The sequence below is a fragment of the Achromobacter sp. MYb9 genome (assembly GCF_002975275.1).
Classification (GTDB): Bacteria; Pseudomonadota; Gammaproteobacteria; order Burkholderiales; family Burkholderiaceae_B; genus Achromobacter.
Genome location: NZ_PCOQ01000004.1, coordinates 169876 through 356629 on the forward strand (window position 1 = coordinate 169876; position 186754 = coordinate 356629).

At 65.5% G+C, this 186754-nt stretch carries 166 protein-coding genes and 1 riboswitch (1 of these 167 cut by a window edge); of the genes, 53 read left to right on the forward strand and 113 right to left on the reverse strand.

What is annotated here, in order from left to right:
• The 3 genes from CQ050_RS08930 to CQ050_RS08940 all read left to right on the forward strand — a co-directional run.
• Window positions 1-676, forward strand: the 3' portion of a protein-coding gene (locus tag CQ050_RS08930; protein WP_105556457.1) for a tripartite tricarboxylate transporter substrate binding protein. Its footprint begins 272 nt before the window's first position; only the last 676 of its 948 coding nucleotides appear in the window; its start codon lies off the left edge, out of view; its stop codon occupies window positions 674-676.
• 84 nt (window positions 677-760) lie between these two features.
• Window positions 761-2260 (forward strand): MFS transporter, encoded by a 1500-nt coding sequence (locus tag CQ050_RS08935; RefSeq protein WP_233213903.1) that lies wholly within the window; start codon window positions 761-763, stop codon window positions 2258-2260.
• A gap of 142 nt (window positions 2261-2402) precedes the next feature.
• Window positions 2403-3791 (forward strand): amidohydrolase, encoded by a 1389-nt coding sequence (locus CQ050_RS08940; RefSeq protein ID WP_105556458.1) that lies wholly within the window; start codon window positions 2403-2405, stop codon window positions 3789-3791.
• 49 nt (window positions 3792-3840) lie between these two features.
• Here the strand turns inward: CQ050_RS08940 and CQ050_RS08945 are convergent, their stop codons facing one another.
• Window positions 3841-4350 (reverse strand): GNAT family N-acetyltransferase, encoded by a 510-nt coding sequence (locus CQ050_RS08945; protein ID WP_105556459.1) that lies wholly within the window; start codon window positions 4348-4350, stop codon window positions 3841-3843.
• A 139-nt stretch (window positions 4351-4489) separates the two neighbouring features.
• Here CQ050_RS08945 and CQ050_RS08950 point away from each other — a divergent pair, with 139 nt between their 5' ends.
• Complete coding sequence (locus tag CQ050_RS08950) at window positions 4490-5293, forward strand: aspartate dehydrogenase (RefSeq protein ID WP_105556460.1); 804 nt, start codon at window positions 4490-4492, stop codon at window positions 5291-5293.
• A 56-nt stretch (window positions 5294-5349) separates the two neighbouring features.
• Here the strand turns inward: CQ050_RS08950 and CQ050_RS08955 are convergent, their stop codons facing one another.
• A complete protein-coding gene (locus CQ050_RS08955; RefSeq protein WP_105556461.1) occupies window positions 5350-7182 on the reverse strand; it encodes an ABC transporter ATP-binding protein/permease in 1833 nt (610 codons plus the stop codon).
• A 144-nt stretch (window positions 7183-7326) separates the two neighbouring features.
• The gene (locus tag CQ050_RS08960; RefSeq protein WP_105556462.1) at window positions 7327-8214 is read right to left on the reverse strand and encodes a LysR family transcriptional regulator; all 888 of its coding nucleotides are present in this window, start codon (window positions 8212-8214) and stop codon (window positions 7327-7329) included.
• Window positions 8215-8330: 116 nt separating this feature from the next.
• On the opposite strand from CQ050_RS08960, the gene CQ050_RS08965 reads away from it, so the two are divergent.
• The 5 genes from CQ050_RS08965 to CQ050_RS08985 all read left to right on the forward strand — a co-directional run bounded on the left by CQ050_RS08965 (window position 8331) and on the right by CQ050_RS08985 (window position 11407).
• Window positions 8331-9167, forward strand: coding sequence for an amidohydrolase (locus tag CQ050_RS08965; RefSeq protein WP_105556463.1), 837 nt, complete (start codon window positions 8331-8333; stop codon window positions 9165-9167).
• Window positions 9164-10153 carry a tripartite tricarboxylate transporter substrate binding protein gene (locus CQ050_RS08970; RefSeq protein ID WP_105556464.1) on the forward strand — a complete coding sequence of 330 codons (990 nt, stop codon included), beginning with the start codon at window positions 9164-9166 and terminating at the stop codon, window positions 10151-10153. Before CQ050_RS08965 ends, CQ050_RS08970 begins: the two co-directional genes overlap by 4 nt.
• 147 nt (window positions 10154-10300) lie before the next feature.
• Window positions 10301-10684: an RNA-binding S4 domain-containing protein gene (locus CQ050_RS08975; RefSeq protein ID WP_105556465.1), complete on the forward strand. Its 384-nt coding sequence runs from the start codon at window positions 10301-10303 to the stop codon at window positions 10682-10684.
• Window positions 10681-11037, forward strand: a complete 357-nt coding sequence (locus CQ050_RS08980; RefSeq protein WP_105556466.1) for a translation initiation factor Sui1 — start codon at window positions 10681-10683, stop codon at window positions 11035-11037. Before CQ050_RS08975 ends, CQ050_RS08980 begins: the two co-directional genes overlap by 4 nt.
• Before the next feature lie 16 nt (window positions 11038-11053).
• Window positions 11054-11407: a DOPA 4,5-dioxygenase family protein gene (locus tag CQ050_RS08985; RefSeq protein ID WP_105556467.1), complete on the forward strand. Its 354-nt coding sequence runs from the start codon at window positions 11054-11056 to the stop codon at window positions 11405-11407.
• A gap of 4 nt (window positions 11408-11411) precedes the next feature.
• Here the strand turns inward: CQ050_RS08985 and ppk2 are convergent, their stop codons facing one another.
• Window positions 11412-12584, reverse strand: coding sequence for a polyphosphate kinase 2 (gene ppk2 / locus CQ050_RS08990; protein ID WP_105556468.1), 1173 nt, complete (start codon window positions 12582-12584; stop codon window positions 11412-11414).
• 150 nt (window positions 12585-12734) lie between these two features.
• Window positions 12735-13925 (reverse strand): PLP-dependent aspartate aminotransferase family protein, encoded by a 1191-nt coding sequence (locus tag CQ050_RS08995; protein WP_105556469.1) that lies wholly within the window; start codon window positions 13923-13925, stop codon window positions 12735-12737.
• A 95-nt stretch (window positions 13926-14020) separates the two neighbouring features.
• Between CQ050_RS08995 and CQ050_RS09000 the strand changes: the two genes are divergently transcribed.
• The gene (locus CQ050_RS09000) at window positions 14021-14827 is read left to right on the forward strand and encodes a hypothetical protein (protein ID WP_105556470.1); all 807 of its coding nucleotides are present in this window, start codon (window positions 14021-14023) and stop codon (window positions 14825-14827) included.
• Between the two features lie 37 nt (window positions 14828-14864).
• On the opposite strand, the gene CQ050_RS09005 is transcribed toward CQ050_RS09000, so the two are convergent.
• From CQ050_RS09005 to CQ050_RS09060, 12 genes are all read right to left on the reverse strand, one after another.
• Entirely contained in the window at window positions 14865-15521 is a 657-nt protein-coding gene (locus CQ050_RS09005) for a methionine ABC transporter permease (RefSeq protein ID WP_088588938.1), read from the reverse strand.
• Window positions 15502-16608, reverse strand: a complete 1107-nt coding sequence (locus CQ050_RS09010) for a methionine ABC transporter ATP-binding protein (RefSeq protein WP_105556471.1) — start codon at window positions 16606-16608, stop codon at window positions 15502-15504. Before CQ050_RS09010 ends, CQ050_RS09005 begins: the two co-directional genes overlap by 20 nt.
• A 1-nt stretch (window position 16609) precedes the next feature.
• On the reverse strand, window positions 16610-17482 hold the full coding sequence (locus tag CQ050_RS09015) for a MetQ/NlpA family ABC transporter substrate-binding protein (RefSeq protein ID WP_199196766.1): 873 nt from the start codon (window positions 17480-17482) through the stop codon (window positions 16610-16612).
• A gap of 142 nt (window positions 17483-17624) precedes the next feature.
• Window positions 17625-18050, reverse strand: a complete 426-nt coding sequence (locus tag CQ050_RS09020) for a CopD family protein (protein ID WP_233213904.1) — start codon at window positions 18048-18050, stop codon at window positions 17625-17627.
• 96 nt (window positions 18051-18146) lie between these two features.
• Entirely contained in the window at window positions 18147-19016 is an 870-nt protein-coding gene (locus tag CQ050_RS09025) for a DUF2242 domain-containing protein (protein ID WP_105556473.1), read from the reverse strand.
• Window positions 19017-19119: 103 nt separating this feature from the next.
• Window positions 19120-20106: an ABC transporter ATP-binding protein gene (locus CQ050_RS09030; protein ID WP_105556474.1), complete on the reverse strand. Its 987-nt coding sequence runs from the start codon at window positions 20104-20106 to the stop codon at window positions 19120-19122.
• Window positions 20103-21161, reverse strand: coding sequence for an ABC transporter ATP-binding protein (locus CQ050_RS09035; protein ID WP_105556475.1), 1059 nt, complete (start codon window positions 21159-21161; stop codon window positions 20103-20105). The genes CQ050_RS09030 and CQ050_RS09035 overlap by 4 nt, the downstream gene beginning before the upstream one ends.
• Window positions 21158-22054, reverse strand: a complete 897-nt coding sequence (locus CQ050_RS09040) for an ABC transporter permease (protein ID WP_105556476.1) — start codon at window positions 22052-22054, stop codon at window positions 21158-21160. The genes CQ050_RS09035 and CQ050_RS09040 overlap by 4 nt, the downstream gene beginning before the upstream one ends.
• A 4-nt stretch (window positions 22055-22058) precedes the next feature.
• The gene (locus CQ050_RS09045; protein ID WP_105556477.1) at window positions 22059-23012 is read right to left on the reverse strand and encodes an ABC transporter permease; all 954 of its coding nucleotides are present in this window, start codon (window positions 23010-23012) and stop codon (window positions 22059-22061) included.
• 59 nt (window positions 23013-23071) lie between these two features.
• Window positions 23072-24739 carry an ABC transporter substrate-binding protein gene (locus tag CQ050_RS09050; protein WP_105556478.1) on the reverse strand — a complete coding sequence of 556 codons (1668 nt, stop codon included), beginning with the start codon at window positions 24737-24739 and terminating at the stop codon, window positions 23072-23074.
• A 195-nt stretch (window positions 24740-24934) separates the two neighbouring features.
• Window positions 24935-26209 (reverse strand): Zn-dependent hydrolase, encoded by a 1275-nt coding sequence (locus tag CQ050_RS09055; protein WP_105556479.1) that lies wholly within the window; start codon window positions 26207-26209, stop codon window positions 24935-24937.
• 55 nt (window positions 26210-26264) lie between these two features.
• Window positions 26265-27641 carry an MFS transporter gene (locus CQ050_RS09060; protein WP_105556480.1) on the reverse strand — a complete coding sequence of 459 codons (1377 nt, stop codon included), beginning with the start codon at window positions 27639-27641 and terminating at the stop codon, window positions 26265-26267.
• A 120-nt stretch (window positions 27642-27761) separates the two neighbouring features.
• On the opposite strand from CQ050_RS09060, the gene CQ050_RS09065 reads away from it, so the two are divergent.
• The 3 genes from CQ050_RS09065 (at window position 27762) to CQ050_RS09075 (ending at window position 30951) form a co-directional block, all read left to right on the forward strand.
• On the forward strand, window positions 27762-28745 hold the full coding sequence (locus tag CQ050_RS09065) for an AraC family transcriptional regulator (protein WP_105556481.1): 984 nt from the start codon (window positions 27762-27764) through the stop codon (window positions 28743-28745).
• Window positions 28746-28849: 104 nt separating this feature from the next.
• Complete coding sequence (locus CQ050_RS09070) at window positions 28850-29947, forward strand: NAD/NADP-dependent octopine/nopaline dehydrogenase family protein (RefSeq protein ID WP_105556482.1); 1098 nt, start codon at window positions 28850-28852, stop codon at window positions 29945-29947.
• A gap of 2 nt (window positions 29948-29949) precedes the next feature.
• Window positions 29950-30951, forward strand: a complete 1002-nt coding sequence (locus CQ050_RS09075; RefSeq protein ID WP_105556617.1) for a 3-hydroxybutyryl-CoA dehydrogenase — start codon at window positions 29950-29952, stop codon at window positions 30949-30951.
• A gap of 9 nt (window positions 30952-30960) precedes the next feature.
• Here CQ050_RS09075 and ampC read toward each other — a convergent pair whose 3' ends face one another.
• Window positions 30961-32145 (reverse strand): class C beta-lactamase, encoded by a 1185-nt coding sequence (gene ampC, locus CQ050_RS09080; RefSeq protein ID WP_105556483.1) that lies wholly within the window; start codon window positions 32143-32145, stop codon window positions 30961-30963.
• Window positions 32146-32245: 100 nt separating this feature from the next.
• Window positions 32246-32336, forward strand: a riboswitch (glycine riboswitch).
• Between the two features lie 139 nt (window positions 32337-32475).
• Here ampC and CQ050_RS09085 point away from each other — a divergent pair.
• Window positions 32476-33708 carry a D-amino acid dehydrogenase gene (locus CQ050_RS09085; RefSeq protein ID WP_105556484.1) on the forward strand — a complete coding sequence of 411 codons (1233 nt, stop codon included), beginning with the start codon at window positions 32476-32478 and terminating at the stop codon, window positions 33706-33708.
• A 9-nt stretch (window positions 33709-33717) separates the two neighbouring features.
• Here the strand turns inward: CQ050_RS09085 and CQ050_RS09090 are convergent, their stop codons facing one another.
• Window positions 33718-38436, reverse strand: coding sequence for an autotransporter outer membrane beta-barrel domain-containing protein (locus CQ050_RS09090; protein WP_158266040.1), 4719 nt, complete (start codon window positions 38434-38436; stop codon window positions 33718-33720).
• Window positions 38437-38766: 330 nt separating this feature from the next.
• A complete protein-coding gene (locus CQ050_RS09095; RefSeq protein WP_105556486.1) occupies window positions 38767-39729 on the reverse strand; it encodes a GlxA family transcriptional regulator in 963 nt (320 codons plus the stop codon).
• Window positions 39730-39958: 229 nt separating this feature from the next.
• Between CQ050_RS09095 and CQ050_RS09100 the strand changes: the two genes are divergently transcribed.
• Both CQ050_RS09100 and CQ050_RS09105 read left to right on the forward strand, forming a co-directional pair.
• On the forward strand, window positions 39959-40315 hold the full coding sequence (locus CQ050_RS09100) for a DUF1428 domain-containing protein (RefSeq protein ID WP_105556487.1): 357 nt from the start codon (window positions 39959-39961) through the stop codon (window positions 40313-40315).
• 119 nt (window positions 40316-40434) lie between these two features.
• Window positions 40435-40947, forward strand: a complete 513-nt coding sequence (locus tag CQ050_RS09105) for a VOC family protein (protein WP_105556488.1) — start codon at window positions 40435-40437, stop codon at window positions 40945-40947.
• A gap of 94 nt (window positions 40948-41041) precedes the next feature.
• On the opposite strand, the gene CQ050_RS09110 is transcribed toward CQ050_RS09105, so the two are convergent.
• Both CQ050_RS09110 and CQ050_RS09115 read right to left on the reverse strand, forming a co-directional pair.
• Complete coding sequence (locus CQ050_RS09110) at window positions 41042-41554, reverse strand: DUF1993 family protein (RefSeq protein ID WP_105556618.1); 513 nt, start codon at window positions 41552-41554, stop codon at window positions 41042-41044.
• 156 nt (window positions 41555-41710) lie between these two features.
• Complete coding sequence (locus tag CQ050_RS09115; RefSeq protein WP_233213905.1) at window positions 41711-42727, reverse strand: PHB depolymerase family esterase; 1017 nt, start codon at window positions 42725-42727, stop codon at window positions 41711-41713.
• A gap of 648 nt (window positions 42728-43375) precedes the next feature.
• On the opposite strand from CQ050_RS09115, the gene CQ050_RS09125 reads away from it, so the two are divergent.
• A complete protein-coding gene (locus tag CQ050_RS09125; RefSeq protein ID WP_105556619.1) occupies window positions 43376-44020 on the forward strand; it encodes a hemolysin III family protein in 645 nt (214 codons plus the stop codon).
• A gap of 111 nt (window positions 44021-44131) precedes the next feature.
• Here CQ050_RS09125 and CQ050_RS09130 read toward each other — a convergent pair whose 3' ends face one another.
• A complete protein-coding gene (locus CQ050_RS09130) occupies window positions 44132-44899 on the reverse strand; it encodes a helix-turn-helix domain-containing protein (protein ID WP_105556620.1) in 768 nt (255 codons plus the stop codon).
• Between the two features lie 125 nt (window positions 44900-45024).
• On the opposite strand from CQ050_RS09130, the gene CQ050_RS09135 reads away from it, so the two are divergent.
• From CQ050_RS09135 to CQ050_RS09145, 3 genes are all read left to right on the forward strand, one after another.
• On the forward strand, window positions 45025-45840 hold the full coding sequence (locus CQ050_RS09135; RefSeq protein WP_105556491.1) for a sulfite exporter TauE/SafE family protein: 816 nt from the start codon (window positions 45025-45027) through the stop codon (window positions 45838-45840).
• 230 nt (window positions 45841-46070) lie between these two features.
• Window positions 46071-46463, forward strand: a complete 393-nt coding sequence (locus CQ050_RS09140; RefSeq protein WP_105556492.1) for a DUF4168 domain-containing protein — start codon at window positions 46071-46073, stop codon at window positions 46461-46463.
• Window positions 46464-46605: 142 nt separating this feature from the next.
• Window positions 46606-47304 (forward strand): glutathione S-transferase family protein, encoded by a 699-nt coding sequence (locus CQ050_RS09145; protein WP_105556621.1) that lies wholly within the window; start codon window positions 46606-46608, stop codon window positions 47302-47304.
• On the opposite strand, the gene CQ050_RS09150 is transcribed toward CQ050_RS09145, so the two are convergent.
• From CQ050_RS09150 to CQ050_RS09175, 6 genes are all read right to left on the reverse strand, one after another.
• Window positions 47305-48066 (reverse strand): ABC transporter permease, encoded by a 762-nt coding sequence (locus CQ050_RS09150; protein ID WP_105556493.1) that lies wholly within the window; start codon window positions 48064-48066, stop codon window positions 47305-47307.
• Window positions 48063-48986, reverse strand: coding sequence for an ABC transporter ATP-binding protein (locus CQ050_RS09155; protein WP_105556494.1), 924 nt, complete (start codon window positions 48984-48986; stop codon window positions 48063-48065). Before CQ050_RS09155 ends, CQ050_RS09150 begins: the two co-directional genes overlap by 4 nt.
• 95 nt (window positions 48987-49081) lie before the next feature.
• Window positions 49082-50038 carry a dihydrodipicolinate synthase family protein gene (locus tag CQ050_RS09160; RefSeq protein ID WP_105556495.1) on the reverse strand — a complete coding sequence of 319 codons (957 nt, stop codon included), beginning with the start codon at window positions 50036-50038 and terminating at the stop codon, window positions 49082-49084.
• A gap of 7 nt (window positions 50039-50045) precedes the next feature.
• Complete coding sequence (locus tag CQ050_RS09165; protein WP_105556496.1) at window positions 50046-51218, reverse strand: L-rhamnonate dehydratase; 1173 nt, start codon at window positions 51216-51218, stop codon at window positions 50046-50048.
• Window positions 51219-51227: 9 nt separating this feature from the next.
• The gene (locus CQ050_RS09170) at window positions 51228-52256 is read right to left on the reverse strand and encodes a 4-hydroxythreonine-4-phosphate dehydrogenase PdxA (protein ID WP_105556497.1); all 1029 of its coding nucleotides are present in this window, start codon (window positions 52254-52256) and stop codon (window positions 51228-51230) included.
• Between the two features lie 7 nt (window positions 52257-52263).
• Complete coding sequence (locus CQ050_RS09175) at window positions 52264-53250, reverse strand: tripartite tricarboxylate transporter substrate binding protein (RefSeq protein WP_105556498.1); 987 nt, start codon at window positions 53248-53250, stop codon at window positions 52264-52266.
• Window positions 53251-53371: 121 nt separating this feature from the next.
• Here CQ050_RS09175 and CQ050_RS09180 point away from each other — a divergent pair, with 121 nt between their 5' ends.
• Together CQ050_RS09180 and CQ050_RS09185 are read left to right on the forward strand one after the other, a co-directional pair.
• The gene (locus tag CQ050_RS09180; RefSeq protein WP_105556499.1) at window positions 53372-54298 is read left to right on the forward strand and encodes a LysR family transcriptional regulator; all 927 of its coding nucleotides are present in this window, start codon (window positions 53372-53374) and stop codon (window positions 54296-54298) included.
• Between the two features lie 88 nt (window positions 54299-54386).
• A complete protein-coding gene (locus CQ050_RS09185; RefSeq protein ID WP_105556500.1) occupies window positions 54387-54728 on the forward strand; it encodes a zinc ribbon domain-containing protein YjdM in 342 nt (113 codons plus the stop codon).
• 54 nt (window positions 54729-54782) lie between these two features.
• Here the strand turns inward: CQ050_RS09185 and CQ050_RS09190 are convergent, their stop codons facing one another.
• The 10 genes from CQ050_RS09190 to CQ050_RS09235 all read right to left on the reverse strand — a co-directional run bounded on the left by CQ050_RS09190 (window position 54783) and on the right by CQ050_RS09235 (window position 62964).
• Window positions 54783-55019, reverse strand: a complete 237-nt coding sequence (locus CQ050_RS09190) for a hypothetical protein (RefSeq protein WP_105556501.1) — start codon at window positions 55017-55019, stop codon at window positions 54783-54785.
• Between the two features lie 13 nt (window positions 55020-55032).
• Entirely contained in the window at window positions 55033-55269 is a 237-nt protein-coding gene (locus CQ050_RS09195) for a FixH family protein (RefSeq protein ID WP_105556502.1), read from the reverse strand.
• Window positions 55270-55289: 20 nt separating this feature from the next.
• Window positions 55290-56780: a cytochrome c oxidase accessory protein CcoG gene (gene ccoG, locus CQ050_RS09200; RefSeq protein WP_105556503.1), complete on the reverse strand. Its 1491-nt coding sequence runs from the start codon at window positions 56778-56780 to the stop codon at window positions 55290-55292.
• A 74-nt stretch (window positions 56781-56854) separates the two neighbouring features.
• Window positions 56855-57853 carry a cytochrome-c oxidase, cbb3-type subunit III gene (ccoP, locus tag CQ050_RS09205; RefSeq protein ID WP_105556504.1) on the reverse strand — a complete coding sequence of 333 codons (999 nt, stop codon included), beginning with the start codon at window positions 57851-57853 and terminating at the stop codon, window positions 56855-56857.
• A complete protein-coding gene (locus tag CQ050_RS09210) occupies window positions 57850-58026 on the reverse strand; it encodes a CcoQ/FixQ family Cbb3-type cytochrome c oxidase assembly chaperone (RefSeq protein WP_105556505.1) in 177 nt (58 codons plus the stop codon). Before CQ050_RS09210 ends, ccoP begins: the two co-directional genes overlap by 4 nt.
• A gap of 2 nt (window positions 58027-58028) precedes the next feature.
• Window positions 58029-58766, reverse strand: a complete 738-nt coding sequence (ccoO, locus tag CQ050_RS09215) for a cytochrome-c oxidase, cbb3-type subunit II (protein WP_105556506.1) — start codon at window positions 58764-58766, stop codon at window positions 58029-58031.
• Window positions 58767-58776: 10 nt separating this feature from the next.
• Window positions 58777-60264: a cytochrome-c oxidase, cbb3-type subunit I gene (gene ccoN / locus CQ050_RS09220; protein ID WP_105556507.1), complete on the reverse strand. Its 1488-nt coding sequence runs from the start codon at window positions 60262-60264 to the stop codon at window positions 58777-58779.
• A 209-nt stretch (window positions 60265-60473) separates the two neighbouring features.
• Window positions 60474-60635, reverse strand: coding sequence for a cbb3-type cytochrome oxidase assembly protein CcoS (gene ccoS, locus CQ050_RS09225; RefSeq protein WP_006225694.1), 162 nt, complete (start codon window positions 60633-60635; stop codon window positions 60474-60476).
• Window positions 60632-61606 carry a hypothetical protein gene (locus tag CQ050_RS09230; protein ID WP_105556622.1) on the reverse strand — a complete coding sequence of 325 codons (975 nt, stop codon included), beginning with the start codon at window positions 61604-61606 and terminating at the stop codon, window positions 60632-60634. The genes ccoS and CQ050_RS09230 overlap by 4 nt, the downstream gene beginning before the upstream one ends.
• Window positions 61607-61695: 89 nt before the next feature.
• Window positions 61696-62964 carry an adenosylmethionine--8-amino-7-oxononanoate transaminase gene (locus CQ050_RS09235; protein WP_105556508.1) on the reverse strand — a complete coding sequence of 423 codons (1269 nt, stop codon included), beginning with the start codon at window positions 62962-62964 and terminating at the stop codon, window positions 61696-61698.
• 147 nt (window positions 62965-63111) lie between these two features.
• Here CQ050_RS09235 and bioF point away from each other — a divergent pair, with 147 nt between their 5' ends.
• Together bioF and bioD are read left to right on the forward strand one after the other, a co-directional pair.
• Window positions 63112-64299, forward strand: a complete 1188-nt coding sequence (gene bioF / locus CQ050_RS09240) for an 8-amino-7-oxononanoate synthase (RefSeq protein WP_105556509.1) — start codon at window positions 63112-63114, stop codon at window positions 64297-64299.
• Between the two features lie 656 nt (window positions 64300-64955).
• Window positions 64956-66392, forward strand: a complete 1437-nt coding sequence (gene bioD / locus CQ050_RS09245; RefSeq protein ID WP_105556623.1) for a dethiobiotin synthase — start codon at window positions 64956-64958, stop codon at window positions 66390-66392.
• A 9-nt stretch (window positions 66393-66401) separates the two neighbouring features.
• On the opposite strand, the gene CQ050_RS09250 is transcribed toward bioD, so the two are convergent.
• The 3 genes from CQ050_RS09250 to CQ050_RS09260 are packed head-to-tail and all read right to left on the reverse strand — an operon-like array spanning window position 66402 to window position 69528.
• Window positions 66402-67598 carry a CaiB/BaiF CoA-transferase family protein gene (locus CQ050_RS09250; protein ID WP_105556510.1) on the reverse strand — a complete coding sequence of 399 codons (1197 nt, stop codon included), beginning with the start codon at window positions 67596-67598 and terminating at the stop codon, window positions 66402-66404.
• Window positions 67595-68494, reverse strand: coding sequence for a CoA ester lyase (locus CQ050_RS09255; protein ID WP_105556511.1), 900 nt, complete (start codon window positions 68492-68494; stop codon window positions 67595-67597). The genes CQ050_RS09250 and CQ050_RS09255 overlap by 4 nt, the downstream gene beginning before the upstream one ends.
• A gap of 41 nt (window positions 68495-68535) precedes the next feature.
• The gene (locus tag CQ050_RS09260; protein WP_105556512.1) at window positions 68536-69528 is read right to left on the reverse strand and encodes a tripartite tricarboxylate transporter substrate binding protein; all 993 of its coding nucleotides are present in this window, start codon (window positions 69526-69528) and stop codon (window positions 68536-68538) included.
• A gap of 142 nt (window positions 69529-69670) precedes the next feature.
• Between CQ050_RS09260 and CQ050_RS09265 the strand changes: the two genes are divergently transcribed.
• Complete coding sequence (locus CQ050_RS09265) at window positions 69671-70534, forward strand: LysR family transcriptional regulator (protein WP_105556513.1); 864 nt, start codon at window positions 69671-69673, stop codon at window positions 70532-70534.
• Between the two features lie 32 nt (window positions 70535-70566).
• Here the strand turns inward: CQ050_RS09265 and CQ050_RS09270 are convergent, their stop codons facing one another.
• On the reverse strand, window positions 70567-71463 hold the full coding sequence (locus tag CQ050_RS09270) for a LysR family transcriptional regulator (protein ID WP_105556514.1): 897 nt from the start codon (window positions 71461-71463) through the stop codon (window positions 70567-70569).
• Between the two features lie 106 nt (window positions 71464-71569).
• Between CQ050_RS09270 and CQ050_RS09275 the strand changes: the two genes are divergently transcribed.
• Window positions 71570-72634, forward strand: a complete 1065-nt coding sequence (locus CQ050_RS09275) for an NAD(P)-dependent alcohol dehydrogenase (protein WP_105556515.1) — start codon at window positions 71570-71572, stop codon at window positions 72632-72634.
• 118 nt (window positions 72635-72752) lie between these two features.
• On the opposite strand, the gene aceA is transcribed toward CQ050_RS09275, so the two are convergent.
• Window positions 72753-74072 (reverse strand): isocitrate lyase, encoded by a 1320-nt coding sequence (gene aceA / locus CQ050_RS09280; RefSeq protein WP_105556516.1) that lies wholly within the window; start codon window positions 74070-74072, stop codon window positions 72753-72755.
• Between the two features lie 321 nt (window positions 74073-74393).
• Here aceA and queF point away from each other — a divergent pair, with 321 nt between their 5' ends.
• Entirely contained in the window at window positions 74394-75218 is an 825-nt protein-coding gene (queF, locus tag CQ050_RS09285; RefSeq protein WP_105556517.1) for an NADPH-dependent 7-cyano-7-deazaguanine reductase QueF, read from the forward strand.
• A gap of 16 nt (window positions 75219-75234) precedes the next feature.
• Here queF and CQ050_RS09290 read toward each other — a convergent pair whose 3' ends face one another.
• The 13 genes from CQ050_RS09290 to CQ050_RS09350 form a co-directional block, all read right to left on the reverse strand.
• The gene (locus tag CQ050_RS09290; protein ID WP_105556518.1) at window positions 75235-76239 is read right to left on the reverse strand and encodes a cytochrome-c peroxidase; all 1005 of its coding nucleotides are present in this window, start codon (window positions 76237-76239) and stop codon (window positions 75235-75237) included.
• Window positions 76240-76390: 151 nt separating this feature from the next.
• A complete protein-coding gene (locus CQ050_RS09295; RefSeq protein WP_105556624.1) occupies window positions 76391-77689 on the reverse strand; it encodes an MFS transporter in 1299 nt (432 codons plus the stop codon).
• Between the two features lie 212 nt (window positions 77690-77901).
• Entirely contained in the window at window positions 77902-78474 is a 573-nt protein-coding gene (gene pgsA, locus CQ050_RS09300; RefSeq protein ID WP_006225674.1) for a CDP-diacylglycerol--glycerol-3-phosphate 3-phosphatidyltransferase, read from the reverse strand.
• A gap of 103 nt (window positions 78475-78577) precedes the next feature.
• On the reverse strand, window positions 78578-80407 hold the full coding sequence (gene uvrC, locus CQ050_RS09305) for an excinuclease ABC subunit UvrC (RefSeq protein ID WP_105556519.1): 1830 nt from the start codon (window positions 80405-80407) through the stop codon (window positions 78578-78580).
• On the reverse strand, window positions 80370-81428 hold the full coding sequence (nagZ, locus tag CQ050_RS09310) for a beta-N-acetylhexosaminidase (RefSeq protein WP_105556520.1): 1059 nt from the start codon (window positions 81426-81428) through the stop codon (window positions 80370-80372). Before nagZ ends, uvrC begins: the two co-directional genes overlap by 38 nt.
• 63 nt (window positions 81429-81491) lie before the next feature.
• Window positions 81492-81923, reverse strand: a complete 432-nt coding sequence (gene acpS / locus CQ050_RS09315) for a holo-ACP synthase (RefSeq protein ID WP_105556521.1) — start codon at window positions 81921-81923, stop codon at window positions 81492-81494.
• 24 nt (window positions 81924-81947) lie between these two features.
• Window positions 81948-82688: a pyridoxine 5'-phosphate synthase gene (locus CQ050_RS09320; protein ID WP_105556522.1), complete on the reverse strand. Its 741-nt coding sequence runs from the start codon at window positions 82686-82688 to the stop codon at window positions 81948-81950.
• Window positions 82685-84202 (reverse strand): efflux transporter outer membrane subunit, encoded by a 1518-nt coding sequence (locus tag CQ050_RS09325; protein ID WP_105556523.1) that lies wholly within the window; start codon window positions 84200-84202, stop codon window positions 82685-82687. Before CQ050_RS09325 ends, CQ050_RS09320 begins: the two co-directional genes overlap by 4 nt.
• Window positions 84199-87435, reverse strand: coding sequence for a multidrug efflux RND transporter permease subunit (locus CQ050_RS09330; protein ID WP_105556524.1), 3237 nt, complete (start codon window positions 87433-87435; stop codon window positions 84199-84201). Before CQ050_RS09330 ends, CQ050_RS09325 begins: the two co-directional genes overlap by 4 nt.
• A gap of 62 nt (window positions 87436-87497) precedes the next feature.
• Window positions 87498-88763 (reverse strand): efflux RND transporter periplasmic adaptor subunit, encoded by a 1266-nt coding sequence (locus tag CQ050_RS09335; protein WP_105556525.1) that lies wholly within the window; start codon window positions 88761-88763, stop codon window positions 87498-87500.
• Between the two features lie 205 nt (window positions 88764-88968).
• A complete protein-coding gene (locus CQ050_RS09340) occupies window positions 88969-89310 on the reverse strand; it encodes a winged helix-turn-helix domain-containing protein (RefSeq protein ID WP_105556526.1) in 342 nt (113 codons plus the stop codon).
• Window positions 89311-89453: 143 nt separating this feature from the next.
• Window positions 89454-90653 (reverse strand): patatin-like phospholipase family protein, encoded by a 1200-nt coding sequence (locus CQ050_RS09345; RefSeq protein ID WP_105556527.1) that lies wholly within the window; start codon window positions 90651-90653, stop codon window positions 89454-89456.
• Between the two features lie 14 nt (window positions 90654-90667).
• A complete protein-coding gene (locus CQ050_RS09350; RefSeq protein WP_169270965.1) occupies window positions 90668-91273 on the reverse strand; it encodes a DUF4136 domain-containing protein in 606 nt (201 codons plus the stop codon).
• Between the two features lie 166 nt (window positions 91274-91439).
• Here CQ050_RS09350 and CQ050_RS09355 point away from each other — a divergent pair, with 166 nt between their 5' ends.
• On the forward strand, window positions 91440-92234 hold the full coding sequence (locus CQ050_RS09355) for a TOBE domain-containing protein (RefSeq protein ID WP_105556528.1): 795 nt from the start codon (window positions 91440-91442) through the stop codon (window positions 92232-92234).
• A 10-nt stretch (window positions 92235-92244) separates the two neighbouring features.
• On the opposite strand, the gene CQ050_RS09360 is transcribed toward CQ050_RS09355, so the two are convergent.
• The 4 genes from CQ050_RS09360 to speD form a co-directional block, all read right to left on the reverse strand.
• Window positions 92245-92931 (reverse strand): ATP-binding cassette domain-containing protein, encoded by a 687-nt coding sequence (locus tag CQ050_RS09360; RefSeq protein WP_105556529.1) that lies wholly within the window; start codon window positions 92929-92931, stop codon window positions 92245-92247.
• A complete protein-coding gene (gene modB / locus CQ050_RS09365; RefSeq protein WP_105556530.1) occupies window positions 92928-93614 on the reverse strand; it encodes a molybdate ABC transporter permease subunit in 687 nt (228 codons plus the stop codon). The genes CQ050_RS09360 and modB overlap by 4 nt, the downstream gene beginning before the upstream one ends.
• A gap of 22 nt (window positions 93615-93636) precedes the next feature.
• Window positions 93637-94395: a molybdate ABC transporter substrate-binding protein gene (gene modA / locus CQ050_RS09370; RefSeq protein WP_105556626.1), complete on the reverse strand. Its 759-nt coding sequence runs from the start codon at window positions 94393-94395 to the stop codon at window positions 93637-93639.
• Between the two features lie 114 nt (window positions 94396-94509).
• The gene (gene speD, locus CQ050_RS09375; RefSeq protein ID WP_105556531.1) at window positions 94510-94860 is read right to left on the reverse strand and encodes an adenosylmethionine decarboxylase; all 351 of its coding nucleotides are present in this window, start codon (window positions 94858-94860) and stop codon (window positions 94510-94512) included.
• Here speD and CQ050_RS30810 point away from each other — a divergent pair.
• A complete protein-coding gene (locus CQ050_RS30810) occupies window positions 94849-94995 on the forward strand; it encodes a hypothetical protein (protein WP_158266041.1) in 147 nt (48 codons plus the stop codon). The genes speD and CQ050_RS30810 overlap by 12 nt on opposite strands.
• A gap of 27 nt (window positions 94996-95022) precedes the next feature.
• Here CQ050_RS30810 and CQ050_RS09380 read toward each other — a convergent pair whose 3' ends face one another.
• From CQ050_RS09380 to CQ050_RS09390, 3 genes are read right to left on the reverse strand one after another with little or no spacing between them, the layout of a single operon-like run.
• Entirely contained in the window at window positions 95023-96492 is a 1470-nt protein-coding gene (locus CQ050_RS09380) for a DUF4178 domain-containing protein (RefSeq protein ID WP_105556532.1), read from the reverse strand.
• Window positions 96493-96498: 6 nt separating this feature from the next.
• Entirely contained in the window at window positions 96499-97521 is a 1023-nt protein-coding gene (locus CQ050_RS09385) for an SPFH domain-containing protein (protein WP_105556533.1), read from the reverse strand.
• A 40-nt stretch (window positions 97522-97561) separates the two neighbouring features.
• Window positions 97562-97948 (reverse strand): DUF350 domain-containing protein, encoded by a 387-nt coding sequence (locus CQ050_RS09390; RefSeq protein ID WP_105556534.1) that lies wholly within the window; start codon window positions 97946-97948, stop codon window positions 97562-97564.
• Between the two features lie 89 nt (window positions 97949-98037).
• Between CQ050_RS09390 and CQ050_RS09395 the strand changes: the two genes are divergently transcribed.
• From CQ050_RS09395 to CQ050_RS09405, 3 genes are all read left to right on the forward strand, one after another.
• Window positions 98038-99549, forward strand: coding sequence for a polyamine aminopropyltransferase (locus CQ050_RS09395; RefSeq protein WP_105556535.1), 1512 nt, complete (start codon window positions 98038-98040; stop codon window positions 99547-99549).
• Complete coding sequence (locus CQ050_RS09400) at window positions 99549-101189, forward strand: NAD(P)/FAD-dependent oxidoreductase (RefSeq protein WP_105556536.1); 1641 nt, start codon at window positions 99549-99551, stop codon at window positions 101187-101189. The genes CQ050_RS09395 and CQ050_RS09400 overlap by 1 nt, the downstream gene beginning before the upstream one ends.
• 82 nt (window positions 101190-101271) lie before the next feature.
• Window positions 101272-102519 carry an FAD-binding oxidoreductase gene (locus CQ050_RS09405; RefSeq protein WP_105556537.1) on the forward strand — a complete coding sequence of 416 codons (1248 nt, stop codon included), beginning with the start codon at window positions 101272-101274 and terminating at the stop codon, window positions 102517-102519.
• 52 nt (window positions 102520-102571) lie between these two features.
• On the opposite strand, the gene CQ050_RS09410 is transcribed toward CQ050_RS09405, so the two are convergent.
• The 3 genes from CQ050_RS09410 to CQ050_RS09420 form a co-directional block, all read right to left on the reverse strand.
• Window positions 102572-103366 (reverse strand): ABC transporter ATP-binding protein, encoded by a 795-nt coding sequence (locus tag CQ050_RS09410; RefSeq protein WP_105556538.1) that lies wholly within the window; start codon window positions 103364-103366, stop codon window positions 102572-102574.
• A 144-nt stretch (window positions 103367-103510) separates the two neighbouring features.
• Window positions 103511-104398: an ABC transporter permease gene (locus CQ050_RS09415; RefSeq protein WP_105556539.1), complete on the reverse strand. Its 888-nt coding sequence runs from the start codon at window positions 104396-104398 to the stop codon at window positions 103511-103513.
• A gap of 393 nt (window positions 104399-104791) precedes the next feature.
• Entirely contained in the window at window positions 104792-105763 is a 972-nt protein-coding gene (locus CQ050_RS09420; protein WP_105556540.1) for an ABC transporter substrate-binding protein, read from the reverse strand.
• A 268-nt stretch (window positions 105764-106031) separates the two neighbouring features.
• On the opposite strand from CQ050_RS09420, the gene CQ050_RS09425 reads away from it, so the two are divergent.
• Complete coding sequence (locus CQ050_RS09425) at window positions 106032-106988, forward strand: aldo/keto reductase (protein ID WP_105556627.1); 957 nt, start codon at window positions 106032-106034, stop codon at window positions 106986-106988.
• A gap of 12 nt (window positions 106989-107000) precedes the next feature.
• Here CQ050_RS09425 and CQ050_RS09430 read toward each other — a convergent pair whose 3' ends face one another.
• From CQ050_RS09430 to CQ050_RS09480, 11 genes are all read right to left on the reverse strand, one after another.
• Window positions 107001-107972 (reverse strand): tripartite tricarboxylate transporter substrate binding protein, encoded by a 972-nt coding sequence (locus CQ050_RS09430; protein ID WP_105556541.1) that lies wholly within the window; start codon window positions 107970-107972, stop codon window positions 107001-107003.
• Between the two features lie 161 nt (window positions 107973-108133).
• Complete coding sequence (locus CQ050_RS09435) at window positions 108134-109675, reverse strand: malonyl-CoA synthase (protein WP_105556542.1); 1542 nt, start codon at window positions 109673-109675, stop codon at window positions 108134-108136.
• Window positions 109676-109680: 5 nt separating this feature from the next.
• Window positions 109681-110472 (reverse strand): enoyl-CoA hydratase/isomerase family protein, encoded by a 792-nt coding sequence (locus CQ050_RS09440; protein ID WP_105556543.1) that lies wholly within the window; start codon window positions 110470-110472, stop codon window positions 109681-109683.
• A 46-nt stretch (window positions 110473-110518) separates the two neighbouring features.
• Window positions 110519-111835, reverse strand: a complete 1317-nt coding sequence (locus tag CQ050_RS09445; protein WP_199196768.1) for a malonyl-CoA decarboxylase domain-containing protein — start codon at window positions 111833-111835, stop codon at window positions 110519-110521.
• Window positions 111786-112538 (reverse strand): GntR family transcriptional regulator, encoded by a 753-nt coding sequence (locus tag CQ050_RS09450; protein ID WP_105556544.1) that lies wholly within the window; start codon window positions 112536-112538, stop codon window positions 111786-111788. The genes CQ050_RS09445 and CQ050_RS09450 overlap by 50 nt, the downstream gene beginning before the upstream one ends.
• 201 nt (window positions 112539-112739) lie before the next feature.
• Window positions 112740-113510, reverse strand: a complete 771-nt coding sequence (locus CQ050_RS09455) for a spermidine synthase (protein WP_105556545.1) — start codon at window positions 113508-113510, stop codon at window positions 112740-112742.
• Window positions 113507-114565: an acyl-CoA dehydrogenase family protein gene (locus CQ050_RS09460; protein WP_233213906.1), complete on the reverse strand. Its 1059-nt coding sequence runs from the start codon at window positions 114563-114565 to the stop codon at window positions 113507-113509. Before CQ050_RS09460 ends, CQ050_RS09455 begins: the two co-directional genes overlap by 4 nt.
• A 53-nt stretch (window positions 114566-114618) precedes the next feature.
• On the reverse strand, window positions 114619-115803 hold the full coding sequence (locus tag CQ050_RS09465) for an acyl-CoA dehydrogenase family protein (RefSeq protein WP_105556546.1): 1185 nt from the start codon (window positions 115801-115803) through the stop codon (window positions 114619-114621).
• A 5-nt stretch (window positions 115804-115808) separates the two neighbouring features.
• Window positions 115809-116777, reverse strand: coding sequence for a tripartite tricarboxylate transporter substrate binding protein (locus tag CQ050_RS09470; RefSeq protein ID WP_105556547.1), 969 nt, complete (start codon window positions 116775-116777; stop codon window positions 115809-115811).
• Window positions 116778-116831: 54 nt separating this feature from the next.
• A complete protein-coding gene (locus CQ050_RS09475; RefSeq protein WP_105556548.1) occupies window positions 116832-118916 on the reverse strand; it encodes an acetate--CoA ligase family protein in 2085 nt (694 codons plus the stop codon).
• Window positions 118913-119716, reverse strand: coding sequence for an enoyl-CoA hydratase (locus tag CQ050_RS09480; RefSeq protein ID WP_105556549.1), 804 nt, complete (start codon window positions 119714-119716; stop codon window positions 118913-118915). The genes CQ050_RS09475 and CQ050_RS09480 overlap by 4 nt, the downstream gene beginning before the upstream one ends.
• Window positions 119717-119829: 113 nt before the next feature.
• Here CQ050_RS09480 and CQ050_RS09485 point away from each other — a divergent pair, with 113 nt between their 5' ends.
• Window positions 119830-120624 carry an IclR family transcriptional regulator gene (locus CQ050_RS09485; RefSeq protein WP_105556550.1) on the forward strand — a complete coding sequence of 265 codons (795 nt, stop codon included), beginning with the start codon at window positions 119830-119832 and terminating at the stop codon, window positions 120622-120624.
• Window positions 120625-120675: 51 nt separating this feature from the next.
• Here the strand turns inward: CQ050_RS09485 and bktB are convergent, their stop codons facing one another.
• The 3 genes from bktB to CQ050_RS09500 form a co-directional block, all read right to left on the reverse strand.
• The gene (gene bktB / locus CQ050_RS09490; RefSeq protein WP_105556551.1) at window positions 120676-121857 is read right to left on the reverse strand and encodes a beta-ketothiolase BktB; all 1182 of its coding nucleotides are present in this window, start codon (window positions 121855-121857) and stop codon (window positions 120676-120678) included.
• 66 nt (window positions 121858-121923) lie between these two features.
• On the reverse strand, window positions 121924-122724 hold the full coding sequence (locus CQ050_RS09495) for a crotonase/enoyl-CoA hydratase family protein (RefSeq protein WP_105556552.1): 801 nt from the start codon (window positions 122722-122724) through the stop codon (window positions 121924-121926).
• Window positions 122725-122745: 21 nt separating this feature from the next.
• Window positions 122746-123714 carry a tripartite tricarboxylate transporter substrate binding protein gene (locus CQ050_RS09500; RefSeq protein ID WP_105556553.1) on the reverse strand — a complete coding sequence of 323 codons (969 nt, stop codon included), beginning with the start codon at window positions 123712-123714 and terminating at the stop codon, window positions 122746-122748.
• A gap of 257 nt (window positions 123715-123971) precedes the next feature.
• Here CQ050_RS09500 and CQ050_RS09505 point away from each other — a divergent pair, with 257 nt between their 5' ends.
• The 4 genes from CQ050_RS09505 (at window position 123972) to CQ050_RS09520 (ending at window position 127694) form a co-directional block, all read left to right on the forward strand.
• Window positions 123972-125120, forward strand: a complete 1149-nt coding sequence (locus CQ050_RS09505) for an acyl-CoA dehydrogenase family protein (protein WP_105556554.1) — start codon at window positions 123972-123974, stop codon at window positions 125118-125120.
• Window positions 125121-125132: 12 nt separating this feature from the next.
• A complete protein-coding gene (locus tag CQ050_RS09510) occupies window positions 125133-126131 on the forward strand; it encodes an acyl-CoA dehydrogenase family protein (protein WP_105556555.1) in 999 nt (332 codons plus the stop codon).
• 87 nt (window positions 126132-126218) lie between these two features.
• On the forward strand, window positions 126219-127163 hold the full coding sequence (locus tag CQ050_RS09515) for a LysR family transcriptional regulator (RefSeq protein ID WP_105556556.1): 945 nt from the start codon (window positions 126219-126221) through the stop codon (window positions 127161-127163).
• Between the two features lie 90 nt (window positions 127164-127253).
• Complete coding sequence (locus CQ050_RS09520; RefSeq protein ID WP_105556557.1) at window positions 127254-127694, forward strand: CBS domain-containing protein; 441 nt, start codon at window positions 127254-127256, stop codon at window positions 127692-127694.
• 32 nt (window positions 127695-127726) lie between these two features.
• Here CQ050_RS09520 and CQ050_RS09525 read toward each other — a convergent pair whose 3' ends face one another.
• Window positions 127727-128491 carry a TSUP family transporter gene (locus CQ050_RS09525; RefSeq protein ID WP_105556558.1) on the reverse strand — a complete coding sequence of 255 codons (765 nt, stop codon included), beginning with the start codon at window positions 128489-128491 and terminating at the stop codon, window positions 127727-127729.
• A gap of 216 nt (window positions 128492-128707) precedes the next feature.
• Between CQ050_RS09525 and CQ050_RS09530 the strand changes: the two genes are divergently transcribed.
• The 4 genes from CQ050_RS09530 to CQ050_RS09545 all read left to right on the forward strand — a co-directional run bounded on the left by CQ050_RS09530 (window position 128708) and on the right by CQ050_RS09545 (window position 134152).
• Window positions 128708-129589, forward strand: a complete 882-nt coding sequence (locus CQ050_RS09530) for an FxLYD domain-containing protein (RefSeq protein WP_105556559.1) — start codon at window positions 128708-128710, stop codon at window positions 129587-129589.
• The gene (locus tag CQ050_RS09535) at window positions 129579-130493 is read left to right on the forward strand and encodes an FxLYD domain-containing protein (protein WP_105556560.1); all 915 of its coding nucleotides are present in this window, start codon (window positions 129579-129581) and stop codon (window positions 130491-130493) included. The genes CQ050_RS09530 and CQ050_RS09535 overlap by 11 nt, the downstream gene beginning before the upstream one ends.
• A 223-nt stretch (window positions 130494-130716) precedes the next feature.
• Window positions 130717-133308: a bifunctional aconitate hydratase 2/2-methylisocitrate dehydratase gene (acnB, locus tag CQ050_RS09540; protein ID WP_105556561.1), complete on the forward strand. Its 2592-nt coding sequence runs from the start codon at window positions 130717-130719 to the stop codon at window positions 133306-133308.
• 244 nt (window positions 133309-133552) lie between these two features.
• Window positions 133553-134152 carry a hypothetical protein gene (locus CQ050_RS09545; protein WP_105556562.1) on the forward strand — a complete coding sequence of 200 codons (600 nt, stop codon included), beginning with the start codon at window positions 133553-133555 and terminating at the stop codon, window positions 134150-134152.
• Window positions 134153-134228: 76 nt separating this feature from the next.
• On the opposite strand, the gene CQ050_RS09550 is transcribed toward CQ050_RS09545, so the two are convergent.
• From CQ050_RS09550 to CQ050_RS09570, 5 genes are all read right to left on the reverse strand, one after another.
• Window positions 134229-136445 carry a TonB-dependent siderophore receptor gene (locus CQ050_RS09550; RefSeq protein ID WP_105556563.1) on the reverse strand — a complete coding sequence of 739 codons (2217 nt, stop codon included), beginning with the start codon at window positions 136443-136445 and terminating at the stop codon, window positions 134229-134231.
• 190 nt (window positions 136446-136635) lie between these two features.
• Window positions 136636-137550, reverse strand: coding sequence for a pirin family protein (locus CQ050_RS09555; RefSeq protein WP_146121009.1), 915 nt, complete (start codon window positions 137548-137550; stop codon window positions 136636-136638).
• Window positions 137551-137710: 160 nt separating this feature from the next.
• Window positions 137711-138685 (reverse strand): tripartite tricarboxylate transporter substrate binding protein, encoded by a 975-nt coding sequence (locus CQ050_RS09560; RefSeq protein WP_105556631.1) that lies wholly within the window; start codon window positions 138683-138685, stop codon window positions 137711-137713.
• A gap of 105 nt (window positions 138686-138790) precedes the next feature.
• The gene (locus tag CQ050_RS09565; RefSeq protein WP_105556564.1) at window positions 138791-140293 is read right to left on the reverse strand and encodes an AMP-binding protein; all 1503 of its coding nucleotides are present in this window, start codon (window positions 140291-140293) and stop codon (window positions 138791-138793) included.
• Window positions 140290-141177: an SDR family oxidoreductase gene (locus CQ050_RS09570; protein ID WP_199196776.1), complete on the reverse strand. Its 888-nt coding sequence runs from the start codon at window positions 141175-141177 to the stop codon at window positions 140290-140292. Before CQ050_RS09570 ends, CQ050_RS09565 begins: the two co-directional genes overlap by 4 nt.
• 160 nt (window positions 141178-141337) lie before the next feature.
• On the opposite strand from CQ050_RS09570, the gene CQ050_RS09575 reads away from it, so the two are divergent.
• Entirely contained in the window at window positions 141338-142267 is a 930-nt protein-coding gene (locus CQ050_RS09575; protein WP_105556566.1) for a LysR family transcriptional regulator, read from the forward strand.
• Between the two features lie 333 nt (window positions 142268-142600).
• Window positions 142601-145306 carry an aconitate hydratase AcnA gene (acnA, locus tag CQ050_RS09580; protein WP_105556567.1) on the forward strand — a complete coding sequence of 902 codons (2706 nt, stop codon included), beginning with the start codon at window positions 142601-142603 and terminating at the stop codon, window positions 145304-145306.
• Between the two features lie 82 nt (window positions 145307-145388).
• On the opposite strand, the gene CQ050_RS09585 is transcribed toward acnA, so the two are convergent.
• Window positions 145389-146165, reverse strand: coding sequence for a class III extradiol ring-cleavage dioxygenase (locus tag CQ050_RS09585; RefSeq protein ID WP_199196769.1), 777 nt, complete (start codon window positions 146163-146165; stop codon window positions 145389-145391).
• 242 nt (window positions 146166-146407) lie between these two features.
• Here CQ050_RS09585 and CQ050_RS09590 point away from each other — a divergent pair, with 242 nt between their 5' ends.
• From CQ050_RS09590 to efp, 3 genes are all read left to right on the forward strand, one after another.
• Window positions 146408-147610 (forward strand): DUF2863 family protein, encoded by a 1203-nt coding sequence (locus CQ050_RS09590; RefSeq protein WP_105556569.1) that lies wholly within the window; start codon window positions 146408-146410, stop codon window positions 147608-147610.
• 6 nt (window positions 147611-147616) lie between these two features.
• Window positions 147617-148729, forward strand: a complete 1113-nt coding sequence (earP, locus tag CQ050_RS09595; protein WP_105556570.1) for an elongation factor P maturation arginine rhamnosyltransferase EarP — start codon at window positions 147617-147619, stop codon at window positions 148727-148729.
• A 176-nt stretch (window positions 148730-148905) separates the two neighbouring features.
• Window positions 148906-149466, forward strand: coding sequence for an elongation factor P (gene efp, locus CQ050_RS09600; RefSeq protein ID WP_006225610.1), 561 nt, complete (start codon window positions 148906-148908; stop codon window positions 149464-149466).
• Between the two features lie 144 nt (window positions 149467-149610).
• Here the strand turns inward: efp and CQ050_RS09605 are convergent, their stop codons facing one another.
• The 17 genes from CQ050_RS09605 to CQ050_RS09685 form a co-directional block, all read right to left on the reverse strand.
• Window positions 149611-150069 carry a DUF1178 family protein gene (locus CQ050_RS09605; protein WP_105556571.1) on the reverse strand — a complete coding sequence of 153 codons (459 nt, stop codon included), beginning with the start codon at window positions 150067-150069 and terminating at the stop codon, window positions 149611-149613.
• Window positions 150070-150205: 136 nt separating this feature from the next.
• On the reverse strand, window positions 150206-150919 hold the full coding sequence (locus CQ050_RS09610; RefSeq protein WP_105556572.1) for a DUF2968 domain-containing protein: 714 nt from the start codon (window positions 150917-150919) through the stop codon (window positions 150206-150208).
• Window positions 150920-151036: 117 nt separating this feature from the next.
• Entirely contained in the window at window positions 151037-152437 is a 1401-nt protein-coding gene (locus CQ050_RS09615) for a sigma 54-interacting transcriptional regulator (protein WP_105556573.1), read from the reverse strand.
• 43 nt (window positions 152438-152480) lie between these two features.
• Window positions 152481-154589, reverse strand: a complete 2109-nt coding sequence (locus CQ050_RS09620; RefSeq protein WP_105556574.1) for a pilus assembly protein TadG-related protein — start codon at window positions 154587-154589, stop codon at window positions 152481-152483.
• 30 nt (window positions 154590-154619) lie between these two features.
• Window positions 154620-155099: a DUF3613 domain-containing protein gene (locus CQ050_RS09625; protein ID WP_105556575.1), complete on the reverse strand. Its 480-nt coding sequence runs from the start codon at window positions 155097-155099 to the stop codon at window positions 154620-154622.
• Between the two features lie 21 nt (window positions 155100-155120).
• A complete protein-coding gene (locus CQ050_RS09630) occupies window positions 155121-155990 on the reverse strand; it encodes a tetratricopeptide repeat protein (RefSeq protein WP_105556632.1) in 870 nt (289 codons plus the stop codon).
• An 11-nt stretch (window positions 155991-156001) separates the two neighbouring features.
• A complete protein-coding gene (locus tag CQ050_RS09635) occupies window positions 156002-157000 on the reverse strand; it encodes a type II secretion system F family protein (protein ID WP_105556576.1) in 999 nt (332 codons plus the stop codon).
• 13 nt (window positions 157001-157013) lie between these two features.
• Entirely contained in the window at window positions 157014-157940 is a 927-nt protein-coding gene (locus CQ050_RS09640) for a type II secretion system F family protein (RefSeq protein ID WP_105556577.1), read from the reverse strand.
• Window positions 157940-159295, reverse strand: coding sequence for a CpaF family protein (locus tag CQ050_RS09645; RefSeq protein ID WP_105556578.1), 1356 nt, complete (start codon window positions 159293-159295; stop codon window positions 157940-157942). Before CQ050_RS09645 ends, CQ050_RS09640 begins: the two co-directional genes overlap by 1 nt.
• 33 nt (window positions 159296-159328) lie before the next feature.
• Entirely contained in the window at window positions 159329-160672 is a 1344-nt protein-coding gene (locus tag CQ050_RS09650) for a pilus assembly protein CpaE (protein ID WP_199196770.1), read from the reverse strand.
• On the reverse strand, window positions 160669-162036 hold the full coding sequence (locus CQ050_RS09655) for a type II and III secretion system protein family protein (protein WP_105556580.1): 1368 nt from the start codon (window positions 162034-162036) through the stop codon (window positions 160669-160671). Before CQ050_RS09655 ends, CQ050_RS09650 begins: the two co-directional genes overlap by 4 nt.
• A gap of 65 nt (window positions 162037-162101) precedes the next feature.
• Window positions 162102-163070 (reverse strand): Flp pilus assembly protein CpaB, encoded by a 969-nt coding sequence (cpaB, locus tag CQ050_RS09660; protein ID WP_105556581.1) that lies wholly within the window; start codon window positions 163068-163070, stop codon window positions 162102-162104.
• Complete coding sequence (locus CQ050_RS09665) at window positions 163067-163558, reverse strand: TadE/TadG family type IV pilus assembly protein (protein WP_105556582.1); 492 nt, start codon at window positions 163556-163558, stop codon at window positions 163067-163069. Before CQ050_RS09665 ends, cpaB begins: the two co-directional genes overlap by 4 nt.
• Window position 163559: 1 nt before the next feature.
• Window positions 163560-163991 carry a TadE/TadG family type IV pilus assembly protein gene (locus CQ050_RS09670; RefSeq protein ID WP_233213924.1) on the reverse strand — a complete coding sequence of 144 codons (432 nt, stop codon included), beginning with the start codon at window positions 163989-163991 and terminating at the stop codon, window positions 163560-163562.
• Entirely contained in the window at window positions 163958-164479 is a 522-nt protein-coding gene (locus CQ050_RS09675) for a prepilin peptidase (protein ID WP_233213907.1), read from the reverse strand. The genes CQ050_RS09670 and CQ050_RS09675 overlap by 34 nt, the downstream gene beginning before the upstream one ends.
• 127 nt (window positions 164480-164606) lie before the next feature.
• Entirely contained in the window at window positions 164607-164789 is a 183-nt protein-coding gene (locus CQ050_RS09680; RefSeq protein WP_105556585.1) for a Flp family type IVb pilin, read from the reverse strand.
• 120 nt (window positions 164790-164909) lie between these two features.
• A complete protein-coding gene (locus tag CQ050_RS09685; protein ID WP_105556586.1) occupies window positions 164910-165740 on the reverse strand; it encodes an MHYT domain-containing protein in 831 nt (276 codons plus the stop codon).
• A gap of 489 nt (window positions 165741-166229) precedes the next feature.
• Here CQ050_RS09685 and CQ050_RS09690 point away from each other — a divergent pair, with 489 nt between their 5' ends.
• The 3 genes from CQ050_RS09690 to CQ050_RS09700 all read left to right on the forward strand — a co-directional run bounded on the left by CQ050_RS09690 (window position 166230) and on the right by CQ050_RS09700 (window position 170600).
• Window positions 166230-167939, forward strand: a complete 1710-nt coding sequence (locus tag CQ050_RS09690; RefSeq protein ID WP_199196771.1) for a ShlB/FhaC/HecB family hemolysin secretion/activation protein — start codon at window positions 166230-166232, stop codon at window positions 167937-167939.
• Window positions 167940-168283: 344 nt separating this feature from the next.
• Entirely contained in the window at window positions 168284-170023 is a 1740-nt protein-coding gene (locus CQ050_RS09695) for a collagen-like triple helix repeat-containing protein (protein WP_105556588.1), read from the forward strand.
• A gap of 28 nt (window positions 170024-170051) precedes the next feature.
• A complete protein-coding gene (locus tag CQ050_RS09700; RefSeq protein ID WP_105556589.1) occupies window positions 170052-170600 on the forward strand; it encodes a MarR family winged helix-turn-helix transcriptional regulator in 549 nt (182 codons plus the stop codon).
• 67 nt (window positions 170601-170667) lie between these two features.
• On the opposite strand, the gene CQ050_RS09705 is transcribed toward CQ050_RS09700, so the two are convergent.
• From CQ050_RS09705 to CQ050_RS09735, 7 genes are all read right to left on the reverse strand, one after another.
• On the reverse strand, window positions 170668-172377 hold the full coding sequence (locus CQ050_RS09705) for an ABC transporter ATP-binding protein (RefSeq protein WP_105556590.1): 1710 nt from the start codon (window positions 172375-172377) through the stop codon (window positions 170668-170670).
• Window positions 172374-173882, reverse strand: a complete 1509-nt coding sequence (locus CQ050_RS09710) for an ABC transporter permease (protein WP_105556591.1) — start codon at window positions 173880-173882, stop codon at window positions 172374-172376. Before CQ050_RS09710 ends, CQ050_RS09705 begins: the two co-directional genes overlap by 4 nt.
• Window positions 173883-173887: 5 nt before the next feature.
• Window positions 173888-174865: an ABC transporter permease gene (locus CQ050_RS09715; RefSeq protein WP_105556592.1), complete on the reverse strand. Its 978-nt coding sequence runs from the start codon at window positions 174863-174865 to the stop codon at window positions 173888-173890.
• The gene (locus CQ050_RS09720; RefSeq protein WP_105556593.1) at window positions 174862-177096 is read right to left on the reverse strand and encodes an ABC transporter substrate-binding protein; all 2235 of its coding nucleotides are present in this window, start codon (window positions 177094-177096) and stop codon (window positions 174862-174864) included. The genes CQ050_RS09715 and CQ050_RS09720 overlap by 4 nt, the downstream gene beginning before the upstream one ends.
• Window positions 177097-177213: 117 nt before the next feature.
• The gene (locus CQ050_RS09725) at window positions 177214-177882 is read right to left on the reverse strand and encodes a thermonuclease family protein (RefSeq protein ID WP_233213913.1); all 669 of its coding nucleotides are present in this window, start codon (window positions 177880-177882) and stop codon (window positions 177214-177216) included.
• A 104-nt stretch (window positions 177883-177986) separates the two neighbouring features.
• Window positions 177987-179015, reverse strand: a complete 1029-nt coding sequence (locus CQ050_RS09730) for a magnesium and cobalt transport protein CorA (protein WP_105556595.1) — start codon at window positions 179013-179015, stop codon at window positions 177987-177989.
• Between the two features lie 65 nt (window positions 179016-179080).
• A complete protein-coding gene (locus CQ050_RS09735; protein ID WP_105556596.1) occupies window positions 179081-181183 on the reverse strand; it encodes an ATP-dependent helicase in 2103 nt (700 codons plus the stop codon).
• 132 nt (window positions 181184-181315) lie between these two features.
• Here CQ050_RS09735 and CQ050_RS09740 point away from each other — a divergent pair, with 132 nt between their 5' ends.
• Entirely contained in the window at window positions 181316-182212 is an 897-nt protein-coding gene (locus tag CQ050_RS09740) for a DUF72 domain-containing protein (RefSeq protein ID WP_105556597.1), read from the forward strand.
• Between the two features lie 4 nt (window positions 182213-182216).
• On the opposite strand, the gene CQ050_RS09745 is transcribed toward CQ050_RS09740, so the two are convergent.
• Window positions 182217-183710, reverse strand: coding sequence for a PLP-dependent aminotransferase family protein (locus tag CQ050_RS09745; RefSeq protein WP_369868264.1), 1494 nt, complete (start codon window positions 183708-183710; stop codon window positions 182217-182219).
• Window positions 183711-183806: 96 nt separating this feature from the next.
• On the opposite strand from CQ050_RS09745, the gene CQ050_RS09750 reads away from it, so the two are divergent.
• Together CQ050_RS09750 and CQ050_RS09755 are read left to right on the forward strand one after the other, a co-directional pair.
• Window positions 183807-185069 (forward strand): 4-aminobutyrate--2-oxoglutarate transaminase, encoded by a 1263-nt coding sequence (locus CQ050_RS09750; protein WP_105556598.1) that lies wholly within the window; start codon window positions 183807-183809, stop codon window positions 185067-185069.
• A gap of 127 nt (window positions 185070-185196) precedes the next feature.
• Window positions 185197-186663, forward strand: a complete 1467-nt coding sequence (locus CQ050_RS09755; protein ID WP_105556599.1) for an NAD-dependent succinate-semialdehyde dehydrogenase — start codon at window positions 185197-185199, stop codon at window positions 186661-186663.
• Window positions 186664-186754: the final 91 nt, after the last annotated feature.

A 186754-nucleotide genomic window follows, 5' to 3' on the forward strand; every position in this document is an offset into this window, starting at 1 on the left:
CGTCACGATCGTGCCATTCGCGGTGGATGCGCTGCCTTTCGACACGCAAAAGGACCTGCAGCCGATCTCGCTGGTGGCCCGCACGCCGTTCCTCTTCATCGTGTCCAAGGACAGCCCGATCAAGACCTGGGAAGACTTCGTGCGCGAAAGCAAGGCGCGCAACCTGAGCGTGGGGTCGTTCTCCATCGGCACGGCCTTTCATCTGGTGTGGGAACAGACCGCCCGGCGCGCCGGCATCAAGGCCCTTTACGTGCCGTCGTCTTCGTCCGGTAAAACACAGAACGACCTGATCGGCGGCCAACTGGATGTGGGCCTGGATGCGCCGTCCAGCGCCAAGGGCCTGATAGACAGCGGCCGCCTGCGCGCCATCGCCATCACCAGCCCCGAACGCTTTCGTGGCCTGCCCGGCACGCCCACGCTGAAAGAGTCCGGCCTGGACTACGCGCCGCAACCCTGGATCGGCTTGATGGCGCCCGCCGGCGTGCCGACAGAGCGCGTGGCGTTTATCCAGAAGGCGGTGTCCGACATTTTGAAAGACCCCGCGATGCAGACCCAGATGGACACGCTGGGCATGATCCCGATCGGCAGTTCGCCGGAAGCACTGGCAGCGACCATCAAGGCGGACCGCGCGGACATGGCGCCGCTGATCAAGGAGCTGGGCATCAAGCTGCAATAGATCGGTATCGAGAATGCGTTCTTTTCAATTGACCGACGGTCGGTCGATAACTAGAATGGCTTTTTCGCCACCGGTTCCGCTTTCATGCCCATGTCGCCCTCGCGCCGCCGCGCCCTTGCCGTTGCCGTCAACCTGGGCAGCTTCATCACCATCCTGGACATCAGCATCGTCAACGTGGCGTTGCCCACCATGCAGGCCGCGCTGCAGATCGACATGGCGGGCCTGCAGTGGGTAGTGGACGCCTACGCGTTGTTCCTGTCCGCCTTGATGCTGTCGGCGGGCCCCCTGGGCGACCGCTATGGCCGCAAGCGTTCCTGGTTGGCGGGCGTGCTGTTGTTCACGGCCGGCTCCGCAATCTGCGGATGGGCGGGCAGCCTGCCCGTGCTGCTGATCGGGCGCGCCGTGCAAGGCGTGGCGGGCGCCTTGCTGATCCCCGGCGCGCTGTCGCTGCTGACACAGGCCTTTCCGGACCCAAAAGCGCGCGCACAGGCGATCGGCGTGTGGGCATCGTGCAATGCGATCTCGCTGATCGTGGGGCCGATGTTGGGCGGCCTGCTGGTGGCGCATTTCAGCTGGCAGAGCATCTTCCTGATCAACCTGCCGGTGGGTGCGTTGGCCATCGCCCTGGGTGCGTGGGGCATCCAGGAAAGCGCGGACCCCGAACACGCCGCCTTCGACCCTGCGGGCCAGGCACTTAGCGTGGTCTGGCTGGGCGCGCTGACCTATGGCCTGATCGCGGCGGGCGAACACGGCTGGAATGCCACGGACGCCGTGGCCTCGTTGTGCGTGGCGGCGGCGGGGCTGGCAGCCTTCCTGGTGGTCGAACACCGCGCGGCGCGGCCCTTGCTGCCGCTGCGCCTGTTCCGCGATGCCGGCTTCGCGACAACCAACTTCGCCTCGTTTGTGCTGGGCTTTTCGGGCTATAGCAGTTTGTTTTTCTTTTCGCTGTATCTGCAGCACGTGCAAGGCTTGTCGCCACTGGACACCGGGTGGCGGCTGGCGCCGCAGTTCATCGCGACCGGGCTGGTATCGACGGTGTTCGGCCGCCTGAACCTGCGCTTCGGCCTGCCCCGGCTGATGATCGCCGGCTACGGCCTGATTGGCGCCGCCATGCTGGGCATGATGCAATTCGACGCGCATACGCCCTGGTTCGAGACCGGATCGCTGATGGTGATGCTGGGCCTGGGCATGGGGCTGGCCGTGCCGTCGACCAGCATGGCCGTCATGGCGACGGTGCCGCGCGCGCGTTCGGGCATGGCGTCCGCCACCATGAACGCGCTGCGCCAGACCGGCATGACGATAGGCATCGCGTTGCTGGGCGCATTAATGAGCGGTCGCGCAATAGACGCGTTCACCCGCACGTTGGCAGGCATGGGCGTGGCCGATGCGCCGGGCGTGGCGCGCGCCGCCGTCACGCGGCATGTCATGCCTGCCCAACCGTCAGGCATCGCCGCCGGGTTCGCCGACGCGCTGGCCAGCGGTTTCCACACCGCGATGCTGATCGCGGGCGCCGCATCCGTATTGACGGCGGTGTTGCTATGGGCCGTCGCGCGCGGCGCCAAGCCCGCGCTGCACACCGTTTGAACGCCTGATTCCGGCGCCCGGAATTCCACCTCCCGGAATCAAACGGCGGTGATTTTAAGCATCCGTAACAAAGCTGCCGGCCGCGCGGCGCTTGGGTAAGATCCTCATCCAATAACAGGTTAACAACCACGAGGAGAAGACCATGCAATCGCGTAAGACGTTATTCCGGCTGGCCCCGCTGGCGCTCGCCGCCCATCTGCTGATGGCCGGCCTCGCGGCGGCCCAAAGCGCGCCCGGCACGCAAGGTCCGTTGCCGCCCGCGCCCAACGCCGCGCTGTCCGAACAGATCGAGCAGCGCGCGAAAGCGATCGAAGACAAGCTCATCGCCTGGCGCCGCGACATCCATCAGCATCCCGAACTGGGCAACCAGGAAACGCGTACCGCGAAGCTCGTGGCGGATCATCTGCGCGCGCTGGGCATGGACGTGAAGACCGGCGTGGCAGGAACGGGCGTCGTTGCCGTGCTCAAGGGAGGCAAACCCGGGCCGGTCGTGGCGCTGCGCGCCGACATGGATGCCCTGCCCGTCAAGGAGCAAGTGGACGTGCCCTTCGCGTCGAAGGCCAAGGGCACTTATCTGGGCAAAGACGTGGACGTGATGCACGCCTGCGGCCACGACACCCACACCGCGATTCTGATGGCCACCGCCGAAGTCCTGGCCGGCATGAAAGACCAGTTGCCGGGCAGTGTGAAGTTCATTTTCCAGCCCGCCGAGGAAAGCCCGGCGGACTTCGAACCGGACGGCAAGAAGATCTGGGGCGCCAAGATGATGGTGCAGGAAGGCGTGCTGGAAAATCCCAAGGTGGACGCCATCTTCGGCTTGCACGTGTCCAGCGCGTATCCGGCCGGCTGGCTGTCGTGGCGCAGCGGCCCGGCCATGGCTGCCGCCGACCAGTTCTGGATCGACGTCACCGGCAAGCAGACGCACGGCGCGCGCCCCTGGTCGGGCATCGACCCCATCGTCGTCAGTTCCCAGATCATCCTGGGCTTGCAGACCATTCCCAGCCGCCAGATCAACAGCATGCTGGAGCCTGCCGTCATCACCGTGGGCGCCATCCACGGCGGCAACCGCATGAACATCGTGCCGGACAACGTCGCCATGACGGGCACCATCCGCACCTATGACGAAGGCATGAAGAAGGACATCCATCAACGCATCACCCGCACCGCCGAGATGATCGCGCAAAGCGCCGGCGCGAAGGCCGACGTGCGCGTGGTCGAACTCTACAACGCCACCGTCAACAACCCGGCGCTGACCGAGCAGATGGGTTCCACCTTGCGCCGCGTGGCGGGCGAAGGCAACTATGGCCTGCAACCGAAATCCACGGCGTCGGAAGACTTTTCGTTTTATCAGGAAAAGGTGCCGGGCATGTTCTTCTATCTGGGCGTGACGCCCAAAGGCACCGACGTGGAAAAGGCCGCCCCCAATCACTCGCCGCGCTTCTACGTGGATGAATCAGGCCTGATCAACGGCGTGCGCGCCTTGTCGAACCTGACCATCGACTACATGGCCCGCGCGCAGAAAGGCAGCTAAGCAGTACGGCAGGCGGGCGTGAAGCCCGCCCGCAGGTCCGCCATGTGCTTCAGCGGTCCGCCTGCGCGGTGGCGTCAAACCCCTGGTGATACGCGACCCGGCCTTGCGCCGGGCGCGTGAATGCCTGCGCCATGAAGTACTCCGGCGGCACGCCGGGATACGTCAGCGTGGGCGTCGGCTCAAATCCGAAACGCCGGTAATACGCCGGGTCGCCCAACACCACGCAGCCCGCCGCGCCCATCGCCTTCAGGCGGTCCAGACCGGCCCGGATCAACGCCCTGCCGATGCCACGACCCTGCCAGTCAGGCAGCACCGCGACCGGTCCCAACCCGTACCAATCCGGCGATCCGTCGCTGATCCGGACGGGAGAAAACGCAATGTGCCCCACGACCTGTGCATTGGCCCGCGCCACCAGCGACAGCGTCAACGCGCCTGCCTCGCGCAGCGCGTGGGTGATGTAGCCTTCGGTCTGCTGGCTATGAAGATGGTCTTTGAACGCAGCTTGCGTCAACGTGAAAATGGCGTCGTGGTCTTCCGGCGTTTCCGGCAGGATCTGCATGCCCGGGCTCCCATGGAATCGAGCTGAAAGTGTAGCCGCCCCTGACGGCCATTGCGCATTGACGCCCGTCGGCACGGTGGCTACAGTGGCCGGCAGCCCGCGCCTTCCTCGGCGCTTTTTCCCGCCCTTCAGGACTCTTATGAACAGCTACCGCGTCGGCATCGCCGGCTTCGGCGCCATCGGCCAAGCCGTGGCGCAATCCCTGGACGCCGGCGTGCCCGGCCTGACCTTGGCCGCCGTCGCCGTGCGCGACCCCAAGGCCCCGCCCGCCTTCGCATGGACCCACGCGGCGCCGGTCTTCACCACCCTTGACGCCTTGCACGAGCATTGCGACGTGGTCGTGGAATGCGCGCCCGCCGCCGTGTTCCGCGACATCGCCGAACCCGTGCTGCGCAACGGCAAGAAGATGGTGGTGCTGAGCTCCGGCGCCCTGCTGCGCCACGACGACCTGATCGAACTGGCGCGCCAGCATCATGGCCAGATCATCGTGCCGTCGGGCGCCATCCTGGGGCTGGACGCCATCACGGCGGCCGCCGAAGGCGTCATCCATTCCGTCACGATGATCACGCGCAAACCCGTGCGCGGCCTGCTGGGCGCGCCTTACCTGACCGACAACAACATCGACATCGCCGACATCACCGAACCGCGCCTGATCTTCCGCGGTTCGCCACGCGAGGCCGCGGTGGGCTTTCCGGCCAACCTGAACGTGGCCGTCAGCGTGTCGCTGGCGGGTATCGGGCCCGACCGCACCACGCTGGAGATCTGGGCCGACCCGTCGCTGGAACGCAATATCCACCGCGTGGAAGTCGTCTCGGATTCGGCATCGTTCTCGATGGAAATCCAGAACATTCCCTCGGCGAACCCCAAGACAGGCCGCATCACGGCACAAAGCGTGGTCGCCGCGCTGCGCAAGCTGACCGGCCCGCTGCGCATGGGCACCTGAACGGCGCGCAGCCCCATCTTTGCCGCCCGGCCCGGTGGGTCAAGCGGGTCGGTCCATCAGGCCGCGGCGCGCAAGGCCGCGCTGTCGGCCGGCGGCGCCATGGGTTCCACCGCCCAACCGCCCTCGCCGTCCAGCGCCAGCCGATGCGTGTGGAACGGGTCCAGCGTGCTGCGATGGCCCACGCTGACCAGCATGCAGTCTGGCAGAGCACGGCGCAACAGGCTGTACAGCATGTGCTCCAGCCCTTCGTCGGTTGCCGAAGTGGCTTCGTCCAGGAACACGATGGCCGGCCGATTGAACAGTACCCGGGCAAACGCCACGCGCTGCTGTTCACCCAGGGACAGGATGCGGGACCAGTCCGCGACCTCGTCCAGGCGACCGGCCAAATGCCCCAGATTGACGTGCCGCAATGCGTCGGCCAGGCGCGCGTCGTCCTGCGGCTGCGCCTGCCCCGGGTAGGCCACGGCGCCCCGCAGATCGCCCAGCGGCAGATAGGGCCGCTGCGACAGGAACAACGCCGATGCGCCTTCGGGCCGCCGCACCCGGCCTTGCGCATAAGGCCACAACCCGGCCAACGCCCGCAACAAGGTCGTCTTGCCGCTGCCCGACGGCCCCTTGATCAACAAGGTCTGCCCCGGGCGCAACCGCAGATGCAATTGGTGCAGCAGCATGCTGCCGTCAGGACGCGTCACCGTGACGCCATCGATCTCCAAGCCATCCCGCCACGGCTCGGTTTGCACTGCCGGCAACCCGCGCGCCGCTTCGTTCGCATCCAGGAATCCATTCAGGCGGTCCAGCGTGGCGCGGTATTGCGCAAAGGTGTCGTAGGACGTCCGGAAGAACGACAGCGCATCCTGCACCTGGCCGAACGCCTGCGAGGTCTGCATCACATCACCCAGCTTGATCGCGCCGCTAAAGAAACGTGGCGCCTGCAGAATGAAGGGGAAGACCACCGCAACCTGGCTGACCGACAAATTGAAGCCGTCGAACTTCAAGCCCCGGTAGACCCGCGCCCAGAGGTTCGCGATGTAGGCCGCAAACCGCGTCCACAACGTCGCGCGCTCTGCCGCTTCGCCTTGATAGAACGCGATGTTTTCGGCGTTTTCGCGCAAACGGACCAGCGCGTAGCGGAAGTTGGCGGTCAGCCGTTCCGACAGGAAATTCAGCTGGATCAACGGACGGCCGATCTTGAAGGCGAACCACGTCGCGACGATCACATACAGGAAGACCACGAACACCATGGCGCGCGGGATATCGATGCCCCCGACCGACAATGGGCCGGACAGGCCCCACAGGATGCCGGTGAACGCCACCAGCGACACCACCGCGCTGAGCGCGCCGATGGCCAGGGTGCGCGAGCCGGTGACGAACATCGCGATGTCCTGCTCGATGCGTTGATCAGGGTTATCGACGGGCGCATCCACGAAGTGCCCGCGGTAGTACGCGCTGGCGCCAAGCCAGTCGCGCGTGAGGCGGTCGTTCAACCACACGCGCCAATGGATATCGAATGACTGGCCGACATAACTGTCGGCAAGCGCACGCACGACGTGCACGGAGGCCAGTATCGAGAAGATGCCCAGGAAGCGCCAGAAGGCGGTGGGATCCAGCGCTTGCAGCGCGCTATAGAAGCCGTTGTACCAAAATGAGAACAGCACGGTCATGCGCACCGCGGCCATCGCCAGGAACAGCAATAGCGCCAGCGTCAACAAGGGCCGCCAACTGCGCCGTGGCGTGAGGTACGGCCATGCCAGGCGCCAGAACTTGCGGCCCCAGTCGGTCGTTCGCGCCAGCGCCACCGCCATCAGCGCGGTCGCGACGGCCGTGATGCCAAACGCGCGCGCAAGCCACAGCGCGCTTTCCGCCAATTGCTGTTGCCAGTTCAGATCCATGGGCAAGCCCCCGAAAAAGCCATTCCTGGTTAGACGGGACGGCGGGGCCGGGTTCCGAAGAAAATGCCGTTTTAAGCCTGGCTTAAGCGTTCTGAAAGCGCCGCTGAATGCGCAGTGAAAGGCTGGCGAAGATTGCGTGCAGGATCAGCGCGGACCAAGGTCAAGATTGGCGAACAGGTCGGCCAGCGTGGGCACCGAACGCGCGGGCCAGATCGCGCTGAGGTCGAAGCTGGGCAGACGCTGGCCGTCGCGTACTTCGCAGAAACGCACGCCGCCAAAATTCATCGTCCGGATCCAGCTGGGCAAGAGCGCCACCCCGCATCCGCCCGCCACGCAAGACAGGACGGTCAGCGTCCGGTTGGCTTCCTGCGCCACCTGGACATCGTGCCCGCCCTTGCGCATTGCGTCCAGGATGCCCGCGTAGAACGCCGGCAATTGCGCCTGCGGATACATCACCAGGCCCGCTTGCGCGATTTGCGCCATCGACACCTGCCCGTCTTCCGCCACGACGAACTCGTCCGGAACCGCGGCCACCAGACGGTCGCGCAGCAACTGCCTTTCACGCATGCGCCCACCCACGGCGACGGGCGTGTGCATCAGCCCGATATCGATCTCGCCGGTTTGCAGCGCCTCGGCCTGTTCGGCGTTGCTCATCTCTCGCAAGATCACGCGCACGCCCGGCGCTTGCCGCCGCATTTCGCGCAGCGCGCGCGGCAAGGTGTCGAACAAGGCCGATGACACCAGGCCCACCGTCAACTGCCCGGCACTGCCCCGCCCGATCTCGCGCGCCCGCTGCGCCGCCGCGTCGATACGCGCCACGCTGGTCCGCACGTCTTCCAGGATGGCCAGGGCAGCGGGCGTGGGCGCGGCGCCTTGGCGCGAGCGCTCGAAGAGACGCACGCCCAGATCCTTTTCCATGCGGCCCAGCGCCTGGCTCAACGCGGGCTGCGCGATTCCCAGCCATTCCGACGCCCGGCTGACGCTGCCATGGTCCACGACCGCCAGGAAGTAACGCAAGTGTCGCGTTTCCATATCGTTCCAATATATAAAAAGCGCTTTTCTACAATAGAAAACTATACCCCGACTTCTTAGAATCCCGGCTTATAGAACAGCGCGGGCCACGCCCGTGCACAAAACAGGAGACCGCATTGCCCCCCCTCGCGACCGGCGCCGCCGTCGACACCCACGCGCACGTATTCCAGCAAGGGCTGGCGCTGGCCGACACGCGCCGCCACACCCCTGACTACGACGCCACGCTGGCGGATTACCTGGCGTTGCTGGACACGCACGGGCTGCGTCACGGCGTGCTGGTGCAACCCAGCTTCCTGGGCACCGACAACCGCTACCTGCTTGAGGCCCTGCGCGCCGCGCCTGACCGCCTGCGCGGCGTGGTGGTGGTGGCACCCGGCATCGCCGACGCCGAATTGCAGGCCCTGGCCGATGCCGGCGTCGTGGGCATGCGGCTGAACCTGATCGGGCTGCCCGTGCCCGACCTTGCCGCCTCCGGCTGGCAGACACTGCTTGCCCGCGTGAACGCGCTGGGCTGGCATGTGGAAGTCCATCTGCAGGCGGCTCGGCTGCCGGATGTGCTGCCCGCGCTGCTCGCCGCCGGCTGCCGCGTGGTCGTGGACCATTTCGGCCGCCCGGACCCGGCGCTGGGTGTGGCCGACCCCGGTTTCCAATACCTGCTGCAACAGGCCGACAGCGGCCGCGTGTGGGTCAAGCTGTCCGCCCCCTACCGCAACTGGCCGGCGGCGGACTGCGCCGCCTCTGGTCGGCAGGCCGCAGGCCAGCTGCTAACCGCCTATTCCGCTGATCGCCTGATGTGGGGCAGCGACTGGCCCCACACCGAACATCGGCACCTGGCGTCCTATCCTGCGGCGACGCAATGGCTGGACGCCTGGATCGACGATCCGACGCAACGGCGCGCCGTCCTTTCCGGCACGCCGTTGCAGCTATTCCAATTCCAAGGAGACAACCCATGACCCCTCTGATCAAACGCGTGGCGCGCCGCGGCGCCCTGCTGATGGCCGCCGCCCTGTTGGGCAGCGCCGCGGGCGCAGCGTCCGCCGCGTACCCCGAACGCGCCGTCACACTCGTCGTGACCTATCCGCCAGGCGGCACCGTTGACGTGGTGGCTCGCTTGATCGGGCCCAAGCTGGCCGCCGAACTCGGTCAACCCGTCGTGATTGAAAACCGGGGTGGCGCCGGCGGCATGATTGGCGGCGCGGTCGTGGCCAAGGCGCAGCCTGACGGCTACACCTTGATGCTGGATGCCTCCAACCACGCGCAGAACCCCGCCCTGCATTCCAAAATGCAGTTCGACACGCTGACCGCGTTTGCGCCCGTCTCCCTGCTGCTGCGCGTGCCGAACGTGCTGGTCGTCACGCCGTCGTATGAAGTCAAGACGGTGGCCGACCTGATCAAGCTGGGTCAGCCCGGCGCCAAGGACGCGGTGTATTTCGCGTCGGCCGGCCCCGGTTCGGCGCAGCATCTGGCTGGCGAACTGTTCAACCTGCTGGCCAAGACGCAGTTGCAGCATGTGGCCTACAAGGGCGGTGGCCCTGCCATGATCGACGTCATGTCCGGCCAGGTGCCGGTCATGTTCGCCAGCATGGGTTCGGCCTGGCAGCACGTGAAGAACGGCAAGCTGCGCGCCGTGGCCGTCGGCGGCCTGGAACGCTCCAAGACCGCCCCCGACCTGCCGACCATCGCCGAATCGGGCGTACCGGGCTACGAGACGTATGAATGGAACGCGGTGTTCGCGCCCGCCGGCACGCCGCCCGCCATCGTGGACCGGGTATCGCAAGCGCTGGCCAAGGTGCTGAAGGACCCCGCGATTGCCGAGCAGCTGGCCGGCATTGGTGCGGAACCCATTGGCTCGACGCCTGCCGAACTGGACACATTCCGCCGCGCCGAAATCGCCAAATGGCAACGGGTGGTGAAGGAAGCCGGCCTGAAGCTGGATTGAGTATGAGTACTGCCGAGCCGCCAGGCCCGGTTGCCGGATAGCCGGACTTGCGGCGCTCGAAAGGGCGCCGCTTTTTTTTGCCGGGCGCGGCCACGGCGGCGCGGCTATCATCATGGCTTGAAGCAGATTTACGCAGGGACAGGCAAGATGGACAAGATTCGACTCGACAAGTGGCTTTGGGCCGCCCGCTTCTACAAGACGCGCAGCCTGGCGGTGCAAGAGATCGGCCGAGGCCGCGTATCCGTGAACGACCAGCCCGCCAAACCGTCGCGCGAAGTCGCCCCCGGCGACCTGATCACCATCCGCAAAGAGGATCCGGCGCTGCATGTGCGCGTCGTCGCGGTGAGCGGCGTGCGTGGCCCGGCACCGACGGCCCGCCTGTTGTACGACGAAACCCCGGAAAGTATCGCGGCCCGCACGCGCGCGGCCGAAATGCGGCGCCTGGCGCCCGAACCCGCGTTGGGCATCGAAACCGGGCGCCCAACCAAGCGCGACCGCCGGCTGATCGACCAGATGCGAGGCAAATCATGAAACGCAGCGCAACGGGCGGCCTTGTCTATTCCACCGAAAGCGGCCGCATGTGTCCCGTTTGCCGGCAGGCGCTTGTCCAATGCCAATGCAAGGCCGCCGCCGTGCCCGCAGGCGACGGCGTGGCGCGCGTATCGCGCGAAACCAAGGGCCGCGGCGGCAAGAGCGTGACCGTGGTGCGGGGGCTGGCGCTGGATCCAGAGGCCTTGGGCGTGCTGGGCAAACAGTTGCGCACCGCGTGCGGATCGGGCGGCACGGTGAAGGACGGGGTGATCGAAGTGCAGGGAGACCACTGCGACCGGATCATCGAGACATTGACGAAAAACGGCCATCGCGCCAAGCGCGCTGGCGGCTGAACCTGAAGAGAAGAACATGAACGATGTCGCCATGGATCGCGTTGCCAGCTGGCACGCCCACGTGTATTTCGACGCCGCCGGCCGTGACGCCGCGCAAGCCCTGCGCGAACGTGTGATCGCACAGTTCGAGGGCAAGATGGAGATGGGGCGCTTCCATGAGCGCCCCGTGGGTCCGCATCCGCAATGGAGCTACCAGATCGCGTTCGCCCCGGCGCATTTCGCCGAGATCACGACCTGGCTGACCCTGAACCACGGCGTGCTGGACGTCTTCATGCACCCGAACACCGGCGATTCGCTGCGGGACCATCGCGACTGCGCCGTGTGGATCGGACGCAGCTACACCCTGAACCTGAAGGCACTGGGCGCCTGAACGCTTACAGTGCCCGGCCCACGATCAGCGAATCCAGCGCCATGCCGGCGTCGCCGCTTTTGCCTTCGTACGGCAGGCGGCTCAGCATATAGCGCATCGCATTAAGCCGCGCTCGCTTCTTGCAGTCGGATTTCACCACGATCCACGGCGCGTCCGCCGTGTCGGTGTGCGCGAACATCGCTTCCTTGGCACGCGTGTAATCGTCCCACTTGTCCAGCGAAGCCAGGTCCACGGGGCTCAGCTTCCATTGCTTGAGCGGATGCACCTTGCGCTGGAGGAAGCGGCGGCGCTGTTCTTCCTGGCTGACCGAAAACCAGAACTTGACCAGATGGATGCCGCTGCTGACCAGATGGCGTTCAAAATCAGGCACCTGGCGCAGGAAATCCAGGTATTCCTGCTGCGAACAAAAGCCCATCACGCGTTCCACGCCGGCGCGGTTATACCAGGACCGATCGAACATCACGATCTCGCCAGCCGTGGGCAGGTGCTGCACATAACGCTGGAAGTACCACTGGCCTTTTTCCGTGTCCGACGGCTTTTCCAGTGCGACCACGCGTGCGCCGCGCGGATTCAAGTGTTCCATCATGCGTTTGATGGTGCCGCCCTTGCCCGCCGCGTCACGTCCTTCAAACAGGATCACGACGCGCTGGCCGGTCGCCTTGACCCAGGCCTGCAGCTTCAGCAGTTCGACCTGCAACTGGTATTTCTGCTTTTCGTAATTGCGACGCAGCATGCGATGGCGGTACGGATAGATGCCTTCGCGCCAATCAATCGCGAGTTCTTCGTCGGGGTTGCGGCGGCCGGCCGGTCCCTGCGTCGTGGCGTCCAGCAGCGCGCGATGCACGGCGCGAGCGTCGTCCGGCGACAGTTCTTCGATCACCGAACGCAGGGCTTCGTGCGCCTGCGCGTCAGGGCCAACCGTGTAGCGACGCGCGATATCGGACAGTACCGATACGGTTTCCTGGCGGGCGGCGTCTTCACGGGCGGCCACGCGCTTGCGGGCCTGCACCACCGGTTCGATGGGCGGAACGGCAGCCGCCCGCCGCGTCTTCGTGCCCGTACTCGTTCCCGTACTCGTGCCCCCGCGAGTGCTGGCGGTGCGTTTGGCGGCAGTCCCCGCGCGCTTGGCTGGCGCGGCGGGAACGGCTGGTTCGGCTTGCGGTGTCTTGTCTGTCATGAATCCTGTCCTTGCTGCGCTTATCGCCTGGCCCACGCCCGCCGGTCACACACCGCGGCCCATCAGGCAAAGGCGAAACCCTAACTCGCGCGGCGTGGCGTGGATTTGACGAGAATCAAACGTTGTAACATCTTTTACAGAACCCGCCGCCTATACCCGGTCCAGCCCCTGCTTGAGATCGGCCAGGATGTCGTCCGGCGTTTCCAACCCTACGGACAGGCGCAAGAGCCCTTCGGACAGGCCGTACTTCTCGCGGTCCTCCGCGGAGTAACTGGCGTGCGTCATGGATGCGGGATGCTGGATCAGCGTTTCCGGGTCGCCCAGGCTGACCGCGATGCGCGCCAGCTTCAAGCCGTTCAACAACTGCCGCCCCGCGGCCAATCCGCCCTTCAACTCAAACGCCACCAAGCCCCCACCCAGCGCTTGCTGGCGCCGCGCGATGTCCTCGCCAGGGGTGCCTTCCAGGCCCGGATAGAACACGTCCGCCACGGCCCGGTGTTCGCGCAACAGCTTGGCCACCTTCAAGGCGGATTCACTGTGACGCTGCACCCGCAACTCCAGCGTCTTCAGGCCGCGCAGCACCAGGAAGGCGGTGAACGGCGACAACGTCGCCCCCGTGAAGTAACGCAAGCCCTGCAACCGGATGGCGTCGATATGCGCCTTGCTGCCCACCACCGCCCCGGCCAGCAGGTCACCGTGGCCGCCAAGGTACTTGGTGGCGGAATGCAGCACGATGTCGGCGCCATGCGCCAAGGGGCGTTGCAGTACCGGGGTGGCAAAAGTGTTGTCCACGATGGTCAACACGCCCTTGCCGCGCGCGATGGCGGACACGGCGGCGATGTCGACCAGCCGCAGGTTCGGGTTGGCTGGCGTTTCGAAATACACGGCGCGCGTATTGGGGCCGATCGCGGCGGCGACGCTTTCGGGCCGCGTGAAGTCGGCGAAGACGGCGTGGATGCCAAAGCGGCTCAGCCCTTGCGAAAACAAGGTGAACGCGGTGCCGTAGACGATCTGGTCCACGACGATCTCGTCGCCGCTTTGCAGCAGCGAAAACAAGGTAGCCGAAATGGCGGCCATGCCGGAGGCCGTCACAACGGCAGCCTCGGCCCCCTCCAACGACGCCAACCGCTCTTCCAGCAGCGCTTGCGTGGGATTGCGCGTGCGGCCATAGACATAGCCCTGCTTTTCGCCCAGGCGGATCTGGTCGAAGGCTTCGATGCTGTCCTGGGTATAAGTGGACGTCAGGTACAACGGTGGCGACAGCGCGCCCTGCTCCTCCAGCGGGTCATAACCCAGGTGGATGGCGCGGGTGGCGAAACCTTGCTGAGTGGTGTCGGACATTACTGAACTCCTGTCATCGAATATTGCAAAGGCCTTGCGCCCTTGCCAGAAAACTGCGCTACATTCAAAACCATGTCCCCAATTTCTGGTGCGCCATGACTCCCCAGGAAACGCCTCTGCACACCCCGCGCGCACGGCCTGCATGGCTGCGTATTGCGTTGATCGCCGGCGCGGCGGTGCTTGCCTCGGCCGTGGTGATCGGCCTGCGCAACGCCGGCGAACACGAGCAGGAACAGGTGGCCGCCGCCGAAATCCGCAAAGTCGCGGACACGTTGAGCCTGATGGTCGGCAACCCGGAAGGCGGCCCCGAGGCCGTGCCCGCCATCGACCCGACGCCCAAGGCCACCGGTTTCTACGGCGAACTGGAACGCGTCATCAAGACCGTGGCCGGCGAACGGGTGGCGCAGCACAAGGCCTATCTTCAGGATCTGCACGACATCGGCATGCCCCGGCTGCTGGATGCGCACCGGCTGGCGCGCGACACCGGCCTGGTGGAAAGCCGGATGATTCTTGAGCAGGCCGAGCATCTGGTGCCGAAGTACCAGCAGCAAAGCATGCAGGTGCTGAAGAACATGCCCGCCCTGATCCGTTCGCTGGCGATCCGCGAACCGGAAAAACAGAAGATGCTGACGCGCCTGAACGCGACGCTGGCCCAGCGCAGCGCCAACCTGGAGCAGGTCTGGTCGCTGGAAGCCCGCATCCTGCGGGAGTTCGGTCAGATGATCACGTTGCTGGACGACAACCGCCAGCACTGGTACGCGGACCATGATGAACTGCTGTTCGACCGCAACGACGACCTGAACCGCTTTCACGAGCACATGGCGGCGATCGGCAAGCTGTCCGCCGAGCAGGAAAAATTGGGCAGGCAGCAATTGGCAAGCCTTCTCTCGGCGCTGCCCTGACCCGGTTTGTCCGCTTGTCCGCATCGCCGCCCCAGCCCTACCGCTTGTGGTCGGCGCGGCGCGAGAGCCATTCGCCGGTGAACTGCACGATCGACACCAGCGCGATCAAGATCACGATCACCTCGAACATCACGCGGGTTTCATAGCGTTCGTAGCCGTAGCGGATCGCCAGGTCGCCCAGCCCCCCTGCGCCGACCGCGCCCGCCATGGCCGACGCATTGATCATGGCGATGACGCTGACCGTCATGCCGCCAATGATGCCGGGCAAGGCTTCGGGCAGCAGCACGTGCCGCACAATATGCCAGCGCCGGCAGCCCATGGCGCGCGCCGCCTCCACCAGCCCGTGGTCCACGTCATTCAGGCTGACCTGCGCGATGCGGGCAAAGAACGGCACCAGGTTGGCCGACAGCGGCACGATGGCCGCCCACGTGCCCAACGTGGTGCCAACCAGGAAACGCGTGAACGGCAGCATGGCCACCAGCAGGATGATGAAGGGGATGGCGCGGAACGTGTTCACCGTGATCGACAGCGCCTTGTTCAAGCGCGGCTTGGGGTACAGGTTGCCGGGCGCGGTCACCGTCAGCACGACCGCCAGCGCCAGCCCCGACACGATCGCGATCACGGCCGACACGCTGACCATCGCAAGGGTCTGCAGGAACGCCTGCAGGTATTTATCAAGCATCGGCAGCGACATAACCCAGCACCTTGATTTGATCGGCCACCAGCGCGGCGCGCGCGGCCTCTTCCTGTAATGCGCCGGCGGGCACCGACACCAGCAGACTGCCCTGCGCATGGCCGCGCAGCCGGTCCAGCCCGCCATGCAGCAGCGTCGCGCCGGGCCCCATCGCCGCCAGGGCCTGCAACGACACGCCATCGGGCCGCCCATGGCCAGTGAAACGCAGCCGCAGCACGGCAACGCCGTCGCGGCCATGCAGGTCGGGCACCAGCCTGGCGGCCAGATCGGCAGGCAACTCATGCTGCAACGGACGCAGCAAAGCGCGCGTCGCATCCGCCTGCGGATTGCCGAACACGCGCCAGACCTCGCCCAGTTCGACCTTGCGGCCGCCGTCCAGCACCAGCACCTGATGGCAGACTTCGCGGATCACCGCCATGTCGTGCGTGATCAGCACGACCGTCAGCCCCAACTTGCGGTTGATGTCCTGCAGCAGCGACAAGATCGATTGCGTGGTCTCCGGGTCCAGCGCAGACGTGGCTTCGTCACACAGCAGGATTTCCGGTTGATGCACCAGTGCGCGCGCGATACCCACGCGCTGCTTCTGGCCGCCCGACAGTTTGGACGGATAGACGTCCGCCTTGTCGCGCAATCCCACCATGTCCAGCAGCGCCTCGACCCGCCCACGCGCGGCGGCGGGCGCAACGCCTGCCACGCGCAGCGGCAGCGCGACGTTCTCGGCCACGGTCTTGGCGGAAAGCAGATTGAAGTGCTGGAAGATCATGCCAATGCGGCGGCGCAGGCCCACCAGCGCATGCTCGTCCAGCTGGCCCACATCCACGCCGTCCACCAGCACGCGGCCGGCGGAGGGCCGTTCCAGCATGTTGATGGAACGCAGCAACGTGGATTTTCCCGCCCCGCTGCGCCCGATGATGCCGAAGACCTCGCCGCGCGCAACCTGGAACGACACATCGGACAGCGCCGCCACCGTGCCCTGCGCGCTTTGATACCGCTTTTGCAGCCCCTCGAAGACGATATGGGCGTCAGGCCCTGGCCCCTGGCCGGCAGCCGCCACGGCGGAACCCGGCTTGGAAAATTCGTGCTGCATCTTAGAAAACCGGGATCACGGAGCCTTCGTACTTGCTCAGGATGAACTGGCGGACTTCTTCCGAGTGGTAGGCCTTGATCAATTCGGGCACCCATGGCGCGTTCTTGTCTTTTTCACGCACGGCAATGATGTTCACGTAGGGATTGTTTTCCTTCTTCTCCACCGCGATGCCGTCACGCGTGGCGATCAAACCGGCCTGGTAGGCGAAGCTGTTGACGATGGCGGCGGCGTCCACGTCCGGCAACGAACGCGCCAGCACCACGGACGCGCTCTCGACGAAATTCAGCTTCTTCGGATTGGCGGTCACGTCGGCCAGCGTCGCGGTGCCAGTCGCCGGGTCGAAGCCGTCTTTCAGCGTGATCAAGCCATGGTCGCGCAATATCACCAGCGCGCGGGTCTGGTTGCTGGGGTCGTTCGGAATGCCGACGCGCGCGCCGTCCGGCAGATCCTTCAACGACTTGTATTGCTTGGAATAGAACGCGATGGGCGAGATCAGCGTGTTCGCCACCGGCACCAGCTTGTAGCCGCGCTGCTTGATCTGGTCGTTCAGAAAAGGGATGTGCTGGAAGGCATTCGCTTCCAGGTCGCCGTTGTTCAACGCTTCGTTGGGGCTGGCGGTGCCCGTGATGACCACGGGTTCGACGGCCAGGCCGTTCTTCTTGGCCACCTGCGTAACCACTTCCCAGATCTGCTCGTCGACACCGCCACGCACGCCCACTTTCAGCGGCTTGGGATCAGCGGAAAACGCCGGGCCATGGAACATCGCGGCAGAGGCCAGCACGGCGCCCAGCAGCGCCTTGAGGACGAGGCGCGTCCGCCTGACGGGCGCGGTCCGGCCCTGCGCGGCGCGCGCACCTTGAAAACGGGTAGTCATGATGGAATCGCCTCTAAGTCAATGCAGTTATGAGAGAGACGATTCTAGGGACGGCCCCGGCGGCCACGAACGAATACTTCGTTGAGTCCTTATTACGGGGATCTTTGGATATGGCCGGTCGGCATAAGCCGGCCGCGCCGGATCAGAACGGTTTGACGACGACCAGCGTCACGATGACCGCGCACGCGATGACGGTGAACGGGGCGTAGAGATCCACCGCGGGGGGCCGCTTCGGGCTGCCATTGGCCATACGGCGCAACGCGGCGCTTTGAATGCCCAGCAAGGCGGACAAGGCCAACGCGATGCCGACCTTGACCCAGATCCAGTGCATGGCGAACCAGCCGAAGGTCATTGCCAGATGCAGGCCGATCAACCACGAGACGACCATTGCCGGGGTGGTCACCCACAGCGTCCAGCGGCGCAGCGCGCCCAGCATCTTGCGTTCTTTCGGCGCGTCGTCGCCGTCTTGCGGCTGTGACGACAGCAGGAACAGCGAAACAAACAGCGAGCCGACGATCCAGGCGACAACGGCCGCCACGTGGGCCATCTTGAGAAGTTGGTATGTCATGGCCGGCATTATCGCCGCAAGCGCGCAACCTGAAGCGCCGCCCGTCGTCGCCGATTTGCGCCAGGGCAAATCGGCGTCGCGCGGTTCAGGCGCGGGCTAGTTGCCGGGCGCGGGCGGTGTGGCGGCAGGCGGCGTATCCGCCACGGCAGGCGTGGCGGCTGGCGCCACCGTGGCAGCGGCCGGTGGCGTGACCGCAGGCGTCGGCTTGGCCGCGCCGGTTTCCGTACTGCCCGGCGTCGGCGGCGATGCCGCGCGGTCCGGCGCGGCCGGCAAGGCCGGCTTGTCGCCTGCTGCGGCGGGGCCGTTGGCGACGGCCGGGTTGAGCGTGTCGGCGGGAGCATCCGGCGCGACGACCGGATCCGCAGGCGGCGTGGAAGGCTTGGGCGCGTTGCCGCGACCGCGTGCCGGCGGCGCCGCATGCGGCGCGGCGGCCGCTTCGGCGTCCGGCAGGAAACGCTGCAGAAGCTGGAAGAAGCCTTCGTAGAATTTCGGCCGCGACACGGTCTGGCTGGCCGTCTTGACCAAGGAGTCGTCGCTGGATCCGAACGGCATGGACACCTGGCCCAGCACGCTCACGCCCACGCTGGCGGAACTGCTCGTGCGCTTGATCGAGTAGCGGTCCTGCACGGCGTTGGCGAACACCGTGGCGCGCTGGTTGGCGCTGCCGTCCGAGGCGCAGTCGATGTTGAAATTGATCTGGGTATGCTGGCCGTCTTCACCCTGGAAGTTCTTGTGCCCGGACACCCGCGCCGCATCGAAGCGGTCGATGTTGTAGCCCTGGCTCAGCAAGGCGCGGCGGCCCGCATCGCAGGCGGTGACGCTGGCAGTGGGGAACGTACGCGAGAATACGTCGTTCTGGGTGAAATCCTCTCGTTCGTAGGCCGGCTTAGGGGCGGTACATCCCACCAAGACGACCGAGAGGACGGCGAACAGCGGCAAAGAAACACGACGGGCAACACAGCGCATAGAAGGTCCTGCTTGGAGCAACGACAAGCATTATCGGCCAAGAATGAAAATCCTTATCAGGGACGCATTGCGCGGTGATACGTTGAAACAAATTTAGCCGCGCCTAGGCGGTTTCGGCCACCCGGATGCACCGCACCTCGTGCCCCGGGGCAATGGGCTCGATATCAGGCACCGCCGCCTGGCAGCGCGGCTGGGCCAGGCCGCAACGCGGTGCGAACGAGCAGCCTGGCGGCAAAGCAGCCAGATCGGGCGGCGAGCCAGGAATCGTTTCAAGCCGTTGCCCTTTTTGCATCGCGCCGTGCGCCCTGCCCTTCAGCAGCGCCAGCGTGTACGGATGGCGCGGAGCGCGCAGCAGATCGGCCATGGCGCCCTGCTCGACGATCCGGCCGCCATACATGACGGCGACGCGGTCGGCGATTTCGGCCGCGGCTCCGATGTCATGCGTCACGAACACGATGGACAGACCCAGCTCGCGCTGCAGTTCGCGCAACAGCAGCAGGATCTGAATCTGAACGGTAGCGTCCAGCGCGGTGGTGGGCTCGTCGGCCAGCAGCACTTTGGGATCACAGGACAAGGCCAGCGCGATCATGGCGCGCTGACGCATGCCGCCGGACATCTCGTGCGGAAAGGCCTGCAGGCGGCGCTCGGGGCTGGGAATGCGCACCCGTTCAAACAGCGCCAAGGCATGCGCGCGCGCCTGTGCCGCCGTCTTGCCGGTATGCCGGCGCACCATCTCTTCGATTTGACGGCCGACGGTATAGACCGGGTCCAACGCCAGCAGCGGTTCCTGGAACACCATCGACACCACCGGCCCCCGCATGGCGGCCAATTCGCGAGCGCTCATCGCCAGCACGTCGCGCCCGTCCACGTGCATCTGGCCGCGCATGCGCGTGCGCCGCGGCGGATGCAAGCGCATCAATGCGCGCAGCGTCACGCTTTTGCCCGAGCCCGATTCGCCGATCAGCGCCACGGTTTCTCCGCGCCCCACATCCAGGCTCACGCCGTTCAGCGCCTGCACGGTCTTCGCGCCGGCCTGGAAAGCGACTTCCAGATTACGGATGCTGACCAGGGGTTGCGGGGCGGATGTCATGTCGGCGCTCCTGAGGCGGCATAGCCGGAATCGGGTTGATGGATGAGGCAGCGCACGGCATGGCCGTCTCCGTGCCGCGTCATGGCGGGCGCCTGTTGCGCGCAGATCGCGCGGGCCTGGGCGCATCGCGTATGGAAGCGGCAGCCCGAAGGCGGATCGATGGGATTGGGCGGATCGCCCGACAGCGGCGCCGATTCCGTCCGCTGCCCCGGCTCCATGGACGGCATCGACCGCAGCAAGGCTTGCGTGTAGGGATGGCGCGGCGCGTCGAACACCTGGGCGACGGGCCCCAGTTCGACGACTTCACCCAGATACATGACCATCACCCGGTCCGAGATATAGCGCACCACGTTCAGGTCATGGCTGATGAACAGGTACGTCAGCCCGAAATCGTCCTTCAGGTCCAGCAGCAGGTTCAGCACCTGCGCTTCCACGGATTTATCCAACGCCGATACCGCTTCGTCCAGGATGACCAGCCGCGGATGCAACGCCAGCGCGCGCGCGATATTTACGCGCTGGCGCTGGCCGCCGGATAACTCATGCGGGTAGCGCCCGGCGAAGCGCTGCGGGTCCAGGCCCACGCGGCCCAGCAAACCGCGCGCCACCGCGATGGCGTCGTTCCTGGCCGTGCCGTGCACCAGCGGACCGAAGGCGACGGAATCTTCGATGGTCATGCGCGGGTTCAGCGACGAATAGCTGTCCTGGAACACCATCTGCGTCTGCCGCCGGAATTCCCGCAATGCCAGCGCACGGGAGCCGACCGCGACACCGTCGAACACCAGTTCCCCGCGATCCTGGGCAATCAGCTGCATCACCAGCCGCGCCGTGGTCGATTTGCCGCATCCGGATTCGCCGACCACGCCAAGGGTTTCACCCTTTTTCACGTCGAAGTCAACGCCGTCCACCGCGCGCACGGCATTGCCGCCGCGCTTGCGCGACAACAGATCCCGCTTGAGCGGGAAGTGCTTCACCAGGCCGCGCACGCTCAACAGCGGCTGGGCCGGCCCGCCCACATCGTCGTGGGCGGCGCGAGCCGTTTCGATCAGGGCGCTCATTCCTTGACCTCCATGGCGGACCGCAGGCCGTCGGACAGCAGGTTGAAAGACATGGACGTAATGAAGATCATCACGCCGGGCAACGCTGCCACCCAGGGCTGGGTGTAGATGGCGGTGCGCAGCGTATTCAGCATCAGCCCCCATTCGGGTTCGGGCGGCCGCACGCCCAGGCCCAGGAACGACAGGCCGGACGCCAGGATCATGGACACAGAGATCAAGCTGGTCGAATACACGAAAATCGGTCCCAGCACGTTGGATAGCACGTGCGCCCGCACGATGGTGAACGGCGATGCGCCCGACGCCCGCGCGGCGTCGACATAGTCGCTGCGCCGCACCTGCGCGGTGACGCTCTCTGCCACGCGCACGACCTGCGGGATGAACACGATGGTCAGCGAGACGATCGCGTTGAAGATGCCCGCCCCCAACGTGCCCGACAGTGCAATCGCCAGCAGCACGGACGGGAACGCGTAGAACACGTCGACGACGCGCATGATGAGCGTGCTGGTCCAGCCGCCCGCGTATCCCGCCAGGATGCCGATGGCGCTACCGACGGCGAACGCCGCGATCACCGGCACGATGCCCATGAACAGCGACAAGCGCGCGCCCAGCATCAGGCGCGAAAGCATGTCGCGGCCCAGTTCGTCGGCCCCCAACGGATAGCCTTCGGTGCCGATGGGCCGCAAGCGCTTGAGCATCGACGCCTGGAAAGGGTCGGCGGGAGAGATCCAGGGCGCCAGGATCGCCATGACGATCAGCCCAAGGATGACGGCGCCGGCGGCCAGGGCCACGGGATCGCGGCGCAGGCGGCGCAACACGTTGGACCAGTAGCCGGGCGACCGGGTGACCGGCGCCGCGGCCGGCACGGCCGCCGCGCTAGCAAGGGAATGAGTCATGCGGTCAGCTCCTTTCGATACGCGGATCGAACAGGCCTTGCAGGATATCGACGGCCAGGTTCAAGACCACGAAGAACAGCGCCAGCACCAGGATCGTGCCCTGCAGCAGCGGCAAATCGCGCTGGAAGATCGCGGCGTTCAGCAGGAAGCCCGTGCCCGGCCAGGAAAAAACGGTCTCGATCAGGATGGAACCGCCCAGCAGGTAGCCCAACTGCAGGCCCATCACGGCCAGCGCCGTGGGCGCGCAATTCTTGGCGACGTGCAAGAACACGCCCAGGTCGGTCAGGCCGCGCGCGCGCAACCCCACCACGAATTCCTGCGACAGCGTCTCGGCCACCAGCGCGCGGACCGTGCGGGCGATGATGCCCATCGGAATCACCGACATGGTCACGGCCGGCAGGATCATGTGGCGGAAATGCGCCCAGTCCGCGACCCATTCGCCTGAACCGCCCGGCCCCGCGCCGGTGGGCGGCAGCCACATCAGCTGGGTCGAAAACACGATGACCAGCACCATGCCCAGCCAATAGTGGGGCACGCTGACGCCGACGACGGACACGAACGACGCCAGGCGGTCCATGAGCGAGTTGCGGTAGTAGCCGCCGACAAAGCCCAGGAACGCCCCGACCACGAAGCCCAGCATCGTCGCCAGACAGGCCAGCCGCAAGGTGTTGCCCACGGCGTTCAGCACTTCGGCGGCCACGGGGCGCCCCGTGGCGATGGAGGTGCCCAGATCGCCGTGCAACGCGCGCCACAGCCAGCCCGCGAACTGCTCGATCAGGGGCCGGTCGAAACCGTACAACTGCATCAACTGCCGCTGCAGGTCGGCGGACGCATCGGGCGGCAGGATCGACACCAACGGATCGCCGGGCGCCAGATGGATCAACAGGAAACAGAGCAGCGCGACCCCCGCCATGATGGGCAGGGCGTACACCACGCGCCGGAAGATGTAGGACAGCATAGGCGTCACCGGCTAATGCGGGAAGGCCGCCGGGGCGGCCGCCTTCCCGGCGTTCAACGTCAATCCATCGACATCGTGGCGATATCGATGAACCAGCTCTTGGGCTGCACCACGCCCTTGACCTTCGGAGACATCGCGCGCGGGCCGACGTCGTGCGCGATCCAGACGAACGGCGCTTCCTCCACCACGCGCGCATGCAGCTTTGCCAGCGCGGCGTCGCGTTCGACAGGCGTGAAGGTCGTGCGCGCATCTTTGATCAGACCGTCGATCTCGGCGTTGCCGAAGTAGCCCCAGTTGTTCGACGTGGGCGGGAAGGTCTTGGTGCTGGCGAACCGCACGATCGCGAAGAACGGATCCATGGCCGCAAAGCTGACGTTGATGGCGTCGCTGCCGTTGGCGGAAGGATCTTTCGCGCCCTTGCGCCAATTGGTGAACAGGGTGTTCCACTCCACCACGTCGAAGCTCACGTCGAAATAGCAGTCCTTCAGGTTCTGCTGCACGAACTCGTTCATGGGCAGCGGTTGCATCTGGCCCGAGCCCGACGCGGAAGTCTGCACCTTGACCTTCACCGGCTTGGCCTTGGAATAGCCCGCGTCCGTCATCAGCTTGCGCGCGGCATCCGGGTCGTACTTGATGTCGAACTTCGGGTTGCCCCACCAGGGGTGCCCCGGCGGCACGGTGCCTTTGGGCTCGGCCATCATGCCGCCCAGCAACTGCTTAAGCTCGCCCCGGTTCACGCACAGGTTGGCAGCCTGGCGCACGCGCACGTCCAACCACGGAGACCCCTCCTTGAACGACAGCTGCCACGGCCACACGTGCGGCTGCTGGTTCGAATAGATCACGAACCCCCGGGCCTTGATCGCGTCGAACGCGTCGGGCGCCGGCGCCTCGATCCAGTCGACTTGGCCGGACATCAACGCGGCGGTGCGGGAATTGGCCTCCGGCAGCGGCAGCATCACCACGCGGTCGATCTTCGGCCGGCGCTTCTCGTCCCAGTACGCGTCGTACTTGACGACTTCCAACCGTTCACGCGGCACGAACTTGGCCATCTTGAACGGGCCGGTGCCCGCCGCATCCGCCGCAAACGCAGCCCAGGCCTTCTGCGACCGTTCGGCGGCGTCCGTGACGGACGCCGGCACCGCGGCCAACTTCTTTTGCCACTGCGCGGGCGACGCCATATACAGGTTGGTCAGATTGATCGGCAGAAACGAATCCGGCTCGGACGTCTTAAGCTCCACCGTCAAGTCATCGATTTTGCGGGCCGACACCAACGTCGGCATGCGCGAGGCCGTCACGCCCACCTGGCTGGGGTCGAACTGCGGCGCGCTTTTATCCAGCACCTTGCCCACGTTCCACACCACGGCGTCCGCATTGAAATCCGATCCATCATGGAACTTCACGCCCGGCCGCAGCTTGAACACCCACTTCGTCTTGTCGGCGGCATCCACCTCCCAGGACAAGGCCAGGCCCGGAATCAACACGCTGGGCCCGTCCTGCTTCGACAGGTCCCACTGAGTCAGCCCGTCGTACATCGGAATACCGGTGAAGCGGTTGCCCTCGAACCCCTGGTCGGGCTGGCCGAGCGTGCGGGGAATGTCCCCTGCCGTCATGCCGATGCGCAACACCTTTTCGGCACGCGCCATGGCCGGCGTGAGGGCGGCGGCGCCTGCCGCCGTCAACGCCAGCGCGGCGGCCAGGGATTTGATGCGGATACTCCGTGTCTGCATTGCGGTTCTCCAGGGGTCACGTGCACAGAGTTAGTACACAGAATTTGTATAAGCAAGTTCTGTGCCATATGCAGCGCATCGGAGCGCCCCGGCCATGGCCGGGGAAATGCAGTCAGGGACGGCGCGCGGGCCCAACCCGCGGCACCACGACAGCGCAAGATGCGCCGAGGTGGTGCGGGCATGCGCGCAAGCGGATCATGCCGCGACGCCGGCTTGCGCCAGCATGGCGCGCAGCAGGACGTTGCATCCCGCTTCCAGGTGTTCGGGGCGCGCGTCCTCGATCTCGTTATGGCTGATGCCATCCTTGCATGGCACGAAGATCATGGCCGCCGGCGCCACGCGCGCCAGATACACCGCGTCGTGCCCCGCCCCGCTGACCACGTCCATGGCCGACATCGACAAGGCCTGGGCGCCTTCGCGCACCGACTGCACCAGCGCGGGCGCGAAAGGCTGCGGCGGGAAGTACACCACTTGCTCCACCTGCGCGGTCACGCCCCGCGCCGCCGCGGCTGCGTCGGCCGCCGCCCGCAACGCGGTGTCCATGGCCGACAACGTGGCGTCATCGGCCGCTCGCAGGTCCACCGTCATCCGCACGCGGCCTGGAATCACATTGCGGGAATTGGGAAACACGTCCATCCAGCCCACGGTGCCACGTGCATTGGGCGCGTGCGCAAGCGCGATCTGGTTCACGGCCAACACCAGCTCGGAGGCCGCCAGCAACGCGTCGCGACGCAACGGCATGGGCGTGGGGCCCGCGTGCGCTTCCACGCCGGTCAGCACGATGTCGTACCAGCGCTGGCCCAGGGCGGCCGTCACCACGCCGATTACGGTATCGGCGGCCTCCAGCACCGGCCCTTGTTCGATATGCGCCTCGAAGTACGCACCCACCCCGCCCGGTTGCGCCGGCGGCACCGCCGCCTTGCCGTCATACCCGATGCCGTGCAAGGCCTGCTGCACGCTGACGCCGTCACGGTCCTGCTGCGACAACGCGTGCTCCAGCGTGAAGGCGCCCGCGTACACCCCGGACCCCATCATCACCGGCACGAAGCGCGAGCCCTCTTCATTGGTCCACACCGCCAGTTCCAGCGGCGCGTCGGTCTGCAAGCCCGCATCGTTCAGCGTGCGCAGCACTTCCAGGCCGGCCAGCACCCCGTAGTTGCCGTCGAATTTTCCGCCGGTGGGCTGCGTGTCGATATGGCTGCCCGTCATGACGGCCGGCAAGCTGTTGTCGCGGCCCGGCCGGCGCGCGAAGATGTTGCCAATGGCGTCGACGCGCACTTCACAGCCGGCCTCCGTCGCCCAACGGACGAACAGGTCGCGGCCCTGCCGATCCAGGTCGGTCAGGGCCAGCCGGCAGACGCCGCCCTTTTCGGTGCCGCCGATGCGGGCCAGATCCATCAGCGACTGCCACAAGCGCGCGCCGTCCACGCGCAGGTCGGCCAAGGAGGAGGATGCGAAGGCAAGCGTCATGGAAGTTCCTGTTCCGGTAACAGCCGCGGCATGCGGCATCGATGCAAGCCATTCTTCACTGTGTACCAGCGTCCTGCAAGTGCGCCTTCGCCGCGCTCTCTTCCCATGCCAGGCTGCGCCGGTAGCGGGCGCAACCGGACGCCAGCAGCAACACGCACAGCACCGTCGCGCCGCCGATCAGCAGGGACAGCGACTGCCCTACCGCCGCCGGCTGCTTGAACAGGCGGTCGGTCAACAACGCCACGGCGGTGGTACCCAGCCCCAGGCCGATCAGGTTCGAGATCAGCAGGAACAGCGCCGAGACCTGTGCGCGGATCTGGTTGGGCGGCAGGATCTGCATGGCCGCCGTGGATGTCGGCATGGGAAAGGACGCGAAGAACATTGCCGGCAACAGCAGGCCCACCGACAGCCACAGGCTGTCCACCTGCGTGAAGGCCACCGCCGGCAACGCCATGCCCAGCGCGCCGATCACGCCCGCGCGCAGCGGCGCGTCGCCGTAGCCGCGCCGGCCCAGCCAATCCATCAGCCAGCCGCCGCAGAATACGCCCGCGGTATTGGCCACCAGCACCACGACGCCCAGCATATAGCCCGCCTCGACCGGCGACATGCCGAATTTGCGCATGTAGAACGCGGGCGTCCAACCCAGCAGCGCGAACAGCACCATGGCGTAGAACGAGAAACCCAGGTAATGACAGAAAAACGTGCCGCGATGGCGGCCCAGGAAGCGTGCGGTGTCGCGCAGCGTGGGCTTTTGCGCCTGCCCGGCCGCGTTGCGGCGCAAACCCAGCCGGTGGGGATCGCGCACGGTCAGCAGGATAAGCAGCGCCACCAGCAAGCCGGGCAGCCCAACGATGAAGAAGGTGACCTGCCACGGCCGCATGGCGCCGATCCCGGGCACCAGCACGGTGTCCACGCTTTTGAGCAGGTTGATGACGTAGCCGCCGATCAGGAAGGCCATGCCGCCGCCGATGAACGATCCGATCGAATAGATGCCCACCGCGCGCCCCAGCTTGTCGCGCGGGAACATGTCGCTAAGCATGGAATAGGTGGCGGGCGATAACGCGGCCTCGCCCACGCCCACGCCGATGCGCGCCAGGAACATCTGCGCGAAATTGCGCGACAGGCCGCAGGCAGCGGTGGCCAGGCTCCAGAACGCCACCCCGATCGCGATGATCTTCGGCCGCGAATAGCGGTCGGCCAGCAAGGCGATGGGAATGCCCATGAAGGCGTAGAACAACGAGAACGCCAAGCCGTGCAACAAGCTGAACTGGGTGTCTGACAACTGCAGATCCTGCTTGATGGGTTCGATCATCAGCGCCAGGATCTGTCTGTCGACGAAGGAAAATATGTACGCTAGCATGCATATCACGACGACGTACCACTCGTAGGCGTAGCTTCGTCTTGTCCCTTGCTGCAGGGTGGCGTCAGTCATCTTTTTCCCTTGGAGTGTGCCGGGATCGGGCTGCGTCCCGTTTGTCCATCTGTTGTAGGTCTTTGCGCTACCCGGCTCTATACGCCGGACGCAACGACTGTTCCCACCGCGCAGGAAAGCATGTTCAACGACACCTATCCGCTGAACCGCCATTGCTTGCTGGACTCGGCCAACGCCACCGAGATCAAGGACCAGGTCAGCCAGCACCTGTGGTCGCACCGCATGTGCGTCGCTCAGGGGAAACCCTTGCAGTCCAGGTTGTATGGCGTGTTCTTCGGCAGCGCCGCGCTGTTCGACCTGCACTATGGCGCCGAGGTCGAAATCGACGCCGGCGACATCGCCAGCTATTACCTGATCCGCGTCACCCTGCAAGGCACGGGGCTGGTTACGCTGGGCAAGCGCCGCGCCGCGATGCGCGAAGGCGGCCTGACGATCTCGTCGCCGTCGGAACCCAGCGTGATCAGCATCGGGCGGGATTGCCGCAACCTGATCCTGCGCGTAGAGCGCCAGGCGCTGGAACAGCAGTTGCAACGCCTGTTGGACCGGCCAATCCGCCACGCCCTGGTATTCGACCTGGAGGTGGACGCCGACGCCCCCGGGCTGGCTGCCGTGCGCGAAACGCTGGACTACCTGTGCCGGCTGTACCAGCATCCGGCCATCGACGGCGTCACCCAGACACTGGCTGCGGGCTTTTCTGATTACTTGCTGGCGCTACTGCTGACGCAGCTGCCCCACAACTATTCCGACCTGTTGCGCGCGGGCAGCCGCCAGCCCCTGCCCCAGCATGTGCGCCAGGCCCGCGAGTACATCGAAACGCATGTCGACGAAGCGATCTCGCTATCGGATCTGGCGGCGCACTGTGGCGTGTCGATCCGCACGCTGCAAAACGGCTTCACGCAGTTCTTGAAACAAAGCCCCAGCGAGTATGTGCGCAACCAGCGGCTGGCGCTGGTGCATGCGGCGCTTGAAGCCGCGCGCACGCGCGACAGCGTCACCGACATCCTGCTGCGCCACGGCGTGACCAGCTTCGGACATTTCGCCACCCACTACCGCAAACGCTACGGCTGCCTGCCGTCGGACACCTTGCGGCGGCACCGCGGATAAGCGCGGCCCATTCCCTTGCCTGATCGGAACGACGGTTGCGCGTTTTGCGCAGCCCGTACAGGGCGTCACCGCTAGGATCAAGCTTCTATCGAAGGAGCTTGATCATGCGAATCAGCGTATTGGGCGGCGGCCACGGCTGCTACGCGGCGGCGGCCGAACTGGCGGAAAAAGGGCACGACGTGCGCTGGTGGCGGCGCGACGGCGCGGCCTTTGAGGGCCTGCGCGACGCAGGCGCGCTCACCGTCACCGACTACCGCGGCACACGCCACATCCCGCTGGGCCACGGCCCCGGCCATCTGCAACTGGCCGACGCCTTGGGCGACGCAGTCGCCGATGCGCAATTGCTGGTCATCCCGCTGCCGTCCACCACCCACGACGCGCTGGCCGTTGAATTGGCGCCGCTGGTGCAAGACGGGCAGGTCGTGTTCCTGCCGCCGGGCACCTTCGGCTGCTACGTCTTTGCCCGCGCCCAGAAACACGCCGGCAACCCCGCCCGCGTGGCCTATGCCGAAACCGGCACCCTGCCCTATCTGGCCCGCAAGCACGGCAACACCGTCGTCGTCAGCGGCTACGCCACGCGCCTGCCCACCGGCGTGTTTCCCAACCGCCTGTCGGCGGACGCGCTGCCGCTCCTGCGGCAGGCCTATCCGGCCGTCGAACCGGTCGAGGATGGCCTGTCGGGCGCCTTGATGAACGCCGGCCCCATCATCCACCCGCCGCTCATCATGATGAACGCCGGCCCACTGGAGCACTTCGACAAGTGGGACATTCATAACGAAGGCACGCAGGCTTCGATCCGCCGCGTGACCGATGCGCTGGACGCCGAACGCGTCGCCATCCGCAAGGCGCTGGGCTACGCCGCCCCCCACTTCCCGCTGGCCGACCACTACTCCACCGAAGGCGACGAATGGATGTACGGCCGCGGCGCCCACGGCAAGCTGACCGACAGCGGCGACTGGCGCGAAACCATCGACTTGCGCACCCACCGCTACATGCAGGAAGACACGCGGCTGGGGCTGTCGTTCCTGGTGTCCACGGGCCGCTGGGCAGGCGTGCCCACACCAATCGCGCAAGGCTTGCTGAGCATCGCCAGCGCCATCACCGGCCAAGACCTGTATGCGGAAGGCCGTACCCTGGAAGGCCTGGGGCTGGACCGGTTGTCGCGTAGCGGCATGGCCGAACTGCTGGCGCAAGGATGCTGACCATGGACGCCAGAATTTGCGTGGTCGGCGCCGGCCGCATGGGTGAAGGCATCACCCTGTCTTACCTGCTTGCCGGATGGCAGGTGACGCTGATCGACATCAAGCCGCGAGCGCCAGCCGAACAATCGGCGCACGACGCGAGCGTAGCGGCCAACCTAAGGCGCGAGCTCGGCACGCTTAGCCAGTTGGGCCTGCTGGACGCGAGCCAGACGGAATCGGCCCTGGGCCGGGTGCGCCTGCGCCGGCGCGACGACGCCGTGGCCGACCTGCGGGCGGCGCGCGTCGTCTTCGAGGCCGTGCCGGAACGGCTGGACGCCAAGCGGGACACCTTCTTGTGGCTGGGGCAGACGTGCGCCCCGGATGGGGTCATCGCTTCCACCACGTCCACCTTTCTTGTCACCGAATTGGCCAGGCTGGTGCCGCATCCCGAGCGCTTTCTGAACGCCCACTGGCTGAACCCGGCCACCTTGATTCCGTTGGTGGAAGTCAGCCGCGGGCCGCAGACTGGCGACGCCGCGGCGTCGCTGCTGCTGGATACGCTGCGCCAGGCCGGCAAGGTGCCGGTGCAGTGCGCGCCGTCCGCGGGCTACATCGTGCCCCGCATCCAGGCCCTGGCCATGAACGAGGCCGCCCGCATGGTAGAGGAAGGCGTGGCCAGCGCGGAAGACATCGACACCGCCGTGCGGCTGGGTTTCGGGCTGCGCTTTTCGGTACTGGGCCTGTTGGAATTCATCGACTGGGGCGGCGGCGACATCCTTTACTACGCGTCGCGCTACCTGTCCGGCGAAATCGGCCCCCGCTTCGCCGCACCCGACGTCATCGCCCGCAACATGGAGGAAGGCCGCAACGGACTGCGCGACGGCCAGGGCTTCTACGACTACGCCGGCATGGACGTGGACGCGTACAAAATGGAACGGCTGGAACAATTGTGCAAGCGGCTGGACATCATGGGGCTGCTGCCTCGGGCAGGCAGCGCCCCGTCCGCGCCCGACCCCCGGCGCTGACGCCGCGGCTCAGCGTGCCAGGTCTTCCAGGATCCGGTACGCCAGCCGCACCCGGGCTTCGTTCGGATAGTTCTTGTTGGCCAGGATCACGATGCCCGTTTTCCGGGCCGGCACGAACGCCACATATGCGCCGAAGCCGTTGGTCGATCCGGTCTTGTTGATCCACACCGCCTGCTGCGGCGCCAGCGGGGGATTCAACGCCATTGCCGGGTGGCTCTGGCTGTTCAGCGTACCCGCGTTGGCCGTCAGCAACGCATCCAGCGTCACGGGATAGGCCAGTTGTTCCCAGACAAGGTCCTGCGTCATGTCGCCGACCTGGTAATAGCCCACATGCGTGCGCGCAACAGCGCGCCGAATGTCCGCGTCGCCCGTCATATCCATGTTGACCTCGACGAAACGCAAGAGATCGCGCGCGCTGGTCTTCACGCCATACGCCTGGGCCGCCAGCACGCCGGGATTCACGCGGACCGGCGCATCCTGCTTGTTGTAACCCTGGGCGTAGCCCGCCATCGCGGCGGCCGGCACGTCGATATACGTGTGCGTCAGGCCCAGCTTCGGAAACAGCGTTTTTTCCATCGCCTGCACGAACGGCTGCTCCAGACTCTTGGCGGCCACTACGCCCAACATGCCGATGCTGGGATTGGCGTAAGTGCGGGAGGTGCCGGCCGGAACCTGCGGCTTCCAGGTCTTCAGGTAGTCCATCAACTGCGCGTCGTTGCGCACGGCATCGGGCACCTGCAACGGAAAGCCGCCGCCCGTGTGCGTACCCAGATGAACCAGCGTCAGTTGCGCGAACGCCGAACCTTGCAGGGCGGGCAGGAAACGCGCGGGGCTGTCGTTCAGCGACAGCTTGCCCTGCGTTTCCGCATAGGCCGCCAGCGTCGCGGTATAGGTTTTGCTGATCGAGCCCACTTCAAACAGGGTGTCGCGGCTGACCTTGGCCTGCGTCTGCCGCGATGCCACGCCGTAGTTGTAGAACTGCTGCCGGCCATCCTGGGTGACGGCAATCGCCAGACCCGGCACGCCGAATTCGTGCATCACCGCCTGCGCGGCTTCGTCGATATGGCGGCGGGCTTCCGCTGACCCCGGCGGCGCGGCTTGCCCTTGCTGCGCGGTCGCGCCCAAGGCGACCAAGGCCACCCACGCCAGCGCCGACAAGGCGGCGCGGCGGGTTCGGTCAACGCGCTTTCTCATGCTTGCATCCCTTCTCTTGCCGTCTCGGTTGAATGCCCGACATAGTACTTACCCTGAATTCAATTCGACAAGAACTTGGCTATTCTGTACCCCGTCGATTCAAAACCGCGCAGAAGAGACCGGCACTTGTGGCCGGCGCCGACGGAGCAACCGCCCCGGAAACTCTCAGGCAACAGGACTGCGCGCGTCTAGACAATCTGGAGAGAGGCGCCGTGCGCGCCCACCGAAGGGGAACCCGCCGCCGTCAGCGCCGCGGGTGAAGCTCTCAGGTACCAAGACAGATGGGGTGCTGCGGCCATATCGGCCGCGGCCACCCAATCTGGAGCCATCATGCCCCGCATCGCCATCATTGGCGCCGGTATCACCGGCGTCACGTCCGCCTACGCCTTGTCCAAGCTCGGATACAAGGTCACTGTCTACGACCGCCAGCGCTACCCGGCCATGGAAACGTCCTACGCCAACGGCGGCCAGCTGTCGGCCAGCAACGCCGAAGTCTGGAACAGCACGGCCACGGTTCTGAAAGGGTTGCGCTGGATGTGGCGCAAGAACGCGCCGCTTTTGCTGAACCCTAAATTCAGCTGGCACAAGTATTCATGGCTGGCGCAGTTCATGGCGCAGATTCCGAACTACCGGGCGAACACCATCGCCACCACGCGGCTGGCGATCGAAGCGCGGCAGCATCTTTTCGACATGGCCGAGGCCGAAGGCATCGATTTCGATCTGGAGCGCCGCGGCATTCTTCACATCTATCACGAGGCAGCAGGCTTCGAGGCCGCCCGCCGTTCCAACACGTTGCTGCAGGCAGGCGGCCTGGAGCGCTTTGCCGTGTCCGGCAGCGAAGCCCGCAACATCGAACCCACGCTGCAAACGGATTGCTATGGCGGGTTCTACACGCCCTCGGACGCCACCGGCGACATTCATAAGTTCACCAGCGGGCTGGCGCGGGCGTGCGCACGCCTTGGCGTCACGTTCATGCAGGACGCCGACGTCGGCCAGATCGGCCGCGGCACCCCTCCCTATGTGCTGGACGTCCTGCGCGATGGCGGCACGGTGCGTGAACAGCACGAGGCCGATGCCATCGTCATCTGCGCCGGCGCGGTCAGCCGCAAGTTCGCCCGACAACTCGGCGACTCGCTGAACATCTATCCCGTGAAGGGCTACTCCATCAGCGTGCATCTGGACGACGCGCAAAGCCAGGCCGCCGCGCCCCGCGTCAGCCTGCTGGACGAGGCCGCCAAAATCGTCACCAGCCGGCTGGGCGACCGCTTCCGCGTGGCGGGCACGGCGGAGTTCAACGGCTTCAATATGGACATCCGCGCCGAACGGGTGCAACCGCTGGTCGACTGGACGCGCAAGCACTTTCCCGGCATCCGGACATCGCGCGTGGTGCCGTGGTGCGGCCTGCGTCCCATGACGCCCAACATGATGCCGCGCGTGGGCCCCGGCAAGCGGCCCGGTGTGTTCTACAACACCGGGCATGGCCACCTGGGCTGGACCCTGTCGGCCGCCACCGCGCAGATGCTGGCGGCAAGCGTCGGAAAGACGCTGCCGCTGCCTGGATAAGGCGTCCGATCAATACCGCCAGGTCACGCCCACGGAGCCGGCATTCTCGCGATTGCCGCCGCCGTACTGGCCGCTGTAGGTAACGCCGATGGTGGCGGAACGCGATACCGCCAGCTCCACGCCCAGCTCGGTGAACGCCGCATCGCGCGCCAACGGTGCGCCCGAGACCGTGAACGGTTGGCTGCCATTGAACGCCAGACGGGTACGCGAATCGACGTCGCCGAACGCATGGCGCCAGCCCGCTGCGGCACGCAACACGCCTTCGGTCTTGCCCGCGGTGAACGCCGTCTTGCCGCGCAGGCCAAGCGTGGTCGTGGTCAGCGAATTGCGGTTGCTTTCGCCGCTCAGTGCCGCCACGCCACCCGATTCCTGGAAGCCGCGGGTCCGCGTATCGGACCACGCCACGCCTGCGAAGGGCTCCAGCTGGGCGCGCTCGGCCACCGGCAGGGCATAACCCAGTTCGGTGAAGAGCTGACCGGTGCTGGCGCCGTAATCGGCGGTCAGCTTGTCTTGCTGTCCCGCGACCACGACGTTGCGCGTGGTGGAAATGTCGTGCCAGGTATAGCCCGCGCCGACCAGCAGGTTGAGCTTGCCCGCGCCGGCCTGGAAGGCCTTGCCGCCATAGACCGTCGCGCTGTAGCTATCGACATCCGCCTTGGACGAATTCGCATCGACACGGATGCGGCTGTCGGTGTAGCCCAACGCACCGCCCAGGCGCCAACCGCCACCCACCGCGTGGTCCGCACCGACGAACACGCCGCCGGTACGCTGATCCACGCGTGACGCGTTGTCGTTACCGCCAAGCGTCTGCCAGGTACCGACAAGCTCGGCCCACGCGGGTTGCGCCTTCGAACTCGGCAACGCCGAGGCCGGCGTCGCGCCGCCCGCTTGCGCGGTCGCCTCGCCCGCCGCCAGGCCGGCATCCAGATTGGCACGCAAGCTCTTGAACGGCAGGTTCCTCGACAGCCCATTCAGGTTGTTCAGGCTGGACGTGACGCTGGCGTGCGCCTCGCCCGACAGGTTGTCGAAGACGCCTGCGGGCGCGCCTTGCGGCAAGGTCAACACATACTGGTACAACGGATTCGCGCCCGACAGGCTGTCCAGCGCCGTCGCGGCGGCACGCTGGTTCGACGTGCCTGCCGCGTCGGCAAAACGCATCGGACGCGTGCCCGGCGTGGAAGGCGTGGACGGGTCGACGGGCACGCGCTTGCGGTCCAGTCGCAACGTGACGGCCTGGGCGTCATAGCCCAGGTTCGCATCCAGATACGCAAACGTGGACGAGGCGGACGAAAACGCCCCGTTGATGCGGTTGGCGGTCAGAATCGTGTAGCTGCGCTCGCCCGCCAGATTGCCGTCAGGGCCGACGTGGAGTACCGAACCGCCCAGGTTGGCGGTGCCGCCGACGGCGATGCGATCGCTGTCATTGGATAGCGGATCTGCCTCAACCCGGTACACGGAATCGGCTTCCAGCGTCAGGTCGCCGGCCACATGCAGCGTGCCGATGGAATTCCCCGGCGCGATGATGCCGCCTGCCTGCACGGTGGCGCCGCCTACGGAACCGGTCCCTTGCAGCACGCCATTTTGGGCGACCGTCACTTGGCCACCAAGTTTGCCCTGCCCGTTAACGCCGACCGACAACACCCCTTGTTCGACGCGAGTGCTACCGGCAAAGGCGGAACTGTCGCCGGTGAACGCCAGCATGCCGGCGCCGGTCTTGGCGAATGCGCCGGTTCCCGACAAAACGCCTGAATAAGTGCTCGATTGTGGCGTGTCCAGATTCAGCGCCCCGGCAGCCGCCAGATTCACGTTGCCGGAAAAAGTACCGCCCGTCGCCGCCAGCGTGCCTGCCGCGACGCGCCAGGTCTGCGCGCTGCGGCCCGTCAGGGTCAGCACGCCCGCGCCGGTCTTGGTGGCCTCGCCAGCCCCCGAGATGTCGCCGGCGAACGTGCCGTTGCCTGCCTGATCGAACACGACGAAGGCATTGTTCTGCAGGCTGCCGCGGATCGAGTCCGCGTTGCCCACCAGCGTGCCCGCCTCGACACGCGTGTTGCCGTAGGCGTTGTTGCCTGTCAGCACCAGCGTGCCCGCGCCAAGCTTGACCAGATCGCCGGCGCCCGACAGCGCCTGGCTCACCGTGAAGCGATTGGCGGCCGACGCGATATCGAACGCCCCACCCTGGGCGCTCCATTGCAGGTTGCGCCCGGTCTGCGAGAAAGTGTCGCCGGTGACACGCAACGTGCCGCCGTTGAAGGCCAGGCCGCCCGAGCTGTCACCCAGACTCGCATCCTGCGACACGCTCAGCACGCCATCCGATATCCGGGTGCCCCCCGTGTGGCTGTTCGCGCCGTCCAGCACCAGCGTGCCGCCGCCCGTCTTGTCCAGCCCGCCGCTGCCCTGGATCGGCGCACCGATGAAGGCGGTCACGCCCGCCAGCACCCGCAGCTCGCTGCCGTCCGCTGCGGTCTGCAACGAGCCGCCCGCGCCCGCCAGCGGGCCGATCTGCCAGCCATCGGAGAGGAACTGCAGGCCCTTGAATACCTGAGCGCCAGAGACCGAGACGACTCCTGCCACATCCGAGAACACGGCATGTTGCGCGCCCCACGCCCCTGACCAGCCGGATTGGCCATCAGCCTGCCATTGCATGTGGCCCGCCCCCCAGACGCCCGAACCGCCGCGCCAAACCAACAGGGATTCCGGGACGCCTGCGGGCACAATACGCAAGTCCACCATACCGGTGCGCGTAGTATCGACAGAGATTTGGTCTCTGGAGTGGCCGGTAGGCACTGTGTCCAGCACCAGGCCCGTTCCGCTCAGCGTACCGCCGTAAGTGAACAGGCGGTAATAGCCGATCGTGGGCTGTCCGTTGTCGCGGACCTGAAGCTTGGCGTTCAGGTCGAGATCGCCCGATACACGAGTCGTACCCGTCGTGCCGGCGCTGCTGCCATCGGCGCCCGCGGTGCCCAGGTAGTAGCGCACCGTGGAACCGTCCTTGAGCGCCAAATCGCCATTGACGCGCAGGCGGGTAAAACCCGAACTGACCAGCATGCCGCCAGCCAGCACGTCCGTTGTGCCAACGCTGCCGTTGCCTTGGATCCGCCCACCGGAGTTCACCGTCACGGTGCCGCCCAACGACCCGCCCCACATGAGGAGTTCTCCGCCGTTTACGACCGTGTCGCCGGTGAAGGCGGAACCGTCAGCCAAGAAGTACAGCTTGCCAGCGCCAAGCTTATTCAAACGCCCTTGCCCCGACAGCCTGCCGGACAGGTTTATATCATCTGAGTGATTGAATCCAAGCTCGGAGCCTCGGGCGGCATTGATATCCAGATAGCCCGCCGAGCCTCGCGTTCCGCCTTCTCCGAAATGCAGCGCGCCTTCCCTCACCTCGACAAGACCTTCATTGGTGGCAAGGCCGCCCAAAACCGTCATTTTTCCGGCACCGATCTTTGCCATCGTGCTTTGATAGATCGATATCACGCCATCAACGGAAAAATCATTGCCGCGGTTGAATATCAACTTTGCGCCCGGCGATGTGAGGACCGCGCCTGTACCCACGGAGCCAGACTCTCCACCATTGCCGAGTTCAAGTGTGCCTCCTCCTAGAATTTTGGTCTCTCCGCTATAACTGTTGTTGGCGGTAAGAATGACGTGACCCGAATCCGTAAAGGAAAGCGCGCCCGCTCCCGAAATCTGATTGTCGATAATCACGGTGCCGGTGTGCTGCAATGAGAGCTGGCCGTTGTTGACCACTGGACCTGTTCCGAGCACACGTCCCTGCGGCGTGAAACCTGGGCCGTTGAAGGACGTCAGGACAGCCCCTGCATCGATGGTCGTCATTCCGCTGTAGGTATTGACGCCCCCCAGCCCCACCATGGATTGGTCCGTTACCTCGATGCCACCGGTGCCGGAGATATTGCCCATTACGCCGCCGTTGAACTGCTTGAACACCAGCGCACCGTTGTTGACTACTGCCTGGCCGGGATTGGCGTACGTTCCTTGGTTCGTCAGTTCCAGAGTCCCTTCGGCGATGGTGACAGGCCCCGCAACGCCGATCGAGCCAGATAGCGTCAGCGTTCCCGTCGACGTCTTCCTCACTTCGCTGACGCCACGGATCCACCCCGCATAGCTCCCTTGCTCGATGGTCAGCGGCTGCAACCCGTCATAACTGGTGACAACGGTGCCGGCCCCCTGCAGATTCTTGATATGGCCGGCGGACCCGACGAAGTCGAGCGTCGCGTTCCGCCCCACGCGGGTTTCAGTGGCCTGGCTCGTTACGTCGCTGAGTACGCTGCTGCCCATGCCGTTCTTCAGCGTCCCGCCAACCACATTCAACTTGGCTTGGCTGCCGATTGACACAGGGATATATTGTTCCAGCACGATTTGGCCGTCCGCGCCGTCCAAACCAAATTGCGCAGTACCTCGAATATCCAGACCGCTGCGAATCGACAGCATGGCGGCCTGTTGCGCCGCTACCGTACTGGTTTTTCCATCCGCGAACGTCAGCGTCTGGGAGAACTCCAGCGTTTGAAACTGAAGCGGGTCGACAATCAGTGATCCCCCGTTCAGCATGATTTCGTCGTTATCGAGCGGCTGGCTGGGAATGGAGCGCATCTCTCCTTCACCGATCACCGTGGCATGCGCCATCGCAGAACCCAGCAGCATCGCGCCGCCGATCGCCCATGCCGGGACGAAACTGCGGGAAATCGCCACCGCCAGCGGGCGGCGCGTCATACCCCGGGGAAATTCATTTCTGGCCATACCGCCATATTGCGTGGCGTAATGCGGTGCTTTCTTGTTTCTCGTTTTCATACCGGATTTTTATAATCTGAGGGTTATTAACCCAGGCATATGCCTGATGCGGCTCATACTCAACTCACGCAAGCCGCGAAATAATAACCCACATTTTTTTACATTGACTCTTAATCCGATACATCTACCTGACGGTATTCCGAGGATCGCCGTCGGCGGCCGCGCCGTCCGCGCGTGATCAGCCGCCCCGAGCACCGGGGACGCCGCGGTAATCCCCCAGCGCCCGACAGCATCCCGCCCTGCGGCACAGACTCACTGATAGCGTTCGCGATAGCCCACGGGCGACATGCCGCAGTACTTATTGAAGATGTCGCGAAAGGCTTTGGTGTCGTTGTAGCCCACCTCGTACATCACTTCCGCCACGCTTTTTCGCGACGACTCCAGACGCTTCTTCGCCGCCTCGATACGCACCCGTTGCACGTATTCCACGATACTGTTCCCCGTGGCTTGCCGGAAGCGGCGTTCCAACGTGCGGCGGCCCATTGCGTGACGGCCGGCCAGGTCTTCCACGGTGATCTTCTCGGTGTAGCGGCCTTCGATGTAATCCTGCACCGCGCGCACGACCTCATCGGCGTGGCCCTTCTGCCCCGTGAACACCGAAAACGGCAGCTGGCTCTGCCGGCTCCAGTCCAGCTGGAAGTACTTGGCGCACCAGATGGCGGTGTCGCGGTCCGTGTATTTCTCGATCAGATGCAGCACCAGATGCGCCGCCGAAAACGCGCCGCCGCTGGTGTAGACGCCGTTGTCCGCCATGACGACCCGGTCGCTGACCCATTGCACATTGGGGAAAAGGCTGGCGTACAGGTTCTGCGCCACCCAATGCACCACGGCTTGCTGCCCGTCCAGCACCCCGCCCGCCGCCAGTAACGCCGCCCCCATGCAGAGGCTGGCGACTTCGCCGCCCTCGCGATGATGCCGCGACAACCAGTCGATCAGTTCGCGGTTGGACAGCACGGCGTCCGACACCGCGCCCAGCAGCGGCGGCGCGATGCAGATGTCGATGTCGGTGGCGTCGGCCAGCACCATGTCGGCCTGCACCTTGATGCGCCCGTCGTCCAGGCTGACCTCGCGCGTCAGCGCCAGCGTGCGCACCCGGAAACGCGGCTCTTGGCCATGCGCCACCAGATACTCATTGGCGACCAGGAAACCGTGGCGCGCGGTCTCCAGGGAAGCGATGTTCGCTCCCGTCGGCAATAGGAAAGCGACGTTTTTCATGGGAGGAAGGTCCGCGCGACAGGCACCGCGGAGCGGCATTTTTGATGACGCCAAGCATACGCCTGCGAGCTGACGCAATCCACCCGCAAGAATGTCGCATTCCCCTATCTGAAATCGCCGCTGATCCCGATACAGTGACATCTGCCGGCTTCACCGCCGGACGGCGGCGGACGTGACCAGCGGGCATGTCTGGCGCCGGCGAAAACAACATGGACCAAAGGAGCGTTTGATGGAAAATTACGTAGATGGTTACCTTCTCGCCGTCCCCAAGGCGAACCTGCCGGCGTACAAGAAAATGGCCGAACAGGCCAAGGACGTCTGGCTCGAACACGGGGCGCTGGACTACCGCGAGTGCGTGGCGGACGACATCGACATGGAAGGCTTTGGCTCGTTCACGGCCGCCGCTGGCGCGAAGGAAGATGAAACCGTGGTGTTCGCCTGGGTCTTGTTCGAAAGCAAGCCCGAGCGCGACCGGATCAACGCCAAGGTGATGGCGGACCCGCGGCTGACCGGCATGTCCTGCGAAGGCGTGTTCGACTTCAAGCGCATGTGCCTGGGCGGCTTCAACACCTTGGTGGGCAAGTAAAAAAAAACGGGCGGGGTGTCGAAACCGGCACCTCCCGTTCGTCGTATCTGCAGGAGCCGCCGGTCCGCATCGACGCGGCGCTCCGTCCCCCTGACAATCAACGATTCTGGAGACACGCCATGGCTACGCCTGCAACGAAGCCCATCCCCGACGGCATGCACACGCTGACCTCGCACATCGTGTGCGAAGGTGCCTCGGACGCCATCGCTTTTTATAAGAATGCCTTCAACGCCGAAGAGCTTGCGCGCTTGCCCGGGCCCAACGGCAAGATCATGCATGCCGCCATCCGCATCGGGGATTCCGTGCTGATGCTGATGGACGACTTTCCGGAATGGGGCACCCTGGGCCCCAAGGCGCTGAAAGGCTCGCCGGTGACACTGCACCTGTACATGAACGACGTGGACGCCGCGATGAAGCAAGCCGTGGCCGCGGGCGCCACCGTGACGATGCCCGTCGCCGACATGTTCTGGGGCGACCGCTACGGCCAGGTCGTGGATCCGTTCGGCCATCGCTGGTCCATCGCCACGCACAAATTCGATTATTCGCCCGAGGAGATCCAGCAGAACATGGCCAAGATGGGCGAAATGACCGGCTGCGGCGATGCGGCGGCGGCAACTGCCGCCAAACAATGAACGCGGCGCGTCGGCGCGTGGCAATGTGAAAGCCCGCAGCGGTCGGACCCTGGAGGGTCCAGCCGCTGCGGGCTTTTTTGCGACGGTCCGAGACTTACTGCGGATACGGCCCCAGGAAATCCAGCTTGCCGATTTTTACGCCCGCGTTGCGCAAGATCGCATAGGCGGTCGTGACGTGGAAATAGAAGTTGGGCAGCGCGAACGTCAGCAGGTAACCATCGCCCTGGAATTCCGGCTTGAAGTCGCCAAAGTTCACAACGATTTTGCGGCTTTCCGCGCCCTCCACCTGTTCAGGCGTCACGCTTTGCAAATAGGCGATGGTGTCGGCGATGCGTTGCTGCAATTGCGCGAAAGTCGTCTCTTCGTCGGGAAACTTCGGGGCTTGCCCCTGGGACAGACGCTGAGCCGCGAACTTGGCGGCGTCGCTGGCGCGCTGAACCTGGCCGGACAGCGGATACATGTCGGGCGCCAGGCGCGCATTGACGAGCACGGAGGGGTCGAGCCCTTCGGCCTGGGCATGGGCGACCGCCTTTTCAAGCAGATCGGCCAGCACGGTCATGCCGCGAACGAAGACAGGCACGGACGCCTGATAGATAGAAAGGGACATGGCGAAGATTTCCAAAAAAGCCAGCCTGGGCGAAGCACACGCTCCGCCTGCGTCAGGAATGCGGCGATCTTACCGCCGCGCCGCCCGGTTTCCCCGGCAGCCTGCCCCGACAACTGCATTCCCCATTCCCGAACAATAGCGCCTGCGCGACGACGCCTAGGGCTCCGGCTGGCCCGCGCCCGTCCGGCGCAAGCCCTGGAAAAAACGCCATACCAGCGCCGACGCGTCGGGGCCGCCGCGCGCATGGTATTTCACCGACGCGTCGCCACCGCTCCAGGCATGCTCGATCCGCGTGATTTCGCACAGGCGCAATACGGTCTTGCGCCCGCGCAGCAGGTCCACGCGGCGGTATGCCTTGTCAGTACCCAGCCCCAGCACGCGCTCCATGGGAACGTCTTCCGGACGCGGGTCATTCAAGGCGCGGAACTGTTCGAACAACTGTTTGGCGTTGCGAGGCGCCACCGCCGGATCCAGTTGCCCGTGGAGGATCAATGCCGGCATGCCCAGGCGGAACACGGCGGGGTCGGCCACGCCTTCCAGCAACGGCAGCAACGGCTTGAGGCTGCCGCGCCGCATCGTGCCGATACCGCTGGCGGCGCTATGCGCATCGCCCACGACAGGGCCGGAGTGCATGGCCACGGCGGCAATCAGTGAGGGGTGCCGCAACGCCACCAGCGCCGCCATGCCCGCCCCCGCAGACAACCCCGCGATGTAGACCCGCTCCGGGTCGAGGCCGTGCCGCGCGATTTCCGACCGGATCAGCGCCGCGATTAGATCGGCTTCCGCGCCGCCGTGCAGCGCGTCGGGTTGGAACCAGCGCCAGCATCGCTGGACCTGGCGCGTCATGGACTGCTGCGGATACAGCACCATGAAGCCCCCGGCATCCGCCCACTGGTTCATGCGCGTGCCGCGCGCGAACGCCAACGCGGTTTGCCGGCAACCATGCAGCATCACGACCACGGGCATGCCTGCGCGTGGCCCGGGCGCGGGCGTATAACGGGCGAAGGTCAATTGGCGTCCCGCGCCATCGGAAAACTGCCGCGACGATTCCCATCGCCCGCTGCCCAATGACGCCGCTGCCGCCTGATGGGGCGCGGCGGCCGGCGGCGCAAGCTTGGCCGCCGTCTTTCGCGCCGGCGCAGTGCGCTTCTTTGCGGGCTTCGGGGTCGCCATGCGCAGCGCAGTGCGCTGGAGTTTGCCTAGTTTCTTTGCGGCTTTGAAAAACAGACTGGTAAAACTGCGCGCCATTGCTGGGCCTCGGCCAGTGAACCTTCTTGACATCGCGTCGGTGCCTTGGCACCGCGGGGCCGCTCGCTGCGGCACGCCGACCATCGCGCCCGCACGGTCACGGACGCCTGGAATTCAGAATCTTGCTGCCGGACCGGCACCGCCCGTCAACAATTGCAGACAGGACATCAGGGCCACGGCGATCGTCAGCACGGACAATACTCTGACCACTTTACTGGAGTCGGGACGCGTCAGCATGGCGGTCATCCGCGTAACGATGTATGCCCCTACCATAAGGCCAATTGCCGGAATCATTGGTGTCTCCCCTAAGAGTATCTGTTGTGCGGAGCTGCACGCGCAGCCGCAGACGCGAGCCTGGGAAATAGAATGTGCACCGCCTCTACGGGCAGCTCAGTTCGTGCGTGAAATGTATCACAGAGTAACTTTGCAGCCGGGTATTTCGTCGCAACCCGCATGGGCCCGATTTGCACAAAATCAAACCCTGCCGCATCAGTCCCGCCGCCGGTGCACGGCCCCTTGAGCCCGCGGCACAAAGCGCCTATGGTGGAAGCCTCGCACCAACAAGACGCATTCATGTTTCCGAACGACAGACCCCAGACGCTGGGCGAAGAAATCGCCAACACCATCAGCCACGGCGTGGGCGCGGCAAGCGCCATGGCCGCCGCCCCCTTCCTGATCATCGCTGCCGTACGCCAGGGCGATGCCGCCTTCATCGCGGGCGCGGCGGTCTTCGCCGCCTCGATGTGCCTGCTGTATCTGGCGTCCACCATTTATCACGCGTTGCCGCTTTGCCGCGCCAAGCAGATCTTCAACGTGCTGGACCATTCGGCCATCTACCTCCTGATCGCCGGCACCTATACGCCGTTTGCGCTGGGCGCGTTGCGCGGCCCCTGGGGCTGGACCCTGTTCGGGCTGGTGTGGGGGCTGGCTCTGGTGGGCGTCGGGCTGAAGGCAAGCAAGCGCCTGAACCGCCCGGCCATTTCCACGGGGCTGTACCTGGCAATGGGCTGGCTGGTGATCATCGCGGTGAACCCGCTGATCGAGCGCGTCCCGACCGGCGGATTGTGGTGGCTGGTGGCAGGCGGGCTGGCGTACACGGGCGGCGTGGTGTTTTTCGTGTTCGACAACCGCTGGCGCTACAGCCATTTCGTGTGGCACCTGTTCGTGCTTGCCGGCACCGTCTGCCATTTCTTCGCGGTGCTGTGGTACGCCGCCTGACGGCGCGTCAATCGGCGGCCGCTACCGGCCACCATGCCAGCCATTGGCCCGGCATGGCCGCGATTCATGCTGCCATTCATGCCGCGATAGCGCTGCGATAGGACCCACAGGCTAGTCCCGCCGCAGGTACTCCGTGGGCGGCCGGCCCAGCACACGGCGGAACATCGTGGAGAACGCCGCGGGGCTTTGATAGCCGAAGTCCAGCGCGATGGCGGTTACCGGCTGCCCGGCGGCCAATCGCGCCAGCGCCTGCACCACACAGGCGCGCTGCCGCCAGGCGGAAAACGGCATGCCCGTCTGCAAGCGGAAATGGCGGCTGAAGGTGCGCAGGCTCATGTGCAGACGGTCGGCCCACGCCTGTGGCGGCACGCGCGCGTCGGGTGCGGCGATGAACGCCCGGCACAACGGCGCCAACCGCTTGTCCTTCGGCAAGGGAATATGCAGCGGCAGGACCGGCGCGCGATCGACCTCGTGCAACAGCAGGGCCGCCAGCGCCCCGTCGCGGCCATCCGGTTCGTACAGGGCAGGCATGTCGACCGCTTCCAGCAGCAGTTGCCGCAACAACGGCGATACCTCGACCACCTCGCAGGCAACGCGGTCCGTCCGCGCGGCGCCAGCTTCGATGTAGGCGCTACGCGTGCTGACGTCCAGCATGCGCACCCGATGCGTCACGCCCGCGGGGATCCACACGGCGCGCTGCGGCGGCACCACCCAGTTGCCATCGCGGGTCTCCACCTGCATGACGCCCGTGGCGCCGTACAGCAATTGCGCGCGCCGGTGCGCGTGAGCGGGCAGCAACTGGCCAGACGGATAGTCGTTGCCGATGGCGATCACGGCGCGGTCCAGCGAGTCGTAGCGGTCGATATGGGTATTGCGCATGGCGGGGACAAGGTCGAAATCGCGGGCCGCTTTGGCCGAAACACGAACATTATTGTCCAATCCCATAAAGCAGGCCATTCCCTGCCCGCCTATCGTGACGCTTTTCCAGGGAAAGGAGGAGCGGCATGCTGTATCTGATATTGGCCTTATTCGGTTGCGCAAGCGGCATCACCACGGTGTTGTTCGGCTTTGGCGGGGGCTTCGTGGTGGTGCCGGTGCTGTACGGCGTTTTGACGGCCACCCATGGCGCGGGGGACGCCATCGGCCAATCCGCCATGCACATCGCGGTGGCGACCTCCACTTGCGTCATGATCGTGAATTCAGTCGCCGCAACGCGCAAGCATCAGCGCGCGGGCAACATCGTGCGCGCCTACGTATGGCCGCTGGCCGCGTTTATCGCGGCGGGCGCCCTGCTTGGCGCGTGGGCCGCCACCCGCGCCAGCGGCGATCTGGTGCGCGGGGCCTTCATCGCCTATCTGGGCGTGACGATCCTGGACTGCCTGCTGCGCCAGGGCTTCCTGGCGCAGCAGGACGCGCAGGCCCCGCAACGCTTGGGGCCGGGCGTCGTAGTCGGCGGCGGCGTGGCCATCGGCGCCGTCGCGACGTTCCTGGGCGTCGGCGGCAGCGTGATGACCGTGCCCCTGCTGCGCCGGCGCGGCCTGCCCATGGCCAAGGCCGCGGCAATGGCCAACCCGCTGACGCTGCCGGTCGCCATCGCGGGCACGCTGGCGTACATGGCGGCGGCGCGCGAGCTTCCCGCCCGGCTGGCACCCTGGATCGTCGGTTACGTCGACCTGCTGGCCTTCGGCGCGCTGGCGCTTGGGTCGCTTGCGGGCATCCGCCTGGCCGCCCCGTTCATCCCCCGGATTCCCGATCGCCTGCATGCCCGCGTGTACCTCCTGCTGCTTGCGCTGGTGATGCTGAGCATGCTGCTGATTTGAGCACGCGGCGCGCATCCGGCGCCGCCGCCCGCACACCTAAGGACACATCGCGACCAGCAGCGACTACGAAACCGCGCAAAACGTTTCCGACGCCCGCCCTGGGGCCGCCCTGCCGGGCACGGCCCGGATCCCGTGGCCTGCCGACACAGGAAAACACATCGCGAAACTTGTCCCGTGCCGGGTCCCATCGTCATCATGGTCGGACATTCAAACCGGAACAAGGAGGTTTCATGCAGCGTTCCACTTACGCATTCCTATCCGCCGCCATTTTGACGACGGCGCTCTCCGGTGCTTCCGCCCTGGCGCAGAACGCGAGCCAGCCGCCGGCTCAACCGCAAATGGCCCCCGCCATCACGCAGCCCACCGACCAGCAATTGCAACGTTTCGCCTCCGCATCGCAAAAGGTTTCCGGCGTGGTCGATGAATACCGTCCCAAGGTCGACGCCGCGAAGTCGGACGACGCCAAGCAGAAGGTCGTCCAGGAAGCGGACGCCAAGATGGTGCAGCTGGTGCGTGCGGACGGACTGACCGTCGAAGAATTCAATGGCATCGGCCAGGCCGTGCAGCAGGACCCGAAGTTGAAGCAGCGGGTCATGAACATGAGCCAGGGCGCGCCGAAGTAACCCAAGGCCGGACCGGGGATTGTCCGGCCTGCGCCACGCGTCCTTCGGGCGCGTGGCGCTTTTTCTTGCGCGCTTGGACGCGGGGAAAGCGTTATCCTGACTGCCGTCTTCTTCCACAGGCATGCCCAAGGAGCACGGTATCTTGAACCCGGATCTGACTCTCTATGACCTGGCCGGCGCCGACGCGTCGCTACGTTTCAGCCCCCACTGCTGGAAAACGCACATGGCGCTGGCCCACAAGGGCCTGTCCGCCAAGACCGTGCCCTGGCGCTTCACCGACAAAGAGGAAATCAGCTTTTCGGGCCAGAAACTGGTGCCGGTGCTGGTGCATGACACGCATGTCGTCAGTGATTCATGGCAGATCGCCTGCTACCTGGAAGACACGTTTCCCGAACGGCCGTCGCTGTTCGGTGGTCAGGGTGGCCGCGCAACCACCCTGTTCACGAACGCCTGGGCCGATACGACCTTGGTGCCCGTGCTGGCGCGCCTGTTGCTGCCCGCCATCCACGGCCTGATCCACGAAAAAGACCAGGAGTACTTCCGCGCCTCGCGCGAAAAGCGCTTCGGCAAACTGGAAGACCTGCCCGCAGGCTACGCCGACCAGATCGCCGCGCTGCGGGCGGCATTGCTGCCGCTGCGCCTGACGCTGGGCAAACAGCCTTTCCTGGCGGGCGCCCAGCACGGCTATGCCGACTACGCGGTGTTCGGCATGTTCATGTGGGCGCGTTGCACGAGCCCGCTGGAACTGCTGGCCGAAGACGACCCCGTCCACGCCTGGCGCGAACGGCTGCTGGATGCCTTCGACGGCCTGGCCCGCCGTGCGCCCAGCGCCGCCGGTTGATCAGGTCTTCAGGCGGTAGCCCGTCTTGAAAATCCAGCGCACGCCGATCAGGCACGCCACGAGGAACACCAGCGTCATGCCGACGCTGACGCCCACGCTGACATCCGACACGCCGTAGAACGCCCACCGGAAACCGCTGACCAGATAGACCACCGGGTTGAACAAGGTGGCGGTCTGCCAGAACGGGGGCAGCATCTTGATGGAATAGAAGGTGCCGCCCAGGAAGGTCAGCGGCGTGATGATCATCAGAGGGATGATCTGCAGCTTCTCGAAGCCGTCGGCCCAGACGCCGATGATGAAGCCGAACAGACTGAACGTGACGGCCGTAAGCACCAGGAAGCCCAGCATCCAGATCGGATGCGCGATCTCGAACGACACGAACAGGCGAGCCGTGGCCAGCATGATCAGCCCCAGGATGATGGACTTGCTGGCCGCCGCCCCCACGTAGCCCATGACGATCTCCACATACGAGATGGGCGCCGAGTGGATTTCGTAGATGGTGCCCGAGAACCGCGGCATGTAGATGCCGAAGGACGCATTGGCGATGCTTTGGGTAAGAAGCGACAGCATGATCATGCCGGGCACGATGAACGCGCCGTAGCTGACCCCGTCGATCTCGACCATGTGCGAACCGATGGCCGAGCCGAACACCACGAAGTACAGCGACGTAGAGATGACCGGCGACAACACGCTTTGCATCAGCGTGCGCCAGGCGCGGGCCATTTCAAACAGGTAGATAGCGCGGATGGCGTAGAAGTTCATGATTGACCGTGTACCAGGCTGACAAAGATATCCTCAAGCGAGCTTTCCGATGAATTCAGGTCCGTGAATTCGATCTCGAGCCGGCTGAGGTCGTGCAGCAGCTGGGACATCTGCCCGCCCCCCTGGTTGTCATAGGTATAGACCAGCTTGTAGCCATCGGCGGACAAGTCCAGCTGATAGGCGTCCAGCGCGGTCGGAATGCCCGGCAACGGCGCTTTCAAGGTCAGGCTCAGCTGGCGTTTGCCCAGCTTGGCCATCAGCGCGTCCTTTTTTTCGACCAGGATGATCTCGCCCTTGCGGATCACGCCAATGCGGTCGGCCATTTCCTGCGCTTCCTCGATGTAGTGCGTGGTCAGGATGATGGTGACGCCGCTTTCACGCAGGCGCCGCACCATTTCCCACATGCCGCGGCGCAGCTCCACGTCCACGCCCGCCGTCGGCTCGTCCAGGAACAGAATGGCAGGTTCGTGCGACAGCGCCTTGGCGATCATGACGCGACGCTTCATGCCCCCCGACAGCGCCATGATCCGGCTGTCCTTCTTGTCCCACAGGGACAGGTCGCGCAGCACTTTTTCGATATAGGCGGGGTTCGCCGGCTTGCCGAAGAGGCCGCGGCTGAACGTCACGGTGTTCCACACGCTTTCGAACGCGTCGGTGGAAATCTCTTGCGGCACCAGGCCGATCTTCGAGCGCGCGGCACGAAAATCCGACACGATGTCGTGTCCGTCGGCCAGCACCCGGCCGTCGCTGGGATTGACGATGCCGCAGATGATGCTGATCAGCGTCGTCTTGCCCGCGCCGTTCGGCCCGAGCAAGGCGAAGATCTCGCCACGCTGGATTTCCAGGTTGACGCTCTTTAGCGCCTGGAACCCCGACGCGTACCGCTTGGATAAATCCTGAACTGATATGACCGGCTGCACTCGAGCCCCCGACTTGATCGACAGCTGGAGATTTTACCCGCCGCGCCGTTACCGCTTATTCGGCGTGGCGGAACGCAGTGTTCAGGGTGTGGCGACTAACGGCCCCAACGCAGCACCAGGGGGTCGAGCCGGCGGGCGGTTTCCAGCAGGCCCTGGCGAACCTCCGGGCGCATCGGCGGGAACGGATGGCGGGGTGCCTCGCAGTCAATCACGCCACCGGCTTTCATCAACGCCTTCGCCGTCAGGATGCCGCCCTGGCGGTTTTCGTAGTTGATCAGGGGAAGCCAGCGCTCGTACAGGCGGTAGGCCTCGTCGCGCCGCCCGGCGCGGTGCGCCTCGATGATGGGGCGAATGCCGTCGGCAAAGCCGCCGCCCGTCATCGAACCCGTGGCGCCGGCATCCAGGTCGGGCAGCAGGGTAATGGCCTCCTCGCCATCCCAGGGCCCTTCCACCGCCGCGCCGCCCAGTGCGATCAGGTCACGCAGCTTGGAGGCCGCGCCTGCCGTCTCGATCTTGAAATACGACACCTGGGGAATCTCGCGCGCCATCTTCGCCAGCAGCGTGGCCGGCAACGGCGTGCCAGCCACCGGCGCGTCCTGGATCATGATGGGGATGTCCACCGCGTCGGACACCTGCTGGAAAAAGGCCTCGACCTGCGCTTCGGGCACGCGGATCGTCGCCCCGTGGTACGGCGGCATGATCATCAGCATGGCAGCGCCCTGGTCCTGCGCCTGCCGGCTACGCGCCGCGCAGACCCGGGTGCTGAAGTGCGTGGTCGTCACGATGACGGGCACGCGGCCTGCCACGTGTTCCAGGATGGTCCGCGTCAGCACCTCGCGTTCTTCGTCCGACAGCACGAACTGTTCGGAGAAGTTCGCCAGAATGCACAGGCCGTCCACGCCCGAGTCGATCATGAAGTCGACCGCGCGCTTCTGGCTGGGCAGGTCCAGGCCACCCGACTCGGTAAAGGGGGTGGGCACCACCGGAAAGATGCCGCGATAGCGCGGCGCCTGGCTCGTGGGGGTCGTGGGGGTCGTGGGGGTCATTGTCATCGCGGGCCTATTCGATGATGTTGAAATCGTTCAGATACTCGGTCTTCAGCGTCAGGCCCAGCCCCGGCTTGTCATCATCCAGGTCGATGAAACCCTCTTTCGCCACCGGCTCGCCGTCAAAGATGTAGTAGAACAGCTCGTTGCCGACTTCCACGTCGAACATCGGGAAATACTCACTCATGGGCGAGGCCAGCGTGCTCATCGTCAAATGGTAGTTGTGCATTTGCCCGGCGTGCGGAATGACCGGCACGCTGTACGCTTCGCACAAGGCATTGATCTTGTGCGCCGCCGTGATGCCGCCCACGCGGTTCGTGTCGTACTGCACCACCGACACCGCCTTCTTATCCAGCAACTGCTTGAATCCGTACAGCGAAAATTCGTGCTCGCCCCCCGAGATCGGGATCGACGTCAGCTGGTTCAGTTCGGCGTAGCCGTCGGTGTCATCGGCAATGACGGGTTCTTCCAGCCAGCGGGGCTCGAACTTCTCTAGCTTGGGCAAGATACGCTTGGCGTATTCCAGGTTCCAGCCCATATAGCACTCCAGCATCAAGTCGGTGTCGTAGCCGATGACCTCGCGCACGGCCTCGACCGACTTCAAGTTCTCCGCCACGCCTTTCTGCAGGTGCGCCGGCCCGTAACCGAAACGCATCTTGAACGCGGTGAACCCCTGGTCCAGGTAGGTCTGCGCCTCTTCCTGCATGGCCTTGAGGTCGGTGCGGTACAGCTTGGAATAGTAGACCGGGATCTTTTCCTTGGTGCGGCCGCCCAGCAACTTGAAAACGGGCTTGCCCACCGACTTTCCCAGGATGTCCCAAATGGCCAGGTCCACGCCCGATATCGCCGCCATCGTCACGCCCTTTCGGCCCCAGGCGTGCGTGGCGCGGTACATACGCTGCCACAGGTATTCGTAGTCCCAGGGGTCGTGGCCCACGACCAGCGGCGCAAGGTATTGGTCGATGATGGCCTTGGCCACGCGCGGGGCCAGCGCCACATTGCCCAGGCCCACGATGCCGTCGTCCGTTTCCACTTCCACAACGGTCCAGCCGTGGAAGCGGAACGTGCTCATGGTTTCTTGCTTGGAATACAGCAGGTCCATGGCGTTGGAGCAAAAGTTGCCTTGCGGCGGAACGGTCTTGCCGGTCCATTCGAAAACGCGAGCGCGGACGGATTTGATCTTCATGTCGGATTCCTACTTGGAAGACGGGAAACGGTGCGAGACGCCCATGCGGCAGGCGATCAGGAAGGCTTGCCAGGTGGCCTCCACATTGGCGCGGCCCTGGCCCGCGATGTCGTAGGCGGTGCCGTGCGCCGGCGTGGTGATGGGGATGGGCAAGCCGCCCTGCACCGTTACCCCGCGCGCGAAACCCAGCAGCTTGATCGCGATCTGGCCCTGGTCGTGGTACATGGTGACGATGGCCTGGAACTCGCCGGCCTGCGCCCTCAGAAAGATGGTGTCCGCCGGAAACGGCCCCTGCACGGGCAGCCCTTCGTCGTTCAGTTGGCGCACGGCCGGCGCGATGATGTCGACCTCTTCGCGCCCGCAGGTGCCGCCATCGCCGCCATGCGGGTTGAAGGCGGCCACCGCCACCCGCGGCGCCGCGATGCCGTTGGCCTGCAGTGACCGGTAGATCAGCCGCGTCGCCGCCTTGATGCCGTCGACGCTGAGCGCCGCCGCCGCGTCCTTCAGCGGGATATGCGAAGACACGCGCGACGTCCACAAGTCGCCCAGCGTATTGAATTCGCAGAAATAGCCGGTGACGCCCAGGTATTGCGCGAAATGATGCAGCTCGTCGTCGTGCCCTAGCCCGCCCAGCTTCATGGCGAACTTGTTCAGCGGCGCAAAGCAGATGGCATCCACATGACCGTCGCGCGCGGCGTCCATGCAAGCATCCAGCACGCGCAGCACCGACGCCCCGCCCGCCGCCTGGGGTTGGCCCACCGTCACCTGGTCGGGCCGGATCGTGTCCTTTTCCAACCACGCCGGCAGGCGGGTGTCCGGCCGGCCGCGCACCGCCTCGATGCTGTCCACCGGCTGGGTGGCCACCTGCACGCCGGCCACGCGTTGGCCTTCGCGCCAGAGCCAGGCGTCGCCCACCAGCACGATGTTGGCCATCTGGCAGGCCTCCGGCTTGGCGAGCAGGCGGGCGATCAGTTCAGCGCCGATACCGGCGGGGTCGCCCAGGGTCAGGGCAATAACGGGTTTTGGCTGCGGGTTCATGCTGGAGTCATTCCACGGAAATGTTGTTCTTCTTGATGATGCCGGCGTAGCGCTGGTTCTCGGCTTTGTGAAACTGCGCAAACTGTTCCTGGCTCATCGGGGTGATATCGGCGCCGATCGCCTGCAGGCGTGCCTGCGTGTCGGGCAGCGCCAGGATCTGGTTGACGTCGTCATGGATGCGTTTCTGGATGGCGGCGGACGTGGCGCTGGGCATGTAGATGCCGTACCAGGCGCTCATTTCGACGCCCGGCACGCCGGCTTCGGCCATCGTCGGCACATCCGGCAGCTGGGCATTGCGGCGGGCGCTCAATACCGCCAGCGCGCGCACCTTGCCGCTCTTGATATGCGGGATGACGGACGACGCGGTTTCAAAGGCAATCTGCACCTGTCCGCCCATCAGGTCGACCATGGCCGGGCCGCTGCCACGGTAGGGAATATGCGTCATCTGCACCCCGGTCGCGTCCTTGAAGAGTTCCGCCGCAATGTGCTGGGTGCTGCCCGAGCCGCTGCTGGCGAAGTTGTATTCGCCCGGCTTGCGCTTCAACAGCGCGACCAGATCCTGCACCGATTTCGCCGGCACCTCGTTGTTCACGACCAAAATATTCGGTACCGCTCCCACGAACACCACCGGCGTCAGGTCACGGTCGTTGTCATAGCTCAGTTTCAACAGGTGGGGCGCGATCGCATGGGCAGTCGACACGCCCATCACCATGGTGTGGCCATCCGCCGACTTCGCGGCCAGGTCGGCCGCCAGCGTATTGGACGCGCCGGGCTTGTTCTCGACGACGACCGTCTGCTTGAGCATCGGCCCCAGTTTGTCCGCCACGGCGCGCGCCATGGCATCGGTGCCGCCGCCGGGCGCGGACCCGACCAACAGGCGAAGCGGTTTGGTGGGCCAGCCAGCGGCTTGCGCCTGAGCCTGCGCCGCCCCGGGGGGCAGCGCGGACAGGCACAGGGCGCCCGCCGCCAATGCGGCCACTACACGGATCTTCATGGTTGTCTCCTTGATGATTCTTTGCCGCTCGGGGCAATTTGTTGTGAAGTCATCTTATGAAGAACATCCGTTTCCGTAAAATGAAACTTTTGCACCAACCGTTCACCTAAGGCGATCAATCATGGAACGCAATCTGAACGTCGCCGGCCTGCTGGCCCGACTGCGCATGCGCCAGGTCGTGCTGCTGCTTGCCATCGACGACCGTGGCACCCTGCGCGCCGCCGCGCAACAGTTGAACATCACCCAGTCGGCCGCCAGCAAGATGCTGCACGAACTGGAATCGGCGCTGGGGCAACCGCTGTTTGGACGCGTGGGTCGCGGGCTGGCGTTGACGCCCGCCGGCGAGTGCGTCATGGGGCATTTCCGTGGCATGCGCGGCACGGTGTCGTCGCTGGCGCGCGAACTGGATGAACTGCGGCTGGGTAGCGCCGGCAAACTCTTTATCGGCAGCATCATGGCGGCCTCGCCCAGCCACCTGACCGACGCGCTGTTGCGCTTGAAGCAGACGTATCCGCTGCTGGCGGTGGAAATATCCACGGGCACCAGCGACCTGCTGATCGCGCAGTTGAATGCGGGCAAGCTGGATGTGGTGATCGGCCGCATGCTGACCCTGTCGGACCGCAACTACGTGTTCCGCCCCATCGGCGACGAAGCCCTATCGGTCATCGCGGCGGTGGACCATCCGCTGGCCCGCAAACGGCGCATCGGCTTCGACGCAATGCAGGCGTATCCCTGGATCCTTCAACCCCAAGGCAGCCCGATGCGCGAGGTGATCGAACACGAGTTCCGATCCCACAACACAGCCCTGCCACCCGGGCTGATCGAATCCTCATCCATCCTGACCACCACCAACCTGGCGATGAAGTCGCGCATGCTGGGCGTGATCCCGGAGTCGGTTGCCAGCCGCTATGCCCGGCATGGCTTGCTGGCGATCCTGCCCTATCAAATCCAGCAGTCGCTGGCGGCATTCGGCAGCATCGTGCCGCGCGACCGCCCCTTAAGTGCCGCTGGCCAGCACTTTGTCGACTTGCTGCATGAAAATGCGTGAAGATAGGCGCACGTTCCAGCGAAAAATGGCACTCAGGACAGTACAATCGTGCATTGCGCGATTCGCGCGTTTCACCTGAGGTTTCCCTGTGAGTGCATTGCCCGCCTGTCCGAAATGCCAGTCCGAATTCACCTACGAAGATGGCGGCGGCTACGTCTGCCCGGAATGCGCGCATGAATGGTCGGCGCAAGACGCCGCGCCTGCGGACGATGATGCCCGCGTCTACCGCGATTCGGCCGGCAACGTCCTGCAAGACGGCGACACCATCACCGTCATCAAAGACCTGAAATTGAAGGGGTCGGGCGGAGTGATCAAGATGGGCACGAAGGTCAAGGGCATCCGCCTGGTCGACAGCGACCACGACATCGATTGCAAGATCGACGGCTTTGGCCAGATGAGCCTGAAGTCGGAGTTCGTCAAAAAGGTCTGACGCAGTGCCCGCCACCTTGGCGGGCACTTCCCTGCTACATGACGACGCGGCACATTACAGCGTGTCGTCCTCGGCTGCTTTCGGCATCAGGTATGCCGTCAGCGTGCTGGACAGGCCGGCCATGACCCACAACACGAAGAACGACACCGTGTAGAAGCCCATGCGCCCGGTAGGAACGTGCCCGAATATCGTCACGTCCAGCGGGTCGATCAGGGCGAATATCAAAGCGCTTCCGGCTGCGGCCGCCAGGAACGACGGCCACAATATCCACATCAATGAACGCAAGCCCATCTGTGTCCTCCCGTCAGGGATTGGCGCGCACGGCGCCAGCGCCTTCGCCGACTTTTGGCGCGGCCTGTTCAATGACCAGGCCGCGTTTGATCACGCCTTCCACGATAGGTTCGTGGGTAAAATTGGCATAGGCGAAGTAGATCGTGATGAAGCACCCGACCATGGCCGCGAACGGTCCGGCCATGAGGATCCAGGGCCAGGGTTCGTAGTACCAGGGCTTGGGCGCCGGGGCAGTTTGTGCAAGGGTCATCAAGTTTGTCCTTTACGTAGTCAGTCGGGCACGTAGAAGCTGGCGGGTTCGTCGGTTTCGATCGGCTGGTTTTCGCCATTGTGGCCGCGCGCGCGTAACGTAATGGCGTGCGCGCCGGGTTCGGCGCCGGCAGGCGCCCGGATCACCATGGGAACCAGCTTGTTGGCCGCGGGTTCCACTTCGACCACGTCCGAGCCCTGCTGCCCCATCATCACGGCCAATCCGGGCATGCCGTCGGCCGACAGGCGCAGGCGCATGGCCGTGTCCGAGGTATTGATGATCTGCAGCCGGTAGACGTTCTCGATCTGGCCGCCCGCGACTTCCCGCCCCAGCGCCCCGCGGTCGCGGATGACGTCTACCCGCAAGGGGTTGCGCATCGCCAGCGACGCCACGAACGCCACCGCCATGATCAGGATCAGCGTGCCGTAGATCAGCACGCGCGGGCGCAGCAAGTGCGAACGCGCGCTTTTTGCAGACAGGCCATCCTGCATGGCGCGGTCCGACGTGTAGCGGATCAGGCCCGGCTCGTATTGCATCTTGTCCATGACCTGCTCGCAGGCGTCGATACAGGCGCCGCAACCGATGCACATGTACTGCAGGCCTTCCCGGATGTCGATGCCAGTCGGACAGACCTGCACGCACAGGCTGCAATCCACGCAATCGCCCAGCCCGACCGCCTTGTGGTCGACCTTGCGCGAACGACCGCCGCGCGGATCGCCGCGACGCTTGTCATAGGTGACCACGAAGGTGTCGGGGTCGACCATCACGCTCTGGAAGCGGGCGTAGGGGCACATGTATTTGCAGACGGATTCGCGCATGAAGCCCGCGTTGCCCCACGTGGCAAAGCCGTAGAACAACATCCAGAACCATTGCCATGGCCCCAGCTGCAGCGTGAACAGTTCATGGCCCAACTCGCGGATCGGCGCGAAATAGCCAATAAACGTGGACCCTGTCCACCAGGCCAACGCGATCCACAGGAAATGCTTGGTGATTTTCAGGCGCGCCTTGCGCCAGGTCCAGGGAGCCTCATCCAGGCGGATGCGCGCAATGCGGTCGCCTTCGACCTTGCGCTCGATCCACATGAAGATTTCGGTGTAGACCGTTTGCGGACAGGCGTAACCACAGAACAACCGGCCCGCCACGGCGGTGAACAGGAACAACGCCAGCGCCGAGATCACCAGCAGCACGGCCAGATAGACGACGTCCTGCGGCCACAGCACCAGCCCGAACAGGTAGAACTTGCGCGCCCCCAGGTCGAACAGCACGGCCTGCCGGCCGTTCCATTGCAACCAGGGCAGCCCGTAGAAGATCAGTTGGGTGATAAAGACGAAGGCGATGCGCCAGCGGGCAAAAATGCCGCTGACGGATCGCGGATAGATCTTGCTGCGTACACCCGCCAGAGTCTGCTCCAGCGTTTCCTGCCCGGGGCGCGGCGGCCGCGTGTGCGGCCGCCAGGGTGGCGGGTCGCCGTCGGGCGGCTTGCCGACGCTTGCGGTTGACCCATCTTCCATTTGCTGCTCCGTCCTGTAAGTCCAATGATGTGGGGGCCGCATGATGCGCCCCCACTTAAGCACCGCTTGCCGCGTTACTGGGCGACGGCATTCGCCGCGGGGTTGGCGACGGCAGGCGTCGCGGTGTTGGCGGCAACCGGCGCCGCCGTCGTCGCAGTGTCCCCAGGCTTGTTCGACAGACCCCACACCCAGGCCGTCAACACTTTGATCTGCTCGGGGTTCAGGATGTGTTCGTGCGCCGGCATGCGGTTGTCGCGGCCGTCCAGGATCGTCTTCACGATCGTGGCTTCCGAACTGCCGTACAGCCACACGTCGTCCGTCAGGTTGGGCGCGCCAAGCAGTGGGTTGCCCTTGCCGTCCACACCGTGACAGGCCACGCAGTAGTTGGCGAACTCGCGCTTGCCGCGGAAGACACGGATGTCGTCCGAGGTCAGGCCGGACAGCGAACGCACGTACTGGGCGATATCGCCGGCCGTCTTGGCGTCGATGGCGGCCTTCCAAGGCGGCATCACGCCATGGCGCCCCTTGGTGATGGTCTCCATGATGATCTCGGGCGAGCCGCCGTAGAGCCAGTCGCCGTCGGTCAGGTTGGGAAAGCTGGGCCCGCCCTTTGCATCCGAACCGTGGCATTGCGCGCAAGTGTTCAAGAACAGGCGCTGCCCCATGTCCAGGGCAGCCTGGTCTTGCGCGACCTGCGGCACCGTCATGGTTTCGAAGCGCGCGTAGATCGGGCGCACGGCCTCGGCCATCTTTGCCTGATGCCGCGCGACTTCCTCGGTGCTGCTGTAGCCCAGTTGGCCCTTGTAGGAACCCAGGCCCGGCATGAAGAACAGGTAGCCCAGCGCGAACACGCAAGCCAGCAGATACATCCAGGTCCACCAGGTGGGGACCGGATTGTTGAGCTCGGTCAGATCACCGTCCCAGACGTGGCCGGTGTCTTCGACCTGGCCGCTGGCCGGCTTGGTGCTGAGCCAACGGCGCTGCGTGTACAGCAGCCACAGGCACCAGACCACGCCGCCCACCGCGACGACCGAGATGAAATATCCCCAGAAGCCATTTACGAAATCGCTCATGACCGATTCGCTCCATCTTGTTGTTCCTGGCCGAACTCGTCGGGCAGGGCGAACGGCAGCATGGCCGATTCGCGGTTGGCGCCCTGGCGGCCGCGCGAGCAGGCCCACCAGACGATGCCGAAAAAGGTTGCCATCGAAATGGCGGTGACGATCGCGCTCAGGTAGCCCACCATGATCAGCCTCCCGTTGCCGCTTGCGCGGCGGGTTGCGCCGCCGACTGCGCGGTCGGCTGAGCGGCCTTCTTCGCGTCTTCGGCCTTTTTGGCATCTTCGGCCAGCTTGGCCTGGGCCTTGCGCACGCCTACGCCCAACGCTTGCAGGTAGGCAACCAGCGCGTCCTCTTCCGTCTTGCCTTCGATGGCCTTGGGTGCGGCCTCGATGTCGGCATCGGTGTAGGGAACGCCCAGGGCGCGCAGCGCCCGCATGCGCTCGGCCACGTTCTGGCCGGTGATGACCGTTTTTTCAAGCCACGGATAGGCGGGCATGTTCGACTCCGGCACCACCTTGCGCGGATCGCGCAGATGGATACGGTGCCAGTCGTCGGAGTAGCGCTCTCCTACGCGAGCCAGGTCCGGGCCAGTGCGCTTGGAGCCCCACAGGAACGGATGGTCGAAGACCGATTCCGCCGCGGTCGAGTACGAGCCGTAGCGCTGCACTTCCGCCGCCAGCACGCGTACCTGCTGCGAGTGGCAGCCGACGCAGCCTTCACGGATGTAGACGTCGCGGCCCATCAGCCGCAACGGGCTGTAGGGTTCCACGCCTGCGACGGGCAGGGTCGTGCTGTGCTGGAAGAACAGCGGAACGATCTGGACCAGGCCCGCGAAGGACACCACCAGGATGCTCGCGATGATCATCCAGCCGATGTTCTTCTCAAGCGTCTGGTGAGAAAAGAAGCCAGGTTTCTTGTTGGCCATGATGTCCTCGTCAAACAGTAGCCGGCTCGGCGGTCGCAACGACCGACGGGCGAGCGGCATGGGGATCGTCTTGCGGAATGGCGGGGTTGACCGGTTGCGCACCGCGCACCGTCATCCACACGTTCCAGGCCATGACGAACACGCCGGACAGGAACAACGTGCCACCCAACAGTCGGATCAGGTAGTACGGAACGCGCGTCTTCAGTTCTTCGACGAAGCTGTAGACCAGCGTGCCGTCGGAAGCGGTATCGCGCCACATCAGGCCCTGCTGCACCCCGGCGATCCACATGGCGGCGATGTACAGCACCACGCCGATGGTCGCGATCCAGAAGTGCAGTTCGATCGCCTTCACGCTGTGCATCTTTTCGCGGCCATACAGGCGCGGGATCAGGTAGTACAGGGAACCGAACGAAATCATGGCGACCCAGCCCAGCGCGCCGGAGTGCACGTGGCCGATGGTCCAGTCCGTGTAGTGCGACAGCGCGTTGACCGTGCGGATCGACATCATCGAACCTTCGAAGGTCGACATGCCGTAGAACGACAGCGCCGTCACCATGAACTTCAGGATCGGGTCGGTACGCAGCTTGTACCAGGCGCCCTGCAACGTCATGATGCCGTTGATCATGCCGCCCCAGGAAGGCGCCAGCAGAATCAGCGAGAACGTCATGCCCAGCGACTGGGTCCAGTCGGGCAGCGACGTATACAGCAAGTGGTGCGGGCCCGCCCACATGTACGTGAAGGCCAGCGCCCAGAAGTGGACGATGGACAGACGGTACGAATAGATCGGACGGCCGGCCTGCTTGGGCACGAAGTAATACATCATGCCCAGGAAGCTGGTGGTCAGGAAGAAGCCCACCGCGTTATGGCCGTACCACCACTGCACCATGGCGTCCTGTACCCCGGCGTAAGCCGAGTACGACTTCCACAGCGACACCGGCATTTCGATGTTGTTGAAGATGTGCAGGATGGCGATGGTAAGGATGTACGAACCGAAGAACCAGTTGGCCACGTAGATGTGCTTGGACCGGCGCTTGATGATCGTGCCGAAGAACACGATGGCGTAGGCCACCCAGACCAGCGTGATCAGGATGTCGATCGGCCATTCGAGTTCGGCGTATTCCTTGCTGCTGGTGAAGCCCATCGGCAGCGTGATCGCCGCGGCGACGATGACGAGCTGCCAGCCCCAGAACGTGAAGGCGGCCAAGGGGCCACAGAACAGGCGTGCCTGACAGGTGCGCTGGACGACGTAGTACGACGTCGTGAACAGCGCGCTGCCGCCGAAGGCGAAGATCACCGCGTTCGTGTGCAGCGGGCGCAGGCGGCCGTAGCTCAGCCATGCGATGTCAAAGTTCAACTGAGGCCAAATCAGCTGCGCGGCGATAAAAACGCCCACAGCCATGCCGACAATGCCCCAAACCACCGTCATGAGCGCGAACTGCCTCACGATCTTGTAGTTGAAGGTATCGGCCTTGCTTGCGATTGCGGCGCAATCGTTCATCACCCTTCCCCTAAAGTAACAAATAGCTCCAGGCTCAGATGATGGGACTAGTCACACAAGTCGGCGTTGATATGGATCAAGCGCCAGCTGGCCGGGCGGGGAACGCGGCGCGGGCACAACGGAACAGCAACGTTATCTACGAATGTTGCAGACGACGCGACGCAAAAACGGGTGGCGGCCCGTTTGTTGGGGGTGCGGCGCGGCGGCGCTCAGCCGCGGCTGGCGGGGCCGCTGTCGTCGTCGCGCAGGATGGCCGTTCCGGCGTTGTCGGTGTCGTCGTACTGACCGTTGAACACGGCCCACCACAGCGATATGCCGATGGCCAGCACGAACAGCAGGGACAGCGGCAGCAACAGGTACAGGATCGTCATTGCGCGGCTTCCAGCATGCCGGAAGTGGTGGCGTCGCCGGACCAGTCGGTGCGGCACAGGCGCCAGGAGTTGTAGGCGACCGCCAGCGACGACACCAGCATGGTGATCGCGGCCAGCCATGGCGTGACCCACCCTACCAGCGCCAGCGGGGTCATGAGCAGGTGCCAGACCAGCGACCCGTAGAGGTTCTGGCGGGCCTTGTGGCGCGCCTGCTGCAAGAGCGCGTTCAGCGCGGCATCGGACATGGTGGGATGCGCCGCCAGCGCCGAGTGCGCCGACGCCATGGCGGTGGGCACCGCCATCGACATGGCGCAAGGGCAGCTCATGACGAGAAGCGCCACCATCACCGGAATGCTGTGCGCGGGATCGATATAGGCCCAGGCGGCAGCCGCGGCCAGCGCAAGGGCCACCTGCGCCATGACAAAGCGGGATGCCAGCCGGTCGGCGCGGGCGCCCAGGTCCAGGCGCTGGGCCTCGACCCGTTCGTGCCGCCGGCCGCCCGACGCGCCGCCGAAGGACTGGCGAGCGCAGAGTTCCAGATAGCGCGCGGTCAGCAGGAAGGCCACGAACATCGTGACCGAGTCGAAATAGACCTCGCCGCGGCCCGTCCAGGTGGCGTGGACGCTGGGGATGAAGGCGGCGACGATGCCAAGCGCCACCGGCACGTCCATGCCGGCGCGGCCGTGGCGCAGGTTGTCGCCGGCATGGCGCCAGATGGGCCAGGCCGAATACAGCACCACGGGGATGGTCAGCGCGAAGCTGGCCCAGTTCATCAGGACGATGGCCCAGTCCAGCGTTTCGAGGGCGTCGGCGGGCATGCTGTCGTGCCGGAGATAGCCGGGCCACGCGAACATCATGACCTGCATCATCGCCAGCCAGGCCAGCGACAGGCGCACCAGCGCATGACGGCGCTGCTGGCGGTCGGCATCGGACAGGCACGCGGGGACGGCGAAGATCGATTTTGCTCGCATGCGCCGATGGTACCCAGCGCTTCGGGTGCACGCCTTGATCTGGATCAAGGCGCTTTGCCCCCTGCACGGGAAGCAACCCGGCGGCGGGATCAGGGGCGCTGCTGACGCAGCACGCCCACCACGGCGCGCATCAACGCGGCCAGTTCGTCCTCGGAGATGGTCAATGCCGGCGTCAGGTAGACCACATTGCCGAACGGACGCACCCAGACGCCGGCCTCGATCAGTCGGCGCTTCAGCGCTTCGCGGTCGGCGATGGCGTCCAGTTCGACCACACCGATCGCGCCCAACACGCGCACGTCGCGCACCCAGGGCAAATCACGGCAAGGCGCCAGGCCCGCCGCGAGCGCGGTCTCAAGCGCCTGCGCCTGGGCGAGGCGGGGCTCGGACTCGAACAGGTCCAGCGATGCATTGGCCGCCGCGCAAGCCAGCGCATTGCCCATGAAGGTGGGCCCGTGCATCAGTGCGTGCGCCGGGTCGTCGGACCAGAACGCATCGAACACCCGGTTGCTGGCCACGGTGGCGGCCAGGGGCAGCGTGCCGCCCGTCAACGCCTTGGACAAGGTGATGATGTCGGGCCGGATGCCGGCCTGCTCGAACGCGAACATCGTGCCCGTGCGCCCGAAGCCCGTGAAGATCTCGTCGAAAATCAGCAGCAGGCCGTGGCGGTCCGCCAGCCAGCGCAGGCGGCGCAGCACTTCAGGGTCGTGCAGCAACATGCCGCCCGCGCCCTGCACCAGCGGCTCGACCAGGATGCCCGCCAGTTGCGGCGCGCGCGTCTCGAGGAATGTGTCCAGCGCCGCCATCGCGGCCTCGTCCCGGGGCAGGTCGACGATATCGTGTTCGGCCAGCATGCCCCGGTACAGGCTGTGCATGCCCTCTTCAGGGTCGCACACCGCCATGGTGCCAAACGTGTCGCCGTGGTAGCCGCCACGAAACGCCAGGAAACGACTGCGCCCGCGTTCGCGCTGGTTCAACCAGTATTGCACCGCCATCTTCATGGCGACTTCGACCGCCACCGAGCCCGAGTCGGTATAGAAGACCCGGTCCAGCCCCGGCCCCAGCAAGCCGGCCAGCCGGCTCGCCAGTTTCAGCGCGGGTTCGTGCGTGAGTCCACCAAACATCACATGCGGCATGGCGTCCAGCTGCGCCCGGACCGCCTGGGCGATGTGGGGATGGTTGTAGCCGTGGCAGGCCGTCCACCAGGACGCCACGCCGTCGATCAGGCTGCGCCCGTCGGCCAGTTCCAGCCGGCTGCCGTGGCTGCGCACGATCGGCAGCGGCGGCGTGGCCGTCTTCATTTGGGCATAGGGGAGCCAGATATGGGGCTGGCCCTGGGCCACCCAGTCGGGCGTGTGCATGATGGACTCCGCAAAAATTGGCGGCGGCCCGGGGGTTTCCAAAGGGTGTGTCCCCCGGGAAACCACCGCGCGCGCCTCCACTACAATGGCCCGCATTCTACGGCCTGGCGCGGGCGCCCCCCTGCCCGGCCGCTGCCGGATCGATTGATGTCAAAGCTGGATTCCCTGTTTTCCTCTGAGTTGGCCGCCGCCGACGACCGCCGCGTGCGCCGCCGCCTTCGCACCGCCTCGGCCGCGCCGCCGGGCCGCATCGTGCTGAATGGCGCGCCCGTGCTGAATTTCTCAAGCAACGACTATCTGGGCCTGTCCAAGCATCCACTGCTGGTTGAACGCGCCCGGGAGTGGGCCGCGCGGCATGGCGCCGGCGCCCAGGCCTCGCGCCTGGTCTGCGGCAACCTGGACCTGCACGAGCAAGTGGAAGCCAAGCTGGCCCGCCTGAAGGGCACGGAAGCCGCGCTGCTGCTGGCTTCCGGTTGGCAGGCCAACGCCGCCGTGCTGCCCGCGCTGCTGCGCGCGGCCGCCGCCCGGGGCGAAGTCGAGCTATATGCCGACAAGCTGAACCACGCCAGTCTGCATCATGGCTGCCAGGCGGCCGGCGTGAAGCAAATCCGCTTTCGGCACAACGACCTTGACCACCTGGAACGCCTGCTGGCGGCCAGAGCCGAAACGGGGTTGGATAAGCCCGTGACCAGGTTCATCGTCACGGAAAGCGTATTCAGCATGGACGGGGACCGGACCGATGTTGCCCGGCTGGCCGCTCTGGCCGACCGTTATCAGGCGTTCGTCTATCTGGATGAGGCCCACGCCACCGGCGTGCTTGGCCCCGGCGGCATGGGGCTGGCCGGGTTGGCGCCCGGCCACATCGATCTGGCCATGGGCACGTTCAGCAAGGCACTGGGCGGATTCGGCGCCTATGTGGCGGGATCCCGCGCACTGTGCGACTACCTGATCAACACGTGTTCCGGATTCATCTACACCACGGCGTTGCCGCCTGCCGTGCTGGGCGCAATGGACGCCGCGCTGGACCTGGTGCCCACGCTGGACGCCGAGCGCGCCCGGCTGGAAGCGGCGGGCGATTACTTGCGCGCCGCGCTGCAGGGCCTGGGGTTGGACACCGGGGCCTCGTCCACGCAGATTGTGCCCGCCATCGTGGGCGACGAGGGCCGCGCGCTGGCGATGGCGGCGGACCTGGAGCGCCGGGGATTGCTGGCCGTGGCGATCCGTCCGCCCACCGTGCCCGCCGGCACCAGCCGGCTGCGGGTGACGCTCAGCGCCGCCCACCGCGACACCGATGTGGAGCAACTGATCGCCGGGTTTGCGGCGGCACTGGCATGACCGAGGCCCGCGCCCTGCCCGCGCGCCCCACCCTGCTGTTCGTCCACGGCTGGGCCTTCGACGCCTCGGTCTGGGCGCCGCTACGCGCCGCGCTGCGCGATTGGCCCCACCTGGTCGCCGACGCCGGCTACTTCGGGCCGGCCTGCTTCCCGAAGATCGATGGCCCGGTCATCGCCATTGGTCACTCGATGGGCGTGCTTCGATTGCTGCGCGAGCTGCCGGCGGGCTGCATCGGGCTGGTGTCGATCAACGGCTTCCCGCGCTTCGGCGCCGGGCCGGATTTCGACGCCGGCGTGCCGCGCCGCATGCTCGACCGCATGGTGAAGCGGCTGTCGGCCGATCCCGCCGCCGTCTTGCAGGAGTTCCGCCAGCGCTGCGGCGATGCCTCTGCCTTCGGCGAACCCCGGCTGGCGCCATTGACGCAAGACCTGCAGGCCTTGCGCGACGAAGACCAGCGCCATGCGCTGGCCGCGCTACCGGTTCCCCTGCTGGTCTTGACCGGACAGGATGACCCGATTGTTCCAGCATCGATGACGCAGGCGGCGTTCGACGGCGGTCCGGACAGCGAACGGCATGAACGGGAGCAAGCCGGTCATCTGCTGCCGGTGTCGGATGCGCCGTGGTGCGCCCGTCATATCGCCGAATTCATCCGCCGATTGACCCGAGCCCCGCGCGATCCGCAAATCGCCGCCCGCTTCGGCGCGGCCGCGCTCCGCTATGAAGACCATGCCCCCATCCAGCGCGTTACGGCGGAACGGCTGGCCGCCGATATCGCCCGGCTGCGCCTGCCCCCCCGCCCGCGCATCCTGGAGATCGGGTGCGGCACCGGGTTGCTGACGCAGGCGCTGGCGCGCCGCCTGGGCCCCGCCGACTGGACGGTCACCGACATCTCGCCCGCCATGCTGGATACGGCGCAGCGCGGGCCCGCGCTGCCCGGCACGGCCCGTTATCAGGTACTGGACGGCGAGCATCCCCCTGCGCTGGCAGGCCCTTACGATTTGATCTGCTCCAGCCTGGCCGTGCAGTGGTTCACGGACCTTAACGCGGGCTTGGGCCGCTTGGCCGCCCTGCTGGCGCCGGGCGGCCATCTGGCCGTGGCGACCCTGGCCGATGGCACCTTCGACGAATGGCACGCCGCGCATCACGCCGCAGGCCTTGTGGCCGCCACGCCACGCTACCCCGCGCGCGCCGCCATCCGTCCGGCCATGGGTAATCTGGCCGGTGGCGTGCGCAGCGAACGGCTGATACAAGATCATCCTGACGGCCTGACTTTCCTGAAGGGGCTGAAAGGCATCGGCGCCACCACGCCCGCCCCGGGTCGCGCGCCGCTGGGCCCGACCGCGCTGCGCCGCGTGCTGGCGGCATTTGACGAACAAGGAGCCACGGTGACGTATCACCTGGCCTACGGTATGTGGAAAAAAACGACGCAACGCCCCATGGGGGTTTTCGTGACCGGCACGGACACCGGCATCGGCAAGACGCTGGTGTCGGCCATCCTGGCGCGCGCCTGGAACGCCGACTACTGGAAACCGGTGCAGACCGGCGTGTCCGAAGAACCCGGCGACACCGAAACCGTTGCACAATTGGCCCGGTTGCCGCCCGAACGCCTGCACCTTCCCGCCTACGTGCTGCAGGCGCCGCTTTCGCCCTGGGCCGCCGCCACGCTGGAAGACACGGTGGTTGACGCCACCACCATCGTGCCGCCGGCGACCCGGGCCCCGTTGATCGTGGAAGGCGCGGGCGGCCTGTACGTGCCGATCGACGACACGCACATGATGATCGACCTGATCGCCCGCCTGGACATGCCGGTGGTGCTGGCCGCGCGCAGCGGCCTGGGCACCATCAACCACACGCTCTTGAGCCTGGAGGCGCTAAAGCGCCGGGGCATCCCCGTGCTGGGCGTCATCATGAGCGGCCCGCTGTCTGCCGGCAACAAGGAAGCCATCGAACGCTTTGGCGACGTGCGCGTGCTGGCCGAGATTCCTCCCCTGGCCAACGTGGACGCCGCCGCCGTCGACGCGCTGGCGCGCAACATTCCCCCGTTGCAGGAATGCCTGGCCGCATTGGGCGGGACACCGGCAGTGGCCGAGTAGCCTTGCGCCCTATCCCAGCGCGCCGCGGTCCCGCAGGGCCGCCACGCGTTCTGGCGAGATGCCCGCTTCCTTCAGCACCGCTTCGCTATGTTCCCCGAAGGCGGGCGCGGCGCGCGGGCTGTCGGGCTGGCTGCGGCCGAATTTGATGGCCTGCGCGAAACCCCGGTAGCTGCCCACCACGGGATGCGCGAACGTCGCCACCATGTGTTCGGCCTGCACCTGCGGGAAGTCGAACATGTCTTCCACGCCGCGCGCAGCGGCGCAGGGGACTTCTTCGCCGAACCAGGCCTCCCATTCCAGCGCGGTGCGCGCGCGCAGCGCCTCATGCAGGCGCGGCACGATCTCGTCGCGGTGTTCGGCGCGCTTGCGCACCGAATCGTAGCGTTCATTGTCGGCAAGCTCCGGCAAGCCGGTCTTGGCGCACAGCGCCTGCCAGAAATGCGGCGTATTGGCCGAGATGTACAGATAGCCTTCGCCCGTGGGATGAATGCCCGTGATGCCGCCCGACCGCATGTCCCGACCGATATCGCGCGGTTCGCCTTCCGCCCAGACCAGCCGTGCCGATTGCAGGGCCAGCGCGCTGCGCAACAGCGAAACGCCCACGAACTGGCCGCGACCGCTGCGTTCGCGTTCATATAGCGCCGACGCCACGCCGGCGGCCACCATGGACGAGGCATAGTAGTCCACCACCGATCCGTACAGGATCTCGGGCGGGCCCTCGGCCTTGCCCTGCAGAGCGCACATGCCGGTCATCGTCTGCAATACCTGGTCGTAGCCCGCCTTGTCCTTCAAGGGACCGGTTTCGCCATAGCCCGTGACGGCGCAATAGATCAGCCTCGGGTTGATCTGGGCCAATTGCTCGTATGCGATGCCCAGGCGCGCCGGCACGCTGGGCCGGAAGTTGTGCACCAGTACGTCGGCCTGGCGCGCCAATTCATGCAGCACCGCCAGCGCATCGGCGTTTTTCAGATCAAGGACCAGTCCGCGCTTGCCACGGTTCACGCCCAGGAAGGCGCGGCTCTCGGCATCCAGCGTGGACGGGTACTTGCGCAGGTTGTCACCGCTGGGAGGCTCGACCTTGATAACGTCCGCCCCCTGATCGGCCAGCAGCGTGCAGCCATACGGCCCGGCGATATAGGCGCTTAAGTCCAGCACGCGCACGCCTGCCAGCGGACCGCCCGTCGATTGCAGCGCGGGGGCCATCATTGCGCCTCCGCGGCGTTGGCGGTGTTCGAAGCATCCGTGAGGCCCAGCCCGGCCGCCGCCCGCAACACCGCTTCGGCGCGGCGCAAGAATGGGCCGTCGATCATCCGCCCATCCACCACGAACGCGGCCGTGCCCTTGGCCGCCGCTTCCCGCGCGGCCTGCACCACCCGGCCCGCATGCGCGATCTCTTCATCGGTGGGACGGAATGCCGCATTGGCCAGCGGCACCTGACGCGGATGGATGCAGCTCTTGCCGATATAGCCCAGGCTGCGTGCCAGCTCCGCCTCGGCGCGGTAGCCGGCTTCGTCTTCGATATTGGCGAAGGCGGAGTCGTAGGCAAACACGCCCGCCTCGGCCGCCGCCATGCGCAGCGCGAACATCGCCTGCTGCACCGCCGCCGGTTCGCGGCGGGCGATGCCGGCCGGTTCGAACAGGTCGCCCAGCCCCAATTGCAGGCCCGCCACGCTGGGATGCGCCGCCGCCAGGCTGGCGGCGCGGCGCAATGCGCGCGGCGACTCGATGTTCAGCAGCAAGCCCACGGGCCCTTCCACGCCATTGGCGCGGCACGCTTGCTCGACCGCGCTGGCTGCCGCCACCACGTCGGCCTCGCGCTCCGCCTTGGGCAGGTTCACCAGATGCAACCCCGGCCGCACGACGGCCTGCACGTCGGCATGAAACTGTCCAGTATCCAGCGCGTTGACGCGAACGATCAGCGTCTTGCCCGATGCGGCGGCTTCCGGCGCCGCCAGCAAGCGGGCCAGATGACCACGCGCCTCATCCTTGCGCGACGGCGCCACCGCGTCCTCCAGGTCGAACGACAAGGCGTCGGCGGCGCCCGCCAGCGCCTTGGCGAACAATTCGGGGCGCGATCCGGGTACGAACAGTTTGCTTCTCATGCTTGGCACTCAGGAAATCAGGGTTGATGCGGAGACGTCGTCTACTGGATGGAAATGTTGCGGTCGCGAGCCACCTGCTTCCACTTGGCGGCATCGGCCTTTACCAGTTCAGCGAATTGCGGCACGGTCAGTTCGGCCGGCACGGCGCTTTCTTCCGCGAACATGGCGCGCATCTTCTGGTCGTTGACGATGCCGCGGATCTCGGCGTTCAGCTTGTCCACCAGGGAAGCGGGCGTGCCCGCCGGCGCCAGCACGCCCCACCACAATTCCACCGAATAGCCGGGCTGGCCTTCGCCGATCGTCGGCAGCGCCGGATAGAACTGCGACCGCTCGGGCGAGGTCACGGCCAGCACACGCAGCTTGCCGCCCTTGAGCAGCGAGGCCGTCGACGCGAAGCTGCCGATCACGAAGTCCACCCGGCCGCCCGCCAGGTCGTTCAGCGCATGCGACATGCCCTTGTAAGGCACGTGCGTAAACGAGGTCTTTTCCCCGCCGGCCAGGATTTCGCTGGCCATCTGGTTGACCGACCCGAGGCCGGCGCTGCCATACGTGAGCTTGCCGGGTTCCTTGCGGCCCGCCGCCAGCAGATCGGCCACGGACTGATAGGGCGAGTCCTTGCCCACCACCAGCGCCATCGGACTGCGCGCCAGCATCGCCACCGGCGCAAAGCTGCTCACCACGTCGTACTTCAAATTGGTCTGCACGGCGGCGTTGGTCGTCAGCGTGGAAGACGAGAGCATCAGCACGGAACCGTCCTTGGGCGCGCGGGCCACATATTCGGCGCCGATCGCACCGCCCGCGCCGGGGCGGTTTTCCACGATGACGGTGGCCGACAGGCGAGCCCCCAGCTTTTCCGCCAGCACGCGCGCAAATACATCGTTGCTGCCTCCCGGCGGGAACGGCACGACCATCGTGATGGTCGCGGGGATGGCGGGCGCCGCCTGTGCCGTGGCCGTGCCCGGCACGCCCAGCGCCAGGGTCAGCGCCAGAACAGGCAGCAAGGCGGCGCGCAGGCCGGCAAGGGTCTTTGTCATGGGAGTCTCCTCGGTTGCGGTCTGGCGCCGGGCGTCGCCCGCCGGCGTTCCAGCCGCTTGTCGTTTTGTCTGAAGCGAATACTAGGACGCCAGCCTGGTGATATAAAGCGAGGATTCTTAAAACACTACGTGAGGATTTCTGATGAAGATCGAATCTTTCCGTACGCTGAATGCCGTGCTGCGGGGCGGCAGCTTCGCGGCAGGCGCGGCGGACATGAGCCTGTCGCCCAGCGCCGTCAGCCTGCAGATGAAGCAAATGGAGGCGTACTTCGGACAGCCGCTATTCGATCGGTCCGCGTTGCAGGTGCGGCCCAACGCCTTTGCCGCGGAAGTTGACGCCGTGCTGCAGGACGCGCTGGCGCGCCTGGACGAACTGCGGCGGCGCAGCACGCCCGCCGTGGAAGGCAGGGTTCGGCTGGGCACGATCGAACCGTTGCAAGTGACGCTATTGCCGCCGTTGCTGCGCACATTGCGCGAACGCTATCCGTTGCTGGACGTGCGGCTGGTGCGCGGACGGGCCACGGAGCTTACCGAGAAGCTGAAAAAAGGCGAGATCGACGCCGCCATCATCACGCAACCCGACACGGGCGGCTCCAGCCGCCTGGCCTGGACCCCGCTGTTCCGAGAAACGCTGGTACTGATCGCGCCGCCCGACTCGCACGGCACGCGCGTCGCCGAATTGTTCCAGCAGTACGAATGGATCCGTTTCGACAAGACCACCATCGGCGGCCGGCTTGCCGCGCGCTACGTCGCGCAGCATGCGCCGCATGCGCGCTGCCGCATCGAGATGCAGTCGCTGGCCGCCTTGACGGCGCTGGTGTCGGCCGGCCTGGGCGTGTGCGTGCTGCCCGAGCCCGGGCCGAACCTGCTGAACGTGCATCCGGTACGCGTGCTGCCGCTGGGCAAACAGGCGCCCTACCGCCAGATTTCGTTCGTGTGCCGCCTGACGGACCAGGACAACCGGCTGGTGCAGGCCCTGTTGGAAGGCGCGCGCCCACGTCCGTAACGCCAGCAACGGCGCCTGAAGTACGGTGATGATCAGGCGCCGCCTTCCCGCTTGGCCATGTCGATGAACGCCCGCAACGCCGACGATACCCGCCGCTGCCGTGGGTAATACAGCATGAAACCCCGTATCGGCGGGCACCAGTCCTCCAGCAGCCGCACCAGGCGGCCCGTTGCCAGCAGATCGTTCACGTAGTATTCCGGCACGGCACCGATGCCGATGCCGTCGACGGCGGCGCGCACCTCGGCATGCACGTCGCTTAACGAGATGCGCCCCGGCACGTCCACTTCCAGCGCCACGCCGTCTTTCTCGAATTCCCATTTGTAGTAACGGCCGCTGGCAAAGCGGTAGCGCACGCATTCGTGCCGCATCAAGTCGTTGGGATGCAGGGGAATCTCGCGCCCTGCCATATAGGTGGGCGACGCGACGACCGCCATGCGCAGGCTGGGGCCGATCGGCACGGCGACCATGTCTTCAGGCACGGCCTCCAGCAGACGCACGCCCGCATCGAAACCCGACGCGACGATATCGACGAAGCTGTCGTCTTCCGCGATGTCCAGCCGGATATCCGGGTAGGCCGCCAGGAAGCGCGCGGCAAAGGGCATCAGCAGCATGTAGGACGCCGCGCGCGACGTGTTGATGCGCAATGTGCCGGACGCCGCGCCGCGGAAGTGGTTCATTTCCTCGAGCGCGTCGCCCAGGTCGTGCAGGACCGGCAGCAGGCGTTCGGCCAGACGCTGGCCAGCGTCGGTCAGCGCCACGCTACGCGTGGTCCGGTTGAACAGGTTCACCCCCAGCCGTTCTTCCAGGTTGCGGATCGCGTAGCTGACCGCCGACGTGGACAGGCTGAGCTCTTCTCCGGCACGGCGAAAGCTGCTGTGTCGGGCCACCGCCGAAAAGGCGGCCAAGTGGGACAGGTTATCGGGCAGCATGATTATGCAAATTCTTTCAATAAAACATGCGGAAATTCTAGCTTGATACCCAGTCCCCCCGGGAATATTGTGAACGTCTGCTTAACAACCCTTATTCCAGGCCATCATGATCCAAGCCCGAGGCTACGCCGCCCACAGTACCGACACCCCGCTGGTCCCGTTCAGTTTCACCCGGCGCGAACCCGGCGACGACGACGTGCTGATCGACATCCTGTACAGCGGCATCTGCCACTCCGACCTGCATCAGGCGCGCGGTGATTGGGGCAATTCCGTCTACCCGATGGTGCCGGGCCACGAAATCGTGGGTCGCGTCGCTCAGGTCGGCAAGAACGTCACCAAGTTCAAGCCGGGCGATTACGCCGGCGTGGGCTGCATGGTGGATTCCTGCCTGCACTGCAAAGCCTGCCGCCTGAACCTGGAGCAATACTGCGAAGAAGGCGCCACGCTTACCTACAACGACCGCGAGCGTGGCAGCGATCAGTTGACCTTTGGCGGCTATTCCGACCACATCGTCGTGCGCCAGCACTTCGTCGTGAAAGTGTCCGACACGCTTGACCTGAAGGCCGTCGCCCCGTTGCTGTGTGCCGGCATCACCACCTATTCCCCGCTGCGCCACTGGAAAGTCGGGCCCGGCCACAAGGTCGGTGTCATCGGCCTGGGCGGACTGGGTCACATGGGGGTGAAGTTCGCCCACGCGTTGGGCGCGCATGTGGTGATGATCACCACGTCGGCCGACAAAGGGCGCGATGCCAAGCGCCTGGGCGCGGACGAAGTCCTGGTCTCACGCGACCCCGAGGCAATGGCGGCGCATGCGGGCACGTTTGATTTCCTGTTGAACACGGTGCCCGTCAGCCACGACGTGAACCCGTACATGGCGCTGCTGGGCTTGAATGGCACCATGGCGCTGGTGGGCGCGCTGACGCCGCTGGACCCGATCCCGGGCGCGAACCTGATCCTGGGACGCAAGTCGCTGGCGGGATCCGCCATCGGCGGCATGGAAGAAACGCAGGAGATGATGGATTTCTGCGCCCAGCACGGCATCGTCAGCGATGTGGAGATCGTGCCGATCCAGTCGGTCAACGAGGCCTACGAACGCCTGTCGAACAACGACGTGAAGTACCGCTTCGTGATCGACATGGCATCGCTGGCGACGGAACCGGCCGCGGCGTAGCATGCGGCCCCGGGGTGGAATGTAAAAAAAAAGGGTGCCCGAAGGCACCCTGAATCCACCCTACAACAGCACCTACAACTGCAACTTCAACTTCAACTGCGAAAATCCCTACAGGCGATCAGGCCACCTTCTGCGCCTTGCCGTGTTCGAACTGGGCCTCTTCCGTCGAGCCGGTCAGCGCGGTCGTCGACGACTGGCCGCCTTCGATCGTCTGCGTGACCGCGTCGAAGTAGCCGGTGCCCACTTCGCGCTGGTGCTTGACGGCAGTGAAGCCCATTTCGGCAGCGGCGAATTCCTTTTGCTGCAGCTCCACGAACGCGCTCATCTGGCGGCGGGCATAGCCATGGGCCAGCTCGAACATGCCGTAGTTCAACGAATGGAAGCCGGCCAGCGTGATGAACTGGAACTTGTAGCCCATGGCGCCCAGCTCGCGCTGGAACTTGGCGATCGTGCCGTCGTCCAGGTTCTTCTTCCAGTTGAACGACGGCGAGCAGTTGTACGCCAGCAGCTTGCCCGGGAATTGGCGATGGATGGCGTCCGCGAACTTGCGGGCGTATTCCAGGTTGGGCGTAGACGTCTCGCACCAGATCAAATCGGCGTAAGGCGCGTAGGCCAGGCCACGCGAAATCGCCTGGTCGATGCCGGCCTTGGTGCGGAAGAAGCCTTCAACCGTGCGTTCGCCGGTGATGAACGGGCGGTCGTTGTCGTCCACATCGCTGGTCACGAGGTCCGCCGCATCCGCGTCGGTGCGGGCCAGCAGCAGCGTGGGCGTGCCCATCGTGTCCGCCGCCAGACGGGCCGACACCAGCTTGGCCACGGCCTCGCGGGTCGGCACCAGCACCTTGCCGCCCATGTGGCCGCACTTCTTCACCGATGCCAGCTGGTCTTCAAAGTGGACGCCCGACGCACCAGCGTCGATCATCGCCTTCATCAGTTCAAAGGCATTCAGCACGCCGCCGAAGCCGGCTTCAGCATCCGCCACGATGGGGGCGAAATAGTCGATGTAGCCCTCGTCGCCCGGGTTCTTGCCTTCCATCCACTGGATCTGGTCGCAGCGGGCAAGCGAATTGTTGATGCGGCGAACCACTTGCGGCACCGAGTTGGCGGGGTACAGCGATTGGTCGGGATACATTTCACCGGCCAGGTTCGCGTCGCCGGCCACCTGCCAGCCCGACAGGTAGATCGCCTTCAGGCCGGCCTTGACCTGCTGCATGGCCTGGTTGCCGGTCAGGGCGCCCAGCGAATTCACGAAAGGCTCGCTATGCAGTTGTTCCCACAGACGGGTGGCACCGCGCTGGGCCAGCGTGTGCTGCACGCTGATCGACCCGCGCAGGCGGATGACATCCTCGGCGCTGTAGTCGCGCTTGATGCCCTGCCAGCGGGAATTCTCGGCCCAGTCCTTCTGCAAATTGCGGATTTCGGTTTCGCGAGTGGTCATGGTGATGCTCCTGGTCAGTGATGGGAAGACTTCAAAGATTCGCGTCTTGCATTGCGTGAATCGTTGGACAAAGTCTATGCCTCTGCTGCGGAGCAATGCGGGCTTATGTCTTATAGAAGATGAAAAATGTTTTTCTATAAAATCAATGACTTATAAATGACGTTTCGCATTATGGAACGATATCGCCATCTGTGAAATGCGCGCTCGTTGCAGAGCAGCAGGGACTTTCACATGACGAGACTTACATTTCACAATATGAAAAAACGCCCCTTTTCTGACCGCCTACAATGCCTCCATTACCGCTGATTTCTTGATTCCGCCATGACCTTGTCTCACGGCCCGTTGGGCCAAAGCGTCGCCTACGCCTCGCAATACGACCCTTCGCTGCTTTTCCCCATCGCGCGCTCCCACAACCGCGCGGCGCTGAACCTCACCGCCGGCAACCTGCCCTTCACGGGCGTGGACCTGTGGAACGCCTACGAGCTCTCGTGGCTGGATGCCAAAGGCAAGCCGCGCGTGGCCATGGCCACATTCTCGGTGCCGGCCGACAGCCCCAACATCATCGAATCCAAATCGTTCAAGCTGTACCTGAACTCGTTCAACCAGACGCGGCTGGTCAATTCGGCCGCGTTGCGGGGCCGCCTGGAACGTGATCTGAGCGCCGCCGCCGGTGCGCCCGTGGGTCTGGACTTCTTCCTGCCGCAGCGCTTTTCCGAACTGCGCATGGGCGAAATGGACGGCATCTATATCGACAAGCTGGATATCGAGATCGATACCTACGAGCCCGCGCCCCAGGTGCTGCGCACCCGGCCCGGCGACATCGTTGAAGAAACGCTGGCGTCGCGCCTGCTGAAATCGAATTGCCCGGTCACCGGCCAGCCCGATTGGGCCAGCGTGCAGATCCGCTACCGCGGCGCCCCGATCGACCGCGAATCGCTGCTGCGCTACGTCGTGTCGTTCCGCCAACACGCGGAATTCCACGAACACTGCGTCGAACGCATCTTCAGCGACATCATGCAGGCGTGCGCCCCCGAGCAATTGACCGTCTACGCGCGCTACACGCGGCGCGGCGGGCTGGACATCAACCCGTGGCGCAGCAATGTGGAAGCCGCGCCCCCGGCGGACGTGCGCACCGTCCGCCAGTAAAGACGCCCTGCCCTTCCTACTTCGGGAAGGGCTCGGGCCTCGGCGTGCCGTCTTCGGACGGCGGCAGCACCGGATACTGGATCACCGGCTGATCGCCCGTCAGCGTCTTCAGGAACGCGACGATGTCCGCATTCTCTTGCGGCGTGAACTTGCGGCCCAATTGCAGGCGGCCCATCACGTCCACGGCTTGGGTCAGCGTCGCGGCCTCGCCGTCATGGAAGTACGGATAGGTCAGCGCCACGTTGCGTAACGTCGGCACCTTGAAGTTGAAGCGGTCGGCATCCTTGCCGGTCACCCCGGCCCGGCCTTCGGCCTTGTTATCGGTTTTGTAGGGTTCGATCAGCCCCATCTTCTGGAACGAATTGCCGCCCACGGCCACACCGTTGTGGCAAGCGACGCAGCCGCTGTTCTTGAACAGCGTGTAGCCCGCCAATTCCTTCACGGTCAACGCGCGGTCGTCGCCTTTCAGCCATTGGTCGAAACGCGCATTCGGCGTTACCAGCGTTTCTTCAAAGGCGGCCAGCGCGCCCGTCACCTCGTCGATCGTGATGCCGTCCTTGCCAAAAACCTGCTTGAATTCCGCCCGGTAGCCCGGGATGGAGTTCAGCACCTGCAACGCCAGCTCGTGCGAAGACGCCATCTCCATCGGGTTGGCGATGGGGCCACCCGCCTGCTCGCGCAGGTCCTTCGCGCGGCCATCCCAGAACTGCGCGATGTTCAGGCTGGAATTCAACACCGTGGGGGAATTGATCGAACCCTGCTGCCACTTATGGCCGATGGAGGCCTTCAGGTTGTCGGACCCGCCCATGCCCAGGTTGTGACAGGAATTGCAGGAAATCGCGCCCGAGCGCGACAGGCGCGGGTCAAAGAACAGCTTCTTGCCCAGTTCCACCTTGGCCGGGTCCTTGACCGTTGCGGCTTCGATGGGCTGGATCGGTTCCTGCCTGGGGTTCCCTGCGGCGTGGCCGGCCCATAGCGCAAGGACGACGCCTGCCGCCAGCACCGTACTCTGCTTTTTCATGTGCTTTCTCCTGGTGAATAACCACTACTTATTAATGGTTATTACATCGGGAGGGATAAGCCCCGACCTTGCGGCGCATCAACCCGCGCCGCAGCCTTTCGACGGACTCAACGCCGGTTTGATATGCCGCAACAGGCGGATCAGCTGGCGATCAGGACCGGGCGGCCACACTGCCCGCCATGGCGGGATCGGCCCGGCGCGCCTGCACCGCGATCCATTGCGCCAGCAAGGCCGCCACGGCGAATGCCACGCCAGCGCCCACCCACGGGCCTTGGCGCAACCCCGCGTCAAGCAGCAGGCCGAAAGCCAGCGGCCCCAACGCCGACCCGACGTCCATGCCGGAATACACCAGGCCGTAGACCGATCCCGTCGAGCCCTTCGGCGTCACGCGGCGGATGAGCATGTCACGCGATGGCGCGGCCACGCCCGAGCAGAAGCCAGCCAGCCCGACCACGGGCGCCGCCAGCGCAGCCGGCACCAGCCCCAGCGCCAACACCACGAGCGTCAGGCCCGCCAGCAGTAGCGCCACCATCACCGTGCGTTCCGTGCGCGGGTTGGCGGACACCAGGAAGCCGCCAGCCGCCATACCCACCGCCGACGCCACCATGTAGCCCGACAGCGCCGAGCTGGCCAGCACTTCGGACAGGCCGTACAACTGATCCAGCAAGGGGATCGTGTAGTTCTGCACCGAGGACAGCGCCACGGAGGTGCAGGCGAAAAACAGGAATGCGCCCCACAGCGCCGGCTTGGACAGCAGCGTCGCCAACGTGGTCAGCACGCTTTCTTGGGGCTTGGCCGCAGGCTTGACGGCCTTCACGTCGCCCGGGTTATCCGCTTCCATACCCGTGGGGCCACCAAGCAGATCGCGGCCCAACACCGTCAGCAACAGCACGGCGGCCACCAGGCCGGCGGCGCTATACGCAGCTACGCGCCAGTCGGACAGCAAGGTGATCGTGGTCATGAAGACCGGCGTCAATGCCCAGCCCAGGTTGCCCGTCAGCCCGTGCGCCGAAAACGCATGGCCCAGGCGGGAGGCCGTGATGCGATGGTTGATGATGGAGTAGTCGGCTGGGTGGAATACCGAGTTGCCAATGCCGCCCACGATCGCCGCCGCCATCAACATGGGGTAGCCGTTGGCCGAGCCGATCAGCAGGCCGGACAGGACGAAGCACGCCAGGCCGAACCAGAGCACGGGGCGCGCGCCGATGCGATCGACGACGAAGCCCGACGATGCCTGGCCAATACCGGAGACCACATAGAACGTGGCCACCAGCGCGCCGACCCGGGCGAAATCCAGCCCGAATGCGTTGGCGAGCGACACGTTAAGCAAGGGCAGCACCAGTTGGAAGAAGTGCGAGGCGGCGTGCGCAACGCCGATCAGCAGAATGGTCTTCCAGTCACGCCTGCGGATATCGGCGTCCGAGGGCAAGGTATTCGCAGCGGTGTTCATTGCAAAAGGCCGCGGCAGCGGCAAGTAACGCGCGCCGTGGGCCGGTGCGCGGGTTGTCTCCGGCAACGTCCGGGAGGCCCGGACGTCGTGTTCTTGGCGAATGCGGCGGTCAAGCCGGGCCGGATCATGCCGGCCATCGCTCTTGGACTATCACGGCGGCCGCCTTGCGCGAGCCGCGCCGCCGTGTGGCAATCAGAATAGCGCCAGACGCCCTACAGCGCCTTCTCGCGGATGGCGGGCCAGGCGCGCTGCAGGTAGTACAGCATCGACCAGACCGTCAGCACCGCCGCGACGATGATCAGCACGTCGCCCAGCAGCTTGGTGCTGATGCCATAGACCGGTTGGTTGTACAGCAGGCAGGGAATCGCCACCATCTGGGCCGCCGTCTTGAACTTGCCCAGGCGGTGCACGGCCACGCTGGCGCTGGCGCCGATCTTGGCCATCCATTCGCGCAACGCCGAAATGGTGATTTCACGGCCAATGATGATCAGCGAAATGAAGGCATCGACGCGGCTCAGGTCCAGCAGGACGATCAGCGCGGCGCAGACCATCAGCTTGTCGGCCACCGGATCCAGGAAAGCGCCGAACGCCGAGGTCTGGTTCCAGCGGCGGGCCAGCCATCCGTCGAACCAGTCGGTTAGCGCCGCAATGATGAACGCCCACGCGGCGAACGTATCGCGGGTGGGGACCGACATCCAGCTTTCGGGCAGGTAGAACAGCCCGACCACCAGCGGAATCATGGCGATGCGCAGCCATGTCAGGATAATGGGAACGTTAATTGGCATAGTGTCCGTATGCTACATCAGCCGGATGACGCTGGCTGTATCGGCGCGCCGCGGCGGCCGCGCGCGGTCCGTCGCCAGACCGGAACATGGGCCGGTTTTGCGACTATCCACGCAAGGCCTCATAGATGCGTTCAGCCAGATCCTGGGAAATGCCGTCCACCGACGCCAGGTCTTCGATGCTGGCGGAAGCCACCCCCGAAAAGCCGCCAAACCGGGCCAGCAGCCGCTGGCGCCGCCGGGCGCCCACGCCTTCGATCTCTTCCAGCCGCGACACATTGCGCGTCTTGGCGCGCCGCGCACGCATGCCGGTAATGGCGAAACGGTGCGCCTCGTCGCGCACCTGGGCAATCAGCATCAGCGCGGCGGACTCGCCTCCCAGGGCGACTGGGGGCCGTTCGTCGGCGAACACCAGCGTTTCCAGGCCGACCTTGCGCCCTTCCCCCTTGGCGACGCCCACCAGCGTCTGGATATCCAGGCCCAATTCCGCGAACACCTTGCGCGCGACTTCCACCTGGCCCTTGCCGCCGTCGATCAGCACCAGGCCGGGCATTTGCGCGTCGCCATCCGCCACCTTGGCGAAGCGGCGCGTCAGCACCTGGCGCATCGCGGCGTAATCGTCGCCCGGCGTGATGCCCGCGATGTTGTAACGGCGGTACAGCGACGGCTGCATGTCGTGATGCTCGAACACCACGCAGGACGCCTGGGTCGCTTCGCCGGCGGTATGGCTGATGTCGAAGCACTCGATGCGTAGCGCGTCCAGGGCGGCTTCGTCCGTGTCCAGGTCCAGCGCTTCGGCCAGCGCCAGGGTACGGCCCGCGCGGGCGCCCGATTCGGTCAGCGCCCGGGCCAGGGCCATCTCGGCGTTTTTCAGCGCCTGCTCCAGCCACGAGCGGCGGGCGCCCTGCGGACGGGAAAGCATCCTGGATGGCCGTCCGCCTGCCTGCTCGACCAGCAGGCCGATCAGGTCCGGGTCGGGCAAGGCGTGGGAACCGACCAGCACGGGCGGCATGGCGTTGTCCGTGTAGTGCTGGGCGACGAACGCTTCCAGCACCTGGGGCGCGGCTTCGCCCTCGGCATGCGAGGGGAAGAACGGCTTGTCGCCCAAGTGGCGGCCGCCGCGCACCATCGCCAGGTTCACACAGACCTTGCCACCGGCCACGGCCACCGCAATGATGTCGGTGTCTTCGCCGCTGGTGTTCTCCATGGTCTGCTGGTGCAACACGCGTGCCAGCGAGCCCATCTGGTCGCGCAGCGCCGCGGCTTCCTCGAAGCGCAGCTCGCCGGCCGCCTGCTGCATGCGGGCCTCGATCTCGCCCATTACGTCCTTGGCTTCGCCGTTCAGGAAGCGCACCGCGCGTTGCACGTCGCGTTCGTACTCCGAGGCTTCGATCGCACCCACGCAGGGGGCCGAACAGCGCCCGATCTGATGCAGCAGACAGGGCCGCGAGCGATTGGCGAACACCGTGTCTTCACAGGTACGCAGGCGGAAGACCTTTTGCAGGATCTGGATGGTCTCGCGCACGGCCCACGCATTGGGGAACGGCCCGAAATACTGGCCCCGCTTGTTCGTCGCGCCACGGTAGTAGGCGATGCGCGGCCATTCATGGCCCGTGATCAGCAGATAGGGATAAGACTTGTCGTCGCGGAACAGGATGTTGTAGCGCGGCTTCAGACTCTTGATGAGGTTGTTTTCCAGGATCAGCGCTTCGGCTTCCGAACGCGTGACCGTGACCTCCAGCCGGGCCACCTTCGACACCATCTGGGCGATGCGGGGGCTGGCGAGGTTCTTCTGGAAATACGACGAGACGCGCTTCTTCAGGTCGCGCGCCTTGCCGACATACATGACTTCACCCGCCGCATCCAGGTGTCGGTAGACACCCGGAAGATGTGGCAGGTCAGCCAGGAACGATTTGAGATTGAAGTCGTCGGGCATTCTGATAACGGCGTTCTGCTTGCAGGGTATCCCAGTCGGGCGCATCGAAACGCGGCATCAGGCGGCGGATGCGTTCGACCGATTCGGGCGCGTGGTCGAACTTCAGGCGCGACAGCAATTCGTCGGCCAGATCCGGCCGGTTGCATACCAGCACCATGTCGCAGCCGGCGCGCAACGCGGCGTTGGCCCGATCCAGGATGTCGCCGGCCACCGACGCGCCTTCCATCGTCAGGTCGTCCGAGAACACCACGCCGTCATAGCCCAGGCGCTTGCGCAGGATGTCCTGCACCCAGCGCTTGGAAAAACCGGCCGGATGCTTGTCGACCTTGGGATAGATCACGTGCGCAGGCATCACGGACGGCAGCACGGCATCGCCCAACCAGGCGTACGGCGCCGCATCGTCCTTGAGGATCTCGTCCAGTCCGCGCGGGTCCACGGGGATCTCGTGGTGGGAATCCGCGCCCACGAAACCATGGCCCGGGAAGTGCTTGCCGCAGGCCGACATGCCGGCCAGGGCCAGCCCCTGGACCAGCGCGCGCGACAGCATGGCCACGACGCGGGGATCCGTGTGGAAAGCGCGGTTGCCGATCACCTTGCTGACGCCGTAGTCCAGGTCCAGCACGGGCGTGAAGCTCATGTCCACGCCGCAGGCGCGCAGCTCGGCGGCCAGCACATAGCCGGCCTCGGTCGCCAGGCGCATGGCCTGCAGCGGGTCGCGGTCCCATAGCGTGCCCAGGTCCCGCATGGCGGGCAAGGCGGTGAAACCGTCTTCGCGGAAGCGCTGGACGCGGCCGCCTTCGTGGTCCACCAGGATCAGCAACGGCGCTTTGCGGGCCTTGTGGATCTGGCGGGTCAGTTTGGTCAGCTGCTTGCGGCTTTCGAAATTGCGGGCAAAGAGAATCACGCCGCCCACCAACGGATGGCGCAGGCGAACCTTCTCTTCCTTGGTCAGCGCGTATCCCGCCACATCGACCATCACGGGGCCGGGGGGCAGGACCGCCTTGGATTTTTTCTTGGCCATGGGGCTGTCCTTGTGTCTAAGTCAGGCAAGCCTGGGCCGGGGCCCCTCAACCGGGGCCCGCGCTCAGGGCTTGCGTTCGACCACCACGTACGCGGCGGCCATGTCGGATTCGTCGGTGATGGAAACATGCGCGGCGCCAAAGCGCTGGCTGTACCAGTCCAGCAGCTCGGGCGCGATCACCAGCACCGGCCGCCCACCCGGGGCATTCAGGGTCTGGACGCGACGCCACGTCATCGGCATGCGCATGCCCAGGCCGATCGCCTTGGAGAACGCCTCCTTGGCGGCAAAGCGGGTGGCCAGAAAACGCACGCCACGCACCGGGTCGCGCGCCCGGCGCGCATGGAATTTCTGCAATTCTTCCACGCCCAGGATCTTTTCCGCAAAGCGGTCGCCGTGGCGCTCCAGGGCGCGTTCGATGCGGTCGATGCGCAGCAGGTCCATGCCGATGCCGGCGATGGCGCCGGCGGACGAGGGGGGCTTGGAGGTGTCAGACATGGATTTCTTGCCCCACCGGCATCATCACCGGCCGCGCAGCGCTTGCAGGCGGGCCTGCACCATCAGCGCCTTCATGTCGCGCACCGCTTTTTCCCAGCCGTCGAACACGGCTTGCGCCACGATGGCGTGGCCGATGTTGAGTTCGGAAATGCCGTCGATGGCGGCCACCGACGCAACGTTGCCAACGTGCAGGCCATGCCCCGCATTCACGCGCAGGCCATGGCGCAGGCCTTCGGTGACGGCCAAACGGATACGTTGCAGTTCCGCCTGGGCGGCGTCGCCTTCGGCTTCGGCATAGGCACCCGTATGCAATTCAATCACCGTCGCGCCGGCCTTGGCCGCTGCGGCGATCTGCGCCGGGTCCGGATCGATGAACAGCGACACGCGGATGCCGGCTTCGGCTAGCAACGCCACGGCGTCCGACACTGGCCCCATCGCGCCGGCGACTTCCAGCCCGCCTTCGGTCGTGAGCTCGGTGCGCTTTTCAGGCACCAGGCAAACATCGCTGGGTTTGACCGCGCAGGCGATCTCCAGCATTTCGGCGGTGATCGCGCATTCCAGGTTCATGCGCGTGCGCAACAGCGGGCGGATGGCATAGACATCCGCGTCCTGGATGTGGCGCCGGTCTTCACGCAGATGCAGGGTAATCAGGTCGGCCCCGGCGTCCTCCGCGCGCAACGCGGCGGCCACCGGATCCGGATACGCCGTATGGCGCTGTTGCCGCAACGTGGCAACGTGATCGATATTTACACCAAGTTCTATCATTGGACGGTCGTCGTGACTTTGGTCGGTTCTTTCGTGGTTTCTTCCCAGCCGCCGCCCAACGCCTTGTAGAGCTCCACGCGGTTGATCAGCGCGGCCAAGCCAGTTTGCACCAGCGAAAGCTGAGCATTGAAGAAGTCCACCTGCGCGGTCTGCACCTGCAGATAACTGTCGATGCCATTGGTATAGCGCAGGTTCGACAGTTCCAGCGTGCGCGCGGACGAATCCTGCAACGCGCGCTGGGCGTCAAGCTGCGCGCCATACGTGGCTTCGCCCGCCAGCGCGTCCGACACTTCGCGGAACGCCTGCTGGATGGACTGCTCGTACTGCGCCACGGCGATGTTGTCGCGCGCTTTCGCCAGGTTCAGCCCTTCGCGGATGCTGCCGCCGGCAAACAACGGGGTCGTGATCGACGGCGAGAAACTCCAGTAGCCCTGCCCGCCCTTGAACAGGTCGCCCAACGATGGGCTGGCCACGCCCAGCAGGCCGGTCAACGAAATGGTCGGGAAGAACGCCGCGCGCGCCGCGCCGATGTTGGCGTTGGCCGCCTTCAGCTGGTTCTCGGCCGCGACGATGTCGGGACGGCGCTCCAGCAGGTCGGACGGCAGGCCCGACGGCACGGTGGCCAGCAACTGGTCCCGGCCGAAGGTCGCCGGCGCCGGCAGGTCTTCGGGCAACGGCGCGCCCACCAGCAGCACCAGCGCGTTCAGCGCTTGCGCGCGGGCACGGGCCAGTTGCGCCAGGTCGGACGATGCCGTATCCAGCAGGGTCTTGGACTGGTTCAGGTCCAGTTCGGACGCCACGCCGCCGTCGAAACGGCGCTTGACCAGGTTGTACGATTCCTGGCGCGAGGCCAGCGTGCGCTGCGTCAGCTCCAATTGGACTTCAGCGGCGCGCAGGTTGAAGTACGACTGCGCCACCGAACCCACCAGCGTGATCTGCACGCTTTTCTGCGCCTGCTCGGTCGACAGGTATTGCTGGTACGCCGCCTCGGACAGGTTGCGCAGCCGGCCGAACAAGTCGATCTCGAACGTGGTCAGGCCGATACCGGCCTGGTAGGAACTGCTGATCGAGCTGGAATCGGGGCCGCCCGCGCGCATGTTGCCCGGCAGGTGCTGGCGCTGGCCCTGGATGCCGGCGCCGATGCTGGGCCACTGCGCGCCGCGCTGCACGCCGTACTGGGCGCGCGCTTCTTCGACGCGCTGCACGGCCACGCGCAGGTCGCGGTTGTTGACGAGCGACAGCGAGATCAGGCTTTGCAGGCGCGGATCGCGGAAGAATTCGCGCCAGCCCAGGTCGGCGGCGGGCGTGCCTTCCTGCGGCATCACCGCCGACGAGGGTTGCGAGCCCAACGACGTGGGATTGGCGTAACCGCCGTACTGGACCTTGGGCTGGTCGGGCCAGGCGCCCGTCACCGGCGCGTCGGGACGCTTGTAGTCAGGAGCCAGCGAGCAGCCGGCCAACGCCACCGCCACAAAGGCGGACATCGCGGTCTGTTTGAACATCAGGGCTTTCATACCTTGCCCTCCGGGCCACCGTTGGGTTGTGCAGGAGTGTCGGGTGCGCCAGACGCGCCGGACGCCGGTTCGCCAGCAGCCTTCTTGGCCGCCTGCTCTTCTTCCCAGACGCGCAGTTCCGCGCCCAGCAGGCGCGGACGGGTCTTGAACAGGCCCAGCACCACGACGAAGAACGTCGGCACGAAAATCACGGCGAACGGCGTGGCGGCCAACATGCCGCCCAGCACGCCCAGACCCACGGCGCGCTGGCTGGCTGCGCCGGCGCCCGTGGCCATCGCCAACGGCACCACGCCCAGGATAAAGGCCAGCGACGTCATCAGAATCGGCCGGAACCGCAAGCGCGCGGCTTCCACCGCGGACTCGTAGAGGCCCATGCCCCTGGCGTACTGGTCCTTGGCGAATTCCACGATCAGGATGGCGTTTTTGGCCGCCAGCCCGATCACCGTCACCATGCCCACCTGGAAGTACACGTCGTTGGACATGCCCAGCGCGCTGATCAGCGCCACGGCGCCCAGCATGCCCAGGGGCACCACCAGCATCACCGAGATCGGGATGGCCCAGCTTTCATACAGGGCGGCCAGCACCAGGAACACCACCAGCAGCGACAGGCCCATCAGGATGGGGGCCTGGTTGCCGGCCTGGCGTTCCTGATAGGACAGGCCGTTCCATTCGTAGCCGAAGCCCTGCGGCAGCTGCCCGACCAGGCGTTCCATCTCGGCCATTGCCTCGCCGGTGGTGTAGCCCGGCGCGGCATCACCGCTGATACGCATGGATTCGTAGCTGTTGTAGCGCACCACCTGCACCGGGCCCTGCTTCCATTCGGCCTTGACGAAGGTGGACAGCGGCACCATCCCGCCCTGGTTGTTGCGCGCATTCAGCTGCAGCACGTCATTGAGCTGCATGCGGTATGGCGCATCGGCCTGCACCCAGATGTTCTGCATCCGGCCCAGGTTGGGGAACTTGCTCAGGTAGGCGGAACCGACAGCCGTGGAAATCAGCGAGGCAGCCTCGTTGAAGTCCACGCCCAACGCGGCCGCCTTGTCGCGGTCGATCGTCAGGCTGAGCTGGGCGCCCGGCGCAAGGCCGGTGATCCGCACTTGCGACAGCACCGGGCTCTTCATGACCAGGCCCATCAGCTGCCCCGTGGCCGCCGCCAGGCCGGCGGAACCCGCCGAGCCGCGATCCTGCAGGCGGAAGTCGAAGCCGGTGGCGTTGCCCAGGGACGAAATGGCGGGCGGCACCAGGGTGAACACCTGTGCGTCATGGATGCCCATCAGCTGCTTCTCGAAGGCCTGGAAGGCGATCGCGCCCGCGGAGTCCTTGTGGTCCTTGCGTTCGCTGAAGTCCTTCAGCGTGACGAAGGCGATAGCCGCATTCAGGCCGTTGCCGTTGAAGCTGTAGCCCTGCACGGCGATTATGTTCTCGACCGCCGGCACGCCGGAGAAGTATTTCTCGACTTGCTCGATGACCTCGACCGTGCGGTTGGCGGTAGCGCCGGTGGGCAGCTCGATGTTGCTGACCACGTAGCCCTGGTCTTCCTCGGGCAGGAACGACGACGGCAGGCGCAGGTACAGCCAGCCCAGCAGTAAGACCAGCACCAGGAAGGCCAGCATCATGCGCCCGCCCTTGTGCAGCATGCGGGACACCCAGTTCTGGTAGCCGTGGGTGGTGGCGTCGAACTTGCGGTTGAACCAGCCGAAGAAACCCTTCTTGTCCTCGTGGTGTCCCTTGGCCACCGGCTTGAGGATGGTGGCGCACAGCGCCGGGGTGAAGGTCAGCGCCAGCAGCGCGGAGAAGAAGATGGACACCGCCATCGCGATCGAGAACTGGCGATAAATAACGCCCACCGAACCGCTCATGAAGGCCAGGGGCAGGAACACCGTCACCAGCACCAGCGTGATGCCGATGATGGCGCCGCTGATCTGCGGCATGGCTTTCTTGGTGGCCTCTTTGGGTGGCAGGCCTTCCGTGGACATGATCCGCTCGACGTTCTCCACCACCACGATGGCGTCGTCCACCAGGATCCCGATGGCGAGCACCATCGCGAACATGGTCAGCACGTTAATCGAGAAGCCTAGCGCCAGCATCACCGCGAACGCCCCCAGCATGGCCACCGGCACCACCAGCGCCGGGATCAGGGTATAGCGGACGTTCTGCAGGAACAGGTACATCACCAGGAACACCAGCACCATGGCTTCGACCAGGGTATGCAACACCTGCTCGATGGACACCTTCACGTAGGGCGCGGTGTCGTAGGGAATGGAGTACGTGATGTTGCCGGGGAAGTACTTGGACAACTCCTCCATCTGGTCACGCACGCCCTGCGCGGTGGCCAGCGCGTTTGCGTTCGGCGACAGCACGATGGCGAAAGCCGCCGTCGGCTTGCCGTTCAGGCGGGCGCCGAACTGGTAGTTGTCGGCGCCGACCTCGATGCGGGCGACGTCGCGCAGCATTACAGAGGAACCGTCGGTGTTGGCCCGCAGGACGATCTTGCCGAAGCCTTCGACCGTGCTCAGTTGGCCGTTGGCCGTGACCGTGGCGGTGATGCGCTGCGAATCCGGGTTGGGAGGCGCGCCGACGCTGCCGCCCGAGATCACCACGTTCTGGTTGGCGATCGCCTGGTTGACTTCCGACATGCTCAGGTTGAAGCCCACCAGCTTGGCGGGATCCACCCAGATGCGCATGGCGCGCGGCGCGGCGAACAGCTGGAACTGGCCCACGCCGGGCACGCGCGACACCGGGTTCTTGACGTTGCGGGTGATGTAGTCGGCCAGCGCGGTCTGGTCCAGCGACCCGTCGGTGGACGACACCGCCGCCACCATCAGGAAGCCGGTACTGGTCTGCTCATATTGCAGGCCCTGCTGCTGCACGGCGGTAGGCAACTGCGCAACCACGTTCGACACGCGGTTCTGCACGTCCACCTGCGCAAGGTCCGGGTTGGTCCCGGGCGCGAAGGTCGCGGTGATGGTCGAGGTGCCGTAGGAATCGCTGACCGACTCGTAGTAGATCAGGCCCTTGGCGCCGTTCAGCTGGTCCTCGATGATACTGGTGACCTGCTCGGCCACTTCGTTGGCCGAGGCGCCGGGGTAGGTAGCCGTGATCGTGATCGCGGGCGGCGCCACGTCCGGGTACTGCGAGATCGGCATGTTCGGGATCGCCAGCACCCCGGCCAGCAGGATGAACAGGGCGACTACCCAGGCGAAAATCGGTCTATCAATAAAAAATTGCGGCATGTGGGCTGACTCTGAAAGCGATGCTCACCAAAGAGGAACGCGGCGTTTGCGCCGCGTGCCGCTCAAGATTTCTGGCCTGCGGCCTTGTCCTGTTGTGCAGGTTCGGCCGGTTTGGCGCCAGGTTGCGGGGCGGATTCCGCCGGCTTGGCGCCCGGTTGCGCGGGAGCCTGGCCGCCCGGCGCGGGCGTGCCATTCTTTTTCCACTCGCTGGCCTGCACCGGCGCGCCCGGACGAACCTTCTGGAACCCTTCCACCACGACCACGTCGCCCGCCTTCAAGCCGCTGGTGACAAGCCAATTGCTCTTGATGGCGCCGCCGGTGGTGACCGGAATCTGTTCGATCTTGTTGTCCTTGACCAGCATCAGGCTCTGCAAGCCATCCGCCGTGCGCTGCAGCGCCTGCTGCGGCACCATCAGGGCCTTGTCGTCCACGCCCTGCTCCAGGCGCACGCGCACGTACATGCCGGGCAGCAGGACGCCGTCGGGGTTGGGCACTTCGGCGCGCAGGTTCACCTGGCCGGTGGACGGGTCCACGGTGATGCCGGTGAACAGCAGCTTGCCGGGCTGGCCGTATTCGGAGCCGTCCTCGAGGACGATGGTCGCGCGCGCCGCGTCCTTGCCCAACTGCTGCAGCTGGCCGCTGGCGAACGCGCGGCGCAAGGCAGCCAGTTCCGCGGTGGACTGGGTGAAGTCCACGTAGATCGGGTCCAGCTGCTGCACCGTGGCCATCTGCGTGGCGGAAGTGGCTTCAACCAATGCGCCTTCGGTCACCAGCGGTTTGCCGATGCGGCCCGTGATGGGCGACGTGACGTCGGTGTAGCCCAGGTTGATGGCGGCGTTGTCCTGCGTGGCCTTGGCGGCAGCAACGGCGGCATCGGCCTGGCGGAACGAGGCCACGGCGTTGTCGTATTCCTGTTTACTGACGGCGTTGGCCTTGACCAGCGGCGCGTAGCGGTCTGCCAGCAGCTTGGCGCTGAAGAGATTCGCTTGCGCCTGCTTCAACTGTGCCGTCGCCTGATCGTAGGCGGCCTTGTAAGGCGCCGGATCGATCTTGAACAGCAACTGGTTTTCCTTGACGTCGCCACCCTGCTCGAAGGTGATCTTCTGGACGATGCCGGTCACGCGTGAACGGATCTGCGCGTCGCGCACCGCATCCACGCGGCCCGGCAATTCAGCGACGATGGGAGCACGCTCGGGTTGCACGGTGATGACGCTGACCTGAGGCATGCCGGGGTTCATCTGTGGCTTTTCGCCGCATCCCGCCAATATCAGCGCGAGGACGCCGCCGGAAAAAGCCAGACCTGAAACACGTTTAGGCGAAAACCGCATTGAAACCCCCGCGTAGCGTAGTTAACCGCTTCAATTGACCGCGTCCAGCCAACACAACGTCAATCGTGACAATAAAGCCCGATCAGAATAAGCGGTGCGCCGGTCTTGACACGTGAATAGCCCGATAATGTAACTCAGTTATTGGGGAAATTACGTACTTTCGGGCCTTGACGCGATGCACGGAGGAGACAAATAGGTAACAAGCTCAGTGGTTGGAAATGTTGCGGAGATTGCCCAGGAATACATAGCCCACGCCGTGCACGGTATGCAAAGGCAGCCGCGTGCCCGTCTGCAGGACCTTGTGGCGCAGCCGGCAAATGGCCACATTCAGGGTGCGCATGCTGGTGCGGCTGCGCAATGCCAACAGCTCATCGCGCAGCAACTCGCGATCGGGATTGCCAAGCAGGCAAAGGAAGCAGGCGCGTTCCATTCCGGTCAGATCGATGCGGGCGCCGCCGGGCGCCATCAGCGTCCAACCGTGATAGAGCAGGCTCCACCAGCCGTCGATGCGGTCGGAATCGGGGAAAACGGGCAGGCGGGCATTCATGGCGTATCTCCACCAGGGCCGCCGCGCCTGGCAGGCGACGGCGGGCTCCGGAACAAGGTTGCAGGTTGTCCCGAAAGCCTACCGGGGTGTCCGGCGTCTGGCGGCGTAATGCGGCAACTATCAGACCGGTCCTACCCCAAGCCCTAGCTGCCCTTGCCGTGGCCGTTGCGGTGGATATCGTGCGTCACGAAGCAGCTGTTCTCGGTCGGGCGGGCCAGGATGCCTGGCTTGGCCAGGGTGCGGCGGATATCGGACAAGCCCGACTCCCAGTGCTCGCGCATGGCCTCGGTGCCGAACTCGTAGTCCTTGGAGTAACGCTCGCGGTGCTTGGACTCGTAGATGAGGTTGACGATATTGGTGGCGGGCGTATGCGACAGCTTGCGGATTTCCGCCAGGTCGGCCGCGCCGCGCTCGGATTCGGGCAGACGCTCCAACAGTTGCTGCAGGCCGTGCCGCAGTTTCAGCACGCGCCGCAGTTGGTCCGTGACCAGGCGCGTGCGGCTGGAATACTGGATGTCTTTCTGGCGCTCGGCCACTTCTTCCAGCGTGGTCGGCAAACCGCCCCGCGCCGGCCACAAGTCCACCTGGAACGCCAGCGTGTCGCGCATGTTGTCGGTGGTCAAGACTTGCGCCAGCGGCGTGTTCGACACCACGCCGCCATCCCAATAGTGTTCGCCGTCGATCTCCACGGACGGGAAACCGGGCGGCAAGGCGCCGGACGCCATGACGTGCTCCGGCCCTAGCGTGTCTTTCAGGCTGTCGAAATAGGCGAAGTTTCCCGTGCGCACGTTCACGACGCCAAAGCTGGCCCGCACCTCGCCGCTATTGAGCAGGTCGAAATCCACGAATTGGCGCAAGGTGGCGGCCAACGGGGTGGTGTCGTAGAAGCTGGTGGAGCCCGCGCCGCGGCCGTGCGCCCAGTACGGCGGCGGAAAGCGCGGCTTGAAAAAGCCCGGCTGGCCGGAAAACAGCGCCTGGAACGCGGACAACTGGCCGTTCATGGCGGGTGAACCGAATCCGAAGGGAATGCCCTCGAACATGCCCGCCAGGGTGTCGCCCCAGGGCACCGAAGCGAACCCCGCGGGGCGGCAGATGCTCTCCCAGAATCCCCTCAGTCGGTCAACGCGTTCGTCTTCGCGGGAACCCGCGATGATGGCCGCGTTGATCGAGCCGATGGAGATGCCTGATATCCAGTTGGGCCGAATGCCCGCTTCGTGCAGCCCCTGGTACACCCCTGCCTGGTAAGACCCCAGGGCGCCTCCGCCTTGCAGCACGAGCGCGACGGTTTCGTAGGGAGGCGTATCGCCGGTGTCTGTGGACGGGGACTTGCGGCGAGCGGTCATTCAGCTACCTCGGGCTAACGTTTGCTTTTATCCGGCACTTGCGGGGCGGCAACGCCCGCGCGGAACGGATACTTGGCGAAGATCTCGGCAACAGCCTTGTCCACGCTTTGCGGCGAGCCGGCGGTTTCGGGGTTCTGGACTTCGCCCACGGCGACGCCCTCCCATACCAGTTGCTTGCGGCGCGTGTCGACAAGATCGATGTTGAGCGTGCCTTCAGTGTACTGGTAGACGTCATCGCCCCAGCCGTAACCGGGCCAGCCGCCGTAGAAGCCCGAACGGTAGCCGTAATAAGGCCCCATGGGCGGCGGCGCCGGCGTGACCTGCGTCTTTTGCTGGAGCTTGGCGCTGAAATTGACGAGCAGGTCGGGGTTGGTCGCGCTATAGGCGTAGCCGCGCATTTCCATCTGGCCGCGCGTCGCGTCCTTGAGCCGTTCGGTCAGCAGGCTGCTGTAGCCGGCCTTGTCCGTGCCCAGCGGATTCATGTAGCCAAACGTGCGGTACTGCGCGAAGTCGGCCTGATGGTCGTAATCGCCTTTCACCGTCGGGCCCGATGCGCATGCCGCAAGCAATGCCGTCATGGAACCCGCCGTCACCCATTTCAACGCTTTAAACGCTTTCATGTTGTTCTCTCCGAGAGCACAGGGCCTGAACATAGTGCCGCGATCCCTGTAAAGTTTCAACAGAATCTCATTCGCATCCCGCAATTTCCCCCGGCTGAAGCACGGATCCGCCCACGTCTGTCCATTACACTCCGGGATGACTCCCAGACCCGATACAGACCTGACCATGTTGGAACTAGACGGCTCGATCTGGTTTCGTTCCGGCGCCCAGACGTGGGGCGGAAAGAACCGCATAGACCTGCTGGCGCAGATTGACGCCACGGGGTCGATCACGGCTGCCGCCCGCGCGGTCAGCATGAGCTACAAGGGGGCCTGGGACGCCATCGATGCCATGAACAACCTGGCCGGCGAACCGCTCGTCGTGCGGGCCGCCGGCGGCAAGGGCGGCGGCGGCACGCAGTTGACGGATCGCGCGCGTCGCCTCATCACGACGTTCCGGGCGCTGGAAGGCGAGCACCGGAAGTTCATGGACAACCTGACGCGCGCCGGCCTGGACGCCAACGGCGACATCGACCTGATGAGGCGTTTCATGCTGAAGACCAGCGCACGCAATAAATTCCTGGGCACCGTCATCGAGGTCCGCACGGGCGCCGTCAACGACGAGATTCTGCTGCGCATCGCCGGCGGCCACACCATCACGGCCACCATCACGCGCGAAAGCACGGCCGAACTGGGCCTGGCGCCCGGCAAGGAAGCGATTGCGCTGGTGAAGGCGTCCAGCGTCATCATCGGCGCCCCCGGCCCGGGTCTGCGCTTGTCGGCCCGTAACCAGTTGCAGGGCAAGATCAGCGATATCCGCCCGGGCGCCGTCAATAGCGAAATCCTGATCGACATGGACGGCGGCGCGACGCTCGCGGCCATCGTCACCAATGAAAGCGCCACGGAACTGGGCCTGGCCGTTGGCGCGCCGGCGGTGGCGATCTTCAAGGCATCCAGCGTGATCCTGGGCGTGCTCGACTAGACCGCCGCGTTCAGACGCCCACGTCCTCGTCGCGGCGGCGCACCTTGCCGTCGCGCACTTCAAAGACCTCGTCGGCCAGCGCGTCGACATCCGCCGGATCGTGCGTGATCAGCAGCATCGGCACGTCCAGCTGCCGCTGCAAGGTGTTGAGCTCCTGGCGCATCTTGCCGCGCAACTGGGAATCCAGCGCGGAAAACGGCTCGTCCAGCAACAGGATGTCGGGTTGCAGCGCCAGGGCGCGCGCCAAGGCCACGCGTTGCTTCTGTCCGCCGGAGATCTCGTTTGGGTAGCTGCCCACGATGGCGCCCAATTCAAACGCATCGACCCAGCGCTGCGCTTGTGGCCCGACACCGCGCTTGGGCGGATTGAGCCACCCGCGCCGCAAGCCGAATGCGATGTTCTGCGCCACCGTCAGATGGGGAAAGAGCGCGTAATCCTGGAACAGGTACGCCACGCGGCGGGATTGCGACGGCAGGCAGACGCCCGCTTGCGCATCAAACAGCACCCGTCCGTTGATTTCGATGCGCCCGCCATCCGGCCGCAGCAAGCCCGCCACCGCCCGCAGCGTCAGGCTCTTGCCCGCGCCGGACGGCCCGAACAAGGCGATGCGCTTGGACGACGATGCGAAGGCGACGTCCAGCTTGAACTGCCGGTCGCCCGAGACCATGCGCTTGGTGACCTGAATGTTGATGCTCATCGCCCGCCCCCGTTGCGCTGGCCCGCGCCAATGGGCACCAGCTTGCCCGCCACCAGCAAGACCACGACACAGGTGATTGACGTCACCAGCACCAACAGGTTGGCGGTGTGGTCGTCTCCGGCCTGCACGGCCTCATAGATGGCGACCGATAGCGTCTGGGTCCGCCCGGGCAGGTTGCCGGCGATCATCAACGTGGCGCCGAATTCGCCCAGGGCTCGTGCGAACGCCAGCAGCACGCCCGCCGCGATGCCGCGCGCGGCCAGCGGCAAGGTCACGCGGAAAAACACGCCGGCTTCTCCAACACCCAGCACGCGCGCCGCGTTCTCCAGTTGGCTGTCCACGTTTTCGAAAGCGGCCCGCGCCGATTTGAACACCAGCGGAAACGCCACGACGGACGCCGCGATCACGGCGCCCTGCCAGGTGAAGACTAGTTCGATGCCCCACCCTGCCAGGGTTTCGCCGATGATGCCCCGCCGCCCCAGCAGAACCAGCAGGTAGTAGCCCAGCACGGTCGGGGGCAGCACCAGCGGCAAGGTCAGGATGGCATCCAGCAGGTCGCGGCCCGGCCATCGCCAGCGCGACAAGGCGAACGCCGCGGCGGTTCCAGCCAGGGTGGCCAGAAGCGTGGCCCAGCCTGCCACTTTCAGCGACAGCAGCAGCGGCACCCAAACCGGATCAGTCATCAATTTCCGCGATTCAACAGGTTCAGGGTTTCTGGAAGCCGTAGCGCGACAGGATAGCCTGACCGGCCGGCGACAGCACATAGGCCACGAAGCGGGCGGCGTCCTGGGCGGCGGCTTCGCGCGTCGTCATGGCGATGGGATAGGTGACCGGCGTCTGCGACGGCACCCGCAACGCGACCTTGACCTTGTCCGGCATGACGGCGGCGTCGGTCGCGAACACGAAGCCCGCGTCCACTTCGCCGCGCGATACGTAATCCAGGCTTTGGCGCACGTTCTGCGCCAGCACGCTCTTGGCCTGCACGACGTTCCACAGCCCGGCGGCTTCCAGCGCACCTTGCGTGTAGCGGCCCACCGGCACGGACGCCGGGTTGCCGTAAGCGATGCGTTTGACGTCGTCGCGCGTCAGGTCCTTGAGCGCCGTGATGTTGGCCTTGCTGTCGGTCGGGACGATCAGCACGATCTGGTTGGCTGCGAAGTCCACGCGGGAAGCGGGCTTGACGGCCTTTTCCGCGACCGCCTTGTCCATCGCCTTCTGGTCGGCCGAGGCGAACACGTCCGCGGGCGCGCCCTTCACGATCTGCTGCAGCAGCACGTCCGACGCCCCGAAATTCAGGATGACCTGGGTGCCGGGGTTTTCCTTCTCGTAGCCCCGGGCCACTTCCTTGAACGCGTTGGTCAGGCTGGCCGCTGCGGACACGACCAGATCGCCGGCGTGGGCAGTGGCTCCCCACAAAGCGGAAAGCGCCAGGGACAGCGCCAGCAAGGGGCGTTGGCGGGACATGATCTTCTCCTTCAGAATCGCGATGCGGTAACGCAATATATATAGGTATATAACGCCAGTCAATTTACCGCCAAAGCGGAAATTGAGCCTTATCAAACGACGGAAAAGGCGGCGTCAGCCGCGCGCGATCGTGGTGACGCGCACCGATTCGGGCGCCAACGCGTCTTGCAGGCAGGCCAGCGCCAGTTCAGGCTGCGCCTGGCCGCACATGAAGATGTCCAGGGCCGCGAACCGGTGTTCGGGCCAGGAATGGATGCTGATGTGGGATTCGCTCAACAGCACCACGCCAGTCACTCCGGCGCCTTCGCCGAAATGATGGAAATGCGCGCTAAGGACCTGGGCGCCCGCGGCCTGGGCGGCCGCGATCATCCAGGCCTCCAGCTTGGCGGCGTTCGTCAGCCGCTCGGCCGCGACGCCGCGGAAATCCGCCAGGACGTGGCGGCCCGGAGTGGCATGCACCGTCACTTGTGGGAGCCGCCCGAGGACCAGCCCGAACTGCCGGACGAACTGCTGCCCCAACTGCTACTGCTGCTTCCACCGGCCATGCGGACGCCGGGCGAACTGGCGCCGGTAGCTGCCATCACCACGACCAGGGCATAAATGGCATACAGGAACTTGCCCATCGTGCTATTCGTCCTTTCCGGAGAGCTTGTCCGCCAGCTTGGCGGGCAACCACAGGAACGCCAGCCCGATCAATATCGGGAAAAAGCGGCCACTGAAGATGTTGCCCATGTTCAAAAAGAGCATCCCGATTGTCGCGAACCACGCCCACTTACCGTATCCGCCCCGCTTGCCGCCCATGGGCAGGGACTTCTGCTTGGCCAGTTCGGCGTTGCCGAACCACTCCGCCAATTGCGCGGGTGCCACGGGCGCCGCGGCCGACCAGCCGAGTTCGGCGTCGCCCAGTTCGCGCGTCAGCTTCAGCGTGCCGGCCTTGTAGTCGGTGATCTTCGTGGTGTCGCCCGCCTTCACGCGCCAGTTGAACGCGCCTAACGGCACCTCGACCCGCGAGGTGTAGTCGTACAGTTTCTGGTACAGCTTGGAACGCCAACGCACGCTGGTTGCGTTGTTGTAGCTGGGCCAGGTGTCGCATACCTGCACGCGCTCCCAGCCCTCGTCCGTTTCCACCAGCCAGATGAAGCCCTTGAGCGGATTGAACAGCAGGTATTCGATCCAGTCCGACGGTTCTTCGGGGTCGGGGTCGGCGCATTTCATCAGGCCGATCAACGTGAAGCTGACGCCGTCGATCTTGGCCACTGCGCCAAGCGCCAGCGTGGTCTTGATGGCCTGGACCTTGCGTGCCTTTTCGATGACTTCGGCCGTGGGGCCCGAGCAATCCACCGTCGCCGCGCAGGACGGGCAGATCACCTGGGTTGCCATGGCGGCCACGAAGCTGATGGGGCCGCCGCAATTCGGGCAATCCAGCGCCTTGATCTGGCCGCGGAACCGGCCGGCCGTTTCCTCGACCTGCTCGTTGGTGCGCAACGAGCCCGCCTGCATGGCCGACAAGTCGAACGCCTTTCCGATGTAGAGCTCCGGCTCGGGGCCGTCGGAGAAGTCCAACGTCAGGAAGGCATCCAGGCTGCGGAAATCCGCCACCTTGGCCTCCCAACCGTCGCCGGGCACAAACGGCAGTTCGCCCTGCGCCCCGCCCGCCTGGCAGGCCCGCACGTCGGCGGCGATGAAGCGCTGGCCATCCAGCTTCAATTCGTCGCCGGGCGCGATGTCGGCAAACGCCGGCATGCCCTGCGTCGATTTGACCTTGCGCCGACGCGTCAGGGCGTACTGGCCCGACGCATCCGATAGCCAGCCGTCGGTGCCGTCTTCGAACCAGACGTACCATTCGTTCCAGAAGCCTTCGTCGAAACGCAGCTGGATGCGGCCGACCACGTCAAAGCGCTTGCTCTCGTATTGGCCGGTCGCGCCCAGGCACAAGGGCGAATAGTCTTCCAGCACATCGGCCATTTCGCCGATGCGCCTGACCGAATCTGCATCCTTGAGCAAGGTGCTGCGGCAAGCGCCGCACACCGCCATGACCGAGGCCGTGGACGTGAACTTGACCGGAGCGCCGCACTGCGGACACAGAACCTGCTGCATAGGGCCTTAGCTGGTGAGTTTCTTCAGGACTTCCGCCTTGGCCGTGTCGTAGTCGGCGGCGGTGATCAAGCCCTTGTCCAGCAAGTCCTTCAACTGCTGCAGGCGCGCGGCGGGGTCGACGGGAGCGGCCGCGGGCGCCGCCGGTTGCGCTGGCTGCGCGGGCTGGCCCTGGCCAACGCCCAATCCCGCCGCCATCGTCTGCCCCAGCGCGGCGCCGGCCGCCAAGCCGGCACCGATGCCGGCGATGCCGCCTTCGTTCTGCGCCGCCAGCGGGATCGAGGTGGCCGTCTGGTACTGGGTGAACTTGCCCAGGTCGCCCGCCATGCCCATCGAAATCCGCGTGTCCAGCGCCTTTTGCAGTTCTTCGGGCAACGACACGTTTTCCACCGTGAAGTTGTCCAGCTTGACGCCATAGCGGTCGAACACCGGCGCCAGCTGTTCGCTGATGCTCTGCGACATCAGGCCTTGATTGCCGGCGATGTCCAGGAACGGCACCTTGGAGCCGCCCAGCGCCGTCGTCATCGCCGCGACGACCATGTTGCGCAGTTGCGCTTCCAGGTCGTCGACCGTGTATTCGTCGCGCGTGCCACTGATTTCACGGTAGAACTTGGCGGGATCCGAGATCTGATACGAATACACGCCGAACGCCCGCAGCCGCACCATGCCGAATTCGCTGTCGCGCAGCGTCACCGGCTGCGCCGTGCCCCAGCGACGGCCCAATTGCAGCCGTGTGCTGAAGAAAATCACGTCCGACTTGAAGGGCGACTCGAACAGCTTGTCCCAGTTCTTCAAGTAGGTCAGGATCGGCAGCGTCTGCGTGGTCAGCTTGTACATGCCGGGACCGAACACGTCGGCCACCTTGCCTTCATTGACGAACACCGCCATCTGCGACTCGCGCACGGTCAGGCTGGCGCCGTACTGGATTTCGAAATCCTGCATGGGATGGCGCCAGGCGAGTACGCCGTCGCGATCTTCGTTCCATTGCAGGATGTCAATGAACTGCTTGCGAATAAATGAACCGAGACTCATGGAAAGTCCTCCCGTGTCAGATCGGATGCGGCGCGCCTGCTCAGGTCAGGCAGGCGGCGTTGACGACGCCAGCAGACAGCGAGATCGCGCCGATCAGGCCGCCCATGGCGATATTGTTCTGTTCGATGGCTTCGTTCATGCCGCGGATGGTCCGGGCGACCACGACGTACACGACGATCTGCACCACCATGGCGGCGATGCCCCAAACCAGGAACATCACGAAGCTGGCGTGGACGGCAATGCTGGAGCACAGCGTGAAGCTGAAACCCACCAGCGCGCCGCCGTAGGACAGCACGGCGGCGACATTGCCTTCGCGGATCAGTTCGAATTCCCTGTAGCGCGTCACGGCGGTGTAAACCGCGGTGAAAATGCCCAGCATGACAAGCGCCGAGACGATATAGATCAGATAGGTCACCGCCGGATGCATCGCTTCTCCCATTGCCACCCTCCCAATTGCGCGCAGTATATACGCGGCGTTCGATATACTGCGAACGCATTTTTCGTGTCGGACACCTCATGCGCGACCGCGTTCTCATCCTATCGGTATTGATCGTTGCTTCCTGCGGTTTGGGCTATGAGCTCATCAGCAGCGCGCTGGCCAGCTATTTACTGGGCGATTCGATACTTCAGTTCTCTTCCGTCATCGGCTGCTACCTGTTCGCCATGGGCATCGGGTCGTGGTTGTCAAAATATGTAAGAGACGAAGACGTTTTGAATCGGTTTATCGACGTCGAACTGCTGGTGGCGTTATTGGGCGGCGTTTCCGCCGCGGTCCTGTTTCTGGTGTTCGCGTGGCTGTCGGCCCCCTTCCGCGCCGCCCTGTACGTGGGCGTCTTCGTCATCGGCCTGATGGTGGGGATGGAAATCCCGCTGGTGATGCGTGTCTTCAACCAGCGCAAGGCCGAATTCCGGGAGATCGTCAGCCGGGTGCTGACGTTCGACTATCTGGGCGCGCTGGCCGTATCCCTGATCTTCCCCTTGCTGCTGGCGCCCAAGCTGGGCCTGCTGCGCACCAGCTTCCTGTTCGGCATCATGAACGCCAGCGTGGCGCTATGGACCACCTGGCTGTTCCGCGCCGAGATCCGCCGCCCCGGCGAAAAAGCCATCCGCGCCTGCGTGGTGATCGGCTTCCTGGCGCTAGGCTTCATGTATTCCTCCGCCATGACGGCCTGGGCCGAGAAAGGACTGTACGGCGACGACGTCGTGCACGCCGAAACCACGCCCTACCAACGCCTGGTGGTCACGCGCTGGCACGACGACCTGCGCCTGTACATCAATAACAACCTGCAATTCTCGTCGCGCGATGAACATCGCTATCACGAATCGCTGGTGCATCCCGGCCTGCAGGCGCTGCCCTGGGCGCGCAATGTGCTGGTGCTGGGCGGCGGCGACGGCCTGGCCGTGCGTGAAATTCTTAAGTACAAGAACATTGAGCATGTCACGCTGGTGGATCTGGATCCCGCCATGACCGGCCTGTTCTCTCGCTCGGAACCGCTGGTCAAGCTGAATCAGGGGTCGTTGAAGGACCCGCGCGTCACCGTCATCAACGACGACGCTGGCCGTTGGCTGGAAACCCACGCCGAGGTCTACGACTTCATCGTGGTGGACTTTCCCGATCCCTCCAACTTCGGGTTGGGCCGGCTGTACTCGGTGCCCGTCTATCACCTGATGGCGCGCCACCTGGCCGAGAATGGCTACATGGTGGTTCAGTCCACCTCGCCCTACTTCGCGCCGCGCTCGTTCTGGAGCGTGGACGCCACCTTGAAGGAGGCGGGACTGAACACCTGGCCCTACCACGCCTACGTGCCGTCGTTCGGCGACTGGGGCTTCATCCTGGCCAGCAAGCGGCGCGACTACACGCCGCCCGACAAGATCACCGTCCCCACCCGCTACCTGGATCCCGCAACCACCCGCGAACTGTTCCACTTCCCGGCCGACATGCCAGCCTTGGCGATGCCGCCGAATCGTTTGAATGAGCAGTCGCTCGTGCGCTATTTCGACGAGGACTGGCGCAAGGTCATCCGCTGATGCAGCGCCGCAGCTTCCTGCTGGGCGCGGCTATCGCGGCGGTGGCGAGCACGGCCGGCTACTACCGGTCGCGCATCGTCGAGACCACGCCGCACATCCATTACCCCGGCATGCAGGCCGGGCACGCCTTGCGCGACGGCGCGGCGCTGCCCGTTCCGTCCGCCAGCTACCGGCCTGACGTGGCCATCCTGGGCGCCGGCGTGGCCGGCCTGTCCTGCGCGTGGAAGCTGGCGCGGGAGGGGCACACGAATTTCGTCGTCGTCCAAGGTCCCGAATTCGCCGGCAACGCGGCGGCCGGCCGGCAAGACGAGCTGGACTATCCGTTGGGCGCGCACTATCTGCCGCTGCCATCCATGGCGTCGACCCACGTGCGCGAGATGCTGGCCGACTTCGGCATCATCGAACGCGGCGCGGCCGAGCTGCGCCCGTATTACGACGAATCCATCCTGGTGCACTCGCCGCAAGAACGCCTGCTGCGCAACGGCCGATGGGAAGACGCCCTGCTGCCCATGACGGGATTGCCCGACGCGGACGTGGCGCAGCACCGCCGGTTCCTGGCATTGATTGACCGGCTCCACACGCAGACCGGAAGCGACGGCCGCAAGGTCTTCAGCATTCCCATCGCGCTGTCGTCGCAAGATGCCGCGTGGCGCGTGCTGGATACGATCACGTTCAAGCAATGGCTGGACCGTGAAGGCTACACGTCGCCAGCCCTGCACTGGTACCTGAACTACTGCTGCCGCGATGACTATGGCGCGCAGTACGACGTGGTATCGGCCTGGGCCGGCCTGCACTACTTCGCCAGCCGCGACGGCCACGCCGCCAACGCGGGCGAAGGCGCGGTCCTGACCTGGCCCGGGGGATTGTCCGCGCTGACGGACCGCATGCGCGACGCGATCACGCAAAAGTTGGGGCACGCGCGATGGCTGCTGGCGGGCACCGCGGTGCGCGTCAACGAGACGCCTGGCGGCACGCTCACGACTTGCGTGACCCCGGGCGCCACTCCCGGCGCCTACACGCTGCAATCGCGCCGCACGGTCTGCGCCATGCCGCTGTTCGTGGCCCAGCGCATCCTGCCGGACATCCGCGCATATGGCTACGACCCGGCGGCGCACGCCTCGCCGCACGCGCCGTGGCTGGTGTCGAACTTCGTGCTGGAAGGCTATCCGCTGGAAGCGCCCGGCGAACCGCTGTCCTGGGACAACGTGGTCTACCAGGGCCAGGCGTTGGGCTACGTCGTGTCCACGCACCAGCTGCTGCGCGTGACGCGGTCACCGCGCACGGTGTTCACCGCGTACCACGCGCTAAGCGGCCAGACGCCGAACGCCGCGCGCCAATGGCTGGCCACGACTCGCCCGCAAGACCTGCGCGACGAAGCCGCCGCCGACCTCGTGGCCGCGTATGGCCGCGAGTTCTGGCGCAATGCGCGCCGGCTTGATATCACGGTGCGCGGCCACGCCATGGCCACGCCACGATGCGGCTACCTGTCCAATCCGGGACTCGCGGCGTTGCGCGAGGTCGACGGCCCGATCTTGTTCGCGCATGCGGACTTATCGGGCTATTCCGTCTTCGAAGAGGCCTCGTGGTGGGGCGTGGTGGCGGCCGGCCGAATTCTTGGGCAACCGCCGCCGCAAGCCTGATGCGGCGGGCGCGACGGATTCCCTCCTGCGCCGCCATCCGCTGCAATACAATTCCCGGCCTCGACGCTTCGAATAAAAACTCATGGGAAAGCACGTCATCGTCTTGGGCGCAGGCATTGTCGGTGTCTGCTGCGCGCTGGAGTTGCTGCGCCGCGGCGCGACCGTGACCTTGGTCGACAAGCAAGAACCCGGCATGGAAACGTCGATGGGCAACGCCGGCGTGCTGGCGCGCAGCTCGCTGATGCCGTTCAACCATCCCGGCTTATGGCGGCAACTGCCCCGCTTGCTGAAAAACGATACGGTCCAGTTCCGCTACCGCCCGCGATACCTGGCGCGGAACCTGGGCTGGGCGGCACGTTTCCTGATGCATGCGCGGCCCGCCGTTTTCCGCGAAACCGTCGAAGCCCTGGACGGCCTGATCCGGCTGTCCGCGCCCGAACACCTGAAACTGCTGGACGCTGCTGGCGCGCGCCATCGTTTGCGCGACACGGGATGGGTGTTCCTGTACCGCAGCGCAGCGGCCTGGGACGGGAGTGCGCTAGCCCGCGAGACCTTTGCCCGGCATGACGTGCCGACGCAGGTCCTTAGCCCCGCCGAACTGGCGGCAATGGAGCCAGCGCTTGCCCCCATCTTCCATCGAGCGCTGTGGATCCAGGGATCGTATTCGGTCGACGACCCGCATGAGGTCGTTGCCGCCTATGCGGAATTATTCCTGCGGTCGGGCGGCATGTTCAAACGCGCCGCCGCCACCGCCATCCGCCGCGATGGCCAGCGCTGGACGGTGCAGGGGTCCCAGGATTCCGAATCGCTGTCGGCGGATCAGCTGGTCGTGGCGCTGGGCCCCTGGTCCAAAGGCCTGTTGAAGACGACGGGCATCGACCTGCCCATGGCCTTCGAACGCGGGTATCACATGCACTACGGCGGCAAGGATGGCGCCCGCGTGAGCCGGCCCGTCTACGACACCGGCGGCGGTTACGTGCTGTCGCCCATGGCGCGCGGCCTGCGGCTGACCACCGGCGTCCAGCTGGACGATTGCGATGCGCCCGCCCGGCCCGACCAACTGGCGCTGGCGGAATCGCGCGCGCGCGAAGCATTCCCGTTGGGCGAACGCCTGGACCCTGCCGCCTGGTTGGGCCGCCGCCCCACCCTGCCCGACAGCCGCCCGATGATCGGCGAAGCGCCACGCCACCCAGGGCTATGGCTGGCGTTGGGGCACCAGCACATCGGGTTCAGCACGGCGCCGGGCACGGCGAAGATTTTGGGCGAACTGATGTTCGACGAGGCAGCAGAATCCCGCTACCGGGCCTTCCGGCCCGGCCGGTTCCTCTAACGGCCGCGCGGCCCCGAAAGGCCGCGCGACGGTCTTCTGAGAAAAGCCGGAATCAGCCCAGCAGCAACGCGTCGTCCGACAGCTTTTCGCCGCGCACGCGTTCGAACATGGCCAGCAGGTCCGGCACGTCCATGCCGCGGCGTTCGTCGCCGGACACGTCCAACACCACCTGGCCTTGATGCAGCATTACCGTGCGGTCGCCCACGTCCAGCGCCTGGCGCATGCTGTGGGTGACCATCATGGTGGTCAGCTGATTCTCGGCGACGATGCGGGCCGTCAACTGCAGCACGAAGTCAGCCGTGCGCGGGTCCAGCGCCGCGGTGTGCTCGTCCAGCAGCAGGATGCGCGACGGCTGCAAGGCTGCCATCAGCAGGCTGACCGCCTGGCGCTGGCCGCCCGACAAGAGGCCGATGCGGTCGGTCAACCGGTTTTCCAGCCCCAGGCCCAAGGTGGACAGGCGTTCGCGGAAACCGTCCTTCATCGATGCCTTGACCGCCCGGCTGTAGCCACGGCGCGCGCCGCGCATTTGCGCCAGCGCCATGTTCTCTTCGATGGTCAGGTCTTCGCAGGTGCCGGCCATCGGGTCCTGGAACACGCGGGCCACGCGGCCGGCGCGCGCCCAGACGGGCTGGCGCGTGACGTCCACGCCATTGATGTCGATCCGGCCCGAATCCACGGGCAAGTCGCCCGACACCGCGTTCAGGAACGTGGACTTGCCGGCGCCGTTGGAGCCGATGACAGTCACGAACTGGCCCGACGGAATATCCAGCGACATGCCGCGCAGTGCGCGGGTTTCGATGGGCGTGCCGGCGTTGAAAGTAATTTTGAGATCTTTAGCGGACAACATTTCAGTACTCCATTGTGCAGTCGCAGCACCCGCGCCGCATGAAGCCGGCGCAGCCAGACCGGGGCCGCCGCGGAGCCGGCTTTGCCGGTCCGCCAGCGGCGCCCCCTTGAGGGGGAAGCGCCACAAGCGCTTCGGGGGTGGGCATCATCCTTTCTTGCCGACCAGGCGGCGCTTGAGCATCGGGATGACCAGGGCGACCGTGACCAGTACCGCGGTGACGAGGTTCAAGTCCTGGGCCTTCAAGCCGATGAAATCGCTGTTCAGCGCCAGGGCGATGAAGAAGCGGTAGACGATGGCGCCGATGATGACGGCAAGGGTCGCCAGCATCAGTTTGCGCGACGGCAGAATGCTCTCGCCAACGATCACCGCGGCCAGGCCGATCACGATGGTGCCGATGCCCATCGAGATGTCCGAGCCGCCTTGCGTCTGCGCGAACAGCGCGCCGGCCAAGGCGACCAGCGCGTTCGACAGCGCCATGCCGCCCAGGATCATGCGGCCGGTGTTGACGCCTTGCGCGCGGGCCATGCGGCCGTTGGAGCCGGTGGCGCGCACGGCCAGGCCGGTCTGCGTGGCGAAGAACCAGTCCAGCGCCAGCTTGGCCAGGATCACGATCACGATCAGGATCAGCGGGCGGGCGACGTAGTCGGAAATCCAGCCCGGCTGCAAGATCGTGAAGACAGTGGGTTCGGTGATCAGCGGCACGTTGGGCTTGCCCATGATGCGCAGGTTCACCGAGTACAGCGCGATCATCATCAGGATGCTGGCCAGCAGGTCCATGATCTTGAGCTTCACGTTCAGCCAACCCGTTACCAGGCCCGCGGCCGCGCCGGCGAACGTGGCGATGATGGTGGCGGAAAACGGATCGGTGCCCGAGGCGATCAGCGTGGCACAGACCGCGCCGCCCAGCGGGAAGCTGCCGTCAACGGTCAGGTCGGGGAAGCGCAGCAGGCGAAAGGAGATAAACACGCCCAAGGCCACCAGGCTGAAGATCAGCCCGATCTCCAACGCGCCTAACAACGAGAACAATGACATGAGTCAAATCCAATCAGGGTAAGGAAGGTGCATATTAAAGACTTGAAACGTCGGATTTCTTGCGTTTGGGGGTCAGTTTTACCCCAGCTTTCGCAATAAACGTTTCCCGGTCCGCCATTTTCGCTTGTTTCCTGCCAAAGCGTCTCCACGCGTGTCGGCAATGCCGCAAGCGGAGTCGTACAAGACCGTTCAGGGAGCAAAAACGCCCGGTGCGGCGCGCGCCAGCATGGCGGGGCACCCGGCAATTCAAGACCAGCAAACTGCGCCGGGCCGCGAGCATCTTGTGAACGCTGCCGCCCTGAAGACCATGGGGTAAGGCAAGACACACCAAAAAAACTTAACAAAAACCCCGCGCACGCCGGGTAGGCGTGGCGGGGTGCCTGCGGAACCGCTTTACTTCACGACCACCGCGGCCGATTTGATGATCGCATCCGACAAGGTCACGCCTTGCTTGGTGGCCGCGCCCGGATTCACGTACAGCTCAAGCTTCGAGATGGTTTCCGACGGGATCGCGCCGGGCTTTTCGCCCTTCAGGATGCGCACGACCACCTTGCCCGTCTGCACGCCCAGATCGCGGTAGTTGATACCCAGGGCGGCGATGCCGCCGCGCTTGACGCTGTCGGTGTCGGACGCGATCAGCGGGATCTTGGCGTCGTTGCCGACCTTCACCAGGGATTCATAGGCCGACACGACGTTGTTGTCGGTGTTGGTATAGATGACGTCGACCTTGCCGATCAGGCTGCGCGCGGCCGAGGCCACGTCGACCGAACGCGGGGCGGCGGCTTCCACCAGGCTCATGCCGTACTTGGGCAGGATTTCCTGGAGCTTTTTCACGACCACGACCGAATTGGCTTCGCCCGGGTTGTAGACCATGCCCACGCGCTTGGCGTTCGGAACGATCTTCTTGATCAGGTCGACTTGCTTGTCCAGCGCCAACAGATCCGACACGCCGGTCACGTTGGTGCCCGAGGCGTCCATGCTGGCGACCAGCTGGGCGGCGACGGGGTCGGTCACGGCGGAATACACCACCGGCACGTCCTTGGTGGCGGCCACGACGGCTTGCGCGGACGGCGTGGCGATGGCCACGATGGCGTCGGGCCTGTCGCCCACGAACTTGCGGGCGATTTGCGCGGCGGTGCCGTTATTGCCCTGCGCGCTTTGGTATTGCCACTTCAGGTTCTTGCCCGCTTCATAGCCGGCTTGCTTGAGCGCGTCTTGCACGCCGTCACGGACGGCGTCCAGCGCCGGGTGCTCGACGATGGCGGTGATCGCCACCGACTTCTGCTGCGCAGCCACAGGCGCGGCGATAGCCATCGCCAGCGCCATGGCGCCAACCGTCAGAAAATGTTTTTTTCCGATCAGCATACTAAGCTCCTTGAACCCTTGGTAGTTGTTCGTTGGGGGTTTTCGTGGGGGTTTCGTCGTTATGGCCCCGTCGGCGGCTTCCCGCCTGTCTGGCTGACCATAAAGCCGTATAGTCTAACTTGCCGCCACGCAAAATAACTTGGGGGGAATCCCTGAAATGGTGCATGCCGAAAACGCAATGCCCCATGCCGGGGCACGCGGCGCCAATATCCTAAACCGGCGCGGCCGCCCTTTCCCGCAGCCCGTCGACGCATTCAAAGGCCACGCCATGATCAAACGCGCTTTGGGCCGTTCCGGCCTGCAAATTCCCCCGCTTACTTTCGGCGGCAACGTCTTCGGCTGGACCGTCGACGAGGCCGGCACGTACTCGCTGCTGGACGCCCTGGTCGACGCGGGCCTGAACTTCATCGACACGGCCGACGTCTATTCGCGCTGGGCCCCCGGCAACCAGGGCGGCGAATCCGAAACGCTGATCGGCAAATGGCTCAAGCGTTCCGGCAAACGCGATCGCGTGCTGATCGCGACCAAAGTCGGCATGGAGATGGGGCCCGACGCGCAGGGCCTGGCGCCCGCGTATATCCGCCGCGCGCTGGAAGCTTCGTTGGCCCGCCTGCAAACGGATCACATCGACCTGTATCAGTCCCACAAGGATGATCCCAACACGCCGCTGACCGACACGCTGGCTGAATACGCCAAGCACATCGAAGCCGGCAAGGTGCGCGCGATCGGGGCGTCGAACTACACGGCCGTGCGCTTGTCCGAAGCGCTGATCACGGCGGAACGCCACGACCTGCCTCGCTACGAAAGCATCCAGCCCGAATACAACCTGTATAGCCGCGAGCCTTTCGAATCCGGCTTGCAGAGCCTGGTGAAGACGCAGCAGATGGGCACGATCAACTACTACGCGCTGGCCAGCGGATTTCTCAGCGGCAAGTACCGCAGCGCGGCCGATGCCGGCAAAAGCGCGCGCGGACAGAAGATTGTCGACAATTACTTGAACGAGCGGGGCTTGCGCATCCTGAAAGCGCTGGACGAGGTTGCCGAAGACGCCGGCTGCACGCCTGCCCAGGCCGCGTTGGCCTGGCAGATCGCGCAGCCTGGCATCACCTCGCCCATCGTCAGCGCCACGTCGGTCGCCCAATTGGACGAACTGGTCAAGGCCGCCAGCCTGACGCTGACGCATGACCAGCTGACCCGGCTCAGCCAGGCCAGCGAGTGGCGTTAGGCGCGGGCAGCATCAATCCAGCTTGACGCCGGAATCCTTCACGACTTTGGCCCAACGATCCACCTCGCTGTCGACGAACTTGCCAAAATCGGCACCCGTCAGCGTGGGGATCGACGATCCGTTGCCCGCCCAGGTTTCCTTGAGCTTCGGCGTGTTCAAGGCCTTGGTGATTTCAACGGCCATCCTGTCGACCGCCTCTTTCGGCGTGCCGGCTGGCGCCCAGATGGCGTACCACGTCGACACGACGTAGTTGGGCACGCCTGCCTGGGCGGCGGTCGGTACGTCGGGCAACGAGGCCGACCGCTCGGTGGCAGCCACCGCCAGCGGTTTGATGGCGCCGGCGCGGATGTGGCCCGACGATGATCCCAGGCCATCGAACGCCAGATCGACCTGACCGCCGATCAGTGCCGACAGCATCGGGCCCGCGCCCTGGTACGGCACGTCCACCAACTTGATGCCGGTCTGCATGGCGAAAAGCTCGCCGGCCAGGTGGTGCGTGCTGCCCTTTCCTGCCGTGCCGTAGTTGATTTCGCCAGGGTGCTTCTTGGCGTAATCGATGAATTCCTGCAGGGTCTTCACCGGCAGCTTGGTGGCATTGATGACGACCACCTGCGGCGGCTGCGCCACCAGCGCGACGGGCACGAAGTCCTTTTGAATGTTGTAGTTCAGGCTTTTATAGAGCGATGGGGCCAACGCGTGGTGCGCGCCGCCCATGAAGAAGGTGTAGCCGTCCGGCCGAGCCTTGGCGGCCACGCCCGCGCCCACCGTGCCACCCGCGCCGCCTTTGTTGTCGATGACCACGGCCTGACCCAGCTGCGTGGTCAGTTGCTGGGCCAACGGACGGGCGAACGTATCCGTGCCGCCGCCAGCGGGGAACGGAACGATCAGCGTGATGGGGCGCTCTGGCCATTGCGCGGCGGCCACACCGCCGAAACTCAGGGCTGCCACGGCGAATACGGCCGCGGCGGTCGTGCGAACTTTCATGTTGTCTCCTCTTGCTGCATCATGGGGACGGCGCGATTTTGTGCGTCTCGTCTCTTGAATTTCTTATGGAATGAAGCTGCCAGGACGGCGTTGCGTTATGTGGGGATGGGCCTCCTTGGAAAAAAAATGCCGGCCCCTGGAGGCCGGCATCCCGGTCGGCGTCAAAGCGCCTTGTAGGTTTCACGCAGCACGTTCTTCTGCACCTTGCCCATCGTGTTGCGCGGCAGCTGGTCGATGATATGCACGCGCTTGGGCACCTTGAAGTTCGCGATGCGCGACTTCAGCTCCAGTTGCATGGCGGCTCCGTCCAGCGACACGCCGTCCTTGGGCACGACGACGGCCACCACGGCCTCGCCGAAATCCGCGTGCGGCACGCCGATGACCGCCGATTCCGCCACGCCGGGCATGTCGTCGATCAAGGTCTCGATCTCTTTCGGGTAGACGTTGAAGCCGCCGGAAATGATCAGGTCCTTGCTGCGGCCCACGATGGAAAGGTAGTCCGCCGGCACGTCGCGTCCGGCGGATTCCCCGCCCCAACGACCCACGTCACCCGTCTTGAACCAGCCGTCTTCGGTAAATTCCTCGCGGGTCTTTTCCGGCATGCGCCAGTAGCCCGAGAACACGTTGGGTCCGCGCACCTGCACATTGCCGATTTCGCCCGGCGCCAGCGCGATGCCGGCATCGTCCACCACGCGCACCTGCACGCCCGGCAGCGCGCGGCCGACCGTGCCGGCCAGGCGCTCGCCCAGCTTGGCATCGTAGGGGTTGGACGTCAGCATGACGGTCTCGCTCATGCCATAACGTTCCAGGATGGCGTGGCCGCTGCGCGTCTGGAAATCGGAAAACGTTTCGGCCAGCAACGGCGCGGAACCCGAAATGAACAGGCGCATGTTGGCGCACACCGCGCGGTCGAAACGCGGGTCCGCCAACAGACGGACGTAGTACGTCGGCACGCCCATCATCACCGTGCTTCGCGGCAGGTAATGCAACGCCTGGTCGGCGTCCAGCTTCGGCAACCAGATCATCTTGGCGCCGGCCAGGAGCGCGCCGTGCGACGCCACGAACAGGCCGTGCACGTGGAAAATAGGCAGCATGTGAAGCAGCACGTCGTCTTCGCGCCACCCCCAGTACTCGTGCAGCACCCGAGCGTTGGCGGCCAGGTTGCCGTGCGACAGCATCGCCCCCTTGCTGCGGCCGGTCGTGCCGGACGTGTACAGGATGGCGGCCAGGTCATCGGGCTGGCGGACGACGGTCTTGTAGGTTTGCGGCAAGCCGCCCGCGGCGTCCAGCAGCGTGCCGGTGCGGTCTTCGTCCAGGGTGTAGACATGCGCGCAACCCGCCTTGTCAGCGGCGCGCTGCACCCAGTCATGGTTCTTGCTGGCGCAGACCACCACGGCCGGCTCGGCGTTGCCCAGGAAGTACTCGATCTCGGCTTCGCGATACGCCGTGTTCAACGGCAGATACACCAGCCCCGCGCGCAGCGTGGCCAGGTACAACAACAGCGCTTCAGGCGATTTTTCGACTTGCACCGCCACGCGCGACCCGTCGGGCAGGTCAAGCGACGTCAGCAGGTTGGCCAGGCACGCCGTGGCGCGATCGATGTCGTCCCAGGTGTATTCAAGGTCGGGCGTTTCCAGCGCGACTTTGCTGCGGTCTTTGGGAAAGCCGCCTTGCAGGACAGCATAGAGGTTGGCGTTGCTCACCTTGGTCAGTCTCCGGAAAAGGAAGGGTCTACGCCGGCCAGGAAGGCGCGCACGCCCTCCTTGTGGTCCCGGCTTTCGGCATAGGAGAAATAATCGCGATACTCGTCCTCGGTCAAGGCGCCGCCTTGGGCCAACCTTGCGGACAAGCGTTTATTGATGCGGGCCGCCAACGGCGCGCCCTGGGCAATGCGGCCGGCGCTGCGGCGTGCGGCCTCGTCCACCTGGTCATCGGGGACGATGCGGGTCAACAGGCCCAGGCCCAGCGCTTCTTCGGCGCCGAACACGCGGCCTTCGAGCAGGATGGCCAACGTGGCCGCGCGCCCGGCCAACGCCAACAGCCCGCGCATTTCATCTGGCGCCATGGGAAACCCCAGGCGGTTGATGGGCACGCCGAAACGCGCCGACGCGCCCGCGATGCGCAGGTCGCATTGGCTGGCGATTTCCAACCCGCCCCCCACGCACACGCCTTCGATCTGCGCGATGACGGGATGCGGGCATTGCGCCACGGCCTGCAGCGCGGGCGCCAGGATTTCGCGGTGATAGCGCTGCACGCCGGCCATGTCGGCCCGCTGAACGGGAAACTCGCGGATGTCCGCGCCCGCCGCGAAGTTGCCGCCCTCGCCGCGCACGATCACGCAGCGCAGGGTGTCATCCGCGGCCAACTGCGTGAACACGTCCTGAAGTTCGCGCCACATGCCCACCGTTATCGCGTTCAGGCGGCCGGGATGCGACAGCGTCACCCAGGCCAGCGCCCCTTCGCGTTCCAGCCGCACGCGGCCAGTCACGTCTTGCGTCATGTCCCCTGCCCTTTCTTATTTATGGATGGCGCCGTGTATCCGGCGATCAGGCCACGCGGCCCACGCTTCGGCTGACCTGCGGTTTGCCGTCGCCCAGCTTGGCCAGATTCGTGTCCAGTTCATCGAGGTCGTACAGATAGTTCACCATCAGCCCGCAAGACTGCTTCAGGCCTTTCTGCGAGGTATCCGCCGCCCAGTTCAGGCGTTCGATGCGCGCGCCGTTGCCCAGGTGGAAGCGGGCCACGGCATCCAGCGGCAAGCTGTTCTTCATGGACTGCAGATAGCAGGCGGCCAGGCGAAAACCCGCGCGCTTGACCACGTCGGGCGCGCGGCCCTGGGCGGCTTTGGCCAGGCGCGACACCCAGCGCTGCCCGTCCGGCACGCCCTCGCGCTTGCGCTCCTTGGCGCGCGCCTTGTCTTCGCGCACGATGCCTTCGACGGCTTCGGCGTCCAGCTTGCCCAGCCAATCCGAAAACCCGGGGATGGGTGACAGGGTGGCAAAGGACTTTAGCTTGGGCAGTTCGTCCAGCAATTGTTCGACCACGCGCTTCAGCAGGAAATTGCCGAAGCTGATGCCCTTCAGGCCGGGTTGCGTATTGGAAATGGAATAGAAGATCGCCCAACGGGCCTTGTCCAGGTCTTGGGGCGGCAGCGTGCTGTCCAGCAGCACCTGCACGTTGTCGGCCATCTGGCTGGCAAAGGCCACTTCCACGAAGATCAGCGGCACGCCCGGCATCTGCGGATGGAAGTAAGCGTAGCAGCGGCGGTCGGGCGATACACGGCGGCGCAGGTCGTCCCAGGACGTGATTTCATGCACGGCTTCGTACAGGATGAGCTTTTCCAGCAACGACGCCGGCGAATCCCAGGTCAGCGGGCGCAGCTCCAGCAACCCCACATCGAACCAGGCCGACAGCAGGCCTTCCAGCTCTTTGTCCAGGCTTTGGATACCCGCGACCTGCTTGCGCCAGCGCAGCATATCGGCGCGCAATTCCACCAGAAAACGCAGGCCCTGCGCCTGGGCGTTGAAGCGCTTGAACAAGCGCGCGCCTTCGCCGCCATCGCCCGCGTACGTGGCGCGGACTTGCGCCAACGCGGCCAGCATCAACCGGCGGTCCTTGCCGTCGGCGGCGCTGTATTGTTCGCACCAGCGGCGCGCCAGCTTGTTCGCGGCCACGTCGGTCAAGCGCGCTTCGAACAGGCGCCGCACTTCGGATTCGCTGGGCAGACGCCCGCGCTCCCACAAGCGGCCCAACCGCGTGATCAGGCTGGCTCCTTCGGCGGCCGACGCAGCGTCGATCGCTTCGGCCTCGGGCTCAGGCGTGCGTGCGCCCCGCGCGGGCGCGAGATTGGCGGGTACGGACATGGGCGGGCTCCTGGATGACGATGGGATCGGATAACGCCGGATCGGCGGCGTCTTCATGGGCTAATGCGCGCAGCGCTTCCAGCTGCCGCATCAAATGGGTGTGCGCCAGCGCCTGCGCGGCCTCGCTGTCATGCGCCTTCAGGGCGGCGAAGATGGCCAGGTGTTCGGCGCAGGATTGTTCAATACGCCCCGGCCGCGCCAGGCTGCGATGCCGCGACAGGCTCAGCACCTTGCGCAGGTTGCCCACCATGTCGTTCAGCCACTGATTGCCGGACAGGGCCTGCACGGCCTCGTGGATCAGGTAGTTGGTTTGGTAGTAGGCGTCGATGCGGCGGGCTTTGGCATGGCCCGCCAGTTCGGCGTGCAGCGGCTCAAGCGCGGCCAGTTCGGCGTCGGTGGCCTTGCGCGCGGCCTCGAAGGCGCAGCGCCCTTCCAGCATGGCCATCAACGGGAAGATGTCTTCGAGGTCTTGCGCGGACAGTTCGTTGACGAAGCAGCCGCGCCGCGGCTCCAGCCGCACCAGCCCTTCGGTGGCCAGCACCTTCAAGGCTTCGCGCAACGGCGTGCGGGAAATGCCCAGCTCGCCCGCCAGCCGCAGTTCGTCGATCCATTCGCCGTTAGTCAGCGCGCGCGCGTGGATCATGGCGCGCAGCCGATCCGCGACTTCCAGGTACAGGGCTTGACGGACGATGGGTTGGCTCATGGGGAGGCGGTTTGGACTACACCGTAATTCATAATTATGAATAAACCCATGATAGATCCCGGCCGGGGAAAAGGTAAACCCCCTTCGCGCCCCGTGACTACCCTAATAGGAAGGCGGGGGTCTGCCCCCCCGATGGACGCCCCGGATAGACGCCCCCCGGCGTCCCGGAGGGTCAGCACGGCCGACTGGCCGCCCTACGCTTTAAAAATGCAGCACGCCGTCGACGGCATGGCGGGTCAGCGCGCGGGCCCAGCGACGCGCCGGCAGTCCGTACCGGGATTCCACCACCTCGGCCCGCTCCAGCAGCTCGGCCGGCGTGATCGCCAGGCTAGGCCCTGAAAACGCCAGCACGATCTGGTTGCCGGCGTCGACTTCAGGCAGCAGCACCACGCGGTCGTCGAACGCCTTGGACAGGTTGTCGATGTTCTTGCCGAAACTGTCGTGGCGGCCGAACAGGTTCACCGCCAGCACGCCAACGTCGCCCAGCACCCGCCGGCAATCGCGGTAGAACTTCACGCTGTCGCGCACCGGCCCTTCGGCCGCCGCGTCGTACAGGTCCACCATCAGTACCGGGCAGCGCCCGGCATTCAACGGGTCGGCCACCCAGGCGCCCGCGTCCGCGTGCTCGACCCGCAGCCGGTTTTCTCCCGGCAAACGGAAGAACATATGGCAAGCCGCCGTCACCCGGGGGTTCCATTCCACCGCCAGCAAGGGGCTGCGCATGTGCTTCACGCAAAACCGCACGAGCGATCCCGCGCCCAGGCCGAGCATGCCGATGGCCTCTTCCTTGGGCGGTTCCAGAAACAGCAGCCACGCCATCATCTGGCCGGTGTATTCCAGCACCAGTTCCGACGGATTCTTGATGCGCATGGCGCCCTGGACCCATTCGGTGTTGAAGTGCAGATAGCGGACGCCATCCACTTCGGACAGCGTGGGTTGGTCCAGTTCAGAGGGAAAGTTCGATTTATTCATGGCGGCATTGTAGGGCGGACGACTTCGCCGCCGTCGCCGCCTTCCCAGATGCGTTCCAGCAATTCCGAGCAGGACGCCTCCGCATGCAGGCTGGCCGACAGGCGCAGCACGCGTTTCAGGTACAGGTGGGCGTCGCACTCCCAGGTTACGCCCATCGCGCCGTGCACCTGGATCGCATTCTGGGCGGCGCGGCGCCCGCCCTCCACCGCCAGCAAGGGCACGTAAAGGCTGTCGCGGTCCGCCGAAGCAGCGCCGGCATCGAGCGCCGACGCCGCCGCCATGCCGGCAAGGCGCGCGTCGTCCAGCGCCATCCAGTCGTCGGCCAGACGATGCTTGATCGCCTGATTGGCGCCGATGGCACGGTCGAATTGGCGACGTTCGCGCGCATAGGCGGCCGCGATATCCAACGCTGCGGACGCGGCCCCAAGCAGTTCGGCGGAACGCAGCAGGCACAGCCGGGTCCGCAGCCGACGCCACGTGCCAGCCTCGACGGGCAGATCGATACCGTCCAGCAATTCGGGCCGCGTCGTCTGGGCCACCGGCATCGTGGGGTCCAGGCCTGCCGCGCCGGGCACCGGCGCATACCGTTCGAGCCGCAACGTCCTCGGGCCGAGATTGCGCACGCCTAGCGCCGGCACGCCCTCGCCCGCACCTTCGAAAAAGGCCGAGCCGTCCGGGCGCAAGGCCGCGTCGGCGAAATAGGCGCCGCCGTCCATCATTGTCCGCGCCCATTGCGCGGCCACCCCGTCGATGCCTGCTTCGCACAAGGTAGGCAGCACGACCATGTTGGCCGTCAGCGGCAGGCTCAACAGGTGCCGCCCCGCCGCTTCGGCCACGATCCAGGCCTCGCGCAGGCCCAGCCCCAAGCCGCCGGCTGCGGCAGGCGCCAGCAGTGCCGGCCAGCCCTGCTCGGCGATCTCGCCCCACAGCGCCAGCCGGGCGCCCAGCGGCCGCAAGGCCGCGTCGCGCGCCGCTGAAGAAGGATGGCGTTCAGCCAGGAAGCGCTGGGCCGCGTCTTGCAGCATGCGCTGGTCTTCGGTCAAAGGCAGAGTCATAGGAATCGAAATCAATGAAGGGGCAACGATGCGGTCGGCCGGGCCATCGGGCGTCAGCCCCTGGGCAGGCTCAGCATCTGTTCGGCGATGATGTTTCGCTGAATCTCGGACGTGCCGGCCAGGATGGTTTCCGCGCGCGACCACAGATAGGCATGCGTGAGCGCCGCTGCTTGCGCGTCGGCGCCTTCGGGCAGGCAAGCCGTTTCACCCAGCAATTGCATCGACAGTTCAAGCAGGCGCTGGTGCGCTTCGCTCCAGTGAATCTTGGTGGATGACCCTTCGGGGCCGGGCGGGTCGCCCCGCATGGCGCCGGCCAGTGCGCGCTGCGACTTCAGCGCCAGCACATGACTGTCGGCCGCCAACCGCGCCCATTTATGCCGCACGGCGGCCGATGAGGCCGGCACGTGCCCGTATGCGTCGGGGCGCAGCGCCAGGTGGCGCACCACATCAAGTTCCTGCGCAAAACGCACCAGGCGCGGGATGAAGTAGGTGCCGCGTTCGAAACTGGCCGCGGCCATCGCCACTTTCCAGCCTTGGTTCGGCTCGCCCAGCAGCAGGTCCTGCGGCACGAAGACGTCTTCGAAGAACACCTCGCAGAATTCGGCTTCGCCCGTGATCTGCCGGATGGGCTCGACCCGCACGCCAGGGCTGCCCATGTCCACCAGCAAAAAACTCAGGCCGCGGTGCTTGGGCGCCTGCGGATCGGTGCGCGCCAGCACGAAGCACCACTGCGCCCGGTCGGCGAACGACGTCCAGATCTTGTGGCCGTTCAGCCGATAGCCGCCTGCCGCGGGTTCGGCGCGCGTGCGCACCGACGCCAGGTCGGACCCGGCGCCCGGTTCCGAATAGCCCTGGCACCAGACCTCGCGGTTGGCCAGGATGCCAGGCAGAAATCGGCGTTTCTGCGCCTCGGAGCCGAAGTGCAGCAACGTCGGCGCCAGAATGCCGTGGCCAATCAGGTTCACGCCCAGCGGCGCGCCGCAGCGGGCGTGCTCTTCGTGGAACACGGCCTGCCGCGACAACGGCAGGTTTTTCCCGCCATACGCTTCGGGCCAGCCCAGGCCGGACCATCCATTCGCACACAGGGTGTCTTCCCAGGCGCGCCTGAAATCCAGATCGCGCGGGGCAGCCCCGCCCGGCCACTGCCGGACGAAGCCAGCGTAGGCCGAGGCCAGCCACTCCCGCAGTTGCTGGCGAAAGGCGGCGTCATCCTGCGCCGCGTTCTCCCATCGGCTCATGCGTACTACTCCAGGCGAATGTTGGAATCGCGCGCCACCTTGGCCCAGGTGGTCACGTCTTGCCGGATGAAGGCCGAGAACGTCTTGGGATCACTGCCGATGATGTCCAGCCCCAGCCCCACGAACTGCGCCTTCACATCGGGTTGCTGGAGAATCTGCGCGAGGTTCTGGTAGAGTTTGTCGATCACCGGCTGCGGCGTGCGCGCCGGCGCCACCAGCCCCAGCCACGGCATCGCCGAATAGCCCGGCAAGCCAGACGCCGCCACCGTCGGCAGGTCCGGCACGGACGCCGACGGACGCGTCGTGGTCACGGCCAGCGCGCGCAACTTGCCATCCTTGACGAAGGGCCCCGACGAGGCCCATGCGTCGAACATCACCTGGATGCGGCCGGCCACCAGGTCGTTCAGCGCGGGTGCGCTGCCCTTGTACGGGATGTGCGCCATCTGCACACCCGCCATGCTGTTGAAGAGTTCGGCTTCCAGGTGCGTTGAACTGCCGGTGCCGACCGACCCGTAGCTGACCTTGCCCGGATTGGCTTTCAGATAGGCGATCAGTTCACCCACGTTCTTGGCGGGGATCGACGGATGCACCTCCAGCACATGCACGACAGACGCCACCTGGCTGACCGGCGCGAAGTCCTTGATGGGGTCGTAGTTGACCTTGGCGTAGATGCTGGGCGCGATGCCCAGCGAGGACGCCGCCATCAGCAGGGTGTAGCCGTCCGGTTCCGCGCGCGACACGTAGTCCGACGCAATCATCGTCCCGCCGCCGGGCTTGTTCTCGACGATCACGGGCTGTCCCAGCTTCGCGGTCAGGCGCTCGGCCAGCAGCCGGCTCATGATGTCCGCCGCGCCGCCTGGCGAAAACGGCACCACGATACGCACGGGCCGGCTGGGAAACGCATCCTGGGCAAACGCCGGGTTCGCGACGCCGATGCAGGCCAGCGCAACGCCGGCCAATAGTCTCTTCATCATGCTTGTCTCCTCCTGGGGATACGCGGCGCGCGGTCGCGTGATTGCGGGTGCGCGCTACGGGGTTGCGGGCAGGATCAACGCGTCCAATACCGCGACGCCTTGTCCTGCCTCTTTGATCAGCAATGGATTGACTTCAATTTCCGCCACGTCCGCGGGCGCCGCAAGCAAGGCGTTGCCAACGGCCACGATGCTGCGGCACGCCGCCGCCAGATCTGCGCGAGGCTTGCCGCGGTAGCCGTCCAGAAGCGGAAACGCCTTAAGCTCCCGCAACATCTGCATGGCGATGTCTTCGTCGACGGGCAGCAGGCGATGGCTCGTGTCCTGGTAGAGCTCGGTCAGTACGCCCCCGAGTCCCACCGTCAGGACAGGGCCGAACACCGGATCGCGCGTGGCGCCAACGATGATCTCGGCCACGCCGCGCTCCATCTTCTGCACCATCACGCCGTCGATGCGCGCATCGGGTTGCGCTTGCCTGGCGGCCTGGATCACCTGGCCGCAGGCGGCCTGCACCGCGGCGTCGTCGGCCAGCCCCAACACCACGCCGCCGGCTTCCGTCTTGTGCGCGATGTCGGCGCTAAGGATCTTCAGCGCCACGGGGTACCCCGCCGCGCGCGCATCGGCCATCGCCTCGCCGGCGTCGCGCGCGGCATGCGCCCGCGCCTGCGGCAGTCCGAAGGCCGCGAGGTAGGCACGCGCGTCGACTTCGTTGCAGGGCAGCGCCGGCACGGGCGTCGCGTCCAGGCGCAGCATCGGCGCAATGCGCTTGGCGGCGCGCGCGTCGCACCACAGCAGATACGGCGCCAGGGCGGAAACGGCCTGGCCCAGGTCTTCAAATACGGCCACCTCGGCGTCGCGTAACGCCGCCCTGCTTTGCGCCAGGCCGGTATCGATCGCGACGAACAGGCGCGGATGCTGGCGCGAAGCCTCGGCCAGCGCATCCGCCATGCGGTCCAGCATGTAGCCCGGGGCGTAGACCACCACCGCGTCGATCGCGTCGGTCGTCGCCAGCGCCTGGAGCACCGTACGCACGAAGTCGGGATCGTTGACCACATTGCCGGTCACGTCCACGGGATTGCCGACCATGCCGTAATCGGGAATGCCGCCGCGTAACACGGCTTGCAAGGCATCGGGCAGATCGGGCAGGTCCAGTCCCGCGCCGATGAACTTGTCGGCCAGGATCGCGCCCAGCGCGCCCGACATCGTCAACACGGCCACCCGCTTGCCCGCGCTGCGGTGGCGCAGCGTCGCCAGACTGGCCAGATGCGCCATCTGCGCGAAGTCCGTGGCCTCGATGACGTTCAACTGCCGGAAGGCGGCGGCGTACACACGCCGATCACCGGCCAGCGCGGACGTGTGCGACCGCACGGCTTGCGCGCCCTTGTCCGTGCTGCCCGCCTTCAGCGCGATCAGCAGCTTGCCCTGGCGCTCAAGCTCGCGGCAGGCGCGCGCGAAACGGCCGCCGTCGCGCAGTTGCTCGATATAGCCCAGGACGATTTCCGTCTGCGGATCGGCGGCCAGGTATTCCAGGTATTGTGAAAAATCCAGGCACGCTTCATTGCCGGTGTTGATGAAGTGCGAAAAAGGCAAGTCCAGCCTGCGCGCGATGGCGTACACGGCCGCGCAGACGTTGCCGCTTTGCGTCAGCAGGCTGACGACGCCCGGCCCGGTTTGCGCCGGCGCGGTCTTGAAGACCGAGGCGAACGCGGTATGCGCCTGCGTGTTCAGGTTGGCGAAGCCCATGCAATTCGGGCCCGCCACGGCCATGCCGCTTTCGGCCACGAACGCTTCCAGCTCATCCTGCAGGCGCGCGCCATCGGCACCTGCCTCGGCAAACCCGGCGGCGTACACAATGGCGGCGCGCACGCCCCGGGCGTGGCAGCGGCGCAGCATGGGCGTAACCTCGGCGGCGGCGATCGCCAGCACCGCCAGATCCACCGGTTCGGGCACCGCCTCGATATCGGGCCAGCAGCGTTTGCCGAACACTTCCTGGTACTTCGGGTTGACGGGGTAGATGCCGCCGGCGTAACCAAAGCGGGCCAAGAGTTCCAACGGCATGCCGCCGATGCGCCCGGCGTTCGTGCTGGCGCCGATCATGGCGATGGACCGGGGGTTCAGCAGGCAATCCAGAGCCGCCCTCATGCCGTTTCGCCCTTCTTGTTGCGCTGGATGGCCTGGGCCAGCCCACGCTCGCGCACCGCCTGAAATTCTTCGCTCAGATGCGATAGCTGATGCGTATCGAAGTGCGCCGACAGCGCGGTGCGGAACCCCTGGGCATCCGCGGTGCGATTCAGCGACCGTTTGATCAGGCGCAGGCCGAACGGCGGCGCCTGGGCGATCCGCCGCGCCAGCGCCAACGTCGCCTCATCCAGTTCGGCCTCGGGCACGACGCGGTTAACCATGCCGATGCGCAGCGCTTCCGCTGCGTCGACCTTTTCGCCGGTGTAGAGCATTTCCTTGGCTTTGCGCAGGCCCATCACCCACGGGTGGATCAGCACCTCGGTCGCGGCGGCCGCCAGGGTGTGGCCCACCGGATCCGAAAAATACGCCGTGTCGGCACACACCACCAGGTCGCACATGTTGGCGATCATGAATCCCCCGGCGACGCAGGCGCCTTGCACTTGCGCGACGGTCGGCTTCGGAAAGTCCCAGATGCGCAGGCAATAGCCGTAGTAGCGGCGCGACTCGTAGTCCCAGCGCTCTTCCACCGTGAAGTCGGCGCGCTTGGCCTGCGCTTCTTTCAAGTCGTGCCCGGCCGAGAAATGCGCGCCGCGACCGGCCAGCACGACCACTCGCACGGAATCGTCTTGCTCGGCGCGCGTCAGGGCGTCGTCCAGTTCGTCCAGCATCTGTTGGCTTTGCGCATTGCGCGCGGATTCGCGCGCCAGACTGATGCGGCATATCGAGTCAAGCCGTTCGACGGCCAAGGTAGCGTATTCCATAGTCTCCTCGTCTTTTGCTATGTCCGCGCTCGACACCGGCGCGGATCGACTGGATTGAATTAACGCACCAGGAATCCTAGAATACAAAATATTCAATAGATTTTTCCCACAATATGAACAAACCAACCGCCACCGGGGGCACCCAAAGCATGCGCCGCGCCTTGGGCTTGCTGCGTGTGCTGGCGCAGCACCAGGAAGACGGCATCGACCTGCAGGGCGTGATGAACGCCACCGGGCTGGAACGCTCCACCGCGCACCGCCTGCTGAGTTGCCTGCTCGAGGAACAGTTCGCCGAACGCGACCACGGCAACCGGCGCTACCGCCTTGGCGTGGACTCCATGCAGTTGGGGTTTGCCGCCCTGCGGCGCACGCCCTTGCTGGACGCGTTGCGGCCGTTCGCGCAAAAGCTCGCGCGCCTGTCCGGCGACACCGTTTTCCTGGTGATCCGTCAGGGTGACTACGCCCTGTGCCTGTTGCGGGAAGCCGGGTCGTTCCCCGTGAAGGTGTTCACCATCGACCAGGGCGAACGCCGGCTGCTGGGGGTCGGCGCGGGCGGGTTGGCGCTGATGGCCAGCCTGCCGGACGAGGACATTGCGGCGCTATACGCCCGCCACGCGGCCAGCTACGCGCAGATCGGCGTCACCAGCGGCGCCCTGATGAAGGCCGTGAAGCAGACGCGCGCAGCCGGGTATTCCGAGATCGTGGACACGATCACACCGGGCGTGTCGGGCGTGGGGGTGGCATTTCCAGTGTCGGAACTGACCTGGGTGGCGTTCAGCTTCGGGGCGATCAGCAGCCGGCTGGATGTCCCCCGCCGCGTGCAGATGGGCGCGCTGCTGCGCGCCGAATGCCTGGCGTGGGCACAGGACTACCTGGGCCACGCCTCCGGCGGCACGTTCCGCCGCTGACGACGGAACGCGGTCCGGGCAAAGCGGCCCGGACCGAACTTGCAAACCGCGTTAAATGCGCTCGAAAATGGCGGCGATGCCTTGGCCCCCGCCAATGCACATCGTCACCAGCGCATAGCGGCCGCCCACGCGCTGCAGTTCATGCAGCGCCTTGACGGTGATGATCGCGCCGGTGGCGCCGATGGGGTGCCCCAGGCCGATGCCGCTGCCGTTCGGGTTGACCTTGGCCGGATCCAGTTTCAGTTCGCGCGACACGGCGCAAGCCTGCGCGGCGAAGGCTTCGTTGGCTTCAATGACGTCCAACTGGTCCACGGTCAGGCCGGCGCGCTTGAGCGCCGCCTGCGTGGCCGGCACCGGGCCGATGCCCATGATGTCGGGATCGACACCCGCATGGGCGTAAGCCACCAGACGGGCCAAGGGCTTGATGCCGCGCTTGGCGGCCACCGAGGCGTTCATCAGCACCACGGCGCCCGCGCCGTCGTTCAGGCCCGAGGCATTGCCCGCCGTGACGGTGCCGTTCTCTTTCTGGAAAACCGGCTTGAGCGTGGCCATGGTGGCGGCGGAGACATCGCGGCGCACGTGCTCGTCGGTGTCGAACACGACTTCGCCCTTGCGCGTCTTCTGCACCACCGGCACGATCTGGTCGCGGAAATACCCGGCGTCAATGGCGGCTGCCGCGCGGCGATGCGATTCGGCGGCCAGCGCGTCCTGGTCCTGGCGGCTGATGCCAAATTTGGCGGCCACGTTCTCGGCCGTGACGCCCATGTGCATGCGGCCGAACGGATCCGACAATGCGCCGGTCATCATGTCCAGCATGACGCTGTCGCCCATGCGGGCGCCCCAGCGCTGCGACGGCACGATGTAGGGTGCGCGGCTCATGCTTTCGGCGCCTGCACCGATCGCGATCTCGGCGTCGCCCAGCAAGATGGTCTGCGCCGCCGACACGATGGCCTGCAGGCCGGAACCGCACAGGCGGTTGACGTTGAAGGCGGGCGTTTCCTTGGCGATGCCGGCGTTCATGGCGGCCACGCGCGACAGGTACATGTCGCGCGGTTCGGTATTGATGACGTGGCCGACCGCGACATGGCCGACCTCGTCGCCCTTGACGCCGGCGCGCTCCAGCGCGGCGCGGATGACGGTGGCGCCCAGGTCGCACGGCGGCACGTCTTTCAGCGCGCCCCCGAAGTCGCCGATGGCGGTGCGGACGGCCGAAGCGACGATGACTTCATTCATGGTGTTTCCTCCTTGTAATGCGTTCCATCATACCGCCGGCCCGCCGGCCCCGGAATGTCCCGGGCGTCAGGCGCGGGGCTTGCGCGCGGCCCGCTGCGCGATGAAGGCGTCCACCGCCTCCGCATGCGCCGGCGTCTTGTGCGCCAGCGCCTGATACGCCGCCGACAGCTCCAGCAGGGTATCCAGCCGCACATGCTGGCTTTCGCGCAGCAGGCGCTTGGTCAGCCGCACGGCGTCGGGGGAATTCGCCGCCATGCGCGCGGCCAGCGCCCGCGCCGCCGACAGCAGTTCGACGGCCGGCACGACGCGCGACACAAGTCCCCATTCGCGTGCGGTCCCCGCATCGATGGCGTCCCCGGTGAACGACATCTCGGCCGCCCGCGCCGACCCGATCAGCCGTGGCAGGAACCACGCGCCGCCATCCCCGGGAACGATCCCCAGTTTGACGAAGCTTTCCGCAAAGGTCGCCTCTTCCGCGGCGATGCGCACATCACACATGCAGGCCAGGTCGCAGCCCGCGCCAACGGCGGGGCCATTGACGGCGGCGATCGTGGGCACTTCCAGCGCATGCAGGGCCAACGGCAGACGCTGGATGCCGTGGCGGTATTCCTGGCGCAAGGCGGCGCTACCGACCTCGGGGCCAATCTGCCGCTGCATGTCGTTGATGTTGCCGCCCGACGAGAACACATTGCCCGCCGCCGTCAGGATCAGCACGCGCACCGCGGGATCCCGTTCGATCCGCGCGAACGCGGCCAGCAACTGATCCACGATGCCGCTGCCCGTCAACGCGTTGCGCGTGGCCGGATCGTCCAGCGTCAGCGTCACGATGCCCTCCGGGCTCTGCTCGTAATGCACGAGTTCCGTCATGTCTTTCTCCTGGTTTGCGCGTTATTGTTTCGGGATGCCGGCACGCTGGGCGGCCTCGTCCCATTTGCGGATTTCGTCGCGCTGGAACACACGGAGTTCCTTCGGCCCCACGGGAAACACTTCCCAGTTCGTGCGCGCCAGGAACTCGGCGGCGTCCGCCGTGCGGTATATGTCCAGCAGCACGCCAGCCAGCTTATCGATGACGGCAGCCGGCGTGCGGGCCGGCGCGAACGCCGCGGTCCAGTTCACCATGTAATAGCCTGGAAATCCCGATTCCTGCAACGTCGGCGTATCCGGTGCGCTCTTTAGCCGCGCATCCCCCGTAACCGCCAGCAGACGCATGCGGCCGCTCTGCACGAAGGGAATGACGGCGCCATAATCGGCGAACACGAAATCCACCTGCCCGCCCGCAAGATCCGTCAACGCGGGGGCCGCGCCGCGATACGGCACGTGGTTGGCCTTGATGCCGCCCATGGCCAGAAACAACTCGGTGGCGATTTGATAGGACGCGCTGCCGCTGCCGAAATTCAGTTCTCCCGGCCGCTGGCGCGCCGCGTTCACCAGATCCGCCACCGTCTTGTAGGGCGCATCGGCCTTGACCACCAGCGCCATTGCGCCGTAACCCAGGCGCGCCACGGGCGCGAAGTCATTGACCGGGTCATAGGGCAAGTGTTTGAACATCGCCGCATTGGTCGCCACGGGCGAATTGCTGGCCAGCAACAGCGTATAGCCGTCGGGTGGCGCCACGGCGACGGCCTGCGCGGCGATGAAACTGTTGCCGCCCGGCCGGTTTTCCACCGTCACGGCCACGCCAAGCTTTTCTTCCATTTTCTTTGCGACATAGCGGGCATTGCTGTCCGTGCCGCTGCCCGGCGGAAACGACACAATCAGCCGGATGGGCTTGTCGGGGTAAGCGGCCTGGGCGGACGCCGCGGGCAGCGCCAGCCATGCGACGCCCGCCAGCGCCAATAGGCGCATCAGCTTGTTCATTGCTTGTCTCCTGTTGTTGTCGTCGCCGAGCGCGTTGGACGCGGCACGGCGCAGCAAGCAGCGTAGGCATACGGACAGGTGACGTCTAATATTAGTTTTTGAGCAAGCGATACCAACCTCGTATCAGTCGGCGGCCGGCTGCCGATATGAGATTCGTATCAAATATCAAATAAATAATATTGGACGGCTGTCAGCGCGCGGCCTGATAGTGGTCGTGGACGCCCCGCTGCGGGGCGCCCGTTCGCTTCGGAGCGCCCATGATTGATACGCTGGAACTTACCGCCATCCCGCCCGAGGATGAGGCCCTGCGCGCCGAGGTGCGCGCCTTCCTGGCCGATACGCTGGATGGGCTGGAACCCGACGAACGCGCGCGCTCATGGATGGGTTTCGACGCGGGGTTCAGCCGCCAGTTGGCCGAACGCGGCTGGCTGGGCCTGACCCTGCCGCGCGAGGTCGGCGGCGCGGCGCGCGGCCACTTCGCACGCTTCGTGCTGTCGGAAGAACTGCTGGGCGCGGGCGCGCCGGTGTCGGCGCACTGGATCGCCGACCGCCAGAGCGCGCCGTTGATCCACAAGTACGGCACGGCGGCTCAGCAAGCGTTCTACCTGCCCCGGATCTGCCGCGCCGAGGCATTCTTCTGCATCGGCATGAGCGAGCCGGGATCCGGCTCCGACCTGGCCAGCATCCGCAGCCGCGCTGAACCGTCGGGTGGCGGCTGGCGTTTGAACGGCAGCAAGATCTGGACCACCAATGCGCACCGCTCTCACTACATGATCGCGCTGGTGCGCACGTCCGGCACGGCCGATGACCGCCACCAGGGATTGTCCCAGCTGATCGTGGACCTGTCGCTGCCGGGCGTATCCATCCGCCCCATCGAAGACCTGGCGGGCGATGCCCATTTCTCGGAAGTGTTCTTCGACAACGTCGAACTGCCCGCCGATGCGCTGATCGGCGAAGCGGGCGCAGGCTGGGCCCAAGTGAATGCCGAACTGGCGTTCGAACGCAGCGGCCCCGAGCGCCTTTATTCCAGCATTGCGCTCCTGGAGTGCTGGCTGACGCATTGCCGCACGCTGTCCGACGACGCCAGCAGTCGCGCCACGCTGGGCAGCATCCTGTCGCAGATGGCGGTGCTGCGCGCCATGTCGCTGGCGGTGGCGGGCAAACTGGCGGCCGGCGCCAGCCCGGCGACGGAGGCCGCGCTGGTCAAAGACCTGGGCACGGAACTGGAACAACTCATTCCCCGCCTGATCGGCGATGCGCTGGGCCGCCGTCCCGAGGTGCCACCGCCGTTGCCGCTGTTGCGCACGCTGGCATATCTGGAACAGGTAAGCCCCACGTTTTCCTTGCGCGGCGGCACGCGCGAGATCTTGCGCGGCATCATCGCCCGCGGCCTTGGACTTCGATAAGGACGCCCCCCCATGGACTCTCTGCTTGGCGACGCCGCCGAACGCCTGTTCGCGCAAACCTGCACGCCCGCGGTGATGCGTGGCATCGAGCAAGGCCAACCGGCCGCCCCGGCCTGGCAGGCCTGCGAAGACGCCGGCTTCGCCGACGCGCTGGTGCCTGAAACGCTGGGCGGTGCCGGGCTGGACCTTCCCGAGGCATTGCCGGTGGTGTTGGCGGCCGGCCGTCATCTTTGCCCGTATCCGATCGCCCACACCATGTTGGCCCGCGCCTGGCTTGCCCGTCTGGGACGGCCCCGGCCAGCGGGTTCGATCGCCCTCGCCCCGCACGGCCTCGCGATCCAGGGCAAGCGGGTGACGGGCGCCAGCGTTCCCTGGATCCGCGCCGCCGACCACCTCCTGGCGCAGATCAACGGGCAGGTCTGGCTGTTGGCAACATCCGCCGGCCACGCGCAGCCGAACGGCGTGCATGGCAGTCTTGACGGCGATGCGTGGTGGCCGTTGGCGGACGCGCAATGCCTGGGCAACGGCAGCCCGCTGGACGAGCTTGCGGCCACCGCCTATGCCGGTCTCATGGCTGGCGCCATGGAACGGGTCCTGACGCTGACGCTGGATTACGCCAACACGCGCGCGCAGTTCGGCAAACCCATCGGCCGTTTCCAGGCCGTGCAGCAACAGATCAGTGTGATGGCCGAGCAGGTCTGGGCCGCGCGCATGGCGGCGCAACTGGCGTTCCAGGGCCATGGCGGCTTGCCGCAAGCGATGCTGGCCGCCATGGGCAAGGCGCGCGCCAGCCAGGCCGCGCCAATAGTCGCGGATATCGCGCACGCAGTGCATGGCGCCATCGGCATCACGGCGGAATACGATTTGCAGTTGTACACACGGCGCCTGCGCGAGTGGCGGCTGGCGGGCGGATCGGAATCGCATTGGCACGAGCGCATCGGGGCGCACGCGCTGGGCAGTGGCGCAGACGCGCTGACGTATCTGCGCACGGCGTTGTGCGGGGCGGCATGACGCGCTGATACCGAAGGGATAGCACGGATGCCGCCGCCGATACGCGCGCCGTATCATCCAGGGCAACCAACACCCCGGGCCGCCCTCATGGATTTCCGCCATCTACAGCAGTTCCTGGTCCTTGCCGAGACGCTGAACTTCCACCGCGCGGCGGAAAAGCTGCATATGTCGCAGCCTCCGCTATCGGTCTCGATCCGCAAGCTTGAAGACATGGTCGGCGTGCCACTATTCGTGCGCGGACGCCAGGGTGTGCAACTGACCGAAGCCGGCTTGGCCGCCCTGGACGAAGCGCACCGCGCGCTGTTCCATGCCGAGCAGTTCAAGCTGGCCGCGCGCGCCGGCGCGGCGGGCGAAGGCGGCACCGTGCGCATCGGTTTCGTCGGGTCGGCCACGCACGGCATCCTGCCGCGCATCCTGCCCTTGTTCCGACAGCGCTATCCCGGCGTGACCGTCGTGCTGCGCGAAGCAACGTCGATCCGCATCATGCAGGATCTGGCGGAAGACACGCTGGAGGTCGGCATCGTGCGCGTGCCGGTGGCCATGGGGTCGAACGTGCGCCTGGCCCCGCTGACCACCGAGAACTTCGCGCTTGCCGTGCCCAAGGGGCACCGGCTCGCACGGCGCGGCAGCATCCGGCTGACCGACCTGGCGGACGAGGCATTCATCATGTACACCGCCACCGAGGCCGCCGGATTGCGCATGGCGGCCATCAACGCTTGCCAACTGCGCGGGTTCACGCCCCGCATCACCCAGGAAGCGGTACAGGTGCAAACGCTGCTCAGCCTGGTTGAAAGCGGATTAGGCGTGGCGCTGGTGCCCGCGGGCAGCCGACGCCATCCGGGGCCCAACGTCGTCTATAAATCGCTGGCCGACTTTCCCGCCGATGCCTCCATCGGCATTTCGCTGGCGTGGAATCCCGACACGGAACGTAGCGCGGCGCGCAACCTGCGCGAGATGGCCAGCCAGGCATTCCGCGACAAGCCTGCCAAATATCCAGTGCCGCGCTTGCGGCAAGGTGGCCGGCAGGCTTAGGATGGAGCATGGTCGCGCCTTGGCGCCCTGCGGGGCTGGGGTGGCGGCGCGGCCCACGTTTGAACCTTGCCAGCGATTCGGGAGCACATCGTGAAGACAGTTGCTGAGATTCTCAGGGAAAAGCCGAACCCCTCCGTCGTGACGGTTTCACCGGATTCATCGGTGTACGACGCCATCAAGACCATGGCCGAACGCAGTATCGGCGCGGTCGTCGTGGTCCAGGGCGATACCGTGCTGGGCATGCTGTCCGAGCGCGACTACGCCCGCAAGGTGGTCTTGCAGGACCGCTCGTCGCGAAGCACGAAGGTGCGCGACATCATGACGGACTCGGTCTATTACGTGGGCCCGGGCGATACGCGGGAACACTGTATGGCCATGATGACGGAACGGCACTTTCGCCATCTTCCGGTCATCGACAATGAAAAGCTGATTGGCCTGCTGTCCATTGGCGACCTGGTCAAGGACGTCATGAGCGAACAGAAGTTCATCATCCACGAACTGGAACGCTACATCAGCGGCGGCCACGCCTGAGCCTCCTTGGCCACGGACCTGGCAGGCGCCGGCTAGCCCGCCGCCAGGATCCGCGCCGCCGGCACGATCAGCCCCAAGCCAGCAGCCAGCAACAGCACGAACACCATGCGCTTGATGGTCTTCATCGAACCCACCGTGCCATAGCGGCGCGCCAGCCACGTCACGCCGATCACGACTGGAAACGCCTGCACGCTGAGCCAGAACGATGACGCCATGAACGCCCCCTGCCCGGTCACCAGGCCCAGGCGCACCACGGCGTTCAGCGAAAACAGCACCAGCAGGCTGTTGCGGATGGACGCCAGCGGCAGGGGCTGGCGGTACAAGTGATAGACCATCGGCGGCCCCGCGCTTGAGAACAAGCCACCCAGCACGCCCGATATCCCGCCGAAAAACACGAAAGACGCCTTGGACGACAGCCGCTCCAGCGGCTTGGCGCGCGCCACCAGCAACACCGCGCAAGCCAGGATCGTGACGCCCAACAGCAGTTGCAAAAACACGGTCGTCGACCCGCTGATCCAGGTCAGCACGGCCACGCCCACGCCCACGCCGACCAGGCTGGCGATCATGGCCGGGCCCATCAGCGACCAGTTCACTTGCGGCTTGGCGCGCGCCAGGGTCACGGCGGCGTTCACCAGCGACAACACGCTGACCACGTTCGCCACTTCAGACACCGACGCCAACTGAAACACGCCGGACAGACCCAGCAGCACCAGCCCGAATGCAAAGCCGGTCATGGTCTGGGCATACGTGGCAAGCGCCACGCAGGCCAGGAAAAGTAGGTGTTGGGTAAGGCTCATGCGTCGGATTTCGGGGGCAGCGGCACGCATGGCGTACGCGGCGCGGGGGCTGTCCAAGGCGGCGATGATATCACCGGGGTACCGCCCTCCCCGTCGCTGCCACGGGCCGCACGACCACATATCTTGTCACAAATAGAAGCGTCCCCGAACCTGCCTGCCGCGCACAGCCGCTATCCTTGCCGCCCTGTCAGTCCTAGCCGGTAAGCCCTTGCCTGAATGACGCCCAAACAGACCACGATCAATACCGTGACCCTGACCTGCTCCACATGCGGCAGCGCTCAGTTCACCAAATTGGCCTCCAACGAATACCGATGCAACCACTGCCACGCCTTGACGCTGGTGGAGGACGATGTCGCCCAGCGGCTGGAGAAGATCCTGCGAGGCATGCAACCGCCTCAGCAACCGCAGGTCAAGCCCAGCGCCCTTGCGGCCATCGGGCTGGCGGTGGCGGCAGTGATCGCCATCCCCCTGGTGGCCGCTCTACTGAGTCCTGGCCGTTCGTCGCCGCCGCCGCGCTTCGTTCAGGAGCCGCCGATCGACGCCTCATTGGTCAAGCTGACCGATGTGCGCGAAACGCAGGTGCACGGCCGCAAGCAACTGGTCATGCTGATGCGCAACGAGACCGGCAAGAAGATCGACACGCCCCGCGTGAACGCCACGTTCTTTCAGGGCGAAATGACGCTGTCGTCGTCGATGGTCTCGCCGTCGACGCACACCTTGCAGGCCGGCGAATATGCCCCCGTGCTGATCTCGGTGCCGGACAAGGCCTATAGCCGCTACGCGCTGGAGGTCGCCACGCCGTCGCCCGCGCGCGGCAAGACCAATGATGTCGTGTCCAGCAAAGTGCAGTTGGTGCGCAACGACGAAGCATACCGGCTGGTTGGCCTGCTGAAGAACCAGGGCGCGACGGAGGCCAACAGCACCCAGATCACCGTCATTCTGTACGGCGACGACGGCGCGATGATCGGCACCGGCATCGGCTACGCCACCGCCAGCCCGCTGGCGCCCGGCGCGTTGACGTCGTTCGACGCGCGCTGCGAAATGTTCGGCGACGGCAACGTCGCGTCCTACGATTACATGGTGCAAAGTGAAAGCTGACCGCCTCGAAGGCAAACCCCTCTCCTGGCCAGCCAAGGCCGGGCTGGTGCTGATCATCCTGGCGGCGATCGGTTTCGCCCTGTACAAACACACCGCGCTGGGCCCCTGGGCCGCGCAGAAGTTCGCCCAGAAAGCGCCGCCGCAAGCCACGCCCCCGGCCAAAGAAGCCCCGCCCAAAGAAGTGGGCCCCGCCAGCCGCATCGTGCGGGTCAGCCCGGCCAATATCCGGGTCATCGACCAGGTCCGTTTGACCACCGAAGAGCTGCTGGACCCGGATTTCGCCCTGTTCGACCCCAAGGCATTCAGCCTGTCGGCGCCGCGCCGGCTGATGGACGAGATCGAGCGCCCCGTCCTGTATGCCGAAGTCGTCAACACCAGCGACCGTTACGTCGCCTTGTCGCCACGGGTGAAGATCGCCGTGTTCGACGGGTCGCGTGCGGTGGACCTGCGCCAGGACTGGCCGCTGCCGACCCACTTGTATCCAGGGGAGCGGGTGACGGTGGCGCTGCCCGGCGGCCGCTATGAACGCGTGACCGAGATCAAGCCGGACTGGTTGCCCGCCAAACGCGCCGCCCTGCCCGGCCCGCGACCGAAGCTGGCTGTCTCCGTCGAGAACACCGAAGCCAACGTCGGCACCGGCACCCTCAATTTCACCTACCGCTACCGTTACAAATACGTCACCGTCCACGGCCGGGTACGCAATGACGACCAGGCGGAGGTCGACGGCGTGCGCGTCTGGATCACCCTGTACGACGCCCAGGACCAGGTGTCCGGCGCCACGTTCAAGGAGCTGCGACTGCCCAAGCTGAAGCCCGGAGAAAGCGTCCCGTTCGAGGTCCAGGTCAAGCAACATGGCGGTAATTTTGCCCGAGTGGGCCTGGTCTACGACGCCACCCTGCGCTAGGCCCGCACCAGATCGCCCTCGGGGCGCACCCTGCGCAAAGGCGGCTCGCAAGGCCGCCTTTTGCTTGCCTGCCCCGCGCAGGGCCACGGGCCGCCGTCTCTCGTAAGCAACAGCTATCAACCCAAGTCTTATATAAGATATAAGACATTTGCTTGCCTCCCCGTCTTCCCTCTACAATTCCGTCAACAACCCTTCTTCCAACCCGACTTTGAGCAGGCCTCACATGCTGGATAACTACCGCCAACACGTTGCCGAACGCGCGGCTCTGGGGATTCCCCCGCTGCCCCTTACGGCTAAACAAACCGCTGAACTGATCGAACTGCTGAAGAACCCGCCCGCTGGCGAGGAGCAGAACCTGGTCGAACTGCTGACCTTCCGTGTGCCGGCCGGCGTGGACGACGCCGCCAAGGTCAAGGCGTCCTACCTGGCCGCCGTGGCGCTGGGCAAGGAAGCTTGTGCGCTGATCAGCCGTGCCAAGGCGACGCAACTGCTGGGCACGATGCTCGGCGGCTACAACATTGGCCCGCTGGTCGACCTGCTGGACGATGCTGAAATCGGCACCATCGCCGCCGATGCGCTGAAAAAGACCCTGTTGATGTTCGACGCCTTCCACGACGTGAAGGAAAAGGCTGACCGCGGCAACGCCAACGCCAAGTCCGTGCTGCAAAGCTGGGCCGACGCCGAATGGTTCACCAGCCGTCCGGAACTGCCGGAAAGCCTGACCATCACCGTCTTCAAGGTGCCTGGCGAAACCAACACCGACGACCTGTCGCCGGCGCCCGACGCCACGACCCGCCCCGACATCCCGATGCACGCCCTGGCGATGCTGAAGAACAAGCGCGACGGCGCCGCGTTCGAACCGGAAGAAGACGGCAAGCGCGGCCCGGTCAAGTTCATTGAATCGCTGAAGGAAAAGGGCCACCTGGTCGCCTACGTGGGCGACGTGGTCGGTACGGGTTCGTCGCGCAAGTCGGCCACCAACTCGGTGCTGTGGTTCACGGGCGAAGACATCCCGTTTGTGCCGAACAAGCGCTTTGGCGGCGTCTGCCTGGGCAACAAGATCGCCCCGATTTTCTACAACACGATGGAAGACGCCGGCGCCCTGCCGATCGAACTCGACGTGTCGAAGATGGAAATGGGCGACGTGGTCGAACTGCGCCCCTACGATGGCAAGGCTTTGAAGAACGGCGAAGTCATCGCCGAATTCGAAGTGAAGTCCGACGTGCTGTTCGACGAAGTGCGTGCCGGTGGCCGCATTCCGTTGATCATCGGCCGTGGCCTGACCAGCAAGGCGCGTGAAGCGCTGGGCCTGGCGCCGTCGACGCTGTTCCGCCTGCCCAAGAATCCGGTCGATACCGGCCGCGGTTATACGCTGGCCCAGAAGATGGTCGGCCGCGCCTGCGGCCTGCCGGAAGGCACGGGCATCCGCCCGGGCACCTACTGCGAACCGAAGATGACCTCGGTCGGCAGCCAGGACACCACCGGCCCGATGACCCGCGACGAACTGAAAGACCTGGCTTGCCTGGGCTTCTCGGCCGACCTGGTGATGCAGTCGTTCTGCCACACCGCCGCCTACCCCAAGCCCGTGGACGTCAAGACGCACCACACGCTGCCGGAATTCATCAGCACCCGCGGCGGCATCTCGCTGCGCCCGGGCGATGGCGTGATCCACTCGTGGCTGAACCGCATGCTGTTGCCCGACACCGTCGGCACCGGCGGCGACTCGCACACCCGCTTCCCCATCGGCATCTCGTTCCCCGCCGGTTCGGGCCTGGTCGCCTTTGCCGCCGCCACGGGCGTGATGCCCCTGGACATGCCGGAATCGGTGCTGGTCCGTTTCAAGGGCAAGCTGCAGCCTGGCGTCACCCTGCGCGACCTGGTCAACGCCATCCCGCTGTATGCCATCAAGCAAGGCTTGCTGACGGTTGCCAAGCAAGGCAAGAAGAACATTTTCTCGGGCCGCATCCTCGAAATCGAAGGCCTGCCCGACCTGAAGGTCGAACAAGCCTTCGAACTGTCGGACGCTTCCGCTGAACGTTCGGCCGCTGGTTGCTCGGTGCACCTGAACAAGGAACCGATCATCGAATACATCAACAGCAATATCGTGATGTTGAAGTGGATGATCGCCAACGGCTACGAAGACGAGCGCACGCTGGGCCGCCGCATCAAGGCCATGGAAGCCTGGCTGGCTGATCCCCAGCTGCTGGCTCCGGACGCCGACGCCGAATACGCCGCCGTCATCGAAATCGACCTGGCCGACGTGCACGAGCCCATCGTGGCCTGCCCGAACGACCCGGACGACGTCAAGACGCTGTCGGAAGTCGCCGGCGCAAAGATCGACGAAGTGTTCATCGGCAGCTGCATGACCAACATCGGCCACTTCCGCGCGGCGTCCAAGCTGCTGGAAGGCAAGCGCGACATCCCGGTCAAGCTGTGGGTGGCCCCGCCGACCAAGATGGACGCTACGCAGCTGACTGAAGAAGGCCACTACGGCGTCTTCGGCACGGCCGGCGCGCGCACCGAAATGCCGGGCTGCTCGCTGTGCATGGGTAACCAGGCACAAGTGCGCGAAGGCGCGACCGTGATGTCGACCAGCACCCGCAACTTCCCGAACCGCCTGGGCAAGAACACGAACGTGTACCTGGGTTCGGCCGAACTGGCCGCCATCTGCTCGAAGCTGGGCCGGATTCCGACCAAGGACGAGTACATGACCGATATGGGCGTCATCAACAAGAGCGGCGACCAGATCTATCAGTACCTGAACTTCGACAAGATCGCCGACTACAAGGACGTGGCGGACGTGATCGAGGTCTAAGCCTCAATCGCCTGCCAGGCCTGGTTGCCTGCATGACGGCCCCGGAGCAATCCGGGGCCGTTTTCTTTGGGCGGCACGGCGGGTTTCGGCGGCTTGGCGGCTTGGCGGCTTCGCGCGTTTTGCATAAATTTCGGGGACGGAACTTTTTCGGCGATACGTTTTCATACAATCGCGCTACCTTGTGACACTTCGCCCTAACCCGCGCGGCTTGCCGCCCGTGCCCTTTTCTGGAGGACGCCTGCCAATGACCCGGCTTTTGCTGCCGCCGCTGCTACTGCTGGCGCTTGCCGGTTGCGCCACGGCGCCACCATCCAACCCCGAGAACATTTGCGCGATCTTCCGTGAAAAACCAGACTGGCACGACGCCGCCCTGAAAGTACAGAAGAAATGGGGCGCCCCGGTCCCGGTGCCGATGGCCATGATGTACCAGGAGTCCTCGTTCAAGCAGGACGCCGTGCCGCCCCGCTACTACTTCCTGGGCATTATTCCGTGGGGCCGCGTCAGTTCGGCCTACGGCTATGCGCAGGCCAAGGACGAGACCTGGGCCGACTATAAGAACGACGCCGGTGGCTGGGGTGCAAGCCGCGACAACTTCGCGGACGCGCTGGATTTCATGGGCTGGTACATGAGCAAGTCGCAACGCATCAATGGCGTGTCCAAGTGGGACGCCTACGGCCAGTACCTGAACTACCACGAAGGTTGGACCGGCTACCGCAACCGTAGCTTCGACCGCAAGGCATGGCTGAAGACGGTATCGCAGAAAGTGCAGGCACGCGCGGACAAGTTCACGTCGCAGTACAAGAGCTGCGAGGCCGACCTGACCAGGGGGGGATGGTTCTGGTAGGACCGGGTCGTTCCCAGCGAAAACCCCGGCGCCAGGCCGGGGTTTTTCATCATGCCGCTTAATAAGCCGGACGCGATCAGAAATCCATGCTGGCCGACAGCAGGAACGTGCGCGGGCCGCCCAGGACCAGGTAGCCGTTGCCAGGGTATCCGCCCACCGACGACCAGTAGTTGCGGTTGGCGATGTTCTCGACGCGAGCGCGCAAGGTCAGGACGTGGCCGTCGATGTCCGTCATGTAGCGCAGGCCGGCGTCGAAACGGGTCCAGCCCGGCACCTTGAGGGTGTTGGCATCGTTCGCGTAGGACGAACCGGTGTAGACGACGCGGCCGTCCACGGCCAGGCCCTGCACGCCAGGGATGTCCCATTCCACGCCCATGTTGGCCTGGAAGCGCGGCACACCGATCACGCGGTTGCCGTCCAGCGAAGCCGTTCCGGTCGAGCGCTGTTCGGCATCCAGCCACGTCAAGCCGCCCAGCACGCGCACACTCTTGATCGGTTCGCCGTAGACGGTCAGTTCCGCGCCCTGATGGCGGTCCTTGCCCGAGGTGGTCAGCTCGTTGTTGGCGTTGTACATGGCGCGCGGCTTGTCGGTGGAGAAGAGCGCCAATCCGGCGCCCAGGCCATCGCCTTCGTACTTCACGCCGATTTCCTTCTGCTTGGAAACGTACGGCTGCAGGCTCTGGCCGACGTTAGGCACGGGCTTGCCGTTCGCATTGGCCGGCGCGGTCGGTCCTGCGACGAGCGCCTCGATGTAGTTCGCGTAAAGCGAAACGCTGGGCGCCACCTTGAAGACGATGCCGGCGGCGGGCGAATTGTGGCTGGCGTCATAGGCGCCGTTTTCCTTGCCGGTGTTGTAGGCGTAGTCCCGTTGGGACAGACGCTGATGCCGGATGCCCAGGGTCAGCAGCACCTTGTCGTCCAGGAACGACATCGTATCGCCGAAGGCGTAGCTGCTCATCCTCGTGCGCCCTTGCAGCGCCGGGTTGTCGATATCGTTGCCACGCAACGCGCCGGCGCTAAAGGCCGGCTTGTCGTAGGACACGGGGTCGTAGATGTTGGTCGCAAACGTGTTCGCGTAATCCATGATGTAGGCATTTTTCTTCTTCAGGTCGAAGAAAGATGCCGACACAACGAACTCGTGGCCCACCGGTCCCGTGCGCACTTTGGCTCGCAGACCCAGTTCACCCGTGTTGACGCTGTCCTCGCGGGTGTTGTCGAAGCGGTAGAAATTGCCTGCGCCCGTGCTGCCGTTGGTCAACGTCACGTTGCCCAGCGAGTTCGCCTCATCGCTGCGGCGAAAGCCGTACGCCGCCCAGCCCGTCAGTTTGTCGCTGAAATCATGCTCGGCGCGCAACGTGCCGAATACATCGCGTTCGTTGGAATACGACCACGGCTGCGCGTAGTTGGAGCTGGCGTCCGGCGCGTCGGGCACATTGGTGACGCCAGCGCCCATCGTCACGTTCGGACGCGCGCGCTTCAGTTTGTTTTCCTGCCAACCGATATCGCCGGACAGGCGCGTATCGGCTGAGCGCCAATCGAGGCCCAGCGACACCAGGCTGGTGCGCGAATGCTCGTCGTCGATCCCGGTATCGCCACTGCGCTGCGCGGCGTTCAGGCGGATGCCGGTGCTGTCGTCAGGGCCGAAACGGCGGGCGATGTCGGTCGACAGCTGAAACTGGCCGCCGCTTGCAATGCCCGTGGTGACGCGGGTCAACGGCTCGTTCGGCGCGCGCTTGGGCACCAGGTTGATCACGCCGCCGATGCCGCCACCGCTTGGCGTGGCGCCCGTCAGGAACGCCGATGCGCCGCGCAGCACTTCCACGCGCTCGAACAGTTCGGTGGCGATGTACTGGCGGGGCAAGAGACTGTACAGGCCGTTGTAGGCCACGTCGTCGGAACTCAGGATAAAGCCGCGGATGAAGTACGACTCCTGGAAGTTGCCGAAGCCGCGCGCCACGCGCACGCCCGCGTCGTTTTGCAGCACATCGCCCACGCTGCGGGCCTGCTTGTCCTGGATCAGTTCGTTCGTATAGCTGGTGATGCTGAACGGCGTGCTCAGGTTATCTTGCGTGCCCAGCACGCCGACACGGCCACCACTGGCCACCTGCCCGCCTGCGAATGGGGCGGCAAGGCCGCCGGCCGACGCATCGGCGCTGGCTTCGACCTTGATGGCTTCCATCGACACGACGGAGCCGCTGGAGGCGGCGGGTTGGGTTTCGGGGGAGGTTTGACCGTAGGCAACGCCCAGGCACGGCAGCATAGCGGCCATGCAGGCAAGAGTTCTGATTTTCATATCGGGATACGAGGGGCAAGAGAAGCGCGTCGTTGCGCAAAGAAACGCAAAATCCCGATGGAGTCACGCACGGAATCTTGTGGTCTTACGTCGGAAATGGTATCAAACAGAGAATCATTCTCATTCCGTCCCTATTTTAGAAGCCCGAATTGTTGCTTGAGCGCAACAGAAATCAGGCAAACCTACGAGGTCAAGCCGCTTGATCCTGGCGCATTGTCCCGAAATCGCCAGCCTCATGGGCGGCCAGCGCACGGGTCAGGGCGCGCTGGCTGGCCATCACGACCGTGCCGTGCCGAAACACGGGTTCATCCACGGCCGGACCCGCGATCAGCACGTAATGGGCGGGCGCCTTCCCCGCCATCATCAGCAGCACGCCTTCGTCGTCGGCCGACGGCGCGGATGCCACCAACGCTGAGCCGGCATGCAGTACCGCGAAGTCGGGATCCCCTTCTTGCCGCTTCGGCAAGGGCGGCGCCCCACTCAGACAATGCCGGGCGCGCACGCCCAGGTCCCCTTGCACCGAGTAGACCCAGGCGTTCCAGCCGGGCGGCAACGGCAACAGCTGTGTCGCTCCCGGGCGCAGCCAGCCGTCCAGGATCATCAGGGCCTCGGGGGTCGCAAGGGGCGACTGCCAGCCGCCGTGGCTGCCCGCCACGACGCGGGTGCGGCCGGCGCTCGTCTGGATGACCGGCATCTCCCAGGCGCGAAGCAGCGAGACCGCCGGAGACAGCGACTTCAGCCGGTCTGGCAGATTCAGGACGATGCGAAGGCCATTCAAGCGCGCCGGGCCCACGGGCTGCTGTGTCTGCAAGAGGCCTGCGCCCGCCACGGTCCAGTGCAGGTCGCCTGCCTGTGCGGCGTGGTCGTTGCCTTCGCTATCCCGGCATTGCATGACGCCTTTGGCGTCTTCCAGCAACAGCGTGGCCGCGCACGATCCCGCGTGCGGCTGGGGCACGGCCGTCGCCTTGGTCATGACGAAGTGGTCCACCATGACGACAGGCGACGGGCTATGGGAGAAATCGGTGTGCAGGAACGGACGCAGCGTGCAGGCATCGCCCGCCGATTGGAGCGGGCCGGCGACGACGTTGCTGAGATGGATAGTCAAAAATGCTGCCTGATGAAGGAGTGGCGCTAGGGCCTGCCACACACGGAAAGGCGTTCCTTTCTGTGTGCGCAGGCCCTAGCTGACGCGAAGCTTATGGGTTCCGCGCAACCCGCGCAATCCCAAAATTTCGCGCCCTCGCCCCGACTGTGGTGGCGTCGGTTCAGTCCAGCGTGATGGCGTTCGCCCGGATCACCGCCCCCCACTGATCGCGGTCTTCGGCGATGTACTGGTCGACCGCCGCCTGGTCGCGCGGCGCCTGGATCGCCAGCCCCAGCGTCTGGAAGCGCTCTCGGAAATCCGGCTGAACCACTACCCGCGCAATGGCGTCCTGCAAGACGCGCGCCTCGGCGGCGGGCGTGGCCATCGGCACGGCGATGCCAAACCAGGTGGCCGCGCGAAAACCCGGGAACCCGCTTTCGGCCACGGTGGGCACGTCCGGCAGCACGGGCAGCCGCTCGGCCGTGGTTACCGCCAGCGCCTTGATCTTGTTTTCCTTCACCAAGGGCAACGACGTGCTGATGACGTCCACCATCAACTGCGTGTCGTTCGCCATCAGGGAACTGAGCGCCGGCGCGCTGCCGTTATACGGGATGTGCGCCATGTCGATGCCGGTCCGGGCCTTGAGCAGTTCGGTCGCCAGCTGCAAGGGGTTGCCGATACCCACCGACGCGTAATTCAACTTGCCCGGGCGCGCCTTCGCGACGGTGACGAACTGCGCCAGCGTCGCCGCGGGCACCTCGTTGTTCGCGACGACCACCAGGGGCAACTCGGCTACCACCGACAGCACGCGGAAATCGCACGCCGCGTCGTAGGCTATCTTCCGATAAAGCATGGGGTTGAGCACCATGCTGGCGTTGCTAGCCAGAAACACGGTGTACCCGTCGGGCTGCGCGCGGGCGACTTGCGTGGCGGCAATCATCGTGTTGGCGCCCGGCTTGTTTTCAACCACCACGGGTTGCGAAAGCTCGCGCGACAGGCGTTCGGCCAGCACGCGCGACAACTGGTCGGCGGCGCCCCCCGGGGTGTAGGGCACCACCAGCTTGACCGGCCTGTCCGGGAACGCCGCCCAGGCTTGCGGGATGCTGGCGGCACACACCAACATCGCGGCCGCGGCGCGGCCGAACCAACGATTCATCTGTGACATGCTTGTCTCCCGAGTCTTCACGGACTCTTGTAATGGGTACTGCCTGAAGGAATTGGACGACGGAACCGGCGGCGGCGCGCAATGGCCGCGCGCCCGCTACACCTTGCGTGCCTGGCCCTCCCAGAATTCCGCCCGGAGCCGGCGCTTGGCGATCTTTCCGTTGTCGTCACGCGGCAGGGCTTGCCGCAGTTGAAGCTCTCGCGGGACCTTGTAGCGGGCGATTCGGGCAGACAACCAGCGCATGGCGTCTTCCACGTCCAGCACCACCTCCGGCGCGGGCTGCACGAGCCCCAGCAGGCGTTCTCCGAACTCGGGGTCCGGCACGCCGAAGACCGCGCAATCGGCCACGCCCGGGTACTGCATCAGGTGGTGTTCGATTTCCGCGGGATAGATGTTCACGCCACCCGAAATCACCATGTCCGATTCGCGGTCGCACACGAACAGGTAGCCATCCTTGTCGACATAGCCCAGATCGCCCAGCCCGATCAGGCCATCGCGCTCGATGGCTTGACGGGCCTCGGGATGGTTGCGATAGGTGAAGTCGGCATACGCGGGCTGGCGCACGTAGATGCGCCCGACCTGGCCCGGCGCGCAGAGGGAGCCGTCCTCGGCGTAGATCCGAACCTGCGCCGGACCGATGGGCCGCCCTGCACTGCCCGGCTTCGCCAGCGCCTCGTGCGAAGCGATCACCGTCACCATGCCCGCTTCGCTGGACGCATAGGTCTCATGCACCACCGGCCCCAGCCAGTCGATCATGGCGCGCTTGAGTTCCGGGGCGCAGGGCGCGCCGGTCGAGGCCACGAATCGCAGCGACGACAAGTCGAACGACGCCCGCGTGCGCGCATCCACCTTCAGCAGGCGCACATACATGATGGGCACCAGATAGATCGTGTCGATACGGTGCCGTTCGATCAGGCGCAGTACCTCGACCGGGTCGAAACGCGGCATCAGCACCAGCGTGTCGCATACGCGCAGCGCCACCTGCGCGAAGACGCTGGGCGCACTGTGGTAGATCGGCGCGGGCAGCAAGGCGCGGCTGCCTTGACGCAGGCCGTAGGCCTGTTCGACCACGTCCTCCACCGCCGCCAGGTGCTCGGCCAACCGCTCCACCGGGAAGGGCTGGCGGACCACGCCCTTGGGGCGGCCCGTGGTGCCTGAGGTATAGGCCATGTGGCCGCGCGGGGCGACCAGCGGGCCGTCGTGACGCCGTTGCATGTTGCGCCAGGCGTCGTAGTCGGTGGCTTCAAGGGCGGCGTCCGCCGCGCCCCCGACTTGCAGCACCGGCAGTCCGGCCGGCAGCGCCGTCCGCACCGCTTGCCACAGGTCTGCTTCGGCGATCAGCAGTTTCGCGCCACTGTCGGTCACCAGGAACGCCACCTCGTCGCCCGTGTAGTGCCAATTGATCGGGCAGTAATAGCAGCCCAGCCGCTTGCAGGCCTGGATGATTTCCAGATAGGGCATGCCGTTGCGCAGCAGCACCGCGATGACGTCGCCTTCGCGCACGCCCATGGCCGCCAGGCCTGCCGCGACTTGCTCGCCGCGGGCCGTCAACGCGTCGCGGTCCAGGCTGACGCTGCCGGCAATGATCCGTCCGTTCATGCTGGCTTTCCGGCGCGCAGCGCTTTGTCCTGCGCAGTGCGCGCCTCGATCGCCGCGCGGGCGGCGGCCCAATCTGCCTCGGTCCACTCGAAGTACTGCTTGAAGTAGGCGCCATTGGCCAGATAATCGCCGCCATCCAGCGCAATCGTCTGACCGTTGATCCAGTCATTGCCCGGCCCCAGCAGAAAGGCCGCCAGTTCGCCAATATCGTGCCCGGTGCCCAGGCGCTGCATCGGGTTCTGCTGGATCAGGGCGTCCTGGCCGTCGCCGTTCGGGCGCAGCCGCGCGGTCGCGCCTTCGGTGGGAATCACGCCGGGCGCAATGGCATTCATGCGGATCCCGTGCCGGCCCCATTCGACGGCCAGCGATTTCGTCATCGCGTCGATGCCCGCCTTGGACATGGCCGACGGCACCACGAACGGCGATCCGGTCCACACCCACGTCACCACGATGGACACCACCGCGCCCTGCGCCCCGGTGGCGATCCAGCGCTTGCCCACGGCCTGCGTCATATAGAACGTGCCGCGAAAGACGGTGTCGGCAATGGCATTGAATCCGCGCGCCGAGAGTTTTTCGGTCGGACTGATGAAATTGCCGGCGGCGTTGTTGATCAAGCCGTCCAGGCCGCCATGCCGGGTCCAGATGCCCGCCACCATCGCATCGACCGCATCCGCATCACGGATGTCGACCGCGTGGGCATACGCCTGCCCCCCATGCTCGGCGCGCAGGGCGGCGGCGGCCTCTTCCACCACCGACAAACGGCGTCCGCACAGATGGACGGTGGCGCCTAGCGACGCCAGTTGCGCCGCCATCGCGTAGCCCAGGCCGGTGCCCCCGCCCGTGACGAGGATGCGCTGGCCGCGGAACAAGTCGGCCCGAAACATGCTTTGCCGCATGGTTTGTCTCCTGTTGTGATGTGGCATGCCGGTAGCGGACGGATGGGTCCGATACGGTTCAAGGTCAGAATATCAATCGACGGATATCGCGACAATCCTTCGCCGTGAGTAAACTCTGTTTCCTCACAGGCAACAATTGACGACGCCGATGTCCGCCTTGCCCGCGCTAGACCTGAACCTGATCCAGCTGTTCGTCACCATCGTGGAAGCCGGCACGCTTAGCGAAGCGGCCTTGCGCCAGGGCGTGACCCGATCGCACGTCAGCCGCAACCTGCAGAAACTGGAGCGGGTGTTTGGGGCGCAACTGATCCGACGCACGACCCGCCGCCTGGAACTGACGCATCAAGGCAGCGTGCTGTATGAGCACGGCGCCCGCATGGCCCGCGAAGTGGAATCCGCCCGCCATGCCCTGCAGAAACTGGGCGCCGAACCGACCGGCCACGTGCGCCTGTCCCTGCCCACCGGCTTGGGCGAACTGGATGCCCTGCGCCCGCTGCTGGTGCGCTTTGCGCTGGACCACCCCAGCCTGAGCCTGCGCGTGCTGTTCTCGAACCGGGTCAGCGACCTGATTTCCTCAGAGATCGACGTGGCCTTGCGCGTGGTCTCGTCGCCGCCGCAGGACTACGTGGCGCGCGAATTGGGCGAAGTGAAATGGCATTTGTGCGCCGCGCCGGCGTATCTGCACCGCGCCGGCACGCCCACGCACCCGCGCGACCTGGGACGGCTGGACTTTCTTTGCCCGCCCGGGCCCAAGCCTCAGGCAGCGCTGCGCCTGCACCGCAAGGGGCAGGTCTACGAGATCAAGCTGGCGCCCCGGCTGCAATCCGAGTATTTCCCGTTCCTGGCCGATGCCGCCCGCGACGGCGCCGGCGTGGCGCTGTTGCCGGCTTACATCGTGCGGCCCGACCTGGAAACCGGGCGCCTGCGCGAAGTCCTGCCAGCCTACAAGGCCGAAGGGCCGGGCGACAAGCTGTTCATCCTGACCTCGCCGACTCCCTACCCCTCCACCGCCCAACGCGCGCTGGTGGACTATCTGAAGACCGAACTCGAGCCGCTCCTGCGCGACTTCCTGGCCTGACGTCCCGGGCCTGACGTCGCGGCCTGAAGCGGCCCCGCCCGCCCGGCGGCTGCCGCGCGCGCGACCCGCCATCCAACTGTAGGACTTCCTTGGTAAAACCGCGGGGTCTTGCGGGCTTGGCCCATGTCCGCCAAAGTAGGGGTTTTGCAGTGCCGGATGCCGGTTACCGGAACAGGGGCGGAACTTTGACGTGCGGGCCAAGTCTTATATAAGATATAAGACATACCGCCGCACACGGGGTTGTCTCCCCTACAATGACGAACGCGCCAAAACGCCAAAAAAATGCCGCCTGCGCTCGGGCAGATTGAGCCAGGCAAAACCACGGAGTCCATCATGCCGCACAACACCCTAGATACTCTCAAGAATTTCAAGATCGGCAATAAATCCTGTCAGTACTATTCGCTGCCGGCGCTGGGCAAGTCCCTCGGCATCGATGTGCAGCGGCTGCCGGTTTCGGTCCGCATCGTGCTGGAATCCGTGCTGCGCAACTGTGACGGCAAGAAGGTCACCGAAGAACACGTCAAACAGCTTGCCAACTGGCAAGCCAACGCCCGCCGCGAAGATGAAATCCCCTTCGTCGTCGCCCGCGTGGTGCTGCAGGACTTCACCGGCGTGCCGCTGCTGGCCGACATCGCCGCCATGCGTTCGGTGGCCGACAAGATGGGCAAGAGCCCCAAGAGCATCGAGCCGCTGGTGCCGGTGGACCTGGTGGTGGACCACTCGGTCATGATCGACTACTTCGGCACCAAGGATGCGCTGGACCTGAACATGAAGCTGGAGTTCAAGCGCAACCAAGAGCGCTACCAGTTCATGAAGTGGGGCATGCAGGCATTCGACACCTTCGGCGTCGTGCCCCCGGGCTTCGGCATCGTCCACCAGGTCAACCTGGAATACCTGGCGCGCGGCGTGCACCAGGACAAGAAGAACAATGTCTACTACCCCGATTCGCTGGTGGGCACCGACAGCCACACCACGATGATCAACGGCATCGGCGTGGTGGGCTGGGGCGTGGGCGGCATCGAAGCCGAAGCCGGCATGCTGGGCCAGCCCGTGTACTTCCTGACCCCCGACGTGGTCGGCGTGGAACTCAAGGGCCAGTTGCGCGGCGGCGTCACCGCCACCGACCTGGTGCTGACCATCACCGAAATGCTGCGCCGTGAAAAAGTGGTGGGCAAGTTCGTTGAATTCTGCGGCGAAGGCACCGCCAGCCTGACCGTGGCCGAACGCGCCACCATCGGCAACATGGCGCCTGAATACGGCGCCACCATGGGCTTCTTCCCGGTCGACGAACGCACCATCGATTACTTCCGCGGCACCGGCCGCACGGAAGACGAGATCGCCGCCTTCGAAGCCTATTTCAAGGCGCAGAAGATGTTCGGCATCCCGGCCGCCCAGGACATCAACTTCACCAAGCTGCTGACGCTGGACCTGTCCACCGTGGCCCCGTCGCTGGCCGGCCCGAAGCGCCCGCAAGACCGCATCGAAATCGGCAACGTCAAGAACACGTTCATTGACCTGTTCTCCAAGCCGGTTGCCGAAAACGGCTTCAACCAGCCGGCCGAAAAGCTGAACCAGACCTTCACCACCAGCACCGGCACCCAGGTCAAGAACGGCGACATCCTGATCGCCGCGATCACGTCCTGCACCAACACATCCAACCCCAATGTGCTGCTGGCCGCCGGCCTGCTGGCCAAGAAGGCCGTGGAAGCCGGGCTGAAAGTGCCCAAGCACATCAAGACCTCGCTGGCTCCCGGATCGCGCGTCGTCACCGACTACCTGACCAAGACCGGCCTGCTGCCCTACCTGGAAAAGCTGGGTTTCGACGTGGCCGCCTACGGCTGCACCACCTGCATCGGCAATGCGGGCGACCTGACCCCGGACCTGAACGAAGCCATCATCGGCAACGACCTGGTCTGCTCGGCCGTGCTGTCCGGCAACCGCAACTTTGAAGCGCGCATCCACCCGAACATCAAGGCCAACTTCCTGGCATCGCCTCCGCTGGTCGTGGCGTATGCGCTGGCCGGCACCGTCACGCGCGACCTGATGACGGAACCGGTGGGCCGCGGCAAGAACGGCGACGTCTGGCTGGGCGATATCTGGCCGACCTCGGCAGAGGTCGAAGCGCTGATGAAGCATGCGCTGGACCCGAAGGTCTTCGAGGCCAACTACGGCCAGGTCAAGAGCAACCCCGGCAAGCTCTGGGAGAACATCAAGGGCGTTGCCGGCGACACCTACAACTGGCCCGATTCGACCTACATCGCCGAACCGCCTTTCTTCGAAGGCTTCGGCATGACGCCGGCCGCGATGCCCGCCGTCAAGGGCGCCCGTGCGCTGGGCGTGTTTGGCGACTCGGTGACGACCGACCACATCTCGCCCGCCGGCTCCATCAAGGAAACGTCGCCGGCCGGCAAGTGGCTGAAGGAAAACGGCGTGATGAAGGCCGATTTCAACAGCTACGGCTCGCGCCGCGGCAACCATGAAATCATGATGCGCGGCACCTTCGCCAACGTGCGCATCAAGAACCTGATGATCCCGTCGTTGCCCGATGGCAGCCGCTTCGAAGGCGGCGAAACCCTGTTCCAGCCCACCGGCGAACAGATGTCCATCTATGACGCCGCCATGAAGTACGTGGCCCAGGGCACCCCCACCGTGGTGTTCGGCGGCGAAGAATACGGCACGGGCTCGTCGCGCGACTGGGCGGCCAAGGGCACGCAGCTGCTGGGCGTCAAGGCCGTGATCACCCGCAGCTTTGAACGCATCCACCGCAGCAACCTGGTGGGCATGGGCGTGCTGCCGCTGCAATTCAAGGGCGCCGACAGCGTGCAGTCGCTGGGCATCACCGGCGAAGAAACGTACGACATCTCGGGCCTGGAAAACGGCATCAAGCCGATGCAGGACGTGACGCTGACGATCACCCGCAAGGATGGTTCGAAGCAGGACGTGACGGTGCTGCTGCGTATCGATACGCCGATCGAAGTCGACTACTACCAGCACGGCGGCATCCTGCCCTTCGTGCTGCGCCAACTGCTGGCGGCCTGAGCCTCGCGCGGCGTTTCAGGTTGAACAAAGCCCCGGAACCTTGCGGTTCCGGGGCTTTTTTTCTTGCCGCTGGACGACGGAGTCAGTCGTCGAACTGATAGGCGTCCATCGCCAGCGCGCCGTACGAGATCTCGTCGTTCAATCGCTTGGCGGACGCCCCGCCCGCCCCCAATGCCACGTAAAGCGGCATCAGGTGGTCGTCATGCGGATGCGCCTGCATCGCGCCTGGCGCCTGCGCTTGCCAATCCAGCAAAGCCGGCACGTCGTGTTCGGCAAGCCGGCGCGCATACCAATCCTGGAACGCCGGCACGTACGGCGCGGCCGGCGCATTCTGCGGCATCCGGACGTGGCGCAGATTGTGCGTCAAGGAGCCCGACCCGATGATCAGGATGCCCTCGTCGCGCAGCGGCGCCAACGCGCGGCCCAGTGCCAGCTGCCCGGCGGCATCACGCCCCATGTCGAGCGACAACTGCACCACCGGCACATCGACCTCGGGGTAAAGATAGCGCAACGGCACCCACGCGCCATGGTCCAGCGGCCGGCGCGGATCGCGGTCGGCGGTGATGCCGGATTCCGCCAGCAACGCCTGCACGCGAGCCGCCAGTACGGGCGAGCCGGGCGCGGCGTATTGCAGCGTGTAGAGCTCGGGCGGGAAGCCCCCGAAGTCATGCCAGGCCACCTGCTGGTCGCGCGTGGATAGTGCCAGGCCTTCACCCATCCAGTGGGGCGACACCACGAGGATGCCGCGCGGCTTCTGGCCTTGCGCAAGACTCCACGCCGCGAGCACGGGGCCGGTCAGGCCGGGTTCGACGGCCAGCATCGGCGAGCCGTGGGAAACGAAAAGCGTAGGCCAACGCATGGCGCTGCCTCCAGAAATAATGTCGATGAGAGCATTTTCGAACGTTTCGGATCAGCAATAAACCCCCTTCCTGGGGATGCTCTGTTGCCATATACGCATCAATGGCGCAGCCCTCGCGAACGAGTTGGCCCGACGGCCCGGGCGGAGCTGGCCCAGCCAGGCCCGGGTCCGCCCCGAATGCCGACGCGCGCCGCGGGCGTTAAACTACGTCGTTACACACTTACTGGACGTCCCCCGAAGTTATGGCCCGATCCCGCAGCCAATCCGCTCCCCGCATGACCCGTGACGCGACCCGCCTGGTTGCGCTTGCCCAGGCGCTCAACCGCTCGGGCAGCCGCGTCGAAGACGTGTTCTGGGAGAACCAGCTTGGCGAAGCGATTCCCAAGCTGCTGAAGGCTGGGCAGGACGCCCCGCTGGAAGCGGCCCTGGACCACCTCGCGCAAAGCGACATAGGCGCCTATGAGGTCTTGATCGAACAGGCCGAAACCCTGTCCGAATCGATGAAGATCGAGAAAAATGGCGTCCGGTACGACGTGCTGCTGATCGTGGCGCCCATCGTCGCCTGGACCCGCTACGCGATCCCCACCGGCCCGGTATCCGCTTCGGCCCAGCAGGCGCTGCTGGCGCAACTGCATGGCCATGTGCTGGCCAGCCAGGCACGCACCGCGCTGATGCCCATGCTGGTCAGCGTGGACCAGATGCCGCGCACCTTCGGTGAAACCTGGCAATGGCTGCATCGCCTGGGCTCGCAAGCGCTGGGCGCGGAAACCACCAAGCCGGTCCTGAACACCGAGGCCGAAACCGCCAACATGCTGGCCGACACGCGCTACATCATCGGCGCCGTGGCCGTGCCCGAGAACGCGCCGATCTTCCGCTGGCAGGAACAAATGAGCGACGCCGAGGCTTCTCGCGACGCGTGCCAGCAACAATGGGCCACGCAGGCGCAGCCCACCCTGGCCGCGCTGCTGCCGGGTTGCGGCTTTGAAGCGCTGCTGCCTGACGCCTATTACGTCAGCAACCGCGAAGCCGACCGGCGGGTGCGCCCCTTGTCCCTGCGCGCAGCCATCAGCTGGCTGGAAGGCGCGGTCAGCCTGGAAGCCTCGCAGTTGCGCGCCGTCGTCGCCGGCTGCGGCGAAAGCCGCATCGACGAATACCGCATCGGCTTCACGGCACGCAGCAGCAACGACGTCTATTACGGTTGCGTGTGGCCCTTGTACGGACGCGAAGAAGAATTGCCGTCCGACGAAGGCCAAGCCGACGTGGTCGATGACATCACGGCGTTGCTGAAGGAATACGGCGTCACCGAAGTGCGCCGCATCCCCGGCGTGCTGCCTGCCGAATACTGCGAAGACTGCGGCGCGCCCTACTTCCCGAATCCGCTGGGCGAACTGGTCCACGCCGAACTGCCCGAAGACGCCGAAGCCGCCCCCGCCAAGTTCCACTAAGCCGCCATGCAAGCAGACATCTTTTGCCGGGTCGTCGACAACTACGGCGACATCGGCGTCTGCTGGCGGCTGGCGCGCCGGCTGGCGCAAGGCCGCGGCTGGGATATCCGCCTGTGGGTGGATGACCTGGCCAGCTTTGCGCGCATCCAGCCCGGCATCGACGTCCAGGCGTCGCGGCAGCGGCTGGGCAGCGTGGACATCGTGCATTGGTCCGAAACGCCCGACCCCGCCCTGACCGCGCGCGATGTCGTCATAGAAGCCTTTGCCTGCGACCCCCCGCCTGCGTTCGTGGACAGCATGCGCCACGTGCATCCGGCCTGGATCAACCTGGAGTACTTAAGCGCCGAAGCCTGGGTGGAAAACTGCCACGGCCTGCCTTCGCAGCGTCCCGACGGCCTGGTAAAGCACTTTTTCTTTCCCGGCTTCACGGCGGCCACGGGCGGCCTGCTGCGCGAACCCGGCCTGAGCGCCGAACGCGACGCCTTCCAGGCGTCGACAGACCTCCAGAACGCTTTCCTGCAGTCGCTCGGCGTGGATCAGGCCGTGTTGTTGCGCCGCCGCGACGGCGCCCGCACGGTGTCCCTGTTTTGCTATCCCACGGCGCCCACGGATGCGCTGGTCCAGGCACTGACGGCCGACAGCCGGCCTGGCGTGCTGCTGGTTCCCGAGGGCGTCGCGCCCGGGCTGGAAGCGGCCTGCGCCGGGGCGGATGCGCCCCTCGTGGCGCGCCTGCCTTTCGTGGCGCAGCCGGATTTCGACCGCCTGCTGTGGTGCGCGGACCTGAACTTCGTGCGCGGCGAAGATTCCTTCATCCGCGCGGCCTGGGCGGGGCGTCCGCTGGTGTGGCAGATCTATCCGCAAGACGAGAACATCCATCTTGAAAAACTGGAAGCGTGGCTGGCCCGCTATCCGGCCCCGGAATCAGCGCAAGCGCTGATCCGCGCGTGGAACCACCCGGAAACGGGCGAGGCCGCCGCAGCGGTTGCCCAAGCCCTGGCGCCCGCCGCCTGGCAGGCGTGGTCCGCCGCCGCCCGGCACTGGGATGCCAGTCAGGCGGCCCGGCCGGATCTGGCCGAAAATCTGGCGGACTTTTGCGCAGACTTGGCCAAGAAACGTTAGAATAGAGAGTTTTCTGAGTCGCCCTGGATTTGTCGGGCCTCAACTATGACGCCTCCCGGGGTGTGCATGAAACCGCTGTCAGGGACTTTTGGCCCGGACCTTTAGCTCGTGATCTTTCGCGAAGGCGGCTTCTTGCAAGCACGGCGAGTGCACCCATCACCCCCGGAGTTTTATCGATGAAAACCGCTCAGGAATTGCGAGTCGGCAACGTGGTCATGGTCGGCAAGGATCCCCTCGTGGTCCAGAAAGCCGAATACAACAAGTCTGGCCGTAACGCTGCTGTTGTGAAACTGAAGTTCAAGAACCTGTTGACCGCCTCGGCCAGCGAATCGGTCTACAAGGCCGACGAAAAGTTCGAAGTCGTCCAACTGGATCGCAAGGAGTGCACCTACTCCTACTTTGGCGACCCGATGTACGTCTTCATGGACGAAGAGTACAACCAGTACGAAATCGAAGCCGAAAGCATGGGCGACGCCCTGAACTACCTGGAAGAAGCGATGCCCGTGGAAGTGGTCTTCTACGACGGCCGCGCCATCTCGGTTGAACTGCCCACCACGCTCGTTCGCGAAATCACCTACACCGAACCCGCCGTCCGTGGCGATACGTCGGGCAAGGTCACGAAGCCGGCCAAGATCAACACCGGCTACGAATTGAACGTGCCGCTGTTCTGCGCCATCGGCGACAAGATCGAAATCGACACCCGCACGAACGAATACCGCAGCCGCGTCAACAACTGATCCGGCAAGGGCGCCCACGCCACGCGCGCTTCGTGCGCGCATTGCCCCCACGGGGGCAGTGCATTGTCCTGGGACCGCCCTGCGATAAAAAAAGCCAGACCTTCGGGTCTGGCTTTTTTATGTCCGGCGCCGGTATGGCAACGCTTACTGCAAGCGCTCGTCGTCCAGGAAGTCGGGCACGGCCATGACGTCGATGCCGTCATCGGCCAGCGCCTCGCGCTCTTCGGGCGTAGCCGTGCCACGAATGGGGCGTTCGTCGGCATCGCCCTCGTGAATGCGGCGCGCTTCTTCCGCGAAACGCGGTCCCACGTTTTCGGTGTTGCGCAGCAAGGCGCGCACCTGCTTCATCACGACGGCCTGCAAGGCGGCCATTTTCTCGGCGTCGGATGCGCCGACCGGCACGGCGGGCGGCTGGGCCGGCGCATGCAGATGGGATACGTTCAGCCGTGGCGCCGACAGGCGCTTGGTGATGCTGGCCGACCCGCAAACCGGGCACGTGACCAAGCCACGCGCCTGCTGCGCGTCATAGTCGTCGTGCGATCCGAACCAGCCTTCAAAAATGTGGCTGTGCTCGCACTGAAGGTCGAAAACTTTGAGAGCCATGGTTGCTATATGGGGTCCAGCAGCCAGAATACAAGAATCCGCCCGCAAGGGGCGCCATCCCGCCGCGTCAAGCCGGGTTTCAGGTGGCGCCCAAGAAAAACGGGCCCGAAGGCCCGTCCTGGCGATGGGCGCTGGCTCACTTGCCGCGCTTGGCCGCCGCGCTGCCGTCGATTTGCGCCTGCTGAGCCTGCAACGAATCGATCTGGCGTTGCAGGTCGCGCAGTTGCTGGCGCACGTCCTTTTGCTGGTCGGCCAATGCCGTGGTTTCCTGGCGCGACTGCTCCTGGCGAGCCGCGACCTGCTGTTCCTGCTGCATGCGCAGCGTGCGGTCGGCCTGCAAGGTGCTGAGCTGGGCGCTGCGGCTGGCCAACAGCTTCTCGGCGTTCGCATACTCGGCTTGCAGCTTGATGCGCTTGATGTCCACTTCGGCCAGGTCGGCCGATTGCGCGGCGAACGCGCGATACGTGGATTCAGCCTGCTTTTCCGACAAGGTCTTCAGCACGCGCCAGAAATCCTTCTGCTGGAACAAGGCGACGTAATAGGTCAGATCGTCGGGCTTGAACAGCAGGCTGGCGCCATACGTGCCGTTATAGGCCGTGCGCAGTTCCGACACTTGGCGGTTCTGGATCAGGCCCTGCAATTCCGCCACGGTGGACGACGGCCGCGCGGCCGCGGCCGGTGCAGCTGCAGGCGGCGGGGTCACGGGCGTGGAGTCGGCCGGCTTGTCCTCGACCTGCTTAACCGTGGGCCGCGGCGCTTCGGATTGCGCGCTGGCGCAAGCCGCCAGGCCGGACAGTGCCGTGCCTAACAGCGCCATGCGAGTGGCGGCACGGATAAATTGGACGTTCATGCCTTCCCCAAAAAAATCGTTGCGGAACTATAGCAATTTATTTCGCTCGCGGCAGATCCACTTACATTCGCCGCAAGCAAATCTGTGGCCCCCTACGGGCCTTTCCCTATTGCACGATCAGGATGCCTCGACCGTCCCTTCCGCCGTTTCGCCCTGCCCGCCGCCCAGATGCAGTTTTCGCATCTTTTCCCACAGCACCTTGCGGCTGATACCCAACGTGTTGGCGGTGTCCTGGCGGCGCCAGCCGTTGACGTCCAGCGCGGCAAGGATACGGGCGCGCTCGGCGCGCTCGGCATCGGTGAAGACGGGCGGTTCGCACAGCGTGCTGGCCCCGCCCAGGGTACCGGCGGCGCGCAACGGCTCGCCGATCTGATCGAATATGCGTTCAATGCGCGCCTGGTCCCAACTCTTGAACTGCCGCCGCATGATCGCCACGCGTTCCGCCACATTGGATAGTTCGCGCACGTTGCCGGCATAGCGGGTGCGCGCCACCCGATCCAGCAGCCAGTCCGGCGGGTCGCCTTCCACGCCCAGCCGCTCCAGCAACGCGCGGAAAATGGCGATCTTCTCTTCCTGCCCGCGTTGCTCCAGGTTCGGAATGCGCAGTTCGATCACCGCCAGGCGGTAGTACAGGTCTGCCCGGAACTCGTCCTGGCCCACCAGCACCCGCAGATCCTTGTTGGTTGCCGCCACCAGCCGGAAATCCACCGGGATCTCCACGCTGGAGCCCAGGCGCGTGACGGCGCTTTGCTCCAGCACCCGCAGCAGCTTGACCTGCTGATACAGCGGCAAGTCGCCGATTTCGTCCAGGAACAGCGTGCCGCCGTTCGCCTGTTCGAAATAGCCCTTGTGCGCACCGACCGCGCCGGTAAAGGCGCCCTTCGCGTGGCCGAAGAAATGCGCTTCGAACAGGCCTTCCGGGATGGCGCCGCAATTGACCGCCACGAAAGGCCCGTCCGACCATTCCGCCCGGTCGTGCAACAGCCGGGCAATGCGTTCCTTGCCCACGCCCGTTTCGCCATGGATCAGCGCATTGCTGCGGCAGTCGGCAAACATCTCGGCTTCGGCCAGCAATGCCCGCATCGGCTCGGACACGGCGATCAGCGGCTGTTCGCGTTTGGGCGCGCTGCGGCGGAACTGATCCAGCGTGCCCAGCAATTCGAATAGCAGCTTGCGCAGGTCCGCCGTCGTGAAGGCCAGCGGCAACGTGTAGGAATATTCAGGAGGGTAGTAGCGCGAATCGCGCCCACGCGCCTCTGCCGCCACCCAGATCACCGGCATGGCCTGCACCGCCAGCCAGTCGTAGCCGCTGAAGCGGTTGTCTCCCATGACCGATACGGACACCAGGGCCACGGCGGGACGCGTCGGGTCGCGCGGCGGCGGAAACGCGGTGCCCGCGTCCGCGCGCACCAGCGACACATCCATGCCGGCCAGGCAACGCTCTGCCCGGGAGGCAATATCGGAAGTGCCTTCCCACACATACACGTCGAACTCGTCGCGGGCGAATTTCTGGGTCATGGCTTGTACGCCGGGGAAACAGCGGAAATAACGGGCTTCATCATCAGTACACCAAACGGGGCTGGCCGCAATCCACGGACAGCAGCGAAACATCGGTCTGGCCAACGCTCAGGCCAAGCATGTTGAGCAATTGCTGCAGCAGACCCGACAGCGGCGCCAGAACAGGCTGCAACAGGTTCACGACAATGGACAGCACGCCGCTGACCTGCGACCCGCCGCTAAGCGCCAGGGTCGCCACCGAGTTGATGCGGCACTGCCGGACGGCGCTTGGCGTCACGCCCAAGGCGCACACCACGTCATTCAAGGGCGCCACCAGCAATGAGTTCAAGACATTGCCGACCAGTTGCAGCGTGCCGCCCAACACCCCCGTCAAGCCGCCCGTCGACAGACGCGTGCTTAGCTGGTTCAGCGCGGTCGTGGACCATTGCAGGTTGTTGACCACCTGCGAAATGGAATTGCCAGCGCTGCCGCCACCGCCACCCACCAGGTCCGTCGCCAGGGCCGTGCGTTCATCCGACGTCAGGGGCGTGCCGCTATTGAGGAGATCGCCCAGGATGCCGCCGACCAAGGCATCCGACAGATTGGAGGCCAATGCGCCCAGATTGATGGACGTGGCGTTGACCGTCTGCGTTGACGGGGTGCCGGGCGGTTCGGTCAGCGTGACCGAAACCGGCGCGGCGGAATTGAAAATCGGCAGCGTGACCTTTGCGGTCAACGGCAGGATACCCAGCACATTCAACACCTGGTGACGCTGGATGGCTGAAAACGAGCTGGGTTGGCAGCTATTGGTCAACGACACGAAGTTTGCGGCGTTCTGATCGGTGCTGGACGTCATGCCCGGGAAACGCCCCAGGCAGACGTTGGCAACGGAGGACGTCACGGCGATCGTGGCCTGCGACTCCGTCAAGGGAGCCTGGCACAGGTTCGTCAACGTGCCGGTGGACTGCGCCACATCGATGATGATGGGCAGGTCCACCTTTGTGCCCAGCGTCGTCGCCAGCAACGGGCCCACCAGCGGAATGTTGGTGGTGTTGACGCGCAGATACACGCGAATGCCGGCGCTGGTGGCCTGGGTTCCGATGCCGCCGACAGCCAGCGTGGGGGGTTCCACCACGCGCACCCGGGCATCCACGCCCAGCAGCGGCACGCTCAGGCCCAGGTTGATGAGATTCTGCCCATTGGCGATGACCAGGGCCGTTTCAAGCAGGTTCAACGCGTTGACGTTCGCCGCCAAGGCGCCCGTGGCGTCTCCGCCCACGACCGACAGGTTCAGCACGCCGCCATCTCCGAACAGTTTGACGGGCAGATTGAGCGGCATCACGGCCAGTACGGTATTGATGGCGTTGTTAAGCAGGCCGACGCCGGCCTCGGCGGTGCCGCTTTGATTGACCACCGTCAGGGTGGCGTTCAACAGTTGGCCCAGCGTCAGGTTATTGACCGCAGCCAGTTCCGCGGGGGTGCCCACGCCCGTCGCCACCGACAGGGGCAGTCCCAGCGCTTTCAACAAACCGGACGGCGTGATGTTGACGGTGGCCAGGCCTGCCGCATCCAGCACGTCCAATTGCGCGGGGGTCGCCCCAACGGAGGCCAGCAGTTGCGACAGCAGCCCGCCCCGCTCCAGGCGCAGCAGGCGCGACCCCACCATGAATGCCGCGACCGGCCGGGTGTTGGTCGCCACGGCGGTGGTCGTGACCAGCGTGCCGCTGTCCTCGCCGCCCGAAAAACTGGGAACGATGCTGGTCAGCCGTTTGCGCACGATCACGCGCACGGCGTTGAACGGCTGTCCGCTGGCGGCATCGAAGACATGCATCCCGGAAGCGTCGGCCCGGCTTGAATCCCATACCTTGCATTCGACCGTGACGTCGGCCGCCGTGAAGGTCTGGAAAAAGCCGGGCAGGTTCGCCAGTGCCGACGTCCGGCCGGCAGTGCCCGCTCGCGCGCAGTCCGCCGCGGCGCCCATGCCCAGCACCTGCACCGCGGACAACGCCGCCAGGTCGGCCCCCTTCTGCATTTCGCGCTTCATGTAGAAGCTGTAAGAAAGGTGCGCGACGCCCAGCAATACCAGCCCCACCAGCACCGCGAACACGACAGCCACGGTGATGCTGCCGCGCTGGCGCGACAAGGAACGGGAATGCGACGGGACGGCTGGCATGGTTTGGCGGCTCCGGCTCGAGTCAGATCCTTAATTCGTGTTCCTGGTTTCCACCCGCTTCTGGAACCACTCCGGGATCGGCTGCCGGAAGCTGTCCACGTAACGGGTCCAGGCCGCGGACGAGACCGGCCCCAGTATCGGCAGCGCGCCGCCGGCGCGACGGCCGTCGGCCTGGGCCGCCAACAAGCCCCGCGTCACATCGCCAAAGCCTTCCCTGACCTCGGCGGCAGCCGGTTGCGCAGTGGATTGCGCCGCCGCCGGCGCTGCGGTTTGCGCGGCCGCGGGCGCGGCATCCGCCTGCGGCATCGACGTCTGTACTTGTTGCACCACGGGCCGGGTCGGCAAGGCCGCCGCGGGCGGTGGCGCGGATTGCGGCGCTACCGCCGCCGCCCCGCCAGCCGGCGTATTTCCGGTCAGCGGCGCGTTCGACTGGGCCTGGGCGGCCAGGGGAGCCAGCGCCGCAAACGCCAGCGCCAGGGTGAACGAACGAGTCAAACGAGGTTGAGACATAAGAGTTTCCTGAACACGGAGTTAACGCACGATGGGCCCATTGCCCAGGCCATCCATCAACGGACTCATCATGGGCATCACGGCACCCTCGCCGCTGGATACGCGCATAGGCGTGCCACCGGGCACCGCGGCCGACGGCATGGCGGCCGGCGCGCGATGGCCCCGGATCTCGGAGGCCAGACGCAGAACCTGGCCGCGAGCGTCTTCGCCAAGCTGCGCCCGATCCATCAATTGCTGGGCCTTGACCGAATCGCCCTCGACCAGCAGCAGCACCGCCATGTTGGCCAGCACCTTGCCGTTCTCCGGCGCCAGCTCGGCCGCCTGGCCAAGCGGCACCCGGGCGCCATCCACGTCACCGGCACGCAACCGCGCATAGCCAAGATCGCCGAGGAATCTCGCGTTCATGGGGGCCAGCCTGGCCGCGCGGGAAAAATCATCGACTGCCTGATCGAACTGGCCGCGGCCGCCTGCGATAAGACCCAGGCCATGCCACCCGTCAGCCGCCTGCTCGCCGCGGGTCAACGCGCGGTAGGCTTGCTCGCTTAGCGCGGTCTGGCCGGTCTGGCGCAGGGCATCCGCCCGCATCACGGCCACCCGGCTGTCGTTGCCGAATTTCTGCTGAAACGCCTCGATATACGCCAGTGACGCGAAATAGCGTTCCTGGCGCTGCGCCTCGGCAATCAGCGAGAGCATCATCTCCGGTTCCTTGGGCCGCCGCCGGCCCTCTGCCTCTTCCTCTTTCTGACGGGCAAGCGCTTGATCCTGCTGCTGTTGCTGCATCAACTGCCACGCAGTTTCCGCACTGTTGGTCTTGCATCCGCTCAATCCCGCGGCCACGGATAACGCCGCGGCTAAAAGGGTCCAGCGCAATGCGCCCTGCCGACTTTCCATAGCGCCCGCCATCACGTCCCCCCCATGCGCGACATCGCGCGTATCACTGCCACGAACCCCGATCCGCCGGTAACGATCAGCAGCGCGGGCAGCAAGGTCACGATCATGACTCCCGTCATCTTGACCGTGGTCTTGCCCACTTTTTCTTTCAATTCAAGGCGCCGCGAATCCCGCAGCCTTTCGCCGAAGCGGTTCAGCGGCTCTTGCACCGCCCCGCCATGCTGATCCACCTGCGCGATCAGGCGACAGATGGCGGAGAGGTCGTCGTTGTCGAATCCGGCAGCCAGCCGCGCCAGCGATTGCTCACGGGTGCGGCCCCGCACGTAGAGTTCGGAGGCCAGGCGCAATTCCTGCGACAGCACCGGCAGCACCTGCCCGAACTCCGTCACCAGCACCTGCATGCTCTGATCGATCGACAGTCCCACGCCCTGCAGCAAACGCAACAGGTCAATCAGCAACGGCAGTTCGTCCGCGGCCATGCGGCGGCGTTTCGCCACGCGCCGTCGCACGAACCACTTGGGCAGCATGTAGCCGACGGCAAAGCCCAGGAACGCCGCGAGCAGCATTCCCGACAGGGAATCGACGTAGTGGTAGCGGATGCCCAGCGTCACCGCGGCGACGGGCAGCAGGATCGCCAGGCCGAACCGGAACACGACGAACCGCGACCTTGCGGTTGCCGCATCGGCGTAACCAGCAAGATCCACCAGCTTGCGATCTTCGGCGGCCAACAGGGCTTCGGCCAACCGGCCCTCGCTGAGGCGCTTGCCGAACGAGTCGGCCGCGCGCGTGGCGGCCGCGAACCTGCCCTGCCCGTCCTGCGCCGGCAACGCCGACGCCGCCGCGCCGCCCATCTGCCGCGACGCCAGCGCATGGTCCACGATCCGCCGGGTTCTGCTTTGGCCACGCAGCCGGCGAACGATGCCGACGCCCAGCACCAACATGGCCGCTGCGATCAGCATCAGCCCCATCGCCAGCACGGAGGAGACGCTCCACGAGTTCAGAATATTCATCTCGCCGCTCCCATCAAATGGACTTGGCCATGCGGTACAGCCAATAGCTGCCGACGATCTGCAGGACAACGGCGGTCACCAGCATCTTGAATCCGGCCGGGTCGCGCCACAGATTCATGAAAAGATCGTTGTTCGTCAGCATGATGAAGCCCCCGATCCCGACCGGCAGCAGCGCCAGCACCCAGGCGGACAGACGGATCTCGGCCGAACTTGCCGACAGTTCATTGCGTGCCTGCGCCACGTCGCGCATGAAGGCAGCCATGCGCTCGAGCACCTGGTCGCTGCGGCCGCCGAACCGCATTGCCAGCGACACCACGGCGGCCACCATGTAAAGCTCTTTCAGCCCATACAGGCGGGACACGTGCACCAGGGCAGCATCCAGTTCCTTGGCGGACCGGCTCAGGCTGGCGGCCATTTCCACGACCTCGCGCAACGGTTCATCGGTGGTGGCCGACGCCGTCTGGAACGCGGCGCCCATGCTGTTGCCGATCGTGATCAGGCGGACGATGTTGTCCAGGAACGCCGGTAATTGCGAGATCATCCGGCGCTGGCGCTTGTCGGCGCGCAGCCACAGCAGGAAGTACTCCAGGATAGCCACGAGCAGCAGCGTCACGATGCCCGACACGACGCCCAAGGTCAGCCACGCCAGCGTTGCCAGGCCCACCAGGGGCACCGCAAGCCGCACGTAAAGCCCGGCGCTTTGGCGCACGCCCGCCAGCAACAGCAAGCGGTCCCATCCAGGCAGGCCGCTGCGCACGGCCCGCGCGCTTTCGAAGATCGGAACCGGCTTGGAAGACGCGTCGCGCCCCCGGTTCAATTGGTTTTCCAGGAAGGACGAGCTCGCCGCCCGGCGGGCGCCGCTGTCGGCATGGCGCCACAGCAGCACCGCGCCGATCGCCAGCACCAAAGCCAGGCATCCCAGCACCAGGGCTTGCATCATCAGCGCCTCCGGCTCCAGAATCCGCCGCCGTCGGTATCGCCCGGCGCGGAATCGTTGGCGCGCGCTTCGGTGCGCATCTTGGCAAGCTTGGGCGTGTGGGGGTGGATGCCCAGCCAATTCCAGCGGTCCTTCTCTTCACCCTCGGGTGTCGTGAAGGTCTCGTGGCGATAGAGTTCCTGCGTGGAAATCACGTTGTCGCCCATGCCGGTGACCTCGGTCACCGACAGCACGCGGCGCTTGCCGTTGGACAGGCGCCCGATCTGCACGATGAAATCCAGCGCACTGGCGATCTGCCTGCGCAAGCTGTCCTCGCTTCCCTGGAACCCGGCAAAGCCGGCCAGCATCTCGATCCGGTACAGGCATTCGCGCGGAGAGTTCGCGTGAATCGTCGCCATCGACCCTTCGTGGCCCGTGTTCATCGCCTGCAGCATGTCCATGACTTCGGCGCCGCGCACTTCGCCCACCACGACGCGGTCCGGGCGCATCCGAAGGCTGTTGCGGATCAGCTCGCGAATACTGACCGCGCCGCTGCCGTCGAAACCGCCCTGGCGCGATTCCAGCCGCACCACGTGCGGGTGGTTCAGCGAAAGTTCCGCGGTGTCTTCCACGGTGACGACGCGTTCCGTTTCCGGGATGAAAAACGCCAGCGCATTGAGTAGCGACGTCTTGCCGGAGCTGGTGCCGCCAGACACCAGCACATTGCAGCGGTTCTTGACCGCTTCATGCAGCAGCCGGTAGATCTCTTCGTCGAACGAGCCCAAGGTCAGCAGGTCCGCGGGCTTGAGCGGGTCTTGGCGGAACTTGCGGATCGACACCATCGGCCCATCGACGGCCAGCGGCTCGATCACCACGTTCAGGCGGCCACCGTCGGGCAGCCGCGCATCCACCATGGGACTGGATTCGTCCAGGCGGCGGCCGATCGGCGCCAGGATGCGCCGCACGATGCGCAGCACATGCTGGTTATCGGTGAACCGTAGCGTTTCGCGGGCCAGCACGCCACGGCGCGACACGAACACGTTGTCGTAGCCGTTGATCAGGATGTCTTCGACCGCCGGGTCGGCCAGCAAGTCTTCCAGCGGCCCCAGGCCTGCCAATTCCTTGGTCAGGGCCTCCGCGATCTGCCGCATTTCGCTTTCGTTGATCGGCACCCTGCGCAGGCGCACGAAACTCGCGACCTCGATATCGACGAATTCCTGGATCGCGGACCGCGCCCACCGGCCGAACTCCGCGCCCAATTCCTCGATACGCGAGAGCAGGTGCTCGTACGCCGCCGTCTTCACTTCCTGGAAGCGGTTCGACGCCGAGAACCCCTTGTCGCCATCACCGCCAAACTCTATCGTCGCTGTCATGATCATGTCGGCTTCCGTTGCAGTCCTTGCGTCGTTGCGTTAACCGACGACCATACGGCGATGCACGCCGGGCAGCCAGGTGGCCAGCCAGCTTGCCCGCCCACCGGGCGTGCTTTCTTCCGCCCCCAGCTTTTCCACCAGCGTCTGCACCGCGCGCACGTAGATATCGCGCTCGGCGTCCTCATGCAGCAGATGGCCCTGATTGGTGCAGACCATCAAGGCCAGCGTGCGGTCCGGCAACGTGCCCACCAGTTCCAGCTGGAAGCGCTCGGCGATCTGCTGCGCGGTCATGCCGTAGCGTTCGTCATACCGGTTGACGATCAGACCCAGGCTGCGGCGGTCCACATGCATTTGCTCAAGCTCTTGCAGCAACCCGGCCAGCGAAACCAGGGCGCCGACGCTTTGGTCGGTCACGATCCAGTTCTGTTCCGATGCGCGCGCCAGGCCGGCCACGAATTCCGGATTCGTGAAGCCGCCCGAATCGGCGACCACCACACCGAAATGCTGGCGCATGCGTTCGAACACCAGCAGCGAATCAGATTGCGAAACATCGCGCATCAGGCCCAGATCACGCGGCAGCGACAACACGCTGAGGCCGTTGGCCGTATGCGGCATGGCCGAAGCCAGCAACGTGGGATCCAGACGGCGCAGGTTGCGCGCCGCCTCCGAGAAATCGAACTCACCGCCGATGTTCAGATAAAGCTGGCAATCGCCCACGGGCCAGCCCAGGTCCATCAGCGCGACGCGGCTGGACAGGGGCAGCGAAGCGCCCGGCTCGGCCGCTGCCGCCTTGGCGCCTTTGCCGCCACTGGCCACGGCCCGTGCCCCGTGTGCCTGCTTAAGACGGTCTTGGGCCATGTGGGCCAAGTGCACGGCCAAGGTGCTGGCGCCCACCCCGGGGCGCGCGCCCAGCAGCAAGACGCTGCGCCGCGACCCGTCCGCGCGTCCACCGTCCGCCTGGGCGTCCAGCAGCCGCAGCACGATGTCCTTGATTTCCTGGGGTGCGATCGTGGGGTCGACAAAATCGCTGACCCCCGCGCGAAGCGCGGCAATGGCGCCCTCGGGCTGACTCAAAAGGCCGACCGCGACGCGCGGCAGCGTGGGGGCGATGCGCGCCAGCAGACGCGCCAATTCAGCGGACTTGAACAGCTTGCCGGGTTCGTCTTCGCTTAGCGTGAAATCCAGGAACACCACCTGCGGCGAAATTTCCGCCAGACGCCGCGCCAGTTCTTCCGTACTGGGCGACTCCTGGGTCAGCATCCCCATTTCGCCCAGCGCCTGCCCCAATTGCACCGCGACATCCGCCCCCTTGGAGCAAAATAAAAATCGCTTGCTGTTTTGCAGACCAACCCACTCGCTTGCATGTGTCTTCATATTGTTCACCGCGAAAAACCCGGCATTTGCTGGCCGCCCATGGGCCCCGTAAGGTAGTAGCCCCAGGCGTTGAAGCCGTTATCGGCACGCTCTTGCTTGTCGCCCGGCAAGGGCAGATTCACCCCGCGTGCAATGGGGCGAACCAGGCGCGGCGTCACGACGATGACCAATTCCGTTTCCTCTTGCGAGTAGTCGAGACTGCGGAAGAACGAGCCGATGATCGGCAGGTCGCCCAGCAAGGGCACCTTGCTGACCATGGCTTTGGTCTGGCGCGAAACCAGGCCGCTGATCACGAAGCTTTCGCCATCGCCCAATTCAACGGTCGTGTCGGCGCGGCGGGTGCGCAACGCCGGGATGATCGCGCTATAGTCCGTGCCGCTGTTCAGACGGATGCCATTGTTGTAGTCCAGCTCGCTGGCCTCGGGCGCCACTTTCAGCGAAATGCGGTCGCGCGACAGCACCGTGGGCGTGACCGTCAAGCCGATACCGAACGGCTTGAACGTGACCGACACCGTCCCCAGCCCGCCGGCTTCAGGAATAGGCAATTCACCGCCTGCCAGAAAGCTGGCGCTCTGCCCGGTCATGGCTACCAGCGTGGGCTCGGCCAGCACGCGTGCCATGCCATTGGTCTGCAGCAGACGCAGTCTGGCGCTGAAATTATTGGTGTCGTAGAACAACGAGAATCCGGATGTCGCCGTCGCGAAGTTGGACGAAATCAGGTTGTTTGATGCGCTCCAGGGGCCGCTGCCGCCAGCGCTCCAGTTGATGCCCGCCTCTTTCATCACCGAGCGCGACACCTCGACGACCTTGACCTCGACCTGCACAATGCCGCTGGTGCCGGCGGAAGACACGTCGACGACGTTCTTTTCCCCGCCCACCGCGGAGGCCGCGATGGCCGCCGAGGCCACCTGCCCCATCGGGGTCTCGGCATGGCCGGACACGACGGCCCGGTCCCCGGCGATGTCCACATTGGCGCCGCCGGCGATGCCGCGCGTGGCCAGTGCGCCCTGGACGCTGCCGCCCACGCGCACGTTCCACACCTGCGGCGCCGCATTATTGCCGCTCCATATCTGCAACTGTGTCGTACCCGCCTTCTTGCCATAGACCAGTATCGTGCCTGCGCGCTTGCCCGAGGCGGGCAGGACTTTCACGTCAGCGACGTCAGGGTCGCCGATGGCGATGCGGGACGGAGCGGCGCCGTCCAGCAACAGCGTCTGCTGCCCCTTCACCGACAACGCAAGATCACGGGCCGGCGCCGGCGCATTCGAGCCGGGCGCGGACGCCGCGGTCTGCGCGGCGGCGAGGCCCCCGCAGGACATCGCCGCTGCCGCCGACAGGACGCAGATCAAGGTGGTGCGCTGAGTGTTCTTCATTGTGCTGAATCTAGTCATAAGAGAGAGTCCGGCCACACGCGGCGCCAAGCCGCGCGGAGCCACGTTCAATAACGGACACGTTCGGATTTGTCTCCGCGCAAGATCTCTACCGTCCTGCCGCCGCCCCCGCCGGAATTCGCGCCACGCACCGGCGCCGTGGGAACTCGCGCGGCAGTCGTCGTTCCGTCAAGCTGCACCAGGCTTTCACCGGCGAACGCGCGGTTCGGTCCCTGCTTGAGCGCTTCGCGCTGCTCCGGCGTCAAATCCGCGCGCGTCGGCAACACCGTGCCGCGCTGGGCGAACAATTGCGTATCGGGCACGCTGTCGTCGTTCAACGGGCGCAGCGCCAATTGCAGGCGGCCGGAACGGCTGGCCAATATCAGTTCATTCACGTGCTCCACCGGCACGGCCAGCACGGCGGTCTTGGCGGGCTGCGCCGACTGGGCGGGCACGCCCGGCTGCGCCACCGAGCCCTTCTCGGGCCCGTCCACGGAATCCTTGCCATACGCCAACACGCGCACCTGGGATTGCAGCAGCCGCGACTGGCCGCCAGGCACTTCCTGACCCTTTTCGATCATGAAGAACACGTCCACCCAGTCGCCGGGCGCGACGCGGTTGCCGCCACCGATCACTTCATCCACCGCGATCGCCACGGCGCGCTCGCCCGCCTTCAACTGGCGCGCCAGCCCCTGCGCCAGCAAGCTGGGCAGGATCGGATCGCCCGCGGCGATATCGACCTTCGTCACCGCGCCTTCCAATGCGGCGACGGCGTTGTATCCGCCGGATAGCGGCGCCTGCCATTCGTCCACCCTCAGCATGCCCTCGCTGTTGATGCTGGAGCCCGCCGGAATCGCCGCTTTGGCCACGACGACCGGATAGAGCTTGACCGGTGCGGCAGCTGCCGGCGCGGACGCCGTGGGCGCGACGCTTGCCGGCGGACGGGTGGGTGCGGACGCGAGCCGCCAAGCGACGAAGGCCAGCGCCAGGCCCGCCACCAACAAAAACCCTGCGACGATCTTGCTCAAACTGCTCATGGTGTCCCTTGCGATATCTGAACAACGGCTTGCGAATGCAATCGGGTAGGAATCCAGTTCGGCCCCATTCCGGGCAACGTGGTGATCAGGCGCTGCAGGGTGGCCAGCAGCGGCCAGGATTGCGTGTTGTAGGTCAGCCCGACGGTGGCGCAATTGGCTTGCTGCCCCCCGGAGCCGCTCCAGGCGCATGGCGCACTGGTCGTCGCGCAGACGACGGCCGAACCCGAAGAAAACGCGCTCATCGCGGCCGAGCACGCTGCCGCCGACACATTCGGCTGACCGTTGAAGCGGGCGAACACCGCCGCGCGGGCGCCATCTGTGGCGGCCGACGCCAATTGCTGTTGCATCCAGAACAGCACCGCGAAGCTGAGCACGCCGCAGATGAACATCAGCAGCATGATCAAGGTCAACGAAAATTCCAGCGCCGCGATACCGCGCTGACGGGAGCGTCGAGGACCGCCTTCGCGGCGCCGGGCGTGGGCGTCCATATCAGCGTTCCCCATTCAGATGCACCGTGGCGCGGGCGCTCAATACGCCGGAGGCCGGCATCAGCACCGCCTGCAGCAGCGGCAGCGCCGGAATCAGCGGATGGGCGCCGTAGGCGTAAGACACCGTGACTTCCACCTGCCCTTCTGCAAGCGCGCGGCCGCTGCAGGCTCCGCCTGCCGAGCTGCTCAGCGCGCCCGTGCTGCCGCAGACCGCCACCTGGACGCCGGCAGCCGACATGGAACTGATCCATTGCGCCTGATACAGGGCGGCATCGCGTCCGGCATTGGCACGCGTGGTCAATGAGGAAGGCACGCCCTCTTGCCACTGCAAGATCTTGCGCGCGCCTTCTTGCGCGGCAAGCGTCACGGATTGTTGTGCGGCCGCCACCAGCGAGTACGTCAGAATGGCGTAGAACACCAGGAAGAACACCACGAATACCAAGCCGAATTCAACGGCATACACGCCACGCTGAGCGCGGCGGCTCCCAGGTAGGCGGCATAGGGAATTTGGCGAACGCGCGGGGACAGCGCCCGGTACCGCGATGCGATCAGCGCCAGCAAGCTGTGCAAGCCGGCCAGCAGGCTCGCCAGTACCAGCACCAGGATCAGCGGCGCGATCCCCAGAAGCAGCCCGATGATGGCGATGGCTTTGACGTCGCCCGCGCCCATCAGGCGCCGGCTCCACAAGAACAGGAATGGAATCGCCGCCAGGAATCCGGCAAGCGCCATGAGTCCGCCAGTCCATCTGGGCGGGTAGAGCCAGCCAGGGATGACCCACGCGGCCGCCAACCAAAGCAGCTGTGCCACGAACCCCGCGACGATTAACGCGTTGGGAACACGGCGATAGCGCAGATCGTTGTAGATCAGCACCAGACTCCAGCTTGCGAATAGCAGCCACCACAACACTTCCCCTGGATACAAGGCGGGACCTTCCGATAATTCAAAAACCGGGCTTCAGCGTTTCAGCTGAAAACTCATGAACAGGTCAAGCAGCCTGCCTGTCGGATGGCCCAAAGGGCCATCGCGACATGGACCGGCTTGCCGGGCGTTAAACGGCCCCGCCTTGGGAGGTAAGCTTGGCGCCCAAGTCGGTGAACAGACTGGTCAGGCCTCCGGTAAAGAAGCCTATTGCAGCGATGATCGCTACCGCCATCAGCCCAGCAATCAGCCCATATTCCAGGGCAGTGATGCCATCTTCGTCATTCCAGAACTGCGCAAGTTTCGCTTTCATGTCGAGCTCCTGACACTCGATTGATAATTGAGCTGCGCCGTTATGCGACACCAGCCCCCTATGCCCGGAACTGCCTGCGTTGCGGGAGCATTCCTTGCCCGCGTGCAAACCGGGGCCCTGCTAACCCGGCCCTAGCGTGGACCCTGGCACCTTGCCAGGCTCCGACACCGGCGCCGATTCAATAAACGAGTCGATCCGTTGCGCCATGCGGGCGCGAAAGCGAGTCGATGCCCGCTGCAACTGCCAACGCATGATCAGCAGCGTGACGGCGGACAGCACGAAAGCGATATACGGCAACATCAGCCCGCCGATTTGCAGACTGGAATAGTCACGAGGCGTTGTGCAAATGACCGTACCGGCGGCAGCGCCGGTGTAATGCATGCCGCACACGGCTATCGCCATCAGAATGGCGGCTCCGCCGCGCTGAAACTCATTCTGCGTATTGAAAGCCAGCCACAGCGCGGCTGACGCCGCGATTACCGCGATAAGCACCGATAAAACAACCATCGGCAAATTCCAAAGCAATACCGCCGGCATGCGCATGGCGCCCATGCCCAGATAATGCATCGCCGCGACGCCCAAACCGGCGGCAAGACCGCCCACCAGGCAACGCCCAAAAGTGAAACGGTCGCGGCCGACATACCAGAATGCCCAGCCGGAAAAACCGGCGGCCACGATGAAACTGAGTATGGTCAGGCCAACCTGGTAGCCCACTTCAAAAGGCAGGTTCTGCGCCTGCATGCCAATGAAATGCATGCTCCAGATACCCACCCCGCCCATGGCGACAGCGCCAATGAGGATGTAACCGATCCGTATTTCACCGTCCTGCGTTTCGGTGCGAATGCCCGCCGCGGCGAGCAGTGCCACGTACGAGCCCAATACCGCGGTCAGAAACGACAGCGCGACCAGACCGGCATGGAACGACAGGGGAACGACATCACCCGGGCTCATGCGTGGCCCCAGTGAAATAGTCCGCAATCGTGGCGTTGCGCCGGCAGGCTTTTCCGAGAAGTACTGCAGTCACACGCGCCCATCTTGTGGACTCCCGATAGCCTGAAAAATCGATGTGTTTTGATACGTTTATATAGTCTTATCTATTAACATTTAATACACATCAGGGTTTACACCAATATTCGCGATACTCAGGCAACAGACATGTAACGGATATCCCCAAATTCATATCGATCGTATTAAAAACCGCTAGTTAACCCTGATATTTCGATTACGCATCGGTTCCTAAGCAATTCGCAATGTTGTTATCTGGTCGTGTCCGATTGGTCACAATGAAATAAATTGTCATTATCAAGGGCGACTGGCACCATACCGCCTACGGCGCACGGATGCACTTTTACTAATGTTATGTCCCTGAATATTTTCGATATTTAACTAATATCGGAGCACGACAGAACGGCGCCCGCAGAAACGAGAGATATAAAAGGCATGAGACGTACGTACCCGGCAAGTCCGCTTACCCTCACCCTAATCTGCGCCCTTGCCTTCAGTGCGAATGTGCGCGCGGACGGACCGCTACGAGGCAACCCCGTAGACTCGCTTCCGCGGCTGGAAACACCGCCCGGCGCCAAACAACCGCCCCCCGTGGTGGAAACGGCCACCCCCGAGCAGTTGGCGCTGCAAGCCAGGCTGGCGCAACGCATCGTGCCCCTGAACTTCGACGTTAGCGGCGTACACGCCATTCCGTTTGACGAGGTGTCCGGCATCCTTGCGCCGTTGTCAGGAAAAGAAATCAGCCTGGGCGAACTGGTGCAACAGGTCGACAAAATCACCCAGCTATACCGCGACAAGGGATACCCGCTGTCGTTCGCGCTAGTGCAAAACCAGACATTCGCCAATGGGTTGGTGGTGGTGACGGTCGTTGAAGGCTATATCGCCAACGTGCGGATCGAAGGCGATATCGGCAACGCGCTGGACCGTCTGGAAACACTGGCCGGCCCGTTGAAAGAAGACCGGCCTTTGCAGCAGGCCACGCTGGAACGCCAGTTGAATCTGATGCGTACCGTGCCCGGCGTGAAGTTCACGCCGAACCTGGACCTGCCACGCCGCGCGGATGGTGCGACGGAACTGGTGCTGAGCGCCACCCGCCAGCCGGTTAGCGTCACGGCCGGTATTGCCGATCTTGGCACCGGCATGCAGCCGCTGGTCAATATGGGCACCAATAGCCTGACACCGCTGGGCGAACAGGTGAAACTGACCGCATCCGTGCCGTTCAATACCGACGACGTTAAATACGTCATGGGCGAGGTCCGCGTGCCGATCGGCCCGGACGGCCTGGCGATCAAGGTCGACGGTTATCACTACGACGCCAAACCCCAGGACGATGCCATCGAGTATCTGGGATTCGAGCGGCGGGTAAAAAACGACCGCATCGGCGTCGGCGTCAGTTATCCGTTCCTGCTGAACAACACGCGGTCCTTGACCGGCACGCTGGGGGTCTACGCGGCCAATTCCAAGGACCGGTACGACTCCCGGACCTCGGACCTGTGGCTGCAACAGGACGCAAGGGTCCGTGCCGCGAACATGGAGCTGCGATATATCCAGGTGTCGGAAAGCAAGACCACGGACGTTACCGCAAGCGTTTCCAAGGGGTTTGACGCGGCCGGCGCCAAAAAAGACATCTCGACCAATTACGGGTATTCGGCCACGCCGATCCTTGACCTGGATTTCACCCGATACAACCTCAACGCGAAACAGACGTTTGCGCTGCCGGCGCAGTTCGGATTGACGTTTTCAGGAGCCGCCCAATACTCCAGCAATATCCTGCCTTCGTCAGAGCAGGTTTCTTTCGGCAGCTGGAGATATGCCATGGGCTACGCGCAAGGCGAGCAAAGCGGCGACAAAGGCGTCGGCGTATCGGCCGAAGTGAACCGCCGTTTTGGCACGGGCTGGGAATACCTGTCGAGCGTACAGCCGTATGCCTTGGTGGACTACGCGCGCACCTGGTACAACAACAAGGGCTTGCAGGAACTGAACCAGCGGCATTTGTCTTCAGTCGCCCTGGGCCTGCGGTTCACGGACGATAAATACTATCTATTCGATTTCAACGTGGCCAAGCCCATCGGCTCGGCCCCCGTCAGCGATGATCGGAACGTGCGCTTCAACGCCAACTATTCCTTGTTCTACGACGCGTTCTGACCTGACGGCCGTCTTCTCCGACCGCCCGGCGCCTGTTTTCTCAGGCGCTTTTTTTTCGCCTATTCCACACGTGGCGTTACGTAACGCTGCCCGTAACGTAACGGGCGATAACCCGTCATTCGTAACATTCGCAGGGTTTTCGCCGTCGCAAAAATGAGGGTTTCTCAATATTGGTATAAACCCTTTAATGCCTTGCCATCCCTCTGATATACAAGGACTTTTTTAGCGATAAATCGCGAACACAAGCGACACGACAGCGCCACTGCAAAATATTGGCACGGTTTATGCATGTAGAGACGTATCGGGCAGTTTCATTGCCTGACCTTCCAACCCAGGAGCTCGCCATGTATACCAAAGTCGACGCAAAGCGCATTCAACGTATTTTGACCTCCACCGTCATGGCCGCGGCGCTGATGAGCGCGTTGGCTGCTTGCGGAGGCGGCGGCGGCGGCAAGAAGTCCGCAGGCCTGCCGGGCACCGATATTCCGACCAATCCTGGCGGCACTAATCCTGGCGGCACCAATCCTGGCGGCACTAATCCCGGCGGCACCAACCCGGGCGGTACGGATCCGACGAATCCGGGCGGCACCGATCCCAACACGCCCGTCAATCCCGTGACGGCCGGCCTGTTGCAAACCACGTTGGGCAATACCGGCGGTGCCGTGGACAACACCTTGCCCTTGAATCTGGACACGACGCTGGGCGGCGTGGGCAAAGCGCTGGACCCCACCTTGGCGCCCGTCGTCAATACCGTCGTGGGACTGACCCAGGAAGTGGGCGCCACGACCGGCTTGGGCCAACCCGTGGACGGCGTCACCAAGCAAGTGGGCGGCCTGGTCAGCGACTTGGGCACCACCGTCAAGGGCACCGGCCTGCCGGGCGGGCTGAGTACCGGCCTGGGTGGCCTGGTCGATGGTTTGGGCAAGACGGTCGCCAGCACCGGCGGCCTGCTGAACGCCGACCCCGCGAATCCGCAACCGCTCACGACGATCCTCGGTAACGCCACGGGTGCCGTGGGCGCCTTGACCGCCGGCCTTTCCGGCCAGGGCGGTCTGTTGAATCCCGTCACCCAAGCCGTTGGCGGCATCACGGGCGGCGTGCTGGGTGGCCCGTCCACGCCGATCCTGGAACCGGCGTTGGGCAACGTAGGCAAGACCGTGGATAACGTTTTGCCCCTGGGATTGCAGCCGACGCTGGCAGGCATTGGCGCCGCGCTTGACCCCACGGCCAGCCCGCTGGCTGGCACGGTCACCGGCCTGACGCAACAACTGGGCGCGACCACCAAGCTGGGCGCACCCGTCGCTGGCCTGTTGTCGAATCTGGGTGGCACGCTGGCTTCGGCCGGCACTTCGCTGCCGGGCAATACGGCCGGGCTGAACGGCGTGCTGCAAGGCCTGGGTGGCGCCGTCGCCAGCGCGGGCGGGTTGCTGAACGCCTCGCCGGCCAATCCGAACCCGCTGGGCGCGACGCTGGCGAACGCCACGGGCGCGGTCGCTTCATTGACCGCAGGCCTGGGCCTGGGCGGCGTGACCGGCGGCCTGACGGGCGGCGCCGGCGGCACGGGCGGTTTGCTGAGCCCGATCACCGGCGTTCTCGGTGGTGTGGGCGGCGTGGGCGGCACCCCGGCCGCGGGCGGCGTGGGCGGTCTGCTGGCGCCCGTGACGGGCTTGCTGGGCGGGGTGACCGGCGCGGTCGGTGGCGCCACCGGCGGCACCACCGGCGGCACGGCCAACGGGGGCCTGCTGGGTGGCCTGTTGGCGGGCGTGACGGGCGCAACGACGGGAGCGGCGACCGGTGGCACAACCGCCGGAACGTCGGGCGGCGCGACCAACGGCGGCCTGCTGGGTGGCTTGCTGGGCGGCGTGGTTGGCGGTGTCTCGGTCGGCGCGACCACGGGCACGGGTGCTAGCGCGGGTGCCAGCGCCGGTGGCGCAGCCGGTGCGGACACGACCAACGGCGGCTTGCTGGGCGGGTTGCTGGGCGGCGTGACGAGCGGCGTGACCGGATCGTCGACGACCACCGGCGGCACGACGAACGGCGGCCTGTTGGGTGGCCTGCTGGGCGGCCTGTCGGCCAAGAAGTAAACCACCACATCCGCAAGGGAGCGACATCATGCTGCAACAAGAAACCATCGTTCACCATGAGCATGTGACCGTGATGCCTGAATCTCGCACGAGTGACCTGCGCCCGGGAATGCTTGACGATATCGCCCTGATGCTGGGTCGGCAGTTTTCGGTGTACAACGCCGCCTGCCAGTCGGCGTTGGCGGAAAAGCTGGGTATCCCCCTGGCGGATCTGAAGGCGCTGGAACTGGTGATGGAGTTCGATGCCCTGCCCACCGGGCAGCTTGCCCAGTTGATGGGCATCAGCTCCGGCGGCGCGACCGCCTTGATCAACCGGCTGGAGGCGGCAGGCTATGTGCAGCGCGGCCGCCACCCGCTGGATCGCCGGATGATCGTGATCCGGCCGGTCGAGGAACAATGCCAGCATCTATCCCAGGAACGGCAGTGGATCGCCGACGCGGTGATGCTGATGGCGCGCCGCTACGACACCACCGAACTGGAAACGGTACATGCCTTCCTGGCGCAATGCGTCCGCACCTTGAGACACGACACGCTGGTTTGGCTGGAAACGCGCAGCGCGCATCACGAGGATCACTGACCCCGAGCCTCGCGCGGTACGCAGACTGCCCCGCACGCCCTGATCCACCCGGATCAGGGCGTGTTTTTCATGGTGCCTGGTCAGGCAACGTGCCGAACTGCAAGCGGGGAACTGCTGCCAGCAACCGGCGCGTGAGGTCCTGGCGCGGCGCATGCAGCACGGCGTCGGCCTGCCCCAGTTCGATGATGCGTCCGCCATCCATGACGGCGATCCGGTCTGCCAGGTATTCGACCACGCCGAAATTGTGCGTAATGAACAGGTAGGCGATGCCAAGTTCGTCCTGAAGCTCGCGCAGCAGGTCCAGAATCTGAGCCTGGACGGAAACGTCGAGCGCCGACGTGGGTTCGTCGCAGATCAGCACTTTGGGTTCAACCGCCAACGCCCGGGCAATCGCAATGCGCTGGCGTTGGCCGCCGGAAAATTCGTGCGGATAGCGCGTCAGCGTGTCGACAGGCAGGCCCACCCGCTCGATCAGTTGCGCCGCGTGCGCCGCACGCGCTTCCTTGCCCATGCCACGGCGCAAAGAGGCCAGGCCTTCGTCCAGGATGTCGCCCACCCGCATGCGAGGATCCAGCGACGCGTAGGGATCCTGGAACACGATCTGAATGTCCTGACGCAAGTTGCGTAACATGCGGCGGTCGGCCGACAGCGCATCCTTGCCCTGCAACATCGCCCGGCCGGAAATTCGCGCGCCCTCGATCAGGCGCAGCAACGCCTTGCCTGTCGTCGTTTTGCCGCAACCGGATTCGCCCAGCAGCGCCAGCGTTTCGCCCGCGCGCAGAGAGAAGGTCACGCCGTCGACGGCCTTGACCCAGGACACGATCCGGCGCAACGGGCCTTTGCGGACGGGGTAATGCACTTTCAGGTCTTGAACGTCCAGCACGACCTCGCCGGCCTGGCGCGCCGCGCGCGGGCCTGCCCGGGCGCCGGCTTCGCGCGCGATCGCTTGCCGGCGCTGTGCGGTCAACGGAATGCCGCGCTTTTCGAATGTGGGAATGGCCTCGAACAATTGACGGGCATAGGGATGCTTGGGTGCGTGAAAGAACGCGTCGGCGCTGGCGCTTTCAACGATTTCTCCGCCGCGCATGAGCGCCACGTGATGCGCCACGTTCTTCACCACCGCAAGATCGTGCGTGATGAGCAGCACGGCCATGCCCATCTCGCGCTGGATGTCCGCCAGCAGATCCAGGACTTGCGCCTGCACCGTGACGTCAAGCGCGGTGGTGGGTTCGTCCGCGATCAGCAGCAGCGGCTCGGCGGCCAACGCGATGGCGATCATGACGCGCTGCTTCTGCCCGCCCGAGAATTGGAACGGGTAGTCGTCCACCCGCCGCTCGGGTTCGGGAATGCCCACCCGCCGCAGCCAATCCACCGCGCGGGCGCGGGCGGCAGCACCGCGCAAGGGCGTGTGCGCCGTCAACGTTTCGATGATCTGGTCGCCCACCCGCATGACCGGATTCAGACTGGTGGACGGTTCCTGGAAAATGATGCCGATCCGCCCGCCACGCACGCCGCGCATGGCGCTTTCCGGCAGGCGGTTGAGGTCTTCGCCGTCCAGCGCGATCTGCCCGCCGACGATACGGCCGGCGTCGGGCAACAGGCGCAGCAACGCCAGCGCCGTCATGCTCTTGCCGCATCCGGATTCACCAACCAGCGCAAAGGTCTGCCGTTGGGAGATGGCCAGCTGCAGGCGCTTGACCGCGTGCGTCATGCCGCTTTCGCCGGCGATGTCCACGTCAAGACCGTGCACGTCGAGCAAAGGCGTGTCGCGGCTCATGGCGCTTCTCCCGATTTGGACGGACGCGGGCCGGCGGCCAGCGCCGGACGGCGGCCCAGAAAACCGCCCAGGCGCGCCAGACGGCTGGGCTTGTAGCGACGCGTGCGCGGATCGAAAGCGTCGCGCACGGCATCGGCGAACAGGTTGGCCGCCAGCACCAGCGCCAGCATGAAAATGAAAGCGGTCATCAGGCTCCACCAGATCATGGGATCGCGCGACATTTCCAGCCGGGCGCCATTGATCATGGAGCCAAAGGAATTCATGCTGGGATCCACACCGATGCCCAGGTAGGACAGCACGGCTTCATAGAGCACCAGACCCGAAAATTCCAGCACCACGGTGATCAGCACCAGATGCGCCACGTTGGGCAGCAGGTGGCGCGTCATGATGCGCCAGTGCGATACGCCGAACGCGCGCGCCGCCTGCACGTATTCCAGTTCGCGCAGCTTGAGCGTTTCCGCGCGCAACAGCCGGCACAAACCGGCCCAGCCGGTCAGGCCGAGGATCATGCAAAGCAGGAACAGTCGTAGATCCGCGCGCGCCACCGACGTGTCGAACAGATCGGAATGGTTATCGATGTAGACCTGCATCATCAGCGCGCAGGCCGCTACCAGCAACACGCCGGGAATCGAGGTGATGGTGGTGTACAGGTATTGGATCGCATCGTCGACCTTGCCCTTGAAGTAACCCGCCGCGATGCCGAAAATGATGGCGGGCGGCAGCATGGCAATGGTGGTCAGGCTGCCGATCACCAACGCGGTGCGGATGCTTTTCAGCGCTTGCCACAGCACGTCGTTACCGATGCGGTCGGTACCCAGCGCGTGATAACCGCTGGACAGCCCGGCCAGCGCGCCGGCCGCCAGACACAGCAACGTGAACGTGACCGTCATCGCACGCCAGGGGATATCCGATTGGCCGCCCAGCAATTGGCTGGCCGCCTCGGATGCCGATCCGGCATGCCGCGCCAGGCACGCGTACAAAATGGCCGCCGCCAGCAGCGCCACGCCGAGTCCGGCGGCCAGGCCGATCGCCAGACGCCTGAGGACATCGCCCGTGTGTTCTTTTTCGACGTCGGCCAGATGCGTGGCGGCGCCGCGCAAGCGCGGGTAGTCGCGCACCGGCTTGCCGTCCACCACCATGGTTTCCTTGAGGAACAGGTTCGCCGCCAGCGGCTGCGAATAATTCTTCTCGGGGCGGGTCAGCACCGTGTCCGACAGCAGGCCATCCAATGCCGATTTGACGACGGGCGCGTAGACCGGCGGCGCGCCAGCGGCAGCGCCCGGCACGGGCGGAAGCAACGGACGGTAATGCACGGAGTCCAGCAGGCCCACCAGGGTGAACGCGACCAGCACCACGGCCGAACACATGGCCGGCGTATCGCGGGCCACGCGCCCCCAGGTCGCGCGCAAGTTCGGACTGCGGCGCACGCGCCATACGTAGGCCAGCGCGCTAAGCGCCATCAGCCACAGCGCGACATCGGTCCACAAGAAGACGATCTTTGGCATGGCGGCTACTCGAAACGGACGCGGGGATCAGCCAGCGTGTAGGAAATATCGGCCAGGATCAACCCCACGATGTAGAGCGCGGCGCCCAGGAACACCATGGCGCGCACGACGGAAAAGTCCTGTGCGTTGATGGCGTCGATGGTGTAGCTGCCCAGGCCCGGAATGCCGAAGAACGATTCCGCGATCAGGCTGCCCATGAACAGCAGCGGCAAGGCGGCGACCGTGCTGGTCAGGATGGGCAGCATGGCGTTGCGCAGCACGTGCCGGAACAGCACCACGCGTTCTGCCAGCCCCTTGGCGCGTGCGGTGCGCACGTAGTCCTTGCCGATTTCTTCCAGGAACAAGGTGCGGTAGAAGCGCGCTTCGGGCCCCAGGCGGGAGACGATCGCGACCAGCACCGGCAGCGCCAGGAACTTGACGACGTCGAGCCCCCCCGCGAAGCCCGAGAACGGCACCAGCCGCATGAGCTTGGCGAAGACCCATTGACCCGCGATGATGTAGAACAGGCTGGAAATCGACAGCAGCAGCACGCACGCCACCACGCCCCAGAAATCCAGCCGTGTCGCCCGGAAATACACCAGCGTCAACGAGAAGACGATGCTGACGAAAAGTCCCAGAATGAAGGTGGGCACTGCCAGCGCCAGGCTGGGCCCCATCCGGGTCTTGATCTCGCGGCCGATATCGCGGCCGCTGTCGGACGCGCCAAACTCCATCACCAGCAAGGGCACGGAACGCTGGTAGAAGACGGTGTCGGTCAGTTGGGCCGCTCCTTGCGCCCGGGCGTTGAAGAACAGCGGCTTGTCGTAGCCGCGCTCGACCTTCCATTTTTCCACCGCGTCCTGGCTGGCGCGCTGCCCGCCGATGGCCAGGCGCGCCATGTCGTCGGGCGTGTTGACCGCGAAGAACAGGATGAAGGTGAAGAGGTTCACGCCGATCAGAATCAGCACGCCATACAGCAGCCGGCGGATCACGTAGCCGATCATGATTGATGCTCCTTGCGTACGCCCGGTCCGAAGGCCGTCTGGCGTTCGCGGCGCTTGAGCGCGACGTAGGACGGCCAGATCGCCAACGCCAGCAGCAGTACGAACAAACCGATGGGCCACCAGCGGGGGAAGTTCCATTCGTCGATCTTCTGCTGCCGCAAGGCGGGATCGAGCTTCAGGTATTGAAGCGTATTGCGGACCATCTGCGTGGGCTTGGCGTTGCCGACCCATTGCTGGTAGGCGCCGCCCGACATCGGGAAGAAGCCGAACATCCAGGGCGCGTCACGCTGCACGATGTCGACCATCCTGGCGATCAGCTTTTCTTTTTCCGGGCCGTCATCCAGGAATTTCATCTGCTCGAACAGTTTGTTGAATTCGGGGCTGTCGTAGTTGGCCGCGTTTTCGCCGCCGCCTTTGGCCTTGGCATTGGGGCCGTACAGCAGGAACAGGAAATTCTCGGCGTCGGGATAGTCGGCGTTCCACCCCCACAGGAATATCTGCGCCGCGCCACGCGTCATCTTGTCCTGGAAGCGGTTGTAATCGGTCGAGCGCAGGTCCAGTTGCACGCCGATCTTGCTCATCTGGCGGCGCATCCAGTCGAACTGCGGATTCGACCCGCCGCCCTGCATCGCGTCGTAGTACAGCACCAGCGGCGCCCCGGTCTTGGCGTTCCGGCCATCGGGGTAGCCGGCTTCGGCCAGCAGGCGGCGAGCGACGTCGACGGACTTGCGCACGGGCTTGCCCTCAATCAGGTCATACACGACGGGGTTCACGCCTTCGGGCAGTTCGCGGTAACCCAGCACGCCCGGCGGCACCGGCCCTTGCGCCACGGATGCCTGGCTGTTCTCGAACACCGCCACGTATTCTTCCCAGTCGAACACGATGCTGATGGCTTGGCGCAATTTGCGGTTCTTCTCCGCCTGCTCGGGCGTATCGCCCTTGCCCACCACCGGGTCCATCCAGTTGAAGCCCATGTACCAGTTGGCGGTTTCGACGGTGGTGGGCAGCCGGATGCCGCGCTCGCGGTACTGCCTGGCCTTGTCCTGGCTGTCTCCGGCCGCGACCAGCATCGCCACGCCGTACTCGCCGCGCTCGATCTGCGGGGCGTCGTAATAGCCTTGCATGAACTTGCCAATCAGCGGGATGGCTTCCTTTTCCAGGCTGAACACGACCCGGTCGATGAAGGGCGTGGGCTTGCCGCAGTCAGCCAGCAAGCCGGCCGCCTTGTCCCCCGCCTCGCCGTCGCAAGGATAGGGTTCGCCATGGAAATTGGGATTACGCACCAGCACGTGGCGGCGGTTTGGCAGCGATTCAGCCAGCATGTAGGGGCCGGTGCCTACCGGCCAGGTGTTTAGCGACAGGTCGTGCGAGGCCATGCCCGGCTGATTGTAGAAACGGTCGGCCTCCCAGGGGATGGGCGCCGTGAACGTCATGGCCAGCCAATACTTGAACTGGGGATACTTGCCGTTGACGCGGATGCGCAGCGTGTGTGGGTCAAGCGCCTGGACACCTGTGAAGCCGTCGGCTTCACGCAAGTCCAGCCAGGGTGGCGTGCTGCCACCGGGCAGGTCGCGCCGCATGTCGCGGTCGCGCTGGCGCAGGCGATCGCCGTAGTCCTTCATGCCCTGGATGTGGTCCGCCATCACCGAATAGACGGGAGACACCACGCGCGGGCTGGCCAGCCGACGGAACGCGTAAACGTAATCGTCGGCGGTAAGTTCGCGCGTGCCGGTGCGCGGAAAATCGGGAATATAGAACTTGTCGTCGAGTTCGCCGTCGGCCAGCGGGAAATAGTCGTAGCTGCCGTCGGTCTTGCGGGCAAAGGCCGGGTGCGGCTGAAAACGCACGCCTGGACGGATCTTGATGTCATAGACGCTTTCAGCGATCTGTTCGCCGGGCGCATCGGCGGGCAGCGTATTGCCCTGGGCGTCAAGGTAGACCGGCGGCGCGATGGATTCGGCCGAGCGCGGCACCAGCTCGTAGGGACGCTTCAAGTAGTGATAGCCGTACAACGTCTCATAGATGTTATAGGTATAAGGCGTTTCGTCGACGGAATAAGAGCTGGCCGGGTCCAGATACTTCGGCGAACGCTGCGTGAATGCGGAGTAGAACGTGTTCTGGCCTTCCGCGCCGGATGGATATGGGCTGTTGATGGGGCTTTCTTGCGAGCAGCCCGCCACTGCCAGCAACAGCAGCGTGGCCGTCGCCCAGAGCCGCTTGAATGCACGCATGGAAACCTTCCCTTCAAATCGTTGCGACAGAGGATAGCAAACGCGGGACGGAGCCAATACCCAGGCATCCCCCTAGCGGCGCCCGACGGTTCGCCGCCCGACGGATCGCCGCCCGACTCAGCCGCACTGGCGCTGGCGCCAGCAGTCGTAGCGCCATTTCCAGGGTTGCATGGCGCCCTGCTGCACCCACAGGCCGCGCCCGGCGGCCTTGGCCTGGCGTTGCAGGTCGGGCATGGCCTTGTCGCGCAGGTAGTCGCCTTTTCTGGCCGTGTAGGCCCAGGCATAGCCGGATTCCACTTGCACGCGGTTGGCCGAACGGCCGTCTTCCAGGATCAGGGCGCACACGTCGCGGCCGTACTGGTCGCTCTCGTAGCACTGGGCCGTCAGGGTTTTGCCTGCCACCAGGCTGGCCAGGTTCTTGCGCGATGCCTCGGCATAGGGCTGCCCCGGCTGGTCGGCGCCATGGCCCTCTTCCGGCGCGTCGATGCTATCCATGCGGATGCGCCGCTGGCCGTCCGGAGCGCGCAACGTGACGGTATCGCCATCGGCCACGTTGACGACGGTGCCGGTCAGCGTGTAGCTGCCTTGGGGCACCCCGCCCGCCAGCGCAGGGCCGGGCGGCGTGCGGGTCTGCGCCGGGGTCGATGCGCCGGACGCGGGCGGCCGAGCCACGTCACGCCCGGACGGTTGCAGCCAGTTGACGATGGCGCCCGCCGCCGCGAGGATCACAGCGACGATCAGGGCGGTCAGCTTGCTGCCGCCGCGAAAGGAAGGTTTGCCACGCACTGGCCAGGCTCCGGATTGGAAACGCAGGAAGTGTGCCATACCCGGGGCGGCTCCGGCCGCCTGCCGTGCGGAAAACGACCGCCCGGCGCGATCGCCTTATCGCCTTACAGCCAACCCGATCTGCGAAAGCGCCAATACAAGACGGAACAGATCGACACGATGACGCCCAGGGTGACCGGATAGCCCCAGGGCGACTTCAGTTCGGGCATGAATTCGAAGTTCATGCCGTAGATGCCGGCGATGGCGGTGGGCACGGCCAGGATGGCGGCCCAGGAGGCCAGTTTGCGGGTGGTGTCATTCTGCGCGGCCTGGCCGATCATCAGGCTGGCTTCAAACGCGAAGGCCAGCGACTCGCGCAAGGCGTTGAACAGTTCGTCCACACGCAGCACGCGGTCGGCGACTTCGCCAAAATAAGGACGCGCATGTTCGTCCACGGCCGACATCTCGACCCGGGCCAGACGGCGGCATATCTCGGCCAACGGCGACACCACGGTGTGGATGCGCAGCAGGTCGCGCCGCTGGCGATACAGCCTGCGGATATCGGAATCTTTGGCGCCTCGGATCAGCAGTTTCTGCTCGGCCCCTTCGACCACGCTTTCGATCTTTCCCGCAGCGGCCACGTAGCGGTCGACCAGCCAGTCCAGCACCTCGGACGCCACGTAGTCGCTGCCGCGCTTGAGCAGGTCGGGCGCGGCCTCCAACCGTTCCCGCAAGGGGCTATGGGCCGCCGTGGCGCCACGGCGCACCGTGACCAGGAAGCCGTCGCCGATCAAGAGCTGGGTTTCGCCAAAGATGGGGCGTTCGGCTTCGACTTCGACCGTGATGGTCACGATGAGGACCATGTTGCCGTAGTCGATGATCTTCGGGCGGCGATGCGGTTCCAGCATCTCTTCCTGGTTCTTGTCGCAGGCGCCAAGTTCCCCGGTGATGCGCGCCAGCAATTCCGGCGTGGGATTGCGCAGGCCGATCCACAGCATGCCGGGCGGCTGGCCCTGGGGCTGGCTGTTGTATCGGCTGATGTACTGCCCCACCTCGTCGATGGGCACTTCACGATCGCGCCGCCCATTCACATAGGCTATTGACGCAACCACCTCGCCCTTATGGGCGTCGACGAAACTGGGTTCAGCAGACATGGACTACCTCTGGCAATGCGATCCCGACCGGACAACTTATGGGCATCGGCCGATGATAGCCCAGCCTAGGAGAACAGGCTTCGCACCCGCTTGGTCACGTCGATGCTGGGCGCCTGCGGTTCCTTGGGCGCAGCGTCGGGCAGGCCGGGCAGCGCGGGCGCCTTGGGCAGGTGGTCGAACAGGGGCAGCATCGCATTGGTGATGTAGCGGGTGCGCGAACCATAGACATGGCGGTCGCCCATGCCCGTCTGCTGGTGCACGTAGAACCGCTGTGGCACGATCAGCTGCAGGCGTTCCTTGGCACGGGTCATGGCCACATATAGCAGCCGGCGCTCTTCTTCGATCTCTTCGGCCGTGCCCGTGCTCATGTCGGACGGGATGCAACCGTCGACGACGTTCAGCACATAGACGGCCTTCCATTCCTGGCCCTTGGCGGAATGGATGGTGGACAGGATCATGTAGTCTTCGTCGCGCGATGGAGCGCCAGATTCATCGCTGGTGGCATCGGGCGGGTCCAGCGTCAGTTCCGTCAGGAAGCGCTCGCGCGACGGATAGCCCGCCGCCAGCCGCACCAACTGGTCCAGATCGGTTTTACGCACCCGCGCGTCGTCGTACAGGCGTTCCAGTTGCCCGGCGTACCAGCGCAGCGCCAGGTCGACATCGGCCGGCCAGCGCAGGCCGGGATCGCACAACGCCGCATAGGTATCGGCAAACGCGCCCCACTCTTCCTGCGCCGCGGCCCCGGGCTTGAATTCGCGCAACGCGCGCAGCGGTTCGGCGGATGCGGACATGGCGTCCATCAACTTGCCCGCCGTGGCCGGCCCGATGCCAGGCATCAATTGCGCCACGCGGAAACCCGCCATGCGGCCCCGCGGGTTTTCGGCCCAACGCAGCAGCGACAGCAGGTCCTTCACGTGCGCGGCTTCCAGAAAGCGCAAGCCGCCGAACTTCACGAAGGGGATATTGCGGCGGGTCAGTTCCAGTTCAAGCGCGGCGCTATGGCTGGCCGTGCGGAACAGCGCCGCCTGCGACTTCAGCGTGGCGCCGCCTTCGCGCTGGGCCAGCACCTGGTCGGCCACCCAGCGCGCCTGCCCGGCTTCATCGCTGACCGTCACCAGTTCGGGCAGTTGCGACGAGGCGCGGTCGGTCCAGAGGTCTTTGGCGAATCGTTCCGTCGCCAGGCCGATCACCGCGTTGGACGCGTTCAGGATGGGCTGGGTCGAGCGGTAGTTGCGGTCCAGCGTGATGACGCGCGCGGGCTGGGGAAACTGGCCAGGGAAGTCCAGGATGTTGCGTACCGTGGCGGCGCGGAAAGAATAGATGGACTGGGCATCGTCGCCCACCACCGTCAGCCCGCGGCCGTCGGGTTTCATGGCCAGCAGGATGGCCGACTGCAGCCGGTTGGTGTCCTGGTATTCGTCGACCAGCACATGATCGAAACGCGCGCCCACGTCGGCGGCGATGCCGGGGTCGGACATCATTTCGGCCCAATACAGCAGCAGGTCGTCGTAATCCAGCACCTGCTGATCCTGTTTGGCGGCCACATAGCCGCGGAACAGGTTCTTCAATTCGTCTTCCCATTGGGCGCACCAGGGGAAGGAGGTCTTCAGCACGTCGGCCACGGGCGTCTGGCTATTGACCACGCGCGAGTAGATGGCCAGGCAGGTGCCCTTCAGCGGAAAGCGCGACTTGGTGGAAGACAGACCCTGCTCGTGCCGGACCATGCCCATGAGGTCTTCGGCGTCGCCGCGATCATGGATGGTGAAGGCTTCTGACAACCCGATGCGCAGCGCGCAATCGCGCAGCAGCCGCGCGCCGATGGCGTGAAACGTGCCGGCCCACGGCAATGACGGCGCTTGCTGCGAACCGCGCAGGTTCATGACCCGCTGCAGCACGGCCCCCACGCGGCGGTCCATTTCCTGAGCCGCGCGGCGCGAAAAGGTCAGCAACAGCATGCGCTGCGGGTCGGCGCCGTTGAGGATCAGGTGCGCCACCCGGTGGGCCAGCGTATTGGTTTTTCCCGACCCGGCCCCGGCGATGACCAATAAAGGACCGCCACCGCCCGACGCGCCGCCGATGCCGAATTCGGCGGCTTCGCGCTGGGCGGGATTCAGGTCGGCCAGGGGGTCGGGGCGGCTATGGGATGGGGCGGGATTCTGATCGGGCATGACGCGTGGGAAGGGCCGCATGGCGCGCCGCAGGGAGCACGATGGCGGGCCAAATGACTGGCTATATATCCAGCTATCATAGCAGCGTGGCCGTCTGCCGCCGCCCCCCGTACCCACCAGACCCTTTGCCCCATGCGCATCCTGACCGGCACCGCCTCCTGGACCGATCCCACCTTGTTGGCCTGCGGGCGCTTCTACCCGCCCGGGATGCGCAGCGCCGAAGCCCGGCTGCGGTTCTACGCATCGCGCTTTCCCATGGCCGAAGTGGATTCCAGCTACTACGCCCTGCCATCGGCGGAAAACGCCTACCTGTGGGCGCAGCGCACCCCCGACGATTTTGTCTTCAACATCAAGGCCTTCCGGCTGTTCACGGGCCACCAGACGCCGCTTGCCGCGTTGCCTGCGGATATCGGCCGCGAACTGGCGGGCTGGCCGGACCCGGTCATCTATCACGACCAGATGCCCGACGATCTGCGCGACGAGCTCTGGCGGCGGTACCAACTGGCGTTGGAGCCGCTGCGGATGCCGGGCAAACTGGGCGCGGTGCATTTCCAGTTTCCGTCCTGGGTCCGCCGCGATGCGCGTGGCCGGGCGCGCGTGGCCGATTGCGCGCGGCGCATGGAAGAACACCTGATCTCGGTGGAGTTCCGGCACCACAGCTGGTTCGAGAGCCCCGCCGCCACCGCGGACACGCTGGCGTTCGAACGCGACCTGGGCGTGGTGCACACCGTGGTGGACGCCCCCCAGGGCTTTGACAACACCGTGCCCGCCGTCTGGGAAAGCACCCACCCCGACCTGACGCTGCTACGCCTGCACGGCCGCAATGCCGGTGCATGGAACGTGTCCGGCACGGCCTCGTCGGGGCGTTTCCAATATGAATACACGGAACAGGAACTGGCCGAGCTGGCCGAACGGTTTTCGCGCCTGGCCACGCAAAGCGCACAGGCCCACGCCGTGTTCAACACCAACTTCGAAGACCAGGGCATGCGCAACGCCGCCGCCTTCGCATCCGCGCTGCTGCCGTTCTGAGGAATCAGGCCGCCGCAGGCTTACGAGCCACTTCCGCCAGGCTTTCCAGGAGCACTTCGAACTTGCGCGCGATGTCGTGTTCGGGCACACAGGCATAGCCCAGCAACAGCCCCGGCCGCCGGGCTTGCGCATTGACGTAGTAACGCGACAGCGCGCGCGTCAGCACGCCTTTGCCGCGCGCCACGTCCACCACGCGCAGATCGTCCATATCCGTCGGCAGGGTCAGCACCAGATGCAGGCCCGCCATGCTGGCGTCGCGGTGCAGCCATTCCGGCCCCAGCCGACGTTCGATCAGGTTGACCAGCATCGCGCGGCGCCGGCCGTACAGCATGCGCATCCGTCGGATGTGGGCCGCGTAATGGCCTTCGGCGATGAACGTCGCCAGCGCCGCGTGGGTCATCAGGTGGCCCTCGCGGTATAGCTCCGCGTGCGCCGCCTGGAACGCCGCGGTGAGCGGCTTGGGCAGCACCAGGTAACCCACGCGCAGGCCCGGGTACAAGGTCTTGCTGAAAGTGCCCATGTAGATGACGGGCGCATCCGGCTCCAGGCCCAGCAGCGACGCGATGGGACGGCCCGAAAAACGGAATTCGCTGTCGTAGTCGTCTTCGATGATCCAGCTGCCGCATTGGCGCGCAACCGCCAACAGCTGGCGGCGTCGGGTCAGCGACATGACGGGACCGAGCGGATACTGATGCGAGGGCGTGACGAAGATGAAACGCGGCGGCGTGTCCACGGCATCCGGCAGCCGCATGCCCTCTTCGTCCACCGGCAGGTGCACCGTGCGCAGGCCGTTGACTTGCAGGATGGTGCGCGCCCCCCAATAACCCGGGTCTTCCACCCAGGCGGTTTCGCCGGCTTCGCCCAGGATGCGGGTCGTCAGGTCGATGGCCTGATGGGACCCTTCCGTGATGATGATCTGTTCGGGATCGCAATCGATGGAGCGTGTCAGCGCCAGATGCTGGGCCAGCGCCTCGCGCAGCGCCGGCAAGCCGCCGCCGTAGGCATAAGTCAGCAGATCAGGAGACGGGTTGCGCCACAGGTTGCTTACGATGCGGCCGAACTTCTTGTGCGGGAATTCCGTCAGGTCGGGCACGCCAGGCATGAAGGCGCCCCACTGATAGGGCGAGGCCGATACGCCGTCGACGATGGCCGCGCCGCGCGGCGACAGCGCCGGACCGGGCTGCGACGCCAGCGGCTGGCGCAGGCGGCGGCCGCTGGCCAGGTAGGAATCCGGCACCGACGCGTTGACGAACGTACCGTTGCCCTGGCGGCTGCGCGTATAGCCCTCGGCCAGCAGTTGGCTGTAGACGTGAACGACGGTATTGCGGGCGATGCCCAGCTCGGCGGCCAGGTCGCGTGACGCGGGCAGGCGCGAGTCCGCCGCGATGGCCCCGTCGAGGATCGCTTCACGGATGCCGCGATACAGCCGCTTGTTCATGGGCTCGGTGGATCCGTCGGCCAAGCGCAGCAGCAGCAAGTCACCTACAATGGACCGCAATTGGTTCTACCTGTTTTATTAAAGTGGTTCCCACAAATGGGGCCATCGTAGCATTAAATAAGGTTTTTCCCGCCCACCACGTTCCCCGAGGCAGAGATGAAGAATCAGGACCTGAATACCCGCCGTTCCTTGGCCACGCCGCGTGGCGTTGGCGTCATGTGCGACTTCTACGCGGTGCGCGCCGAAAACGCGACGCTGTGGGACGCCAACGGCAAGGAATACATCGATTTCGCGGGCGGCATCGCCGTGCTGAACACCGGCCACCTGCACCCCAAGGTCAAGGCTGCCGTGTCCGCCCAGCTGGACAATTTCACGCACACGGCCTATCAGATCGTGCCGTACGAAGGCTATATCTCGCTGGCCGAGCGCATCAACCGCCTGGCTCCCATCGACGGCCTGAAGAAGACCGCCTTCTTCACGACCGGCGTCGAAGCCGTTGAAAACGCCGTCAAGATCGCACGCTCGGCCACCGGCCGTTCGGGCGTCATCGCCTTTTCGGGTTCGTTCCATGGCCGCACGATGCTGGGCATGGCGCTGACCGGCAAGGTTGCTCCCTACAAGCTGTCGTTTGGCCCCATGCCGGGCGACATCTACCACGTGCCGTTCCCCAACGGCACGCAGTCCATCACCGTCGCGGATTCGCTCAAGGCGCTGGACCTGCTGTTCAAGTGCGACATCGACCCGAAGCGCGTGGCAGCGATCATCATTGAACCGGTGCAAGGCGAAGGCGGCTTCAACATCACCCCGCCCGAACTGATGAGCGCGCTGCGCAAGGTCTGCGACGAACACGGCATCTTGCTGATCGCCGACGAAGTGCAGACCGGCTTCGGCCGCACCGGCAAGCTGTTCGCGATGGAACACCACGCGGTACAGGCCGACCTGATCACGATGGCCAAGAGCCTGGGCGGCGGCTTCCCGATCTCGGGCGTGGTCGGCCGCGCCGACGTCATGGATGGCCCGGCCGCGGGCGGTCTGGGCGGCACCTACGCCGGCAACCCGCTGGCGGTCGCCGCCGCGCATGCCGTCCTGGATGTGATCGCCGAAGAAAAGCTGTGCGAACGCGCCACGGTGCTGGGCGACAAGCTGCGCGCCCACCTGGAAGGCCTGCGCGCCAAGGTGCCCGCCATCGCCGACGTGCGCGGCCTGGGCTCCATGGTGGCGGTGGAATTGAACGACGCCAGCGGCAAGCCGGACGCCGAAGCCGTCAAGCGCGTGCAAGCCCGCGCGCTGGAACAAGGGCTTATCCTGCTGAGCTGCGGCGTGTACGGCAACGTGCTTCGCTTCCTGTATCCGCTGACCATCCCCGACGCGCAGTTCGACCGCGCGCTGGTCATTCTGTCCGAGGCGCTGGCCGCTTGATGTTCAGGGCCTGAAAGCCCGATCTTCGATCGGGCAGGCATGGCAATTGCGGGCGTGCTGCGGATTACCGCCACGCCCGCAGCCGTTTCCTGCCCTTTTTCGCATTTCATTCACGGAGACTTCGATAATGACCGCATTGACCCATCCCCTGTCGCGTCCTGAACTGTTGCGCGACGCCTGCTACATCGACGGCAAGTGGGTAGGCGCCGGCAGCGGCGCATCGATCCCGGTGGACAATCCCTCCACCGGCAAGACCATCGTGTCCGTGCCCAAGCTGGGCCGCAAGGAAACGGAACAAGCCATCGCCAGCGCGCAGGCCGCGCTGCCCGCCTGGAGCGCCAAGACCGGCAAGGAGCGCGCCGCGATCCTGCTGAAATGGGCGCAACTGATGATGCAGAACCAGCAAGACCTGGCTGCCATCATGACGTCGGAACAAGGCAAGCCCGTCACTGAGGCTGCCGGCGAAATCGCCTACGCCGCCTCGTTCCTGGAGTGGTTCGCCGAAGAAGCCAAGCGCATCGACGGCGACGTGCTGCAAAGCCCGAAAGCCGGCCAGCGCCTGCTGGCACTGAAGCAACCCATCGGCGTCACCGCCGCCATCACGCCGTGGAATTTCCCGGCCGCCATGATCACCCGCAAGGTCGGCCCGGCCCTGGCCGCCGGCTGCACCATGGTGGTAAAGCCCGCCCAGCAAACGCCGCTGACCGCACTGGCGCTGGCCGTGCTGGCCGAGGAAGCCGGCGTGCCGGCTGGCGTGTTCCACGTCATCACGGGCAGCTCGCGCGACATCGGCGCGGCCCTGTGCGAAAGCGAAGTGGTGCGCAAGCTGAGCTTCACCGGATCCACTGAAGTCGGCCGCACGCTGATGGAACAATGCGCGCCCACCATCAAGAAGCTGTCGCTGGAACTGGGCGGCAATGCGCCCTTCATCGTGTTCGACGACGCCGACCTGGACCGCGCCGTGGACGGCATCCTGGCGTCGAAGTACCGCAACGCCGGCCAGACCTGCGTGTGCGCCAACCGCATCTATGTGCAAGCCGGCGTGTACGAGGAAATCGCCAAGCGTTTGGTGGCCAAGGTCAACGCCATGAAGGTGGGCGACGGCTTCGCCGACGGCGTGACGCAAGGTCCGTTGATCGACGCCAGCGCCGTCGAGAAGGTGCAGGAGCACATTGCGGACGCCACGTCGCACGGCGCCCGCGTGATCGCCGGCGGCAAGCCGCATGCGCTGGGTGGCACGTTCTTCGAACCGACCGTGGTGCGCGACGTGACGCAATCGATGCGCTTCGCGACCGAAGAGACCTTCGGCCCGGTGGCCCCGCTGTTCCGCTTTGAAACGGAAGAAGAAGTCATCGGGATGGCTAACGACACCATCTTCGGCCTGGCCGCCTATTTCTTCACCCGCGACTACGCCCGCATCTGGCGTGTGTCGGAATCGCTGGAATACGGCATCGTCGGCATCAACACCGGCTTGATCTCGAACGAAGTGGGTCCGTTCGGCGGTGTGAAGCAATCCGGCCTGGGCCGTGAAGGTTCCAAGTACGGTATCGAGGAATACCTCGAGATCAAGTATCTGTGCGTCGACCTCGGCTAAAAGGGAACGGGCCCCCACGCGGCGCGCGCTGTGCGCGCTTGCTGCCCCCCGAGGGGGCTGCGCCGCCTTGGGGGCGGCCCGGCGGCGGCGC

Excerpts from the sequence above, each read along its gene's own strand:
- CQ050_RS09755 (WP_105556599.1), top strand. The coding sequence starts at position 185,197 with ATGACCGCATTGACCCATCCCCTGTCGCGTCCTGAACTGTTGCGCGAC.
- CQ050_RS09175 (WP_105556498.1), bottom strand. The coding sequence starts at position 53,250 with ATGAAGATCCGTGTAGTGGCCGCATTGGCGGCGGGCGCCCTGTGCCTG.
- CQ050_RS09340 (WP_105556526.1), bottom strand. The coding sequence starts at position 89,310 with ATGAATGCCCGCCTGCCCGTTTTCCCCGATTCCGACCGCATCGACGGC.
- CQ050_RS09350 (WP_169270965.1), bottom strand. The coding sequence starts at position 91,273 with ATGAAAGCGTTTAAAGCGTTGAAATGGGTGACGGCGGGTTCCATGACG.
- CQ050_RS09210 (WP_105556505.1), bottom strand. The coding sequence starts at position 58,026 with ATGGTGGGCTACCTGAGCGCGATCGTCACCGCCATTTCGATGGCAACC.
- CQ050_RS09465 (WP_105556546.1), bottom strand. The coding sequence starts at position 115,803 with ATGAGCCGATGGGAGAACGCGGCGCAGGATGACGCCGCCTTTCGCCAG.
- acnB (WP_105556561.1), top strand. The coding sequence starts at position 130,717 with ATGCTGGATAACTACCGCCAACACGTTGCCGAACGCGCGGCTCTGGGG.
- CQ050_RS09255 (WP_105556511.1), bottom strand. The coding sequence starts at position 68,494 with ATGAGAAGCAAACTGTTCGTACCCGGATCGCGCCCCGAATTGTTCGCC.
- CQ050_RS09625 (WP_105556575.1), bottom strand. The coding sequence starts at position 155,099 with ATGTCTCAACCTCGTTTGACTCGTTCGTTCACCCTGGCGCTGGCGTTT.
- pgsA (WP_006225674.1), bottom strand. The coding sequence starts at position 78,474 with ATGCCAATTAACGTTCCCATTATCCTGACATGGCTGCGCATCGCCATG.
- CQ050_RS09055 (WP_105556479.1), bottom strand. The coding sequence starts at position 26,209 with ATGACGCTTGCCTTCGCATCCTCCTCCTTGGCCGACCTGCGCGTGGAC.
- CQ050_RS08940 (WP_105556458.1), top strand. The coding sequence starts at position 2,403 with ATGCAATCGCGTAAGACGTTATTCCGGCTGGCCCCGCTGGCGCTCGCC.
- CQ050_RS08995 (WP_105556469.1), bottom strand. The coding sequence starts at position 13,925 with ATGTCCGACACCACTCAGCAAGGTTTCGCCACCCGCGCCATCCACCTG.
- earP (WP_105556570.1), top strand. The coding sequence starts at position 147,617 with ATGCAAGCAGACATCTTTTGCCGGGTCGTCGACAACTACGGCGACATC.
- modA (WP_105556626.1), bottom strand. The coding sequence starts at position 94,395 with ATGTCCCGCCAACGCCCCTTGCTGGCGCTGTCCCTGGCGCTTTCCGCT.
- CQ050_RS09635 (WP_105556576.1), bottom strand. The coding sequence starts at position 157,000 with ATGAATATTCTGAACTCGTGGAGCGTCTCCTCCGTGCTGGCGATGGGG.
- CQ050_RS09590 (WP_105556569.1), top strand. The coding sequence starts at position 146,408 with ATGGCCCGATCCCGCAGCCAATCCGCTCCCCGCATGACCCGTGACGCG.
- CQ050_RS09385 (WP_105556533.1), bottom strand. The coding sequence starts at position 97,521 with ATGAGTCTCGGTTCATTTATTCGCAAGCAGTTCATTGACATCCTGCAA.
- CQ050_RS30810 (WP_158266041.1), top strand. The coding sequence starts at position 94,849 with ATGCACCGTCACTTGTGGGAGCCGCCCGAGGACCAGCCCGAACTGCCG.
- CQ050_RS09160 (WP_105556495.1), bottom strand. The coding sequence starts at position 50,038 with ATGACAATGACCCCCACGACCCCCACGACCCCCACGAGCCAGGCGCCG.
- CQ050_RS09150 (WP_105556493.1), bottom strand. The coding sequence starts at position 48,066 with ATGAACTTCTACGCCATCCGCGCTATCTACCTGTTTGAAATGGCCCGC.
- CQ050_RS09355 (WP_105556528.1), top strand. The coding sequence starts at position 91,440 with ATGTTGGAACTAGACGGCTCGATCTGGTTTCGTTCCGGCGCCCAGACG.
- CQ050_RS09165 (WP_105556496.1), bottom strand. The coding sequence starts at position 51,218 with ATGAAGATCAAATCCGTCCGCGCTCGCGTTTTCGAATGGACCGGCAAG.
- uvrC (WP_105556519.1), bottom strand. The coding sequence starts at position 80,407 with ATGCCCGACGACTTCAATCTCAAATCGTTCCTGGCTGACCTGCCACAT.
- CQ050_RS09040 (WP_105556476.1), bottom strand. The coding sequence starts at position 22,054 with ATGACTCATTCCCTTGCTAGCGCGGCGGCCGTGCCGGCCGCGGCGCCG.
- CQ050_RS09470 (WP_105556547.1), bottom strand. The coding sequence starts at position 116,777 with ATGATGAAGAGACTATTGGCCGGCGTTGCGCTGGCCTGCATCGGCGTC.
- bktB (WP_105556551.1), bottom strand. The coding sequence starts at position 121,857 with ATGAATGAAGTCATCGTCGCTTCGGCCGTCCGCACCGCCATCGGCGAC.
- CQ050_RS09685 (WP_105556586.1), bottom strand. The coding sequence starts at position 165,740 with ATGAGCCCGGGTGATGTCGTTCCCCTGTCGTTCCATGCCGGTCTGGTC.
- CQ050_RS09515 (WP_105556556.1), top strand. The coding sequence starts at position 126,219 with ATGGATTTCCGCCATCTACAGCAGTTCCTGGTCCTTGCCGAGACGCTG.
- CQ050_RS09665 (WP_105556582.1), bottom strand. The coding sequence starts at position 163,558 with ATGGACGCCCACGCCCGGCGCCGCGAAGGCGGTCCTCGACGCTCCCGT.
- ppk2 (WP_105556468.1), bottom strand. The coding sequence starts at position 12,584 with ATGACAGACAAGACACCGCAAGCCGAACCAGCCGTTCCCGCCGCGCCA.
- CQ050_RS08970 (WP_105556464.1), top strand. The coding sequence starts at position 9,164 with ATGACCCCTCTGATCAAACGCGTGGCGCGCCGCGGCGCCCTGCTGATG.
- CQ050_RS09415 (WP_105556539.1), bottom strand. The coding sequence starts at position 104,398 with ATGTCATTGTTCTCGTTGTTAGGCGCGTTGGAGATCGGGCTGATCTTC.
- CQ050_RS09045 (WP_105556477.1), bottom strand. The coding sequence starts at position 23,012 with ATGCTGTCCTACATCTTCCGGCGCGTGGTGTACGCCCTGCCCATCATG.
- CQ050_RS09525 (WP_105556558.1), bottom strand. The coding sequence starts at position 128,491 with ATGAGCCTTACCCAACACCTACTTTTCCTGGCCTGCGTGGCGCTTGCC.
- CQ050_RS09655 (WP_105556580.1), bottom strand. The coding sequence starts at position 162,036 with ATGAAGAACACTCAGCGCACCACCTTGATCTGCGTCCTGTCGGCGGCA.
- CQ050_RS09380 (WP_105556532.1), bottom strand. The coding sequence starts at position 96,492 with ATGCAGCAGGTTCTGTGTCCGCAGTGCGGCGCTCCGGTCAAGTTCACG.
- CQ050_RS09140 (WP_105556492.1), top strand. The coding sequence starts at position 46,071 with ATGCAGCGTTCCACTTACGCATTCCTATCCGCCGCCATTTTGACGACG.
- CQ050_RS09330 (WP_105556524.1), bottom strand. The coding sequence starts at position 87,435 with ATGCCGCAATTTTTTATTGATAGACCGATTTTCGCCTGGGTAGTCGCC.
- CQ050_RS09075 (WP_105556617.1), top strand. The coding sequence starts at position 29,950 with ATGGACGCCAGAATTTGCGTGGTCGGCGCCGGCCGCATGGGTGAAGGC.
- CQ050_RS08945 (WP_105556459.1), bottom strand. The coding sequence starts at position 4,350 with ATGCAGATCCTGCCGGAAACGCCGGAAGACCACGACGCCATTTTCACG.
- CQ050_RS09735 (WP_105556596.1), bottom strand. The coding sequence starts at position 181,183 with ATGCCCGATCAGAATCCCGCCCCATCCCATAGCCGCCCCGACCCCCTG.
- CQ050_RS09230 (WP_105556622.1), bottom strand. The coding sequence starts at position 61,606 with ATGCGAGCAAAATCGATCTTCGCCGTCCCCGCGTGCCTGTCCGATGCC.
- CQ050_RS09690 (WP_199196771.1), top strand. The coding sequence starts at position 166,230 with ATGAGACGTACGTACCCGGCAAGTCCGCTTACCCTCACCCTAATCTGC.
- CQ050_RS09610 (WP_105556572.1), bottom strand. The coding sequence starts at position 150,919 with ATGAACGTCCAATTTATCCGTGCCGCCACTCGCATGGCGCTGTTAGGC.
- CQ050_RS09195 (WP_105556502.1), bottom strand. The coding sequence starts at position 55,269 with ATGACCCTTGCACAAACTGCCCCGGCGCCCAAGCCCTGGTACTACGAA.
- CQ050_RS09410 (WP_105556538.1), bottom strand. The coding sequence starts at position 103,366 with ATGTTGTCCGCTAAAGATCTCAAAATTACTTTCAACGCCGGCACGCCC.
- CQ050_RS09290 (WP_105556518.1), bottom strand. The coding sequence starts at position 76,239 with ATGAAAAAGCAGAGTACGGTGCTGGCGGCAGGCGTCGTCCTTGCGCTA.
- CQ050_RS09170 (WP_105556497.1), bottom strand. The coding sequence starts at position 52,256 with ATGAACCCGCAGCCAAAACCCGTTATTGCCCTGACCCTGGGCGACCCC.
- CQ050_RS09065 (WP_105556481.1), top strand. The coding sequence starts at position 27,762 with ATGTTCAACGACACCTATCCGCTGAACCGCCATTGCTTGCTGGACTCG.
- CQ050_RS09345 (WP_105556527.1), bottom strand. The coding sequence starts at position 90,653 with ATGACCGCTCGCCGCAAGTCCCCGTCCACAGACACCGGCGATACGCCT.
- CQ050_RS09035 (WP_105556475.1), bottom strand. The coding sequence starts at position 21,161 with ATGAGCGCCCTGATCGAAACGGCTCGCGCCGCCCACGACGATGTGGGC.
- CQ050_RS09090 (WP_158266040.1), bottom strand. The coding sequence starts at position 38,436 with ATGACGCGCCGCCCGCTGGCGGTGGCGATTTCCCGCAGTTTCGTCCCG.
- CQ050_RS08985 (WP_105556467.1), top strand. The coding sequence starts at position 11,054 with ATGAACGATGTCGCCATGGATCGCGTTGCCAGCTGGCACGCCCACGTG.
- CQ050_RS09400 (WP_105556536.1), top strand. The coding sequence starts at position 99,549 with ATGCAGCGCCGCAGCTTCCTGCTGGGCGCGGCTATCGCGGCGGTGGCG.
- CQ050_RS09615 (WP_105556573.1), bottom strand. The coding sequence starts at position 152,437 with ATGACCCAGAAATTCGCCCGCGACGAGTTCGACGTGTATGTGTGGGAA.
- CQ050_RS09445 (WP_199196768.1), bottom strand. The coding sequence starts at position 111,835 with ATGTCCGTACCCGCCAATCTCGCGCCCGCGCGGGGCGCACGCACGCCT.
- CQ050_RS09050 (WP_105556478.1), bottom strand. The coding sequence starts at position 24,739 with ATGCAGACACGGAGTATCCGCATCAAATCCCTGGCCGCCGCGCTGGCG.
- CQ050_RS09530 (WP_105556559.1), top strand. The coding sequence starts at position 128,708 with ATGACGCCCAAACAGACCACGATCAATACCGTGACCCTGACCTGCTCC.
- CQ050_RS09390 (WP_105556534.1), bottom strand. The coding sequence starts at position 97,948 with ATGCATCCGGCGGTGACCTATCTGATCTATATCGTCTCGGCGCTTGTC.
- CQ050_RS09360 (WP_105556529.1), bottom strand. The coding sequence starts at position 92,931 with ATGAGCATCAACATTCAGGTCACCAAGCGCATGGTCTCGGGCGACCGG.
- CQ050_RS09505 (WP_105556554.1), top strand. The coding sequence starts at position 123,972 with ATGATTGATACGCTGGAACTTACCGCCATCCCGCCCGAGGATGAGGCC.
- CQ050_RS09130 (WP_105556620.1), bottom strand. The coding sequence starts at position 44,899 with ATGCGCAATACCCATATCGACCGCTACGACTCGCTGGACCGCGCCGTG.
- CQ050_RS09325 (WP_105556523.1), bottom strand. The coding sequence starts at position 84,202 with ATGAAAGCCCTGATGTTCAAACAGACCGCGATGTCCGCCTTTGTGGCG.
- CQ050_RS08935 (WP_233213903.1), top strand. The coding sequence starts at position 761 with ATGCCCATGTCGCCCTCGCGCCGCCGCGCCCTTGCCGTTGCCGTCAAC.
- CQ050_RS09455 (WP_105556545.1), bottom strand. The coding sequence starts at position 113,510 with ATGAATAAATCGAACTTTCCCTCTGAACTGGACCAACCCACGCTGTCC.
- CQ050_RS09700 (WP_105556589.1), top strand. The coding sequence starts at position 170,052 with ATGCTGCAACAAGAAACCATCGTTCACCATGAGCATGTGACCGTGATG.
- CQ050_RS08980 (WP_105556466.1), top strand. The coding sequence starts at position 10,681 with ATGAAACGCAGCGCAACGGGCGGCCTTGTCTATTCCACCGAAAGCGGC.
- CQ050_RS09560 (WP_105556631.1), bottom strand. The coding sequence starts at position 138,685 with ATGAATCGTTGGTTCGGCCGCGCCGCGGCCGCGATGTTGGTGTGTGCC.
- ccoP (WP_105556504.1), bottom strand. The coding sequence starts at position 57,853 with ATGAGCGATTTCGTAAATGGCTTCTGGGGATATTTCATCTCGGTCGTC.
- CQ050_RS09010 (WP_105556471.1), bottom strand. The coding sequence starts at position 16,608 with ATGCAGCACGAATTTTCCAAGCCGGGTTCCGCCGTGGCGGCTGCCGGC.
- CQ050_RS09060 (WP_105556480.1), bottom strand. The coding sequence starts at position 27,641 with ATGACTGACGCCACCCTGCAGCAAGGGACAAGACGAAGCTACGCCTAC.
- aceA (WP_105556516.1), bottom strand. The coding sequence starts at position 74,072 with ATGACCACTCGCGAAACCGAAATCCGCAATTTGCAGAAGGACTGGGCC.
- CQ050_RS09565 (WP_105556564.1), bottom strand. The coding sequence starts at position 140,293 with ATGAACGGACGGATCATTGCCGGCAGCGTCAGCCTGGACCGCGACGCG.
- CQ050_RS09295 (WP_105556624.1), bottom strand. The coding sequence starts at position 77,689 with ATGAACACCGCTGCGAATACCTTGCCCTCGGACGCCGATATCCGCAGG.
- CQ050_RS09100 (WP_105556487.1), top strand. The coding sequence starts at position 39,959 with ATGGAAAATTACGTAGATGGTTACCTTCTCGCCGTCCCCAAGGCGAAC.
- CQ050_RS09020 (WP_233213904.1), bottom strand. The coding sequence starts at position 18,050 with ATGACATACCAACTTCTCAAGATGGCCCACGTGGCGGCCGTTGTCGCC.
- CQ050_RS08960 (WP_105556462.1), bottom strand. The coding sequence starts at position 8,214 with ATGGAAACGCGACACTTGCGTTACTTCCTGGCGGTCGTGGACCATGGC.
- CQ050_RS08955 (WP_105556461.1), bottom strand. The coding sequence starts at position 7,182 with ATGGATCTGAACTGGCAACAGCAATTGGCGGAAAGCGCGCTGTGGCTT.
- cpaB (WP_105556581.1), bottom strand. The coding sequence starts at position 163,070 with ATGAGCAGTTTGAGCAAGATCGTCGCAGGGTTTTTGTTGGTGGCGGGC.
- CQ050_RS09450 (WP_105556544.1), bottom strand. The coding sequence starts at position 112,538 with ATGAGCCAACCCATCGTCCGTCAAGCCCTGTACCTGGAAGTCGCGGAT.
- nagZ (WP_105556520.1), bottom strand. The coding sequence starts at position 81,428 with ATGGCCAAGAAAAAATCCAAGGCGGTCCTGCCCCCCGGCCCCGTGATG.
- CQ050_RS09630 (WP_105556632.1), bottom strand. The coding sequence starts at position 155,990 with ATGGAAAGTCGGCAGGGCGCATTGCGCTGGACCCTTTTAGCCGCGGCG.
- CQ050_RS09070 (WP_105556482.1), top strand. The coding sequence starts at position 28,850 with ATGCGAATCAGCGTATTGGGCGGCGGCCACGGCTGCTACGCGGCGGCG.
- ccoS (WP_006225694.1), bottom strand. The coding sequence starts at position 60,635 with ATGACGATCCTGTACCTGTTGCTGCCGCTGTCCCTGCTGTTCGTGCTG.
- CQ050_RS09265 (WP_105556513.1), top strand. The coding sequence starts at position 69,671 with ATGAAGATCGAATCTTTCCGTACGCTGAATGCCGTGCTGCGGGGCGGC.
- ccoO (WP_105556506.1), bottom strand. The coding sequence starts at position 58,766 with ATGGCCAACAAGAAACCTGGCTTCTTTTCTCACCAGACGCTTGAGAAG.
- CQ050_RS09645 (WP_105556578.1), bottom strand. The coding sequence starts at position 159,295 with ATGATCATGACAGCGACGATAGAGTTTGGCGGTGATGGCGACAAGGGG.
- CQ050_RS09085 (WP_105556484.1), top strand. The coding sequence starts at position 32,476 with ATGCCCCGCATCGCCATCATTGGCGCCGGTATCACCGGCGTCACGTCC.
- CQ050_RS09480 (WP_105556549.1), bottom strand. The coding sequence starts at position 119,716 with ATGGAATACGCTACCTTGGCCGTCGAACGGCTTGACTCGATATGCCGC.
- CQ050_RS08975 (WP_105556465.1), top strand. The coding sequence starts at position 10,301 with ATGGACAAGATTCGACTCGACAAGTGGCTTTGGGCCGCCCGCTTCTAC.
- CQ050_RS09095 (WP_105556486.1), bottom strand. The coding sequence starts at position 39,729 with ATGAAAAACGTCGCTTTCCTATTGCCGACGGGAGCGAACATCGCTTCC.
- CQ050_RS09740 (WP_105556597.1), top strand. The coding sequence starts at position 181,316 with ATGCGCATCCTGACCGGCACCGCCTCCTGGACCGATCCCACCTTGTTG.
- CQ050_RS09275 (WP_105556515.1), top strand. The coding sequence starts at position 71,570 with ATGATCCAAGCCCGAGGCTACGCCGCCCACAGTACCGACACCCCGCTG.
- CQ050_RS09545 (WP_105556562.1), top strand. The coding sequence starts at position 133,553 with ATGACCCGGCTTTTGCTGCCGCCGCTGCTACTGCTGGCGCTTGCCGGT.
- ccoG (WP_105556503.1), bottom strand. The coding sequence starts at position 56,780 with ATGGAAGATGGGTCAACCGCAAGCGTCGGCAAGCCGCCCGACGGCGAC.
- CQ050_RS09015 (WP_199196766.1), bottom strand. The coding sequence starts at position 17,482 with ATGACTACCCGTTTTCAAGGTGCGCGCGCCGCGCAGGGCCGGACCGCG.
- CQ050_RS09420 (WP_105556540.1), bottom strand. The coding sequence starts at position 105,763 with ATGCTGATCGGAAAAAAACATTTTCTGACGGTTGGCGCCATGGCGCTG.
- CQ050_RS09705 (WP_105556590.1), bottom strand. The coding sequence starts at position 172,377 with ATGAGCCGCGACACGCCTTTGCTCGACGTGCACGGTCTTGACGTGGAC.
- acnA (WP_105556567.1), top strand. The coding sequence starts at position 142,601 with ATGCCGCACAACACCCTAGATACTCTCAAGAATTTCAAGATCGGCAAT.
- queF (WP_105556517.1), top strand. The coding sequence starts at position 74,394 with ATGACCTTGTCTCACGGCCCGTTGGGCCAAAGCGTCGCCTACGCCTCG.
- CQ050_RS09680 (WP_105556585.1), bottom strand. The coding sequence starts at position 164,789 with ATGAAAGCGAAACTTGCGCAGTTCTGGAATGACGAAGATGGCATCACT.
- CQ050_RS09720 (WP_105556593.1), bottom strand. The coding sequence starts at position 177,096 with ATGCGTGCATTCAAGCGGCTCTGGGCGACGGCCACGCTGCTGTTGCTG.
- CQ050_RS09395 (WP_105556535.1), top strand. The coding sequence starts at position 98,038 with ATGCGCGACCGCGTTCTCATCCTATCGGTATTGATCGTTGCTTCCTGC.
- CQ050_RS09750 (WP_105556598.1), top strand. The coding sequence starts at position 183,807 with ATGAAGAATCAGGACCTGAATACCCGCCGTTCCTTGGCCACGCCGCGT.
- CQ050_RS09235 (WP_105556508.1), bottom strand. The coding sequence starts at position 62,964 with ATGCACACGCCCGACTGGGTGGCCCAGGGCCAGCCCCATATCTGGCTC.
- bioF (WP_105556509.1), top strand. The coding sequence starts at position 63,112 with ATGTCAAAGCTGGATTCCCTGTTTTCCTCTGAGTTGGCCGCCGCCGAC.
- CQ050_RS09190 (WP_105556501.1), bottom strand. The coding sequence starts at position 55,019 with ATGGGCTTGCGTTCATTGATGTGGATATTGTGGCCGTCGTTCCTGGCG.
- CQ050_RS09605 (WP_105556571.1), bottom strand. The coding sequence starts at position 150,069 with ATGGCTCTCAAAGTTTTCGACCTTCAGTGCGAGCACAGCCACATTTTT.
- CQ050_RS09485 (WP_105556550.1), top strand. The coding sequence starts at position 119,830 with ATGAACAAACCAACCGCCACCGGGGGCACCCAAAGCATGCGCCGCGCC.
- CQ050_RS09425 (WP_105556627.1), top strand. The coding sequence starts at position 106,032 with ATGATCAAACGCGCTTTGGGCCGTTCCGGCCTGCAAATTCCCCCGCTT.
- CQ050_RS09475 (WP_105556548.1), bottom strand. The coding sequence starts at position 118,916 with ATGAGGGCGGCTCTGGATTGCCTGCTGAACCCCCGGTCCATCGCCATG.
- CQ050_RS09320 (WP_105556522.1), bottom strand. The coding sequence starts at position 82,688 with ATGATAGAACTTGGTGTAAATATCGATCACGTTGCCACGTTGCGGCAA.
- CQ050_RS08950 (WP_105556460.1), top strand. The coding sequence starts at position 4,490 with ATGAACAGCTACCGCGTCGGCATCGCCGGCTTCGGCGCCATCGGCCAA.
- CQ050_RS09125 (WP_105556619.1), top strand. The coding sequence starts at position 43,376 with ATGTTTCCGAACGACAGACCCCAGACGCTGGGCGAAGAAATCGCCAAC.
- CQ050_RS09405 (WP_105556537.1), top strand. The coding sequence starts at position 101,272 with ATGGGAAAGCACGTCATCGTCTTGGGCGCAGGCATTGTCGGTGTCTGC.
- CQ050_RS09620 (WP_105556574.1), bottom strand. The coding sequence starts at position 154,589 with ATGCCAGCCGTCCCGTCGCATTCCCGTTCCTTGTCGCGCCAGCGCGGC.
- CQ050_RS09110 (WP_105556618.1), bottom strand. The coding sequence starts at position 41,554 with ATGTCCCTTTCTATCTATCAGGCGTCCGTGCCTGTCTTCGTTCGCGGC.
- CQ050_RS09270 (WP_105556514.1), bottom strand. The coding sequence starts at position 71,463 with ATGCTGCCCGATAACCTGTCCCACTTGGCCGCCTTTTCGGCGGTGGCC.
- CQ050_RS09260 (WP_105556512.1), bottom strand. The coding sequence starts at position 69,528 with ATGACAAAGACCCTTGCCGGCCTGCGCGCCGCCTTGCTGCCTGTTCTG.
- ccoN (WP_105556507.1), bottom strand. The coding sequence starts at position 60,264 with ATGAACGATTGCGCCGCAATCGCAAGCAAGGCCGATACCTTCAACTAC.
- CQ050_RS09250 (WP_105556510.1), bottom strand. The coding sequence starts at position 67,598 with ATGATGGCCCCCGCGCTGCAATCGACGGGCGGTCCGCTGGCAGGCGTG.
- CQ050_RS09025 (WP_105556473.1), bottom strand. The coding sequence starts at position 19,016 with ATGCGCTGTGTTGCCCGTCGTGTTTCTTTGCCGCTGTTCGCCGTCCTC.
- ampC (WP_105556483.1), bottom strand. The coding sequence starts at position 32,145 with ATGAGAAAGCGCGTTGACCGAACCCGCCGCGCCGCCTTGTCGGCGCTG.
- CQ050_RS09460 (WP_233213906.1), bottom strand. The coding sequence starts at position 114,565 with ATGACTCTGCCTTTGACCGAAGACCAGCGCATGCTGCAAGACGCGGCC.
- CQ050_RS09575 (WP_105556566.1), top strand. The coding sequence starts at position 141,338 with ATGTCCGCCTTGCCCGCGCTAGACCTGAACCTGATCCAGCTGTTCGTC.
- CQ050_RS09335 (WP_105556525.1), bottom strand. The coding sequence starts at position 88,763 with ATGCGGTTTTCGCCTAAACGTGTTTCAGGTCTGGCTTTTTCCGGCGGC.
- CQ050_RS09550 (WP_105556563.1), bottom strand. The coding sequence starts at position 136,445 with ATGAAAATCAGAACTCTTGCCTGCATGGCCGCTATGCTGCCGTGCCTG.
- CQ050_RS09135 (WP_105556491.1), top strand. The coding sequence starts at position 45,025 with ATGCTGTATCTGATATTGGCCTTATTCGGTTGCGCAAGCGGCATCACC.
- CQ050_RS09570 (WP_199196776.1), bottom strand. The coding sequence starts at position 141,177 with ATGTTTCGGGCCGACTTGTTCCGCGGCCAGCGCATCCTCGTCACGGGC.
- efp (WP_006225610.1), top strand. The coding sequence starts at position 148,906 with ATGAAAACCGCTCAGGAATTGCGAGTCGGCAACGTGGTCATGGTCGGC.
- CQ050_RS09115 (WP_233213905.1), bottom strand. The coding sequence starts at position 42,727 with ATGGCGACCCCGAAGCCCGCAAAGAAGCGCACTGCGCCGGCGCGAAAG.
- CQ050_RS09430 (WP_105556541.1), bottom strand. The coding sequence starts at position 107,972 with ATGAAAGTTCGCACGACCGCCGCGGCCGTATTCGCCGTGGCAGCCCTG.
- CQ050_RS09030 (WP_105556474.1), bottom strand. The coding sequence starts at position 20,106 with ATGACATCCGCCCCGCAACCCCTGGTCAGCATCCGTAATCTGGAAGTC.
- CQ050_RS09710 (WP_105556591.1), bottom strand. The coding sequence starts at position 173,882 with ATGCCAAAGATCGTCTTCTTGTGGACCGATGTCGCGCTGTGGCTGATG.
- CQ050_RS09500 (WP_105556553.1), bottom strand. The coding sequence starts at position 123,714 with ATGAACAAGCTGATGCGCCTATTGGCGCTGGCGGGCGTCGCATGGCTG.
- CQ050_RS09695 (WP_105556588.1), top strand. The coding sequence starts at position 168,284 with ATGTATACCAAAGTCGACGCAAAGCGCATTCAACGTATTTTGACCTCC.
- CQ050_RS09000 (WP_105556470.1), top strand. The coding sequence starts at position 14,021 with ATGACTCCCCAGGAAACGCCTCTGCACACCCCGCGCGCACGGCCTGCA.
- CQ050_RS09640 (WP_105556577.1), bottom strand. The coding sequence starts at position 157,940 with ATGATGCAAGCCCTGGTGCTGGGATGCCTGGCTTTGGTGCTGGCGATC.
- CQ050_RS09715 (WP_105556592.1), bottom strand. The coding sequence starts at position 174,865 with ATGATCGGCTACGTGATCCGCCGGCTGCTGTATGGCGTGCTGATTCTG.
- CQ050_RS09005 (WP_088588938.1), bottom strand. The coding sequence starts at position 15,521 with ATGTCGCTGCCGATGCTTGATAAATACCTGCAGGCGTTCCTGCAGACC.
- CQ050_RS09440 (WP_105556543.1), bottom strand. The coding sequence starts at position 110,472 with ATGACGCAAGACGTGACTGGCCGCGTGCGGCTGGAACGCGAAGGGGCG.
- CQ050_RS09495 (WP_105556552.1), bottom strand. The coding sequence starts at position 122,724 with ATGACGGAACTCGTGCATTACGAGCAGAGCCCGGAGGGCATCGTGACG.
- CQ050_RS09105 (WP_105556488.1), top strand. The coding sequence starts at position 40,435 with ATGGCTACGCCTGCAACGAAGCCCATCCCCGACGGCATGCACACGCTG.
- acpS (WP_105556521.1), bottom strand. The coding sequence starts at position 81,923 with ATGTCTGACACCTCCAAGCCCCCCTCGTCCGCCGGCGCCATCGCCGGC.
- CQ050_RS09730 (WP_105556595.1), bottom strand. The coding sequence starts at position 179,015 with ATGTCTGCTGAACCCAGTTTCGTCGACGCCCATAAGGGCGAGGTGGTT.
- modB (WP_105556530.1), bottom strand. The coding sequence starts at position 93,614 with ATGACTGATCCGGTTTGGGTGCCGCTGCTGCTGTCGCTGAAAGTGGCA.
- CQ050_RS09585 (WP_199196769.1), bottom strand. The coding sequence starts at position 146,165 with ATGCGTTGGCCTACGCTTTTCGTTTCCCACGGCTCGCCGATGCTGGCC.
- CQ050_RS09180 (WP_105556499.1), top strand. The coding sequence starts at position 53,372 with ATGGAACGCAATCTGAACGTCGCCGGCCTGCTGGCCCGACTGCGCATG.
- CQ050_RS09510 (WP_105556555.1), top strand. The coding sequence starts at position 125,133 with ATGGACTCTCTGCTTGGCGACGCCGCCGAACGCCTGTTCGCGCAAACC.